The organism is Pseudomonas fluorescens, assembly GCF_001648775.1.
In the GTDB taxonomy this organism is placed as follows: Bacteria; Pseudomonadota; Gammaproteobacteria; order Pseudomonadales; family Pseudomonadaceae; genus Aquipseudomonas; species Aquipseudomonas fluorescens_M.
In genome coordinates this window covers 1-230,686 of the sequence record NZ_LVEJ01000008.1, presented here as the reverse complement: position 1 = coordinate 230,686, position 230,686 = coordinate 1, and the positions used below count along the sequence as shown (strand labels likewise).

The window sequence follows — 230,686 nt, the reverse complement described above, 5'->3', positions numbered from 1 at the left end:
GCGCGTCGGCTTCCGGATCGTCGCCGTCGCCACCACCGCTGCTGCCTTCAAAACCGCTGCCGGCTTCTTCGACACCGTTGAGGATGTCGTCGTTGTATTCCGGTGCGCCGCGCAGTTTCCACGCTTCGACCACGCGGTGCACTTCTTCGTCGGACACGAAGGCGCCGTGAACACGGATCGGCAGGCTGGTGCCCGGCGGCATGTAGAGCATGTCACCGTGGCCGAGCAGTTGTTCGGCGCCACCCTGATCGATGATGGTCCGCGAGTCGATCTTGCTCGACACCTGGAACGCCATGCGGGTCGGAATGTTGGCCTTGATCAGACCGGTGATCACGTCCACCGACGGCCGCTGGGTTGCAAGGATCAGGTGAATACCGGCGGCACGCGCCTTCTGGGCAATGCGGGCGATCAGTTCTTCAACCTTCTTGCCGACGATCATCATCATGTCGGCGAATTCGTCGACTACCACAACGATGGTTGGCAGCTTCTGCAACAACGGCGCTTCGTCGTGAATGCTTTCGCGCTTGTACAACGGATCGCTCAGCGGCTCACCGGCGTCCTGGGCTTCCTTGACCTTGGCGTTGAAGCCGGACAGGTTTCGCACGCCCATTTTCGCCATCAGCTTGTAGCGGCGCTCCATCTCGGCAACGCTCCAGCGCAGGGCGTTGGCGGCGTCCTTCATGTCCGTCACAACCGGGCACAGCAGGTGCGGAATGCCTTCGTAGATCGACAGTTCCAACATCTTCGGGTCGATCATGATCAGCTTGGCGTCTTCCGGGCCGGACTTGAACAGGATCGACAGGATCATCGCGTTCACGCCCACCGACTTACCGGAACCGGTGGTACCGGCGACCAGCAAGTGCGGCATTTTCGCCAGGTCGGTGATGACCGGTTTACCGCCGATGTCGTGACCGAGTGCCAGAGTGACCGGCGATTTGAAGTTGTCGTACTCAGGCGTCGACAGCACTTCGGAGAAGCGCACGATCTGCCGGTCTTCGTTGGGAATCTCGATACCGACGGTGGTCTTGCCCGGAATCACCTCGACCACCCGCACACTGGTCACGGCCAGCGAACGTGCGAGGTCTTTCGCCAGGTTGGCGATACGGCTGACTTTCACGCCGGCGGCAGGCTGGATCTCGTAACGGGTAATCACCGGGCCCGGATGGATCGAATCCACCGTGACCTCGACGCCGAACTCCTTGAGCTTGATCTCCAGCAAATGGCCGACCGCTGCCAGGGATTCCGGCGAGTAGTTGAGCTGTTTCTTTTCTGCCGGATCGAGAATCGAGATCGGCGGCAAGGTGCCTTCCACGGCGCTGTCGACGAACAACGGCACCTGTTTCTCTTTCTGTACGCGTTTGCTTGGCTCGGGTGCCTTGACTGGCGCCGGAGCGATCACCGGTGGCACCTGTTTTTCGCGATCGGACATGTGCTTGCTCAGGGCTTGCTCACGTTCGATCAGGCGTTCTTTGACTTTGGCTTGTTCGCGCTTGTCGGTGACCGTCGGCGCAACCACGTCATGCACGCGATCATCGACTTCACGCAGTTGCGCAACCAGTTGTTTGCGTTCGGTACGCGCCGACCACCAGCGATTGAGCGCGCCCTGAAACAGTTCGAACAGGTCGAGGGTGATCTTGCCGGTGACGTCCATCACCTTGAACCACGACAGGTCGGTGAACACCGTCAGACCAAACAGGAACAGCGCGATGAACAGCAATGTGCTGCCCTGAATGTTCAGCGCATTCTTCGCCAGATCGCCCAGGCTTTCGCCCAAAGCGCCACCGGCACCGGCCGGCAGACCGGTCGCGGCATGGAAATGGATATGCGCCAGTGCGGCACCGGACAGCACCAGAAACACCAGACCGATCAGGCGCCAGGAAAACAGCCAGCCGCTCCACTGCCACGGTTCGTGGCGCTGACGGAAGATTTGATACGCCTTGATCGCCAGCAGCAGCGGGAAGATATAGGCGAAGTAGCCGAGCACCATGAATAGAATGTCGGCGCTGTAGGAGCCCGCCGGGCCGCCGAAATTCTGTACATCGTCGATCTTGCTGTTGTGGCTCCAGCCCGGATCGTCCTTGCCGTAGGTCAGCAAAGCCATCATCAGGAACAGGCACAGGGCGCCGATGGCGATCAATGCACCTTCCTTGAGCCGGTAGTGCAACTGTTGGCGCCAGAGCGGAACGACTGTTTTTGGTGCTGCGGTGGATTTCTTCAAAACGCTACTTTTCCTGCGCCCGAGGCGCGTCCATCTATTGAATGACGATAAAAACTGCCCAATCCAGGCAGGTAAAAAAGTTGCCGGGCACAACTGAGACTACTTTTAACACTGCGCCGCGGCTTTTATAAACACGGCGCACAGCGAATATTCTGTAACAGCCCGGCATTGTACGGGTTTGTGCGTCTGATGCCATGCTTCGCAACCCAGTGTTGAGCATAGCCAAGCGCGCAGAACCTGCGGTTCAATTTGAGCACGCATTACCTTTTGTGACAAAGGCTTATGAGGTGTATTTGATGAACGTAGCGAAGCATTCACGCCTGATCATCCTTGGCTCCGGCCCGGCCGGTTACAGCGCCGCGGTTTATGCTGCCCGCGCCAACCTCAAACCGGTGGTGATTACCGGTCTGCAGGCCGGTGGCCAGCTCACCACCACCGTCGAAGTCGACAACTGGCCCGGCGACGTCGAAGGCCTGACCGGCCCGGTGCTGATGGAGCGGATGCAAAAACACGCCGAACGCTTTGCCACAGAGATCGTTTACGACCACATCCACACCGCCAAGTTGCAGCAGCGGCCGTTCGAACTCATCGGCGACAGCGGCACTTACACCTGCGACGCACTGATCATTGCCACCGGCGCCTCGGCGCAATACCTGGGCCTGCCCTCGGAAGAAGCCTTCGCCGGCAAGGGCGTTTCCGCCTGTGCGACGTGCGACGGCTTCTTTTATCGCAATCAGGTGGTCGCCGTGGTCGGCGGTGGCAATACCGCCGTTGAGGAAGCGCTGTACCTGTCGAACATCGCCAGAGAAGTGCACCTGGTCCACCGTCGCGACAAACTGCGCTCGGAGAAAATACTGCAAGACAAACTGTTCGAGAAAGCCGCCAACGGCAATGTGCGCCTGCACTGGAACCAGAATCTCGACGAAGTGCTCGGCGATGCCAGTGGAGTCACCGGCGCGCGCCTGCGCGACAGCCACACCGGCGAAACCCGCGATCTGCCGTTGGCCGGCGTATTCATTGCCATTGGCCACAAACCCAATACCGACTTGTTTCAAGGCCAGTTGCCGATGCGTGACGGCTATCTGCGGGTCAAGGGCGGCAGCGACGGCGACGCCACGTCCACCGAGATCCCCGGGGTGTTTGCCGCCGGCGACGTTGCCGACCACGTCTATCGTCAGGCCGTGACGTCGGCCGGGGCTGGCTGCATGGCCGCGCTCGATGCCGAGAAGTATCTGGACGACATTCCGGTCATTTAACGGCACACTTTATCGCGGGCCAAACAGCCCGCACCGCCCTCCCCTTCTGCAAGCCTGGATGCCATGCTGACTTGGTTACAACGTAATTCCCTGACTTTTCCGCCACTGGAAAAGGCCATGCGCGACCCCAACGGATTGCTCGCTGCGGGCGGCGACCTCTCGGCCGATCGTCTGATCCAGGCTTATCGCCATGGCTGCTTTCCGTGGTTTTCCGAGGGCCAGCCGATTCTCTGGTGGTCGCCGGATCCGCGCACGGTGCTGTTTCCCGACGAACTGCACGTCTCGCGCAGCCTCGGCAAACTGCTGCGCCAGCAACGCTACCAGGTGACCTTCGATCAGGACTTCGACGCCGTGATTCGCGCCTGCGCGGCACCTCGGGACTATGCCGACGGCACCTGGATCACTGAGGCGATGCAAGACGCTTACATTGAACTGCACCGCCGCGGCTTCGCCCATTCGGTGGAGGTCTGGGATCAGGGTGAACTGGTCGGCGGCCTCTACGGCCTGGCGATGGGCCAACTGTTCTTCGGTGAATCAATGTTCAGCCGCGCCGACAACGCCTCCAAGTACGGCTTTGCCACACTGGTGCGCCATCTGAAAGCGTCGGGGTTCGTACTGATCGACTGCCAGATGCCGACCGATCATCTGCACAGCCTCGGCGCCCGGGCGATTCCCCGCCTCGATTTCGCTGATTATCTGGCCCGCCACCTGGATCAACCCAATCGTGCCACCTGGGTTTGCTGAGCGACTTTTGCGCGCGTGGCTTACACTTAATTCACCAGCTTATCCCGAGGGTTGATCATGACCGAGTTGGCGCGTTTGAAGTTCTATGCCACTCAGCCTCACTCTTGCAGTTATCTGCCCGAGGAACAGGCCACGACCCTGTTTCTCGATCCGAGCCAGCCCATGGATGTGCATGTCTACGCAGACCTGTCGGAAATGGGCTTTCGTCGCAGTGGCGATCATCTGTACCGGCCGCATTGCCAGAATTGCAATGCGTGTGTGCCTGCGCGCATTCCGGTGGCGCAGTTCCTGCCCAATCGTCAGCAGAAGCGGATTTTCAAGCGCAACACCGATTTGCAGGTGCGCCCGGCCAAACCGCAGTTCAGCGAAGAATATTTCGATCTGTACCAGCGCTACATCGAACAACGTCACGCCGATGGCGACATGTATCCGCCGAGCCGCGATCAATTCTCGACATTTCTGGTACGCGACCTGCCCTTCTCGCGCTTCTACGAGTTCCGACTCGACGGACGGTTGCTCGCGGTGGCGGTGACCGATTTGCTGCCTAACGGTTTGTCGGCGGTATACACCTTTTACGAACCTGCCGAAGAGCGCCGCAGCCTTGGCCGATTTGCCATCCTTTGGCAAATCGCCGAGGCACAGCGTCTCGGGCTTGAGGCGGTGTACCTCGGTTACTGGATCAAGAACTGCAAAAAGATGAACTACAAGACGCAATATCGCCCCATCGAATTGCTGATTAATCAGCGCTGGGTCATCCTCAACTAAACCCAAGCCGTAAACCCCTTGGCGTAAACCCCATTTTTCGGGCACAATGCACGCCGCTTTTGCCTGGCGCAGTTGCACCGGGCCATTCATTGGATACCGAGGGCTTTACTGCATGTCGAAAGAAGACAGCTTCGAAATGGAAGGCACTGTCGTCGACACCCTGCCCAACACCATGTTTCGTGTGGAGTTGGAAAATGGGCACGTCGTAACCGCGCATATTTCCGGCAAGATGCGCAAGAACTACATTCGTATTCTTACCGGTGACAAAGTGCGCGTCGAGCTGACGCCCTATGACTTGAGCAAAGGGCGCATCACTTACCGCGCTCGTTAATCAAGTCAATACAGAACGCCCGGTTTATGCCGGGCGTTTTTGTGTCTGCATTTTGTTGTTTTTGTGTGTATATCCGTTTTTTCGGGTGCGGCCGCTGGCGGTTTCGCTCTTACAGCGGGTCACCTTTTCCAAACGCCGAAAAGGTAACCCAATGGCTTGGCCCCGGCGTACGGCACTTCGCTGAGGCTCAGTGTTCCCTCGCTACGGTGTCCATCCGGGGGCATCGCCTACGGTTTGCTTCGCTGCACCTCCTCTCGATGTGTGCGGCTGCGCCGCACGGCGCTGCGCGCCTAACCCCCGGATGGACACCTACGCTCGGCCTGCCGATGGGGCAAAAGATCAAAAGCCGAAGCCAAAGCCAAAGCCAAAGCAAGATCACAAGCCAGATCAAGAGCCCCTCACCCTAACCCTCTCCCGGAGGGAGAGGGAACTGACCGAGTGGTCTGGTAGAGGTACGCCGACGTGCGATACCGCATTGAACTCAGATTTTGAAAGGCCCCAAAATCGGCTCCCTCTCCCTCGGGAGAGGGCTGGGGTGAGGGGCGAATCCAACACTGAACCAAAGCCGAACACCCGCTCTTCACCACTCAATAGGCCGAGTGTCAGCTCGCCTGCTCTTGATCTTGATCCACGGGCGACATCAGAAGGCTGAGTGGAGGGATTGATCCGGGGGTGGGAGCGCAGCGACCGTTTGGCGAAGCCAGACACAGCGAGAGGAGGTGCAGCGAAGCAAACCGGAGGCGATGCGCCCGGATCGATCCCGCAGCGAAGGAACCCCGAGCCTCAGCGAGCGGGCCGCACGCAGGAGCAAGCGTTTTTTTGCTTACTTTTTTTAGGCGTTTGTAAAAAAAGTGAGTCGCCGTAAGGGCGAAACCGTAATAAACCATCACCGCAGCAACGGATATACACACAAAAACACAGACAACAAAAAGGCGCCCGAAGGCGCCCTCTTGATCTACAGCCGTCAGGCCATTTCTGCGGTAGTCTCGAAGTCAAACGTCAACTCACCATCCTTGATGTCGATGTGCACCACACCGCCATGCTCGGCCAGTTCGCCAAACAGAATCTCTTCCGCCAGCGGACGCTTGATCTTGTCCTGGATCAGACGCGCCATCGGACGCGCACCCATCGCCGAGTCATAACCACCCGCCGCCAGCCAACTACGCGCGGCATCAGTGACCTCAAGCAACACACGCTTGTCTTCCAACTGCGCCTGAAGCTCGGTAAGGAACTTGTCCACCACACTTTTGATGACCTCATGACTGAGGCGACCAAACTGGATAATGGTGTCCAGACGGTTACGGAATTCCGGCGTGAAGCTCTTCTTGATCACTTCCATCGCATCAGACGAGTGGTCCTGATGGGTGAAACCGATCGAAGCGCGAGCAGCTGTTTCAGCACCGGCGTTGGTGGTCATGATCACGATCACGTTGCGGAAATCCGCCTTGCGCCCGTTGTTGTCGGTCAGCGTGCCGTGGTCCATTACCTGCAACAGCAGATTGAAGACTTCCGGATGCGCCTTCTCGATTTCATCGAGGAGCAATACGCAGTGCGGCTGCTTGGTGATCGCTTCGGTCAACAGACCACCCTGGTCAAAGCCGACATAGCCCGGAGGCGCACCGATCAGACGCGATACGGTGTGACGCTCCATGTATTCGGACATGTCGAAACGCACCAACTCAATGCCCAACGCCTTGGCCAACTGCCGCGCAGCCTCGGTTTTACCGACACCGGTCGGGCCTGCGAACAGGAACGAACCGACTGGTTTGTCCGGAGACTTCAGACCGGCACGCGACAATTTGATCGCAGTCGACAGCGAATCGATCGCCGCGTCCTGACCAAACACCGTCAACTTCAGGTCACGCTCAAGATTACGCAGCAGCTCTTTGTCGGAGCTGGTGACGTGCTTCGGCGGAATCCGCGCAATTTTCGCGACGATGTCTTCAACGTGCGGCACTTCGATGCGCTTGGCGCGCTTCTCAACCGGTTGCAAGCGCTGATAGGCACCCGCCTCGTCGATCACATCAATTGCTTTGTCCGGCATGTGCCGGTCATTGATGTAGCGCGACGCCAGTTCAGCAGCGGCACGTAGCGCTTCGTCGCTGTATTCGATGTTGTGGTGCTGCTCGAAACGCCCTTTCAGGCCACGCAGGATACCGATGGTGTCTTCCACCGACGGCTCGACGACATCGACCTTCTGGAAGCGACGCGCCAGGGCACGATCCTTCTCGAAGATGCCGCGGAATTCCTGGAACGTGGTCGAACCGATGCAGCGAATGTCGCCAGACGACAGCAGCGGCTTGAGCAGATTCGAAGCGTCCATGACCCCGCCCGACGCAGCGCCCGCACCAATAATGGTGTGGATCTCGTCGATGAACAGGATCGCCTGCGGACGTTTTTTCAGTTCATTGAGCAGCGCCTTGAAACGCTTCTCGAAATCACCGCGATACTTGGTGCCCGCGAGCAGAGCGCCAAGGTCGAGCGAGTAAACAACGCTACCGGCCAGCAGATCCGGCACCTGATTGTCGACAATGCGCTTGGCCAGGCCTTCGGCAATCGCGGTTTTACCCACGCCTGCTTCACCGACCAACAGCGGATTGTTTTTGCGCCGACGCGCGAGAATCTGCGCGACACGCTCGACTTCCGATTCGCGGCCGACCAGCGGATCGATGCGACCCTGGCGCGCGAGTTCGTTGAGGTTGCTGGCATAAGCATCCAGAGGATTGCCTGAAGAAGAAGACTCACCGCCCTCGTCGTCCTGCATATCTTGTTCACCTTCAGAGTGATCGCCATGCCCCGGCACTTTGGAAATGCCGTGAGCGATGTAGTTGACGACATCGATGCGCGCCACGCTCTGCTGTTTCAGCAGGAACACGGCCTGACTCTCTTGCTCACTGAAGATGGCAACCAGCACATTGGCGCCGGTTACTTCGCGTTTGCCCGAGCTCTGTACGTGGAAAACAGCACGTTGCAGTACACGCTGGAAGCCCAGGGTTGGCTGGGTTTCGCGATCTTCGTCATGAACGGGGATCAATGGCGTGGTGGAGTCGATGAACTCCTGCAGGTCATGCTTGAGTTTGTCGAGGTTTGCGCCGCAGGCACGCAAAACGGTGGCGGCAGCCTCATTGTCCAATAGGGCCAGCAAAAGGTGTTCGACGGTCATGAATTCATGACGTTTCGAACGAGCCTCCTTGAAGGCTAGATTGAGGGTGACTTCGAGCTCGCGGTTTAACATAGCTTCACCTCATACCCAAGTGGTCGGCGATTAACCGTCCTTCTCGATTTCACAGAGTAGCGGATGCTGGCTTTCCCTGGCGTACTGGTTGACCTGCATGGCCTTTGTCTCGGCGATGTCGCGGGTAAACACTCCACATACTGCCCGTCCTTCTGTGTGGACGGCCAGCATGACCTTGGTCGCCAGCTCGCGATTCAGGTTAAAAAACACCTCGAGCACTTCGACGACGAAATCCATCGGTGTGTAGTCATCATTAAACAAAACCACCTTGTACATCGGCGGCGCCTGTAACGCAGGCTTTGCTTCCTGAACAGCAACGCCTGCCGAATCGTCGTCGTGCTCCTCTGGAAGATCCTTTTGGAGAAGCGGGCGATCCTGATTGAATGTTAGTCGAATCTGGCTGATTGCATGCATGGAAAGAAAGGTTCGTCAGTTGTGCAAATACAGTGGTGGGGGCGGTTGTCCACGTTTTCAACTCCGACTGCCCGGTCACCTTGACTATCGGGAAAACGGTGTTACAACCAATAGAGCCCACAGTGGGTAAAAAAGATCCGCGGAGTCAATTCTTTTAACGGATTAGATTGCGGATGAATTGGATGATACTCCAGCGATGGAGTCTGTTGCAGAGGGATTTGAGCATGGCTGTCGGCAAGGTGAAATGGTTCAACAATGCCAAGGGGTACGGTTTTATCAACACCGACACCCATGAGGGCCGCGATGAGGATGGCAAAGACATCGACTTCTTTGCCCATTATTCGGCCATTGAAATGGACGGGTACAAAACCCTTAAAGCAGGTCAAGCGGTGAGATTCGATATCGTGCAAGGCCCCAAAGGCCTGCACGCGGTGAAGATTACTTCGGCCGAAGTCTCGCCGGTGTCGAGCACGGTCGCCACCGAAGAACAAACAGCGACCAGCTGACGCCGCAAACATTCAGCCATAAAAAAACCGCCTGACTCAATTCATCGAGTCAGGCGGTTTTTGTGTGCCTGCGTTTTACATGTGCGAGATCAGCGCATCACCGAAGCCCGAAGACGACACCAGTTTGGCCCCATCCATCAGACGTTCGAAGTCATAGGTCACGGTTTTGGCCGAGATAGCGCCGTTGGTGCCCTTGATGATCAGATCCGCCGCTTCGGTCCAGCCCATGTGGCGCAGCATCATCTCGGCCGAGAGAATCAGCGAACCCGGGTTGACCTGATCCTTGCCGGCGTACTTCGGCGCCGTACCGTGAGTCGCTTCGAACATCGCCACGGTGTCGGACAGGTTGGCGCCCGGTGCGATGCCGATACCGCCCACTTCCGCCGCCAGGGCGTCGGAAAGGTAGTCGCCGTTCAGGTTAAGGGTTGCGATCACATCGTATTCGGCCGGGCGCAGCAGGATCTGCTGGAGCATGGCGTCGGCGATGGCATCTTTGACCACAACGTTCTTGCCGGTTTTCGGGTTCTTGAACTGCATCCACGGACCGCCGTCGAGCAGGGTCGCGCCGAATTCTTCGGCAGCCACTTCGTAAGCCCACTCTTTGAAGGCACCTTCGGTGAACTTCATGATGTTGCCTTTGTGCACGATGGTCAGCGAATCGCGATCGTTATCGACCACATATTGCAGAGCCTTGCGCGCCAGACGCTTGGTGCCTTCCAGCGAAACCGGCTTGACGCCGATGCCGCAGTTTTCGTCGAAACGGATCTTGGTGACGCCCATTTCTTCTTTAAGGAATTTGATGACTTTGGTGGCTTCCGGCGAACCGGCCTTCCACTCAATGCCGGCATAGATGTCTTCGGAGTTCTCGCGGAAGATGGTCATGTCGACGTCGCCAGGCTTTTTCACCGGGCTTGGTACGCCTTCGAACCAGCGCACCGGGCGCAGGCAGACGTACAGGTCGAGTTGCTGACGCAGGGCCACGTTCAGCGAACGGATGCCGCCGCCGACTGGCGTGGTCAGCGGACCTTTGATGGAAACCACGTAATCCTTGACTGCGTCCAGGGTTTCCTGAGGCAGCCAGGTGTCCTGATCGTAAACCTGAGTGGCTTTTTCCCCGGCGTAGACTTCCATCCAGGAAATCTTGCGTTTACCGCCGTATGCCTTTTGAACTGCAGCATCGACAACCTTGATCATCACCGGACTGATGTCGACACCAATGCCGTCACCTTCGATGAAGGGGATGATCGGGTTATCAGGAACATTGAGAGAATGGTCTGCATTGACGGTGATTTTGTCGCCGACGGCTGGAACCTGAATCTTCTTGTAACCCATGCTGAACTCCATTGTTTGGATTGAACATCTGGCTTGGTTCGAGCGTAACCCAGTTAAATCAACACGCAAACCCTCAGTTCCCGGCATTCGCACAACTCGTTTCGTACAAGCCTGAAAGCAAAGGGAAAAGCGCCAAACTCAAGCATTCGCAACGACTCTACGCGCCACCCCGCCCTGCGACCTTTAGACCAATGGACGAGAATCGTTGCATATGAACCATCGGCAGATTGCCAGCTACCTATGTATAATGCCGCCCGCTGACCACAGGGTCACGACGGTTGGCCTCTCTAGAACGAGACTTTCCGCCTTATAGCCGGACTGTTACCGCAGCCCGACTGCTTGACGCTCTACTGATGCACCCAACATCACCGCGAAGATTCTCGACATTCGGTTCATGGATGACTTTGAACGAACGCGCTTACCCGGCGCCCCTCGAGTTTCTGCGCACGCTTTAGCAAAGAAGAGAGAGTTAATCCGAATATGCCCACCCGCTCGAAGATCATCTATACCTTCACCGACGAAGCTCCAGCCCTCGCCACCTATTCCCTGCTGCCGATCATCGAGGCTTACACCGCCTCGGCCGATATCGCCGTGGAAACCCGCGATATCTCTCTTGCAGCACGTATTCTGGCCAGCTTCCCCGAGCAACTGGGTGACAAAGCCGTAGCCGACCACCTCGCCGAACTGGGCGACCTGGCCGTTACGCCTGAAGCCAACATCATCAAGCTGCCGAACATCAGCGCTTCGGTGCCACAGCTGCAAGCCGCGATCAAAGAGCTGCAAGCTCAGGGTTACAACCTGCCGGACTACCCGGAAACCGTGACCAGCGACGCCGACAAAGACGCCAAGGCGCGTTACGACAAGGTCAAGGGCAGCGCCGTGAACCCGGTTCTGCGTGAAGGCAACTCTGACCGTCGCGCACCACTGTCGGTTAAAAACTATGCGCGCAAGCACCCGCACAAAATGGGCGCCTGGGCCAAAGACTCCAAGTCCCACGTCGCTCACATGAGCACCGGCGATTTCTACGGCAGCGAAAAAGCTGCCCTGATCGACGCCGCTGACGCCGTGAAGATCGAGCTGATCGCCAAGGACGGTAGCGCTACCGTTCTGAAAGAAAAAACCACCGTTCAGGCCGGCGAGATCCTCGACTGCGCCGTGATGAGCAAAAACGCCCTGCGCGCGTTCATCGCTGCTGAAATCGACAGCGCCAAGGCTCAAGGCGTGCTGCTCTCGGTTCACTTGAAAGCAACCATGATGAAGGTCTCCGACCCGATCATGTTCGGCCAGATCGTTGCCGAGTTCTATAAAGACGCGCTGACCAAGCACGCTGCCGTGCTGGCCGAGATCGGCTTCAACCTGAACAACGGCATCGGCGATCTGTACGCGCGCATCAAGGCCCTGCCGGCCGAGCAGCAAGCGCAGATCGAAGCCGACATGGCCGCCGTCTATGCCGCTCGCCCATCGCTGGCGATGGTCAACTCCGACAAAGGCATCACCAACCTGCACGTGCCGAGCGACGTTATCGTCGACGCCTCGATGCCAGCGATGATCCGTGACTCCGGCAAGATGTGGGGCACCGACGGTCAGCTGCACGACACCAAGGCCGTGATTCCGGATCGTTGCTACGCAACCATCTACCAGGCTGTGATCGAAGATTGCAAAGCCAATGGCGCTTTCGATCCGACCACCATGGGCAGCGTGCCAAACGTGGGTCTGATGGCGAAGAAAGCCGAAGAGTACGGCTCGCACGACAAGACTTTCCAGATCAAGGCTGACGGCGTGGTTCGCGTCACCGACAGCAAGGGCAACCTGCTGATGGAACAGGCTGTTGAAGCCGGCGACATCTTCCGCATGTGCCAGACCAAAGACGCGCCGATCCAGGACTGGGTCAAACTGGCCGTCAACCGTGCTCGCGCAAGCGCAACCCCAGCGATCTTCTGGCTGGACCCGATGCGCGCTCACGACGGCGTAGTGATCGAGAAAGTTCAGGCTTACCTGAAGGATCACGACACGGCCGGTCTGGACATCCAGATCATGGCACCGGTCGACGCCATGAAGTTCACCCTGCAGCGCACCCGCGAAGGCAAGGACACCATTTCGGTGACCGGCAACGTACTGCGCGACTACCTGACTGACCTGTTCCCGATCATGGAACTGGGCACCAGCGCCAAGATGCTGTCGATCGTGCCACTGATGAACGGCGGTGGCCTGTTCGAAACCGGCGCCGGCGGTTCGGCACCGAAGCACGTGCAGCAACTGGTTGAAGAGAACTTCCTGCGCTGGGATTCGCTGGGCGAGTTCCTCGCACTGGCCGCGTCCCTCGAGCACCTGGGTGTGAACTACAACAACCCGAAAGCGCTGGTACTGTCGAAGACCCTGGACCAGGCCACTGGCCAGTTCCTCGACAACAACAAGTCGCCATCGCGCAAAGTCGGCAACATCGACAACCGCGGCAGCCACTTCTACCTGGCGATGTACTGGGCTCAGGCCCTGGCTGCCCAGACTGAAGACGCTGCACTGCAAGCGCAGTTCGCGACCCTGGCAAAAACCCTGACCGAGAACGAAGCAACCATCGTTGCCGAGCTCAACGCCGTTCAGGGCAAGCCAGTCGACATCGGCGGTTACTACCACGCCAATGCCGAACTGATCAGCAAGGCCATGCGCCCAAGCGCAACCCTCAACGCGGCGATTGCTGCGCTGGTTTAAGGTTGTAAAGGGAACATCACAAACCCCGGCCCTGTGCCGGGGTTTGTGTTTTCAGAGTTCACACAATTCCCCTGTGGGAGCGAGCCTGCTCGCTCCCACATTTTGATTGCGTTTCAACCTTGAAATTTGAGGAAGGTTTTATGGAATGGCTCCCCCACATCACCGTCGCCACCATCGTCGAGGACAACGGTCGCTTTCTGATGGTCGAAGAGCACAAGGCCGGGCGTAACGTGCTCAACCAGCCTGCCGGCCATCTCGACCCGGACGAAACCCTGATCGACGCCGCCATCCGCGAAACCCTCGAAGAGACCGGCTGGGACGTCGAGCCCACCGGTGTCATCGGCATTTACCTGTACACCGCACCAAGCAATGGCGTGACCTACCAGCGCGTGTGTTTCAGCGCAAAAGCCGTCAAACATCACCCGGATTATCAGCTCGACGACGGCATCGTCGGCGCCAAGTGGCTGACCCGCGACGAATTAATCGCTCAGCGCGACAACTGGCGCAGCGAGCTGATCATCCGTTGCATCGACGATTATCTGGCCGGTCATCACTTCAGCCTCGAACTGATCCGCCCTTCTCTTTAGCCTTGAGGCCGCGAGCCTGCTAGAATCGCGTCCTTTTTCAAGACACTCATTGAATCCCTATGCGTGATCCAGCCCCTTCTGACACATCCAAGAAGCGCGTCATTGTCGGCATGTCCGGCGGCGTGGACTCTTCCGTTTCCGCTCTCCTGCTGATCGAGCAGGGTTATGAAGTGGAAGGCCTGTTCATGAAGAACTGGGAAGAAGACGACGGAACGGAATACTGCACCGCCATGGACGACCTGGCGGATGCCCAGGCTGTCTGTGACAAGATTGGCATCAAGCTGCACACCGCCAACTTCGCCGCCGAGTACTGGGACAACGTGTTCGAGCATTTTCTGGCCGAATACAAGGCCGGGCGCACGCCGAACCCGGACATCCTGTGCAACCGCGAAATCAAGTTCAAGGCGTTCCTCGACTACGCCATGATGCTCGGCGCCGACCTGATCGCCACCGGCCACTACGTGCGCCGCCGTGACATTGATGGCCGCACCGAACTGCTCAAAGGCCTTGATCCGAACAAGGATCAGAGCTACTTCCTGCACGCCGTTGGCGGCGAACAGATCGCCAAGACTCTGTTCCCGGTCGGTGAGCTGGAAAAGCCCGAAGTTCGCAAAATTGCCGAGAAGTACGAGCTCGCCACCGCCAAGAAGAAGGATTCCACCGGGATCTGCTTCATTGGTGAGCGTCGCTTCAGCGATTTCCTCAAGCAATACCTGCCAGCGCAACCGGGCGAGATCAAGACCACCGAAGGCGAAGTCATCGGCCGTCATCACGGCTTGATGTACCACACCATCGGTCAGCGCCAGGGCCTCGGCATTGGTGGCCTGAAAGACGCCGGTGATGAGCCGTGGTACGTGCTGCGCAAGGATCTGGACACCAACGAACTGATCGTCGGTCAGGGTAACAACCACCCGTGGCTGTTCTCTGGCGCCCTGCTCGCCTCGGAAATCTATTGGGTCAACCCGATCGACCTGAGCCAGCCGCTGCGCCTGACCGCCAAGGTTCGCTATCGCCAGAGCGATCAAGCCTGCACCCTGGAACAAACCGCCAGCGGCTACCGCGCCGTATTCGACGAACCGCAACGCGCGGTGACGCCGGGCCAGTCCGTGGTGTTTTACGACGGGGAAATCTGCCTCGGTGGCGGCGTGATCGAAGTGGCCGAGCCGTGGAGCGGCCAGGCATGAGCCCGACTCAGGAGCAACTGACGGCGCTCGGCGGTGTGTTTCTCGCCGCCGTGCTGGTCGACCGGATCGCCAAGACCGGCCAGACCAGCGAGGCCGGCCTGAGCTGCATGCTCGGCAGCCTGCTGGTGCGCGACCCGAAGGACACACTGGACGTGTACGGCGGCGACGACATCAATCTGCGCGAAGGTTACCGCGCGCTGATCGGCGCCCTTGAGCGTGACCCGAGCACGCTGCAACGCGAGCCGCTGCGTTATGCCTTGTCGATGCTCGGCCTGGAACGTCAACTGGCCAAGCGCAACGACATGCTCGACATCATCGGCAAGCGCTTGCCGCAGATCCAGTCGCAGGTCGAGCATTTCGGTCCGGCCCACGAAAACGTGGTTGCCGCCTGCGGCGCGCTGTATCAGGACACCCTGAGCACACTGCGCCAACGCATTCAGGTGCACGGCGACATGCGCAACCTGCAGCAACCGAGCAACGCCTCGAAAATCCGCGCCCTGCTGCTTGCCGGCATCCGTTCGGCGCGCCTCTGGCGACAGCTCGGCGGCCATCGCTGGCAGTTGGTGATCAGCCGGCGCAAGCTGCTCAAAGAGCTGTATCCGTTGATGCGCAGCGAGTAAACGCCGCGCAATAAAAGCTTTGTAGTCTGTAACGCGTAATACGCCGGTCAGTTGGCAACGGACCGGCGGATTTTTTCATGTATGATACGCGCCCCATTTCGTTGCCCGACTGTCCGAGAACACCCCATGCAGCTTTCTTCGCTCACTGCGGTTTCCCCTGTTGACGGCCGCTACGCCGGCAAAACCCAGGCCCTGCGCCCGATTTTCAGCGAGTACGGTTTGATCCGTGCCCGTGTTCTGGTTGAAGTGCGCTGGCTCCAGCGCCTGGCCGCCCACGCTGGCATCCCTGAAGTGCCAGCCTTCTCCGCCGAGGCCAACGCCGTTCTCAATGAACTGGCTGAAAACTTCTCGCTGGAGCACGCCGAGCGCGTCAAAGAGATCGAGCGCACCACCAACCACGACGTCAAAGCGATCGAATACCTGCTCAAAGAGCAGGCGGCCAAGCTGCCGGAACTGGCCAAGGTCAGCGAGTTCATCCACTTTGCCTGCACCAGCGAAGACATCAACAACCTGTCCCACGCTCTGATGCTGCGCGAAGGCCGTGACGACGTGATGCTGCCGCTGATGCGCCAGACTGCCAACGCCATCCGCGAACTGGCCATCCGTTTCGCTGACGTGCCGATGCTGTCGCGCACCCACGGCCAACCAGCCTCGCCGACCACTCTGGGTAAAGAGCTGGCGAACGTGGTTTACCGTCTCGAGCGTCAGATCGCTCAAGTCGCTGCCGTACCGTTGCTGGGCAAGATCAACGGCGCCGTTGGTAACTACAACGCGCACCTGTCGGCCTACCCGCAGATCGACTGGGAAGCCAACGCCCGCGCCTTCATCGAAGACGAGCTGGGCCTGGGCTTCAACCCGTACACCACGCAGATCGAGCCGCACGACTACATCGCCGAGCTGTTCGACGCGATCGCGCGCTTCAACACCATCCTGATCGACTTCGACCGTGACATCTGGGGCTACATCTCCCTGGGTTATTTCAAGCAGCGCACCATCGCTGGCGAAATCGGTTCGTCGACCATGCCGCACAAGGTCAACCCGATCGACTTCGAAAACTCCGAAGGCAACCTGGGTATCGCCAACGCACTGTTCCAGCACCTGGCGAGCAAACTGCCGATCTCCCGCTGGCAGCGCGACCTGACCGACTCCACCGTCCTGCGTAACCTCGGTGTCGGCTTCGCCCACAGCGTGATCGCCTACGAAGCCAGCCTCAAAGGCATCAGCAAACTGGAGCTCAACGAGCAGAAGATTGCCGCTGACCTCGACGCTTGCTGGGAAGTATTGGCTGAGCCGATCCAGACCGTGATGCGCCGTTACAACATCGAAAACCCGTACGAGAAACTGAAAGAACTGACGCGCGGCAAGGGCATCAGCCCGCAAGCGTTGCAGACTTTCATCGATGGCCTGGACATGCCAGCGCAAGCGAAAGCCGAGCTCAAGCAACTGACCCCGGCCAACTACATCGGCAACGCTGTAGCGCAAGCCAAACGCATCTGATCGACCGCTTGCTCCGTTTGAGACGCCCGGCCGCGCCGGGCGTTTTTATTCCCGTCTGAAAAGTGCTTTTTTTCAATAGGTTACATATGAATTCCGATATTCCTCTTCAACTTCTGGGCGGCATCACGGCACGCGAATTCCTGCGCGACTACTGGCAGAAAAAGCCACTGCTGATCCGTCAGGCAATTCCTGACTTCGAAAGCCCGATCGACGCCGACGAACTGGCCGGCCTGGCCCTGGAAGAAGAAGTCGAATCGCGCCTGGTGATCGAGCACGGCGAGCGCCCTTGGGAACTGCGTCGCGGCCCGTTCGCTGAAGACGAGTTCAGCAAGTTGCCGGAAAAAGAATGGACCCTGCTGGTTCAAGCAGTTGACCAGTTCGTCCCGGAAGTCAGCGAGCTGCTGGAGAACTTCCGCTTCCTGCCAAGCTGGCGCGTCGACGACGTGATGATCAGCTTCGCCGCACCGGGTGGCAGCGTCGGTCCGCACTTCGACAACTACGACGTGTTCCTGCTGCAGGGCCACGGCAAGCGCAACTGGAAGATCGGCCAGATGTGCGATTCCGAGAGTCCACTGCTGCAACACGCGGATCTGCGCATCCTCGCCGAATTCCACGAGACCGAAGAGTGGGTACTGGAACCGGGCGACATGCTCTACCTGCCGCCGCGTCTGGCCCACTGCGGTGTCGCGGTCGACAACTGCATGACCTACTCGGTCGGCTTCCGTGCACCGAGCGCTTCCGAAGTGCTGACCCACTTCACCGACTTCCTCAGCCAGTTCCTGACTGACGAAGAGCGCTATACCGATGCCGACGCACAACCAGCGGCTGATCCGCATCAGATTCAACACGACGCACTGGATCGCCTGAAAGCCCTGCTCGCCGAGCACATGAGCGACGAGCGTCTGCTGCTGACCTGGTTCGGCCAATACATGACCGAGCCGCGTTACCCAGAACTGGTGGCCGGCCCGGAAGATATCGAAGAAGAAGACTTCCTCGCCGCCCTGCAGGATGGCGCCATCCTGATCCGCAACCCGAGCGCGCGTCTGGCCTGGTCGGAAGTCGATGACGATCTGCTGCTGTTCGCCAGCGGTCAGAGCCGTTACCTGCCGGGCAAACTGCGCGAACTGCTGAAACTGATCTGCGCCGCTGACGCCCTGCACACCGATAACCTCGGTGAGTGGCTGAACGACGAAGACGCTTGCAGCCTGCTGTGCCAACTGGTCAAGCAAGGCAGCCTGGGGTTCGCCGATGAATAAGATTCGCGTACGTGTCGCAGACTGGCAGAAGGACATCGCCGAGATCCGGCGCATTCGTGAAACGGTGTTCATCGCCGAGCAATCGGTGCCACCTGAGTTGGAGTGGGACGCGGACGACGCGACCGCCGTGCATTTCCTGGCGTTTGAAGGCGACTTTCCGATCGGCACTGCGCGTCTGTTGCCGGACGGTCACATCGGCCGGGTGTCGGTGCTGAAAGACTGGCGTGGGATGAAGGTTGGTGATGCGCTGATGCAAGCGGTGATCGCTGAAGCTGAGGCGCGTGGTTTGAAGCAGCAAATGCTCAGCGCTCAGGTGCAGGCCACGGCGTTCTATGAGCGCTTGGGTTTCAGCCTGGTCAGTGAGGAATTCCTTGAGGCCGGGATTCCGCATGTCGACATGGTTCGGCACTCGGCATAAAACCGCGGCGCGGCTTTCGCGAGCAAGCTCGCTCCCACACTGGATCTGTGCCTGACGCACAATTTGTGTCCGCTGGAGATCTACTGTGGGAGCGAGCTTGCTCGCGAAGAGGCCCTCGATAACACCACAAAACGCCCCGACATCCGCCGATGCCGGGGCGTTTTGCTGTCTACGATTCAACTTGCCCCACCCAAGGCCGACAAACTGGCAATATCAAGCCTTTCGAAAGCGGAGATAACGGACATGTCCCTACGCACCCTGCTCACCACCCTGCTGCTCGGTTGCAGTTTTTCGGTGATGGCAGCCACAGAAATCGTGCCTCTCAATTACCGCACCAGCGCCGACATGCTGCCGATGGCGCAAGACTTTCTCGGCAAGGACGGCCAGGTCAGCGCCTACGGCAACCAACTGATCATCAAGGCCGAACCGGACAAGATCCAGGAACTCAAGGCACTGATCACGCAACTCGACACGGCGCCCAAGCGCCTGCTGATCACTGTCGACACCAATGAAAACAATGGCCGTGGCGACGAAGGTTATTCGGTCAACGGCGCCCAACCGAACCAGACCCGCATCATCAGCCGCAGCACCGCCAGCCGTGACGGCGGCGTGCAACAAGTGCAGGCCACCGATGGCATGCCGGCGCTGATCCAAGTGGGCCAGAGCGTGCCTATCACCAGCAGCCAGAGCAATTCCTACGGTGATTACAGCAGCCAGACCCAATACCGCAACGTCACCCAGGGTTTCTACGTCACCGCCAGCGTCACCGGCGAAATCGTTCACCTGGCGATCAGTACCAACCGTGACCGCATGAGCCAGGAACGTCCCGATGTAGTGAACGTGCAAAGCACCGACACAACTGTCAGCGGGCGCCTCGGCGAATGGATCACCCTCGCCGGCGTGAATCGCCAGACTCAGGCCGACAAACAGGGTCTGACCCGCAGCTACTCGACTCAAGGCCGGGATGACATGACCTTGCGCGTGAAAGTCGACGCCTTGGACTAAAGCACCAAAAACTGACTGATTAGTCGTATTAGACGAAAGATGTAGTGCTTGAAAAAAAGCACTACAAAACGTTTGACGAGGCAAAAAAGCGAAGGCATGATGGCCTCGCTCCCGCTAATCAGAGGCCCTGGCAAGGGCCTTCGAAGCGATGTTCGCACCTACCCCGCGAACCGTTTCGTGTCTGTACCGCCCACAAGGTGTGTTTGACGAGGTTGCCGACTGGAACGAAGTTGTCCCGAGGGACGGAAGCGTAATTAGGTAACCCGGCTCCACACTGTAGACCGTATAGAGGCCCACGACGCCCGCATGCGCCCACAGTCCGCCACTACCTGCTCACTTCCCCTCGAGCCCATCGTTCATCCCGTCGCCTACCCCGCCGAATCCGACTTGACCACCTAAGCTTCTGGTCAGCGAGCGCAGGAATTTTCCACCGCAGAACAACTTTTCATAAAGACGCGACGAGGTTTATCTCCATGGCACTGACACGCGAACAGCAAATTGCAGCCCTCGAAAAAGACTGGGCTGAAAACCCGCGCTGGAAAGGCGTGACACGCACTTACTCCGCTGCTGACGTCGTCCGTCTGCGTGGCTCGGTTCAACCTGAGCACACCTTTGCAAAAATGGGCGCCGACAAGCTGTGGAACCTGGTCACCCAGGGTGCCAAGCCGTCCTTCCGTCCTGAGAAAGATTTCGTCAACTGCATGGGCGCCCTGACCGGCGGCCAGGCTGTTCAACAGGTTAAAGCCGGTATCCAGGCGATCTACCTGTCGGGCTGGCAAGTGGCTGCGGACAACAACTCCGCAGAATCCATGTACCCGGACCAGTCGCTGTACCCGGTGGACTCGGTGCCAACCGTGGTCAAGCGCATCAACAACTCATTCCGTCGTGCTGACCAGATCCAGTGGAAAGCCGGCAAGAACCCGGGCGACGATGGCTACATCGACTACTTCGCACCGATCGTGGCTGACGCTGAAGCCGGTTTCGGCGGCGTACTGAACGCTTACGAGCTGATGAAGAGCATGATCGAAGCAGGCGCCGCCGGTGTTCACTTCGAAGACCAACTGGCATCCGTGAAGAAATGCGGTCACATGGGCGGTAAAGTACTGGTTCCTACTCAGGAAGCCGTACAGAAGCTGACCGCTGCTCGCCTGGCTGCTGACGTTGCCGGTACCCCGACCATCATTCTGGCCCGTACCGACGCAAACGCCGCTGACCTGCTGACCTCCGATTGCGACCCGTACGACCAACCGTTCGTGACTGGCGAGCGCACTCAGGAAGGTTTCTACAAGGTCCGTGCCGGCCTCGATCAAGCCATCGCTCGTGGTCTGGCTTACGCGCCGTACGCCGACCTGATCTGGTGCGAAACCGCCAAGCCGGATCTGGACGAGGCCCGTCGCTTCGCCGAAGCGATCAAAAAGGAATACCCGGACCAACTGCTGTCGTACAACTGCTCGCCTTCCTTCAACTGGAAGAAAAACCTCGACGACGCGACCATCGCCAAGTTCCAGCGCGAACTGTCCGCCATGGGTTACAAGCACCAGTTCATCACCCTGGCCGGCATTCACAACATGTGGCACAGCATGTTCAACCTGGCGCACGACTACGCCCGCAACGACATGACTGCCTACGTGAAGCTGCAAGAGCAGGAATTCGCTGACGCCGCCAAGGGTTACACCTTCGTGGCTCACCAGCAGGAAGTGGGCACCGGCTACTTCGACGACATGACCACCGTGATTCAAGGTGGCTCGTCTTCGGTAACCGCGCTGACCGGTTCGACTGAAGAAGAACAGTTCCACTGATTCGGCTTCATCTGAGCAAACGGCCTCTGCGGATCGTATAGAAAGCTAACCGCAGAGCCGCAAAACTGACGCCCCGACTGGTTCGGGGCGTTTTTTTTGCCCGAGAAAATCTCCCAGACGCCACCAATCCCCTGTGGGAGCGAGCTTGCTCGCGAATGCGTTGTGCCAGCTTGCACATGTGGTGACTGTCCCACCGCATTCGCGAGCAGGCTCGCTCCCACAGGTTTTCTCTTCAGCCCGGGAGACAAAACATTGATCCAGAGCGGTACAACCGTCAGAAAAATCAGCTAAAACGTGCGCCGTCGCTACTTGCAGTAACGTGCAAGTAAGACAACTTCCCAACTGACATCCCGTTAAACAGTTACAAAACCACTCCAAACGATATTAATTATCATTTAGCCGCAACTATGTTCGTTACATTCCCTACAAAACATTATTTGCATAAACCCGCCTAATGCCCGCTACGCATGGGCTGCAGGGCATTGGAGATGCGCTATGTCCTTATTCCAATAAATAATTTCGCTATAGGAATTTTACTTGCAGGGTGTTTAGCCATAAAATCAGCGCGATTGATTGCTGCGACATATCGTCACTGCCTATTTCTTTATCAAGCTCAGAGACCTTTGCTCTCTGTTAAGGATTACCAGCATGCCCGAAGCGACAGGACTCATGGCCCACAACTGGGGCTTTGCCATTTTCCTTCTGGGTGTCGTCGGCCTGTGTGCCTTCATGCTTGGCGTCTCCAGCCTCCTTGGGTCAAAAGCCTGGGGCCGCAGCAAAAACGAACCGTTCGAGTCGGGCATGCTACCTACCGGTGGCGCCCGCTTGCGGCTCTCAGCCAAATTCTATCTGGTCGCGATGCTCTTCGTGATCTTCGATATCGAAGCCCTCTTTCTCTTTGCATGGTCTGTGTCCGTCCGCGAAAGCGGCTGGACCGGATTCGTCGAAGCTCTCGTTTTCATAGCAATTCTGTTGGCAGGTCTTGTCTACCTGTTCCGAGTGGGCGCCCTTGACTGGGCTCCGGAAGCTCGTCGCAAGCGGCAGGCGAAGCTGAAACAATGAGGCTTTGGCAATGCAATACAATCTCACCAGGATCGACCCCGATGCTCCTAACGAGCAATATCCGATTGGCGAACGGGAAACCGTTGCCGATCCGTTAGAAGATCAAGTCCACAAAAACATTTTCATGGGCAAGCTGGAAGACGTGCTGAGTGGCGCGGTCAACTGGGGGCGTAAAAACTCCCTGTGGCCGTACAACTTCGGCTTGTCGTGCTGCTACGTGGAAATGACCACCGCCTTCACGGCGCCCCACGACATCGCGCGCTTTGGCGCCGAGGTTATCCGGGCATCGCCGCGTCAGGCCGACTTCATGGTTATCGCCGGTACCTGCTTCATCAAGATGGCGCCGATCATCCAGCGTCTCTACGAGCAGATGCTCGAGCCGAAGTGGGTTATCTCCATGGGTTCGTGCGCTAACTCCGGCGGCATGTACGACATCTACTCTGTGGTTCAAGGGGTGGACAAGTTCCTGCCCGTGGACGTCTACGTACCTGGCTGCCCTCCTCGCCCGGAAGCATTTCTGCAAGGCTTGATGCTGTTGCAGGAATCGATTGGCAAGGAGCGTCGTCCGCTTTCCTGGGTCGTTGGCGATCAAGGCGTTTATCGCGCCGACATGCCTTCGCAGAAGGAAGAGCGCCGCGAACAGCGAATCGCAGTCACCAACCTGCGCAGCCCTGACGAAGTCTGATCCAGATCTGTTCTGAAAAAGAAACGAGAAGCTGGCTTCATTCTTTACGTTGACCGAAAGCGAAAAAATAACCATGACTACAGGCAGCGCTCTGTACATCCCGCCTTATAAGGCAGACGACCAGGATGTGGTCGTTGAATTGAACAACCGTTTTGGCGCCGAAGCGTTCACCGCTCAGTCGACCCGTACCGGCATGCCGGTGCTGTGGGTCGCGCGCGCCAGGCTCGTTGAAGTCCTGACTTTCCTGCGCAACCTGCCCAAGCCGTACGTCATGCTCTATGACCTGCACGGCGTGGACGAGCGTCTGCGCACCAAGCGTCAAGGGCTGCCGAGCGACGCCGAGTTCACCGTGTTCTATCACCTCATGTCGCTGGAGCGTAATAGTGACGTGATGATCAAGGTCGCCTTGTCCGAGAGCGACCTCAGCTTGCCGACCGTCACCAGCATCTGGCCGAACGCCAACTGGTACGAGCGTGAAGTCTGGGACATGTTCGGCATCGACTTCAAAGGTCACCCGCACCTGTCGCGCATCATGATGCCGCCGACCTGGGAAGGTCACCCGCTGCGCAAGGACTTCCCGGCGCGTGCCACCGAATTCGATCCGTTCAGCCTCAACCTCGCCAAGCAACAGCTTGAGGAAGAAGCCGCGCGTTTCCGTCCTGAAGACTGGGGCATGAAGCGTTCCGGCCCGAACGAGGACTACATGTTCCTCAACCTCGGTCCGAACCACCCTTCGGCGCACGGTGCGTTCCGCATCATCCTGCAACTGGACGGTGAAGAGATCGTCGACTGCGTGCCGGACATCGGCTACCACCACCGTGGTGCCGAGAAGATGGCCGAGCGTCAGTCGTGGCACAGCTTCATCCCGTACACCGACCGTATCGACTACCTCGGCGGCGTGATGAACAACCTGCCGTACGTGCTCTCGGTCGAGAAGCTGGCCGGCATCAAGGTGCCCGAGAAAGTCGACGTCATCCGCATCATGATGGCCGAGTTCTTCCGCATCACCAGCCACCTGCTGTTCCTCGGGACTTACATCCAGGACGTCGGCGCGATGACTCCGGTGTTCTTCACCTTCACCGACCGCCAGAAGGCCTACACGGTGATTGAAGCCATCACCGGTTTCCGTCTGCACCCGGCCTGGTACCGCATCGGTGGCGTTGCTCACGACCTGCCGCGCGGCTGGGAAAAACTGGTGAAAGACTTCGTTGAATGGCTGCCAAAACGCCTCGACGAATACACCAAGGCTGCCCTGCAGAACAGCATCCTCAAGGGCCGTACCATCGGCGTCGCCCAGTACAACACCAAAGAAGCCCTGGAATGGGGTGTCACCGGTGCTGGCCTGCGTTCGACCGGTTGCGACTTCGACCTGCGTAAAGCACGTCCGTACTCCGGCTACGAGAACTTCGAGTTCGAAGTACCGCTGGCGGCCAACGGCGATGCCTACGACCGCTGCATGGTTCGCGTCGAAGAAATGCGCCAGAGCATCAAGATCATCGACCAGTGCATGCGCAACATGCCGGAAGGCCCGTACAAGGCGGATCACCCGCTGACCACGCCGCCGCCGAAAGAACGCACGCTGCAGCACATCGAAACCTTGATCACGCACTTCCTGCAAGTTTCGTGGGGCCCGGTCATGCCGGCCAACGAATCCTTCCAGATGATCGAAGCGACCAAGGGCATCAACAGTTATTACCTGACGAGCGACGGCGGCACCATGAGCTACCGTACCCGGATCCGCACTCCAAGCTTCCCGCATCTGCAACAGATCCCTTCGGTGATCAAAGGCAGCATGGTCGCGGACATGATTGCGTACCTGGGTAGTATCGATTTCGTTATGGCCGACGTGGACCGCTAAGCATGAACAGCACGCTTATCCAGACAGACCGTTTCACCCTCAGTGAAACCGAGCGCTCGGCCATCGAGCACGAGCTGCATCACTACGAAGACCCGCGCGCGGCGTCGATCGAAGCCCTGAAGATCGTTCAGAAAGAACGCGGCTGGGTGCCGGATGGCGCCCTGTACGCGATCGGCGAGATCCTCGGCATCCCGGCCAGCGACGTTGAAGGTGTGGCTACTTTCTATAGCCAGATTTTCCGTCAGCCGGTTGGCCGTCACATCATTCGCGTCTGCGACAGCATGGTCTGCTACATCGGCGGCCACGAGTCAGTGGTCAGCGAAATCCAGAACAATCTGGGCATCGGCCTGGGTCAGACCACCACCGACGGTCGTTTCACCCTGCTGCCTGTCTGCTGCCTCGGCAACTGCGACAAGGCGCCGGCGCTGATGATCGACGACGACACCTTTGGTGATGTGCAGCCTGCTGGCGTCGCCAAACTGCTCGAGGGCTACGTATGACCCTGACATCTTTCGGTCCCGCCAACCGCATTCAGCGTTCGGCCGAGACTCACCCGCTGACCTGGCGTCTGCGCGATGACGGCGAAGCCGTGTGGCTCGACGAGTACCAGGCCAAGAACGGTTACGCCGCTGCGCGCAAAGCCTTTGCCGACATGGATCAGGACGCCATCGTCCAGACCGTGAAAGACGCAGGCCTTAAAGGTCGCGGCGGTGCAGGCTTCCCCACGGGCGTGAAGTGGGGCCTGATGCCCAAAGACGAATCCATCAACATCCGCTACCTGCTGTGCAACGCGGACGAGATGGAGCCGAACACCTGGAAAGACCGCATGCTGATGGAGCAACTGCCCCATCTGCTGATCGAAGGCATGCTGATCAGTGCCCGCGCGCTGAAAACCTACCGTGGCTACATCTTCCTGCGTGGCGAGTACACCACCGCCGCCAAGCACCTCAACCGTGCCGTGGAAGAAGCCAAGGCTGCAGGCCTGCTGGGTAAAAACATTCTCGGTAGCGGCTTCGATTTCGAGCTGTTCGTCCACACCGGCGCCGGGCGTTACATCTGCGGTGAAGAAACCGCACTGATCAACTCCCTCGAAGGCCGCCGCGCCAACCCGCGCTCCAAGCCGCCCTTCCCAGCCGCCGTTGGCGTGTGGGGCAAGCCGACTTGCGTGAACAACGTCGAAACCCTGTGCAACGTGCCGGCGATCATTGCCGACGGCGTTGACTGGTACAAATCGTTGGCGCGTGAAGGCAGCGAAGACATGGGCACCAAGCTCATGGGCTTCTCCGGCAAAGTCAAAAACCCTGGCCTGTGGGAATTGCCATTCGGCGTCACCGGTCGCGAGTTGTTCGAAGACTACGCCGGCGGCATGCGCGACGGTTTCAAACTCAAGGCCTGGCAGCCAGGTGGCGCCGGTACCGGTTTCCTCCTGCCTGAGCACCTCGACGCGCAAATGTACGCCGGCGGCATCGCCAAAGTGGGCACCCGTATGGGTACCGGCCTGGCCATGGCGGTGGATGACAGCGTCAACATGGTCTCCTTGCTGCGCAACATGGAGCAGTTCTTCGCTCGCGAGTCGTGCGGTTTCTGCACCCCGTGCCGCGATGGTTTGCCATGGAGCGTCAAGCTCTTGATGGCCATCGAAGAAGGCCGCGGTCAGCCAGGCGACATCGAGACCCTGCTGGGTCTGGTCAACTTCCTCGGCCCGGGCAAGACCTTCTGTGCACACGCACCGGGTGCCGTGGAACCGTTGGGCAGCGCGATCAAATACTTCCGTCCAGAGTTTGAAGCCGGTATCGCGCCAGTCAGCGCCGCCGTCCCGCCTCTGGCAAGGCCGATCGTAATCGGCGCGTAAACGCTTAATAAGGTGAAGGGCCTGGCCCTTCGCCTCCTGCGATGACGCCTTTCGAGGCTGGTTTGATTCGCACGGATAACAAGATTCCATTAGCCACGCCCGCTGACACCGGGCCAACGAAGACCTTTGAACCATGGCCACTATCCACGTAGACGGCAAAGCGCTCGAAGTCGACGGGGCAGACAACCTGTTACAGGCATGTCTGTCGCTGGGCCTCGACATTCCATATTTCTGCTGGCACCCCGCGCTCGGTAGCGTCGGGGCTTGCCGCCAGTGCGCGGTCAAGCAGTACACCGACGAGAACGACACCCGTGGTCGCATCGTCATGTCCTGCATGACGCCTGCCACCGACAACACCTGGATCTCCATCGAAGATGAAGAATCCAAGGCGTTCCGCGCCAGTGTTGTTGAATGGCTGATGACCAACCACCCGCACGACTGCCCTGTGTGCGAAGAAGGCGGTCATTGCCACCTGCAAGACATGACAGTGATGACCGGCCACAACGAGCGCCGTTATCGCTTCACCAAACGCACCCACCAGAACCAGCAACTGGGCCCGTTCATTTCCCACGAAATGAACCGCTGCATCGCTTGCTACCGCTGCGTGCGTTTCTACAAGGATTACGCTGGCGGCACCGACCTCGGTGTGTTCGGCGCCCACGACAACGTGTACTTCGGTCGCGTTGAAGACGGCACCCTCGAAAGCGAGTTCTCCGGCAACCTCACCGAGGTCTGCCCGACCGGTGTGTTCACCGACAAGACTCACTCCGAGCGCTACAACCGCAAGTGGGACATGCAGTTCTCGCCGAGCATCTGCCATGGCTGCTCGAGCGGTTGCAACATTTCCCCGGGCGAGCGCTACGGCGAACTGCGTCGCATCGAAAACCGTTTCAACGGTTCGGTGAACCAGTACTTCCTGTGCGACCGTGGCCGTTTCGGTTATGGCTACGTCAACCGCACCGACCGCCCACGTCAACCGCTGCTGGCCGACGGCACCAAGCTCAGCCTGGACGCCGCACTGGATAAAGCCGCTGACCTGCTGCGCGGTCGCAACATCGTTGGTATCGGTTCGCCGCGTGCCAGCCTTGAAAGCAACTACGCGCTGCGCGAACTGGTTGGCGCCGAGCACTTCTATTCGGGCATCGAAGCCTCCGAACTGGAGCGCATCCGTCTGGTCCTGCAAGTGCTGAACGACAGCCCGCTGCCTGTGCCGAGCATGCGCGACATCGAAGACCACGATGCGATTTTCGTCCTCGGCGAAGACCTGACCCAGACCGCCGCCCGTGTGGCGCTGTCGCTGCGTCAATCGGTCAAAGGCAAAGCTGAAGACATGGCCGAAGCCATGCGCGTTCAGCCTTGGCTCGACGCCGCCGTGAAGAACATCGGTCAGCACGCGCTGAACCCGCTGTTCATCGCCAGCCTGGCTGAAACCAAGCTCGACGACATCGCTGAAGAATGTGTACACGCCGCACCTGACGATCTGGCGCGCATCGGTTTCGCCGTTGCTCATGCTCTGGATGCCAGCGCGCCGGCCGTTGAAGGTCTGGACGCTGAAGCACTGGAACTGGCCAAACGTATTGCTGACGCCCTGCTCGCCGCCAAACGTCCGCTGATCATCGCCGGTACTTCGCTGGGCTCCAAAGCCTTGATCGAAGCCGCCGCGAACATCGCCAAGGCCTTGAAGCTGCGCGAGAAGAACGGCTCGATCAGCCTGATCGTGCCGGAAGCCAACAGCCTCGGTCTGGCCATGCTCGGTGGCGAATCGGTGGATGCTGCGCTGCAAGCCGTCATCGATGGCAAGGCTGACGCGATCGTTGTGCTGGAAAACGATCTGTACACCCGCACCGCCAAAGAAAAAGTCGATGCGGCACTGAACGCTGCACAAGTGGTGATCGTTGCCGACCATCAGAAGACTGCCACCACCGACCGCGCGCATCTGGTTCTGCCAGCCGCGAGCTTCGCCGAAGGCGACGGTACGCTGGTCAGCCAGGAAGGTCGCGCCCAGCGCTTCTTCCAGGTTTTCGACCCGCAGTATCTGGATGCGAGCATCCTGGTTCACGAAGGCTGGCGCTGGCTGCACGCCCTGCGCGCGACCCTGCTGAACCAGCCGATCGACTGGACGCAACTCGACCACGTCACCGCTGCCGTTGCTTCGAGCACCGCGCAACTGGCGCGTATCGTCGACGCGGCACCGTCGGCGGCGTTCCGCATCAAGGGTCTGAAACTGGCGCGTGAGCCGCTGCGTTATTCCGGTCGCACCGCGATGCGCGCCGACATCAGCGTTCACGAACCACGCACCCCGCAAGACAAAGACACCGCGTTTGCCTTCTCCATGGAAGGTTACTCGGGCTCTGCCGAACCGCGTCAGCAGGTGCCATTTGCATGGTCGCCGGGCTGGAACTCGCCACAAGCGTGGAACAAGTTCCAGGACGAAGTTGGTGGTCACATCCGTGCAGGCGACCCGGGCACTCGCCTGATCGAAAGCACCGGTGATTCGCTGAACTGGTTCGCTGCAGCACCGCGCGCATTCAACCCGGCGCCGGGCACCTGGCAAGCCGTGCCGTTCTTCCACCTGTTCGGCAGCGAAGAAAACTCTTCGAAAGCCGCGCCGGTTCAAGAGCGCATTCCGGCTCCGTACGTGGCTCTGGCCAAGTCGGAAGCGGATCGTCTGGGCGTCAACGACGGTGCCCTGCTGAGCCTGAACGTGGCCGGTCAGACCCTGCGTCTGCCGCTGCGTATCAATGAAGAACTGGGCGCAGGTCTGGTGGCATTGCCTGCGGGCATCGCCGGCATTCCACCGGCATTCGCCGGCGTATCCGTCGACGGTCTGCAGGAGGCAGCGCAATGACCTGGTTCACCCCTGAAGTGATCGATGTGATCCTCTCGGTCGTCAAAGCCATCGTGATTCTGCTGGCCGTGGTGGTCGCGGGCGCGTTGCTCAGCTTTGTCGAACGTCGCCTGCTGGGCTGGTGGCAGGACCGTTACGGTCCGAACCGCGTTGGCCCGTTCGGCATGTTCCAGATCGCCGCCGACATGCTGAAGATGTTCTTCAAGGAAGACTGGACCCCGCCGTTTGCCGACAAGGTGATCTTCACCCTGGCACCGGTGGTGGCGATGTCCGCCCTGCTGATCGCCTTCGCGATCATCCCGATCACCCCGACCTGGGGCGTCGCGGATCTGAACATCGGCCTGCTGTTCTTCTTCGCCATGGCCGGTCTGTCGGTCTACGCGGTGCTGTTCGCCGGCTGGTCGAGTAACAACAAGTTCGCCCTGCTCGGCAGCTTGCGTGCCTCGGCGCAGACCGTGTCCTACGAAGTGTTCATGGGCCTGGCCCTGATGGGCATCGTGGTCCAGGTCGGCTCGTTCAACATGCGCGACATCGTCGAGTACCAGGCGCAGAACCTGTGGTTCATCATTCCGCAGTTCTTCGGCTTCTGTACCTTCTTCATCGCTGGCGTCGCCGTGACTCACCGTCACCCGTTCGACCAGCCGGAAGCGGAGCAGGAACTGGCCGACGGTTACCACATTGAATACGCCGGTATGAAATGGGGCATGTTCTTCGTCGGTGAATACATCGGCATCATCCTGATCTCGGCGCTGCTGGTCACCCTGTTCTTCGGTGGCTGGCACGGTCCGTTCGGCATCTTGCCGCAACTGGCGTTCGTCTGGTTCGCACTGAAGACCGCGTTCTTCATCATGCTGTTCATCCTGCTGCGCGCTTCCATTCCGCGTCCGCGTTATGACCAGGTGATGGATTTCAGCTGGAAATTCTGCCTGCCACTGACCCTGATCAATTTGCTGGTGACCGCTGCGGTCGTGTTGTGGAACACGCCTGCAGTCGCGGTTCAGTGAGGATTTGACCCATGTTCAAATATATTGGCGACATCGTTAAGGGTACTGGTACCCAGTTGCGCAGCCTGGTCATGGTCTTCGGCCATGGCTTTCGCAAGCGCGACACCCTGCAATACCCGGAAGAAGCGGTCTACCTGCCACCACGCTACCGTGGTCGTATCGTCCTGACCCGTGACCCCGATGGCGAAGAGCGTTGCGTTGCCTGCAACCTGTGCGCCGTGGCTTGCCCGGTGGGTTGCATCTCGCTGCAGAAAGCTGAAACCGAAGACGGTCGCTGGTACCCGGACTTCTTCCGTATCAACTTCTCGCGCTGCATTTTCTGCGGTCTCTGCGAGGAAGCCTGTCCGACCACCGCAATCCAGTTGACCCCGGATTTCGAGATGGCCGAGTTCAAACGTCAGGACCTGGTGTACGAGAAAGAAGATCTGTTGATCTCCGGCCCCGGCAAAAACCCTGATTACAACTTCTATCGTGTTGCAGGTATGGCAATCGCTGGCAAGCCGAAAGGCGCTGCGCAGAACGAAGCCGAACCGATCAACGTGAAGAGCTTGCTGCCTTAAGGAAGAACGATGGAATTCGCTTTCTATTTCGCATCGGGTATCGCTGTTGTGTCCACGCTTCGCGTAGTCACCAACACCAACCCTGTGCACGCCCTGCTCTACCTGATCATCTCGTTGATCGCCGTGGCCATGACCTTCTTCGCACTCGGCGCGCCGTTCGCCGGCGTGCTGGAAGTGATCGCCTACGCCGGCGCCATCATGGTGCTGTTCGTGTTTGTGGTGATGATGCTGAACCTGGGCCCGGCCTCGGTTCAGCAAGAACGCGTCTGGCTCAAGCCCGGCATCTGGGCCGGCCCGGTGATTCTCGCCGCGCTGCTGCTGGCCGAACTGCTGTATGTGCTGTTCGCTCACCAGAGCGGTCAGGCCATCGGCCACACCACCGTAGACGCGAAAGCCGTGGGCATCAGCCTGTTCGGCCCGTACCTGCTGGTGGTCGAACTCGCCTCGATGCTGCTGCTCGCCGCAGCCGTCACGGCGTTCCATTTGGGCCGTAACGAGGCGAAGGAGTAAGACATGCCTGCTATCCCTCTCGAACATGGTCTGGCGGTCGCCGGCATCCTGTTCTGCCTTGGTCTGGTCGGCCTGATGGTCCGCCGCAACATTTTGTTCGTGTTGATGAGTCTGGAAGTGATGATGAACGCCTCTGCACTGGCGTTCATTGTTGCTGGCGCCCGTTGGGGCCAGCCGGATGGACAGATCATGTTCATCCTGGTGATCAGCCTTGCAGCCGCCGAGGCCAGTATTGGTCTGGCGATCCTGCTGCAACTGTATCGCCGCTTCCACACGCTCGATATCGACGCTGCCAGTGAGATGCGCGGATGAATCTTATCTTTCTGACTTTCGTATTCCCTCTGATCGGTTTCCTGCTGCTGTCGTTCTCCCGTGGACGCTGGTCGGAAAACCTCTCGGCGCTGATCGGCGTGGGTTCCATTGGCTTGTCGGCGATTGTCGCCGCCTACGTCATCTGGCAATTCAACGTCGCTCCACCCGAAGGCGGTCATTACACGCTGGTACTGTGGAAGTGGATGGCGGTCGAAGGCTTCAAGCCTGACTTCGCCCTCTACGTCGACGGCCTGTCGATCACCATGCTCGGCGTGGTCGTTGGCGTCGGCTTCCTGATCCACCTGTTCGCGTCCTGGTACATGCGCGGTGAAGCGGGTTACTCGCGCTTCTTCTCGTACACCAACCTGTTTATCGCCAGCATGCTGTTCCTGGTGCTCGGCGATAACCTGTTGTTCCTGTACTTCGGCTGGGAAGGCGTGGGCCTGTGCTCGTACCTGTTGATCGGTTTCTACTACAGCAACCGCAACAACGGTAACGCCGCCCTCAAGGCCTTCATCGTGACCCGGATCGGCGACGTGTTCATGGCCATCGGCCTGTTCATCCTGTTCCAGCAAGTCGGCACGCTGAACATCCAGGAACTGCTGGTGCTGGCACCGCAGAAATTCCAGGTCGGCGACTTCTGGATCACCCTGGCAACCCTGATGCTGCTGGGTGGTGCGGTCGGTAAATCGGCGCAACTGCCGCTGCAAACCTGGCTCGCGGACGCGATGGCCGGCCCGACCCCCGTTTCGGCACTGATCCACGCTGCAACCATGGTTACTGCGGGTGTTTACCTGATCGCCCGTACCCACGGCCTGTTCACCCTGGCGCCGGAAATCCTGCACCTGGTCGGCATCGTTGGCGGTGTGACGCTGGTTCTCGCAGGTTTCGCCGCGCTGGTACAAACCGACATCAAACGTATCCTCGCCTACTCGACCATGAGCCAGATCGGCTACATGTTCCTGGCGCTGGGCGTTGGCGCCTGGGATGGCGCGATTTTCCACCTGATGACCCACGCCTTCTTCAAGGCCCTGCTGTTCCTTGCTTCCGGTGCGGTGATCGTTGCCTGCCACCACGAGCAGAACATCTTCAAGATGGGCGGTCTGTGGAAGAAACTGCCACTGGCCTACGCCAGCTTCATCGTCGGCGGCGCGGCACTGGCTGCCCTGCCACTGGTTACCGCAGGCTTCTACTCCAAGGACGAAATCCTTTGGGAAGCGTTCGCCAGCGGCAACCACGGTCTGCTCTACGCAGGTCTGGTCGGCGCGTTCATGACCTCGCTGTACACCTTCCGCCTGATCTTCATCACGTTCCACGGTGAAGCCAAGACCGAAGCCCACGCCGGTCACGGCATCTCGCACTGGTTGCCACTGTCGGTGCTGATCGTGCTGTCGACTTTCGTCGGCGCCATGATCGTGCCACCGCTGCACGGCGTGCTGCCAGAAAGCGTTGGCCATGCCGGCGGCGAAGCCAAGCACAGTCTGGAAATCGCCTCGGGCGCCATCGCCCTCGCCGGCATCCTGCTGGCAGCGCTGCTGTTCCTCGGCAAGCGTCGCTTCGTCACGGCGATCGCCAACAGCGGCATCGGCCGTTTCCTTTCGGCCTGGTGGTTCGCTGCCTGGGGCTTCGACTGGATCTACGACAAACTGTTCGTCAAGCCTTACCTGGCGATCAGCCACGTACTGCGCAAAGACCCGCTCGACCAGACCATCGGTCTGATCCCGCGTATGGCCAAGGGTGGTCACACTGCCCTGAGCCGCACCGAGACCGGTCAACTGCGTTGGTACGCTGCTTCGATGGCTGCTGGTGCCGTGCTGGTTATTGGCGCCATCGTGCTGGTAGCGGTCTGATATGAACCTTGCGAATTTGCGAAAGGAAACGAGCCCGTCATGATTCTGCCTTGGCTAATCCTGATCCCCTTCATCGGCGGCCTGCTGTGCTGGATGGGTGAGCGCTTCGGCGCTACCCTCCCCCGCTGGATTGCGCTGTTGACCATGACCCTGGAACTCGCCCTCGGCCTCTGGCTGTGGGCCCACGGTGACTATTCATTTGCTCCGGCGCCAGGCGCCGATCCGACCTGGGCGCTTGAGTTCAAGCATGTCTGGATCCAGCGCTTCGGCATCAACGTGCACCTGGCCCTCGACGGCCTGTCGCTGTTGATGATCCTGCTGACCGGTCTGCTGGGTATCCTCTCGGTACTCTGCTCGTGGAAAGAGATTCAACGTCACGTTGGCTTCTTCCACCTGAACCTGATGTGGATCCTGGGCGGCGTTGTCGGCGTGTTCCTCGCCCTCGACCTGTTCATGTTCTTCTTCTTCTGGGAAATGATGCTGGTGCCGATGTACTTCCTCATCGCGCTCTGGGGTCACAGTTCTTCGGACGGCAAGAAAACCCGGATCTACGCGGCGACCAAGTTCTTCATCTTCACTCAGGCTTCCGGCCTGATCATGCTGGTGGCGATCCTCGGTCTGGTGCTGGTCAACTTCAACAACACGGGCGTGATTACTTTCAACTACGCCGACCTGTTGAAAACCAAGATGTCGATGACCACCGAGTACATCCTCATGCTCGGCTTCTTCATCGCTTTTGCGGTCAAGCTGCCGGTCGTACCGTTCCACTCGTGGTTGCCTGATGCCCACGCCCAGGCGCCGACTGCAGGTTCCGTCGACCTCGCCGGTATCCTGCTGAAAACCGCTGCCTACGGTCTGCTGCGTTTCGCCCTGCCGTTGTTCCCGAATGCTTCGGCCGAGTTCGCGCCGATCGCCATGACCCTCGGTCTGATCGGGATCTTCTACGGTGCGTTCCTCGCGTTCGCGCAAACCGACATCAAGCGCCTGATCGCCTTCTCCTCCGTTTCCCACATGGGCTTCGTGTTGATCGGCATCTACTCCGGCAGCCAACTGGCCCTGCAAGGTGCAGTGATCCAGATGTTGGCGCACGGCGTGTCGGCGGCGGCACTGTTTATCCTCAGCGGTCAGTTGTACGAGCGTCTGCACACTCGTGACATGCGTGAGATGGGCGGTCTGTGGTCGCGTATCGCTTACCTGCCGGCGATCAGCCTGTTCTTTGCGGCCGCGTCCTTGGGTCTGCCGGGCACCGGTAACTTTGTCGGTGAGTTCCTGATCCTGATCGGTACGTTCGCCAGCGCGCCATGGATCACCGCGATTGCTACCTCCGGTCTGGTGTTCGGTTCGGTCTACTCGCTGATCATGATCCACCGTGCCTACTTCGGTCCGTCGAAATCGGATTCGATCCTGCACGGTATGGACGCTCGCGAACTGATCATGGTGCTGGGCCTTGCGGTGCTGCTGATTTACCTCGGCGTGTACCCGCAACCGTTCCTCGACACGTCTGCCGCCACGATGCATGGCGTGCAGCAGTGGCTCGGCACCGCCTTCACTCAACTCGCTTCGGCCCGGTAAGAGCGCTATGGAATTCACGATTCAACACTTTATTGCGCTTGCGCCACTGTTGATCACCAGCCTCACCATTATCGTGGTGATGCTGGCAATCGCCTGGCGCCGCAACCACTCGCAGACCTTCCTGATCTCGGTCGCCGGTCTGAACCTGGCCTTGCTGTCGATCCTGCCGGCCTTGAAAGTCGCGCCTCTGGCCGTGACTCCACTGCTGCAGATCGACTCCTTTGCCTGCCTGTACATGGCGCTGATCCTGGTCGCCACGCTTGCTTGCGTCACCCTCGCCCACGCCTATTTGGGTGATGGCGGTACGGGTTACCCGGGCAACCGTGAAGAACTGTACTTGCTGATCCTGATGGCCGCCGCCGGTGGTCTGGTTCTGGTCAGCGCGCAGCACCTGGCCGGTTTGTTCATCGGTCTGGAACTGCTCTCGGTACCGGTTTACGGTCTGGTGGCTTACGCCTTCTTCAACAAGCGTTCGCTGGAAGCCGGCATCAAATACATGGTGCTGTCGGCCGCCGGTTCCGCGTTCCTGTTGTTCGGTATGGCGCTGCTGTACGCAGACTCGGGTTCGCTGAGCTTCGTCGGTATCGGTCAGGCTCTGGCTGCAACTGGCCTGCCTAGCTCGCTGGCGCAACTGGGCCTGGGCATGATGCTGATCGGCCTGGCGTTCAAGCTGTCGCTGGTACCGTTCCACCTGTGGACGCCGGACGTCTACGAAGGTGCTCCGGCTCCAGTGGCTGCGTTCCTCGCGACCGCGTCGAAAGTGGCAGTGTTTGCGGTGATGGTGCGTCTGTTCCAGATCTCCCCTGCCGCCAGCAGTGGTGTACTGAGCGACGTGCTGACCGTTATCGCCATCGCCTCGATCCTGTTCGGTAACCTGCTGGCCCTGACCCAGAGCAACCTCAAGCGTCTGCTCGGTTACTCGTCCATCGCGCACTTCGGCTACCTGCTGATCGCGCTGGTGGCGAGCAAGGGTCTGGCGGTGGAAGCCATCGGCGTGTACCTGGTCACCTACGTGATCACCAGCCTCGGCGCCTTCGGCGTGATCACCCTGATGTCCTCGCCGTACAACGGCCGTGACGCGGACGCCCTGTACGAATACCGCGGCCTGTTCTGGCGCCGTCCGTACCTGACCGCCGTACTCACCGTGATGATGCTGTCGCTGGCGGGTATCCCGCTGACTGCAGGCTTCATCGGCAAGTTCTACATCATCGCTACCGGTGTTGAATCGCATCAGTGGTGGTTGGTGGGTTCGCTGGTACTGGGCAGCGCCATCGGCGTCTTCTACTACCTGCGCGTGATGGTCACCCTGTACCTGATCGAGCCAAACCTGCGTCGCCACGACGCCCAGCTGCACTGGGAACAGAAGGCAGGCGGCGTGATGCTGCTGGCCATCGCCCTGGTCGCGTTCTTCCTGGGTGTGTACCCGCAGCCATTGCTGACACTGGTTCAGCAGGCGGGTCTGGCGGGCTGATAGTTCGGCTGGCTAGAAATGAAAACGGCACCTTCGGGTGCCGTTTTTGTTTTTGCGGGATTCAACATCTCGAGCGCTTGCGCTGACCTCATCGCGGGCTTGCCGGGCTCCCACAGGTTTCGATGGTGTTCACAAAGTCTGTACCCACCCTGGACCACTGTGGGAGCGAGCCTGCTCGCGAAGGCGTCGACACATTCAACCTCTTCATACCCTGACACTCCGCCGCTATCACCATTCGGCGCTGGACACTTCTGCGGGATTGTTCCGACACGGTAGCTGCGAAGCCTCTTCATAGATCAATCGAACATTCTCACCACACGCGGTGATTCGTCCTACAGGTGTTTTTACGAGCGGCGTCTACCGTTGAAAAAGGGACGAAAAGCAAGGCCAGGAGGCCTTGACCGATTCGATTATCGAGACAACACTATACGCGGGTAACGTACAGAACATGGATGCTCTATTTATCGAATTGCCTGTGTTTCAGAAGCACCGAGACGACTATCTGGATGACGATCTGTTTCGCAGCTTTCAACTGGAGCTGTTGAAAAATCCGGAAGCGGGCGATCTCATCGAGGACACGGGCGGGCTTCGCAAAATTCGCTTTGGCGACCAACGAAGAGGGAAAGGTAAACGCAGCGGATTGCGAGTGATTTATTACTGGTGGTCAGGCTTCGATCAGTTCTGGCTCTTTACCGTCTACAACAAAAACGAGCAGGACGATTTGACGCCTGCCCAGAAAAAACTTTTCAGAAAAACACTGGATAAAGAACTCAATGCGAGAAGCCACTATGAAACGTGACATTTTTTCCGAACTGATGGATGGCCTGGATGCATTGGCCGATGAACGCCAAGGCAAAATCACCTTGCGTACCCACAAGGTTCAGTTGCCAAAACTGATGCCGATCACTGCGGAGGAAGTGGTAGCCATCCGTCAGCAACTTAATCTTTCCCGGTCAGTATTCGCGATGTACCTACGCACCAACACGCGAACGCTCGAAAACTGGGAGCAAGGACGAGCAACGCCCAATGCTCAGGCCACAACCCTGATCCGTCTGGTCGAGCGTTTTCCACAGACAATCGAACAACTCGCAGCCCTGACCTGACACAGGGTTCTAATTCCAGCCACATGACGAAATTGTAATTCCCTCATCACCTTGGCGTTATCCGCAGCTTGCAACGATGTTACCCGGCGACCATGCCGGCGGGCCCTGCCCCGCCGAACAATAAAACCCACGCCGACGCACGTTCCCGTTCTGCCGAACCCTAGGAGTGTTTGATGGTTAACAATTCAAAAATATCGCTGGCCGCTTTAGCGGTGGTGGTCGGCTCAGGGCCGTCCATGGTGTTTGCAGAAGACAAGCCCGAAGGCTTTGTCGAGGGCAGCAGCCTGACGGTGCTCAACCGCAACTTCTACTTCAATCGTGACCATCGCGATGGCCAGTCCAGCCCGACCGGCAACGGTTATTCCGAAGCCTGGGCGCATGCGCTGATCAGCAAGTTCGAATCCGGTTTCACTCAAGGCACCGTCGGGTTTGGGGTCGATGCGTTTGCGATGATCGGGCTGAAACTCGACAGCGGTGACGGGCGCAACGGTGGGCGCAGTTCGTTTGATGTGTTGCCGGTCAACAGCGACGGCGAGGCGCGGGACGAATACACCAAGGTCGGTGGCGCCGCAAAAGTGCGGGCATTCGATACGGTGGTCAGGGTCGGTGATGTGTTCCCGGCCAACCCGGTGGTCGCGGCGGGTGACTCGCGTTTGCTGCCGGAAAGCTTTCGCGGGGTGACGGCGAGCAACACCAGCATCGAAGGTCTGTCGGTGCAGGGTGGTCGATTGCATGCGATGAGCCAACCGGTGTCGAGCGACATGCGCGAAAACTTCGCGACCTTCTACGCCGGCCCGGTCAATTCACCGTGGATCGCCTACGGCGGTGGCGATTATGTGCTGAACAAGAACCTCAGTTTCAGCCTCTATTCGAGTCGCCTGAAAGACGCGTGGAATCAGTACTACGCCGGCACGGCCTGGACTTATCCGCTCTCGGATGACCTTTCACTGTTCGGGGGCCTGAACTATTACAAGGCCGTCGATGAAGGCAAACAACTGCTCGGCGAGTTCGACAACAACATCTGGAGCGGCCGCGTTGGCGTGAAACTCGGCGCCCATTCCGTCGCCCTCTCCCACCAGCGCAACAACGGTAACGACGACTTCGATTATCTGCGCCAGTCCGATTCGATCTTTCTCGACAACTCGATCCAGTACAGCGACTTCAACTCGCCGAAAGAGCGTTCGTGGATGGTGCGTTATGACCTCGACATGAGCACCTATGGCGTACCCGGTTTGTCGTTCATGACTCGTTACGCGCGCGGCACTGATGCCGACTATTCCAACGCCAACGCCGTGTACATGCGCCGTGACGCCGAAGGCAATCCGCTGACCGACCAAAAGCGCTGGGAGCGCGATTTCGAAGTCAAATACGTGGTGCAAAGCGGTTCGATGAAAGACCTGTCACTGCGCTTGCGCCAGGCCACCACTCGCGCCACGGCGTTCGAGTCCGATCTGGATGAAGTGCGGGTGATTGTCGAGTATCCGCTGGCCATTCTCTGACTGATTGGTCGATACCCATTCACCTTTAGAAGCTCCTTGCTCCTTTGGTAAGAGGTGAATTTTTTGGCGTCCTTCGGGGCGCCTTTTTTTGCGTTGGAAAAAGCCATCGTTGCCTTGACCGAACCGCAGGCCACCTGCCATCTTCGCCTGCGCGGACAAACAACAATAATGAGGGACCGATGAGTAGCGGTAAAAACCTGGAAATCGAGTACTTGCGCGGGGCGGCTGTCGGGCTGACCTTCTTCAGCCATGTCACCATGATGCTGCCGTTCCATGCCGATACGCTGCTGAAAATATTCTCGATTTACATGCCCTGGACCGGAGTGGACCTGTTCTTCTGCATCTCGGGTTTCGTGGTGAGCAAGGCGTACCTGGACTACTTCGACAAACACCGCGCGCAGGGTCAGTTTGGTCTGGCAGCGGCGTGTTTCTGGCTGCGCCGCGCCTATCGTCTACTGCCGACAGCGTGGCTGTGGATTCTCATGCCACTGTGCTTCTCCATCGTTTTCAACCAGTCGAACGCCTTCGGCTCCTGGTTCGATAATCTGCACAGTGTCACCGCTGTCGCGACATTCAGCGCTAACCTTGCGCATCGATACGGTGCGCTATTGGGCTCCAGCCCTCAATACTGGAGCCTGGCGCTGGAAGAACAGTTCTACCTCGTCTTCCCGTTTTTTCTGCTGTTAATCAGCGCACCACGCTGGCGGGTCATTGCCCTGTTCGCGCTCATTGCCCTGCAGTTCGGTCTGGATCGAAACCCTTTCGGCACCCCGACAAGCAGCCTGCTCGCAAACTTCCGCCTCGACGCCCTGCTCTGGGGAATTATCCTGTGCCTGTTCACCCGCACCCGCCTCTATCAGCAGATAGAACCACTCGGGTTGGGTCGGGGGGCGCTCAAACCGCTGCTGTGCACGCTGTTTTTGCTCTACCTGCTGGGCGCCGTTGCCATACACCTGATTGCCCTGCCGATTGCGGTCGGCATGGTCGCGATCGTCGCGCTGGTGATTGTCTGGTTGGCGAGTTACCAGAAAGGCTACATCTATTGCCCGGTGTTCATGCGCGCTTTCATGCAGTGGCTCGGCTCACGGTCGTATGGCCTGTACGTGATCCACGTGTTTACCAACCACTTGAGTACCGAGATCTGGACGCGGGTGGCCGCCAGTCAGGGTGTGCCGCTGGACGGGCGTTTTACCCTCGAGCTGGTGCTGACGTCGGTGGTTGTGCTGGTGGTGTTGAGTGAGCTCAACTACCGCTTTATCGAAACACCGCTGCGCCTGCGCGGTGCAGAGATTGCCCGACGTAAATTGAACCATGAGGCCGCGTCAGTGCCAGCCGTTGCGGTTGATGCAGACTCACCTTTAGAAGCGCCTTGCTCCTTTGGTAAGAGATGAATCTTTTGGCGTTCTTCGGGGCGCCTTTTTTGCTCTGCGTTTTGCCGTGGTTAAGTTTTCCAGGTTCAGGCCCGGCCCTCACCCTAGCCCTCTCCCAGAGGTAGAGGGGACTGACCGAGTTGGTTGTTGAAGATACATCGACCTGAAAAACCGAGGCGTACTGTGGTTTTGAATGGCTTGAAGATCTGCTCCCTTTCCCCCTCGCCCCCCTCGGGGGAGAGGGCTGGGGTGAGGGGGCAGGATTTTGAGGCCAGCGCAAAAACAACGGCTAAAAACTGGCCATTGATAACTACGCCGCAGGTTCCACGTTATCCAGCGCTTTGTTCACCGCCAGTTCGCCAAGCATGACGACCTGCGCGATACCGAGCAGGGTTTTGCGATGGGTGCCGCCCAGCATCGCGGCGAAGTCGCCGAGCATCACCGTGGCCGAGGCCAGGGATTCGCTGGCGTTTGCCAGTAATGATTCAGTGTCGGCTTTCGGATTGACCAGGAACATCTGGTTGGGGAGGTACGGTGCGGACATGATGGCGGCCGACGGTTTAAGGTAGAAGTCGAGGGCGCGGTCGGCGGCTTCGTGGAGCTTTCGGGTGTCGATGGAGGCGTAAGGGGATGTTGAGTTGGCGTCGGGGATGGCATCTGTTTCGGGGGGATTGGGTGTTGGCTTTTTCATAATGTTTTTACTCAGCTTCAAGGTGGAGCTGGCCCTTTCGGTTCCACGCGAAAGGGTGGCAGCTGTACGCAGGTTGGAACCCGGGCAACTGAGCAAACCCGACAGACTCGAAGTCTCCCGCGCACAGCCGCCATAACGGAGTGCACACATGAAAGTGCGCAAGCATACGTCATGAACAGTGCGTCTTGCTTCAGTTGAGCCGCGGGGTTCCAATCCCGATCGCTGAATTGGCAGCGACCCACACACACTAGAGAGCCAACGTCCGACGGACAACCTGAAAACATTGTGGGAAGGTTCTGCTTTTCCAACACAAACTTTAAACATCACGAATTGAAATACACAACGTGCGCCATCAGCTCCCGCCGTTTCGACACACACCCATCACGCTGTACTTGATGGTGTTGAGCTGACCTTTGGAATCCTCGTAGGTCATCGCGGTGGGCACGACATTGCACGCAGGCTGCGGCTTCACCACGCTCACCACTTTGACCACGTCCAGCTTCATGCCGTACGCGTAATCCTTCACCACCGGTGGCGCCTTGCCCTGGTTGGCGGCGTACTGCTCCATGGCTTTGGCGTTGGCGCTGAGCGCGCGTTCAAAAGTGCGGTCACCGCCACCTTCGGCCAGCACATTCACAGACATAGCCATGACCGCGGCGAATGCAATCAACTTGAGTACTTTCATATCCATTTCCTTCCCGTCCGGGCGTAAAAAAAGCCCGGCATCGATGCGCGATATCGGGCTTGTTCAGGTGCTACAGGCTTACAGGTCGCGGGTCTTGTCGTCTTTCTTGTCGTTGACGACCACCGGGTTGCCAGCGGCTTTTTCCTTGGCGACGAACAACTCCATGGAGCGGTCGTTGCTGGTCATCATCCGCTCGAATGTGCGGTCGCCGCCGCCTTCGGCCAGGGCCACGGAAGAGATCGCCAGAGCGGTGACGAAGGTAGTGAGTTGGGTAAGTTTCATGTTTGATTCCTCGTTTAAGTAGCTGACGGGATCAAGGTAACAATCCGAACCTTTCGTGACGGTGGCGTGGAAATTACATATCCGTTATCTCCCGGTTCAGTGCACGGAACCCCTGTGGGAGCGAGCCTGCTCGCGAAAGCGGTGGTTCAGTCACATCATTGTTGACTGACAGATCGCCTTCGCGAGCAGGCTCGCTCCCACAGGGGGATTACCTATTTAGTTGGAACAGTGTCCTCATCACGGCGATGGGCGAGTTGATAGAGCGCCGGCAATATCAGCAGCGTGAGGATCGTGGAAGACAGAATCCCGCCGATCACCACAGTCGCCAGCGGACGCTGCACCTCCGCACCGGTGCCGGTCGCAAGGGCCATCGGAATAAACCCCAGCGACGCCACCAGCGCCGTCATCAACACCGGCCGCAGACGCGTCAGCGCGCCTTCGTGGATGGCATCGGAAAGAGACCGCCCCTCCTCACGCAAATTGCGAATAAACGCAATCATCACCAAGCCGTTCAACACCGCCACCCCCGACAACGCGATAAACCCGACACCCGCCGAAATCGACAGCGGAATATCGCGCAACCACAGCGCCATGACCCCGCCAGTCAACGCAAACGGAATCCCGGTAAACACCAGCAAGCCGTCCTTGAGGTTGTTGAACATCATGAACAACAAGCCGAACACCAGCAGCAGCGCCACCGGCACCACGATCTGCAAGCGTTTGGCCGCCGATTGCAGTTGCTCGAACTGCCCGCCCCAACTGGTCCAGTAACCGGCCGGGACTTGCACATCACGTTCGATCACCTCACCAGCCTCGCTGACGAACGAACCGATGTCACGCCCGCGCACGTTGGCGCTGACGATCACCAGGCGCTTGCCGTTCTCGCGGCTGACCTGATTCGGCCCGAGCACCAGATCCAGGCTGGCGACGTCTTGCAGCGCAATGAAACCGATCTGATTGGCCGAGCCAGTCACTGCGGGCACCGGAATCAGCAGCGCCGACAAGCCGTCGATGTCCTTGCGCATCGCATCGGACAAGCGCACGACCATGTCGAAACGCCGATCGCCCTCATACAACGTCCCGGCCTTACGCCCGCCGACCGCAACGGCAATGGTGTCCTGCACGTCACCGACATTGAGCCCATAACGCGCCGCTTTATCGCGATCAATGTTGATGGTCAGCACCGGCAGCCCGGTGGTTTGCTCGACCTTGACTTCGGATGCACCGTTGACCTTTTGCATCGCTGCGGCAATCTTCGCCGCCGTGGCATTGAGCACGTCCATGTCATCGCCGAACACCTTCACCGCGACATCGCTGCGTACGCCGGAGATCAGCTCGTTGAAGCGTAACTGGATCGGCTGCGACAACTCATAGTTACTGCCCGGCAAGGTTGCCGCAGCGGCTTGCAGTTCCGCCATCAAGGTTTCGCGTGACTTGCCAGGATCCGGCCACTGCTCTTTCGGCTTGAGCATCACGTAGCTGTCGGAGATGTTCGGCGGCATTGGATCGGAAGCGATTTCGGCGGTGCCGGTGCGCGCGAACACGCGCTCGACTTCCGGCACCTTCGCCAGAATCAAAGTCTCCAGACGCTGCTGCATGTCCACCGATTGCGTCAGGCTGGTGCCCGGCACGCGCAACGCTTGCAGGGCAAAATCCCCTTCGCTGAGGCTCGGCACAAACTCGCTGCCCATACGACTGGTGAGCACGCCGCTGAGCACGATCACACCCAGCGCCGCACCAACAGCAACGGCGCGATGGGACATCACCCACGCCAGCGCCGGCGCATACACACGACGCGCGCCGCGCATCACCGCGCCCTCTTCTTCCTTGACCTTACCGGTCACGAACAGCGCAATCGCCGCCGGCACAAAGGTCACGGAAAGCAGCATCGCGCCAAGCAAAGCGATGACCACGGTGAACGCCATCGGGTGGAACATTTTTCCTTCGACGCCGCTCAGCGCGAAGATCGGCAGGTACACGACCATGATGATCAACTGGCCGAAAATCAGCGGTCGCCGCGCCTCTTTCGCTGCGGCAAAGACTTCTTTGAAACGCTCAGCGCGAGTCAACAGTCGCCCATGATGCTGCTGCGCATGGGCCAACCGACGCAGGGTGTTTTCAACAATCACCACCGCACCGTCGACGATGATGCCGAAGTCCAGCGCGCCCAGGCTCATCAGGTTGGCGCTGACCTTGTTGCTGAACATGCCGGTGAAGGTGAACAGCATCGACAGCGGAATGACCATCGCGGTAATCAGCGCCGCACGGATATTGCCGAGGAACAGAAACAGAATCGCGATCACCAGAATCGCGCCTTCGATCAGGTTCTTCTTCACCGTGGCGATGGCTTTGTCGACCAGGTGCGTGCGGTCGTAAACCGGCACGGCGACCACACCTTGGGGCAAGGATTTGTTGATCTGTTCGAGCTTGCTCGCAACCGCTTGCGACACCGTGCGGCTGTTCTCGCCGATCAACATGAACACGGTGCCGAGCACCACTTCGCGACCGTTTTCCGTGGCCGCGCCGCTGCGCAGTTCACGACCGATTTCCACCGTCGCCACGTTCTTCACCCGTATCGGCGTGCCGTCGACATTGGCCATGACGATGTTGGCGATGTCCTCGGTGCTCGCCACTTGCCCCGGCGCACGGATCAGCAACTGCTCGCCGCTGCGCTCGATATAACCGGCGCCGACGTTGGCGTTGTTGCGCTCCAGTGCGGTGACCAGATCGGTGAGGGTCAGCTTGTAGGCCGCCAGGCGTTTCGGGTCCGGCGCGATCTGATATTCCTTGGCGAAACCGCCGATGGTGTTGATCTCGGCCACGCCCGGCACGTTGCGCAATTGCGGCTTGATGATCCAGTCCTGAATCACCCGCAGATCGGTCGGCGTGTAGGTTGTGCCGTCGTCCTTCACAGCGCCTTCCTTCGCTTCAACCGTCCACAGAAAAATCTCGCCGAGGCCGGTGGAAATCGGCCCCATCACCGCTTCCGCGCCTTCGGGCAATTGCTCCTTGGCGATCTGCAAGCGCTCGTTGACCAATTGGCGGGCGAAGAACAGGTCGGTGCCGTCCTTGAAAATCACCGTGACCTGCGACAGGCCCGAACGCGACAGCGAACGGGTCTGCTCCAGTGCCGGCAAACCGGCCATGGCAGTTTCAATCGGGAAGGTGATGCGCTGCTCGGTTTCCAGCGGCGAGAACCCGGCGGCACCGGTGTTGATCTGCACCTGGACGTTGGTGATGTCGGGCACGGCGTCGATCGGCAGTTTTTGATAACTGGCGATGCCGAGGCCGGCCATGAGCAGAACGGCGAGCAGGACGATGATGCGCTGCTCGATGGCAAACTGGATCAGGCGTTCGAACATGGGATTCTTCCGGATCAGTGGCTGTGCTCGGCTGAGGCTTTGCCCAGTTCCGATTTGAGGACGAAGCTGCCAGCGCTGGCGACTTGCGCGCCCGGTTCCAGGCCTTGGGTGATTTCCACGTGGCCGGCGGCGCGACTGCCCAGTTCCACCGCGCGCGCTTCGAAACCGTCGTCGGTGCGGACGAACACCGTGGGTTTGTCCTCGACGGTCTGGATCGCGGTTTCCGGCACGGCGACTTTCGCTTCGCGGCTGTCGGTCGCCACCAGCGCAGTAACGAACAGGCCGGGACGCCACGAGCCTTGCGGGTTTTCCAGCGTCACGCGAACGGTCGCGGTGCGGGTTTGTTCGCCGAGCAAACTGCCGACATACGCCACCGTGCCGGCGACTTCAGCATTCAATTCCGGTGCGCTGACGGTCACCGCTTTACCCACTTGCACCTTGCTCAGATCCTTCGGTGAAACGCCGAACGTCACCCACACCCGGGACAAATCCGAAAGCGTGAAAGCCGCCGTGGTTTCATCAACCACTTCCCCCGGCGTCAGGTGTTTTTCCACCACCACGCCGTCGAACGGTGCGCGCAATTCGTAGCGATTGCCGCCGGTGGCGACCACGCTGCCGCTGAGCACGCTGATCTTCTGCTGCGCATTGCTCAGGGCAATTTCAGCCTCCTGCAACGCTTGGCGCGCCTGGAGGAAATCCTGTTCGGCAGAAATCTTGTCCTGCCAGAGCTTTTTCTCGCGTTCATAGGTGGTGCGCGCCAAGGCCAAACGGCGTTGCGCGGCCGCCTGTTCGCTGCGCTGATCGGAGATCTGTTGACTGGCGATCACCGCCAGTAACTGGCCCTTCTTCACCGTCTGCCCGAGATTGACCGCCACCGACTCGACCACGCCCGGCACACGTGGCACGACGTGGGCGGTGCGGTCCTCGTCAAAGCGCACTTCGCCGGGGAACGGCAGGCCGCGGCTGATGGTTTGCGCCCGCGCTTCGGCCAGTTGAATGCCGGCGGCAGTGATTTGTTCGGCGCTCAGTTCGATGTGCCCTTCTTCGGCATGTTCCGCCGCTGCACCTTCTTGCGCGTGATCGGCGTGTTCAGCGGCCTCATCGGCATGCGCGTCGATGCTTGAGTGACCTGACCACTGCGAGCCGATGCCAATGCCCAACGCCAACGTCGCCACCGCGACCACCATCAATTTTTTATCCATGGAAACTCCTCTGCGCCGAGCCATCGCGCAGTTGTCTGAAAAGTGAAATTCAAGGGCTGACGCTGAGGTCGCCGAAGATCCGTTCGATGCGTACGCGGGCGTCGGTCGCTTCGCTGACGGCCTGGATGTATTGGCTGCGAGCGCTGATCAACGTGCGTTGCGCATCGAGCACATCGAGGAAGCCGAACTTGCCCATTTCGAAACCGCGCGTGGCGCTGTCGACCGCACTTTGCGCGGCGGGCAGAATGGTCTGGTTGAAGGCTGTGACTTCACCGTTGGCGGTCTGCCATTGCTCAAGGCTGGTCTGGACTTCGGTGCGCAAACGCAGCTCGGTGGCGTTGCGCAGATCCCGCGCCTGATCGGTTCGGCGCGCGGCCGCGAGGACGTTGCCCTGATTGCGGTTGAACAGTGGGATCGGCATCGACAGCCCGACCACGTTGACCCGCTCGCGCTCGGTTTCGCTGTATTGGCTGCCGATGCTTACGGTGAGATCGGGAATGCGCTGGGATTTTTCCAGTCCCAGCGACGCTTCACGCTGAGCGATCTGCAGTTTGGCTAGTCGCAGCTCGGCGGTGTCGTTCAGACGCTCAAGCAATCTTGTCGGTGGAGCAATGGCCGGCATGCTTTGCGTGGGCGCCTGCACCGTGGTCGACGTCGGTAGCGGCGCGCCCATGACCTGCGCCAGTTGTTGGTACGCGGTGGCCTGATCGCGTTCGGCGCGGCTCAGTTCAAGGCGCACTTGCGAGAGTTGCACTTGCGCCCGCGTGCCTTCGACCGGCGACGATTTACCCGCTTCGATGCGCCCTTGCGCAACGCGTAAACCGTGCTCGGCCAATTGCAGGGACTGCCGGGACAGCTGCAAACGTTGTTGCGCGGTCTGCGCGCTGTTGAACGCCTGAATCACATCGGCACGCAACGCATTGCGCTTGCGCTCCAGTTCAATCCCGGCAGCGTCCTGCGCACGGCTGGCGACGTCGATCCGTGCGCCGCGTTTGCCGCCCAGTTCGATTGGCTGGCTGAGCATCACCGTGGTCGTGCGCGAATCGCGGCGGGTGTCTTCGGCTTCCCACGACACTTCGGGGTTAGGGATCAGCCCGGCCTGCTGACGATCACCTTGGGCGATGCCGATTTCCCACTGCGCAGCGGCCAGCTCCGGGTTGCCGGCGAAGGCGCTTTGCAGGGCTTGATCCAGGGTCAGGGTCGAGGCGTTCGCCAGGCCGGCGCTGGCCAACAACACCAGGCCGCTGACTGTTTTTTTCAGGCGTGATCGCGCCGTCAGTTCAATTAAACCGGGCAATGGCAGACTTCCTTTATTCAAGATTTTTCAATGCCGCCACGGTAGGGTTTTGAACTTATCGACAAGGTGACTGAAACATTACAAATCCGTTATCCACGGTTTGCCGAAGTTGTTTTGTTCTAGGATGCGAAGTGCTGGCGGGGTTATCGAAATACATCGAAACAAAAACACGGTAGTTATCTGCTGAATTGCACTTGCCGGAATAAAAGTCATGGGGATTTTGTGGCTTGCGCTGCGACCGGCTGTCGCAGAGCACCGTTTTAAAGCGCTTGTTGGTTGACCCTGTAGCCACTACAACCTTTATCGTCCGGACTTCCCCTCACCCCAGCCCTCTCCCGGGGGGAGAGGGAGCCGACCGAAGTGTCTTGCGTTATTTATCGACCTGTTACATCAAGTTGATTACGGATTCAACAAAGTTTTTGCACGTCGGTGTAGTTCTGAACTATCCCGCATTCAGTCCCCTCTCCCTCTGGGAGAGGGCTAGGGTGAGGGCCTTTTGTAATTTAATACCCATTAATATAAGTGGTGAAAGATCATGCGAATCCTTGTCATCGAGGACGAGCTTAAAGCTGCCGAATACTTGCATCAGGGTTTGACCGAAAGTGGATATGTGGTTGACCACGCCGCCACTGGCGCCGATGGTTTGCACCTGGCGCAGCAACAGGCCTATGACCTGATTATTCTCGATGTGAACCTGCCCGAACTGGACGGCTGGGGCGTGCTTGAACAACTGCGCAAAACCCACGCCACGCGGGTGATGATGCTCACCGCACGCGGGCGTCTGGCCGACAAGATCCGTGGCCTCGATCTGGGCGCCGACGACTATCTGGTCAAGCCGTTCGAATTCCCCGAACTGCTCGCGCGGGTACGCACCTTGATGCGCCGCAGCGAAAACATCCCGGTGCCGCAGGTGCTGAAAGTCGCTGATCTGGAACTCGATCCGGGCCGCCATCGCGCGTTTCGCGGGCAACAGCGGATCGACCTGACCACCAAGGAATTCGCCCTGCTGCATTTGCTGATGCGCCAGTCCGGCGAAGTGCTGACCCGTACGCAAATTATCTCGCTGGTGTGGGACATGAATTTCGATTGCGACACCAACGTCGTTGAGGTGTCGATCCGTCGATTGCGAGCGAAGATCGACGACCCGTTCGACAGCAAACTGATCCACACCCTGCGCGGCGTCGGCTATGTGCTGGAGGCACGGGAATGAAGCCCGCCAGCCTGTCGATGCGCCTCGGTCTGACGGTGAGTATTCTCGGCGCGCTGTTGGTGGTGTTTCTGGCGATCCTCGCCTATTTCGCTCTGACCCATGAACTTAATACGCTGTCGCGCGACAGCCTTGAAAAGAAGATGGCGCAGGTCGAACACAGCCTGTCGCTGTACGTCGACGCCAATGAAATCAGCGGCAAGCCGCACATTCTGCTCGATCAGGTCATGGGGCATGACAACCTGACCCTGACGATTTATGACCGTTTGAACCAGCGTTCACCGCTGCTCAAGTCCGGCAGTGGCTTGAGCGATCCACGGGTTGAATTGAAGGCCGTACGGGCGACCACCGAGCAACTGGCCTACTCCGACAGTATCGATGCTGAGGGGGCGAAATTCCTCACGGTGTCCAAGCTGATTCGTCTCAAGGATGGCAGCAGCGTGCCGGTGCTGTTGTCGATGGACAACGCTCACGACCAAGCCTTGCTCAGCGCTTACCTGCGCTCGACGCTGATTGCCTTGCCGCTGTTGCTGGTGTTCATCGGCCTGACCGCGTGGGGCGCGGTGCAACGCGGATTGGCGCCGCTGCGGGAGTTTCGCAAAGTGGCGGCGATGGTCTCGACCCAGGACCTCGAGCATCGGCTGTCGATGGTGAACATGCCGCAGGAGCTGAGCGAACTGGCGCAAGGCATCAACTTCATGCTGCATCGGCTGGATGCCGGGGTGCAGCAGTTGTCGCAGTTCTCCGACGATCTTGCGCATGAGCTGCGCACGCCAATCAATAACCTGATGGGCAAGGCGCAGGTGACCCTTTCGCGCGAACGCAGTGTCGATGAGTACAAGGACGTGCTGGTGTCGTGCACCGAGGAACTGGAGCGCGTGGCGCGGATTGTCTCGGACATGCTGTTTCTCGCGCAGGTCAGTCATCCGTCGGCGCTGGCGCCGTTTGAAGCGGTGGCGCTGGAGGTTGAAGTGGCGAAAGTCGCCGAGATGTTTTCGTTGTCGGCGCAGGACAAGGATATTCACTTGAATGTCATTGGCAGCGCACAGGTGATGGGCGATCGGTTGATGATTCAGCGAGCGATTTCGAATTTGCTGTCCAACGCATTGCGCCATTGCCCGAACGGGAAAACCGTGACACTGCTGGTCGAACAGAGTGCGACGCAGGCATCCCTGCTGGTCAGCAACCCCGGCGCGGGAATTGAGGCGCAACATCTGCCGTATCTGTTCGACCGCTTCTACCGCGTCGACAGCAGCCGCTCTCGTTCGCAGGGTAGCACCGGGTTGGGGCTGGCGATCGTGCGCTCGATCATGAGCCTGCATCAGGGGGTGGCGGAGGTTAAGAGTTTGCCGGGGGCGATGACCGTGTTCCGGCTTGGGTTTCCGGCGGTGCCGCCAATGGCCCCTTCGCTTGCAGGCAAGCTCCCACAGTGATTTGCGGGGTACTCAGGTTTTGTGGGCACCACTGAAACCTGTAGGCCTTCGCCTGCGAGCAGGCTCGCTCCCATAGGGACAGTAGTCATTCACAAAATGTGTGGACGCCGCCAAAACCTGTGGGAGCGAGCTTGCTCGCGAAAGCGTCGGATCTAGCGATATCCATGTCGAATGTCAGAAAGCAATCGCTTGCAGGCAAGCTCCCACAGTGGTTCCAAGTGCACTCGGAATTTGTGAGCGACGCAGAAACCTGTGGGAGCTTGCCTGCAAGCGAATACGGTAGATCAGGCAGCAAAGAAAACGGCACCTTGCGGTGCCGTTCGCCTTTCACATTTCAGCTGTTACTTACGCGCATCCGCCCACGATTTCAGCAGTTCGTTGTAGCTCACGGTCTCGCCTTTCGGCTTCTCGTTGGCCAGTTTCGGTTTCGGTGCGCCCGGTTGATCAAACCAGTATTGCGCGTCGCGTTCCGGGTTCATTTTCGGTGCGCAAACGGCTTGGGCCTTGGAGCGTTCCAGACGCGTCATGATCGCGTCCTGATCCTTCGCCAAGCCATCCAGCGCCTGTTGCGGGGTCTTCTCGCCGCTGGCCGCTTCGGCGATGTGGCTCCACCACAATTGCGCCAGACGCGGATAGTCCGGCACGTTGGTCCCGGTCGGGGTCCACTGCACGCGGGCCGGGCTGCGGTAGAACTCGACCAGACCACCGAGTTTCGGCGCCAGATCGGTCATCGCTTGCGAGTTGATGTCCGACTCGCGAATCGGCGTCAGGCCGACGATGGTTTTCTTCAGCGACACGGTTTTCGAAGTGACGAACTGCGCGTACAGCCACGCTGCCAGCTTCTGTTTCTCAGGCGTGGATTTCATGAACGTCCACGAACCCACGTCCTGATAACCGAGCTTCATGCCCTCCTCCCAATACGGCCCTCGCGGCGATGGCGCCATGCGCCATTTCGGTGTGCCGTCGGCGTTGACCACCGGCAGGCCCGGTTTGGTCATGTCGGCGGTGAATGCGGTGTACCAGAAAATCTGCTGGGCGATGTTGCCTTGCGACGGTACCGGCCCCGACTCGGAGAAAGTCATGCCCGCCGCTTCCGGTGGCGCGTACTTCTTCAGCCAGTCGACGTACTTGGTGGTGGCGAACACCGCCGCCGGGCCATTGGTGTCGCCGCCACGGGTCACGCTGGAGCCGACAGGGTGGCAATCCTCGACACGAATCCCCCACTCGTCCACCGGCAAACCGTTGGGCAGCCCCTTGTCGCCGCCCCCGGCCATGGAGAACCAGGCATCGGTGAAACGCCAGCCCAGCGACGGATCTTTCTTGCCGTAGTCCATGTGGCCGTAAACGCGTTTGCCGTCGATTTCCTTGACGTCTTCGCTGAAGAATTTGGCGATGTCTTCATAGGCCGACCAGTTCACCGGCACGCCCAATTCGTAGCCGTACTTTTCCTTGAACTTGGCTTTCAGGTCGGCGCGCTCGAACCAGTCGGCGCGGAACCAGTACAGGTTGGCGAATTGCTGATCGGGCAATTGATAGATCTTGCCGTCCGGCGCGGTGGTGAACGAGATGCCGATGAAGTCCTTGATGTCGAGGGTCGGCGAAGTGAAGTTCTTGCCTTCGTTGGCCATCAGGTCGGTGATCGATTCGGTCTTGCCGTAGCGAAAGTGCGTACCGATCAGATCCGAGTCGTTGACCCAGCCGTCATAGATGTTCTTGTCGGACTGCATCACCGTCTGCATTTTCTCGACCACGTCGCCTTCTTGCAGCAAGTCGTGGGTGAGCTTGATCCCGGTGATTTCGGTGAAGGCCTTGGCCAGCACCTTCGACTCGTATTCGTGGGTGGTCAGGGTCTCGGAAACGACCTTGATTTCCATGCCGCGAAACGGTTCGGCGGCCTTGATGAACCACTTCAATTCTTCCAGTTGCTGCTCGGCCGTCAGGGTCGACGGTTTGAATTCACTGCCGATCCATTTTTTCGCCGCGTCTTCGTAGGCATCGGCCCACGCGGCGGCGCTCAAACCGCTGAGTGCCAGCATGGCTGCCAATGAAATGCTATGTCGCAGCTTATTGTTTTTGTCGAACATAGAGACCTCCTGTTTAGGATTTCGGAGCACGGTTGCCGATTGACTCGACTAGCCCCAACGCATCACAGCCAACAGCCACACCAGGGACAACGCGGACGCCACCCAGATGCTCCAGTCGGTGGCGCCGATCACCAGCAAATGCAGGTAGGCGCTGCCGAGAAGACCGATAAACAAACGATCACCACGGGTGGTGGCAATCGGCAGAAAACCTCGCCGCAGGATGCTCGGCGAACGCAGTTCCCAAGTGGTCATGCCGACCAGAATCAGGCCGATGACGATGAAGAAAGCTGCGGTAGGCGTGGTCCAACTCATCCATTCCATCATCAGCTCCTCAGACCCGACCGAGGGCAAAGCCCTTGGCCACGTGGTTGCGAACAAACCAGATCACCAGCATGCCCGGCAGAATGGTCAACACCCCCGCCGCTGCCAGCACACCCCAATCGATACCCGAAGCGGAAACCGTGCGCGTCATGACGGCGGCGATCGGCTTGGCATTTACCGAGGTCAACGTGCGCGCGAGCAGCAATTCGACCCAGGAAAACATGAAGCAGAAAAACGCCGTGACGCCGATGCCGGAGCCGATCAGCGGGATGAAAATCTTCACGAAGAACTTGGGGAAACTGTAGCCGTCGATGTAGGCGGTTTCGTCGATTTCTTTCGGCACACCGGACATGAAGCCCTCAAGAATCCACACCGCCAATGGCACGTTGAACAGGCAGTGCGCCAAGGCTACGGCGATATGCGTATCGAACAGGCCAATCGACGAATACAGCTGGAAGAACGGCAGCAGAAACACCGCCGGCGGCGCCATGCGATTGGTCAGCAGCCAAAAGAACAGGTGCTTGTCGCCGAGAAAACGGTAACGCGAAAACGCATACGCCGCTGGCAACGCCACGCTCAGCGAAATCACCGTGTTCAGGCTCACGTAATACAGCGAGTTGAGATAGCCGTTGTACCAACTCGGATCGGTGAAGATCACTTTGTAGTTCGCCAGCGTAAAGTCCTGTGGGAAAAGCGTCAGGCCGCCGAGGATTTCGGTGTTGCTCTTGAATGACATGTTCAGCAGCCAGTAAATCGGCACCAGCAGGAACAGGATGTACACCAACAACGGAATAAGCTTTCTTTTGCTCATGGCCGGGCCTCAGCGGTTGGCGTCGGAGTGCGTCATGGCGGTGTAAAACAGCCAGGACACCAACAGGATGATCAGGAAGTACACCAGCGAAAACGCCGCTGCCGGACCGAGGTCGAATTGCCCTACGGCCATCTGGGTCAAGGTCTGACTCAAGAAGGTCGTGGCATTGCCCGGCCCGCCGCCGGTGAGCACGAACGGCTCGGTGTAAATCATGAAACTGTCCATGAAGCGCAGCATCACGGCGATCAGCAGCACGCTTTTCAGCTTGGGCAATTGAATATGGCGGAACACCGCCCAGGCCGAGGCGCGGTCGATGCGCGCAGCCTGGTAATACACGTCGGGAATCGCGCGCAAACCAGAGAAACACAGCAACGCAACCAGTGAAGTCCAGTGCCAGACGTCCATCACCAGCACCGTTACCCAGGCGTCCATGGTGTTGGCCGCGTAGTTGTAGCTGATGCCCATCGCGTTGAGGCTCGAACCCAACAGACCAATGTCGGCGCGGCCGAAAATCTGCCAGATGGTGCCGACCACGTTCCACGGGATCAGCAACGGAATCGCCAGAATGATCAGCACCACCGACGACCAGCGGCCCTTGGTCGGCATGGTCAGCGCGACGGCAATGCCCAGCGGAATTTCAATCAACAACACGCACGCCGAGTAGATGAACTGACGCAGCAACGAGTCGTGCAGACGCGGATCCAGCAGCACTTGCTTGTACCAGTCAGCGCCGACGAAGTAGCGGCTGGACTGGTCGAAGATGTCCTGCACCGAATAGTTGACCACGGTCATCATCGGGATCACCGCACTGAATGCCACCAGCAGAAACACCGGCAACACCAGCCACCAGGCCTTGTTGTTCTGCACCTTGTTCATGGCTGCACCTCGTCGGCTTCAAGCAGAAATTCATCGGCATAGACCATCAGCCACTGCGCCGGAAAACTGATGTACGCGGTGCCCTGCGGCACTGGTTTGTCCTCGGTGAGGCGTACTTTCAGCGGCGCGCCGTCGAGGTCGAGGGTCATGATTTTGTAGGTGCCGAGGTCTTCGACGTGTACGACTCTGGCCTGCATCGCGTCATCAAACGGCTCGTCCCAGACATGAATGAACTCGGGACGGATGCCGACCTTGAGATTTTTCCACTGGCCGTGTTCGATATGTCGCTGCATGGCGTCGGACAACGGCAGGTGCGTCGAGGCGAAACCGACACCGCCCGGTTGCGGCTGCACTTCGATCAGGTTCATTCCCGGGCTGCCGATGAAATAGCCGACAAAGGTGTGGCTCGGCCGCTCGAACAATTCCCGTGGCGTGCCGAACTGGACAATCTGACCGCCGTACATCACCGCGATCTTGTCGGCGAAGGTCGAAGCCTCGAGTTGATCGTGGGTGACGTAGACCATGGTGATGTTGAACTGCTCATGGATCTGCTTGAGCTTGCGCCGCAGTTTCCACTTCAGGTGCGGGTCGATCACCGTCAGCGGTTCATCGAAGAGGATTGCGGAAACGTCGTCGCGGACCAGACCACGGCCCATCGAGACTTTCTGTTTTTCGTCGGCGGTGAGGTTGCGCGCCTTCTTGCTCAGCAGGTTTTGCAGGTCGAGGACTTCGGCGATTTCCTGCACCTTGCTGTGTACTTTCGCCTCGGCCATGCCCTGATTGCGCAAGGGGAAAGCCAAGTTATCGAACACGGTCATGGTGTCGTAGACCACCGGAAACTGAAAAACCTGAGCGATGTTGCGCTTCTCCGGCGTCAGGTCGTTGACCGCTTTGCCGTCGAACAACACGTGGCCCTGCGAGGGGCTGAGCAGGCCGGAAATGATGTTGAGCAAGGTCGACTTGCCGCAACCCGACGGCCCGAGCAACGCGTAGGCGCCGCCCTGCTCCCAGACGTGATCCATCTCGCGAATCGCGTAATCCTCCGCGCCGCTCGGGGTTTTGCTGTAGCTGTGGGCGAGGTGCTGCAAACGGATTTCGGCCATCAGGCAACCCTCGCGACACGCCGGCCCGGTGCTTGCACCAGACGGCCCTGCGCATCGAAAACGAACAGTTTGTGGGTCGGGATGTAAATGCGGATCGGCGCATCGACGTCGTATTCGTGAACGCCGGGCAGATGCAGCACCAGCAGGAAATGTTCGTTGCGCACGTGCAGGAAGGTTTCCGAACCGCTGATCTCGGCGACTTCGACGGTGACGGCCAATTCCAGATCGTCATCGTTGCTCGGCACCAGCGAGATGTGGCTGGGGCGCACGCCAAAACGGAACTCGCCCTCGCCCACCGGGCGCAGATCAACGTTCAACGGGAAGTGCACGAAGTTGGCAAAACTCACTTCGTTGCCAGCGATGCGCCCGGGCATCAGGTTGATCGGCGGCTCCGAGAACAGTTCGGCCGCAAGCACGGTTTGTGGCTGGTGATAGACCGAGGTCGACGGGCCGCTCTGAATCACCCGGCCTTCATGAAGAATGGTCGTGGTGCCGCCGAGTGCCAGCGCTTCGTTGGGCTCGGTGGTGGCGTAGATCGCGATGGTGTGGCGCGCCTTGAACAGCTCGCGCATTTCCTGGCGGAGTTCTTCGCGCAGTTTGTAATCGAGGTTGACCAGCGGCTCATCGAAGAGGATCAGCTCAGCATCCTTGACCAGCGCGCGAGCCATGGCGGTGCGTTGCTGTTGACCGCCGGACAGCTCCAGCGGATAGCGCTGCAGAAACTTCTCGATGCGCAGCATCTTCGCGGTTTCCTGCACTTTGCTGTGGATGATCTCTTTTGAGACGCCGGCCTGTCGTAGCGGCGAGGCAATATTCTCGAACACGGTCATGGTCGGGTAGTTGATGAACTGCTGATAGACCATCGACACGTTGCGCAAACGCACCGGGCGTTGGGTGACGTCGACGCCGTTCATCAGGATGCGACCGCTGTCAGGCTTGTCTAAACCTGCCATTAAACGCATGAGGCTGGTTTTGCCGGACAGCGTGCGGCCGAGCAAAACGTTGAAGGATCCGGCTTCGAATTTCAGGCACGCATCGTCGATCCAGGTCTGGCCCTCGACGGTACGGCTGACGTGCTCCAGGGTGAGTGACATGGCTCGGCCTTTTTATTATTGGAGTCAAGCGACCTGTGCACGGGAGCGAGTTTCGTGCCAGAAACGGCAAGTGGTTGATTTGGCGTGAAAATCGCTGAAAGCGCGGGGATTGAGCGTTCATTGCTGAACACATTTGAACAGTTGGGCGATTGACAATGAACAATAGTGAACAACACTCTATGGACTCATTTCGGTGAACACCGGAGATCCTGTGGGAGCGAGCTTGCTCGCGAATGCGGTGTGTCATTCAACCGATTCGGTGACTGATCCTCCGCTTTCGCGAGCAAGCTCGCTCCCACAGTTGATCTGTGTGGTGCTCAGGATTTGGGTTCATAACAACAATAAAAATCGCTGCATCAGAGGCCCACTGCCATGGCCGCACCTGCCCCGCCGCTGTCCCACGACGCGATCGTCCAGACGTCCTGGCAACGTTGCCGCGCGTTCGGTCTCGACCACCAGAGCACGCCGGCCTTCGATCAATTGCCCGCTGCCGGCATCGCCCATCTGCTCGACAGCCATCATTCACTGGTGCAGACCACGCACCAGGAAGTCCTGCCCTATTACGAAAACATCCTCAGCAACTCCAACTGCCTGATCATGCTCGCCGACAATCAGGGCCAGGTGCTGACGTCGTGGGGCACGCAGCGCTTTATCGAGCCGAGTCTGGCCCGTGGATTTCAGGCCGGTGCGAGCTGGGTCGAACGCACCAGCGGCACCAACGCGATCGGCACGGCGCTGGCGTGCGAACAAGCGGTGCACATTGAACACGATGAACATTTTCTGAAAGCCAACCGCTTCATGACCGGTTCCGCCGCGCCGATTTTCGACGCCGAGCGCAAGGTGATTGCGGTGCTCGATGTGTCCAGCGACAGCTATCTGCCGCCCTCGCACACGCTGGGCATGGTCAAGATGATGAGCCAGACCGTGGAGAACCGGCTGATCCTCAACCTGTTCCATGGCCAGCACTTTCAACTGACTTTCAACACCGGATTGAACAACCTCGACAGTCAGTGGGCCGGATTGTTGATCTTTGATGAGAGCGGTCAGGTGCTGTCGGCGAATCGGCGGGCCGACAATCTGCTCGGCGTGCGTTTGTCGCGGGTCAGCGTTGAAAGTCTGTTCAAGGTTTCACTGCTGGAGCTGATCAATCAGCCCGACGGCATGCCGTTTGCCTTGCAGACCTCCGGGCGTAACCGTTTTCAATGTTTGTTGAAGCGGCCGAAGCAGGCGTCGATTCAGCCTCGCGTTTTTGCTGCTGAACCGAAAACCGCCGCGCCCACCGCCATCAGCCTCAACACCCTGCACTTCGGCGACAGTCGCGTGGAAAAAGCCGTGCGTCAGGCTGAGCGTTTGCTGGAGAAAGACATTCCGCTGCTGATTCACGGCGAAACCGGCGTCGGTAAAGAAGTCTTCGTCAAAGCCCTGCACCAGGCGAGTTCGCGCAGCAAACAGGCGTTCATTGCCGTCAACTGCGCGGCGATCCCCGCCGAACTGGTTGAGTCGGAACTGTTCGGGTACGAGAAAGGCGCGTTCACCGGCGCCAACCAGAAAGGCAGCATCGGCCTGATTCGCAAGGCGGACAAAGGCACGTTGTTCCTTGATGAAATCGGCGATATGCCGTTGCCGACACAGGCGCGATTATTGAGGGTATTGCAGGAGCGTTGCGTGCAGCCGGTGGGCAGCAGTGAGTTGTTTGCGGTGGATTTGCGGATTATCTCGGCGACCAACCGCTCTTTGCGTGAACAAGTGCAATTGGGGCGGTTTCGGGAGGATTTGTATTACCGCATTGGTGGACTGACGCTGGAACTGCCGCCGCTGCGGGAGCGCAGTGATAAGGAGGCATTGTTTAAACGGTTGTGGGAACAGCATCGTGAGCCGACGCAGTGGGCCGGGCTGAGTCAGGAAGTGTTGGCGTTGTTTGAAAGGCATCCGTGGCCGGGGAATTTACGTCAGGTCAGCAGCGTGATGCAGGTGGCGCTGGCCATGGCCGAGGAGCAACCGGTGAGGCCGGAGCATTTGCCGGATGATTTTTTTGTGGATCTGGAGATGGAGCCGGTGGAGAGCGCGGCGCCGTTGGGACTGGACTTGAATGATGTCGAGGCGTTGAACCGGGAGTTGAGGGCTTGCGGGGGGAATATTTCGCATTTGGCGCGGCGGTTGGGGGTGAGTCGGAATACGCTTTACAAGCGGCTGCGGCAGATTGAAGGTTGAGTGAATCCCGTTCCCCTCACCCCAGCCCTCTCCCTCCGGAGAGGGAGCTGACCGAGGTGTCTGGCGCTGGACATCGACCTGAAACATCGTGGCGATTATGGATTCGGCGCAAATCGCTCAGGTCGGTGTATTTCTTGAACATCCCCCAATCAGTCCCCTCTCCTGCGGGAGAGGGCTAGGGTGAGGGCGAAAATTCCGGCTCAACCTGCACAGCCGAAGCCGCCCCCAATGTGCGCAATCCCACCAGCACAACAACCACCATCATGATCCCCGCGCCAATCGCCACGCCGAACCCGGCCCGCGCGCCCCAGGCATCGATAACCAGCCCCGCCAGCATGCCGCCCAGCGCAACACCAATGCTGATACCCGTGGTCATCCAGGTCAGCCCTTCAGTAATCCTCGATGGCGGGATGATGATCGTCCCCAGCTTCATCACCACGACCATCGTTGGCGCAAACGAGATGCCGGCGATAAACAGCGTCGCTGTAAGGACATAAACGTCCGCTGCAAAAATCGGCAACACGCCGGTCAGCGCCGTGACCAGAATCCCGATCAGAAACTGTTTTTCGATCGCCAGCGAAACCCTCATCGCGCCGAACGTCAGGCCCGCTACCAGCGAACCGAACGCATAGGCGGCGAGGATAAAGGTCGCCGACGCTGGCCAGCCCTGCGCATTGGCGAACGCGACGACGGCGACATCGATTGCTCCGCCAATGACACCCATCGCCAACAGCGCCAGCACAATGGTGCGTACACCGGGAATCAGCAGGGTTGAGCCGCCATGACTGGCGTGGCCCACGACAACTTTAGGTTCAGTCTGGCGTTGCAAGAGAAACGCCGTCACCCCGACAGCCAGCAATCCGACCGCGACCAGTGGCCCGGCTTCGGCGAAAAAGCTCACGCTCAAACCGATCGCCAGCGGCGGGCCGACGATGTAGGCCATTTCGGTGAGGACCGTGTCCAGCGAGAACGCCGTGTGCAGTTGCGGCTTGCCTCGGAACAGTTGCGTCCATCGCGCGCGGATCATCGACGGCATGCTTGGCATCGTCCCCGCCAGTGCCGCCAGAACAAACAGCAGTGCGGCAGGTGCGCGCAAATAGACGGCGATGATCAGCGCCAACAACATGACAATGCTGAACGCGGTGACGACGGGCAGCACGCGACTCTGACCATGTTGATCAACCAGTCTGGAGATGTGCGGGCCGAGCAGCGCATTGGCCAGAGTGAACGTACCGGCCACGGCGCCGGCCAGCCAGTACACACCGGTTTGCTCAACCAGCATGGTGATGATGCCGATGCCGATCATTGCCTGCGGTAACCGCGCGATGGAGCTCGCGAGCACTAACCCGGTGGCGCCGGGGGTTGTTAGCAGCTCGCGATAGTGATTAGCCATGGTGTTTCCCTTACATGATCGTCGCTGCTCAGCATCCGGCTGAACGCGTTGCCGACATCAAGACCTACGCGAACGTCAAAAGCAACCCTCACCCCAGCCCTCTCCCGGGGGGAGAGGGAGCTGACCGAGGTGTCTAGCGTTGTGCATCGACCTGAAAAAACCAGTCGATTATGGATTCGAAGCAGGTACAAGCCGGCGTATCTCTTTGACACCCACCCCTCACCCCAGCCCTCTCCCGGAGGGAGAGGGAGCTGACCGAGGTGTCTAGCGTTGTGCATCGACCTGAAAAAACCAGTCGATTATGGATTCGAAGCAGGTACAAGTCGGCGTATCTCTTTGACACCCACCTCTCACCCCAGCCCTCTCCCGGAGGGAGAGGGAGCTGACCGAGGTGTCTGGCGTTGTGCATCGACCTGGAAGATTGTGTCGATTATGGATTCGGAGAGAAACTTTCAGGTCGGCGTATTTCTTGAGCATCCCCCATTCAGTCCCCTCTCCCCCTGGGAGAGGGTTAGGGTGAGGGGCTTTTCTCGCGGCCAAACAAAAACCCGCACACGGCGGGTTTTGTCTGTAACAGGTACGGCTCTCAGTCAGCCAGACGCCAGGTCGTCCCACCCTTGCCATCTTCCAGCACAACACCCATCGCCGTCAGTTGATCACGGATACGATCCGACTCAGCCCAATCCTTCCCGGCCCGTGCCGCCAGACGCGCCGCAATCAGCGCATCAACCTCAGCCGCATCGACACGCCCTTCAGCGCCCGCCTGCAAGAAGTCATCGGCCTCCAACTGCAACACACCCAACACGCTCGCCAGCTCTTTCAGACGTGCCGCCAGACCTGCCGCTGCATCGAGATCGCTCTCGCGCAGACGGTTGATCTCACGCACCATTTCAAACAGCACCGCGCAGGCTTCCGGCGTACCGAAGTCGTCGTTCATCACCGTGGTGAAACGCTCAACAAACGCTTCGCCGCCAGCAGGCGCCACAGTCGGCAGGCCTTTCAACGCGTGGTAGAAACGCTCGAGTGCGCCCTTGGCGTCCTTGAGGTTGTCTTCCGAGTAGTTGATCGCGCTGCGGTAGTGGCTCGACACCAGCAGGTAACGTACGACTTCCGGGTGGTACTTTGCCAGCACGTCGCGAATGGTGAAGAAGTTGTTCAAGGACTTGGACATCTTCTCGCCATTGATGCGAATCATGCCGCAATGCATCCACGCGTTGGCGTAGGTCTTGCCGGTGGCCGCTTCGCTCTGGGCGATTTCGTTTTCGTGGTGCGGGAACTCGAGGTCGCTGCCGCCGCCATGAATATCGAAGGTCTCGCCGAGGCAGCAGGTGGACATCACCGAGCACTCGATGTGCCAGCCCGGACGCCCGGCGCCCCATGGCGATTCCCAGCTCGGCTCGCCCGGTTTGGTAGCTTTCCACAGGACGAAGTCCAGCGGATCCTGCTTGGCTTCGTCGACTTCGATCCGCGCGCCGATGCGCAGGTCTTCGATCTTCTTGCGCGACAGCTTGCCGTAGCCCATGAACTTGGCGACGCGGTAGTACACGTCACCGTTGCCCGGGGCGTAGGCGTAACCTTTGTCGATCAAGGTCTGGATCATGCTCAGCATGCCCGGAATATGATCAGTGGCACGCGGCTCCATGTCTGGCTTGTTGATGTTCAGGCGCGCTTCGTCTTCGTGCATCGCGGCGATCATGCGCTCGGTCAACGCTTCGAACGATTCACCGTTCTCGTTGGCGCGGTTGATGATCTTGTCGTCGATGTCGGTGATGTTGCGCACGTAGGTCAGGTCGTAACCGCTGAACCGCAACCAGCGGGTCACCAGGTCGAACGCGACCATGCTGCGACCGTGGCCAAGGTGGCAGTAGTCGTACACGGTCATCCCGCAGACGTACATGCGCACCTTGTTGCCATCGAGCGGCTTGAAGACTTCTTTGCTCTTGGTGAGCGTGTTGTAGATCGTTAGCACGTTATTTCCCTTGACGCTGAATCACTGGCCCCACGAATCACGCAGGGTCACGGTACGGTTGAATACCGGCTGACCTGGTTTCGAGTCCTTCAAATCGGCGACGAAATAGCCTTCGCGCTCGAACTGGAAACGGTCTTCCGGCTGTGCATTGCCAAGCGATGGCTCCGCACGACAACCGGTGAGTACCTGCAGCGAATCAGGGTTGATGTTGTCGAGGAAACTCGCGCTGTCTTCAGCCTTCTCAGGGTTGGCCGAACGGAACAGGCGATCGTACAGACGCACTTCGCACTCGATGCTGGCCGCGGCCGGCACCCAGTGAACCACGCCTTTGACCTTGCGGCCTTCCGGGTTTTTACCGAGGGTTTGCGGGTCGTACGAGCAACGCAGTTCGACGATGTTGCCGTCGGCGTCCTTGATCGCTTCGTCGGCACGGATCACGTAGCTGCCGCGCAGACGTACTTCGCCGTTCGGCTCCAGGCGCTTGTAGCCCTTTGGCGGTTCTTCCATGAAGTCATCGCGGTCGATGTAGATTTCACGGGCGAACGGCAGCTTGCGCACGCCAAGTTCTTCTTTCTGCGGATGACGCGGCAGTTCGAGGTTCTCGACCTGGTCTTCCGGGTAGTTGGTGATCACGACTTTCAACGGACGCAGCACGCACATGGCGCGCGGGGCGTTGGCGTCCAGGTCCTGGCGGATGCTGAACTCGAGCATGCCGAAATCGACCACGCCATCGGAACGGTTGGTGCCGATCATGTCGCAGAAGTTGCGGATCGAAGCCGGCGTGTAGCCACGGCGGCGGAAGCCCGACAGCGTGGACATGCGCGGATCGTCCCAGCCATTGACGTGCTTTTCATCGACCAGTTGCTTGAGCTTGCGCTTGCTGGTGATGGTGTAGTTGAGGTTCAGACGGCTGAACTCGTACTGACGCGGGTGCGCCGGCACTGGCAGTGCGTCGAGGAACCACTCGTACAGCGGACGATGGCTTTCGAACTCGAGGGTGCAGATCGAGTGGGTGATGCCTTCGATGGCGTCCGACTGACCGTGGGTGAAGTCGTAGTTCGGGTAGATGCACCACTTGTCACCGGTCTGGTGGTGATGGGCGTGGCGGATGCGATACATGATCGGGTCGCGCAGGTTCATGTTCGGCGAGGCCATGTCGATCTTCGCGCGCAGCACGCGGGCGCCATCGGCGAACTCACCGGCACGCATGCGCGCAAACCAGTCGAGGTTCTCTTCCACCGAACGGTCGCGGAACGGACTGTTCTTGCCCGGCTCGGTCAGGCTGCCACGGTATTCCTTGGCCTGCTCGGGGGTCAGGTCGTCGACGTAGGCCTTGCCAGCCTTGATCAACTCGACGGCCCAGTCGTGCAACTGGTCGAAATACTGCGAGGCGTAGCGCACTTCGCCGGACCATTCGAAGCCCAGCCATTTGACGTCGCTTTCGATCGCGTCGATGTATTCCTGGTCTTCCTTGGCCGGGTTGGTGTCGTCGAAACGCAGGTGCGTGACGCCGCCGAACTCCTGGGCCAGGCCGAAGTTCACGCAGATCGACTTGGCGTGGCCGATGTGCAGGTAGCCGTTGGGCTCAGGCGGGAAACGGGTGACGATCTGCGTGTGCTTGCCCGAGTCCAGGTCTGCCTGGATGATCGGCCGCAGGAAATTGACCGGCACGGCAGGGCCGGACTTGGCATTCGAGGTAGGGTCGACAGTGGGCTTGCTCATAGGATCCTTGACTTACAGGTGCGCGGCCGCAGAGGGGCCAGACAAAACAAAGCCGCTATCATAGCCGATGCTGTCAAGGGGCTGACAGAGCACGGCCTATAAAGGAGCGCATTTAATCGCCGGGAATTGAAAAACAGCCTCGAAATTCGCGTCTGTCACGCTAAACTGCGCACCTTGGCCGAAGCAGGCTGAACCGGTTGTGGGGCTGAATGTCCCAGAACCACGAATTCCTTATAAAGAGTAGCGATCATGACTCAAGTTAAATTGACCACCAATCATGGCGACATCGTCATCGAACTGAACGCTGACAAGGCGCCGATCACCGTCGCCAACTTCATCGAGTACGTCAACGCCGGTCACTACGAAAACACCGTTTTCCACCGCGTCATCGGTAACTTCATGATCCAGGGCGGCGGTTTCGAGCCAGGCATGAAAGAAAAGAAAGACAAGCGTCCAAGCATCCAGAACGAAGCGGACAACGGTCTTTCCAACGAGAAGTACACCGTTGCCATGGCTCGCACCATGGAGCCGCATTCGGCTTCCGCGCAGTTCTTCATCAACGTTGCCGACAACACCTTCCTCAACCACAGCGGCAAGAACACTCAGGGCTGGGGCTACGCGGTATTCGGTAAAGTCACCGCCGGCACTGACGTTGTCGACAAGATCAAAGGTGTTTCGACCACTTCCAAGGCCGGCCACCAGGACGTACCAGCAGACGACGTGATCATCGAGAAAGCCGAGATCATCGAAGCGTGATATTGCTGATTTCAGACTTGCATCTGGAAGAGGAGCGCCCGGACATCACCCGGGCGTTTCTGGATTTGCTCGCCGGACGCGCCCGCTCGGCGAGTGCGTTGTACATACTCGGCGACTTCTTCGAAGCGTGGATTGGCGACGACGCCATGACGCCCTTCCAGCGTTCCATCTGCCAGGCCCTGCGCGAATTGAGCGACAGCGGCACGGCGATTTTTCTGATGCACGGCAATCGCGACTTCATGCTCGGCAAGGCCTTCTGCAAGCAGGCCGGCTGTACGTTGTTGAAGGATCCGAGTGTCGTGCAGTTTTACGGCGAGCCGGTGCTGTTGATGCACGGCGACAGCCTGTGCACCCGCGACGTTGGCTATATGAAGCTGCGCCGCTATCTGCGTAACCCGATCACCCTGTTTATCCTGCGCAACCTGCCGCTGAGCAGCCGCCATAAACTGGCGCGCAAACTGCGCAATGAGAGCAAGGCACAGACGCGGATGAAGGCCAACGACATTGTCGATGTCACGCCGGAGGAGATTCCGCGGATTATGCAGGAATACGGGGTAAAAACCCTGATTCATGGGCACACCCACCGCCCGGCGATTCACAAGCTGCAGCTCGGTGAGCAGGCGGCGAAGCGGATTGTGCTGGGGGATTGGGATCGTCAGGGGTGGGCGTTGCAGGTGGATGAAAGCGGCTACGCCTTGGCACCGTTCGACTTCGCCCCGCCGCTGGCTTTGCCGCACGGCTGAAGATCGCCACCCCCTCACCCCAGCCCTCTCCCCCAAGGGGGCGAGGGGGAAAGGGAGCCGATCTCTATGCTTTTCAAAACCTGAGTTCGGCTCGGTATCGCAAGTCGGTGTACTTCGAAAGAACACCTCAATCAGTCCCCTCTCCCTCCGGGAGAGGGTTAGGGTGAGGGGCTCTTGACCTTAGTGCCCGGAAGCCGCCGGCCCTGCCTTCGCAGCAAACGGCGGTTTCGCCAGCCACACAATCAGAATCAACCCCATAAACCCCCAACCCAGCAACGTGAAGTAATCCACGGTGGAGAGCATGTACGCCTGACTGGTCAGCACATGATCGAGTTGCGCATACGCCGGGTTACTCGCCCCGCCCAACTGATTCAAGGCTTCCCGCGTGGCCGGCTCATAGGTGCTGATGCTCTCACTCATATACGCATGATGCTGATCCGCCCGGCGAATCCAGATCCACGTGGTCAGCGACGCCGCAAAGCTACCGCCCAACGTCCGCAAGAATGTGGCAAGACCCGCGCCATCGGCAATCTGGCTCGGCGGCAAGTCCGACATCAAAATGCTCAAGGTCGGCATAAAGAAAAGCGCCACACCAATGCCCATGAACAACTGCACCAGCGCGATGTGCTGGAAATCCACTTCATTGGTGAATCCGGCACGCATAAAGCAGCTCAAGCCAATCGCCAGAAACGCCAGCCCGGCCAGTAAACGCAGGTCGAACTTGTTCGCGTACTTGCCGACAAACGGCGACAGCAGCACCGGCAGAATGCCGATCGGCGCCACGGCCAGACCGGCCCAGGTCGCGGTGTAGCCCATTTGCGTCTGCAACCACTGCGGCAGGATCAGGTTGATGCCGAAGAACCCGGCGTAACCCAGTACCAACACCAGCGTGCCGATGCGGAAGTTGCGATAGGCAAACAGCCGCAGATTCACCACCGGGTGCTGATCGGTCATTTCCCAAATAACGAACACTGCCAGCGCGATCACCGAAATCGCCGCGCCGATGATGATGAAGTTCGACTCGAACCAGTCCAGATCATTGCCCTTGTCGAGGATCACCTGCAACGCGCCGACGCCGATAATCAGCGTGATCAGGCCGACGTAATCCATCGGCTGACGGCTGGTTTCCACCGGACGTTTGGCCAGTTGCGAACGCACCACCATCACTGCAAAGATGCCGATCGGCACGTTGATAAAGAAGATCCACGGCCAGCTGTAACTGTCAGTAATCCAGCCACCGAGAATGGGACCTGCAATCGGCGCGACCACCGTGACCATCGCCAGTAACGCCAGGGCCATGCCGCGCCTGGCGGGCGGATAAACCGCGATCAACAGGGTTTGCGTCATCGGGTACAACGGCCCGGCGACCAGGCCTTGCAGCACACGGAAGCCGATCAGTTCCGGCATCGACGTCGAGATACCGCAGAGAAACGAGGCCAGCACGAACAAAATGGTGGCCCACAAAAACAGCTTTACCTCGCCGAAACGGCGGCTGAGCCAACCGGTCAGCGGCAGCGCAATCGCGTTGCTCACGGCGAACGAGGTGATCACCCAAGTGCCCTGCTCCGAACTCACCCCAAGGTTGCCGGAAATGGTCGGCAGCGCCACGTTGGCGATGGTGGTGTCGAGCACTTGCATGAACGTCGCCAGCGACAGGCCGATGGTGCTGAGCAACAGGCTGGGCGGCGTGAAAGAGGCGTTATTGCTCATTGTGAATCCTATGAAACCCAGGTTGACGCCGCCCTCTTGTGGGAGCGAGCTTGCTCGCGAAGGCGGCCTGTCAGACAAAACAATGCTGAATGACACACCGCTTTCGCGAGCAAGCTCGCTCCCACAGGGTCAGGTGTGATCTCAGCGTTGCGCGGTTTTGCTCACCGCAGCGCTGTTGTCGTGGATCAGCTGCGCAATCATCGCGTCGGCTTCGGCCAGTTGGCGGTCGTAGACGTTGGTGCTGAACGAAGCCTTTTGTGGAGGCTGCTGTGCCAATACCGGGCCGCTCTGGTCGTGCAGGTTCACTTCAACATTGGTCGACAGACCGACGCGCAGTGGATGTTTGGCCAGTTCTTCGGCGTTGATGTGAATCCGCACCGGCACACGCTGAACGATTTTGATCCAGTTACCGGTGGCGTTCTGCGCCGGCAGCAAGGCAAACGCGCTACCAGTACCCGCACCGAGGCTGTCGACAGTGCCGCTGTACTTCACGTCGCTACCGTAGATGTCGGATTCGATATCGACCGGCTGACCGATGCGCATGTCACGCAGTTGGGTTTCCTTGAAGTTAGCGTCGATCCACAGCTGATCCAGCGGAATGACCGCCATCAACGCCGTGCCCGGCTGCACACGCTGACCGAGTTGCACGGTGCGTTTGGCAACGTAACCGGTGACTGGCGCGATCAAGGTGCTGCGGGCATTGGTCAGGTACGCCTGACGCAAATCGGCAGCGGCCGACATCACGTCCGGGTGCGACGACACCACGGTGTCATCGACCAGCGCGCTGGTGGTTTTCAGTTGCTGTTTGGCGTTGGCCAAGGCGTTTTGCGCCGAGGTCAGGTCGTCGCGAGCGTGGGACAGTTCTTCCTGGGAAATCGCCCCGCCCTGCGCGAGGTTTTTCCGGCGGTTGTAGTTGTCCTGGGCTTTCTGCACTTCGGCCTGTTGCGCGTTGACCTGGGCTTTCATGCCATCAACGTTGCTGTACAAGCCGCGCACCTGACGCACAGTGCGCGCCAGTTTCGCCTGCGCACTTTGCAGGCCGACTTCAGCGTCGTTCGGGTCGAAGTTGATCAGCACCTGGCCTTCGTGAACCAGATCACCATCGTCAGCACCGATACTGACCACAGTGCCGGTCACCAATGGGGTGATTTCGACGACGTTACCGTTGACGTAGGCGTCGTCGGTGCTTTCGTTAAAGCGCCCGATGAACTCGTGATACGCCCAGACGCCGGCGCAGGCGAGCGCGACGACAACGGCGAGCACCAGCAGCATGACTTTGCGTTTGCGCGGGTTGCCGGTGTCCGGGGTGTTGCCTTGAGCTTGGGTATTTTCGGCAGTGGCCATGACAATTACCTTGAATTAGTTGTGCGGCGTGGCTGGGCTGGCGTTGGCTGCGGTCAGGGTTTCGCCCTGGAAGCCGCCGCCCAGCGCTTGCATCAGTTGAATCGACAGGTCGATCTGCTCGGCATTGAGGGTGGCCAGTTGACGCTGGGCCTGCAGCAATTGCTGCTCGATGCTGAGCACGTCCAGGTAGTTGCCGATGCCGGAACCGTAACGCTGGACGACGGTGTTGTAAGAATCCTGAGCGATGTCGGTGGCGTGTTGCTGGGCACCGATCTGCCGGCCGATGTCACGCAACTGGTTGATCGTGTCGCTGACAACGCCCAGTGCTTTCACCAGGCTTTTGTTGTACTGCGCCACCGCCAGATCGTAATCGGCGTCGCGCGCATCGAGGTTGGCGCGCAGGCGTCCGCCGTCGAAGATCGGCACCGAAATGGTCGGGGCAATGTTGAAGAAGCGACTGGCCGAACCGAACATCGCGTCACCCAACAAAGATTCGGCACCGGCCGAGGCCGTGAGGTTCAAGTTGGGATAGAACTGGGTTTTCGCCGCGTCGATGTCTTTGCTCGCTGCCTCGACGCGCCAGCGCGCGGCGACCAGATCCGGGCGCCGACCGAGCAGCTCTGCCGGCAATACCGACGGCACGGCAACAGCGCTGGCTTGCAGCACTTTTGGCCGGGCAATTTCGTTGCCGCGATCCGGGCCTTTGCCGAGCAATACAGCCAAGGCAATCTTGGCGCTGTTCAGGCGTTTTTCCGCATCGATCAGGCTGGCTTCGGAGCTGGCTTCAAGGCTTTGTGTTTGCTGGAACTGGTACTGGCTATCGATGCCGGAACTCAGGCGACGCTGGCTCAGGTCGAGCATTTGCTTGGTGCGCTTGAGGTCGTCGTTGGCCAGGTCATAAACGATATGGGCCTGACCGAGATCGCTGTAGGCACGCGCAACATCGGCGGCCAGCGTCAACTGCGCGGCCTGACGATCGACTTCAGCGGCGCGGGCCTGACCGAGTGCGGCTTCCCAGGCATCGCGCTGGCCGCCCCACAGGTCGAAGTTGTAATTGAAACCGGCGCTGACGTTACGCACGGTGGCGTAGGCATCGCCCTGCCCCAACGGATCCTGATCCTTGGCCAGACGCGAACGGCTGATGCCGGCGCTGGCGTCGAGGGTCGGATAGCGTGCGGCATCGGCGGCATAAGCCGCGGCGCTGGCCTGATGGGCGCGCGCTTCAGCGATTTGCATGTCCGGGCTGTCGTGCAGGGCTTCGCGGATCAAGCCGTCGAGTTGCGGATCGCCAAGGCTGGTCCACCAGTCGCTTTTCGGCCAGGCGGCTGGCGACAGGGTTACGCCGTTGAGCGATTGGCCGACTTTCAGGCTTTTCGCGTCAAGGTTCTGGCCATGGGTGTCGAGGCCGCTGTAGTTGGCGCAACCGGCGAGGATCATCGCCGACAGCACCAGCGTCAGGCTGCTGCGCAAGGTTTTACCGCTCATTGTGTTCACCTAAGCGCTGGATAGTGATCGGGTCACCGGCTGCCAGCAGAATTTTCTTGAGGATGTATTCCAGGGTCTTCAACTCGTCCGGGGTGACGGCGCCCGCCAGTTCATTCATCGCGTCGGCGCCGATGTGCGGCAGGCGATCGGCCAGTTGCTGGCCTTGCTCGGTCAACTTGAGTTGCACCTGGCGGCGATCGCCTTCGCTGCGGTGGCGTGCCAGGAAGTCTTTCTGCTCCAGACGATCAAGCATGCGCGTCATCGAACCGCTGTCCAGCGACAGGTGCCGGCACAGTTCGGCCGGAGTATCGACGCCGTACTGGGCCATGATGATCAACACCTTGAACTGCGCGGCGGTGATGCCGTGGGGTTCCATGTGGGTGTCGATGATCCGGTCCTTGAGCAGCGCAGCACGGCCAAGCAACAGGCCGAGATGGCAGTGTTTGAATTCGTCCGGGGTGAAATGCTTCATTTGCTCACCTAATAACTGCCTAGGCAGTGAATGTATGTCGAGATGTTACTGCCTAGGCAGCGAATGTCAATGGAATAGTTAGGAGGCTTGGTAATTAGTTGACCAATGGGCTGGGTTTTTGTGGCGCCCGCGCTGACGCTTTCGCGAGCAAGCTCGCTCCCACAGGGTCATGCGTCAGCCAAACAATATTGGCAACGACACAAAACCTGTGGGAGCGAGCCTGCTCGCGAAGGCCGCGACTCGGTACAGGATTGATCAGGATTCGTCGGAAGGCTGCGCAGGTGGCGGCTGCACCGGATGCACCTCACGCCCGCGCAAGGCTGTCGCCACATACCCAAAGGCACGCTTGCTCACCGCATAAATGCTGTGCCAACCCGGCGGTGCCGGCTCGATGGCAGCATGCAACGCTCGCGCATAGTCGAGCACCAGCCCGGGCGTCCAGGCCATCACCTCGGCGCGCTTGCGCACTTGCGCGGCAACCCAGAACTCGGGGCTGAAAATGACTCGGGCAAAATCCAGCATGCTCGAGTGCCCCCGGTTCATCGCCCCTTCCAAAGCCGCTTCGAGGCTATGAGCGACAGCACTGGAACAATTGCGGCTGGTCAGGTTGTACGTGCTGTTCTGCCGATACTCCGTCCAGAACGCATGCAGGCGCCGGGCGTCGTAGTGGGCAAAACTGACCTGCACCGAAGACGGACACCAGTCCGCCACCTCGCCCGCATAGTCGGGCAGAAACCTGCCGGCGACATCGTTGTTCGGCGTCGCCCGCAGCAAGCGCACGAAATCCCCCGCTGAACGATCGATGTCATCCTGCGGGTAATGGCTGATGTAAATGTCCGGGCCACATTCCAGCGCCGCATGGCCGGCGGAGATCACGCCGTTGACGTCGACGGCTGCGATGTAGCGGTTGAGCAGGCGATTGCGCACCAAAGTGTCATCAACGGTGCCGCTGGGGGTCCAGACGTGAATCACCAATGCGCCGCTGCTGGCCGGCGCACTGACTGACAAAGGGCTTGTCAGCGGCGGCTGGTGTTTGAAGCGCACCGCTTGCCGCAACAAGGCGCAACCGGTGAGAAACAGGCTCATGCCGATGCAGAACGGCACCGTGCCCTTATACAGCGTCGGATACGGCTCAAGGATAAACACGCCAAAGCCGATTTCGAACAACCCCGCCAGCAGCGACACCTGCCAACCGACAAAGCGCACCACCACCGCAGCCGCCAGCCGAAAGACCCCGTCAATGATGAAAGCCCCGCCAAACAGCACCGCCAGAATCAGCCCGGCAGCATGTTGCCGGTCGACGATCAGCAGTCCCAGCAAGAGAAAAGCCAGACCTCGCGCTTTGCGCAGGGCCGCAGCGGTGCCGGTTTGCGGTGCCGGCACCAGCAGCAGAATCAGGGCTTCGAGCAACAACAGATAGCCGAAAAGATGCAACGGGAAATACAACACACCGTCCAGCGCATCAATGAAGATGCCCACACCGGCCGCGCCCCAGACAACGCCCGTCAGCGCCAGCGCGGACCAACGCTTGCGGACAAAGTCGTGACCAAGCAAGACCATACTCAAGCGGACCATAGGCGTCTCTGTTGTTTTCGGGCAGCCGCCAACCGCGCAGCTTTCAAGTTGCGCTGAGTCTAATGCATTCTGCAAAAGCCGGATCGCAACGACGCGACCCGGCCGGGGGAAACGCGCGTCAGAAGTCGCGTTTGTAGAAGATATCCAGCGAACTCGCGACGCCACTCGCAGCCTCGACATACACCTTCTTGCTCAGCTTGTAGCGCAGCGCAATGGTGCTGGCCGGTTCAAACACGCCGACGCCATAACGCAAACTGAGCTTCTCGGTAATATTGCCGCTGGCCACCACGCTGGTGGCATCGCCGCTGCCTGCAGTGTCGAGCTGGAAGTCCTGAATCCCCAGATCCTTGGCCAAACCGCTGGTGACCCCGGAACTGCCCATCAAGCCCAACCCCAACGCCGCTTGCGCGAGCATGTTGTTGTCTTCGCCATTGGTGCTCAGCGGACGCCCGAGCACCAGATAGGACAGCGCCTGCTCCTGACTCATCGCCGGCTCGGAGAAGATCTGCGTGGTCGGCTGCTCGGCGCTGCCGCTCAGGCGAATACCGGCGATCACGTCGTCGGTCTGGCGAATCGCTTCGATGTCCAGATACGGCTGATCGAGGGGGCCTGCAAACAACAGCCGCGCACGGCGCACTTGTAGGCGCTGACCGTAGGCACTGTAACGGCCGTCGTTGAGCCACAGTTCGCCACGGGTGTCCATGTTGTCGCCGATGTGCACATGGCCCTGCACGTTGGCGGTCAGACCAAAACCGGCGAAGGCCAGTTTGTCTTCACCGACCACCACGTCGATGTCCATTTTCATCGCCAGCGGTGGTTTGCCCTCTTCGGTCTGCGCGCCGACGATGATCGTGTCATCGGAGACTTTCACCGTTGAGGGTGGCAATTCACGCACGGTGATTTCGCCTTTGGGCACCAGCACTTTGCCGGCGATTTTCAGCTCGTCGCCAGCCATGGAAATCTTCAGGTCCGGCGCCACTTCAAGTTTCGCGTACGGCTCGACGGTGACCGGCAATTGCGTGCCTTTCAACGCCAGATCGACCACCAGCGCCTGACCCCAGGCGATGTTGCCGTTAAGGCTGCCCTGCCCGCTCTTGCCACTTTTCCAGCCGCCGTCGAGGCGTACCGATTCGCCGGCAATCAGGGCGGTGAGTTGCAGGTTCTGCAACTCCATCGGCAACTCGGCGCCGGACACTTCGCCGTCGCTGAGCTGCACGGTGCCGTTGACCAGCGGCGCCAGCAGTCCGCCGGAAATCGTCCCGCTGCCGTTCAGGCGCCCGGTGAGTTTTTCGACCATCGGCACAAACGGCCGCGCCACCGAAAGGTCCAGCCCGGAGAGCCGGAACGAGCCGCTCAGCGGTTTGTTTTTCGGCAGCGGATTGAGCTGCGCTTGCACCATCAATTCGCCGAGTTTGCCGCCGACGAAATTCAGTTCGGTATCGACGCGTTTCGGCGTCAGTTTGCTGGTGAGTTTCAGGGTCTGGTACGGGAAGTCCAGCCACTGATCCTTTTCCTTCATGCGCAAGGTGCCGCCGCTGGCGTCAATGCTGACCACGCCGTTCGGGCCGCTGGCCGGCAGGTCAAGTTGCAGATCGGCGTTGAGCTTGCCCTTCCAGGCAAAATCTTTCGGCAACCATTGCGCGAGACTTTCGATCGGGAACTGCTTGAGGTGGTAGCGCAGTTTCGGCTCCGGCATCAGCCGTTGATCTTCACCGCACAGGCTGGCATCGCCGGATAACCAGCAATGCGCGCCGAAGTTGATTTTGCCGTCAGCCAGACGTTCGAGTTTGACCGGATTCTGCAATTTCCAGTCCTGGCCACCAGCCTGAATATCGCCGCTGGCCAAGCGTCCGCGCCAGTTGCCTTTATCCAGATTGCCGTCCAGACCGAGGGCCAGTTTAAGTTGCGGCCCGATCAGGTCGAGGTCGAGTTTCTGGCTCTTGAGGTCGCCCTGAGCGCTGACGGTCAGCGTGCCCAGCGAGGTGTCACCGGCCTGAATGCCGGCGCCTTTCAGATTGATTTTCGCCCGCTGCGCACTGTCGAGGGTGGCGTCGAGGTTGAGGCTTTGCAGGCGGTTGTCCTGGAACGCCAGTTGCGAACCTTGCAGGTCGAGTTTGCCTTGTGGCGCCTTCAGCGTACCGGCCACATTGACCTGACCGTTGACCTGCCCGCGCAGCTGCGGCCAGAGCTGGGCCAGACGCGACAGCTTGATGTCGATCTGCCCGGTAAGTTTCTGTTGCAGACTGCCCTTGCCGCTGATGCTGTTGTCGCCGAGGCGGATTTGCAGGGCATTCAGATTCCATTGTTCGCCAGCGCCGTCAGCCTTGGCCTGGAGGATCGCCGGTTGCCCGCGCAGTTTGCCCTTCAAGTCGAGGTCAGCGGTGAGGCTCAGGCGTTCGTTCTTCATTTCGCCTTGGCTTTTCAGCGGCCCTGCGAGGGTGCCCGGCAACTCGGCGACCCAGTACGCCGGGTTCAGCGCCGACAAATCCAGCGCGGTGTCCCAGGCAATGCCGTCGGCGAACTGTACGTTGACGTGACCTTCAGCCTTGCCCTGCCCGGCTTGCATTTTCAATTGCGGCAAGGCGATCTGTTTAAGGCTGCCGCTGAACGGACTGCTCAGGGTAAACGCCCCGGCCGGACCATCCAGTGCGGCGTCGAAGTTACCGAGGTATTGCCCGTCGGTGTAGGAGACTTCGCCAGTGAAGCTACGCAAAGCGACTTGTGGCTCGTCGATTTCGTTATAGAGCCGATGCCACGGGAAATCCTGCCAGTTGATATTGGCTTGCGCGCTGAGGCCTTTGCTCCAATCGACGCTGCCAGTGAACTTCAGGCTTTGCTTGTCGTTGGCCGTCAGGTCGAGGCCGGCAATCTGCGCGCCGCTGGCGTCGACTTTGCCTTTGAGCAGCAGCGCCACCGGGCCTTTGTCGGCGGGCAGCGTGGCGTTGCCGTTGAGTTGGTAACCGTTTTTCAGGTCGCCTTCGCCGGTCAACACCAGTTGATTGAGTTGCAGGGTGTCCGGCAGATCGGCGCTCGCTTTGAACGCCTCGGAAGTGATGCGCACCTTGGCCGGCAGGTTTTCCGCCAGCGGTTGCAGCTCGCCGCTCAACTGGCCGTCGAGGTAACCCCGGCTGTCGGCGTGCAGGTTGAGGGTTTTCAACAGGTCGCCGTCGATCTTCAACGCCAGTGTCCAAGGCCCCGTGCCCGGCGAAGGCAATGTCAGGTCACCGGCGATGTTCAGCGGCCAGTTGCCGGTCGGCGCGAGTGTTCCGGACAGGTTCAGGCTGAGGTCGTCGCGCTGCAATTTGATGCTTTCAATCTGCATGCCCTGGGCGGTCCAGTGCGCCGCCAGTTGCAAGCCCTTGAGTTGCTCGCTGCCGTTGAACAACAGGCTGCCGACCTGCACGTCGCCCAACTCGATAGCCACCGGCAATTGCAGATCCGGCAGTTTGATCGGACCGCTGTCGGTGGTTTCTGCACTCGGCGGGAATTGCAGGATGACCTGATCAGCTTTGAGTTGCTCGATGCACAAGGTCATGCGCGTCAGGCACAGCGGCGACCAGGCGAAAATCGCCTTGTTCAGTTCGACGCGGCTGCTGTCCTGTTGCCACAGCAGATGATCGGCGCTCCATTGCCCGCCGAGGCGACCCTGGAAATTCTCGACGCTGAGGCCCGGCACGAGGCCCAGCACCCAGCGGCTGCCGGCCGCCGTACCGAGCACGGCAGTGACACTCAATACAATCAACAACACCAGCGCCAACAGCGTCAGTGCCGTTATTTTCAAACCACGCTTCACAGCTCAGGCCCCATGGAAAAGTGCAGCCGGATGCCGCCATCGTCGTCGAGTGCGTGGGCCAGGTCGAGGCGGATCGGCCCCACCGGTGAAACCCAGCGCACGCCAATACCGACCCCGGTCTTGAGGTTCGGCAGTTCGAGTTTGTTGAAAGAGTTGCCTTGGTCGACGAAGGTCGCCACGCGCCATTTCTCGGCGATCGAGTATTGATATTCGACGCTGCCGGCGACCATGTAACGCCCGCCGATCCGGTCACCGTCGGAGTTTTTCGGCGACAGGCTCTGATAGTCGTAACCGCGCACACTCTGATCGCCACCGGCGAAGAAACGCAGTGACGGTGGCACCGAGTTGTAGCCGTTGGTGGCGCTGCCGCCGACCTGGACGCGACCGAGGAAGCGGTGTTTGTCGAATACCGTGGTCAGGCCTTTGACCAGCGCGGTGCCATATAAAAGGTTGTTGTCCGAGCCGAGGCCTTCCTTCGCCAATTTGCTTTCGAAGCTCAGGCGATAGCCGTTGTGCGGGTCGATGCGGTTGTCGCTTTTCAGGTACGAGTAGCTGATGCCGGGCATCAGCAACGTGCTCAGGCCGGAGTCATCGCCGAGTTCATATTCTTCACGCTGCCATTTCAACGAGATCACCCGCTGCCAGCCGCTGGGCAATTTGCTGTGCCATTCCGGGCCGAAGGTCAGCAGTTTGCTGAGCGTGTCGGAACCGTCGATGTCTTCGAATTGATAGCCGCCGGCCCAACGCAATTTGTCGGTCAGTGGTGGGTCGAGCGGGATGTCGTAGAACAGCCCGACGTTTTGTCGTGGCGCTGACAGTTCGGCTTCCCAGCCATAGCTGTCGCCCTGCGGGTTGACCCAGTGGCGCGTCCAGTTGGCCTTGATGCGCGGGCCGACGTCGGTCGAATAACCGAGGCCCAGGCCCATGGTCCGTGGTTTGCGCGTGTCGAGTTTGACGTCGACCGGGATGACATCGTTTTTCGCCGCGGTCGGTGCGGCATCGACGCGCACGCCTTCGAAATAACCGCTCGATTGCAGATCGCGATTGAGTTCGGCGATCAGCTCGGAGTCGTACGGCTCGCCTTCCTTGAACGGCACCATGCGTTGCAGCAAGTCTTCGTCGAACGGCGTGTCGCCTTCGAATTTGACTTTGCCCAGCGCATAACGCGGGCCGCTGTCGTAGATCAATTCGACGTCGGCCACACCCGCGCGCGGGTCGACCAACAGTTTTTGGCTGGTGAAATGGCCACTGAAGAAGCCGAAGCGCGAGGCCTGATTCTGAATAAGTCTTTTGGCGTCTTCGTAACGGCCATGGTTGAGCACCGCGCCGGACTTGAGCACGTCACTTTTCGGTACACGAAAGGATTTGAGGGAGGCAGCCGGGCCGTCGACACGAATGGTGACGTTGCGCAGGCGAATCGGCTCGCCGGGATCGATGTTCAACACCAGGCGCGGCTTGTCGCCACCCTTGACGTCACTTTCAATCTGCGGCTGGTAATAGCCCAACGCCTGGGCTGCCTTGCGCGCCTGCTCTTCGGCACCGCGACTGAAGCGCTGCAGGGCTTCTTCGTCACGGTCGCCGAGACTGCCGATATAGCCTTCTATATTGGCCTTGAGTTCATCGTTGGACGGTTTGATCCGCACATCCAATTCACTTTGCGCCAGCGCCGCGCAGCTGGTTAACAGCATGAGCACGCCACTGGTAAATCTTCCTGGAAACTTCATAGGCGCGGATGCTATCACGGGCTTGGGAGCGTGATAGAACAGGAAATTTCCCAAGAAGTTTCATTGTCACGCTGTTGCAGTTTGTAACACCTGCGGATTGGCGTGGAAAAATACGTGTTCACGCACCGGGCCGACGGCAACTTCGCCGATCTCTTCGTAACCCTGCCTTTTATAGAATTCCAGATAGCGCGGGTTACCGGTGTCGAGCACCACGCCTTGCGAAGTTTCGTCGACGGCGCACCAGTTGTGTACGGCCGTCAGCAGTTGTTCGCCGAAGTGTTTGCCCTGAAATTGCGGGTGAATCCCCAGCAGCGGCAGCATATGCACGGAATCACTGGGCACGCAGGCCGCGACCGCGTCGTGGTATTCGAGATAGCGGCGGGTGCAGCGGAAACCGGTGCTGAGCACCATGCGCAGGCGCCACGCCCAACTTTCGGTGATGCCCAAACGGCGTTGCGGCGGCGCGATCAGGGCGATGCCGATCAGGCGATCGTTGACCAGCAGGCCGATGGCCGGCAGATCCTGCAGGAAGTGTTGCTTGACCAGTTCGCGCACCGTCGCCCGCACGCGTTGCTCGTAGCCTGGGCGCTCGGCTTCGAACAGGTAGCCGAATGTCGGCTCGTGGCGATAAGCCTGATAAAGCAGCGAGCGGGCTTCGCGGGAATAGCCGCGGTCGAGCATATGAATGTCGGCGATGGCGGTCTGGGTTTCAGGCATGACGGTGATTCTCCCCGGGGCGCGTTCAAATGGCGGCGCTCTTGTTGGTACGAACCTTTTACGGGTGGCGTGGTTCCCCACAGGTATAGACCAAGTCGAGATCTTCATCGACTGGGCGGACGCCTTCGCGAGCAAGCTCGCTCCCACATTTTGGAATGCGTTCCCCTGTGGGAGCGAGCTTGCTCGCGAAGAGGCCGGTCCAGGCAACACATGTCCCACAGGCCAAAATGATTTCTCCCACACTGGCCCATTTCCCCCCTGTCAGCTAGCATCGCCCTTTTGCCAGGACTGCCGACCATGAAGATCGTTTCCTTCAACATCAACGGACTGCGCGCCCGTCCGCATCAGCTGGCAGCGCTGATCGAAAAACACCAGCCGGACGTCATCGGCCTGCAGGAAACCAAGGTCCACGACGACCAGTTCCCGCTGGAAGAAGTCCGCGCCCTCGGCTATCACGTGTACTTCCACGGCCAGAAAGGCCATTACGGCGTGGCGATGCTCTCGCGTCAGGAACCGATTGCGATCCACAAAGGTTTCGCCACCGATGAAGAAGACGCCCAGCGCCGCTTTATCTGGGGCACCTTCGCCGACGCCAATGGCGTGCCGGTGACGATCATGAACGGCTATTTCCCTCAGGGTGAAAGCCGCGACCACCCGACCAAATTCCCCGCCAAGCAGCGTTTTTACAGCGATCTGCAAGCACTGCTGGAAAGCCAGTTCCACAACGAACAGCCGTTGGTGGTAATGGGCGATGTGAACATTTCCCCGGAAGACTGCGACATCGGCATCGGCCCGGACAACATGAAGCGCTGGCTGAAAACCGGCAAATGCAGCTTCCTGCCGGAAGAACGCGAGTGGATGGCACGCCTGAAGAACTGGGGCCTGACTGACAGTTATCGCCACTTGAACCCGGATGTGACGGACATGTTCAGTTGGTTCGACTATCGCAGCCGAGGCTTTGAAGATGAGCCGAAGCGTGGCCTGCGCATTGACGTGATTCTGGCGTCGCAGGGTTTGTTGCCACGGGTGAAGGCTGCCGGTGTGGATTATGAATTGCGCGGAATGGAAAAGCCTTCCGATCATGCGCCGATCTGGCTTGAACTGGCCTGATCTTCGAATCCTGCCCCCCCTGTGGGAGCGAGCCTGCTCGCGAAAGCGGTGTATCAGAGACATTTTTGTGACTGACACACCGCTTTCGCGAGCAGGCTCGCTCCCACACTTAGATCGCTGTCATCTGCAAGTAACTTTTCTGACTTAATCTCCCCGGCAATCCCCTTGGCTTGATTCGGTGCCGGCATGACCCTGCGTGTTCTGTGCGTGTTTCTCTTGAGTGCGTGGCTGACGGTTTCGGCCGCTGCCCTGCCCCTTCCTGAAAACGGCCCGGCGCTGCGCATTCAAGGCTCCAACACCATCGGCGCCGAACTCGGCCCGGCACTGGTTGAAGGCCTGTTGCAAGAACAGGGTCTGCTGAAAATCCACCGCGAAACCCCGGACACGGCCAACGAATTGCGCATCGTCGGCCAGACCCACGAAGGCAAACGCGTGGTCGTCGAAGTCGCCGCGCACGGTTCCAGCACCGGTTTCACCGCGTTGAAAAACGCCAGCGCCGATCTGGCCGCGTCCTCTCGCGAGATCAAGGACAGTGAGTTGCAGACCTTGCAATCACTCGGTGACCTGAAAAGCCCCACCGCCGAACAAGTCATCGCCATCGATGGCTTGGCGATCATCCTTCATCCCGATAATCCCCTCCAACAACTGGACACCGAGCAACTGGCGCGGATTTTCAGTGGCGAGGTGAAAACCTGGGAGGACCTCGGCGGGCGTGGCGGTGCGATTCATTTATATGCGCGGGATGATCAGTCCGGCACCTACGACACGTTTAAAGAACTGGTCCTTAGCCGGCGTGGGAAAAGTCTGAGCAGCAACGCGAAAAGGTTTGAGTCCAGCGAGCAATTGTCCGACGCCGTCAGCACGGACCCGCAGGGCATCGGCTTCATCGGTTTGCCTTACGTGCGTCAGGCCAAAGCCGTGGCGATTGCCGATGGCGCGTCGCAATCGATGTTGCCGCTCAACAGTCTGATCGCCACTGAGGACTACCCGCTGTCCCGGCGGTTGTTCTTTTATCTGCCACCCGCCAGCGACAATCCGTGGGCGAAGGCGTTGGTGGCGTTTGCGCAAAGTCGTCAGGGCCAGGCGATTGTGGCGGCCAATGGTTTTATCAGCCAGACCGTTCACGCCATGACTGTGGCGCCGAATGCGCTGATGCCTGAGGGCTATCAATCGCTCAGCCGTCACGCCCAGCGTCTGACGGTGAATTTCCGCTTTGAAGAAGGCAGCGCGACGCTGGATAACAAGGCGCGTCAGGATCTGGCGCGGGTGTTCGACTATATAAAGCGCCATGACAAGACCGAGCGCGCAGTGACGCTGGTGGGTTTTGGTGATCTCAAGGACGACCCGGCGCGGGCCGATCTGTTGTCGAAGCTGCGGGCGATGGCGGTGCGCCGGGAACTGGTGAAGAACGGCGTGGTGTTGCGCGAGGTTCGCGGCTTTGGTGCGTTGATGCCAGTGGCGGCGAACAATGCGGATGAGGGCAGGATCAAGAATCGGCGGGTTGAGGTTTGGGTGTATTGAACCTGATGGTTATGGACTGAATGTTCAGACCCCTTCGCGAGCAGGCTCGCTCCCACATTTAACCGCATTCCAATTGGAAGAATGCGATCCCATGTGGGAGCGAGCTTGCTCGCGAAGCAGGCGACGCGGTCTTAATGACTGCTACGCAGCATTTCCTTCGGCACATATTTGCCGATTTCGAACTTGCCGATCGCCGCGCGGTGCACTTCGTCCGGGCCGTCGGCCAAACGCAGGGTGCGTTGCATGGCATACATGTAAGCCAGCGGGAAATCGTTCGACACCCCGGCCCCGCCATGCATCTGGATCGCCCGGTCGATCACCCGCAGCGCCACGTTCGGCGCAACCACTTTGATCTGCGCAATCTCGCTCTTCGCCACTTTGTTACCGACGGTGTCCATCATGTACGCCGCTTTCAACGTCAGCAGACGCGCCATGTCGATTTCCATCCGCGAGTCGGCGATCTTGTCGACGTTACCGCCCAGTCGTGCCAGCGGCTTACCGAATGCAGTGCGGCTCACCGAACGTTTGCACATCAATTCCAGGGCACGCTCGGCCATGCCGATCGAACGCATGCAGTGGTGAATGCGGCCTGGGCCAAGACGACCCTGTGCGATTTCGAAACCGCGACCTTCACCGAGCAAAACGTTCTCGTACGGTACGCGCACATTGTCGAACAGTACTTCGGCGTGGCCGTGTGGTGCATCGTCGTAACCGAATACCGGCAACGGACGGACGATTTTCACGCCCGGGGTATCGACCGGCACTAGGATCATCGAGTGCTGGGCGTGGCGTGGTGCATCGGGATTGCTCAGGCCCATGAATATCAGGATTTTGCAGCGCGGATCGCAGGCGCCGGAGGTCCACCACTTTTTGCCGTTGATCACCCACTCGTCACCATCACGCACGGCGCGGGCGGCCATGTTGGTGGCGTCAGACGAGGCCACATCCGGTTCGGTCATGGCGAATGCCGAGCGGATTTCACCGCGCAGCAGTGGTTCGAGCCAGCGCTGCTTTTGTTCTTCATTGGCGTAACGCACCAGCACTTCCATGTTGCCGGTGTCCGGCGCCGAGCAGTTGAACGGCTCAGGCCCGAGCAGCGAGCGGCCCATGATTTCCGCCAGTGGTGCGTATTCGAGGTTGCTCAGGCCGGCACCGAGTTCCGATTCCGGCAGGAACAGATTCCACAGACCTTCGGCTTTGGCGCGGGCTTTGAGCTCTTCCATGATCGCCGTCGGCTGCCAGCGATCGCCTTCGGCAACCTGGCGTTCAAACACGGCTTCGGCCGGGTAAACGTAAGTGTCCATGAACGCGGTTACGCGCTCACGCAGTTCTTGCACCTTGGGCGAATAAGCGAAATCCATGAGCAATTACCTTCTCTGGCAGAGGTTGTTTAAGTCATGCAATCGATGCTAGAACAGCGTTGATAATTTACCTAGCCTATTCTCGGCGTGTATAAACATTCATCACCGATATATGATCGGCTGATTGCCAGCCCCTAAAACACCGCCCTTAAAACAAGAGAAGCCGCGTTATGAATCTGAGTAAGGTCGACCTCAACCTTTTCATCGTCTTCGACGCGATTTACACCGAAGCCAACCTGACCCGCGCCGGGCAGATTGTCGGCATCACCCAGCCGGCGGTGTCCAACGCCTTGGCGCGGTTGCGCGAGACCTTCAACGATCCGCTGTTCGTGCGCACGGCTCAGGGCATGGTGCCGACGCCCATGGCACAGAACATCATCGGCCCGGTGCGTAACGCGCTGTCGTTACTGCGTGTGTCGGTTCAGGAAAGCCGCATTTTCAACCCGGCGCAAGCGGTCAAGACCTATCGCATCAGCATGACCGACCTCACCGAGGCAGTGATTCTGCCGCCGCTGTTCCAGCGCCTGCGCCGCCTGGCGCCGACCGTCATTATCGAAAGCTTTCTGTCCAAACGTCGCGAGACCACCAAGGAATTGGCCGCCGGACGGCTGGATTTTGCTGTGGATGCGCCGCTCAACACCGACCCGCAGGTGCGTCACGTCAAACTGATGGAAGACCGTTACGTGTGCGCGATGCGCAAGGGCCATCCGATGGCGGGCAAGGAAAAGCTCTCGCTGGATGATTATTTGTCGCTGACGCATATCCATATCTCCAGCCGTCGCAGTGGCCTGGGCTATGTCGATCTGGCGCTGGGCAAAATGGGCATTCAGCGCAAGATTGCCCTGCGTTCGCAGCATTATTTGATGGCATCGCAGGTGATGCAGCAGACCGACATGGTCATGACCGTGCCGGAGCGTTTTGCCCGTCGGCATGAACTGCAAGCGTTCAATCTGCCGGTGAATGATGTGCCGCCGGTGGAGACGCATTTGTATTGGCATGAAAGCACCGATCAGGATCCGGCGAATCGCTGGATGCGTGAGCAGATGATCGAGTTGTGCCAGCAGGTGACGGCGCAGGAGAAGAAGCTCGATAAGGTGTAAGACTTTTTACCGCGTTATCGTTCTTCGCGAGCAGGCTCGCTCCCACATTGGAGTTGTGGTGTTCACAGAACCATGTGGGAGCGAGCTTGCTCGCGAAGAGGCCAGCACTGACAACAACAATTCATCCTGCTTGACGTAAACGTCAACCTGCCATTAGCTTAGCGCCAAGACCTTTTTCCGAGCGCTTCCATGAGCAGCCAGACTTACAGCATCTCCGACCTCGCCCGCGAGCTGGACATCACCACCCGGGCTATCCGCTTTTATGAAGAACAAGGCCTGCTCAGTCCTGAGCGCCGTGGCCAGGAACGCATCTATTCACCGCGCGACAAGGTCAGCCTGAAGCTGATCCTGCGCGGCAAGCGCATCGGTTTTTCGCTGGCCGAATGCCGCGAACTGATCGAGCTCTACGACCCGTCCAGCGGTAACACCAAACAGCTCAACAGCATGCTGGCGAAAATCAGCGAACGCCGCGAGCAGTTGGAGCAGCAGTTGCTGGACATCGAACAGATGAAGCTTGAACTCGATACCGCCGAAGAGCGCTGCGTGCAGGCGCTGGAGCAGACGCTCAAGAGTCAGCAGGCCGTTCAGTAACAACCCCATTCCCTGTGGGAGCGAGCTTGCTCGCGAATACGGTCTGACATTCAAATGTTTGTCGACTGATACACCGCTTTCGCGAGCAAGCTCGCTCCCACAGGGTTCTCCACGAATTCAAAAGAGCAGGTCAGCCCATGTCCCTCCCCTCCCAAGTACGCCTGATCGAAGTCGGCCCACGCGATGGCCTGCAGAACGAAGCCCAACCGATCAGCGTGGCCGACAAGGTGCAACTGGTCGACGCCCTCAGCGCCGCGGGCCTTGGCTATATAGAAGTCGGCAGCTTCGTTTCGCCCAAGTGGGTGCCACAAATGGCCGGGTCCGCCGAAGTGTTCGCGCAGATCCAGCGCAAGCCCGGCGTCACCTACGGCGCACTGGCGCCGAACCTGCGCGGCTTTGAAGATGCGATTGCCGCCGGGGTCAAGGAAGTCGCGGTGTTCGCCGCCGCGTCCGAGGACTTCTCACAGCGCAACATCAACTGCTCGATAAGCGAAAGCCTGGCGCGCTTTGCGCCGATCATGGAAGCGGCGAAGCAACATGGCGTTACCGTGCGCGGTTACGTGTCCTGTGTGCTCGGTTGCCCGTACGAAGGCACGGTCGCGCCGGAGCAAGTGGCGATTGTCGCGCGCGAGCTGTACGCGATGGGCTGCTACGAGGTTTCGCTGGGCGACACCATTGGCACCGGCACCGCGGGCGCGACTCGCCGCTTGTTCGAAGTGGTGTCGGCACACGTGCCACGGGACAAACTCGCCGGGCATTTCCACGACACCTACGGCCAGGCCATGACCAACATCTACGCCAGCCTGCTCGAAGGTATTTCAGTGTTCGACAGCTCTATTGCGGGCCTCGGCGGCTGTCCCTACGCGAAAGGCGCGAGCGGTAACGTTGCGACCGAAGACGTGGTGTACCTGCTCAACGGCCTGGGAATCGAGACCGGCATCGACCTGGACGCCTTGATTGCCGCGGGTCAGCAGATCAGCGCGGTGCTCGGTCGCCCGACCGGCTCGCGCGTGGCCAAGGCGCGCAGCGCACAGTGAGGGGCAAAGGTGTTACCGCTGTGTCGGCAATGTGGCTTTAAGCGAGTAACACGGAAACAAATTGTCTGGGTTTGTCGGAGTGAAAATTCGCCGAAATTTTTAAATCATTGATTTATATGGCTTTTTGAAAGTTGGCACGGCTTCTGCTATCTCTATGGCATAACAAGAATAAAAAGCAGCAAACCAATAAAAATAAGACGTACCGACTCTGACATAACAAAAACAACACGGCAGAGACGCAGCTAACAGATTTTTTTGGAGAAGGTGTGCTTTTCAGGGTGCTCTCAGGAGTGACCCGCAACCGGGCAGAGAACAATAAAACTACCTTCAGGTAGCTCCCGAATCGGTTGGATCGCTTAGCGAGAAAGTAGATCAGCGCTCAAAAAAATACGTTTGCTCTTGACCCCGGATGGGGGTCGCCAAAAACAGCGGTAAAGGGCCACGGTTGCCAAAAACAACAACAGACCGACCCTCAATAATAAAAAAGAGCACGCGACGACAAAATTAAAGGGGAGCCTCGGCTCCCCTTTGTGCTTTCTGTGATTCCTCTTTCCATCACCGCTGATCCCCCCTGTGGGAGCGAGCTTGCTCGCGAATGCGGTGTGTCATCAAAAAAGATATTGGCTGACCTGACGCCTTCGCGAGCAAGCTCGCTCCCACAGGGGGTGCGGTTACCGCTCGATAGCTTTCAGTTCTTCGATGCTTATTTCCCGCATCCTGAATTTCTGAATCTTGCCCGTAACCGTCATCGGAAACTCTTCGACGAATTTGAAGTGCCGAGGCGTCTTGAAGTGCGCGATGCGCTCCTTGCACCAGGTTTGCAGCTCCAGCTCCGAAGCGTTGTGGCCGGGGTGGAATTTGATCCAGGCAACAATCTCCTCGCCATAACGCGAACACGGAATACCGATCACCTGCACGTCCGCCACCGCCGGATGGGTGAAGAAAAACTCTTCGAGCTCACGCGGATAAATGTTTTCGCCGCCACGAATGATCATGTCCTTGTTACGCCCGGCGATGTTGACGTAACCCTCCTCGTTCATGCTCGCCAGGTCACCGGTGTGCATCCAGCCAGCCTCATCGATGGCTTCAGCGGTGGCTTGCGGGTTGTTCCAGTAACCGAGCATCACGCTGTAACCACGGGTACACAGTTCGCCGATGGTGCCGCGCGGCACGAGGTTGCCGGCCTCGTCGATGATCTTGCTTTCCAGTTGCGGCTGCGTGCGGCCGACGGTGGTCACGCGCAACTCCAGTTCATCGTTCGGCCCGGTCTGCAGCGACACCGGACTGGTTTCGGTCATGCCGTACGCGATCTGCACTTCGCTCATGTGCATCTCGCTGATGACCCGGCGCATCACTTCGATCGGGCACGTGGCGCCGGCCATGATCCCGGTGCGCAAACTCGACAGATCAAATTCTGCGCGTTGTGGCTGGTCGAGCATGGCGATGAACATGGTGGGTACGCCGTAGAGGCCAGTGGCTTTTTCTTCGGCGACGGTTTGCAGGGTCAGCAATGGATCGAACGCGTCGTTGGGGTAAATCATCGTGCTGCCGTGGGTGATGCAACCGAGGTTGCCCATGACCATGCCGAAGCAGTGGTACAGCGGCACCGGGATCACCAGACGATCACGCGGGGTCAGGCCGATGCTTTCGCCGACCATGTAACCGTTGTTGAGGATGTTGTAGTGGCTAAGGGTCGCGCCCTTGGGAAAACCGGTGGTCCCGGAGGTGTACTGGATGTTCACCGGTTGATCGAAGTGCAGGCTGTCGCTGCGTACGCTGAGTTGTTCTGGGGTAATGCTGGCCGCCATGTCGGTCAATTGTGACCACGGCAGGAAACCTGACGGCGGTTGCGGATCGAGGCTGATCACACCGCGCAACTCAGGCAACCGTTCACTGCGCAACTGGCCAATGGATTGTTCAGCCAGTTCTGGCACTAACCCTTGCAACATGCCGTGGTAGTTGGAGGACTTGAACGCCCCGGCGCAGACCAGCCACTGGCAGCCGGATTGCTTGAGCACGTATTCGAGTTCGGAACTGCGGTAGGCCGGGTTGACGTTGACCAGGATCACGCCGATTTTCGCCGTGGCGAATTGAGTGATGCACCACTGCGCGCAGTTTGGCGCCCAGATACCGAGACGGTCGCCAGCCTGCAAACCCAGAGCCAGTAGCGCTCTGGCGTGCAGATCGACCGCGTCGGCCAGTTGTCGCCAGCAATAGCGCAGCTGTTGATGGCGCACGACGAGCGCTTCACCGTCGGGGTATTGCGCGACCGTGTGATCGAACTTCTGCCCGATGGTCATCGCCAGCAAGGCTTTGTCCTGTGAACCACGGGTGTAGCTGCGCTGCGGGTTTGCACTGGGTTGATCCATGACGACCCCTATTGTCTTTATTAGTGGGTTTTGCCGGATTTAACCCTGTGGGAGCGAGCCTGCTCGCGAAGAGGCCAGCGGATTCAACATCCATGTTGACTGATCTGACGCTTTCGCGAGCAGGCTCGCTCCCACAAGGCCTGCTCCGTTTCAATCTTGAACTGCCCCTACTCTCGCTCAAGTTGACGTTAACGTAAAGGGTGATTGACAGCCATTCGTCACAGGCTTACGTTAACGTAAAGGTGAGAGCCGAGTGACCGCCCTCCCCACCCTACAAAAAAGCCAAAAGGTGACCCATGAGCTATCCCTCCCTGAACTTTGCCCTCGGTGAAACCATCGACATGCTGCGCGATCAGGTTCAGTCCTTTGTCGCCAAGGAAATCGCTCCGCGCGCCGCGCAGATCGACAGCGACAACCTGTTCCCCGCCGACATGTGGCGCAAATTCGGCGACATGGGCCTGCTCGGCATCACCGTGCCGGAAGAGTACGGCGGCGCTGGTCTGGGTTACCTGGCGCACGTCGTGGCGATGGAAGAAATCAGTCGCGGCTCTGCTTCGGTGGCACTGTCCTATGGCGCGCATTCCAACCTCTGCGTCAACCAGATCAACCGCAACGGCAACCACGAACAGAAATGCAAATACCTGCCGAAGCTGATCAGTGGCGAACACGTCGGCGCGCTGGCGATGAGCGAACCCAATGCCGGTTCCGACGTGGTCTCGATGAAACTGCGCGCCGACAAACGCGGTGACCGCTTCGTCCTCAACGGCAGCAAAACCTGGATCACCAACGGCCCAGACGCCAACACCTACGTAATCTACGCCAAGACCGATCTGGAAAAAGGCCCACACGGCATCACCGCATTCATCGTCGAACGCGACTGGAAAGGCTTCAGCCGCAGCAACAAATTCGACAAGCTCGGCATGCGCGGCTCCAACACCTGCGAGCTGTTCTTCGATGATGTCGAAGTGCCAGAGGAAAACATCCTCGGCGTGCTCAACGGCGGCGTGAAGGTGCTGATGAGCGGCCTCGATTACGAGCGCGTCGTGCTCTCCGGCGGCCCAACCGGGATCATGCAGTCGTGCATGGACCTGATCGTGCCGTACATCCACGACCGTAAACAGTTCGGCCAGAGCATCGGCGAGTTCCAGCTGATCCAGGGCAAAGTCGCCGACATGTACACCCAACTCAACGCCAGCCGCGCTTATCTCTATGCGGTTGCCCAGGCTTGCGAGCGTGGCGAAACCACCCGTAAAGACGCCGCCGGCGTAATTCTCTATACCGCCGAGCGCGCCACGCAAATGGCCCTCGACGCAATCCAGATTCTCGGCGGTAACGGTTACATCAACGAATTCCCGGCGGGTCGTCTGCTGCGTGACGCCAAGCTGTACGAAATCGGCGCCGGCACCAGTGAGATCCGTCGCATGCTGATCGGTCGTGAACTGTTCAACGAAACCCGCTAAACGGAGCTGACCATGGCTACCCTGCACACTCAGCTCAATCCCCGTTCGGCAGAGTTTGCCGCCAACAGCGCGGCGATGCTCAAACAGGTCGACGCCCTGCACACCCTGCTCGCCCAAGTGGCGCAGGGTGGTGGCGCGAAAGCTCAGGAGCGTCACACTTCACGGGGCAAACTGCTGCCGCGTGAGCGCATTAACCGCTTGCTCGATCCGGGCTCGCCGTTTCTGGAAATCAGCCAATTGGCCGCCCATGCCGTTTACGGTGAAGACGTACCGGCGGCCGGTGTGATCGCCGGGATCGGCCGGATCGAAGGCATCGAATGCATGATCGTCGCCAACGATGCGACGGTTAAGGGCGGTTCGTACTATCCGCTGACCGTAAAAAAACACCTGCGCGCACAAACCATCGCGCAGCAGAATCGTCTGCCGTGCATCTATCTGGTCGACTCCGGCGGCGCCAACCTGCCGCGTCAGGACGAAGTGTTCCCGGATCGCGAGCACTTCGGGCGGATCTTCTTCAACCAGGCCAACATGAGCGCGATGGGCATTCCGCAAATCGCCGTGGTCATGGGCTCCTGCACCGCTGGCGGCGCTTATGTGCCGGCGATGGCCGACGAAGCGATCATGGTGCGCAATCAGGCGACAATCTTCCTCGCCGGCCCGCCGCTGGTGAAAGCCGCGACCGGTGAAGTGGTCAGCGCCGAAGATCTGGGCGGTGCCGATGTGCATTGCAAGATTTCCGGGGTCGCCGACCATTACGCCGAGAGCGACGAGCACGCCCTCGCCCTCGCCCGCCGCAGCGTCGCCAACCTCAACTGGCGCAAACTCGGTGAACTGCAGCAACGCGCGCCGATTGCACCGTTGTACGCCAGCGATGAGCTGTACGGAGTCGTTTCCGCCGACGCCAAGCAACCGTTCGATGTGCGCGAAGTCATTGCGCGACTGGTCGACGGTTCGGTGTTCGATGAATTCAAGGCGCTGTTCGGCACCACGCTGGTCTGCGGTTTCGCCCACCTGCACGGTTACCCGATCGCAATTCTGGCAAACAACGGCATCCTCTTCGCCGAAGCCGCGCAGAAAGGCGCGCACTTCATTGAGCTGGCCTGTCAGCGCGGCATTCCGCTGCTGTTTCTGCAGAACATCACCGGTTTTATGGTCGGTCAGAAATACGAGGCCGGCGGCATCGCCAAGCACGGCGCGAAACTGGTAACGGCGGTGGCTTGCGCGAAAGTGCCGAAATTCACCGTGATCATCGGCGGCAGCTTCGGCGCCGGTAACTACGGCATGTGCGGACGCGCTTACGATCCGCGCTTCCTGTGGATGTGGCCGAACGCGCGCATCGGCGTGATGGGCGCCGAACAGGCGGCTGGCGTGCTGGTGCAGGTCAAGCGAGAACAGGCTGAACGCAGCGGCCAGACGTTTAGTGCCGAGCAGGAAGCCGAGATCAAGCAACCGATCCTCGACCAATACGAAGAACAGGGTCACCCCTACTATTCCAGCGCACGGCTGTGGGACGACGGCGTCATCGACCCGGCGCAGACCCGCGATGTGCTGGCCCTGGCCTTGTCCGCGTCGTTGAACGCGCCAATCGAACCGAGCCGCTTCGGCGTGTTCCGGATGTGATTTTTTGTGGGAGCGAGCCTGCTCGCGAATACGGTTTGTCAGGTAGCGGATACGTCGACTGATACATCGCTTTCGCGAGCAGGCTCGCTCCCACAGGAACCGTGGAGACGGATGAATATGAGCGATTTCAACACCCTCGAACTGCACAGCGACCCACGCGGCTTTGCGACGCTGTGGCTCAACCGCGCAGAGAAGAACAACGCGTTCAATGCCGAAATGATCCGCGAGCTGATCCTCGCGCTGGACAAGGTCGCCAGCGACGCCAGCCTGCGTTTCCTGCTGGTACGCGGCCGTGGCAAGCACTTCAGCGCCGGCGCCGATCTGGCGTGGATGCAGCAATCGGCCGAGCTCGATTACCACACCAACCTCGACGACGCCCGTGAACTGGCAGAGCTGATGTACAACCTCGCCAAGCTGAAAATCCCCACCGTGGCCGTGGTGCAAGGTGCGGCGTTTGGCGGCGCGCTGGGGTTGATCAGTTGCTGCGACATGGCGATTGGCGCCGATGACGCGCAATTCTGCCTGTCGGAAGTGCGCATCGGCCTGGCGCCGGCGGTCATCAGCCCGTTCGTGGTGCAGGCGATCGGCGAACGCGCGGCACGGCGTTACGCGCTGACGGCCGAACGGTTTGGCGGGCAACGGGCGCGGGAAATCGGCTTGTTGTCCGAGAGCTATCCGGCCGCAGAGCTGGATCAACAGGTCGAACAGTGGATCGACAATCTGCTGCTCAACAGCCCTGCCGCGATGCGCGTCAGCAAGGACTTGCTGCGTGAAGTCGGCAACGGCTCGCTGACCCCGGCGCTGCGCCGTTACACCGAAAACGCCATCGCCCGTATTCGCGTCAGCCCTGAGGGTCAGGAAGGCTTGCGCGCCTTTCTGCAAAAACGTCCGCCGAGCTGGCAAGCCGCAACCACCACCAAGGAGCCGCGTTGATGAGCGCACCTGTACTCACCACCCTGCTGGTGGCCAACCGTGGCGAAATCGCTTGCCGCGTGATGCGCACCGCCAAAGCCCTGGGCCTGACCACCGTCGCCGTGCACAGCGCCACCGACCGTGAAGCGCGGCACAGCCGTGAAGCAGATATACGCGTCGACCTGGGTGGCAGCAAAGCGGCCGACAGTTATCTGCAAATCGACAAACTGATCGCGGCGGCCAAGGCCAGCGGCGCGCAGGCGATTCATCCGGGTTATGGCTTTTTGTCCGAGAACGCTGGCTTCGCTCGCGCGATTGAAGCGGCCGGCCTGATCTTCCTCGGCCCGCCCGCCTCGGCCATCGACGCGATGGGCAGCAAATCTGCCGCAAAAGCGCTGATGGAAACCGCCGGTGTGCCGCTCGTACCGGGTTACCACGGCGAAGCACAGGACCTCGATACGTTCCGCGATGCCTGTGAGCGCATCGGCTATCCGGTGCTGCTCAAAGCCACAGCGGGCGGTGGCGGCAAGGGCATGAAAGTGGTTGAGGAGGTCAGCCAGCTCGCCGAAGCGCTGGCCTCCGCTCAGCGTGAAGCGCAGTCGTCGTTCGGCGATTCGCGGATGCTGGTGGAGAAATACCTGCTCAAGCCACGTCACGTGGAAATCCAGGTGTTCGCCGATCAGCATGGCAACTGCCTGTATCTGAATGAGCGAGACTGCTCGATTCAGCGTCGGCACCAGAAAGTTGTCGAAGAAGCGCCGGCACCGGGCCTGACCGCGCAACTGCGCCGCGCCATGGGCGAAGCGGCTGTGCGCTCGGCGCAGGCGATTGGATATGTCGGCGCCGGTACCGTTGAGTTTCTGCTCGATGCCCGTGGCGAATTCTTCTTCATGGAAATGAACACCCGCTTGCAGGTCGAGCATCCGGTGACCGAAGCCATCACCGGTCTGGATCTGGTCGCCTGGCAGATTCGCGTGGCCCGGGGTGAAGCGCTGCCGATGACTCAGGATCAAGTGCCGTTAAAGGGTCATGCGATTGAAGTGCGCTTGTATGCCGAGGATCCGGCGAACGATTTCCTGCCGGCCACCGGGCGTCTGGATTTGTATCGTGAGTCGGCTGCCGGGCCGGGGCGTCGAGTCGATAGCGGGGTTGAAGAAGGTGATGAAATCTCGCCGTTCTACGACCCGATGCTCGGCAAACTGATTGCCTGTGGCGAGGATCGTGAGCAGGCGCGCCTGCGTCTGTTGAGCATGCTCGATGAGTTTGCGATTGGCGGCTTGAAGACCAACATCAACTTTTTGCGGCGGATCATCGCGCATCCGGCGTTTGCCGCCGCGGAGCTGGATACCGGGTTTATTCCGCGTTACCAGGAGCAATTGTTGCCGGCGCCCGAAGCGTTGAGCGATGCCTTCTGGGAGGCGGCGGCGCAAGCGTTCGCACAAAGTCTGCCAGCCGTGGCGCGAGCAGATGATCCGAGCTCACCGTGGGCTTGCGGCAACGGTTTGCGCGCCGGTCTGCCGCGCGAAGTCACTCTGCACTTGAGCTGTGAAGGTCAGGACCGGGCGCTGACGCTGGGTGCCGCCAGCAACGCGAAACTGGCGGCTGACGAGTTGATCGTCGAGCACGATGGCGTGCGCCGTACGCTGCGGGCGATTCGCCAGGGTGACTCGCTGTACCTGCAATGGCAAGGTGAGTTGCGCCGGGTCGAGACGTACGACCCGATCAGCGCCGTCGAGGCCAGCCACAGTCATCAGGGCGGTCTGACCGCACCGATGAACGGCAGCATTGTTCGGGTGCTGGTCGAGGCCGGCCAATCGGTCGAGGCCGGTGCGCAATTGGTGGTGCTGGAAGCGATGAAGATGGAACACAGTATCCGCGCGCCTCACGCGGGAGTGATCAAAGCGCTGTATTGCCAGGAAGGTGAAATGGTCGGCGAAGGCAGCGCTTTGGTTGAACTGGAAGCTGTGTGAACGGGAGGATCGATCCTGCACCTGGCGAGGATCGATCCGACTAGTAACGCGCGGTTGCCTGAACCACGACACCGATGATTCGACACTCGTCGGTTAGCAGGGCTTTGGGCCAGGTCGGATTGAGCGGCACCAGGTAACGCTGGCCGCCCTCTTCGTCAAGTTTGCGAAAGATCGCTTCATCGCTGTCCGGCCACTGGGCGATCACCAGTTTGCCGGGCACCGCTTCCACCTCCGGATCGACCAAAATCAACATGCCTTCGGCAATGCTCGGGCCGCGCGGTGCGGTCATCGAATCCCCCGCCACCGTCAGCCAGAACGCCGCGCCTCGGGCGTGGTAATCGGTCAGTTCGAAACGCTGCTTGTCGGCTGAGACGTAGGCGGGTTGCCCACTCTCGCGCGCCTCGCAGGGCGTGTGCCAGTCGCTGACCGGGTATCGGAAGTACGGGTTGTACTTCTGCGCCAGTGGCATCTCATCGTCGGGCGTTATCTGCGGCTCACGAATCACCAGCACGACCTCCAGGAAGTCCATGCCGAGTGCCTTCAGCACGCGATTCATTTGGGTAATGCCCGGTTCACGACGTTTGTTCAGCCAATGGCCGATGCCGCCCTGGGACATGCCGACGCGCTCTCCGAGCTCTGTTTGAGTGACTTTGAGTTCACTCATCTTGGCCTTGACCAACTCAATCCATTTATCCATGTGCGGCACCTTACGCGGACGCCTTCGGCCGGCAAAACACATATTGTAGTATTTAAATTCTGGTCACAACTACGCATCGTACTATTCTGCAAGCACGGATTTTCAATCGAACAAGGAGTGGCCCTTCATCATGAATATCACCAGCAAAGACTTGCCCGATCTGCAAATGGACACCTCTTTCACCTCGCCCCAAGGTAATGCGGCAGCACAACGTGCCCTCGATTACTACCTGAAACCAGCTGTTTCAGAACCCGTGGCTGATGAGCGTTTTTTCGACGTGAGACGTCACCTCAGTGGCGAGGAAGCTTTGGTGCACGCTTCGGACCTGTTGCGCTGCGCTGCCGCCACGGCATTCAAGGCAGCGGAAAACCTGCAGGGCGCGAGCCGCGACCTGGCGTTTTCAGTGGTGCACATGGTGGACATGGCGCGGGCGATGGTCGACCACTCGCTCGATGGCGATGAAGTCTGAGCAACAGAGTGCGGACGGACGGGAAAGAATTTTCCAATCGCGCAGATAAAAACATTTGACTTGTAAATGATAATGATTATTATTGCATGCAGCTGGTCGCGAGATCAGTCGATGGACCAGAGACCTTAGGTCGGTCTTCTGGACTATCTCCTCATCAGGCTAATCACGGTTTTTGACCCGGCTTTTTGCCGGGTCTTTTTTTTGCCCGTTTTTCGGGCTTGTGGCTTCAGGCTAATGAAGTCTTTAGTGTTGCAAATTCGATGGCGCGGATAATATCAAAAGAATATCGCTTGGCAAGCCGAGCCCGGCCACATTGGGGCAAACTAATGACAATTAGCACTTGAGAATCAATCGCATAGCCTCTAAGCTGCGTGCGCGTCATGGAGGACGCCCCCCGCCACAACCCCGCAATTCCCCTCGGTTTCAGCCCTGCCTGCGTGTACAGTAACGCCCATAAAAATCATATTCAGGAAACGATTATGACCGTGGGCAAATCTTCGTTCGACATCAGCGCCAACTTCGACAGCGGCAATATCCAAGTCATCGACATCAGCAACCCGCTCAATCCGGTTCTGGCCATTCGCCCGGATACTCGCAGCGCCCATTTCCAGTGGTTCCACTTCAAGGCCAGCGGCCTGCATGTCGGTCAAGAACACTGGTTTCGCCTGAATAACGCCAGCCAGTCCACGTACAGCAAGGGCTGGCCCGGTTATCAGGCCGTCGCCTCCTATGATCACGTCAACTGGTTCCGCGTGCCGACCATTTTCGAGGGCGACTGCCTGCGGTTTTCCCTCGAAGCGACGCAGACGCACGCCTGGTTCGCCTACTTCGAACCCTACAGCCGTGGTCGTCACGACTGGCTGATCGAGCAGGCACTGAGCAAGGCCGGCACCGAGTTGCTGGCGACCGGTAAAAGCGTCGAAGGGCGCGACATTCAGTTGCTGCGCAAAGGCACCGGCGCCGAAGGCCAGCGTAAAATCTGGATCATCGCGCAGCAGCATCCCGGCGAACACATGGCCGAATGGTTCATGGAAGGCGTGATCGAGCGCCTCGAAAGACACGATGATCCGGTACTGAACAAATTGCTCGCCAGCGCCGATCTGTACCTGGTGCCGAACATGAACCCGGATGGCGCGTTCCACGGCCATCTGCGCACCAACGCCATGGGCCAGGACCTGAACCGTGCCTGGCAGAACGCCAGCCAGGAAATCAGCCCCGAGGTGCTGTTCGTCCAGCAGCAAATGGAAAAGTACGGCGTCGATCTTTTCCTCGATGCCCACGGCGATGAAACCATTCCCCATGTATTCACCGCCGGTTGCGAAGGCAACCCGGGCTACACGCCGCGCATCGAGAAGCTCGAAGAACACTTCCGCAACCACCTCAAACACACCACCAAAGACTTCCAGACCAAGTATGGCTACACCCGCGACGAACCGGGCCAGGCCAACATGACGCTCGCCTGCAACAGCGTGGGTCAGAAGTACGACTGCCTGTCGCTGACCCTGGAAATGCCGTTCAAGGATCACGATGACGCTCCGAATCCGGAAACCGGCTGGTCGGGCAAACGCTCGAAACAATTGGGCAAAGACGTGCTGACCACGATTGCCGACATGGTCGACACCCTGCGCTGATTCCCTCCTCGCTTCCTGCAAAAGATCGCAGCTTGTCTGCGATCTTTTGCTGTGTGCCGTTCACAGTCTCATGCAAATAGGTTGCAAAATAAAACCACAATCAATACCGTGATTCAGGTTTTAATTTGAAACCAAAAAGGACTCTGGACATGAAACCTCTGCAAAGCCGTGTCGTTCTGCTCTTCTCCGTGGCCTGCGGACTGGCCGTGGGCAACGTGTATTACGCCCAGCCATTGCTGGATGCGATGGCCGAGGCATTCGGCATGTCGCCGGCCTCCATTGGCATCGTCATCACCCTGACCCAAATCGGTTACGGCATCGGTCTGGTGTTACTGGTGCCCCTCGGTGATCTGCTCAATCGACGCCGATTGATCGTCAGCCAAACGCTGCTGTCGGCAGCGGCGCTGCTGATGATTGCGCTGGCGCCCAACAGTCTCTGGCTGCTGCTGGGCATGACTTTGACCGGGCTGCTCGCCGTGGTCACGCAGGTGCTGGTGGCTTACGCGGCAACGCTGGCGGAGCCGGCACAGCGTGGGCGTGTGGTCGGGGTGGTCACCAGCGGCATCGTCGTCGGTATTTTGCTCGCACGCACAGTGGCCGGCGGCATGGCTGATCTGGCCGGGTGGCGAGCGATTTATGTGCTGTCGGCGGGATTGACGTTGCTGATGGCCGTGCTGTTATTTCGTGTTTTACCCAAGGATGAACAAGCGCAACCGACCACCACTTATGCCGCACTGATCGCCTCGGTGTTCAGCCTGTTCAGGGAAGAACCGGTGCTGCGCCAACGCGCGATTCTGGCCCTGCTGACCTTCGCCAGCGCGATGGTGCTGTGGACGCCGATGGTGTTACCGCTGGCCGCGCCACCGCTCTCGCTTTCCCACAGCGAAATCGGATTATTCGGACTCGCCGGTGCCGCTGGCGCACTGGCCGCAGCACGCGCCGGGCATCTGGCGGATCGAGGTCTAGGGCAATGGGTCAGTGGTTTATCGCTGGTACTGATGCTCGGCTCATGGCTGCCGATCGCCCTCACCCAATCCTCACTCTGGGCATTGCTGCTCGGCGTGATCACCCTGGATCTGGGCCTGCAAGCCGTGCACGTCACCAGCCAGAGCATGATCTACAGCGTGCGCCCGCAAGCGCAAAGCCGCCTCACTGCGGGGTACATGCTGTTTTATTCGATCGGCAGTGCGCTGGGTTCGATCGCCTCAACCGCCATTTACGCGTCAGCGGGCTGGATCGGCGTGTGCCTGCTCGGCGCCGGCATCAATGCCGTCGCGCTGGTTTATTGGTGGCTGACGCTGAAAAGCGGCGCACCGGCACGATGCGCCACTCAAGCGGGTTAGTCGCGATCGCGGCCGCGCAACATGCTGTCGAGCACCTCGTCACGGCGCACCCAGCCATGAAACAGCGCCGCCGCCAGGTGCAACAGCACCGTCAGGAACAACAAGTACGCCAGGTAGCCATGTGCCTTGCGCAACAACGCAAACAGCTGCGCATCGGCCGGCACAATCGACGGCAGTTGCAACGTCGTGCTGAGCATCACCGGTTCGCCCGATGCGCTGATCATCGCCCAGCCGAGCAATGGCAGTACCAGCATCAAGGCGTACAGCAACAGATGCGAAGCCTTCGCCGCCAGCACCTGCCAGTCCGGCAGATCCGCTGGCAATGGCGGTTGGCGCGTGGACAGGCGTACCAGCAGCCGCACAATCACCAGCAACAGGATCGCAATCCCCAATGGCTTGTGCAGATGGATCAGCCATTCATGCCGCTCCGACACCGAAGTGACCATGCCGGCACCGATGAACAGCATCGCGATGATCATTACCGCCATCAGCCAATGCAGCAGCCGCGCCAGCAGCGCGAAATGAGTCGGTTGAGCGCTCATGGGCGAGCCTCCTGTTTGGCGGCGGGCAACTGGCTGACTTCGCTGGTGCGGCGCAGGTAGGAATCGGCGTAACCGGCGGAACGCGCCGCGAGCAACGGGTCGTCGCTGCCTTGAATACCGGCCGGCAGCACCAGCGGGTCGTAGTTGATGTCGCGGCATTCACCACTGAGTTGCGGCTGGGTTCTTTCCAGCACAAGGGTGCCGGCGTTCAACACTTTGCGCCCCTCGGGCCAGGTTTTGCTGGCGTCATTGACCGGATCATCGGCGTTGGCCAGGGTGATATTCAACTGGAACCGCAGTGGCGCGGCGGCCAGCCGTTGCACCAGGTCTTTTTCCAGAAAGTCGCTGCCCTCAGGTGCCATTGCCCCCGCAGCGTCTTGCGCCAACGGCTGCATGCTCCAACGCACTGCCTGCTTTTTGCCGCTGGCGTCGACCAGGTAGAACGCGTTGACGCTGTTATAGGTTTCGGTGGCGTAGCTGGCCGATGGCTTGGCTGTCTTGATCCACGTCAGAAACGGCACGGTCTCGGGGTGCGAGGCAAAGAACGCCGGGACCTTGGCCGGATCAGGTTTACCAGTGGCCGGATCGGGCGACTGCGCCTGCTGCAACTGATAGAACGCCTCGGGTGTGCCGACCGGGAACACCGGCATGCTGTTCATCCCGGTGCGCCACTGCTGCCCGTTGGCCTGGGTGAAACGCAGTGCCAGGCTGCGAATCGGCACGCTGCTGTCCGGCGCATAGGGATTGCCCGCCGGCAAAGCGAAGCGCCCGACCACCGGGGTCTGCGCCTCGTTGAACACTTGTGCGGTGGAGAACACCCGCGCCTCGCCACTGCTCTCGAAATGCCCGATCACGCACACACCTTTGGCGTGGTTACGGCGGAATCCGGGATGCACGCCGTTGTTCTTCTCCAGCACATCGACCAGCGCTTTTGGCGTCAGGCGTTGTGGGTCAAAGTTGCCGTGAACGTAGGCAAACGCCCCGGCCACGGCGGCAACCACCACGGCAATGCCGCTCAGGCGCAGTATCAGGCTCGCGGCACTCAGTGGCGGGCGCTGCGGCCTGCCGGGCGGTGAAGCGTTGGGTGAGGTGCGATCAACCATGAAAGACTCCAGGGCCAATGGCCACAAGTAGGAAGAATCAGCAAGACGCGCCTCGTTGAGGTTTATTCCACAGTGCGGTATTTATTTTTCCGAACGTGGAATAACCTCCACCGACAAGCGTCTCCCTAGTCCACAGCGTAGTGACTAGCAGAATTTCATGAGCGAATTCGACGAACAGTTGAGAGAAATCATTCCCAGATTGCGCCGCTTTGCCGTGTCATTGACGCGCAACAGCAGCAGCGCCGACGATCTGGTGCAGGCCAGCCTGGAGCGGGCACTGTCGAGTTGGGGCGGCAAGCGTGCCGACGGCGACTTGCGTGCCTGGCTGTTTGCGATCCTCTATCGGCAGTTTCTCGATGCACATCGCCGCTCCCGGCGCTATGCACGCATGCTCGAGTTTTTTACCGGCCGTGATGATGCCGAGCCTTCGGTTGAGCGTACGGTGATCGCCCAATCGACCCTGCAAGCCTTCGATCGCCTGCCGACTGAACAGCGCGCCCTGCTGCTCATGGTCTCGGTGGAAGGCCTTTCCTATAAAGAGGTCGCCGAGATTCTCGACGCCCCGATCGGCACCGTGATGTCGCGCCTGTCCCGTGCCCGCCAGGCCTTGCGCCAACTCAGCGACGGCGAAATCAGCAGCCCTTCTTTACGGATACTCAAATGATCAGCCTGCCTCCCAACGAGCGTGATTTGCACGCTTACGTCGACCACCAGCTCAGCGACGCCGACCGGCGTGTGCTGGAAACCTGGCTGGCCAGTCACCCGGATCAAGCGGCGCAGGTTCGCGCCTGGCAACAGGACGCTCAGCAACTGCGCGCAGCGCTGGGCGGTGCGTTGCAGCAACCGGCCAATCCGGCCCTCGACCCGACGGTGATTCGCCAGCGCCGTCAGCGCCAGGCACGTCGGCATCTGGCCAGTGCGGCGGTGTTGCTGATCGCGGTCAGCGTCGGCGGGCTCAGTGGCTGGCAGGCGCGCGAAATGACCCTGGTGCGTCAGTCCATGTTGCCGATGACCGACGCGCTGCAGGCTTATCGGTTGATTGCCCAGCAAGGCATGCTGCCAGCCGATTACAAGGTCGACAGTGACGGTGACATGCAGCGCTGGCTCGATCGCTACTTCACTCAGGCAAGTCGTTTACCGGACTTGAAGGCGGCCGGGTTTGAACCGGTCAGCGGGCGTCTGCTCAGTACCGATGAAGGCCCGGCAGCGATGGTGATGTATGAGGACGGTAGCGGGCACAAGGTGAGTTTTTACGTGCGCCCGCCGGGGCCGAAAAACACCTTTTTGCCGCGCGGTGTCCGCAGCGACGGGGATTTGCAGGCTGAGTATTGGTCAGGGGGCGGCTACAACTATGCGATGGTCAGCCCGGTCGATACGCCGGCGGCACAACAGCTCAAGCAATCGCTGCAATTCTGAATCCTGTGAGCATTCAAATGTGGGAGCGAGCCTGCTCGCGAAAGCGCTGGATCAGCAACACTGATGTCGACTGACACACCGCCTTCGCGAGCAGGCTCGCTCCTACAAAGGTTCTGCGTCAGGCTCAAAAACCTACGTCGAGTACCACATTGTCCAGATACGTCCCCGCCGGCGGCGTGGTCTGGTCGGTGTAGATTTTCGCGTTGTAATTGAAGATCTGGCTGCCCGTGCCCAGTCCGTTACCGGGATTGACCTCGGCGTCGGTACTCGCCCGCCGCGCCGCGCCGACACTGCCCCAGCGCGTAGTGCCGGCACTTTTGAAAATGTCGTAAGCCAGATAATTGCTCCCGGAAATCATCCGGCGCCGCCCGCCCGCACTGACCGGGTTCTGGCCGTCGCTCAAGCCCACGGTGTAGGCACTGCCCTTGGTGCACGCCAGATTGATCGTCTGCCCGGTCACTGGCGTGAAAGCACTGATCACCGGCGCGCTGCCGAAGGCAATGTTCGGCGCGGTGATCGTGCAGTCGTTGGACACCGTCAGGTTGACCGTCAACGACGTCGTGCCATTGGCGATATCGCGCCCGAGGCAGATGGCGCCGATACCGATGCCCGAGCAGTAATTCCAGTTCCAGAAAATGCTCAGCGTTTCGGTGTACACGCCGGCGGCGACGTTGCTGCCAATGGTGGTACCGAGATAAAGCGGCACCGTTTTCGGCGTTGTGCCGTTGAGCAGGCCCAGGGCATCGATGATGCCGTTGCGCGCAAAGTCATAGGCCGTGCCGCGAGTCAGCGGATAACTGGTGCTGTTGTTGGCGTAAATCGTGTAGCTGATGACATCGCCGCTCGGCCCGACCAATCCTCCCTGAGTCGACGAAACGGTGCCCCAGAAGTGATCATTGCTGGTCAGTAAGGACAGCAACGAACCGGTGCAGCTCAACCCGGCATTCAGTGTGGAGCTGGGTTGGGACGTCGTACGCACGGCAATCGAACTGAGTGTGCCGAATGCCGCCGGTGTGGTCGCGACCACCGAACATGCCGCTAGCGCCGCGCCCGGCAGCAACAGTGCCAGGCATAGCCACCAGCGTGCGCTGATCACTGGCACACCAACGGGCCAATCAATGGCACCTGATCCTGATTCAGATCGACACTGAACTGCGCCTGACAGGTCTTGCCGTCAGCCAGCGTGACTTGCAGCGAATTCTGCGCCTGCAGGTTTTCCAGATAGACCAGCCCATCCCAACCGACTACCGTCCGCGCCCCGCTCTGCTCGTGCAGCACACCCGCGCCCAGCGGCAATTCGCGTTGCTGCGCGTCGACCAGCACGATGCTCGCGGCAATCACCCGGGTCAGCGGAAATTCCAGCAAGTAGCCGCTGCCACGGCGCACGGCGATGCGTTGTTCAACGTTGGGACTGCGCACGTTGGCCGGCAGATTCAACGGATCGATTTCATACTTGCCGCGGTAATACGCGCTGCTCCACGGCACCAGTAAATGGCCGTTCTTGTCGGTCTGGCCGACCTGCTGGTTTTCATAACGCACCGGAATGTCGGCAAAGCCATCGGTGCTGACCACCACAAACGCGTCATCGATGCGATTGGCGGCGAACACCTGCCGGTCCATCCACACCAGCGAACCACTGGCATCCGCCCAGCGGGTTTCGGCGTCGGAAGTGCCGTAGACGCCAGCCTGCAACTGCACCGATTGCAGGCGCCAGGTCACGTCGGCCTGACGATAATCAGCGCCATCACCCTCGGCGTAACCCAGATTGAAGCCCACACCGCCCTCGGTCGGCACCGCTCGGCTGTAGTTGACGCGCTGCTGGCTCTGGCCGGTTTTACTGCGATCGCTGCTGATTGCCAGGCTGCCGCGCAGATCGATCGGAATCACCAGCTGCGCCTGCACCGCCCAATTGCTGTCACCGATCTCGCGGTTGGCTGAGAGGTAAAAACTGCTGTTGCGCCACAGGGGTTTGCTCCAGCTCAGGTTAAGCAGGCGCGTGCGCGAATCGTCCGCCGCGCGCACATCGAAATATCCGGCGCCGAGGCTGCCCCAGCGGTCGAGATTAAGACTCAGGGTCGCCTGTTCGCTGCGCCGGCTGAGGCTGATGTAAGGGCTGTCGACCACGCTCAGGTCGGCGTATTGCTGGTGGCGTTGCAGGCGTTGGTAAGAAAAACTGAAACGCTGGTTGCTGTACTGATAACCGAGGCTCAGTTGCTGGCCGCCCTCGCCATCGAAGCGGCTTTGGCTGACGGCACTGTTGAGCACGCCGAAATTGCCCAGGCGCACATTGCCCCCGAGGCCACCGAGGGTCAGCGACTCGGCGGCTTCGGCATGGCTTTCGAGGGTGAAGCTGTCGCTGACACCATAACGCAGGCTGCCCGAGGTCACGCCCGGTCCGTAGTTGAAGTCCTTCAGTGCGTAATCACGGCGCAATGTACCGGCGGCCACCGAAAAATCGCTCAAGCCCTTTTGCAACAGGCTGCTGGTGACATAGAACGGTACGGTGGTCGAGACCTGTCGACCAAGCGCATCGGTGGTCACCACCACCGCCTCCCCGGCGCCGTTGATGAACGGAATGTTGGTCAGGGTGTAAGGCCCCGGCTGCAAGTCGGCGCTGCTGGATTTGTAGCCGTTGATAAACAGATCTACCGAGGACGGCACCGCCGCTTCGCCAGCAAATTGCGGCAACGGGTAAGTCACCAGATCCGGGCGTACCGCAAAGTCCCGGGAAAACTGCACACCGCCCAAGCGCACCGAGTTGCTCCATGGCAAGGCGCCGCTGACCACGTCACCGGCCTCGTAAGTGAGCATTCGCTCGTCATCGGAATAACGCCAGGTGGTGTCGTAACGCAGGTAGCCGTTGTTCAGCGTGCTGAGCGAATCCCCCGACAGGGTGCGCCGGTATTGCCCGGTATTGGACAGCGTGCCCCAACTGTCGAACAGCCGCACTTCGTTCCAGGCTGCCAGGTAGGTGCCGGCATCGTCGGTGTCATTCAGGTACAGATCGTAGTTGAGCAACGCGCCGAAACTGCTCAGCGCCGGGGTGCGCGGGTAAGCCTGGCGATTGCCGATGAATTGTTCCGGCAGCCAGTCCGGCGGCACGTCCAGCAGCAAGCGCTGGCCGACACTGTCGTACTCGCTGTGCAGCCCCGGCAGACTGTCGAGATCAACTTCGTCCGCCACGTTTTCAGGCAGTTTCATCCCGGTTTCACGCAACACCGTAACGGGCAGGAACAGGCGTCCGCCACGTTGTTGCACCGCCACTACCCGCCCGGTATTCATCTGGTTGACCACCAGTTCGAGAAACAACTGAGCATCACTGACGGCCTCCATGCCGCTGGGTGGCGGCGGCAGTTCGCCGGCCCCGGATGGTTGAACGAACACCAGGCAACACGCGCCGGTCATGAGCCACAACGGACGCTGAAGACGTCGAGCCCATCCTGGGCTCATACACGTTTTACGTCCGTCAATGGACTGAATCCTCCTGATACATCCCTGGCCGAATCAGCATGATCTGACTCGACTCACTTCGCACATCGCGGTCCGGCTAGCGTGCCGGGGTAATGCTCTGCACCTGCTGCGCGCCATTGACCCGCACCTGTAACGCTGACTCACCCGCCAATGGCCCCGGCGCCGGCCAGCGCATCACCGCGCCGGGCAGCACATAGCCGAGCAGGCCTTCAGCCAGAGGTTTGCTCTGCCCGCCCTGTTTGAGCGCCACATCCGTGAGCCGCGCATGCACGGCGCCCTGGTTGCGCACCTCAACATAGGGCCGGCCGTCCACCGCCACCGTGCGCCAGCTCAATTGCGGCAGGCCGATGCCTTTGGGGTCGCGCGGGCGGCTGCTGTCTTCCTTGCTCCACAGCCCGGCGCCGTAAGCAAACAACGGCACCGAATAGCGCATCTGGAAGCGAATGGCCGCCGCGGTCTTGCCGCCCTCGGCAGTGCTGGGTTGAGCGGAAGGGATTTCATCGATGATGATCCGGTAGGCCAGTTCCTGCCCCGGCGGCACCTCTTTGGTTCGGGTCAGGCGCACCAGTTGCTTCTGCCCCGGCTCGATTTTCGCCACCGGCGGGCTGCCGATCACTTCGCGCTGGTTCTGGTACTGCTCCTCGAAACCAATCTGGCTCCAGCCGAACACGCGGATTTGCAGATTGGCCGTCTCGTTGCCACGGTTCTCCAGCCACAGGGCGCTGGCCTGCTGATCGGCTTCCAGCACCGGATCGATCGGCCAGATCAATACCGAACTGGCCGCCTGCACCTGACTCATCCCCAGCAAAAGCAACGCCGCTACCGCGCAAACCTCGAGCGAACGCCGTGACGTGTTACACCGCATAGACCTGCTCCTTGTCGGCAATCCTGACTTCGCCTCACCACGACAGTTGCACCTGCAACACGTCGCTGTACGTCCCCCCAGGCTGATTGCCCGGCAATTGCACCTGACCGTAAATCGGCAGGCTGATGTTGTTCGCATCGCTGTAGGCCACCGCCACACTCTGGCCGATGCCCAGACTCTGGCTGTACGCCGCGTCGCGAAACAGCGCATACGCCACTCGCGCGCTGCCGCTGTTGAGCTGCATGTGCCGGCCGCTGCTGTTGTATTGGCCGCCGTCGACGCTCATGTTCAGCGTCACCCCCGGCGTGCATTGCAACTGCACCCCGCCGGTCAGCGCGACTTGCACGGTGCCGGTGGCCAGCGCCGAACGCGAACCGAAATTCAGCCCGCCATAGTTCGACACCCCGCCCACCACCAGACACCCCGCCGTCACAGTGGCACTGACCTGAAAGCTCTGACTGGTTGCCGCGGTGAGCGGCAGCGGCGCACTGCCCGCACAGAGCAGGAGCAGCGCGATAGCGCCCTGGCGGCACATGGCATCAGAACGTCAGTTCGACGGCGACCGTGTCGGTGTACGTCCCGGCCGGCAAACCGGCCTTGCCCACGGCCTGACCGTAGATGTTCACCGTCTGCGCCACGCCGGTACTGGCGGCGAGGTTGATCGTGCCGTCAATCGCCAACAGCTGCGAATGCCCGGCATCGATGTACAGGTCGTACGGCACGTAATTGGCGACGCCGTCGTAAAGTGCCCGCGTCCCGCCCGGAGACATGCCGTCATGCGCACCGGCGCGCACCTTCACCGTCGGCGTGGTGCCGCTGGAGCAGAGAATCGACAGCGCCCCGCCGCCACCGCCCAACACTTGCCCGGTCGCCGTGGTGAACAGGCTGTTGGCGGTGCCGAAGTTCAACGCACCGAAGTTCAACCCGGTAGAACCGCCGGCACCGTTGACCTGGCAACTGCTGATCAGGATCAGGCTGGAAGTGATCTGGCCGGTGACCGTGGTGGCGGCGTTGGCACTGGAAACCAGCGCCAGGCCGAGCATCGACATACCTATTGTTGTAGCAATCCTACGCATGGTGTCCGTCCTCTACGGGGTTACCAGTCGAGCGTCACCGTCAGCGTGTCGGTATAGACACCTGCCGGAACCGCGCGGGTATTCGCCACCACCGAGCCAAACACCGGAATCGGTATCTGCGCACCGCTGGTGACAGCGAAATTGTGTTGCTGGCCGATGCTGTAGCTCCGGGCGCCGGAGGGATCGACGAACAGCTGATAGGGGATGGTCTGGCGGCCATTGCTCAAGCGCCGGGTATTGCCGTCACCGTGGGTGCCGCCGTCGATGGTGACGGTGAACCCGGTGACCGAAGGGTTGCAGGCAACGTTGAGCTTGCCGCTGCTGTCGCCATCAAGGCTTGCCTTGATCGGCGCATTCCACGTCGGCCCCTGAAGGCCGAAATCGAGGGTGCCAAGGTTACTGACCGGGCTGGCGGGATCCGTGGTGTTGGTCACTTCGCAGCCGGCGATCAGAATCAGCCGTGCATGAATCTGCCCGCTGACCGCCGCTTGTGCGTCGTCAGCGAGTAACGCCAGCGTCCCGGCTGCCATGACCATCCAGTATTTGCCTGTCATTGCGCCTGTCCCGACTCCTTCAGGTTGACCTGCCACCGCGCTCATCATTGAGCGCCCTTCCCTGCGCAAACCCGATCCCTTGGCTTGCCCTCTTGAACCGCACGCTCACCAGGTGACCGTCACCTTGACCAGGTCCGAATAGCGGCTGACTCGCGGTACTTCAGCCAGCCGTTCGATCCGCGCGTACAACGGCAACTCCACCGTGCCGCTGTCCGGTACCCTACCGCTGACGGGCTCATTGACCACCAGCGGTATCCGCCGCGCCGCGTCCTGAAACAGCCGGTACGGAATCGGCTTGCCGCCTGCCGCCCCGGCCATGTAGCGAACCTCACCGACCCCACCGTGCAAACCACCGTCGACGCGCAATTGATACGGCGTGTCCGGGTTGCATTCCAGCCGCGGCAGGCGCTGGTTGGTCAGTGCCGCCGACAGCGGCCCGGCAGGATCATCGAGCCGCGCGGTGCTGCCAAAGTCGAGCACACCCAGTTGCTCGATACCGGCCTCGCGTTGCTGGCCGACCAACTGGCAACCGCGCTGCACATCAACGCGGACTTCGACTTGCAGATCCGCCGCGTCAACCGTTGCAGCCAGCACGCCCAGCAAGCCCATGACCCCACGTAGATTCACCGCGCTCTTCCTTGTCAGCGATCGCTCGCGCTGTCGTTACTGTGTTTCAGGTTAGCAACGGTCGACGATTCCGCCAGTCGATTGGATCCATGTATCGGCCGCGATATGTTTCGAAAGGTTGGCAACACGCCGAATGATGTCGCGGGGAAATGCTGTACAGCCCACACAATATTGTTCAATAACCGCCCACTTTCGCTCAGCCCGGTGGATCAGCGATTCGGCATTTGATTAGACTATGCCGCCGCGCGCTGACGCCGGCTCGACGAACACGGAGTCATCCCGGAGTGCCCGCCCGACCGTCCACACGATCGCGCTTGACCCACCGCTGGCCGGCGTTACGCCGCTGGTTCGGCAGCGGCTTGCCGACGCATTCGGGGTCAGAGGCCAGCGCCCAGTCGATCCGCGATTACTTCCGCCTCAAGGCGCACGGCCAGGGTTACACCCTCAGCCACAGTCAGCAGCGCGTGATCGACTGCATGGCGCAGCAAGCCAGCCTGTTGTTCGGCGCGCCGGCACAAACACCGCCAAGCCTGTACCTGTATGGCGCGGTCGGGCGCGGCAAGAGCTGGTTGCTCGACGGTTTCTTTCAGGCGTTGCCGATCACGCAAAAACGGCGCCTGCACTTTCATCAATTCTTCGCGCAACTGCATCAGGGCATGTTCAGCCATCGCGAGCAGGACGACGCTCTCGCCGTGACCCTGAATGAGTTGCTGGAGGACTGTCGGGTCCTGTGTTTCGACGAGTTTCATGTGCATGACATCGGCGATGCGATGCTCATCACGCGATTGTTCAAGGCCTTGTTCGAGCGCGGGATTCTGCTCTTGGTGACGTCCAACTACGCGCCCGAAGGTCTGCTGCCGAACCCGCTCTATCACGCCCGTTTCAAGCCGGTGATCGAGTTGATCAACGCGCGTATGCACATCATGGAAGTCGGCGGCCCGCATGATTACCGCAGCCAGGCGCGCCACTCTGCGCATCAACTGTTCACGCAAGGGCATTACGTATGGCCGGCAACGCCGGCTCAGCGGCAAACCTTCAACCTGCCGCCACAGGATGCGCCGGCGCTGTCGTTAACCGTGGGCACCCGGCCGTTACGCGCACGGTTGTGCGAGGGTCGTCGCGTCGGTTTCAGCTTCAATGATTTGTGCGAACAATCGACGGCGGTGATGGATTATCTGGAACTGTGCCGACGTTTCGATCACTGGATCATCGACGATCTGCCGCTGTTGGCGGAATGCTCGATCGCTGCGCAACAACGCTTTATCAATTTGATCGACGTGCTCTACGATCAGGACAAACACCTGACCCTGCTCGGCAAACTGCCGCTGCACGAAAGCCTGGCCGGCAACGTCATCGATCTGGCGCGCACACGCAGCCGACTCGGTCAGTTGCAGTAATTCCCGGCGCCTACACGCGCATCGGCATCTGCCGTTATCATGTCGCCCATTCCCAGCGACCCTCATTATTGCGAACCCCCAACATGCATACCCTTGCTCAATTGCGCGCCGGCGAGTTGTCGGGCGCCACGCGACTGGATTTGTCCTGCGGACTGACCGAGTTTCCCCCGGAGATTTTCGAGCTGGCCGATACGCTCGAGATCCTCAACCTCAGCGGCAATGCCTTGAGCCACCTGCCGGATGATCTGCATCGGCTGACGCGTCTGCGTGTACTGTTTTGCTCGGACAACCGCTTCACCGCACTGCCAGCCTGCCTCGGCCAGTGCGCCGCGCTGAGCATGGTCGGCTTCAAGGCCAACGCCATCGTCGATGTGCCCGCTGCCGCCCTGCCACCGCTGCTGCGCTGGCTGATCCTGACCGACAACCGCATCGAGACCCTGCCGACAGAACTGGGCGAGCGCCCTTACCTGCAAAAACTCATGCTGGCCGGTAATCGCCTGCACACGCTGCCGTCCTCGCTGAGCAATTGCCAGCGTCTGGAACTGATCCGCATCGCCGCCAACCAACTGAGCGAATTGCCGCAGTGGTTGCTGACACTGCCGAGCCTGACCTGGCTGGCCTACGCCGGCAATCCGCTGGAGACCGAGGCCCCTGCCACGGCGCTTGAAGCGACACCGCTGATCAATTGGTCGGCATTGCGTCTGCAACAGCCATTGGGCGAAGGCGCCTCCGGCGTGATTTCCCGGGCGCTCTGGCAGCGCCCCGACGGATCGCAGCTACCGGTGGCGGTGAAACTCTACAAAGGCGAGATGACCAGCGACGGCTCGCCCCTGCATGAAATGAACGCCTGCATCACCGCGGGCCTGCACCCGAACCTGATTCGCGTTGAAGGTCGTATCAGCGCTCATCCCGACGCCCAGCAAGGGCTGGTGATGCAGCTCATCGACCCAAGCTTTGCCAACCTGGCCGGATTGCCGAGCCTGGCGTCCTGCTCGCGCGATGTGTATGGCGAGGACCGCCGGTTTACCGCCGAAGTGGCGCTGCGCATTGCCCAAGGCATTGCGTCGGCGGCTGAACACCTGCACCGACAGGGCATCACCCACGGTGATCTGTACGGGCACAACATTCTGTTGAACGACCTTGGTGAGTGCTTGTTGGGGGATTTCGGTGCGGCGTCGTTTCATGCCACCCGCGACACCCTGGAAACCCGCGCGTTGCAACGTATCGAGGTGCGAGCGTTCGGGATTTTGCTGGGGGAATTACTGGCGCGTATCGACTCGGGGTTGAGCGAGGAGCGACGTGGGGTGCTGGAGGATCTCGAGCGACGTTGCTGCCAGGCCGATGTGCTGGCGCGGCCGGGGTTCAGTGAAGTGATTGAGGTACTGGAAAAGCTCTGACCGCTGCGCGGTCAATCGCCAGCAGGCTGGCTCCCACAGTGTCCGAGTCGTTCACAAAATATGCGAACACCGCCGAACCTGCGGGAGCCAGCCTGCTGGCGATGAGGCCATCACAGACGCCGTCGATCAGCCCGCCAGGCCAACAAACATGTCCTGCACGTCATCGTGGTTGTCGAGACCTTCGAGGAACGCTTCAACCTCAGCCATCTGCTCATCGCTCAAACCGCTGACCGGGTTTTTCGGTTGGTAGCCAAGCTTGGCCGACAGCACGGTGAAGCCTTGTTCCGGCAGGGCTTTCTGTACCGCGTCGAGGTCACTCGGATCGGTCAGGAACAGGGTCGCGCCGTCTTCACCGGCTTCGAAATCCTGCGCACCGGCTTCGATCGCGGCCATTTCCGGATCGGCGTCCGGGGTGTCCGGCGAGGCTTCGATCATGCCGACGTGGTTGAAGTCCCAGGCAACCGAACCGGAAGCGCCGAGTTGGCCCTTGCGGAATGCCACGCGGATTTCCGCTACGGTGCGGTTGATGTTGTCGGTCACGCACTCGACGATCAATGGCACCTGGTGCGGGGCGAAACCTTCGTAGGTCACGCGATGGTACTGCACGGTCTCACCCAGCAGGCCGGCGCCTTTCTTGATCGCGCGGTCCAGGGTTTCCTTTGGCATCGAGGCTTTCTTGGCCTGTTCAACCACCAGACGCAGGTGTGCGTTGGTGGTGGTATCGGCACCGTTGCGGGCAGCGATGGTGATTTCTTTCACCAGTTTGCCGAAGATTTTGCCCTTGGCGTTGGCTGCCGCTTCTTTGTGTTTAACCTTCCACTGTGCGCCCATTACTCACTCTCTTGATCTGTGGCGCCGAGACATCTATTGGCCGACGCGTGCCGCCAAGTTTATACGGCCTAAAGTCGGCAATCGACCAAAAAAATCCAATGTGGAATCGACATCTTCACCAGAGCTTGTAGGGCAATTCTGAAAAACCCCTTTGACATGACCATTCGGCGCTGCGGTTTCGTACCCTCTGAACCCCGTATTCCCGACAGAGCCTGTGCGAATGCTCAATGACAAGGAAAGTCCTTTTACCCTGACCCTCACCGACAGCGGATTATGCCTACCGGTATTGCGCTTCAGTGGCGAGGAAGCACTCAACCAGCCTTACCGTTTCGATATCGAATTGATCGGTCTGGCCCCGGCGATGCCACCCAGAACGTTTTTGCATCAACAGGTGTTTCTGCGCCTGAACGATCATCACGGGGTGCACGGCCTGATCCACAGCGCCAGCTGCGAACATCGCGGCACGCACCGGATCGGTTATCGACTGATCGTGGTGCCGCACCTGCACAGACTGGCAGAGCCCGACAAACGTCGAGTCTTTGTGCAAATGAGCGTGCCGCAGATTCTCCAGCAATTGCTCGAAGACCATGCGCTGCCGAGCGACGCCTACCGGATCGAGATGACAGTGGGGCATTACCCGCTGCGGCCATTTTGCATTCAGTACGAGGAAAGCGATCTGGCCCTGCTGCATCGTCTGTGCGAAGAAGAAGGCATTCACTACCATTTCGAACACCGCCCGGACGGCCATGTCGTGGTCTTTGCCGACGACAGCCTGAGCCTGCCGCAAACACCGGTGCTGGTGCCGTTCGAGGCCGATGGGCAGACCACGTCGCCGTGTGTCAGCACGCTGTATCAACATCACCACAGCGCCCCGATCGTCGGCCTGCCGGCGGTCCGCAACCGCAGCCAGCCCGTGGCGATGGAGGCGGCCGCCAATCAGACCGCTGCCCATCCGCCGTCATCAACGCCTTCACTGGCCCAACGTCATGCCGAGCAGCGCAGTCGCCGTCATCTGGAGCGCCAACGCTGTCAGCACCGCTCGATCCATGGTCGCAGCGACTGCATGGGTTTGCTCAGCGGCCATTTGCTGCAGGTGCTGGAGCATCCGCTCAGTCATTTCAACGAGCAATGGCTGATCACCGAATTGCGGCATAACGGTCAACATCCGTCGATACTTGACCCGACCCCGACGGTGCACCGTTACGCCAACGACTTCACCGCGCAACCGTGGTCGACCGACTATCGCCCGCCGCTCCGGCAACCGCGTCCGAGCATCGCCGGCTACCATGTGGCGCGCGTACAGGGCGCACCGGGGCAAGTGCCGCGACTCGATGAGCAAGGTCGCGTCGCCGTCACGCTATGGCCCGCCGTGGCTGAGCCACCCGACGACAGCGCCACGCTGTGGCTGCCGATCGCCATGAGCCGAATCGACGGCCGCCTCAGTGCCGACGATTTGCCCTGTGCCGGCAGTGAAGTGTGGGTCAGTTTTCTCGACAGCGATCCTGACCGGCCTATCCTCTGCCTCGGCTATTCAAGCAAACCCGCCGCTCGTGAACCGCCGTGCACGCACGACGACAGCTTGCTGCTCGACTGGTTGCTCAACGCGCCATGAGTTTTGGTTTCGGGGCTTCGGGGCCTCAGGGCTTCGCGCGGGATCAGCCTTTGTCGGCCTTGCCCGCCGCCGCGGCGAATTTCGCCAGGCGCACGTCCAGATGCCGTGGCCGGCGGCCGTGATCTTCGGCGCGCTCCTTGCGGCGGATGGCGTTGCGCACCATCAAGGAACCGAGGTAGCGGATCGGCTCTGGCGGAAAGTAACCCAACGGCCCGTTGACCAACGGTGAGCGGGTCCACGGGTTATCGAGGCCTTGCACCAGCGCGGCAAGAATCTGCCCGCCCATGTGGCACGGGCCGACGCCGCTGCCGGAGTAACCGAAGCCGTAAAACACATTGCCGCTGTTGCTCATCTGGCCGAAGAACGGCAGGCCGGTGACCGAGCGATCCGACGGGCCGTTCCAGGTCGCGTCGACTTTGACGTCGGCGAACGCCGGGAAAAAATCCGCAAGGCTGCGCTGCAGTAACCCGGCATACGGCGATGGCTGATCGAACACCGGCAGCATTCGCCCGCCATAAGCAAAGGTGTTGCCACCCTTGCCGAGCATGATCCGGCCGTCCGGCGTGTTGTGGTAGTAGTGCACGAAAATCCGCGAATCGAGCACCGTGACACCACTGGTCAAACCGATTTCCTGCAACAGTTCCGGACGCGGTTCGGTGATCAGCATGTCGCTGGAAACGATCGCCACGCTGCGCTCGAACTGCGGGAATGCGCGGGCCATCCACGCGTTCATCGCCAGCACCACACGGTCGGCGACGACGTTACCGTTCGCAGTCTGGAGGCGTGCCGGACGGCCCTCCTCCAGTCCGGTCATCGCGGTGTTTTCATGAATTTTCACGCCGAGCTGCAACGCCACCCGGCGCAATCCGCGCACCAGTTTGCCCGGTTGCACACTGGCCGCCGCTGGCGAGAACCAGCCTTCCAGATGCTTGGCGGAACCGGCCATGCGCTGCACATCGGCCAGCGGGCGTTGCGTGAATGAATTGATGCCGTTGCGTTCCAGTGCTGCGATCACCGCGTCGGTCGATCCGACTTGCGCGCGGTTGGTCGCGGTGTACAGCGTGCCGTCGAGGCGGTAATCGGCATCGATGCCAAACTGCTCGCAGAACTCGCCGATGGCATGGATGCTGCGCTCGGATTCCTTGACCAGACGTACCGCTTCCTCGACGCCGAACAGACGCTCAAGGGTGAAATACTTCGCTGACCACGACAGCGCACAACCACCGTTGCGCCCGCTGGCACCCGCGCCGCAGATGTCCGCCTCGATCAGCAACACATCGAGTTCGGGGTTTTGTTGCTTGAGCATGATCGCCGTCCACAACCCGGTGTATCCGCCGCCAACGATGCACACGTCAGTGCGCACTTCGCCCTGCAACGGCGGGCAGGTTTCAGACGTGTCGGCCAGCAAGGCCTGCTCCAGCCAAAACGGTCTCATGGGGTTTCTCCAGTCAGTTAGCCACGCCACAGCCTGCCGCGAGCGCCGCAGCAGGCCGCGAGGCACAGGGTTTCAGGAACGCAGCGGTTTGATCGTCAAACGGCAATTGGGAATAGCGGCACGCGGCTCCATCACGCCGACCGGGCGGCTGTTCCAGTGCGGAATCAGCACCAGCGCCGAGAACAGCGCGCAGCCGGCAAACACGATGAACACCGTCACCGAGTCGAAGTAACCCGGCAGCAAGCCGCCGAGCACCGCGCCGACCGAGCCGCAACCGTTGACGAATCCGGCAGCGGTGGCACCGGCCTTGGCTTTGCCGAAATCGATGGCGGCGGCGCCGCTGATCATCGAATCCGGGCCGTACAGGGTCAGGCCCATGACGAACAACAAGGCGACCACCAACAAGACGCTGCCGGTGTGCAGCGCGCCCATGAACAGCGCGAGGGTCACGGTCAGCGCCAGCAAACTGATCACGCAGGCCGGCATGCGTCGGGCGCCGAACAGCTTGTCCGAGGCTATGCCGATCATGATCGGCCCGAGCAAGCCGGCCAGTTCGAACGACGTCGGAATGATCGCCGCTCCGACCTTACCGACGCTGGGCATCTGCTCAAAGACAATCACCGGACCCCACAACAGAATCGCGTAACGCGCCGGTTTCAACAGGAAATACGCGAGGCCCAGTACCAGCACCGTGCGGTTGCGCAGAATTTCCTTTAATGGTTCCCAAACGCTGAGTTTGCTGTTGGCTTCGGTTTCCTCGGCGCTGAGTTCCGGCTCCGGCTCCACCGCCGGCAGGCCAACGTCTTCCGGTTTGTTGCGCTGGAAGATAAAGAACACCACCGCTACCACGGCGACCACCGCCGCACTGGAAATAAACGCCGCGTGCCAACTGCCGATCAGCGTGTACGCCCACCAGCCAGCGAACGGCGAAGCGACCAAACCACCAAACGCATAGCAGGAACTCCATAAGCCGAGCACCCGCCCGCGCTGCTGCGCCGGGAAGAAACTGCCGAGGTTTTTACATAACCCGGACCACCCGGTGGACTGCGCCAGACCTTGTATCAGCATGCAGGTGGCGAAGATCGGCAGCGTGGCAAAACTGCCCATCACCAGCGCGGCGGCGGCGGAAATCAGCAAACCACCGAGCACCACGACCCGTGGACCAAAGCGGTCGGCGAGCATGCCCCAGGTGAATTGGCCGATGGCGTAGGCCGCCAGATAAATCGCATCGAGGTTGGCCATGGCCATCTTGTCGAGCATGAAGGTCGGGTCTTCGGCGATGCCCAGTTTGGCCACCGAAAAAGCTTTGCGAGTGAAGTAGAAAGCGGCGTACGCGAGCCAGGTGACAGCGAAGATCTGCACGCGCCAACGCGCAATGGTGCCGATGTGCTTGTTCATGGTGGTTCTGACCTCAGGGTGTGAGTGTGCCGGCAGAATCGTTAAGAAAAACGCCTGTGTTTTTATTGTTGAGCACTGCGCTAGCACCCCGTCCCTGTGGCGCTAGCGGTCAGATGAGTCCTGTTGTTGCACGCACAGGCTCATGGCCACCGTGCTGCCCGAGCGGACAGTCAGCGATGGCGTGAGCGGATCAAAGCAATTACTGTTTAATAAATAAAATCGATTTATCGTATTTCACACATAAGCTCAGCTTGTTACTGACTTCGCGATCAGGTGACTTCATGTCGGTGTCCCACGCCCAACTCAAAGCCTTCCACGCCGTGGCCGTGCATGGAAGCTTCACCAAAGCCGCCGAGCGCCTGTTTCTGACGCAACCGGCGATTTCCGACCAGGTGCGCAAATTGGAGGAACGCTTTGGCGTGTTGCTGTTTCACCGCAATAAACGCTCCGTGCGCCTGACCGATCTGGGTGAACGTCTATTGGCGATTACCCAGCGGCTGTTTGTGATTGAAGCCGAAGCGCAAGAGTTGTTGCAGGAATCTCAGGCGTTGCAAACCGGTAGCCTGATTCTGGCAGTGGATGCGCCGGTGCATGTGCTGCCGCAGATCGCGCGGTTCTGTGAGCGGTATCCGGGCATCAGCGTGAAGATCGAGACCGGCAACACCGATGAATCGCTGTTTCGCCTGTTCAACTATCAGGCCGATCTGGCGTTGCTCGGGCGTGACGTCAGTGATGAGCGTTTGCTGTGTGTGCCGCTGCGCAATGATCCGATGGTGGCGTTCGTGTCGCGCAATCATCCGTGGGCCGAGCGTGAATCGATCTGCCTGGCGGATCTCGATGACACCCCGTTGGTGCTGCGTGAACACGGATCGGTGACGCGGCAGACACTGGAAGAGGAAATGGCCCGCGCCGGGTTTCGCATTCGTCCGGCGATTCAGGTCGAGGGCCGGGAAGCGGCGCGTGAGGCGGTGGTGGTGGGGATTGGCGTCGGCGTGGTGTCGGCGGCGGAATTTGGCGCGGATTCACGGGTGTGCGCGCTGCCGATCATCGATTGCACGCGACGGTTGACGGAGACGCTGGTGTGTTTGCGTGAACAAAGCAATCGGCGGGTGGTGGCGACCTTCCTCGATATGGTTCGCGACAGCCTTGTGTGAACCGTGATGGCCCCTTCGCGAGCAAGCTCGCTCCCACATTTGGAATGCATATCCCTGTGGGAGCGAGCCTGCTCGCGAAGGGGGCGACTCGGTGTATCAGGCTGGCGCAAGACCGAAGAACGCTTGGATCAAGCGCAACTCCCGCCGCCGCTCCATGCAGCCGATCATGTGCCGATTGAGCAATCCCTCGCCGACAATCGGAATCGCCGCCACGCGCGGGTCATGGCTGACCTCGACCGAGGACACCACGCCAACCCCCAACTCGGCCGCAACGGCCTCGGTCACCGCTTCACGGCTATCGAGTTCCAGCAACACCCGCGGCTGGATCGATGCCTGCACGCAGGCCTGATCAAAGGTGCGCCGAGTGATCGAACTCGGCTCGCGCAGGACCATGATCACTTGATTCAATTCCTTGAGTTTCACTTCACCGCCACGCAGTGCCCACGGATGCCCCGCCGGCACCAACGCGCAAATCCGCGACTCGCTCAAGGCTTGCAGATGCAGGCCCTTGCGCGGCTCGACTTCGGTCAACACCGCCACATCCGCGTGTTCCGATAACAACGCCGCGAGGGTTTCCTGGGCATTGCCCAGCCGCAGATTCACGGTGATCCCCGGGTAGCGCGCGCGCAGGCTGGCCAGCATTGGCATGACCATGTGCGGCCCGTCTGCCGCCACTTCGAGCCGCCCGGTCAGCAACTGGCGGTTGGCTTCGAGCAGGGTCTGCGCCTCTTCCGCCAGCCCGAACATCGCCCGGGTGATCGCTGCGAGTTTGGTGCCCTCCTCGGTCAATTCCACTCGTCGCGCGGTGCGCCGCAACAAGGTGATCTGGTAATGCTCCTCCAGCGCCTTGATGTGCCCGGTGACCGCCGGCTGGCTGATGAACAACCGCGCAGCAGCACGGGTGAAGCTGCCTTCGCGGGCCACGGCGTCGAACGCGCGCAACTGGAACAGGTTCATGAATAACCCTCACTGATGGCTGGCATAACAACAAACAATTTGATTGATGCAACGGCGAATTGCAACGTATGCCCCGTAGCTTCATCCCACAGCGCTATCCGAGGACACACGAATGAGTATCGCCGAACCCATCCTGCTCACTCCCGGCCCGTTGACCACTTCGGCCCGCACCCGCCAGGCGATGATGGTCGACTGGGGGTCATGGGATGACCGCTTCAATCAACTGACCGCCAGCCTCTGCGAACAATTGCTGGCGATCCTCAACGGTGCCACCACTCACCACTGCGTGCCGTTGCAGGGCAGCGGCACCTTCGCCGTCGAAGCGGCCATCGGCACTTTGGTGCCGCGTGACGGCAAAGTGCTGGTGCTGATCAACGGCGCGTATGGCAAGCGCCTGGCGAAAATCTGCGAAGTGCTCGGCCGTTCCTTCAGCACTTTCGAAACGGCTGAAGATGAACCGACCACCGCCGCCGACGTCGACCGTCTGCTGCGCGCCGACGGCACCATCAGCCACGTTGCGCTGATCCATTGCGAAACCAGCACCGGCATTCTTAATCCGTTGCCGGAGATTGCTCAGGTGGTTGAGCAACACGGCAAACGCCTGATTATCGATGCCATGAGTTCCTTCGGCGCTCTGCCGGTGGACGCACAACAAGTGCCGTTCGACGCACTGATCGCCGCGTCCGGCAAGTGCCTGGAAGGTGTACCGGGGATGGGCTTTGTCTTCGCTCGCAAAGACTCGCTGGCCGCAGCTGCCGGCAACTCGCATTCGTTGGCGATGGATTTGTTTGATCAGCACAGCTACATGAAAAAAACCGGGCAATGGCGCTTCACCCCGCCGACCCACGTGGTCGCGGCGCTGCACGAAGCGCTGCTGCAATACAACGAAGAAGGTGGCCTGCCGGCACGGCATGCGCGTTACGCCGCCAACTGTCAGGCGCTGATGGAAGAGATGGGCAAACTCGGTTTGCGCAGCTTTCTGCCGGCGGCGATTCAGGCACCGATCATCGCCACGTTCCATGCGCCGCAAGATCCGCGTTACCAGTTCAAGGATTTCTACGAACGCGTGAAGGCCAAGGGTTACATCCTTTATCCCGGCAAATTGACCCAGGTCGAGACCTTCCGCGTGGGCTGCATCGGTCACGTCAGCCCGGGCGAAATGCGCCAGGCCGTCGCGGCGATCGGCGAAGTGCTGCGCGAGATGGAAGTCCTCGATATCTAAGCCCCGCCACCAATCCCCTGTGGGAGCGAGCCTGCTCGCGAAAGCGGTCGAACATTCAACATCGATGTCGACTGACACGACGCCTTCGCGAGCAGGCTCGCTCCCACATTTGAATTGCATTGCCAACATAGGATTTTGATCAACATGAACTACGCAAATCCAAGCAAGCTGCAAGCCGCCATCCTCGACTGGGCCGGCACCGTGGTCGATTTCGGCTCGTTCGCGCCGACGCAGATCTTCGTCGAAGCCTTCGCCGAGTTCGACGTGCAGGTTTCCATCGAAGAAGCGCGCGGCCCGATGGGCATGGGCAAGTGGGATCACATCCGCACCCTCTGCGATCAGCCGCAGGTGGCCGAGCGTTATCGCAAGGCGTTCGGCCGCACGCCGACCGATGACGACGTGACCGCGATCTACAACCGCTTCATGCCATTGCAGATCGAGAAGATCGCCGAGCACTCGGCGCTGATTCCCGGCGCACTGGAAACCATCGCCAACCTGCGTCAGCAAGGGATCAAGATCGGTTCCTGCTCGGGCTATCCGAAGCAGGTGATGGACAAAGTCGTCGCACTGGCCGCCACCAACGGCTACGTCGCCGATCACGTGGTCGCCACCGATGAAGTGCCGAATGGCCGTCCGTGGCCGGCTCAAGCCTTGGCCAATGTGATTGCGCTGGGCATCGACGACGTCGGCGCCTGCGTGAAGATCGACGACACCGTGCCGGGCATTCTCGAAGGCCGTCGCGCCGGTATGTGGACGGTCGCGCTGATCTGCTCGGGCAATGCGCTGGGGCTGGATTACGCCGGTTTCCGCGCCTTGGGCAGTGATGAACTGGCCAGCGAACGCAAGCGTATTCACGCGCTGTTCGAGAGCTCGCGCCCGCACTACATGATCGACACCATCAGCGATTTGCCGGAAGTGATTGCCGACATCAACAAGCGTCTGGCCAACGGTGAGATGCCGCAGTCGAGCTGATTCTGCTGCTCGTTGCCAACAAAAACGCCAGTGTCTTCGTGACACTGGCGTTTTTTTATTGGCAAAGCCCTGATGCAGAGCATTGAAAGTCCGATCAGCCTCAGGCAAATCCGCCAAAGCGGATTACAGTTAAAGCATGCCGTCGCACAAGAACGGCAGGTTTTGACCCTGACCTGTGAGGAAACACCGTATGCCGTGGACAAGTTCCGAATCACGTTACAGCACCGTGTCGGTCCTGCTGCACTGGCTGATGCTGGTGTTGTTGGTGCTGGTGTACGCCAGCATGGAATTACGCGGCCTGTTCCCCAAAGGCAGCGGCGGCCGCACGCTGATCCGCGAAGTGCATTACATGCTCGGCCTGACGGTGTTTGTGCTGGTGTGGTTTCGCCTGCTGGCGCGCAGCCTCGGCCCGGCACCGAAGATCTTCCCCGCCTCGCCGCAATGGCAAACCGCGCTGGCGCGGCTGATGCACTGGGCGTTGTACCTGTTCATGATCAGCATGCCGATTCTGGGCTGGCTGATTACCAGCGCCGAGGGGCATCAGGTGATGTTCTATGGTTTCGACCTGCCGCTATTGGTCGCGGAAAACAAGGATTTCGCCAAGCAGGTCGAGCACTGGCACGTGCTGATCGGCACGATCGGTTACTGGCTGATCGGCCTGCATGCGCTGGCGGGGATCTATCACCACTATGTGGTGGGCGATAACACGCTGTTGCGGATGATGCCCAAGCGCGGTTGACCGTCAGGGGCTGGCGATAAAACCGCGCCGGCCCTGCAAACCACCGGTGTGAATGAAGATCAGCCGCGTGCCGGTGGTGAACCTGCCCGCCTCGACCTGCTGTTTGAGCGCCAGCAACGCCTTGCCGGTGTACAGCGGCTCCAGAGGAATGCCGCTGGTCTGCCCGGTTTGTTTGATGAACGCAAGCAACGCCGGATCAACCCTGGCAAAACCGCCACGGCTGGCGTCGAGCAGTTCATAGCCGGCAGTGGCCAGTCCGGCTGACTGCATAATCGACTCGACCTGCGGCGCCACGCCGTGATCTTCAGGGACAGCCAGCGCACCATAGACCGGGTGCGCACCCGCCTCGGCGAGTACCAGTCCGGCGAGTGTCGTCCCGGTCCCGCAAGCCAGCCACCAAGCGTGATAGTCGCTCCAGCCCAGGGTGTGCAATTGCGCCTGCGCCTGTTCCTTGATGGCCGCGCAACCGAGCGCCCCCATTAAACCGCCGCCGCCCTCGGGTACTGCATGCAGTTGCGGATACTGCTCATGCCAAGGCGCCCAGAATCCCGGCTCATTGCGCGCGCGATAGCCACCGTAACCCAACCAATGCAGTTGCATGCCGAACGCTTGCAGGTCGCACACCGTGGGCGTTTCCTGCGCATGCCCGCGCAACAGCCCGACGGTTTTGAAGCCCAGCCGTTTGCCTGCCGCCGCCAACGCGTGCAAGTGATTGGAATGAGCACCACCGAGGCTGATGATGCCTTCGGCTCCCGCACGGTCGGCGGCTTTCAGGTGTTCGACGAGTTTGAACCATTTGTTGCCGCTGATCAGCGCGTCGATCTGGTCGAGGCGCAGGATGGCGACCTCAATGCCGGCGGCTGCGAGCCAGTCCAGATGAAGGTGTTCGAGGGGGGCTTGGGGTAGCCAATCGGAGGGAGGCAAAAGCATGGGCGGCGATTCGATCTGGACAGAGCCAGCATTCTAGTCGCTCACAAGCCGCCATCGCGAGCAGGCTCACTCCTACATTGGTTTGGTGGTGCTCACCGAATCTGTGAACAACACAGCCCTTGTGGGAGCGAGCTTGCTCGCGAAAGCGGAGTGACAGCCAATACATATGTCGACTGACACCCCGCCTTCGCGAGCAAGCTCGCTCCCACAAGTTAAGAGGCGGAGCTTAAAGTTCAGCGGCGAGGCGCGAGCCCTGGTTGATCGCACGCTTGGCATCCAGCTCCGCCGCAACATCGGCGCCACCGATCAGGTGCACGTTCTGCCCCGCTTCAACCAGACCATCATGCAGTTCACGCAACGGATCCTGCCCCGCGCAAATCACAATGTTGTCCACCGCCAGCACTTGCGGCTCGCCGGTTTCGCCGATGCGGATATGCAGGCCTTGGTCATCGATGCCCAGGTATTCAACGCTGTTGAGCATCTGCACCTGCTTGTTCTTCAGACCGGTACGGTGAATCCAGCCAGTGGTTTTGCCCAGGCCATCGCCGACCTTGGTTTTCTTGCGCTGCAACAGGAACACTTCGCGGGCCGGCGCGTGTGGCGCGGCTTTGATTCCGGCTACACCCCCACGGGCTTCCAGTTGCGTGTCGATGCCCCACTCTTTCCAGAACGCGGCACGATCCTGACTGGTGGCCACGCCTTCGTGAACGAGGAACTCCGAAACGTCAAAACCGATACCGCCAGCGCCAATCACCGCCACGCGTTTGCCAACCGGTTTGCGCTCAAGAATCACATCCAGATAGCTCAGCACCTTGGCGTTGTCGACGCCCGGAATCGCCGGCACACGCGGGGCAATGCCGGTGGCGAGGATGATTTCGTCGTAGCCGCCCTCAAGCAGTTTCGCCACATCGACACGGGTGTTCAGGCACACCTCAACGTTGGTGGTTTGCAGTTTGCGCTTGAAGTAACGCAGGGTTTCGAAGAACTCTTCCTTGCCCGGCACACGCTTGGCGATGTTGAACTGACCGCCGATTTCGCTGGCCGAATCGAACAACGTCACCTGATGGCCACGTTCGGCAGCCACGGTCGCAGCCGACAGCCCGGCAGGGCCAGCGCCAACCACGGCGATTTTCTTGATCTGCTGCACCGGCAGGTAATTCAGTTCGGTCTCGTGGCAGGCACGCGGGTTGACCAGGCAACTGGTCAGTTTGCCGCCGAAGGTGTGGTCGAGGCACGCCTGGTTGCAACCGATGCAGGTGTTGATTTCGTCGGCGCGGCCTTCGGCAGCCTTGTTGACGAAGTCCGGATCGGCAAGGAACGGCCGCGCCATCGAGACCATGTCGGCATCGCCTTCAGCGAGAATCTGCTCGGCGATTTCCGGGGTATTGATGCGGTTGGTGGTGATTAGCGGGATGCTCACCGAACCGCGCAGCTTGGCCGTGACCTTGCTGAATGCGGCACGCGGCACTTTGGTGGCGATGGTCGGAATCCGCGCTTCGTGCCAGCCGATGCCGGTGTTGATGATGGTCGCGCCAGCCTGTTCAATGGCTTTGGCCAGGGTGACGATCTCGTCCCAGCTGCTGCCGCCCTCGACCAGATCAAGCATCGACAAACGGAAAATGATGATGAAGTTCGGGCCCACTGCTTCGCGTACACGGCGAACAATTTCCACCGGCAGACGCATGCGATTTTCGTAGCTGCCACCCCAGCGGTCGGTGCGGTGGTTGGTGTGCGCGGCGAGGAACTGGTTAATGAAATAACCTTCCGAGCCCATGATCTCGACGCCGTCATACTCGGCGGTCTGCGCCAGCACCGAGCAAGTGACGAAATCGCTGATCTGCTTTTCGATGCCTTCCTCGTCCAGCTCTTTCGGTTTGAACGGGTTGATCGGCGCCTGAATCGCGCTCGGTGCCACCTGTTTCGGGCTGTAGGCATAACGCCCGGCGTGAAGGATCTGCATGCAGATTTTGCCGCCCGCGTCGTGCACCGCACGGGTGACGATGCGGTGCTTTAGCGCTTCGTCTTCGGTGGTCAGCTTGGCCGCGCCGGAGTACACCCCGCCCTCGTCGTTCGGACCAATGCCGCCGGTGACCATCAGGCCAACGCCGCCACGCGCACGTTCGGCGAAGTACGCCGCCATGCGTTCGAAGCCACCCGGTTTTTCTTCAAGGCCGGTGTGCATCGAGCCCATCAGGGTGCGGTTGCGCAGCGTGGTGAATCCCAGGTCCAGCGGGGCCAACAGGTGCGGGTAATGAGCGGCGGTCATCGGTAACTCCACAACGAGCGATCACGGAAAAGTGCGGGAGCTCTGCGTCCCCCGTCAGTCATGTGGCACAGACTAAGAGTCGCACCGTTGTCACTCAATGACCGTAACTGACAACTTATTGATCCAAATGCGCAGCGCCCCTTGGCAACCAACGCCATGGGCCCTACCCTAGTCGCCACACCCAGTACCCGGTTGTTGTTGGTTTTCATGCGCAAACTTTTGTACCTGTTCTTTTCCATGGCCCTCGTCGCCGTCCTGACCACCTACGCCATGTGGGCGGCGGACCGGCCGGCGGGGCATTACCTGTCGGACCTGCGCATCAAACTCGCCGTCGATGAGGGCACGCCGGCCGACCGTGGCAACCTGCTCGGCATCCAGCCCGAGCTGTTTCCCACCGACTATCAGAGCTCCGAGCGTTTGCACCGCAAACTCGCGGCCTATTTGCAGCAAGCTCAGGATCAGGGCCTGTTGAACGACAAAACCGTCGTGGTGCTGCCGGAGAACGTCGGCACCTGGCTGATGCTCAGCGGCGAGAAAGACGAGCTGTATCAGGCGCCGACGCTGCCCGAGGCGATGAACTGGCTGGCGGCAAGCAATCCGCTGCTGTTCGCCCGCGCCTGGCTCAGTGCCAACGGCAACGATCGCCTCAACGATGCCCACCTGCGAATGAAATCCAAAGCCATGGCCAAGGATTACCAGGCGCTGTTCGGCGGCTTGGCCAAGGAGTTTCACGTGACGCTGGTGGCCGGTTCGATCGTATTGCCGGAGCCCAGCATTCGCGACGGCCAACTCAAACCCGGCAGCGGCGCGCTGTTCAACAGCAGTGTGGTGTTCGGCCGTGACGGCGTGCCGCTCGGTCAGCCGCAACGGCAGATGCACCCGGTCTTCGATCAGCGGGACGTCATCGAAGGTGACGCCGAACACATCATCAACGCAGTCGACACCCCGGCCGGACGCCTCGGTGTGTTGATTGGCAGCGACAGCTGGTACCCGGACAACTACCGCAAACTCGACGAGCAAGGCGTGCAACTGGTCGCCGTGCCCGCACAAGTCTTTGGCCACGGCGCGTGGAACCAACCGTGGCGCGGCTACAAGGGTTCGAGCACGCCGGGCTCGGTCAGTCTCAAGCCCGGTGAAGTCAGCGAAGGCCAGGCCTGGCATCGCCTGACCCTGACCGCACAACCGCCAAGCAGCCGGGCGATTGCCGGCATGAGCGTGTTTCTGCGTGGGCAATTCTGGGACCTGTCGGGTTCCGGCCAGAGCTTTCTCAGCAGCAACGGTCAGCAATTCGCCGACGGCGATGCCCGTGGCGCACGCTTGCTGAACATCTGGTTGTAAGTCATGAAGCCGCTGCCGATGCGTCTGGGCGATCTGTCGGTGGGCTTCGTGCACAGCCTCGCCGATGCGGTGCTCAGCCATGACGTCGATCCGCAACCACTGCTGGAACAATACGGGCTGGATGCCGCGCGCCTGGCCGAGGCCGGGGCGCGCTTATCGATTCCGCGCTACATGCGCCTGGGCCACGCTGCGATCCAGTTGACCGGCGATCCGGCATTGGGCCTGCGCATGGGCCAGCTCAGTCGCTTGAGCCAGGCCGGATTGGCCGGGGTCACCGCCGCCCAGGCACCGACCGTGCGCGAAGCCGCCCGCTGCCTGATTCGCTTCGAACCGCTGTACGGCTCCAACTATCGCGGCCAGTCGAGTTTTCATGAAGACGTCAATGGTGCCTGGTTGCGGTTCTATTCGATCAGCCCGTACAACGCCTACAACCGTTTTGTGGTGGATTCGATCATCGCCGGCTGGCTGCATCAGTTGTCCAGCGTCAGCCGCGAATCGTTGCGCGCTGAGCGCATCGAGATCGAATTCGATGCACCGGATTACCGCGACGCCTATAGCGTATTGGGTGATTGCCCGCTGCAGTTCGGCGCCGAACGCAATCAACTGCGCCTGAACCTGAGCAGTCTCGCGCAACGTAATCCAGAGCATTGCCCAAGCACCTGGCGGCACCTGCTGCAATTGTGTGAGCGGGAACTGGAACAACTGACGCGCACCCGTAGCCTGCGCGAACGCATCACTCAGCTGTTGGGGCCGTTGCTCAATGGTGGCCGGGAACCCGACCTGGAAGAAGTGGCGGCCCGCTTGAAGCTGCCGACCTGGACATTGCGGCGCAAACTCGCCGAGGAAGGCACGCAGTTTCGCGCGATCCTCAATGACACTCGCCGAGACCTGGCGATGACTTACATCCGCGACACCGAACTGGCGTTCGGCGAAATCGCTTACCTGCTGGGTTTCGCTTCAGCCGAAGCCTTCCAACGTGCCTTCAAACGCTGGAGCGGTCAGACGCCCGGCGAATTCCGCCGCAGCCATCGTCAATCCGCCTGACGCTTACAGCTCGGTCGCGTCTTCCGCAGGCTCCGGTTGATCCAGTTCAAAGGCCTGGTACTCGAGCAGTTCTTCTTGATACTCGTCCATCGTGTAATCCCCCTACTGCTCTCTTGAATGGGCCTGAGCAAATGCCCAGTGCCTCGAGCGTAACGCGCCCGTGTGAAGGAAAAGTGAAACCCGGCCTTCATGAATAAAACGTAGCAGGCGGTCAGGAATTTATCGCGGGATTTTTGTCAGGGGAATGTAACGAGATTTTAAGTGCATCAGAAACCACTGTGGGAGCGAGCCTGCTCGCGAAGAGGCCGTATCATTCGATAAAGATATTGAATGACACACCGCTTTCGCGAGCAGGCTCGCTCCCACAGAGGTAGAGGTGAGGCTGTTTATTGGCCGGACGCTGGCATCGCCGGAATCGGCTCGGATGGCGGCGGGATGTCCGGGTTGGCCGGTGGCGTGATGGTTTCGGTGGCCGGTGCAGGCTCGGCGCTCGGTGCCGGGGTGATCGGCGCGGCTTCTGCAGGTGGCGCAACCGGCTCAGACGTCACTGGCGCGGTTTCAGCAGGCGCAGGCGCCGGTTCTGCGGCAGGTGCTGGTGTCGCAGCAGGCTCAGCGGCCGGCGTCGGCGCCAGTGCTGCCGGAGCCGCCTTGGCCTCAGGCACACCGAGGTCAGCCTTGGGCTTCTCTTCGATGTGCGCCGCTTTCTTCGCATCCGCCGGCAAGAACTGCTCGACCAGCGTAAAGAAACGCTCGTAGAACTTTTGTGCCGTCACCGTCTCGCTGGCGACCTTGACCATCGAATCGTCCGAGGAGCCGATCGGCATCGACACCGAGCCCAGCACACCCACGCCAAGGCTGGCGGAGTTGTTGGTCTTCTTCAGTGCATAACGATCCTGCAAGGCGTTGGCGAACATCGTCGCATGGTGCCCGGCAGTGCCGTCATCGGCGCAGACCACGTTGAAGCTGATCTCCATGTGGGTATCGCCGGTTTGCTGGAAGCTCTTGTGGCCGCTGACCAGTTTCGGGTCACTGCTGGTGATGATGTAGCCCTGACTGAGCAACGCACGACGGGCCGCTTCGCAGCTGACCGAATCGGTCACCGGGTAATTGCGCGAAAACGTACCGGAGTCATCGAAGTTCTCATGCTCATACATCGGCTTGTCTTTCGAACAGCCGGCAACAGCGGTCAACAACAGCGCCAACCCGACAACACGCATGGGAGTGGAAATCAACATTGAACATCCTGAGAGAAAACAGTCCGGGGCGTATTGTGCAACAGATCGTGACCCCGCTGCGCGTGGATTAGTGTCTTAAAGCAGTTACAACTCTATCGACCCTGCGTTGCGGGGAAAAGTCGCAACGCCAAATGATCGATGAACACGCGCAACTTGGCCGTCGCATGACGGCTCGATGGCCATAGGACCCAGAACTGCCCGGTGTGTTCAAGATAACTGTCCAGCACCCGACGCAATCGGCCTTGCGCGACGTCCTCACGGGTCATGAAATCGGGCAGACAGGCAATGCCCATCCCGGCAAGTGCAGCGAAGTTAACCGCCTCAATCGAGGTGCTGACCAACCGCGCCGGCAATGCTGGCTCCGGGCTCCCCTCGTCGCGACGCAAAGGCCACGCTTCCAGCTTGCCGGTGGCATGAAAGGTGTGGCGCAGGCAAGCGTGACCGGCCAGCTCGGCAGGCGTTTGCGGCACACCGCGCTGCTCGAGATACCCGGGACTGGCGACCAGCACCATGTGAAACTCGCCCAACGGTCGCGCCATCAGCCGCGAATCCCGCGGCTGGCCGGTACGGATCACCGCATCGAAACCTTCTTCCACCACATCGACCATGCGGTCGGTCAAATCCAGATCCAGTTCGATCTGCGGGTACGCCGCCATGAACTCGGCCATGACCGGCATCACCAGGCCATGCACCTGTGGCAGGCTGATGCGCAACTTGCCATGGGGTTTCGCCGCGGCATCACACAATTCGAACTCCGCCGCCTCGACTTCGGCGAGGATCTTGCGACAGCGCTCCAGAAACAACGCACCTTCACTGGTCAGCGTGACGCTGCGGGTGGTGCGTTGAAACAGCCGGACACCCAGTCGCGCCTCCAGCCGGGCAATACTTTTGCCCACCGCCGACGATGACACCCCTTGCAGCCGGCCAGCCTCAGTGAAACTGCGCGTCTCGGCGACCTGAACAAACACCGAAATACTGCCAAGGCTATCCATACCACTCTCCCATTGCTGACATCCGTGTCCGATATGTTCGGAACCTTAACCCGTTTTTCGCCGCTGCGCAGCGCCCTACCCTGTGCTCCTCGTCAACTTGCACATGGATGCCGACTCATGAACGATGCCCAACTCGGTTGCCCTGCACTCGAACAACATGTCGCTGGCCGCGAGCGATTACCCCTCGGCGCGCTGCTGGCACTGGCCACCGCCGGATTCATCACCGTAATGACCGAAGCCATGCCGGCCGGCCTGTTGCCACAAATGAGCAGCGGCCTGAATGTCTCCCAGGCCTTGATCGGGCAATTGGTCACGCTGTACGCGATAGGCTCGATCCTGGCAGCCATCCCACTGACCATCGCCACCCGCGGCTGGCGGCGCCGACCGCTGCTGCTGACCGCCATCGGCGGTTTTGCCATCGCCAACAGCCTCACCGCCCTGTCGCAGTGGTACTGGCTTACCCTGATTGCACGCTTTATCGCCGGCGTATTTACCGGGTTGCTGTGGGCACTGCTGGCCGGTTACGCCAGCCGCATGGTCGCCCCGCACCTGCAAGGCCGCGCCATTACCGTGGCCATGCTCGGCGCCCCCATTGCGCTATCACTGGGAATCCCCGCCGGCACCCTGCTCGGCACCCTGATTGGCTGGCGCCTGAGCTTCGCCATCATGACCGCGCTGACCGTTGCGTTGGTCCTCTGGGTACGCTGGCAAGTCCCCGACTTCGCCGGCGAACGCGAGGGAAAACGCCTGCCGCTGCGTCAGGTATTGACCTTGCCCGGCGTGCGCTCCGTATTGTTCGTCACCCTCACCTACGTCGTTGCGCATAACTTGCTGTACACCTACATCGCGCCCTTCCTGCAACCGTCCGGCCTTGATGCCAACGTCGACCGCGTACTGCTGGTGTTCGGCCTGGCCTCGGTGCTGAGCCTGTGGATCGTCGGCAGCCTGATCGACCGCTGGCTACGCGAACTGGTGTTGATCAGCGCCGGCTTGTTCATGCTCTCAGCCATAGCGCTGGGCCTGTGGCGCGAGTCACCGAACGTGATTTACATCGCCACCGCTGTTTGGGGACTGGCGTTCGGTGCGATGCCATCGCTACTGCAAACCGCTTCGGCAAAAACCGCGAAAGAGGCTGCTGACACAGCGCAATCGATGCTGGTGACGTTGTGGAATGTCGGAATTGCTGGCGGTGGTTTGATGGGTGGCGTGTTGCTGGGCAACCTCGGTGTGGGAGCATTTCCGTGGATCGTTGCAGGATTGCTGGTTTTGACTTTTTATGTGGCGATCAACGCTCGGCGCCATGGTTTTCCAAGGTCTGGATGAGACCGAGTGAGCGGTTGGACTGAGGCCAGACGGCTGGAAATCGGTCGATTGACAGGCCGCCTTCGCGAGCAGGCTCGCTCCCACAGGTTTAATTTGTATGCAGCCCACGCGGCAAAGCCGCCCCACTCAACAGGATGAGCGCAAGCTCGGCTGCAGCTTTTGATCTTGCCGTGCTGGCCCCATCGGCAGGCTGAGTGGAGGGATTTATCCGGGGGTGGGAGCGAAGCGAGCGTTTGGCTAAGCCAAACCCATCGAGAGGAGGTGCAGCGAAGCAAACCGGAGGCGATGCCCCCGGATGAATCCCGTAACGAAGGAACCCCGAGCCCCAGCGAGCGGGCCGAACGCCGGGGCCCAGACCTTTGGTTCCTTTGGGGCGTTTGCCAAAGGGACTCGCCGTAAGGGCGAAACCGCCAGCCGCCCCCCCACAGAAACGGATATTCACCCAACCTGAGCCCCAAAAAAAAGCCCCGACCTATACAGGCCGGGGCTTCCACATCACATCTCAGTCAACCATCAAAACCGCTTGATGTCCGCCTGACTCTCCAACTGCTTGCGATACGCCGCAAAATCCTGCTGACCTTCACGCGAAGCGAGGAAGCGACGGTACTGAACCTTCTCTTCGTCAGTCGGTGCAGCCGCTTCGTTCACGCCATTCAGACGCACGATCATCAGACTGCCATCCGCCAGCGTCACGCTGGTGAACGTCGGCTTGTCCTTGGCCGCCGGCTTCGGCATACGGAACAACGCTTGCAGCACGGCCGGATCAACCCCTTCCTGACCACGAGTGGCCGCTTCGGTGGCTTTCCAGTTCTGACCATCAACTGCCTTGTCCAACGGTGCCTTGCCATCACGCAGATCCGCAATCAGCTTCTCGGCCTTGGTCTTGGCAGCAGCACTGGCGTGCTCCTTGGTCAACTGAGTGCGGATGGCCGCATTCACGCTTTCCAAAGGCAGTTGCGCAGGCTTCAGGTGCTCCTTGGAACGCAGCACGACCACGGTTTCCGGATCCAGCTCGATGGCGGTGCTGTTGGCACCCTCGTCGATCACTTCAGTGCTGAACGCAGCGGTGACCACAGCACGGTTGGCTGCAACACCTTCGCCACCTTCGCGGCCGAATGGCTTGGACGTGTGCACGGTCAGTTTCAGATCCGCCGCTGGCTGAGCCAGGTCAGACGCTTCGAACGCCGAGTCTTCCAGTTGCTTGGTCGCCTCGACAAAACGCTGTTCAACCTGTGCGGCTTTCAGCTCGCGGGTCAGCTTGTCTTTCAGGCTGGCCAGGGTCGGCACTTCAGGCGCTTCAACGCCCAGCAGCTTGATCAAGTGGTAACCGAAGTCGGTACGAATCGGCTCGGACACCTGGTCTTTCGACAGCGAGTACAGGGCTTTTTCGAACGCCGGATCGTACACGCCAGGACCTGCGTAACCGAGGTCACCGCCATTGTTGGCCGAGCCCGGATCCTGCGAGAACTCTTTGGCCAGCGCTTCGAACTTCTCGCCCTTGGCCAGACGCGCCTGGACTTCTTCGATCTTCGCTTTGGCCTGAGCCTCGGTGGTCTTGTCGTTCACTTCGATCAGAATGTGCGCCGCGCGACGCTGTTCCGACAGGTTGGCGATTTCTTTCTGATACGCCGCCTGCAGGTCTTCATCCTTGACCGCAACCTGATCGAAGAACGAGGACTTCTTCAGTTCTACGTAATCGATGATCACTTGGTCCGGAGTCATGAACTCCTTGGCGTGCTCGTCGTAGTAAGCCTTGACTTCGTCGTCGGTCAACTTGACCGCTGCCGGGTCAGCCTTGACGTTCAGGGTAGCGAAATCGCGGGTCTGTTTTTCCAGACGGGCAAAGGCCAGCACTTCGGCGTCGGTGACGAAACCGCTACCGGCTACACCGGCGCGCAGTTGGCCGATCAACATTTCCTGAGCCAGCATCTGGCGGAATTGCATGCGGCTGTAACCCAACTGACGGATCACCTGGTCGAAACGCTCGGAGCTGAACTTGCCGTCCACCTGGAACTCAGGGGTCTGCAGGATCACTTGATCCAACGCGCCTTCGGAGAAAGCGAACTTCGCCTGTTCGGCACCTTGCAGCAGCAACTTGCGATCGATCAGACCCTTGAGGGCCGATTCGCGGAGCATTTTTTCGTCGAGCAACGAAGCATCGAAGTCTTTGCCCAGCTGTTGCATCAGCTGACGGCGTTGCATGTCAACGGCCTGGCTCAGCTCGTTTTGGCTGATTTCTTCACCATTGACCTTGGCCGCCTCATTCTTGTGAGTGGTGGCCTGGAAAATGGCGTCGAAACCGGTCAGGGCCATCAGTGCAACGATGACCCCGATAATGGTCTTGGCAATCCAGCCTTGTGAATTGTCCCTGATATTCTGCAGCATGCGTCCCCCAGAAACGGTTGAACTTCAAAATTAGGCAACCGTGGAGCGTGGGTAGAATCCGGATAGAAGAAAGGCGCATCCGAGGATGCGCCTTCTCGTAACTGGCGGAGCGGACAGGGCTCGAACCCTCGATCCCGGCGTTACAGGCAACTGTTTCAGTGACCTGCTCTACCGCTCCGCTGCCAAGTCAGGCATGACCCCGACCCGGATGGGTAAAAACTGAAACTTAGTTAACCGCTTCTTTCAGTGCTTTACCGGCTTTGAAACCTGGTTTTTTAGCAGCAGCGATTTGCAGCGTCTTGCCGGTCTGTGGGTTACGACCAACGCGAGCTGGACGATCAGTGACGGAGAAAGTACCGAAACCAACCAGAACAACGGAGTCGCCAGCCTTGAGAGCGCCAGTGACGGATTCGATTACAGCGTCCAGCGCACGGCCAGCAGCAGCTTTCGGGATATCAGCGGATGCAGCGATAGCATCAATCAGTTCCGACTTGTTCACTCTAAGTCCCCTTATATCTATTTTGAGATGATTCTAAGTTTTTTGGTGAAAGCAAAAACGAGTGCTGAATGGCCTACAGACACTTAAGAGCCGCTTTATAACAAGGGCTCTAAAAAGCTGTCAAGGAAGCCCCCCAGGCAAAAACGTATTAATGCGTGCTAATTCTTTCCTTAGAGTCAGACTCACGTTTTTCGTCCTTGGCAACTATCTCCGGAGCCACATCCGGCAAGGGCTCCGGCGCGTATTGCAGCGCAATTTGCAGGACCTCGTCAATCCATTTAACCGGTTTAATCTGCAGATCCTGCTTGATATTGTCAGGAATCTCCTTCAGATCGCGCACGTTCTCTTCCGGAATAATCACAATCTTGATTCCGCCGCGGTGTGCCGCCAGCAGTTTTTCCTTCAGACCGCCAATCGCCAGCACTTGACCGCGCAGCGTAATCTCACCCGTCATGGCGACATCGGCGCGTACCGGAATGCCGGTCAAGGCCGACACCAGCGCCGTGCACATGCCCACACCGGCGCTAGGGCCGTCTTTCGGCGTCGCCCCTTCCGGCATGTGAATGTGTGTGTCGCGCTTCTCGTGGAAGTCCAGAGGAATGCCCAGACTCTTGGCGCGGCTGCGCACCACGGTCAGCGCGGCAGTGATCGATTCGACCATTACGTCGCCCAGCGAACCGGTCTTGATCAACTGACCTTTACCCGGCACAACTGCGGCTTCGATGGTCAGCAATTCGCCGCCGACCTGGGTCCAGGCAAGGCCGGTCACCTGACCGATCTGATCCTGCTGCTCGGCCAGGCCGTAGCGGAATTTGCGCACACCGAGGAAGTGTTCCAGCAAGTCAGCTGTCACTTTCACCGAGAAGCGTTTTTCCATTGCGTGCTCTTTCACCGCTTTGCGGCAGACCTTGGCGATCTGACGTTCGAGGCCACGCACACCGGCTTCACGGGTGTAGTAACGGATGATGTCGCGGATCGCTTCGGCATCGAATTCCAGCTCGCCCTTCTTCAGACCATTGGCCGCAATCTGTTTTGGCGAGAGGTATTTGACCGCGATGTTGATCTTCTCGTCTTCGGTGTAGCCCGGCAGACGGATCACTTCCATCCGGTCGAGCAGCGCCGGCGGGATGTTCATCGAGTTCGAGGTGCACAGGAACATCACATCGGAAAGGTCGTAATCGACTTCCAGATAATGGTCGTTGAAGTTGTGGTTTTGCTCCGGGTCGAGCACTTCCAGCAACGCCGACGCCGGGTCGCCACGCATGTCGCTGCCCATTTTGTCGATTTCATCGAGCAGGAACAGCGGGTTGCGTACGCCCACCTTTGTCATCTTTTGAATCAATCTTCCTGGCATCGAACCGATGTAAGTCCGGCGGTGGCCACGAATTTCCGCTTCATCACGCACACCACCAAGGGCCATGCGCACGAATTTGCGGTTGGTCGCGTGAGCGATCGACTCTGCCAGCGAGGTCTTGCCCACGCCCGGAGGACCGACCAGGCACAACACCGGGCCACGAATTTTTTTCACGCGCTTTTGCACGGCGAGGTATTCAAGGATGCGTTCCTTGACCTCTTCGAGGCCGTAGTGATCGGCATCGAGAATGTCTTCTGCACGCGCCAGGTCCAGGCGTACCTTGCTCTGAGCCTTCCACGGCACCTGCACCAGCCAGTCGATGTAGGAGCGCACCACGGTGGCCTCAGCGGACATCGGCGACATTTGCTTGAGCTTGTTCAGCTCGGCGGTGGCCTTGGCCAACGCGTCTTTCGGCAGACCGGCAGCGTCGATACGCTTTTTCAGGTCTTCGATTTCGTTGTGGCCTTCGTCGCTGTCGCCGAGTTCTTTCTGAATGGCCTTCATCTGCTCATTCAGGTAGTACTCGCGCTGACTGCGCTCCATTTGCTTTTTGACACGGCCACGAATGCGTTTTTCAACTTGCAGCAGGTCGATCTCGGCATCCAGCAACGCCAGAACGTGTTCGACCCGGGCCGACAAATCGATGATTTCGAGGATTTCCTGCTTCTGCTCGATTTTCAGCGCCATGTGCGCGGCCATGGTGTCGACCAGACGACCCGGCTCATCGATGCTGTTGAGCGACGACAGGACTTCAGCCGGGACTTTCTTGCCCAACTGTACGTATTGCTCGAACTGCGACAGCAGCGTACGCACGAACACTTCGGATTCGCGCTCGGCGGCGTCGACTTCTTCGATCAACGAGACTTCGGCACGACAGTGGCCGTCGACTTCGCTGAAGCGCTCGACGGTGCCGCGCTGCTCACCTTCGACCAACACCTTGACGGTGCCGTCAGGCAGCTTGAGCAGTTGCAGAACAGTGGCGATGGTACCTACGCGATAGAGAGCGTCTTCACCGGGATCATCGTCAGCCGGGTTTCTCTGGGCCAGCAGGAGGATCTGCTTGTCGCCCGTCATCGCGGCCTCGAGGGCTTCGATGGATTTCTCGCGCCCCACGAACAGCGGGATAACCATGTGCGGATAAACCACGACATCACGCAATGGCAGGAGAGGCAATTCGATGGTTGTCTTCATGATTTCGCCTCTACGGCGGCCATATGGCCGTAATCAGATGGAATTAAGCTTGAAACCAAGATGGGGGCTGCCTTGAAAAAAAACAAGCGCAAAGCGGATGTAAAAAACGACATAAAAAAAAAGAGGCCCGAAGGCCCCTTCTTTGTTACAGCGCAGTAGACACTTACGCGTCCGGCGCTGCCTTGGCCGTCGGCTCACTGTTCTCGTAGATATACAGTGGCTTGGACTTGCCTTCGATCACGCTTTCATCGATCACGACTTTGCTCACCTCGGACTGCGAGGGGATTTCATACATCGTGTCGAGCAGCACACCTTCGAGAATCGAGCGCAGGCCACGGGCACCGGTCTTACGTTCCAGGGCACGCTTGGCGACCGATTTCAGTGCGTCGGTCCGGAATTCCAGATCCACGCCTTCCATCTCGAACAGCTTGGCATACTGTTTGGTCAGAGCATTTTTCGGCTCGGTGAGGATCTGCATCAGCGCAGCCTCGTCGAGCTCGTCCAGCGTCGCGAGGACCGGCAGACGACCGACGAATTCCGGGATCAGACCGAACTTGACCAGATCGTCAGGCTCGACTTCACGCAGGGATTCACCGACTTTCTTGCCTTCTTCCTTGCTGCGCACTTCTGCGTTGAAGCCGATGCCGCCCTTGGTGGAACGGTTTTGAATAACCTTTTCCAGACCGGAGAACGCACCACCGCAGATGAACAGGATGTTACGGGTGTCGACCTGCAGGAATTCCTGCTGCGGGTGCTTGCGGCCACCTTGCGGCGGTACGGAAGCGACCGTGCCTTCGATCAACTTGAGCAAGGCCTGCTGCACGCCTTCACCGGAAACGTCCCGGGTGATCGACGGGTTGTCGGACTTGCGCGAAATCTTGTCGATTTCATCGATGTAGACAATACCCATCTGGGCCTTCTCTACGTCGTAATCGCACTTTTGCAGCAGTTTCTGAATGATGTTCTCGACATCTTCACCCACGTAACCCGCCTCGGTGAGGGTGGTTGCGTCAGCGATGGTGAACGGAACGTTCAGCAAGCGGGCCAGAGTTTCGGCCAGCAGGGTTTTACCAGAGCCGGTCGGGCCGATCAGCAGGATGTTGCTCTTGCCGAGTTCGACGTCGTCAGCCTTTTTGTCACGCTGGTTCAGACGCTTGTAGTGGTTGTACACCGCTACGGCCAGAACCTTTTTTGCACGCTCTTGACCAATCACATACTGATCAAGGATGCCGCTGATTTCTTTAGGCGAAGGCAATTTATGCGCGCTGCTTTCGGCCTGGGCTTCCTGCACCTCCTCGCGGATGATGTCATTGCACAGGTCGACGCACTCGTCGCAGATAAAGACCGAGGGGCCGGCAATCAATTTGCGCACTTCATGCTGGCTTTTGCCACAGAAGGAGCAATAGAGCAGCTTGCCGTTGTCCTCGCCGTTGCGGGTGTCAGTCATTCGTTCGATCCAAATCCGATAGGCTTGCAACACAAGATGAAGGCTATTGCGGGCTTTTTCAAGCCCGCCGCTGATCAGACCAGCCGACCAAGCCTATTTTGAGCTGCTTATTTTAAGCTGGGCGCTGGTTGATCACTTCGTCGATCAGGCCATATTCCTTCGCAGCTTCGGCACTCATGAAGTTGTCGCGATTGGTATCGCGCTCGATTTCTTCCAGAGTACGCCCGCTGTGCTTGGCCATCAGCGTGTTCAAACGCTCGCGGATGAAGAGGATTTCCTTGGCGTGAATTTCGATATCCGACGCCTGGCCCTGGAAACCGCCCAGTGGCTGGTGAATCATCACGCGCGAGTTCGGCAGGCAGAATCGCTTGCCTGGGGCACCTGCGGTCAGCAGGAATGCGCCCATGCTGCAGGCCTGGCCGATGCAAGTGGTCGATACGTTAGGCTTGATGAACTGCATGGTGTCGTAGATCGACATGCCCGCTGTCACCGAACCGCCCGGGGAGTTGATATAGAGATGGATGTCCTTGTCCGGGTTTTCCGCTTCAAGGAACAGCAGTTGCGCGCAAATCAGGTTGGCCATGTAGTCCTCTACCGGACCAACCAGAAAGATCACTCGCTCCTTGAGCAGGCGCGAATAGATGTCATAGGCGCGTTCGCCACGAGCAGATTGCTCGACAACCATCGGGACCAGGCCGCCTGCGGCCTGGATATCAGAGTTCTGCTGAATATACGAATTACGGAACATGCTCTGCAGTCACTCCCAAATAGTTATGTCTTGAATACGCATAAGCCAGCGCGAAGGCTGGCTTATGTGTGTACTTCTTAACGCAAAAACAATCAGTCGGCTGTTGGAGCTTCTACCGGCTTGACCGCTTCTTCGTAAGAGACCGATTTGTCGGTCACGCTAGCTTTCTGCAGAACAGTATCCACAACTTGTTCTTCCAGCACAACCGAACGCACTTCGTTCAGTTGCTGCTCGTTTTTGTAGTACCACGACACGACCTGCTCAGGCTCCTGGTAAGCCGAAGCCATTTCCTGAATCATTTCGCGAACGCGAGCTTCGTCAGGCTTCAGGTCGAACTGCTTGACCACTTCAGCAACGATCAGACCCAGCACAACGCGGCGCTTGGCTTGCTCTTCGAACAGCTCGGCCGGCAGTTGATCAGGCTTGATGTTGCCGCCGAACTGCTGAACAGCCTGCACGCGCAGACGGTCAACTTCGTTGGACAGCAGAGCCTTAGGCACTTCGATCGGGTTGGTGGCCAGCAGACCGTCCATTACCTGATTCTTGACCTTGGATTTGATCGCCTGACGCAGTTCACGCTCCATGTTCTTGCGAACTTCGGTGCGGAAACCGTCGATGCCGCTTTCCTTGATGCCGAATTGAGCGAAGAACTCTTCGTTCAGCTCAGGCAGCTTAGGCTCGGAAACAGTGTTGACCGTCACGGTGAACTCGGCGGTTTTGCCAGCCAGGTCCAGGTTCTGATAGTCCTCTGGGAAGGTCAGGTTCAGAACGCGTTCTTCGCCAGCCTTGGCGCCAACCAGGCCTTCTTCGAAGCCAGGAATCATGCGGCCGGAACCCAGAACCAGCTGAGTGCCTTTGGCGGAACCGCCAGCGAACACTTCGCCGTCAACCTTGCCAACGAAATCGATGTTCAGTTGGTCTTCGTTCTGGGCAGCACGATCGGCCACTTCAAAACGGGTGTTCTGCTTGCGCAGGATGTCGAGCATTTTGTCCAGGTCAGCGTCAGCCACGTCAGCGCTCAGGCGCTCAACGGTGATGCCGTCGAAACCGGCAACGGTGAACTCAGGGAACACTTCGAACACAGCAACGTATTCCAGATCCTTGCCAGCTTCGAGCGACTTAGGCTCGATCGAAGGCGAACCCGCCGGGTTCAGCTTTTGCTCAACCACTGCTTCGTAGAAGGAGGACTGGATAACATCACCAACAGCTTCCTGACGAGCGTCAGCACCGAAACGGCGCTTGATTTCGCTCATTGGCACTTTGCCTGGACGGAAGCCAGCAATCTTGGCCTTTTGGGCAGTCTGCTGCAGACGCTTGTTGACCTGAGTCTCGATGCGCTCAGCCGGCACGGTGACGCTCATGCGGCGCTCGAGAGCAGTAGTATTTTCAACAGAAACTTGCATGGATATTCCTCGTTGCACAGACGTTAGCCGGCCGTTTCCGACCCCAGAATCAAGGGCATGCATTCTAGTGGGTCAAACTCAAGAAGTCACCCTACTGAAAACGGGTAAAAAAACAGCAGGCAATTTATAGGGACCGCGGCACAAATGCAGCGCGCCCCAAAGGCGAATACAACCAATCACGCCAGGGCTCTGCGCCAACCTCTTCTATATATAGAGGAGACTGCCAATCATTCCCTGACGGCCGAACCTGCAAGCAGGTCCGGCGAGCAGCGCAGCATCATCGAGCAACATAAATACGACGAAGCGCCCTGCTCCTGCGTCTCGAAACCGGCCATCGCCGGTTTTCAAAACCGCAAAACAAAAAAGGCGCCAGACTGTTAAATCTGGCGCCTTTCGAAATATGGGGTGGACGATGGGGATCGAACCCACGACAACGGGAGTCACAATCCCGTGCTCTACCAACTGAGCTACGCCCACCATATTGCGTAACAAAAAAGCCAAATAACTTCTTTGTTGAAACCTCACCAGCCCGAAGACATGAATGAAGCTTTAATTGGTGCGGATGAAGAGACTCGAACTCTTACGCCTCGCGGCGCTGGAACCTAAATCCAGTGTGTCTACCAATTCCACCACATCCGCGGATGAAGCTTTTAAAGCAAAGGCGCCAGACTGTTACATCTGGCGCCTTTCGAAATATGGGGTGGACGATGGGGATCGAACCCACGACAACGGGAGTCACAATCCCGTGCTCTACCAACTGAGCTACGCCCACCATATCGCGTTACTTGTGCCAAAGCTGCCTAATGGCGCACCCGGCAGGACTCGAACCTGCGACCATCCGCTTAGAAGGCGGATGCTCTATCCAGCTGAGCTACGGGCGCCTTATTAATCTGTACTCTTAAAGGACTACAAACTAAGTGCTTTCCAGTGTCGCCGAATCGTAATTCCGCTTCACCTTCTTAACCAGTGCTAGGCTGTGCCCGACAAGTGCGACGAATAGTATAGAGCGCTCCCAAGGTCGTCAAATCCTTTTTGAAAAAAATTCATTTAATTAAAGGAGTTAGGGGAATTTGCTGACCAAGCGCCTTTGCCCCCACCGCTCGACATGCGAGAATGCGTTCTCATTTTTTCCCCTCTCGATGGTTAATCACGCGCAATGACTGCTCAACTAATCGACGGCAAATCGATCGCCGCCAGCCTGCGCCAGCAGATCGCCCAACGAGTTGCCGAGCGTCGCCAGCAAGGCCTGCGCACTCCCGGCCTCGCGGTGATCCTGGTCGGCAGCGATCCTGCCTCTCAGGTTTATGTCTCGCACAAGCGTAAAGACTGTGAAGAGGTCGGCTTCCTCTCTCAAGCCTACGACCTGCCCTCCGAAACCACCCAGGACGCATTGACCGATCTGATCGATCGCCTCAACGACGATCCGGCAATCGACGGCATCCTGCTGCAACTGCCGCTGCCCGAGCACCTGGACGCCTCCAAACTGCTGGAGCGCATCCGCCCGGACAAAGACGTCGATGGTTTCCATCCTTATAACGTCGGTCGTCTGGCCCAGCGCATTCCGCTGCTACGCCCGTGCACACCTAAAGGCATCATGACCTTGCTGGAAAGCACCGGCGCTGATCTTTATGGCATGGACGCAGTGGTTGTCGGCGCGTCCAACATCGTCGGTCGCCCGATGGCGATGGAGCTGTTGCTGGCCGGCTGCACCGTGACCGTCACCCACCGCTTCACCAAGGATCTGGCCGGCCACGTCGGTCGTGCCGATCTGGTGGTCGTGGCCGCCGGCAAGCCGGGCCTGGTCAAAGGCGAGTGGATCAAGGAAGGCGCGATCGTGATCGACGTCGGCATCAACCGTCAGGACGACGGCAAACTGGTCGGTGACGTCGTCTACGAAACCGCCCTGCCCCGCGCCGGCTGGATCACTCCGGTACCGGGCGGCGTCGGTCCGATGACTCGCGCCTGCCTGCTGGAAAACACCCTCTACGCTGCAGAAACCCTGCACGTCTGAGGCGTTGTTTCAGCCGTCAAAAAAACCCGCTTCGTGCGGGTTTTTTCATGCTTGAGAAAAAACTGTAACCGTTCGCCGGAAACCCCTCTTTTTACAGGCCTTTTCACGAGTTTTTCAGGTCATTCAAACAACCATCGACAGATCTTCAGCCATACTCCTAGAATGCGACGCTTTGAAGAAATAACCCGTTACAAACTAACGGAATATCCAACCTTTATGAGTTCGCCCGCGTGAAAATTCGTCTTTCGATTCTGAGCCTGTTTTTTGCAGTTTCAGGCACTTTCATCACGCCAACGATCAACGCTGCGGAAACCACCGCTGCCCCACGTGACGCTTCGACCCTGAAGATCGCCTCCGGCAGCGCCCTGCTCATGGATATGCAGACCAACAAAGTCATCTACTCCAGCAACCCTGACGTGATTGTGCCGATCGCCTCTGTCAGCAAGCTGATGACTGGATTGGTAGTGGTTGAAGCCCGGCAGAACATGGACGAATGGATCAATGTCGATATCAGCAACACACCGGAAATGAAGGGTGTGTTCTCCCGAGTCAAACTGAAAAGTGAGCTGCCGCGCCGCGAGATGCTGCTGATTGCGCTGATGTCCTCGGAAAACCGTGCCGCCGCGAGCCTGGCGCATCATTACCCGGGTGGCTACGCAGCCTTCATCGCAGCGATGAACGCCAAGGCCAAGGCGCTTGGCATGACCAACACGCACTATGTCGAGCCGACTGGCCTGTCCGAGCGTAACGTCTCCACCGCCCGCGACCTGAGCAAATTGCTGGTCGCCGCCAGCAAGTACCCGATCCTCAGCGAGCTGACCACCACCAAGGAAAAGACGGTGTCGTTTCGTAAACCCAATTACACCCTGGGTTTCCGTAACACCGATCACTTGGTAAACAAGGCTGACTGGGACATCAAGATCACCAAGACCGGTTTCACCAACCCTGCTGGTCACTGCCTGGTGCTGGTGACCAAGATGGGTAACCGTCCGGTCGCACTGGTGATTCTCGATGCCTTTGGCAAATACACCCATTTCGCCGATGCCAGCCGCATCCGCAGCTGGGTGGAAACCGGCAGAAGCGCCAATGTTCCTGCGGTGGCGCAACAATACAAGGCCGAGAAAAACCTGAAGTCGCGCCAGAGCGGCGTGGTTGAAGCCTCCAAGTAATTCGCAGCCCAAGAAAAAGCCCCGAACATTCGGGGCTTTTTTTCGTCTGTGAATCAGTCATTGGGCAGCGGCATCTTATCGTCATCAGGGATGCCGTCACCTTTACTCGGATCCCGCGAAGGCTCAGGCGTCAGCACATTCGGCCGGGCCATTGGGTCGCGCAGCGGACTGTCCGGGTCCAGCACCGGATCAATCTCCGGCTCTGGCGGGGTTGGAACACTGTCCGGCGTTTTTTTTTGATCGTCGAAGCTCGAATCGGTACTCATATGCACCTCGCATCAAGGTTTCAGATTGGCCAGAGGGTCATAGGGTTTGGCAGGCTTCTTGGCATCCTCGCCGGACTCGACGTCGAGAGGCGCCTTGGCGGGGCCGACAGGGTCGACCTGCGGATCATCAAGATCGGGCGAGTCCGGATCGAACCCCAGATCATCTCCCGAGGAATGCTCGGACGAATGCGGGCCTTTCGCTGCTGGGGAATCTTTCATATCGCCTCCTGGTTCACCCGCAGAACACGGGCTCTACAAATAGGAGGCCTGCCGGGCGCAGATGTGCCCGGCAGATGACGAACGGGAACTCAGTGCGCGGCGAGGGCCTTGCGCGCCTGCGCCGCTTCGTTTTCCTGACCGGCCTGAGCCAGTTCGTCGGCAGCCTTGAGCCAGCGCTGGCGGTCAACGGCAGCGGGGATCTGCGACGGCTTCTGGATCAGGATTGCCCAGCCACCGGATTTCTCCAGGGCCGATTCGAACGAGCTGAAGCTCATCAGTTCGCGGCGGTTCATGCCGGCGCGCAACAACACCTTCTGCTTATTGCGATCGTAGCCGGACAGGATCGCGTAACGCGGCTCGGCCCAGAATGCCGAACCTTCACTCATGCGCACCATCACCGGGTAGCCAGCGGCAACCTGAGTCAGCAGCGCGGGTAAATTGCTGTCCAGTGGGTAGACAACCATGCCGTATTCGCGGGCAAGGTTCTGGATGTTCTGCTGCAGTTTGTCTTCAGCACCCGGGAGGTGCAGCGGTTTTTCGAGCAAACCCGGCGTGATCACGATGCCTTGCTGCGACAACAGACTGGCCAATACTTGCGGCCCACTCTGATTGGCTTCGCCGCGATAGAACGTGCCGCTCAGCTCGACCCGCTCCGGCAGACGCTTGACCTCCGGCGCCACACTGCCTGCACACCCGGCCAACACGACCGCGCAACCGGCCACCAGCAGTGCCGCACGAATTCGAGAAAATACCTGCACCATCATCACTCTCTGTTCAGACGCCGGTCATCGTGTTCCGGCAACGCCTGCGATCATAGGGCCGCGCCCGGCTGCGGTATAGCCTTAAGCGGCAGACACATCAATTGCATAGAGCGAACTGATTAGTCACCAGCGACCTTTGGTCAATAGTCTGAAACACCGCATTGACTAGACTGTCACTGAAACAGAGCGAATTGAAAAACGTGTGCGCCCGATGCAGGGCAAAGAGGAGGCACCGATGAGCCTGACCATGACCATCGTAATGTTGATTGCCGGCTGGCTGGCCGTGGCCGCCGCCATGCTGTGGGGCGTGTTGCGGATTTCGCGGCGCCACCATCACCATCCGATTGAGCCTGCTGCGGTTGAGAAAACCGGGAAACACCGCGCGCGCCATGCCGCCGCGCATTGAGGGTTAACGTCAAAAGCAAAAGCCCCTCACCCTAGCCCTCTCCCAAAGGGAGAGGGGACTGACCGAGTTGTTTTTCCGAGTTGCGCCGACCTGAAAGACCAGGTTGAACGAAATTTTGAAAACTACACAAATCGGCTCCCTTTCCCCCTCTCCCTTGGGAGAGGGCTGGGGTGAGGGGCTGGCTCTATTCCACACTGCAAATCTTGAATCAAAAAAAAACGCCTGATCTCAAAGAGTTCAGGCGTTTTTTGTACTTTCAGCGGTTAAGCCTGCTCAGCCAACTTCTTCTGCTTAGCCCTGCGCGACATCATGTTCAGCACTTCAATCGAAGCCGAGAACGCCATCGCCGCATACACATAACCTTTCGGTACATGGGCGCCGAAGCCTTCGGCGATCAGCGTCATACCGATCATGATCAGGAAGCCCAGCGCCAGCATCACCACCGTCGGGTTGTCGTTGATGAACTTGGCCAACGGTTCAGCCGCAAACAGCATCACCAGCACCGACACCACCACCGCGATGATCATGATCGGCAAGTGTTCGGTCATGCCGACCGCGGTAATGATGCTGTCGATCGAGAACACCATGTCGAGCATCAGGATCTGACCGATGGCAGCCGCGAAACCCAAGGTGACCGTCGAGGTCGCCGACTTCGGATCTTCCGGGGCCGGGTCCATGCTGTGATGGATCTCGGTCGTGGCTTTCCAGACCAGGAACAGACCACCGGCGATCAGGATCATGTCCTTCCAGGAGAACGCCTGGCCAAGAATCTCGATCACAGGTGCGGTCAACTGCACGATGAACGCGATGGTGCTCAACAACGCCAGACGCAGGATCAACGCCATGCCGATACCGATGCGGCGGGCCTTCTGCTGGTACTGCTTGGGCAATTTGTTGGTCAGGATCGAGATAAAGATCAGGTTATCGATGCCGAGCACGATTTCCATCACCACCAATGTGGCCAAGGCAACCCAAGCGGTGGGGCTGGCGGCGAGCTGTAACAGATATTCCATGGGTCAGTCCTGACTCTGTGTAAGACGATTTAGATGGTCTTGGAGGAAGATTCGGATTTTTCCGCGTCTTTTTCCGGTGTTTCTTTCTTCTCGATCAAGCCACCGGTGGCATCGCTGAGCGCTTGTTCAGCGGCCTTGTGCGTATCGTCGATCGCTTGCTTGGCGCTTTCGGCAGCCTTGCCCATCAGTTGCTGGGCGCTTTTCTCGGCCTGGTCGCAACCGGCCAGAAGCAGTAAAGACGTAAACATCAACGCAGGGATTGTGTATTTCATGAGGCTTCCTTCGAATGAACAGACAGGGTCATAAACCGGCCGTCGATGGCTGGGCATTCTAGGGAGACAAACACTTCAGGAAAATTCGTATTTTTAGCGGCTATACTTCGGTTTTAACGAACTGTAGACCGTCATGCTCAATTACCGCCAACTGCATTACTTCTGGGTCGTGGCCAAGACCGGCAGCATCGTGCGCGCCTGCGAGCAGCTGAATCTGACCCCGCAGACCATCAGCGGGCAGATTTCCCTGCTCGAACAAACCTATGGCATCGAACTGTTCAGACGAGTCGGCCGCCAACTGGAGCTCACCGAAGCCGGGCGTCAGGCCCTGCCCTACGCCGAGCAAATGTTTCAACTGGGCGGCGAACTGGAACTGATGCTGCGCGCGCAACCCAACGAACAGCAGATTCTGTTCCGCGTCGGCGTGGCGGACGTGGTACCGAAATCCATTGTCTATCGCCTGATTGCGCCGACCATGGAGTTGAACGAGCCGCTGCGCATCACTTGCCGCGAAGACAAACTGGAACGCTTGCTCGCCGATCTGGCGATCCAGCGCCTCGACTTGGTGATCTCCGACAGCCCGATGCCCTCGCACCTCGACATCAAGGGCTACAGCCAGAAGCTCGGTGAATGTGGGATCAGTTTTTTTGCCACCCCTGAACTGGCGGCCAGGTACGGGCAGGACTTCCCGCGCAGCCTGCACGGCGCGCCACTGCTGATTCCCGGCGCCGAAACCGTGGTGCGCAGTCGCTTGCAGCGCTGGTTTGCCGAGCAGCAGATCCAGCCGCAAATCGTTGGCGAGTTCGATGACAGTGCGTTGATGCAGGCGTTCGGCCAATCCGGCAGCGGGATTTTCATTGGCCCGAGCGTGATTGCCGATGAGGTGAAGCGCCAGTACGGCGTCGAGCTGATTGGCCAGACGGACGCCGTGACCGAGTCGTTTTATGCCATTTCGGTGGAACGCAAGGTCAAGCACCCCGGCATCGTTGCGATTACCGAAGGTGCCCGACGCGAGCTGTTTACGGCGTTATGACGCCTCGGCGCACATTTCGCGCGGCTTGAGCGTCATCAACACCATGGCGAGGAACACCGACAGCAGAATGAAGCCGGCGGCGGCAAAGCCGAGGAAGCCCAGCCCCGCACTGTCGATGACCCGGCCACCGACCATGGCGCCCAGGCCGATGCCCAGATTGGCTCCGGCGATGTTCAACGAAGCAGCAAAGGCCGGCGCTTCTGGCGCGGCTTTCATCAGTCGTACATGGCTGACCAGGAACAACGCGGCTTGGGTAATGCCCCAGATGCCCATCGCCACTGCCAGCCCCAGCGGTGAATGAATGTTTGGCACCAGCGAGACCATGCCGGCAATCATGAATGCGCAAAACAACACCGACGCCCCCAGCGGATGCCGGTCCACCGCGCGACCGCCCAGCGAGTTACCGATCAGCCCGACCGCACCGAAGGCCATCAGGCACCAACCGACCACGGTGCCGTTGAAACCGGCGAGGCGCTCAAGAATGTCGGCCAGATAGGTGTAAGCGGTAAACATGCCGCTGAACACCAGAATCGACAGCACGATGTGGCCAATCATCAACGGGCTGCGCAGGATCTTGAACTGCGAACGGAAGCTGACCTGATGCTGGTGCAGGCTGGTTTTCGGCAGGTAGACAAACAGTAACAAGGCTTTGGCAAAGGCGATCACCGCCAGAATGCCGAAGGCGCTGCGCCAGCCGAATGCGTCGGAAATCAGCGTGCCGACCGGAATGCCGAACACCGTCGCGCAGACAATGCCGAAGCCAATCTTGGCGATCGCCCGCCCGGCGAAATCCGGGCCGACGATGTCCACTGCCGTCTCACTGGCCAAGGCCCAGAACACCGGCAGACCGAGCGCCGGGATCAAGCGGGCAATCGCCATTACCCAGATATTAGGCGCCAGCGCGGCCACCGTATTGGCCAGGCCAAACATGATCAGGATGCTGATAAACAGTTTGCGCCGCTCGAAGCGGGCGAAATATGCGGTCAAGAAAGGCCCGAACATGGCCACGGTAAAAGCGAATAGAGTCACCAGCAACCCGGCCTGCGGGATGGTGACTTCAAGGTCTCGGGCAATCGCCGGCAACAGGCCGACAATGACGAATTCCGTGGTCAGCACCGTGAAACCGGCGGCGGACAACAGAAGAATGGGCAACAGCATGCGCAACTCCAGCAAAACGACGACACCAGCGTTGACCCGGAGGCCCGCTGGCAGAACTTGAAAATAAGGATGAGGAATCTTAACAGAGTGTGTCCGCACTGACTTGCACAAACCTGCCGACTTTGTTGCCTGATCCGGTGGCAGATCGTCACAGGCCTGAAGGATAAGGCCTACGCTGTGATAAAGTCCGCGCCCTTAAAAACGTACAGCCTGTTCAACGACCGGTTTATTGGCGTTGAAGTCGCATCACACTTTCGGTGCGTGACGGTGGTCTGCCCACGAATATCTACCACCTTCACGCCCCCTCGCACCCTATAAAAAATCAGAGATGCCGTTATGACTGCTTCATCCCCTTCTCTATTGCAGCGCCTGAAGAACCTGAGCCTGGTCGCCCAGATCCTCATCGGCCTGATTGCCGGTATCGCGCTCGCGTTGTTCGCCCCGCAAGTGGCAAAAGACACCGCGTTCATTGGCAAAGTGTTCGTGTCGGCGTTGAAAGCCGTCGCGCCGATTCTGGTGTTTGTGCTGGTAATGGCCTCGATTGCCAACCACAAGCACGGCCAGGAAACCCACATCCGCCCGATTCTGTTCCTCTATCTGCTGGGCACCTTCGCCGCAGCCGTGGTAGCGGTGGTGGCCAGCATGGCGTTTCCATCGCACCTTGTGCTGTCCACCGAAAACGTTGCGGTCACCGCACCGGGCGGCATCGCAGAAGTGCTGCAAAGCCTGCTGCTCAGCGTCGTCGATAACCCGGTGAATGCGCTGATCAACGCTAACTTCATCGGCATTCTGGCGTGGGCGATCGGCATGGGCGTCGCGATTCGCCATGCCGGCGACACCACCCGCGAAGTGCTCGGTGATCTGTCCAACGGCGTGACCTTGATCGTGCGCGTGGTGATTCGCTTCGCCCCGCTGGGTATTTTCGGCCTGGTCGCTTCGACACTGGCCACCTCCGGTTTCGGCGCGCTGATCGGTTACGCGCACCTGCTGGCCGTGCTGCTCGGCTGCATGCTGTTCGTCGCGCTGGTGATGAACCCGCTGATCGTGTTCTGGAAGCTGCGTCGCAACCCGTACCCGCTGACCCTCAAGTGCTTGCGTGAAAGCGGCATCACCGCGTTTTTCACTCGCAGTTCGGCGGCGAACATTCCGGTCAACCTGGAACTGAGCAAGCGCCTGGGCCTGCATGAAGACACCTATTCGGTGTCGATCCCTTTGGGCGCGACCATCAACATGGCCGGCGCGGCGATCACCATCACCGTTTTGACCTTGGCTGCCGTGCATACGCTGGGCATTGCCGTGGACATTCCGACGGCGATTCTGCTCAGCGTTGTCGCCGCGATCTGCGCGTGTGGCGCTTCGGGCGTGGCCGGTGGTTCGCTGTTGTTGATTCCGTTGGCGTGCAGCCTGTTCGGCATTCCGAGCGAAATCGCCATGCAGGTGGTGGCGGTCGGTTTCATTATTGGCGTGTTGCAGGATTCGGCGGAGACGGCGCTGAACTCGTCGACTGACGTGTTGTTCACCGCTGCGGCGTGCCTGGGTGAGGAAGCGAAAGCCCAACGTACCGCGTAACCGTCTTACCCTGTGGGAGCGAGCCTGCTCGCGAAGGGGGCGAGTCAGTCGACATTGATGTCGCCTGACACACTGCATTCGCGAGCAGGCTCGCTCCCACAATGGAAAATGAAAAGCCCGCCGAGGTGTGAACCTTGGCGGGCTTTTTTGTGGCGCAGATCTTTTCCCCCTCACCCCAACCCTCTCCCCCAAGGGGGCGAGGGGGAAAGGGGGCAGACCGAGTGCTGTTCAAACCTGAGTTCGACTTGATAGTTCAGGTCGGTGTAATTCGAACAAACAACTCAGTCAGTCCCCTCTCCCTCCGGGAGAGGGCCAGGGTGAGGGGCTTCTGGCGGTTTAGAACGCGCCCATGTAATCGCGTTTACCCACTTCAACACCGTTATGACGCAGCAGCGCATAGGTGGTGGTGACGTGGAAGAAGAACTGCGGCAGACCGTAAGTCAGCAGGTAAGCCTGACCGCTGAAGCGCTTCTCTTTCGGCGTGCCCGGACGGGTGACGATTTCGATGCCTTCCTTGCCATCGATCTGCTCAGGCTTGATCTCGCCGATGTAGGCCAGAACCTTGGCGATCAAGGCTTGCAGCTCGGCGAAGGTGGTTTCGGTATCGTCGTACTTCGGCACTTCGACTTCAGCCAGACGCGAAGAAACGCCTTTGGCGAAGTCGACGGCGATCTGCACCTGGCGAGTCAGCGGGAACATGTCTGGATACAAACGGGCCTGCAGGAACGCGTTCGGGTCGATGTTTTTCTCGGTGGCGTGGGCTTCAGCCTTTTTCAGGACATCGCTCAAAGCGTTGAGCATTTGTTGAAAAACCGGGACGGATGCGGCGTACAGGGAAATGGTCATGGCAGTCTCGTGTGGTGGCTGGGTGGAACAAGGAGGCGATTATAGCCATGCTTGATGACCACACGGCTTGCCTTTTGTTTGGCAAGGATTAGGCTAGGCGCCTTCGACTGCAAAGGGAACGCGCGATGACCACTGAACCAGAATCCACCTTCGACGAGCCACGGCTCAATGCCACGGAAATCCGCATTCTGGGCGCGTTGATCGAGAAACAGGCGACCAGCCCGGAAACCTATCCGCTGACCCTCAATGCGCTGGTATTGGCCTGCAATCAGAAAACCAGCCGCGAACCGGTGATGAACCTCACCCAAGGTCAGGTCGGTCAGAGTTTGCGGGCGCTGGAAGGTCGTGGTTTCGCCAAACTGGTCATGGGCAGTCGCGCCGATCGCTGGGAGCACAAGGTCGACAAGGCACTGGAACTGGTGCCGGCGCAGGTGATTCTCAGCGGTTTGATGTTTCTGCGCGGCCCGCAGACCGTCAATGAGTTGCTGACCCGCAGCGGGCGCATGCATGATTTCGAAGACGCCGAACAAGTGGTGCATCAGCTTGAGCGTTTGATTGCGCGGGGGTTGGCGGTGTTGATTCCACGTCAGGCCGGGCAGCGCGAAGATCGTTACACCCATGCGCTGGGTGATCCGGCGGATATCGAGGCGATCATGACGGCGCGGCAGAATCCGCAGGAGCGCGGTGCCAGCAGTGGCGTTTCGGTTGAGCGTATCGAAGAGCTGGAAGCGCGGATTGCTGCGCTGGAAGAGCGTCTGGCCCGCCTCGAATAACCCCCACAAATACATTGTGGGAGCGAGCTTGCTCGCGAATGCGGTGTGTCATTCAACGATGATGTAACTGACACGGCCTATTCGCGAGCAAGCTCGCTCCCACAGGGGTTATTCATCAGGTTTCAGGTCTTGGGGTTATTCACCATCCCAGTAATCCACGCCATCCGCCTGCCGTGCCACGGCGACAAAACCTGAGGCATTACCCTCGGCATCAACCGTGAAGTTATCCATCACCGCATATTTGTTCGAATCCGGGTATTCGCAAATTTCCGGCTGCTGCTGGGTACTCACCGCCAGATAACGCAACTCCTGCCGGCTGGTATTGATGATCTGATGTGCCTTCTCCGGCCCGCCCGGCGGGCAAGCGATCACGTCGCCTTCGCGGATCGGGAACCGCTCGGCACCGAGACGCACCTCGCCCTCCCCGGCCACCACGTAAAACATCTCTTCATTGACCCGATGACTGTGAAACGGGCTGCCGCGCATGCCTGGCGGAAGCGCGTACAGGCGATAACCGAGTTTTTGCGAGCCCAGTCGCTGGCCGACGCGGGCCATGCGCTGCTGATAACGCCCGGCGGTTTCGCCTTCCGGGGCCAGGGCTTCGGGTAGGGATTCGAGTTCGACCTGATGCAGGTTGAGGATGGGTGGGTGCATGGTGGGCCTCGGTCACGGTTTTTGTGGTGGGCAAGTCTGTGCTTGCTGGGGAGGCAGTATAGGCATTGATGCCTGGCGTGAAACCGCGTCGCTTCCTTCGCGAGCAGGCTCGCTCCCACAGGGGAACGCATTCCAATGTGGGAGCGAGCTTGCTCGCGAAGGGGCCCGCCAGATCAACACAAAGCCAAAGAATCAGCTGCGGGCAAACGCCACCGCCGCCGCAAACTGCGCCTCATCCGGCCGCACGCCGGTGTACAGCACAAACTGCTCCAGCGCCTGGATCGCGATGACCTCCAGCCCGGTAATAACCTTTTTCCCCTCAGCCCGACCGCGCACGATCAACGGCGTCTCCGACGGAATCGCCACCACGTCAAAAACGGTATCAGCGGCTTTGATGACGTCAGACTCGAAAGCCAGTTGCCCGGCCTCCAGACCACCGTCCATGCCCACCGGCGTCACGTTGATCAGCATCTGCGGGCGCTCATCCCCCAGCTCAGCCTGCCAGCGATAACCCAGCGAATCTGCCAGCGCACGCCCGGCGCGCTCGTTGCGGGCAACGATCAAACCGTTTTTGTAGCCACCATCACGCAAGGCACTGGCCACCGCTTTGGCCATGCCGCCGCTGCCACGCAGGGCGAAGGTCGTGTCCTTGGGCACCGCGTGGGTTTTCAGCAACTGCTCGATGGCAATGTAATCGGTGTTGTAGGCCTTGAGATGGCCGTTGGTATTGACGATGGTGTTGATCGACTGGATCGCCGCCGCCGACGCGTCCAGCTCATCGACCAGCGCAATGCAGGCTTCCTTGAACGGCATCGACACGCCGCAACCACGGATGCCCAAAGCACGAATCCCGCCGACTGCGCCGGTCAGGTCTTTACTGCTGAATGCCTTGTAATAGAAATTCAGGCCCAACTGCTCATACAAATGGTTATGAAAACGCAGACCGAAATTCCCCGGGCGCCCTGACAGGGACATGCACAGTTGGGTGTCTTTGTTTGGGTTCATCTGCATGAAACTTCTCCTTCAAACGCACTTTCGGATAGACGGGATTAGCCAGCCCATCGGGTTCTGAACGATCATAGAGGCCTGTTTTAAACGTGTTCTGTGGCCCTTGCCCGGCCCGGTAAAGAAGCCGGTACAGACCTTACACAAAATTTACCCAGCGGCTGTGCTGATTTTCAGAATTTCGCTGTCTTAGAAGTATCCCCGCGACAACTGTGGGCCTGGTGCAGGCCCTGCCGCCGGGTCGAAGAACCGAGGATTTATCATGATTCGTAAACTCCCTATCGTGGCCCTGCTGATCGGTGCTTTTGCTGTCGCAGGGCAAGCAGAAGCCCACGGCGGCAATTACTGGCAAGGCCCAGCGGTGTTTGGCGCGATCGTCGGCTCGGCCATCATCGGCTCGGCGCTTATCAATCAGGATCGCCCGGTGTATGTGCAGCAAGCGCCGGTGTATGCCGCCCCGCCGCCCCCGGTGTATGTGCAGCAGCCACCGCCACCGGTCTACTACCAGCCGGCGCCGGTGTATGTGCAACAACCGGTCTACGTGCAACCGGCTCCGGTTTATTACGGCCCGCCGCGTGGCTACTACGGTCGCCCGCACTATTACGGTGGTCCACGCTGGTAACCGAAAAACAGAGCCCCGCTTTATAGCGGGGCTTTTTTATGACCGTTGGTCGGCCAACGTCTGAAAAAATCTCGCCAAGGTCGCTGTCGGGACAGTTTCAGCGGCTAAAGTCGGCATGATTGATTGACCGTTACTTACATTTGCACAAAACGGTCATTTATTTGTCATGACGGAACCGCAATCTGAATCCGTCCGTAAACAACAGGTTGATAACAACAAGGACGACGGTATGCCAACACAAAACCCGCACCGCATTGTCGGCCTGTGCACCTCCAGCAAGGTGTACAGCGCGCTGACCGAACTCAAGCACCTGGAAGGTCACCGCTGCGCGAAATTCCTTTCGCTGCTGGCGGAAAACCTCGTGCACAAAGGTTTGCTCAACGAGCGCGAAGTCATGCACATGCTCGATCAAGTGGTCGATTGAGCCCGCCCTCAACGGCGTCAATGACCACTATCGAAAGCGTTGATTGTCCGTAGAAGCGGCGAATCTCTAAGGTAGCTCCATTGATAGATGGAGGTACCCGTCATGGCTCAGGTTCAAATCATGTCCGTTATCGGCAGCGCCGTTCCCGCTTCGCTCAGAGCGTCGGGCCTGCTCGCCTGCTGGTACCTGATGCGCGATGGCGAGCCCATCAGCGGCCCGCTCACCTCGCTGCCCGCTGCGCAGGCACTCTCGCAAAAAATGGTCAGCGAGCCGTTTAACGCTTAAGGCAGTTGCACCTTGGGCTTGGTTTCGGCGAACAGTGCCCAACTCGACATGAACAACGCCGCGATCAATGGCCCGATCACAAAGCCATTCAGGCCGAATACCGCAAGACCGCCAAGGGTTGAGATCAGAATCATGTAATCGGGCATTTTGGTATCCTTGCCCACCAGAATCGGCCGCAATACGTTGTCCACCAAACCGATCACAAATACCCCGAACAACCCCAGCACCACGCCCTGCCAGACCATTCCGCTGAGCAGAAAATAAGCCGCCACCGGCGCCCAGACGATCCCCGCGCCGACCGCTGGCAACAGCGACAGAAACGCCATCAATACCGCCCACAGCAACGCGCTGGGAATATCGAGAAACCAGAAAATTGCCCCGCCCAACGCGCCCTGCGTCACCGCGACCACCAGATTGCCCTTCACCGTCGCCCGCACCACGCGGTTGAACTTCAGTTGCAGGCGCCGTTTGTGATGTTCTTCCAGCGGCACGGCATTGCGCACCTTGCGCGCCAGTTCGGCCCCGTCGCGCAGAAAGAAAAACAGCAAATACAGCATGATGAAAAAACTCACCACGAATTCGAACGTGCCCTGGCCGAAACTGAAGGCCTGACTGGCCAGCACCTGGCTGCCCTGCATCGCCGCCTTGACGATTTTCTCGCGCAGGCCATTGAGTTCGCCCATGCCGAAGCGATCGAGCAAGTGCTGAAAGTACGGCGGCAGGCTGTGCTTGAATTGCGCCAGATACGCGGCGATGTCCAACTCGCCGCTTTCGATGTTTTTGTAGACGGTCGCGCCTTCCTGCACCAGCAGCACACTGAGGATGATCACCGGCAGAATCGCGATCACCAGGCAGATCGCCAAGGTGCACAGGGAGGTCAGGTTGCGCTGCCAGCCGAATTTCGCCTGCAGCCGGCGTTGCATCGGCGCAAACACAATGCCGAGAATCACCGCCCAGAACACCGCGCCGTAGAACGGCAAGAGGATCCAGATAAACGCCACCGTGACCAGCAACAGCAGCACGGTGAGGGATTTGAATTGAAGGCTTTTTTCGTTCATGTCCGATCCATGTCAGTCAGGCGTCGTGCACGCCCCGATGCTTAGTCAACCGGGGCCTGCACGAGTGCCATCTTTATTCATGGAGCATAGTTGCGGATCAGCACGAGCCGGTCAGCGAACCGGCAGTTTGACGATCTCGGCGGTGCTCAGCACATCGCCGAAGGTGTCCTCGACTTCCGCCAGTGCGGCTTTATGCAGAGCATCCTTGTCGATCGACGCACCATTGGCTCGGGTGATCGCACGGGTGGCCGAGGCATCCGAGGCAACGATGACGTTAAAACCCAGTGGCGCTGCGTCCCGCGCGGCCCCGGCGACGCACGCGTGGGTCATCAGGCCCGCAACAATCACCGTCTCGATGCCGGACTGTTTCAGCCGTTCGTTCAGATCAGTACTGCCGAACACGCTGACCGTGGTTTTTTGCAGCACCACATCCTGGGCACGTGGCTGCATGTCCGGGTGAAACTTCACGGTGTCACCATCAATGGCAAACACCGGCGAACCGGCCGGGGCGATATGTTGAACGTGGTACACGGGGATCTTGTGGCTGTCGGCAAAGGTGATCAGTTTACGGGTGTTGGCCAGGGCCTCAGCACCGTCCGGGATCGGCATCTTGCCGGTGAAGTATTCGTTCTGGAAATCGATCACCAACAAGACGGACTTGCCGGCCGGCAACTGGTTGATCGGCGTGGCACCGGACATCGCGCGAAGTGTCGGATGGTTGTCGGCCAGTGCGCCGGTGCTGGCCAATACACCGGAAAATGCACAAGCACTGAGGAAACGACGGGTAAAACGCTGCATGCAGAGAGCCTCTGTTCAGTGGAGTGAGGAACCAAGCTTAAGCAGGCGCCTGACCGTCGAACACAGTGAAACCGACACATGATCTGTGCTGTTTCTGCACAAACAGAAACAGCCGAAACGTAGATCCAGATCAATGCGCCCCGCCCGCATCCGCTCTACCCTGCCGCGCTTTTACGACCGACACCGCCATGATCCCGACCCTCGCCGCCCCCGAACTGCTCGCCCCCGCCGGCACCCTGAAGAACATGCGTTACGCCTTCGCCTACGGCGCCGATGCGGTTTATGCCGGCCAGCCGCGCTACAGCCTGCGCGTGCGCAACAACGAGTTCGATCACGCCAACCTGGCACTGGGCATTCGTGAGGCGCAGGCGCAGGGCAAGCGCTTCTACGTGGTGGTCAACATCGCCCCGCACAACGCCAAGCTGAAGACCTTCCTCAAGGATCTGGCGCCGGTGATCGAAATGGCGCCGGATGCACTGATCATGTCCGACCCGGGCCTGATCATGCTGGTGCGCCGGCATTTCCCGCAGATGCCGATTCACCTCTCGGTGCAGGCCAACACGGTGAACTGGGCGAGTGTCGAGTTCTGGCAGCAGCAGGGTTTGAGCCGGATCATCCTGTCGCGGGAATTGTCGCTGGAGGAAATCGGCGAAATCCGCGAACAGGTGCCGGGCATGGAGCTGGAAGTGTTCGTCCACGGAGCTTTGTGTATGGCCTATTCCGGGCGCTGCCTGCTGTCGGGTTACATGAACAAACGCGATGCCAATCAGGGCACCTGCACCAACGCTTGCCGCTGGAAATACTCGGCGCAAGCGGCCACGGAAAATCAGCTCGGCGAGATCGTCCAGACCTTCCCGCCCGAGCCGACCCTGGGTCTGGGCGCGCCCACCGATCAGGTGTTCCTGCTACGGGAAGCCAATCGTCCCGACGAGTTGATGCCGGCGTTCGAGGACGAACACGGCACCTACATCATGAACGCCAAGGACTTGCGTGCGGTGCAACACGTCGAGCGCCTGACGCGCATGGGCGTGCATTCACTGAAAATCGAAGGCCGGACCAAATCGCATTTTTACTGCGCGCGCACCACCCAGGTGTATCGCCGGGCGATTGATGATGCGGTGGCCGGGCGCGAGTTTGATCGCAGCCTGATGACGGATCTGGAGTCACTGGCGCAGCGCGGCTACACCGAAGGCTTTCTGCGTCGGCATGTGCATGACGAGTACCAGAACTATCAGCATGGCAGTTCGGTGTCGGAGCGTCAGCAGTTTGTGGGTGAGTTGACTGGCGAGCGGCGTGGGCTGCTGGCTGAGGTCAAGGTGAAGAACCGTTTTGGTCTTGGCGATCATCTGGAATTGATGACGCCCGAGGGCAATTTTCATTTTGATCTGCGTGAATTGCAGAGCCTTAAGGGTGAGGCGATCGAGGTGGCGCCGGGGGATGGGCATACGGTTTATGTGCCGATTCCGGAGGGGGTGGATTTGCGGTTTGGGTTGTTGATGCGGGATTTGCGTGACGCCTGAGAATGCCCTCACCCTAGCCCTCTCCCAGAGGGAGAGGGGACTGATTGGGGGATGTTGGAGAGGTTCACCGACCTGAAAATTCGCCGGTGAATCCACAATGATCAAGAAAGTCAGACTTGGCCGAATCCATAATCGACTCGATTGTTCAGGTCGGCGTATAGCGCATGACAACTCGGTCAGCTCCCTCTCCCTCCGGGAGAGGGCTGGGGTGAGGGTCCGCGTTTCCTACACACTAAACTCCTCCCGCAACATCGCCACAAACGCCTCCCGCGCCGGATGCACCCCGGCGTTTTCATGCCAGTAAAACAAGTTGTCGACAGCGGTCAGTTCGGGAAACTCATAGCCCACACACCCCGCCCCTTTCGCGTACTGCTCAAACACGCCCTTGGGCACCAGCGCCACCCCTGCCCCGGCACTCACACAACCGACAATCGCCCCGTAACTGGCGAGGCTGACAATCGGCAACGCCAGCCCCTGACGCAACAGCCAATGCTCCAGCGCAGCCCGATACGGGCAACCCTGCGGCCACATGAACACGGTTTTGTCCTGCAGATCTTCGATGCCGCGTACCGGCCCGAATGACGTCGAGGCGATCAACAACAACTCTTCGCGATACATCGGCGTGCGCCTGAGCTGCGAGCGTTCGACATCCACCGCGACAATCGCGCCATCCAGGCGATGGCTGACGGTGTCGTCGAGCAACTGCCCCCAAGTGCCGGTGGTGAGTTCCAGCGCCACCTGCGGATAGCGCTTGTGAAATTTCGCCAGCAAGCGCGGCAAACGCCCGGTCGCCGACGATTCGATCGCGCCGATGCGCAGTGGCCCGGACGGCTCGGCCGAGGGATCCACCGCGCGTTTTGCTTCAGCGGTCAGCGCGAGAATCTTTTGCGCGTAGGCGAGAAAAGTCTGCCCCGCCGGGCTGATCCGTAACCCGCGGCCCTCACGCAGAAACAGCGCAACGCCCAGCTCCGCCTCCAGCGCCTTGATGCGCGCGGTGATGTTCGACGGCACGCAGAACAGCTTTTGCGCCGCCCGGGCGATGCTGCCCTCGTCAGCGACGGTCTTGAACATACGGATTTGTGCCAGCTCCATACCCATCACTCTGAGTGAACATTCAGCGCAGTATAAGTCAGTTGTGGCGAATGATTGGCCGCCCGGATACTCGGCGCATCAACAGCACCGAGCGCCTGATCATGCCGCACCCTTCCCCGTTGAAAATCCTTTTGGCGATGGCCTTCGTCGTCGCTTGCTGGGCGTATTCGCCCACCGGCATTCACATCGGATTGCAAGCCTACGACCCCGGGCACCTGGCCTTGCTGCGGTTTCTCTTGGCGTCGTTGTTCATGGCACTCATTGCCGCGTTCAAAGGCATTCGCTTGCCGCATCTGCACGATGTGCCGTTGTTGTTTGCCTTGGGTTTCTTCGCCGTCAGCCTGCACCACGTCGCGCTGAACATCGGCCAGCAAAGTGTCAGCGCCGGGGCTTCCAGTGTATTGGCGCAATCGAGCCCGCTGTTCAGCACATTGCTGGCGCGGTTCGTGTTCAAGGATCAGGTCAGTGCCTGGCGCTGGGGTTGTGTGCTGCTCGGTTTTGTCGGCGTGGTGATCGTGGTCAGCGGCGATAAGGGCCTGGGCGATATTGATGCGCATGCCCTGCTGATCCTGCTGGCGGCGGTGTCATGGAGCATCTACTTCGCGCTGCAAAAACATCATGCGCGGCGCTACGACGGTTTCAGCCTGGCGTGTTACGCGGTGTGGTCGGGGACGGTGTTGCTGCTGATTTATTTGCCAGGCCTGGCACACGCCGTGATGAATGCGCCGCTGCGGGTGCAGTGGGCGGTGTTGGCATTGGGCGTGTTTCCCAGTGCGCTGGCCTATCTGGCGTGGGGCTTTGTGCTCAAGCATGTGGATCTGAGTCGGGCGACGATGACGCTGTATCTGATTCCGCCAACGGCGATGGGGATTGCTTCGGTCGGGCTGGCGGAGCGGCCGACGCTGCTGGTGCTGGTGGGGTCGGTGGTGGTGGTGATCAGTGTGTTGGCGTTGAATCTGGAGCGGCGAGTTGGTGGGGTTCGGGCCGTTGGGGTTTGATCTGAAATCTGTTTTGAAGCGAATGCCGTCTTCGCGAGCAAGCTCGCTCCCACATGGATTCAGGTAAGGCACAGATCCAATGTGGGAGCGAGCTTGCTCGCGAAGAGGCCGGCAAATTCAACACAAAAACCAAAGCTCAGCGCCGATCATCCGACAACGGCGTCGGCTCATCCGCCGGCGGCACATCCTCATCATCCGCTGCCGGATCCTTCCAGTCTTCGGGCCGGTCAGCATCGCTCAACGGATCACGCCCTGGGGGCATTCCCATCGGTGAATCATGATCGGCCAGCGTCGGCTCATCGGTGCCGGGCATCGGCCGGGTTGGGTCGGTGGGCAGCACGCCACCCTGAAACAGCAAATCATTAGCCATGACACACCTCACCAAGGAGGTCCGGAATACCCGGGCCGTACAGCTTGGAATCAGGCCCACAGGCGGCGTGCTATCGAACAGACCAACGGCCATCAACCCCGGGCGGAAAAACGGTCGCGACTGTTGGTCAGGTGCAGCCACATCGCTGCGCGGGCGGCATCCGCATCCTGACGTTTGATCGCATTCAGAATCGCCTCATGTTCCAGATGGGCCAGTTGGCCAAGCTTGCTCAGATCCGCCGCGCCACGCTCGACGGCATTGAGCCGGTGACGCGGAATCATCGCACTGCCCAGGTGCTGCATGATTTCGCTGAAACAGACGTTGCCGGTGGCCTCGGCGATCAGCAGATGAAAGCGCCGATCCGCTTCGACGCAACTGTCGTTGTTGTCCAGCAGACGTTGATAGTCATCCAGCGCCTGACGCATTTGCAGCAATTGCTGCTCGGTGCGCCGTTGCGCCGCCAGCGCCGCCGCTTGCGTTTCCAGGCCCAGACGCAATTCAAGAATGCTGCGCACACCGAGCGCGGTATCGACATTCAGGCGCAAGCCCTGCTCCGCTGCACGCTCGATGACGAACGTGCCGATGCCGTGGCGCGTCTCGACCAGCCCCGAAGCCTGCAATTTGGAAATCGCCTCGCGCACCACGGTACGGCTGACGCCGTGCTCCTGAACGATGGAATTCTCCGACGGCAGCTTGTCGCCGGGTGACAACTGACCGAGCAGGATGCTTTGCGTGAGCTTCTCCACCAGATCATGGGCGAGATTGTGCGCACGTTTGCGAGCGGGGGCGTCGAGGTCTTCTTGCATGGTCGATTCCGGTGATCGGGGCTTGTGGATCGTAGCATCCTGCGGGGATGACGAGATTGATTTTAGCGCCACCAACTTGTATGACAACACTCAAATAAAGCCAAATACGCTTAGGCTTTGCTGTCAATCAGAGCTGTGTTGCCGCCAAGAAAGATCGCGCCTGGAACTCTGGAAAACCCCAACAAACATTGGCCACCAACATGAAAAAGCATAAGAAAGCGCCCCTCCAGAGGAAAATAATCAACCACACCCACTTGTAGGACAAAAAATCTCAGTTGTATGATGTCTATCAACAATGCAGCACCTGCCCTACCCCGCATAACAATAATCAGTGGGAGAAAACCAAGTGAAAACCTCCGTCTCCGGGATCAACGAGGGCGTCGACTCGACACTCGCGTCAGCCATCTCGAAAGTCAAACGCCACGTCCTGCCGCTCTTCGTGATCATGTTCATCGTCAATTACATTGACCGGGTGAACATCGGTTTCGTCCGCACCCACATGGAACATGACCTGGGCATTGGTGCCGCCGCTTACGGCTTCGGCGCCGGCCTGTTCTTCATCGGTTACGCGCTGTTCGAAGTACCTTCCAACATGCTCTTGCAGAAAGTCGGCGCGCGCATCTGGCTGACCCGCATCATGCTCACCTGGGGTCTGGTCGCCGCCGGCATGGCGTTCATCCAGAACGAAACCCACTTCTACGTGTTGCGCTTTTTGCTCGGCGTGGCCGAGGCCGGGTTCTTTCCCGGGGTGATTTACTACTTCACTCGTTGGCTGCCCGGCGTCGAGCGCGGCAAGGCGATTGCGATCTTCCTCAGCGGCTCGGCCGTGGCTTCGTTGATCTCCGGCCCGCTGTCCGGCCTGCTCCTGCAGATCAACGGGCTGGGCATGCACGGCTGGCAGTGGATGTACTTCATTGAAGGGATGTTCTCGGTGGGCCTGTGCGTGTTTGTCTGGTTCTGGCTCGACGCCAAACCCCACGACGCAAAATGGCTGACCCGCGCCGAACAGGACGCACTGGTCAACGCCATCGATGATGAACAGAAGGCCCGTGAAGCGGCGACGCCGATCCGGCCATCGATGGGCAAATTGCTCAAGGATCGCCAGATCATCCTGTTTTGCCTGATCTACTTTTTCATTCAATTGACCATCTACGCCGCGACCTTCTGGCTGCCGAGCATCATCAAGAAAATGGGTGAGATGAGCGACGTCCAGGTCGGTCTGTTCAACTCGATTCCGTGGTTGCTGTCGATCATCGGCATGTACGCCTTCGCCTCGTTCTCGGCCAAGTGGAAACACCAGCAGGCGTGGGTTGCCACGGCACTGTTGATCGCCGCCGCGGGAATGTTCATGTCCACTACCGGTGGGCCGATCTTCGCCTTCGTTGCGATCTGTTTTGCCGCGCTGGGTTTCAAATCCGCCTCGTCGCTGTTCTGGCCGATTCCGCAGGCGTATCTGGATGCCCGTATCGCTGCGGCGGTGATCGCGTTGATCAACTCGGTCGGCAACCTTGGCGGCTTCGTCGCGCCGACCACGTTCGGCCTGCTCGAAGAACACACCGGCTCGATTCAGGGCGGCCTCTATGGCCTGGCCGCGACCTCGATCATTGCCGCGATCATCGTCTTCTTCGCGCGCACCACACCGAAACCTGCTGCTGACATTGCCGTCGCCGATGCCGCGCCAAAGCACGCTTGACTTTCACTTTTAAAGAATGCGCCTTAAAAGGATAAAAACATGACCGCACACGACACCGCCAAAGCCCCGATCATCACCGACATGCAAGTCATCCCGGTGGCTGGCCACGACGGCATGCTGCTCAATCTGAGTGGCGCCCACGGGCCATTTTTCACCCGCAACATCGTCATCCTCAAGGACAACGCCGGCCACACCGGCGTCGGTGAAGTGCCCGGTGGCGAGCGCATTCGCCAGACCCTGGAAGATGCGCGCAGCCTGGTGATCGGCAGCCCGATCGGCACCTGGCAGAAGATCCTCAATCAAGTGCGTCAGACCTTTGCCGACCGCGATGCCGGCGGCCGTGGCCTGCAGACTTTTGACCTGCGCATCACCATCCACGCAGTCACCGGCCTCGAAGCCGCCCTGCTCGATCTGCTCGGTCAGCATCTCGATGTGCCGGTGGCGGCGCTGCTTGGCGAAGGTCAGCAACGTGATCAAGTGAAGATGCTGGGTTATCTGTTCTACGTTGGTGATCAGCGCGAAACCGACCTCGCCTATCGCAGCGAACCGGACGCCGACAACGACTGGTTCCGCGTGCGGCACGAGAAGGCCATGACTGCCGAGGCCGTGGTGCGTCTCGCCGAAGCAGCCCATGCCAAATACGGTTTCAAGGACTTCAAACTCAAGGGCGGCGTGCTCAGCGGTGATGCGGAAATCGAAGCGGTGACCGCACTGGCCGAACGCTTCCCTGACGCACGAATCACCCTCGATCCGAACGGCGCCTGGTCACTGAAAGAAGCCATTCGCCTGTGCCGCGACCAGCATCAAGTGCTCGCCTACGCGGAAGATCCCTGCGGTGCGGAAAACGGTTATTCCGGTCGTGAAGTCATGGCCGAATTTCGCCGCGCCACCGGGCTGAAAACCGCCACCAACATGATCGCCACTGACTGGCGCGAGATGGGCCATGCGATCCAGTTGCAGTCGGTGGACATCCCGCTGGCCGACCCGCACTTCTGGACGATGCAGGGTTCGGTGCGCGTGGCGCAGATGTGCCATGAATGGGGCCTGACCTGGGGCTCGCATTCCAACAATCACTTCGATATCTCGCTGGCGATGTTCACTCATGTCGCCGCTGCCGCACCGGGCGAGATCACCGCCATCGACACCCACTGGATCTGGCAGGACGGCCAGCGTTTGACCAAGGCGCCGCTGCAAATCGTCGACGGTCTTGTGCAGGTTCCGAAAAAACCGGGGCTGGGTGTCGAGTTGGATATGGATCAGGTGGCCAAGGCCCACGAACTGTATAAAGGCATGGGCCTCGGCGCGCGGGATGACAGCGTGGCGATGCAGTTTTTGATTCCGGGGTGGACGTTCGATAACAAGCGGCCGTGTCTGGTGCGCTGAACCTGATCTCCAATCCACCACTGCCCCCTGTGGGAGCAAGCTTGCTCGCGAATGCGGTGTGTCATAAACAGTAATGTTGACTGACCTGCCCCTTTCGCGAGCAAGCTCGCTCCCACAGGGTTTTACGCTAGACGGAAGCCTGTAACAGCCACTCCTTGAAGGCTGTCATCGCCGCCGTTTCCGGGCGTGACTGCAACCGCGTCAACCAGTAACTCCCCGTCGTGATCTCGATCGCAAACGGCTGGCAAATCGCATCCGCCGCCAGTTGCCGGGCGAACATCAGCGGCGGCGCCAGCGCCACCCCGCTGCCCTGCAACGCCGCTTCCATCATCGCCAGCGACGAATCAAACACAATACTTTGCGGCGGCGCTGCATGAGTTGCCAATCCGGCGGCCTGAAACCACTGCGGCCATTCATCGGTGCGATAAGAGCGCAGCAGGGTTTGCTGCAGCAAATCCCCCGGCGAATGCAGCTGCCGGGCAATTTCCGGAACGCACAACACCGACAGCGGCGCATCGAGCAAACGCGTCGCCTCAATGCCATGCCACGCCCCCGCGCCAAAACGGATTGCGTAATCCAGCCCTTCTGCCGCCACATCCACGCGGTTGTTGTGGGTCGACAGTCGCAAATCTATGAGCGGATGTTTCGTCCGGAAGTCCGCCAGCCTCGGCAACAGCCAACCCACGGCGAAGGTGCCGACCGCGCCGACGGTCAACATTTCGCGATACTGCCCACCGGCAAGGCGTTCGAGAATCTGCGCGATGTGATCAAAGGATGTGCTCAACACTGGCAGCAAGGTTTCGCCCTCGCTGGTCAGCATCAGCCCACGGGGCAGGCGCTTGAACAGGGTGACGTTGAGTTGCGCCTCAAGGCTTTTGACCTGATGGCTGACCGCCGCTTGCGTGACACACAGTTCCACAGCCGCGCGGGTGAAGCTCAAATGGCGCGCGGAGGCTTCAAAGGCACGCAGTGCGTTGAGCGGCAATTGCGGTCGAATCATGCCCAGTCCCAAATTTTTCTAATGGCTCATGCGAGTTTTCATCGTTTGCCGATTGGCGCCGCGCTGACTAGATTGGCGGCGCTGATCAGTCGCCCAACGAAGAAATCGCCCGCAGTGTAGCGGGATAACATCATCAACACTCATGGAGAGTGGTTCATTCATGTCTTCCATTCAATCGAGCAAAGTCATTTCCTGCGCCGCTTTCGGCCTGTTTTTTGGCGCTACGGCCTGCCTCGCCGCCGCACCCGACGCTGCGCAGCTGCAAGCATTGGTCAACGACGCGGTAACCCCGCTGATGCAGCAGCAGAACATTCCCGGCCTGAGTGTGGCACTGACCATCAACGGTCAGCCGCATTACTTTAACTACGGCGTCGCCAATCAGGACACCGGGCAAAAAGTCAGCGAGAACACCCTGTTCGAAATCGGCTCGGTGAGCAAAACCTTCACCGCCACCCTCGCCGGTTACGCCCAGGCCACCGGCAAACTGGACCTGTCGACCAAGGCCAGTCAGCTCTGGCCAGAATTGAAAGGCAGCGCCTTCGACAACATCAGCGTGGTGCAACTGGGCACTTACAGCGCCGGTGGTTTGCCGCTGCAATTCCCGGCGCAATGGGATTCGTCTGACAAGATGCTCGGCTATTTCCAACAGTGGAAACCGGTGTATCCGGCGGGCAGCCATCGCCAGTATTCCAACCCGAGTCTGGGTTTGTTCGGTTATCTGGCGGCGAAAAGCCTCGGCCAGCCGTTTGATCAGGCGATGACGCAAACCCTGCTGCCGAAATTCGGCCTCTCGCACACCTACCTCAGCGTTCCCGCCGCACAAATGGGCCTGTATGCGCAGGGCTATGACAAGGAGGGCAAACCGGTCCGCGTTACGCCCGGCGCCCTCGATGCGCAGGCCTACGGGGTGAAAACCAGCGCCGTGGACATGCTGCGTTACGTGCAGGCCAATCTGAAACCACAAACACTTGAAGCGTCCCTGCAAAAAACCATCGCCAACACCCACACCGGCTACTACACGGTCGGCGATATGACCCAAGGTCTGGGTTGGGAAATGTACCGCTACCCCATCAGCCTTGATCGCTTGCTGGCGGGCAACTCGACGGAAATGGCCATGCAGGCGCACAAGGTGCAGTGGCTGAATCCGCCGCAACCGCAGCCGCATGACGTGCTGATCAACAAGACTGGCTCTACCGGTGGTTTTGGCACTTACGTGGCGTTTGTGCCGAGCAAGGACATTGGCATCGTGATCATGGCCAACAAGAACTTCCCGATTCCTGAGCGGGTGAAGATTGCGCACAAAATCCTCAGTGCTGTCGCCGATTAAAAGTGCATCGAAACACTTTGGGCGCGGGAGCTTGCTCCCGCTGGGTCGCAAAGCAGCTTCAATCCCGCACACGGTGATTTGACTGACCCACCGCGTGCGGGCGATTTGGGACTGCTACGCAGTCCAGCGCGAGCAAGCTCCCTCGCCACAGGGGGGTCGTGTCAGGCAATGAAAATGGGCGACCTTGCGAGGTCGCCCATTTTCGTTTCAGCCGTTAGGAATGGTGCAGTCGATGCCGGTAATGGGTATGTATCGAGCCATGATAGAACCTCCCTGTTCAATATTGAGTGGCGGCTTGCGGCGAAATAAAAAAAGGGACGAGAGATTCAATCTTCTCGCCCTTTTTACGTGAAATCGCCTCTATAGCAGTCCATCAATCATCCGGCATTTCCGGCGGCTTGGCCGGTTTCGCCGGTTTGCTCGGCTTGGCGCCCTTCGCGCCTTTTGCGGCCGGTTCGGTGGCTGCCGGTGTCGTTGCCACGGACGGTGGTGCGATGTCCTTTTCAGTGGCGGGCAATGCATCGATGGTGTCGAAAATCTTCTTCAAGTCCACCGCCTTCGCTTCATCCCCCGACGCCGAAAGCTTGGTCTCGCCGTCCTTGCCCACCAAGAACAATTTCGGATACGCCCCGGCGCCCAGCTTCAGCGAGCGCAGCAGCGCCATGGTGTCTTGCTGGCCCATGTCCTTGCCGTCTAGCTGGCCGGACATGTTGAGGATGGTGTAGACCTTGATGTTGCGGTCGGTGACGCCCTTTTTGTTGGCGGGATCCTCCAGCGACTTTTTCAGCGCTACCCACACGGGGTCGACGGTGCTTTGTGCGATCACGATCAACGGTCGGGTGCGGCCCATATCCCCGGCGATGGGCGAATCGTTGTCAGCGGCGAACAAGGGGCCGGCAATCGCCAGCAAGAGTGTCAGGGTCAGTGACCTGATGAGCATGCGCATCTCCTTTTGATATCCACGCTCTAATGATTGCGCATCGTGGCGATTGTTCCGGGCTGACCCGGCAAATATCTGTCGCCTAGTCAGAAGCTTAGGACAGGCGCGACATTGCGCAACATATCCGAGGTGATCGCAACGCGGATTTGATTACCTTTTATGACCGCATTAGGGTGGCAGTTCTGCCCATGAAATGGAGTTCACCCGCATGCACATCGATTACCTGTGCGATCACCCCGAATTCATTGAAGAACTGGCCACACTCAACTTCAAGGAGTGGGGCGAATTTCGTCCCGGGCAAACCGTCGAACACCGCATCGAACACATGCGTGAATCTTGTGGCAAAGGTGCCGTGCCCAGCGTGGTGGTGGCGCTCGACGGTGCACGTTTGCTGGGCGGTGCGCTGCTGATCGCAAACGATCTGAAGCTGCGACCGAACCTGACACCATGGTTGGCCGGGGTTTATGTGAAGGCTGAGGAACGTGGGCGCGGGATTGCTTCGCAACTGGTCAATCGCGTGGTTGAAGAAGCGGCGGCGCTCGGTGTGCCTGAGTTGTATCTGTACACCGACACATCGCAGTCGCTGTATGCGCGACTGGGTTGGGAAGTGGTTGAGGATCTGGTGTACGACGACTTGCCGGTGACGGTGATGAAATACGTCATTCAGCACTGACCTATGTGGCGAGGGAGCTTGCTCCCTCGCCACAGGGTCCAGCCCCGGTTCAGAACGCCAGTTTGTAGCCGATCAGCACCAACATCGTCGCCAGGCACGGGCGCAGGACTTCATCGGAGATGCGCCCGGTCAGGTGGCTGCCGAGCCAGATGCCCGGCAACGAACCCACCAGCAAAAAGCCCAACACGCCCCAATCCATATTGCCCATGCTCGCGTGGCCGAGGCCTGCGACCAGCGTCAGCGGCACGGCGTGAGCGATTTCCGTGCCGACCAGACGGCGGGTAGGCAGCAGCGGATAGAGGATGAACAGCGCGACAGTGCCCAGGGCGCCAGCACCGATCGAGGTCAGCGCGACCATGGTGCCGAGGATCAGACCGGTGATCACGGTCATCACGTTCAGCCGCGAACCGCTCGGGTTGTAGTTGCCACCCGCGCGTTTGTGGGCGAAGTCGAGCAAGCGTTTCTTGAAGAAGATCGCCAGCGCCGTGGCGAACAGGACGAAGCCCAGCGCCTGTTTGATGATGGCGTTCATCGCGTCTGGCGCGGTGTGCAGGGTGCTGAGGAACCACAGGGTCATGGCCACCGCCGGCACGCTGCCGAGGGTCAGCCAACCGGTGATGGCCCAGTCGATGTTCTTGTTTTTGCGATGAACGAGGACGCCGCTGGATTTGGTAATGGCGGCATACAAGAGGTCAGTGCCCACCGCCGTTGCCGGGTTGATGCCGAACCACAGCAGGATTGGCGTCATCAACGAACCACCGCCGACACCGGTCATGCCGACGATAAACCCCACCACCAGCCCGGCAATCACCAGGCCGAAATTTGCCAATTCCATTAAACCGTCCAGAAAAACGACAGGAAAAATCTGGCCCGCAGCATAGCGATTTTTCTTATAACCACATATATCGATGCGGTCTATCGTTATGCCATATCGAAATCACCACAATTATCCCCTGTGGGAGCGGTGGTTTCCAGAGTTAATGCACCCGCCGACCCGGTTTGAAGCTGTGGGTTCTGTTGATCCACACCGTGGCCAGCGCGATCAGCGACAGAATCAGCAGTGCCCACGGAAACGACATCGCCCCGGCCCGATCCAGCAACAGGCCACCAAACAACCCGCCCCCGGCAATCGCTACGTTCCACGAGGTTGTGAGCATCGCCTGTACCACATCGACATGCTCACCGGCCGAGTCCGCCGCCGAGGTCAGCAGCAACGTTGCCGAGCCGCCAAACGACAAGCCCCACACCGCCATGCAGGCATAAATGATCAGCGGCGACGGCGCAGCCAGCGCCAACACCAGTGCAGTCAACGCAAATACCGCAAGGCTGATCAACGTCAGCCAGCGCAACCAGCGATCCACCAGCATGCCGATGATCCAGATCCCCACCAGCGAACACAGGCCAAACACCAACAAAACCAGGTCGACCCGGTCGGCGAGCCCGGCCTGCATCAGAAACGGCGCGATGTAGGTGTAGAGAATGTTGTGTCCGAGCATCCACGTCAGCACCACGAACAACACCGGTCGCACGCCCGGTAGACGCATCGACTCGAGCAGCGGCAGACGCTCGGCACTGGCCTGCCCCGGACGATCCGGCACCGCAATGACAATCCACGCGGCCAACACCAGGGCCAGCGCCGACATGATCCCGAACGACGCACGCCAGCCGATCAGGTTGCCCAGCCACGTTCCCGCCGGTGTGCCCAACGACAGCGCCACCGGGGTGCCAAGCATGGCAATCGCCAGCGCCCGCCCCTGTTGATGCACTGGCACGATGCCGCGCGCATAACCGGCCATGATCCCCCACGACAGCCCCGCCGCCATCCCGGCGAGGAAGCGCGAAGCCAGGGTCAAACCGTAATGACTGGAGAACGTGGTGACGGTGTTGAATATCAGAAACCCGCCGACCGTCATCAGCAACACCCGCCGTCGCGGCCAGCCGCGCGTGGCGACGGTCAGCGGAATCGCCGCAACAATCGAACCCAGCGCGTACAGCGTCACCAATTGCCCGGCGAGCACTTCGCTGACGTTGAGGCCGGCACCGATTTGCGGCAGCAGCCCGGCGGGCAGGGTTTCGGTGAGGATGGCGATGAAACCGGTCATGGCAAACGCCAGCAACGCGGCATAAGGCAGTTTGTCCGCACGGGCGGTGCGGTCGACGCGCCTGAAATCGGCGCTGGCGGGGTCGGTCATGACGGGTGCGGCTCCATTTTGATCAATAGCGGTGAAGGATTGTATACAAAAAACGCTTTCGCTATTGATTCAATGTGGGAGCGAGCCTGCTCGCGAATGCGGTCTTTCAGGCGTGGAAGTGTTGACTGATCCACCGCTTTCGCGAGCAGGCTCACTCCCACATTGATGCTCTGCACTCATTGCACCGGCAAGAAATTCAAAAACAACAAACTCTGCGCGTAGTTGAGGCCGATCCGCCGATAACGCTCATCAAGCATCTGCGTGATCAGGTCCAGTCGCGCAACGATTTTGCCGAACTCGGTGGCGAAGCTCAGGTTGCTGCCCTCCTCCGAGATCTCATTGGAAAACAGCAGCGGCTGGCCTTCCTTGTTCTGTCGCTGGGACAAAATCCACGTGGCTTTTTCGATATTGCGTGCAGCGTTGTGAACGAACGTCGGGTTGATCGCGTCCGTCATATAGAACTCGGTGCGATTGCCGTGGGCGGTGACCAGCATGCTGCCGATGGCATAGATGAACGCGCCGACGCGATCGCCGCGAAACTCCGGACTCATCGCATAGCTGAGCGCCGCCAAATCCTTGCGACCGCCCAGCACCGGCAGCGGCTGTTGCTGCTCGACGGCCATCCGCACCTGTTTCACCGCAGCATGGATGTTGAGAAACCCTGACTTGCGCAGCTCATCCGGGTTGCGCAGGTACAGCTTGGCTTGCAAGCGGTAAAGACTGCTGAGGTTGTCGCGCATCGCCAGCGTGGCCATGCGGTCGACGCTGGTCTGCAGGAACTCCTGCGGCTTCCCTTCACGCATCTGGTTGAAGAAGCCGTTGCCGTCCTGGTGACTGCAACCGCTGAGCAGCAGCGACGACAAACACGCCAGCAACAGGCACGGGCGGCGGAAAAAAGCAGCGATCAGGGCAAAAACTCTCGGCATGAAATCTCGAACGGGCACATTCCTGTGCGGCGGGAGTCACCGCATCCTGGCCATGGATAGAGCCGCCGATTGCGAAAAAGTGCAGTGGTGCAACCAATCGACCGACCTTCGGGCCTTCGACCCGAGCAATTTAGTCTGGCTTTATTGTTGAAATAAACGATTCATCAGCTATAAATTTTCTCTTGAAGATCATTTAGTCTGACTACTTGATTGATCGGTGATTTATTTTGCCGATGGAACGTCACGCTGAAAACAACAACAAAAAGGAACGTCAACCATGCTTCAATCCCGTCACCTGCTCTCCGGCCTCGGACTGTCCCTGATGATCGCCACCCTCTCCGCCAACGCGGCCGGCCTCAGCGCCGAACACAAAGCCTTCGGTAAAACCAATGACGGCACGCCCGTCGAGCAATACATCCTGCGCAATAGCCACGGCATGCAAGCCACCGTCATCACCTACGGCGCGACCCTGCAATCGCTGAAAGTCGCCGACAAGCACGGCAAGTTCGACGACGTCGTGCTCGGCTTCGATGATGTGCAGGGCTACCAGAAAGGCACCGCCTACTTCGGCGCGACCATCGGCCGTTTTGGCAATCGCCTCGCCGAAGGTGCGTTCGAACTCGACGGCAAGCGCTATCAAGTGCCGCAGAACGACAAAACCAACGCACTGCACGGCGGCACTCTAGGCTTCGACAAAAAAGTCTGGAAGGCACAGGAAACCAAGGACAAGGACTCTGTCGGCGTGACCCTGACCTATCTGTCGGCGGACGGCGAAATGGGCTTTCCCGGCAACCTCACCACCGAAGTGACCTATCGCCTCACCGACAACAACGAACTGCGCATCGACTACAAGGCCAGCACCGACAAACCGACCGTGCTCAACCTGACCAACCACAGCTACTTCAACCTCGCCGGCGCCGGCAATGGCGACATTCTCAAACAGGTCGCCACCCTGCACGCCAGCCATTACACCCCGGTCACCGCCAAACTGATCCCGACCGGCGAACTGGCGCCCGTGGCCGGCACGCCGATGGACTTCACCAAACCGACCGCGATCGGCACGCACATCGAGGCTGATCATCCACAGTTGAAATTTGCCGAGCCGAAACAGGGTGGGTTTGATTTCAACTGGGCGCTGGATACCAAGGGTGATATCGGCAAAGTTGCGACTGAGGTGAGCGATCCGCAATCCGGTCGCGTGCTGCAGTTGTTCACCACGGAACCGGGTGTGCAGTTCTATACCAGCAACTTCCTCGACGGCACGGTCAAGGGCAAGGGTGGCAAGGTGTATCCGCACTGGGGCGCGTTTACCCTGGAGACTCAGCATTATCCGGATTCGCCGAATCAGCCGAACTTCCCGAGCACTCGGCTTGATCCGGGGCAGACTTACAGCCACAGCGTGGTGTTGAAGTTCTCCGCGAAATAACCTCCAACGTTGATCGTTCCCACGCTCCGAGTGGGCATGCAGCCCGGGACGCTCCGCGTCCCTTCGCGAACTGGAACGCGGAGCGTCCCTTGAGGCATTCCTTTGCTGCGCTTGGGAACGATCAAATCACCAAGGAGATTACAGACCCACACGCTCCAATCCCTGGCGCATGCCTTGATCCGCCTGCTCGCACCACTGCTTGAGCGTCAGACTCGGCGGCAGATTGGCCTCCAGGGTTTTGTATTGACCATCGTCCAATACCTCACCCTTGCGACCATGGGCCTCGTTCTTATCGCCGTCGCTCTTGTCCATCTGCCCTGGAATACCAGCAACAAACGCCACCATTTTATTGGCGTTCACTGTGCTTTCAGCTTTCAGGAAACCTTTGTCGACGCAATGGTTAATCAGCCCGGACATGTTGCGCCCAGTGTCGTACATTCCTTTCAACGTAGCGGCGTCCGGTCCTTCTGCGTGAGCAACATTGACGGTGCCGAGAGTGGCGGTCAGTGCGAGGATCAAAGCGGTGTTCTTCATGTTTATTCCTTTAATGGATGAAGCCAGGTTGTTTACTTGCAGTATTCATGAGGGCGAACGAAGAGCTCACCCCCGCGGATTCAACTGACCACCGCTCCTTTCGGGCCACTGGCAATCAGCGCGGCCCCGCAAGCGGTTTTCATGCCGTCCAGCGCGATGGGCGTGCCATCGACGGTGTAGGTGCTGCTGCCTTCGGCAATCGGAAAAATGCCTTTGCACAACGGGCAGCTGACCTTGTGACCGACCCCGGCGATGGGCTTGCCGTTGAGGTCGGTCTGGGAGAAGGCTTCAAGGACTTTGCCACCGTGAGTGGTGGAGTCGCCCAAGTGAATGGCGTCTTTCATGTTGTCATTCCTTTGACCAAGCCGTTGCCAGGCGAAGTTGATCCACGCGATCAGTCAAGCGTGAAACCCCTCGCAATCCGGTTTCAATGTTTCTTACTCAACCATCCAGACATCTTCATAGCCTGCTGTATCACCTATTGGCGAAGCAGGCCGTATTCATAATCCAACCACCCGTTTTCCTCTCCCTTACTCAGGTATTCGATCACTTCATCAAGAGAAACGCTCACGGGAATATTTACGGAAAAGAATTTTTCACTCATTCCTTCCCAGGTGCATCCCATAACGACCAGTTTCTCCAGGACGTTCGAAATATGAGGCTCCCCTGCATCAAAAAAGATAATTCGAATAGTGCTGTTTCCACTGCTTGTGATCACCCTTTTAAAGTAACGCTCACCGTCGGCCCCCGCTTTAGTCAGAATTTCGTCATCGAGACAAGCACCCTTGGAATAGAACGGTATGTTTTTCACGGTGAATGATCCGGAGACCAATGACTCTGCCCAAACACTCTCGCTTGAGACGGGGGGATAGTCATCCGTGACGGTTAATCTAAAAAAAACCTTTTCCATTTCAGATCCTTAAGGTTCTTATTGGGACAGATCACGTTTAATTAGTTATCAAACGTGATCTGTCTCCGCGGGGTTCTTAATTGAAAGTGATCTCGAGCAGATGGCTGCTGGATATGCTCACGAGCAAGCTCCTTATCCGGCGTTCACCTTATTATCGGGACAGAATACGTTTATTAGTTTTCAAGACGTGATCTATCCCTGAGGACCTCCTTAATTGACAGCATCTCAAGCAGATGGCTGGCTAAATACTGAGAGTTCGACTTTTTCTTGGATCGCTGCGTCTGGTGTATATACTGCCTCCATCAAATCGGCTTGACAGCCGACCAGATCACACTTTCCAGAGGAGTGAAATCTATTCCTTTAAGTCCTGTCGCACGCGCTTTAAAAGCGCTAGAACAAATCAACGTATTGCTTCCAGAAATCAACCCTTTAAACTTAAAAAGATCGTACTCAAAAGACTCAGACAGGATCAACTTCTTGAACCTGAAAATCAATCCATCCTCCTCAACAAATGTAGAACCCGGGTCTGTATCGGACCGAGCATCATACTCTTTAAAAAGAACCGCATTATATTGTTTGGAGGATATGGACTTTCCACTCGTCGACATTACCTGAACAGGCACATTATCAGCAATCTCAACATGAAGATTTTTGCAAAGAGACAAAAAATCATCACTAACTATATAAAAACGCGAAACACTGCGAATATCGAAGTCATAAAATTTGTCTTTTGATATCAGCACCATACCTTCTGGATAGGGAGTGTGAACTTTGTAATTAATCTTCTCCGCATACCAAGAAAAAAAGCCAAATTCCACCCCCTTAGTACTTGGATAAAACTTATCGTATAAATCCGCACGTAAGAGGTCAACTGGACAGCCAGACTCTTCCTTTTGAGAAAGCACGTAATACTCCATAACTACTCCTTTTTATCTAACTCTCATCTGTCTCGTCCCAGACACCGACAGGCTCGATCTCAACCGGGTTTGAACTGCTGATATCTGCGCGCGTGCTTGGGCTTCATCAATGATACCGGCCTCATATTTACTCCGAACTTTCGTTACCATGTTGTTGACCATAGGACTATAAACAGTGCCGTGCGAACCACAATGGTAAAAAACACGCTTGGTTTTCTTGGCTTGATCTGCACTGTCAGGCATCAAAAGACCGTTTTCCTTTTTATCCCGCTCTGCCCCCATACCTATATCCGCGAAAAAGCTGGCTTGCCTATCCCAGATTTCTTCCGGGATAAGGTGGTGAGCTTGCATTTTGTCGTAAGCCTTGCCACCGAGCGCTCGATCTAGCTTCCTGCTGCATAGCCCATTAGGGTCGACCCAGTGGGTCGGACTGACCGCATACTGGTAGAAATTCATACCACCCGCGTATCCGATTGGATCACGAGATATGAAGCGGCCGACATCTGGGTCATAGTAACGATGATGGTTGTAGTGCAGGCCTGTCTCATGATCGTGGTACTGCCCTTGAAAGCGAATCGGATTAGTCAGTCCTAGTTGTCGAGTTGAAGTCGAATGCTCTTCAACGGCTCTCCCCCACGCTTTGTAGTATGCGCTCCACGCCACCTGTCCCTGCTGGTCGGTAAGTTCTTGCGGCGTTCCGAGGTGATCACACTGAAACCACGCGATCACGTCAAACTTTTGGGGCGTCGGAGCATGACGCCAGAGAGGATCCTCTTGCGACGTGTAAACGTGCCCATAGGCAGGCTGATCCACGAGATGAATAGGCTGGTGGCTCAGCGCCTGTACGACGGGAACGAAAGTGCCGGGTTCAAATACATAATGCACAGTTCGACCGGTGTCGCCATCATGCTGAGCCGGACTGCTTTCCCAAGCAAGACTGTCGCCATCCCAGCCAAACAACGTAAAGCCACAAGCAAGTTCGCGCTGTCTACGCGCATGTTCGTTACGGTTCCAAAGCGTACCTGCTTCAGGGCGCTGTCTAAAATGTGCTCTAGAGTTTTTGTGAATACGGCGACCGAGTGGATCGTAGGCATAGCCCACCACCAGACGCTCGTCTTCGAAATGCACCAGGCGATCGAATAGGTCCCACTGCATTTGGCAATAGCTACCGTTATGCCAACGCTTGGTCTGATTCCCGCGCGCGTCGTACTCGTAATGAGTACCTGCGTACTCGCGCATCAAGTTATCGAGGAGTTTACTGCGCGATGACTCCAGATCCAGTGGCCTGCGTACATTAAAAGCCTGTTCATCCAAAAGGTTTCCCGCTGGATCAAAGGCAAAGGTTTCCCTCCCTAGACGGGTAATTGCAGTAATCAAATGACCGACAGGATCGTAGCGATAGGACATGGGGCCGCGGCGACTATCATTGATATCAGTCAATTGACCCGCTGCATCGTACTTATAATCGCGTTTGATCACCGTGGACTTATCGTCGCCTCGCCCCAACAACTGCTCTTGCAGCCGTCCAGCCGGATCCCATTTTTGGGTTTGCAGCAGTCGATTACCTTGATGGCGTCCCACTTCGCGGTGCAAATCATCACGTTCAAAATCCACCAACTCATGGTCATCCAGGCGCATTCCCAACAAGTGGCCGCTACCGTACGTCAGCCAGCTGACGCGATGCCCATCAGGGCGAATAGTAGCAATGCGCTGATTAAGCACATCGTACTCATGCTGCCAAACCGCAACCTTCGGACTCTCCAGTCCCAGATAATGTTGGTGCTCACGCAGTAGATTGCCGGCCGGATCATGGAACCACTGCAGACGGCTGTCCGCATTACACGCCATGATCAGTTTACCGTTACCGTCGTAAACAAACGTTTCGGCCTGTTGCTCGTCACCCAAGGTAGCTCGGCGCTCTACTACACGATTCATCGGATCGAAACGAAGTTCAATGCTACGTCCCGCGCTGTACATGCTGGCAAGGCGTCCTGACTCCGCCTCGTAATGGTAGCGAGTCGAGTACCCATCAAAACCTGTTTCTTCGAGCAATCGTCCGATCGGGTCATAGTTGAAGTGAGCGCAACGCTCATTCTCGTTTTCCAGTGCGACCAGTCGACCCAATTTGTCCCAGCGATAACGAACGGCATGTGCCAATGCATCGACCCGTTCGGCGATCAAACCGGCGGCGGTATAGCTCCAGGTAGTGCAACGATCCAAAGCATCAACGTGAACCAACAAACGCCCTTCGGCATCACGTTCGAATCGCTCCTCGGTTTTATCAGGGTGTTTGATCAGTACAAGCTGACCGGCCTTGTATTCGTACTCGGTGCTCTGTCCAGCAGCATCGGTGAAGCAGACCATTTGCCCGCGTTCGTCGTACTTCCACTCACTTTTCTTACCTGAGCAGTCAACGTATTCGACCAACTGGCCGGCCGGGTTGTAGTCCAGTTTCTTTTCATTTCCGTTGGCATCTTTGACTGCGGAGGGCTTCCCTGCCGAGTTGTAGGCGTATTCGGTCTTGTTACCCAGCGGATCGACACTTTCAACAAGATGACCATAATCGTCATATCCCCTTGCCCACTGACCGCCCTCAGCATCACTGGCTTTGATCAGTTGATCGAGATCGTCATAGGCAAAGTGCAACACCGTGTCATCGGCACGGATATGCTCGACAAGGTTGCTTCGATCGTCATAGCTGTAACGTTCAGAACGACCATCAGCCCGGACATGGCGAATGACATTTTTTGCGTTGTCGCGGAAAAACCAATCGGAACGGTCATCCGCATGTCTGATCCGATAGGTGTAGCCGAGGCTGTCAAAGTAATGCCAGGTTTCGTGGCCGAGCGCGTCAGTGACATACACCAGACGAATATTTTCATCCCACTCCAGCCGGGTATCAAAGCTGCCGTCGTCAGCCCACTCCCGTATCGCCTTCGCGTCAGCACCGTCACCTTGCCATTGCAAATTCATTCCCCGGCCGGTGCGGTCGGTGTAACGAGTGATCAGGTGATGTACATATTGATAACTCCAGGCTGCGCCATTCTCATCCTGTGCCTGAATGAGGTCACTCGCGCTATCGTAGAGATAGGCGCAGAGTTGGCGTTGCGGCAAACCATCACGAATCTCCCAGATGCCGGTCAAACGACCCTTCTCGTCAATCATCGTGCCGAGATGCGACTGTACTTTTGTCAGATCACCCTCATAGGTAATCAGGTCGGAGAGGACTGTTCGATCGCCGTGACGGTGTTCGTAGTGCAGCATGAGGCCGGCACCGCTGCGTAACTCGACACCAATGAGCACGAATTGGTGTCCACGACGCTGGTAGGTTTCCTTGCGTTCAAAACCTCGGCACAGCATCAATTTGTCGTCGCTAAGCCGTACTACGGTGAAATTTTCAATGGCGTCATAATGGAACTGGTCGACTTTGGGCAGAGGGTATTCGTGACTACGGGCGTCAGCGTCGTAGAAGAGCAAACCGCCCTCGACCAGATCGAATCGGGTTGTGAACGCAGTTATCCAGCGCGCGCCCAGCATGCCCTCATCATAGGCTTGCAGATCTGAACTGTAGATACGGTTCCACTCGATTGGAAATACCCCGGGCAGACTGAAGTCAGTGTGCACGATGCTCTCCGAACCCATTGCAAAACTGATGCTGTCACACGTACCTGGGCAGGTTCCATTTTTCTCGGCATTAGGTTTTTTCTTGGCAGGCACTTCCGTCTTTCTAACCTCAACCCTACCCTCTCCCAACTGATGTTGGGCCTTACTGGTCGAACCGACTTTGACGTTACCCCCAACGCCTCGCTTATTTCGCAGGTACCAAGCCTCAACAGCTTTAGTCAATACGGCCAGTAAAGCGCCGATAGAGAACGGCATTGCTGGGTTACTGAGCTTTTTCAGTTGAGCCCGCAGTTCAGGACCCATTGCAGTAAGCACCTTAGTCTGATCATGCACCAGCTTCTGGGCTTCTTTAGGCAAAAGATACTTTGCCGCGTTATTGACCACACCCTTGCCAGCGGCTTTGTAAACGTCACAAACCGCACCAAAAACGTTGTCGATTACCTTGGTGGGATCATGCCAACCTTTACCACCCAGGCTACTGAGTTTCTTCTCCGCGCTGTCAAGGCTGACGGCAACATCGAGATTGCCATCGACAGCGGCATTCAAACCGATTGCGATTTCCTTCAGTATCTCTTCACCCTTTTTTCCAGCGGAGTCGAGAATATCCGGCAGCGAAGCTTGAGCCGTTTTCACGAAATCGTCGATTTCACCCACGATGGTGGCATTGAGATGACCTGCAATCACATTAATCAAGGCATCGCCCAGCAATGTCTTGCCGGCAACCTTCATTTCCTGCCGCACTAAATAAAGCGTCGGGCGCAAACTCATGCGCGCAGCAGCCATGTTCGCTGGAATGGGGATCACGCCAATCAGGTCGATGCCCAAACTGACCCAGTCGAGCGGATCACGTACCTCACTCTTAGACAGGACGGCGATGTCATTCAGGACATCCACCAACGCCATGATGTTGCCCACTACGGGCAACGCCCCAGCGAAATTCTTGATACGGTCGAGTGTCACATAACCGCCACTAACCTCCTGCAACCAGGCATCGAACTTGGCGGCATCGCGCCCTACATCTGCTACCTGAATCAGGTTGAGCGGTACGACCGTCGCCTGAGGTTCACGTTTTACAACAACAGTTTCAGTCGTCATGACAGCATCTCACCCGCCAACAGGCCCGGGGTTTTCAAGGAAGGTTTTGGCAGACTCGGTGCAGGCAGGCTCGGCAACTTGCCCGCCTTACCCGCCGCCCCCAAAATCCCCGACGCAGTCGGCATTGCCGCACTCGCCAATTTCGGCAACCCGGCCACACCGCCCTGCACCACACCCTTCACTTGCTGCGCGGTTTGCATCGCACCTTGCGCCGTCTGCATCGCACTCATCCCTGTCTGCGCCATGTCCTTGCCCTTCTCCAACATCTCCCAACTCTTGCTCGGCAAGACCTGCGCGACCATGGCTTGCACCTGACTTGGCACGTCTTCGGCACCCGGTGGATTCAACGGCCATTCCGGCTTGCCGATGTAACTGCCATCGCTCCAGGTATCCGCCGGATCCTTGCCGAACAGCACCCGCGCCGGCCCCGGCGCAGCCCCGGCGACGCTGGCGAAACCCTTGCCGTCGAGCTTGCCCTTGATGCTTTTGCCCAGGGCATCGATGACTTCGTAATCGCCTTCCTTGATGCCTTGTCGCCCGGCGTACTGGTTGAACAATTCCAGGTTGCCCTTGCCCGGTTTCGGTGGTTCGGGGAACACTCCGGCGAGACTTTTCGCACCGGTGTAGGCGAAGTTCGCCGCGTGCGCGGTGTACGGGCCGCTGGTGGCGTGGGTGATGCCGCCGGCGTTGTAGGTCGTGGCGCTGCCGCCGCCCTGAATTACCAGTTCGGTTTTCGCGGTGATGGTGATGCGGTCGGCGTTGGCGGTGATGTTGAGTTTGGCCAGCAGGTTGATGCTGTCCTTCAGCGCGCGCACGTCGATATCACCGGAGGCCGCGACCAGACGCCAGCCCATGCTTTGCACGAACAGGCGCATGCCGCGACTGGCGCTGGCCAGCAGGCGTTTGCCGATCGACAGGCTGGTGTGGCCGGTGCTGCTCAGGGCCAGGTGTTCGCCGGTGGCGATGTGGCTGGAGCGCGGCGTGGTCAGGGCGATGCCGGCGGGACTCGCCAATACCAGATGCGGTTCGGTGAACTCGGGGAATTCGTTAGCGGTGAGGTTCGCCGGTCCGCTGCCGAGCACGCCTTGATGCTGGGCGTGCAGCGCTTTGGCGACGTCGTCCTGATCGCCGGCCTCCTGGGCTTGCAACTCTTTGGCTTGAACGGCGAATCCGTCCTGCTGATCGCTGGCGGTCGCGAGGCGTTCAGCGGTCTCGGGCAAGTCTTTGTGGTGCTTGGATTCGTTCGGGCGCGGCTCGGTGGTGATCAAAAGACCGGCCGCCGCACGCACCGCACCATGGCGGTCAGTTCTCAACTCGAAACCTTCGCCACGCGGCTGACCACCGCTCGGGCGCGGATGGGTCAGATAACCGAGGTTGATTGCACTCGCACCGTGATCACTGCGCAGCGCAATACTGATCTCGCTGGTGGTGTCGTCGATGCGCAGTTCGTTGGCGCGGCTGCCCTTGTATTCCTTGCTCTTGACCGTGGCCAGGGTCTTGAAATCCGGGAGTTTGTACGGCGGCAGATTGGCGCCGTGGTACAGGCAACCGGTGATCAGCGGCTGATCGGGATCGCCTTCAAGGAAGGTGATCAGCACCTCCATGCCAACCCGCGGAATGTTGATCGAGCCAAAGGTTTCTGCGGCCCAGCTCGACGCGACACGCATCCAGCAACTGGTCATGTCGTCGTGCTTGCCTTCGCGGTCCCAGAAGAACTGCACCTTCACCCGGCCGTACTGGTCGCAGTAGATCTCTTCGCCTTCAGGGCCACAGACCACCGCGCTTTGTGTGCCGAGGACTTTTGGTTTCGGGTGATCGAGCGGCGGACGATACGGCACGTCCCACGGAATGGCGCTGAAACGGTTGCGGTAGCCCTGGTGGAAATCGTCTTTGTTGTCGGTGGTGTCGCTGGTCACCGACTCTTCGAGCACTTGCGGCTGCTTGCCTTCGTGGAAGATTTCGGTGAGCAGCCACAGGTCGTTCCAGGTCGGGTTGGCGTGTTCGGTCAGGGCGAGGAAATGTCCGCTGACGAGGATCGGCTGATCGCTGTTGCCCTCGGCCAGACGGTAGTCGCTGCGATGACGTTCCAGCGCGCGATTGGCCAGGTGTTTTCCGCGCTCGCGATCGACGAAACGGCCCGGGTAATCGTAGTCTTCGAGGTCTGGCTGAGCCGAACTCTTGGCGTCGCTTTCCAGCTCGATTTTCGGTTTGACGAAGTCGTAATCACGGCGCGTGGTGCGGCTGGTGCGCGTGGCCAGACGCAGGCCGAAACGCTTGACCACCGGTTTGTCGGCGACCAGCCCGGAATCCTGCTGATAGGCCACTGGCGCGAGTTTCGGGAACACCGTCTGGTCATCGCCGAAGGTCAGTTTGTGGCCGCTGGACGTGTGCTGAAAGTGGTAGTGAATGCCCTCTTCTTCACACAGGCGCTGGATGAAATCCAGGTCCGACTCGTCGTACTGCACACAGTAAATGCGCTCGGGATAAATCGCGCTGAGCTGGAAGTGGTAATCGCTGGCGAGGATGCCGTGTTCTTCCAGGACCTGGCTGATGATCTGTTGCACGGTCATCTGCTGGAAAATGCGCTGGTTGACTCGGTGCGCGAGGTAGGCCAGTTGCGGACGCAAGGAAATCCTGTAGCGGGTCAGACGCTTGCCCGCCTCGCCCTGGGCGATGCTGTAGACCAGCCCGTGGATCCCCGTGCCGGTTGGCGACAACTGCAGAAACGCCAGTTTGTGCAGCACGCTTTCGAGGTTGATCGAAGCCTTTTCACTGACCAGTTCCAGCTCGAATTCGAACGGCGTGTTGAGGGCCTCGCGACCGGTGAACGACAGCACCTGGAAATCGCTGTCGATGCCATCGACGGTCAGATTGAAATGAGGCTGGTTGGCCGGTGAGAACATTCCCTTGTCCCTCGCGCAGTGCTGCGACGCGCAACAGCCCCTCAAGGGGCTATTGGCAAAAATTCTTTAAAAGTGAGTGCGCCCCGACCAGCGATGCCGGCCGGGGCGGTACAACCATCAGCCGCGATTAAACGACTGGAGCACGCCAGTCATCAGAACCCGAAGTACCGGAAACTTCGTGGGTCCAGGTGATTTTGCGGTAGGTGAACTGCACTTCTTCCAGGTGAGTGAAGTGCGCGTTGCCTGGATCCTGGCAGTTGTGCATTTTGTTGTTAATGGCGACGATGATCGCGTCTTCCAGTTTGGTGGTGTAGTAGTGCTCTTGGGTGCCTTGCGCCGAAGTGCGGTACCACTGGATAACGATTTCGCTCATGCGCTCGCCGGAAGTCAGCGCCGCTTGCAGCAGAGGCGAAGCCTTGTCGTAGACCTTGGTGATCACCACTGGCTTATGCACGCGCTGACCGGTTGGCTGACCGGATTGCGGATCACGCGGGATGATCACGTCGTGGGTGAAAGCCTGAACCATGACCTGGTCTTCGTGGCCTTCCTGGTAGGTGTTGCCTACGGAGTCGGCGGTGAATGCGCCTGCAGTGATCAGGCCTTGTTTTTCGCCGGTAACCGACATGTACGCTGGTGTTGCCATGGGGATGCTCTCCTTGCTCAAAAAGATGTACCCGGCGGGCACCATTGCCCACCAGAGTGGCCATGAGCCATCAAAGTTCATGCCAGCTTTGATGCAACCCATACAGATCAAGGCTTTTTGGCCATCGAGTCACTTTTCTTGACGCTAAACCGATGAAAAACCAAGAGAAGTGCGCAACTTCTTGCGCAGTGGTGTGCAAGAAGTTGCGCACTTGGCTACAGATCACGAACGACGTGGCCTCCAGCGACATCGACGGGCAAAACCGCGCGAGCACTGCGCAACTTCTTGCGCACTTGCGAATGACTTCAAAAATCCTCGAACCAACAACGTTTCGCCATAAATGACTCGACACTCCGGCACTGCATCATTCGGAACCCCTGAGCTATCCTGCTGCCCACTAAAAGGTATCGACACATTCAGCAAGGAGGTTTGCATGCGTACCCTCGAATTGGCCGGCGTGCAGGTGCCGGTGATTGGCCAGGGCACTTGGCGCATGGGCGAAGACCGCTCGGCGCACAAGCGTGAAGTGGCAGCACTGCGCAGTGGTATCGAGCTGGGCATGAGCCTGATCGACACGGCGGAAATGTACGCCGAGGGCGGCGCCGAATTGGTCGTTGGCGAAGCCATTGCCGGCCTGCGCGATCAGGTATTTCTGGTGAGCAAGGTCTACCCGCACAACGCCAGCCGCAAAGGCATCCCGCAGGCCTGCGAGCGCAGTCTGCGGCGGCTCGACACCGACTACATCGACCTCTACCTGTTGCATTGGCGCGGTCAGTATCCGCTGGAAGAAACCGTCGAAGCCTTCGAACGCCTGCGCGAGGACGGCAAGATCGGCCGTTGGGGCGTGTCGAATTTCGATGTCGACGACCTCGAAGAACTCTCAAGCTCGGCCTGTGCGACCAATCAGGTGCTGTACAACCTGGAAGAGCGCGGCATCGAGTTCGATCTGCTGCCGTGGTGCCAACACCAGCGAATGCCACTGATGGCCTACTGTCCGATTGGCCAGGGCGGCGCGATGCTGGCTGAACCGCTGCTGAATGAGATTGCCGCTCGTCATGGCGTGACCCCCGCGCAGGTTTCGCTGGCGTGGATTCTGCGTCAGGATGGCGTGATTGCGATTCCCAAGGCTGTACGGCCGGAACACGTGCAACTCAATGCACAAGCCGCGCAACTGCAACTGGAGGCCGGGGATCTGGCGGCGCTGGACCAGGCGTTTCAAGCGCCACAACGCAAGCAGCGGCTGGCCATGGTTTGAGCCAGCGGCTGGCGAGGGCTTCGCGATGAGAAGCACTGATCAGTACGACCCGTTCAACCTGCAACGTTTTGTCCAGGCCCAGGATCCAGTGTTCGAGCGCGTGCAACGCGAGCTCGATGAGGGCCGCAAGCGCAGCCACTGGATGTGGTTTGTGTTCCCGCAGTTCGCGGGCCTGGGCGGCAGTGAAATGTCCCGGCGCTTCGCCATCGGCTCAGCCGAGGAAGCCCGGGCTTATCTGGCTCACGAACTGCTCGGCGCACGGCTGCGTACTTGCACGCAGCTAGTGCTGAAGGTGCAACAGCGTTCTATCGCGGAGATTTTCGGCCATCCCGATGATCTGAAATTCCATTCATCGATGACGCTGTTTGCTCAGTTCACTGACGAGGACAGCTTGTACTCGCAAGCGCTGGAGCGCTACTTCCACGGCATTCTCGATGAATGGACGCTGCAACTGCTCGACTCAAAACAGGCCCAACTGCCCCCCGATCAGGGTTGAGAAATCGTCGTCGACAAACGGCAGAATCGCATCCGCCACCGGTTGCAGTTGCCGGGTGATGTAGTGGTCGTAATCGATGGCGGCACGGCGCACTTCCAGCGGTTCGGGGCCAGCCAGGGTGATGACGTAGCTGATCCAGCCGCCATTCTGGTATTGCCGTGGACGCCCGTGCTGGGCGTTGTAATCATCGGCCAGGCGCGCCGCACGCACATGCGGCGGGACGTTGCGCTCGTAGTCGTCGAGGGTGCGGCGCAGGCGCTTGCGATAGATCAGGCGATCATCGAATTCACCGGCGAGGGTTTTGCGCACATAGTCGCGCACGTAATCCTGATACGGCTTGCGCTGGAATATCCGCTCGTAGAGTTCCTGCTGAAATTGCCGGGCCAGCAGCGACCAGTCGGTGCGCACGGTTTCCAGGCCTTTGTAGACCATTTCATCGCTGCCGTCGGCGCGGGTGACGAGGCCGGCGTAGCGTTTCTTGCTGCCCTCCTCGGCGCCGCGAATGGTCGGCATCAGGAAGCGTTTGTAGTGAATTTCGAATTGCAGTTCGAGGGCGCTTTCCAGGCCATATTCATCACGCACATGCTCGCGCCACCAATCGTTGACATGCTTGACCAGCGCATGACCGATGCTCGCCGCCTCCTCCTGCCCATGCGGACGACGCAGCCAGACGAACGTCGAGTCGGTGTCGCCATAGATCACCGCATGACCTTGCTCTTCGATCAGCTTGCGCGTGCGCAGCATGATCTCGTGACCGCGCAGGGTGATCGATGACGCCAGCCGCGTATCGAAGAAGCGGCAGCCGCTGGAGCCGAGCACGCCGTAGAAGGCGTTCATGATGATTTTCAGCGCTTGCGACAGCGGCGCGTTGTGCTCACGTTTCGCAGTCTCACGACCTTCGGCCACGCGCGCGACGATCGACGGCAGGCAATGGCGGGTGCGTGAGAACCGCGCGCCACGAAAGCCCGGCACCGAGTCGGCGTCATCCGGGTGTTGCAAGCCTTCGATCAGGCCGACCGGGTCGATCAGGAATGTACGGATGATCGACGGATACAGACTCTTGTAATCAAGCACCAGCACCGACTCATAAAGCCCAGGTTGCGAGTCCATGACAAAACCGCCGGGGCTGGCCTGCGGTGGATTAGTGCCGAGGTTCGGCGCGACGAAACCCTGGCGATGCATCAACGGCATATACAAGTGCGTGAACGCCGCCACCGAGCCGCCGCTGCGATCCGCCGGCAAACCGGTGACGCTGGCGCGTTCGAGCAAAAAGGTCAGCAGCTCGGTCTTGGCGAAGATCCGCGTGACCAGTTCGCAATCCTTGAGGTTGTACTTGGCCAGCGCCGGTTTGTCCTCGGCGAACATGCGGTTGATTTCATCCATGCGCTGGTACGGGTTGTCGATCGACTTGCCTTCGCCGAGCAAGGTCTGCGCGACGTTTTCCAGGCTGAACGAAGGGAAGCTCCAGGTCGCTGAACGCAACGATTCAATGCCGTCGATGATCAGCCGCCCCGCCGCCGAGGCGAAGTAGTGATTGCGGCTGCCGTGTTCGCGCCATTGCATCTCTTCGCCGCCACGGCCGATTTTCAGCGGCACGCCGAGGCGCCGCGCGTGTTCGTGGAGGATGCGCAGATCGAACTGCACGACGTTCCAGCCGATGATCGCGTCGGGGTCGTGGCGGGCGAACCAGTCATTGAGTTTCTTCAGGATGACCGTGCGCGAGTCGCAATATTCGAGGTCGAAGTCGACGATGCTGTCGTCGCCATTCGGCGCACCGAGCATGTACACCTGACGTTCGCCGCAACCTTCGAGGGCAATCGAGTACAACTCGCCGGTTTCGGTGGTTTCGATGTCCAGCGAGACCAGCCGTAGCTTCGGCCGATAGTTGGGATCGGGTTTGAGTTGGGCGTTGAGCAACACGCCGTCGGCATCGGGCGTGCCGCTGAACAGCACCGGCGCGGTGATGAAACGCTCCATCAGATAGCGTTCTGGTGGACGCACGTCAGCTTCGAATACCTCGACACCGTTGCGATTGAGGGCGGTTTCCAGGCGCATCAACTGGCCGTGTTGCTGGCAATACAGACCCAGCACCGGGCGATGCTCGAAATCCTGCAGGGCCAAGGGCCGCAGTTCGACATTCTTTTCGTCGTGCAGCAGGCGTTCGGCCACGGCACGCTGCTCGGCAGGAATAAACGCCACCGACGGCTGATGCGGCAGGCGCACACGGCGCGGCCCGGCGTCGGTTGCCAGCCAGAACTCGACTTCGGTGCCGGCCGGGGTATCGCGCCAATGCCGGGTCAGGACGAAGCCCTGCGGTAAATCCACCACTGCAACCTCAGGAATTGAAACAGAAGGGCATTCTACGCGGCATTGCGTGGGATGACCCTGACGATAAATCGGCGCCAACCACGGAAAAAACCGGCGAATGACGTTTTTTGCGTGTTATCTGCCGCTTTGCCACCTTGCCCTGCGCGCTTGCGTCTACGATGCTTGGATAACAACGACAACACCTGAGTAACCGCCATGAAGACCGTCGCCCAACTGCTCAAGCTCAAAGATCAGAAAAATCAGGAAGTGCACCAGATCAAGCCTGATCACATGGTGCTCGAAGCGCTGATGAAGATGGCCGAGAAAAACGTCGGCGCCTTGCTGGTGGTCGAAGACGATAAAGTGGTCGGCATCATCAGCGAACGCGATTACGCGCGCAAACTGGTGCTGCATGGCCGCTCATCCGTGGGCACACCGGTGCGCGACATCATGGTGGCGAACGTGATCACCGTCGACACCCATCAAACCGTCGACACCTGCCTGGGCATCATGTCGGACAAACGCCTGCGCCACTTGCCGGTGGTGGAGAACGGCAAGTTGATTGGCTTGCTGTCGATTGGTGACCTGGTCAAGGAAGCGATTGCCGAACAGGCGGAGCTGATCAAGCAGTTGGAGCAGTACATTCGCGGGGAATAACTTTTCAAAATCATCCCCTAACCCTGTGGGAGCGAGCTTGCTCGCGAAAGCGGTGGGTCAGAATAACAAGCGTCGACTGACACTACGCTTTCGCGAGCAAGCTCGCTCCCACAGGGTTCTTTGGTGCTCAGGACGGCCAATGCCGGGCAAAGACCGGCGCCAGCACCGGATGCCGGTCAATCCGCTGCAACCACGCATAAAACCCCGGCCGCGTCTGACGCAAATGCTCGCGGCTGCCCGCCCAGCGCGTCACCACCGCCGCCAGCACATCCAGCGCCCCCGGCGTTTCGTCATCCAGATACAACTCGGCAGAAAACTGATCGGCAAACACCTCCCAGCTCCAATGCAGCCGCTCGCGCGCACCGGCCACCAGATTCTGCCGCGAGGCTTCGTCGGGCATCAGCAGCCAGCGCTCCGGATAATCGATGACGCCGATCGCCGCATAACAGTTGCTGACGATGTAGACCAGACCGCGAATCGCCTGATCACGGTCATCTGCCTTGGTTGGCAACAGACCGGACTTGGGAAACGTCAGGCCTAGGTGAATCAGAATCGCCGCGCTCTCGGTGATGGCACTGCCATCGGGCAGTTGCAGGGTGGGAATCTGCTTCAGTGGATTGAGCTGGGCCAGCGCCTCGGCGGCTTCAGTGCTGGCTTCGATATCAATGAAACGGTAAGCGATCTGGCACAGCTCCAGCGCCGCTTCGATGGCGGCTGCGCCTGAGTTTCTGTGCCCGTAGAGCTGGTACATATCCAATCCCCCCGAAAAGACCATTGCCACAGGGTAGATGGCTGTAGCGTGGGTGTAGAAAAATTCTGCCTGTGTATCGGATTTGGCACGGTTTTCCCATGCACTCGCGACTTGCGAATTCAAACCTCGCAAAACAGCGCTGGCGGTGCCCATCCCGCACCAAGAGCATCCATCGAACGCTATCCGCGTTCTTGTAAGGTGCGATACCGAACCAAAAGTTCGCGTATCCGAGCTGGCAACAAGGAGTTCACCGCGTGAATCTTCAAACGCTCTGCCGCATCACAGCCTCTTTGCATTTATCCGTTCGCCGCCGAGTTCATCCGAACAGTCCCGGCTGCCTTCACACTTACTTTATTACCTGACACCTGGACAGCGCACTGCGTTCGGCAATGAGTTATTGGCCGACGGCAGCGTGCTATTTATTTTTTAAATAAGACTCGGACAGTTATTGCACGAATGCAGTGTGCATTGAACGACAGCAGGATTGTCGAACAATAACTTTAAGCGCCATTGCAAGTGCACCAAAACTGCTCCACGGGTTTGAACTATTTAACACTTGAAACAGCGATTTCATTTAAACAAGAACAAGGAACTCACCCCGTGACCCGCTAAAACACTGGCCCGCACCAAATCAGTCCGCCGCGCACCAGCAAGTGCCCCGGCCGCCAGCCACGCCGCCGCTCTATCCCGCCAACCCGCGTGATGTAGCGCACAGCCTGACTCGCCTGTGAAAAAGCTCCCTCAACCGGAGTCACGGCAATCTGCGCGCCATGGAAAAACCCCGACAAGGGTAAAACTTATATAAATGCGACATGGGTAACACTCATGAAATAAGCGCTCTACATTTCGGCAATATCTGGCACAGCCGTTGCTACATGTAACAAGCATGAGACACCGACAGTGTTCTCACGTAATAGAAGAACAACCAGGGAATGGCCAATGAACACTCGAAGTCGATGGCGCTAAGCCAGTAAGTTTGCACAAGCCTTGTTAACCGGATAGTTCAACTATCGGCTTCTGCACACCTTGAAGAAAGTTACACCCACCCACTCGAACATCAGCCAAATGTTCGGACGGCACCTTATTGCCCTTCATCAACCCGAGGGAGCTTTAATGAACGATGCGGTAAAGCACAGAACCCTGCCGGGGCCGTTGCGGGAAGCGCCAATCCCGCCGCCCCCGGGCAGGCCGGTATTTAAAGCCAATACCTCGCAACCCGGTGGTCTGAACAAACAGCAGATGGTGTTGCTGGTGGCTGTGTCCGCGCTGATACATGGTGGCGCCTGGTGGTTTCTCCAGCAATCCAAAACCGAGCCATTGCCAACGCCGCCGCAGATTCCGGAAATGACCGTTGAGCTGACCAGCCCGACGCCACCGGCGCCGCCCACCCCGGAACCGCCACCCCCGCCGCCTCCCCCACCGGAGCCTGAACAGCCGGTGGAAGACGAAGACGCGGTCAAGCCACCACCGAAACCGGTGGAAAAGCCCAAGCCGATCGAAAAACCGAAACCGGTTGAGAAGCCGAAACCGGTGAAAAAGGTCGAGCCGGCAAAAGCTCCACCCGCCCCGGCACAACCGGCCGCCCCCGCTGCACCCGCCACGCCGAGCGCACCACCGGCCCCTGCCGCCGCGCCTGGTCCAGTAAAGGAATCGGCAGCGATTTCCGGCCTCGCCAGCCTCGGCAACCCGCCGCCGGAATACCCGTCGCTGGCGCTGCGGCGCAACTGGGAAGGCAGCGTGGTGCTGCGTATTCAGGTGCTGGCCAATGGTCGCGCAGGATCAGTGACGGTGACCAAATCCAGCGGCAAGCCGCAACTGGATGACGCCGCCGTCGCCGCGGTGAAGAACTGGAAGTTTATTCCGGCCAAACGCGGTGAAACACCGATCGACGGCTTCGCCACGCAGACCATCGATTTCAAATTGCCGCAATAACCGAACGCTCAATCAACGCACAACCGAATAACGCAAGCGAGGTATCACCATGAACGATTTGTCTTCGATGATTGTCCCCGGCGTGCTCTGGGGTCTGGTGCTGTTTTCCGTGGTCAGCTGGGCGATCCTGCTGGTCAAGTCGGCGCAGTACCTGCGGCAGAAAGCGCAGAACAAGCAGTTCACCAAGGCCTTCTGGGGCGCGCCTGATCTGCTCACCGCCGCCGAGCACGCCAGCCAATATCCGGGCTCGCTGGCGCGTATCGCCAGCAGTGGTTTCGAGGCGCTGCTGGTGGAAGATTCACCGCGCACCACGCAACAACTGGCACACACCATCAACCGTTCGGATCGCCTGGAGCGCAACCTGCGCCAGCAGATTCAGAAGGAGCGCCGCTCGCTGGAAAACGGCCAGGCAATCCTCGCCAGTATCGGCAGCACCGCGCCGTTCATTGGTTTGTTCGGCACCGTGTGGGGAATCATGGAAGCGCTGAAAAGCATCGGCGAAACCGGCTCGGCCAGCTTGGAAGCGGTCGCCGGGCCCATCGGTCACGCGTTGATCGCCACCGGCGTGGGTATCGCCGTCGCGGTGCCAGCGGTGCTGATTTACAACTTCTTCCTGCGTCGCCTGAAACTCGCCTCGGCCGACATGGATGACTTTGCCCATGACTTCGACGCCCTCGCCTCGCGCAGTGCGTTTTCCATCAGCCGTCAGGCCATCGCCAGCAAAACCACAGCCGCCGTGCGGGAGGCCAGCTGATGTCTTTTTCTACTCAGGACAGCGATGAAGTGCTCAGCGAAATGAACGTCACGCCGCTGGTCGACGTGATGCTCGTGCTGTTGGTGGTGTTCATCGTCACCGCGCCGCTGATGACCAACGCGATCAAGGTCAACCTGCCGAAAACCGACGCCGTCGCCCCCGCCGAGAAAAAAGACCCGGTGGTGGTCAGCGTCGATCAGGACGGCAAGTTCTATCTGGCCAAGACCGAACTGGCCCCGGAATCGCTGGAAGCCAGCCTCAAGGAGGTCAAGGCCAAGGACGCCGAAGTACGCGTGCAGCTGCAGGCCGACTCCGCCGTGAATTACGGCCAGGTGGCCAAGGCCATGGCGTCGATCGAACGCTCGGGCATTACCAAAATATCGGTGATGACCACCCATTGAGTGCGGTGGCGGGCGCGCATTGAGGGACACGCCCGCCACCGTTCGCTGACTCCCGTCGCAATCAGCCGACCGAAAAAACGCCACGCGTCTTCGGAGGGGATCGGCTTGCTTGAAGAAAGTGGTTTTCCGCACGCGGTATCACCGATAGCGGAGCAATGAGGGGCTCACAAGGCCAATTCGATAACGTCTGAAAAGTCGGAAATAACCATGCTGATGAACACTCCACGCTTCACGCTCAAACCCTTGGTGGCAACGATTTCTCGTCACCGTTTTGTTCCGTTGTATCTGGTGGCCATGGGGATGGGCGCCGGCACCGTGCAGGCGGCCGAGGACGACAACGGTGCCGTGCCCGCTGCGGCGGCCGTGGTGGCGCCGACCACGCAACTGCAACGGGTGGAAGTGACCGGTTCGGCGATTCGCCGGGTCGATGCGGAAACGGCGGTGCCGATCACCATTCTCAAGGCCGATGAGCTGCGCAAACAGGGCGTGACCACCACCGCCGAACTGGTGCAGCGCATCACTGGCAGCCAGTCGATCAACAACAGCGCAGGCTCGGTCGGCGCGGCGACTGGCGGTGCCTCGTTCGCTGACATGCGCGGCATCGGCGCGAACAAGACGCTGGTCCTGCTCAACGGTCGACGCCTGGCCAACAATGCCTTGTCGGGGACCAACTCGGCCGGCGGCGCGGTGGATCTGAACATGATCCCGTTTGCCGCGATCGAGCGTGTCGAAGTGCTGCGCGACGGCGCCTCGGCGCTGTACGGCACCGATGCCATCGGCGGCGTGATCAACTTCATCACCAAGAAATCCCTGACCGACGGCCAGTTGACCCTCGGCGGCGAAACCCCGACCCACAGCGGCGGCGGTGCAACCAAAGACATGAGCGCCAGTTGGGGCTACGGCGATCTGGAAGAGGACCGCTTCAACGTCCTCGGCGTGTTCAACTACAACAAGCAGCAGAACCTCGACGCCAACGACCGCTCCTTCGCCACCGACTACGCCCCCGGTCGCGGTCTCGATCAGACTTCCGGCACCGCATTTCCCGGCAACTACAGCCAGAACGGCAACGCCACCAACCCGCTGGCCAACAGCAATTGCAACGGCCCCAACCTGATCGCCCGCGACGGTTTGTGCCGCTTCAGCACCCGTGAATTCATCGATCTGGTGCCACAGACCGAGAAGACCTCGTTCTTCGGCAAGACCACCGGCAAGCTCGGCGACGACCACAACGTCAACCTCGAGTACTTCTGGTCGCGCAACAACAACGCCACGGCAGTCGGTCCTGCGCCGTTGACCGGCCTGAGCCTCGACGGCTCGTCGCCCTACTACCCCGGCAACGGCATCACCCCGGCGCCGACCGGTTTCGCCCTCGACCCGACGCAACCGGTCGATGTGAACTGGCGTGAAACCGCGGCCGGCCCACGCGAATCGAAAGACCAGAACACCAGCCAGCGCTTCTTGCTCAGTTTTGATGGCTTGGTCGGCGGCTGGGATTACAACGTCGGTGCCTCGTACAACCAGAACAAAATCGTTTCCAGCGTCACCAGCGGTTATGTCAGCGATCAGGCGATGATCGCCGGTCTGGCCAGCGGTTTGCTCAACCCGTTTGGCCCGCAGTCGGCAGCCGGTCAGCAGTACATCGACGACGCGGCGTACCACGGCGCTTACTCGACCGCAGTCGGTCGCGTGGCCGGTTTTGACGGACGCATCAGCCGCGAGATCGGCGACTGGTTCGGTGCTGGCCCTTCCGGTCTGGCGTTGGGTGGCGAGTACCGCAAAGAGAAATTCCATCAGGACTTCGAGTCGTTTGCCGGCGACATCCAGAGCCTCGGCATCGACCCCAACGGCAGTGTCGAGGGCGACCGCAGCGTCAAAGCCGCCTACGCGGAAATCAACGTGCCGGTGCTCGACAGCCTCGAACTGTCCGCCGCCGTGCGTCACGACAAATACAGCGACTTCGGCAGCACCACCAACCCGAAATACTCGTTCCGTTATCAGCCGCTGAAGGAGCTGGTGGTGCGCGGCGCCTACAGTGAAGGTTTCCGTGCGCCGTCGCTGTACGAGCTGTATTCGCCGCGCAGCATCACCTTCACTCAGGGCTTCTACAACGACCCGGTGCTGTGTACCGGCGGCGTCGTACAGCCGGGCGGCAATGGCGGGCGTGATTGCGGTCAGCAGTTCCTCAACCAGATCGGCGGCAACGAAGATCTGGCCCCGGAGAAGGCGCGCAACGTGACCCTGGGCTTCGTCTATCAGCCGATCAACAACCTGTCGGTGGGTCTGGATTTCTGGTGGATTCACATCTCCAACCAGATCCAGCCGTTCCCGGAATCCACCGTGTTTGATCAGGCCGGCTCCTACCCGGACCGCTTCGTGCGCAACGCCGATGGCACGCTCAACTACATCGTCACCGGCAACGCCAACCTCGGTATCGTCGAAACCAACGGTGTCGACGTGTCGCTGGATTACCGCTTCCCGAACACGCCGTACGGCCAGTTCGGTCTGGGGCTGCAAGGCACTTACGTCGACGAGTACGACTTCCAGAGCACCATCAAAGGCCCGTTCACCGACAAGGTTGGCGACTTCCGGGGTGACGGCGTGATCGCGCGCTGGAAGCACAACCTCACCGGCAGCTGGACCTTCGGCGCGGCGCGGGCGGCGCTGACCAACCGCTTCACCACTGGCTACAACGATTACGACCGCGAGACTCATGCGACGGTGGCGTCGTATTCGGTCTGGGACCTGTCGGCCGGCTACACCTTCGACAAGGTGCTGGATGTCGATGCCGGGATGAAGAACGTGTTCGACCGCAACCCACCGTTCTCCAACCAGGCCTACAACTTCCAGAGCGGCTATGACCCGCGTTACACCGACCCGCTGGGCCGCACCTTGTTTGCGCGCATGACGTACCACTTCTAACCGGAAACACCACAACCCCAATGTGGGAGCGAGCTTGCTCGCGAAGGCGTCGTGTCAGTCAACACATCCTTCGCTGACATACCGCATTCGCGAGCAAGCTCGCTCCCACAGGGATCCGGGTTTCTTCAGGGATTTTCAGGAGTGATCTCATGAGTTTTTTGCGCAACATGGCGGGCCTGCTGTTGGGCAGTGCGCTGCTGTGCTCCGGCACCTCGGCGCTGGCCGCTGGCAGTTATGCGCTGACGGTGTACGGCGAGGCGCCGAAATATCCGGCGGGTTTCCAGCATTTCGATTTCGTCGATCCCAACGCGCCCAAGGGCGGTTCGCTCAGCCGTGCGTCGATGGAGATCGGCCAGTACAACTACATCAGCCCGTATGCCGATCAGGGCATCTCCGTGGTGCAAGTCAACGACTGGGTGTACTCGCCATTGGCGTTCCGTTCGCTCGACGAGCCCTACACCGTTTACGCACTGGTCGCGCAGCAGATCGAACGCGACCCCGAAGGCTTGTGGGTGCGCTTCACCCTCAATCCAAAGGCACGTTTCGCCGACGGCACACCGATCACCGCCGAAGACGTGCGCTACACCTTCAACCTGCTGATGACCAAGGGCAGCCTGAGCTACCGCCAGCAATACGCCGACGTGCAGGACGTGCTGATCGAAGGCCCACGGCAGGTGCGTTTCACCTTCAAGAACAACCTCAACCGCACCCTCGCGCTGGACCTGGCGACGATGCGCGTGGTCCCCGAACATTGGTGGCAAACCCGCGACTTCGCCAATGGCGGCGGTTTCGAGCCACCGCTGGGCAGCGGCCCGTACCGGGTGAGCAAGGTCGACGCCGGACGCAGCATCAGCTTCCAACGAGACCCGGACTGGTGGGGCAAAGACCTACCGGTCAGTCGCGGGATGTACAACTTCGACAGTCTCACGGTGAATTTCTACGGCGACACCGACGTCGCCCGGCAACTGTTGCAGGCCGGCGCGTTTGACTACAACCGCGAGTTTTCCTCGTCCGGATACGTGGTCGGTTACGACAGCCCGGCGTTGCGCGACGGTCGCTTGCAGCAGTCGATTCTGGCCCCGGAAAAACCCACCGCCGCCCAAGGCTTCGTGTTCAACCTGCAGAACCCGATCTTCCAGGATCGCCGCGTGCGTCAGGCGATCAGCCTGTTGTGGGATTTCGAGTGGACCAACAAACAGATGATGCGCGGCTTCTACGTGCGCCAGAACAGCTTCTGGCCGAAGAGTGAAATGGCCGCCACCGCGCTACCTGATGCCGAAGAACTGAAGATCCTCGAACCGCTGCGCGGGCAGATCCCCGACGAGGTTTTCACTACGGTGTATCAGGCGCCGAAAACCGATGGCAGCGGCTACATCCGTGACAAGCAATTGCAAGCACTGCAGCTGCTCGCCGAGGCTGGCTGGACGCCGCAACACAATCGTCTGGTCAACGCTGCCGGTGAGCCGCTGGAGTTCACTTTCCTCGACGGTCAGGGCGGCTTCGATCGCATGCTGCTGCCGTTCAAACGCACCCTCGCGCAGATCGGCATCACCCTCAATCTGCGCCGCATTGATTCGGCGCAATACGTCAACCGCCTCAACGCCCGCGACTACGACATGATCGTCACCAGTTTCCCGCGCAGCGGCGATCCGATCGTCTCTCCCGGCCGTGAGTTGTACAGCCTGTACGCCTCGCAAAGTGCCACGCAAGTCGGCAGCTCGAACTCGATGGTGCTGGCCAATCCGGCGGTCGATCAACTGATCGACGGGCTGGTCCAGGCCAACACCCGCGAAGCCATGGTGCATTACGCCCGCGCCCTCGACCGGGTGCTGCAATGGGGTTACTACATGATTCCCAACTACTACTCCAAAGGCACGCCGACGGTGTATCAGAACCGCTTCGGCATGCCGCCGGTGCAACCGGCGTACGACGAAGGCCTCAACACCTGGTGGGAGGTCTCGGCCAAGGCGTTGACCACGCAACAGATGCACAGCCAACTCGCGGGGGGCCAGTGACATGTTGCGTTATCTGAGTCGACGTTTGCTGCTGATCATCCCGACGCTGTTGTGCATTCTGGTGGTGAACTTTCTGATTGTGCAGGCTGCGCCGGGTGGCCCGGTGGAACAAGCTATTGCCCGTTTGCAAGGCTTCGGCGGGCACAGCATGGGCGGCGGTGGCGAGGTCGCCGCGATTGGTGGCGCCGGACGCAGCAGCCGTGGCCTTGACCCGGCGTTGATCGAGGAAATCAAACACCATTACGGCTTCGACAAACCCGTGCACGAACGCCTGTGGTTGATGTTGAAAAACTACGCGCAACTGGATCTGGGCAGCAGTTTCTTTCGCGGCGCCAAGGTCACCGACCTGATCGTGCAGAAGTTGCCGGTGTCGCTGTCGCTGGGCTTGTGGGCGACGCTGATCACCTACCTGATTTCGATCCCACTGGGCATTCGCAAAGCGATCAGGAACGGCAGCGCGTTTGATGTCTGGAGCAGCACGGCGATCATCATCGGCTACGCGATGCCGGCGTTCCTCTTCGCGATTTTGTTGATCGTGGTGTTCGCCGGCGGCAGTTACGTCAACTGGTTCCCGGTGCAAGGGTTGGTCTCGGATAACTTCGACAGCCTGAGCACGCTGGGCAAGGTCGGCGACTACCTCTGGCACCTGGTGTTGCCGGTGACGGCGCTGGTGATCGGCGGCTTCGCCACGTTGACGATCCTGACCAAAAACAGCTTCCTCAACGAGATCAGCCGCCAGTACGTGATCACCGCACGGGCCAAGGGTCTGACCGAGCGCCGCGTGCTTTACGGCCATGTGTTTCGCAACGCCATGTTGTTGGTGGTGGCCGGTGTGCCTTCGGCGCTGATCGAGGTGTTTTTTGCCGGCTCCCTGCTGATCGAAACCATCTTCAACCTCGACGGCCTCGGGCGCATGAGCTACGAAGCGGCCGTGTCGCGCGACTACCCGGTGGTGTTCGGCGCGCTGTTTCTGTTCACCCTCTTTGGCTTGCTGATCAAGCTGATCGGCGACCTCTGCTACACCTTGCTCGACCCGCGCATCGACTTCTCGGCGAGGACTGCCTGATGTTCACTCTTTCTCCTCTAGGTCAGCGCCGTGTCGCGCAGTTCAAGGCCAATCGGCGTGGGCGCTGGTCGTTGTGGCTGTTCATCGGCCTGTGCCTGATTTGTCTGGGCGGTGAGTTGATCGCCAACGACAAGCCGCTGGTGATTCGTTATCACCACGCTTTCTACTTTCCGATCCTCAGCGATTACCTGGAAACCGATTTCGGCGGCGAGCTGCCGTTTCAACCGGATTACGCCAGCAATTACGTGCACAAACTGATCGAGGATCAGGGCGGCTGGATGTTGTTTCCGCCGATCCCGTTTAGCTACGACACGGTCAATTACGACCTCAGCGAACCGGCACCGAGTCCACCATCCTCGAGTAACTGGCTGGGCACGGATGATCAGGCGCGTGACGTGTTGGCGCGGGTGATTTTCGGCACGCGGATTTCGATACTGTTTGCGCTGATCCTCACCGGCATCAGTGCGTTGATCGGCATCGTCGCCGGGGCGTTGCAGGGTTATTACGGCGGTTGGGTCGACTTGCTCGGGCAGCGCGTGCTGGAAATCTGGTCGGGGTTGCCGGTGCTGTACCTGCTGATCATTTTGTCGGGGTTTGTCTCGCCGAGTTTCTGGTGGTTGCTGGGGATCATGGCGCTGTTTTCCTGGCTGGCGCTGGTCGATGTGGTGCGCGCCGAGTTCCTCCGTGGACGCAATCTCGAATACGTCAAAGCCGCGCGGGCGCTGGGCCTGACCGACAACGAACTGATGTGCCGACACATCCTGCCCAACGCGATGACCTCCACCCTCACCTATCTGCCGTTCATTCTGACCGGCGCGATTGCCACGCTGACTGCACTGGATTTTCTTGGCTTCGGTATGCCGGCCGGCACTGCGTCGCTGGGCGAATTGATCGGTCAGGCCAAGCGCAATCTGCAAGCGCCGTGGCTGGGGCTGACGGCGTTTTTTGCCCTGGCGCTGATTCTGTCTTTGTTGGTTTTTATTGGTGAGGCTTGCCGTGATGCATTCGATCCCCGGAGCTGACATGAAAGACAATTTGATCGAAATCCGCGACCTGCGCGTCGCCTTCGCCGGGCAAGCAGTGGTGCACGGGTTGAACCTCGATATTCGTCGTGGCGAATGCCTGGCGCTGGTCGGTGAATCCGGCTCGGGCAAATCGGTTACGGCGCATTCAATCCTGCGTTTGCTGCCGGGCAAGAACGTCAGCAGCAGCGGCGCGATCCGCTACAACGGCGTGGATTTACTGCACGCCAGCGAGCAGCAGATGCGCGGTTTGCGCGGCAATCGCATAGCGATGATTTTCCAGGAGCCGATGACGTCGCTGAACCCGCTGCACACGGTGGAAAAGCAGGTCAGCGAAGTGCTGGAGATTCACAAAGGTCTCAAGGGCCGCGCTGCCCGTGAACGCACGTTGGAGCTGCTGGAGCTGGTCGGCATTCGCCAGCCTTTGCAGCGTTTGAAAGCCTATCCGCATCAGCTCTCCGGCGGTCAGCGGCAACGGGTGATGATTGCCATGGCGCTGGCCAACGAGCCGGAACTGTTGATCGCCGATGAGCCGACCACGGCGCTGGATGTCACGGTGCAGCAGAAGATTCTCGAGTTGCTGATCGAGTTGCAGCAACGCCTTGGCATGTCGCTGTTGCTGATCAGCCATGACCTCAATCTGGTGCGGCGCATCGCGCAACGCGTGTGCGTGATGCGTCATGGCGAGATCGTCGAGCAGGCCGATTGCGAAGCGCTGTTTCGGGCGCCGCAGCATCCTTACAGCCGTTTGTTGATCGAGGCGGAACCCAGCGGGGCGCCGGTGCCGAGTGTGTACGATCACAACCTGCTTGAAGTCGATGATTTGAAAGTGTGGTTTCCTTTGCCCAAGGCGTTGTTCAGCCGCCAGCAGGATTACATCAAAGCGGTGGACGGCGTGAGTTTCACCTTGCAACGGGGCAAGACGCTGGGGATTGTCGGCGAGTCGGGTTCGGGCAAGTCGACGCTGGGTCAGGCGATCCTGCGACTGGTCGAATCCGAAGGCAATATCCGTTTCGGCAACAAGCAACTGAGCCTGCTCAATCAGCGCTTGATGCGGCCGTTGCGCCGGCAGATTCAAGTGGTGTTTCAGGATCCGTTCGGCAGCCTCAGCCCTCGGATGTCGGTGCAGCAGATCATTGCCGAGGGGTTGCTGACCCATGGCATCGGCACTGAAGCCGAGCGTGAGGCGGCGGTGAATCGCGTATTGGAGGAAGTCGGCCTCGACCCGCAGAGCCGGCATCGTTATCCCCACGAGTTTTCCGGTGGGCAGCGCCAGCGCATCTCCATCGCTCGTGCACTGGTGTTGGAACCGGCGCTGATTCTGCTGGATGAGCCGACGTCGGCGCTGGACCGTACGGTGCAGAAACAGGTGGTGGAGTTGTTGCGGCAATTGCAGATCAGGCATGGGCTGACGTACCTGTTTATCAGCCATGATCTGGCGGTGGTGCATGCGTTGGCGCATGACTTGATGGTGATCAAGGATGGCAAGGTGGTTGAGCAGGGTTCGTCGCGCGAGATTTTCGCCGCGCCGCAGCATCCCTATACCCAGGAACTGCTGAAAGCTTCCGGCCTCAAGTCCGCTGAAGCCCCCTGTGGGAGCGAGCTTGCTCGCGAAGGCGGTGGTTCAGAAATAAATGAGTCGACTGACACTACGCATTCGCGAGCAAGCTCGCTCCCACAGTTTTGATTAGCAGAGATTGAAAAATATTTTCAGGCACTGCATCCAAACGCCTCCGTCACGGGTAGTCCCTGTAACAGCCCTCTTCGGCTGTCAGCGGTCTACCCTTTTCGGAGATAACACTGATGAACATCACCCAACTGATCTGCCTCAGCGGTTTGCTCGCCGTCAGCGCCACGACCTTCGCCCAAAGCAGTTACCCCGACGCGATCAAAGTGCCGGACGGCCACAAGATCGCGATGGAAACCACCGGCGTCGGCGAGATCACCTACGAGTGCCGTGACAAGCCGAACGCGGCCGGGCAGACCGAGTGGACCTTCGTCGGCCCGAAAGCGGTGCTCAATGATCGCAGCGGCAAGCAGGTTGGCACCTACTTCGGCCCGCCCGCTACCTGGCAAGCCAAGGACGGTTCGAAAGTCACTGGCACGCAATTGGCCGTGGCCCCGTCGAGTCCGGGCAATCTGCCCTATCAACTGGTCAAGGCCAATCCCGTCGAGGGCAAAGGCGCGATGAGTGGCGTCAGCTATATCCAGCGTGTCGCGCTCAAGGGCGGCGTGGCGCCGGGCAGCGAGTGCACGGCGGCGAACAAGGGCAAGCAGGAAGTGGTGAAGTACCAGGCCGATTACATCTTCTGGGCGGCGAACTGATTCCTGGCACCACTGATAAACCCTGTGGGAGCGAGCTTGCTCGCGAAGGCGGAGTGTCAGTCAACACAGTCTTCTCCGACCGGCCGCCTTCGCGAGCAAGCTCGCTCCCACAGTGGACAATGTGTTCTGGATGTTTGAGGAATGTGAGCTAGATTGCACGCCATGCCTTTAGCCGAATCCGCGTTTGATTACGAAGCCCGCCTCGCTGCCTGTGCCCGTGGCGAGCGCTCGGCCCTGCGCGATTTGTATGTGCAGGAAGGCCCGCGCCTGCTCGGCGTGGCCAAGCGGCTGGTGCGTGACACGGCGCTGGCGGAGGACATCGTTCACGAGGCCTTCATCAAGATCTGGAACGGCGCGGCGGGGTTTGATCCGGCGCGTGGTTCGGCGCGGGGCTGGATGTTCAGCGTGACCCGGCATCTGGCGCTGAATCTGCTGCGTGATCACGGGCGGGAGACGCCGTTCAGTGAGACCCACGACGTGGCTGTGGACGATGACGGCTTCGGCGCCCACGCGCATTCGGCGCGCATCCACCGTTGCCTTGAGCAACTGGAGCCACAACGGCGCAGTTGCATCCTGCATGCCTATGTCGACGGCTACAGCCACGCGCAGATTGCCGCGCGCCTCGACACGCCGCTGGGCACCGTCAAAGCGTGGATCAAGCGCAGCCTCAACGCATTGCGGGAGTGCATGGGATGACCAGCGAATCAGCGCAAGACCGCGATGAACTGGCCGGCGAATATGTGCTCGGCACGCTTTCTTTTGAACAGCGGATCGAGGTGCAACGACGCTTGCCGAATGATCCTGAATTGCGTGCAGCAGTGGATGCCTGGGAGCGGCGCCTGCTGGAGTTGACTGATCTTGCCCCCTCGCAGCAACCGTCTGCGCTGTTGTGGCCGCGCATCGAACGCAGCCTCGACCGACTCACGGCAAAAGCGCAGCCGACTTCATGGTGGAATCTGCTGCCACTTTGGCGCGGTTTGAGCGCGGCCGGATTGGCCGCCACGTTGATTTTTGGCTCGATCCTGCTAACCCAGACCACGCCAAAACCAAGCTTTCTGGTGGTGCTGGTCGCGCCGCAGGACAAGGCCCCAGGCTGGGTGATTCAAGCGAGCAACTCGCGGGAAATTCAGCTGATTCCGCTTGGTGTGGTTGAGGTGCCGGCGGACAAGGCGCTGGAATTCTGGACCAAGGCCGATGGCTGGCAAGGGCCGGTTTCGCTAGGGTTGGTCAAGCCTGGGCAGGCGTTGTCGGTGCCGCTGGACAAGTTGCCGCCGCTGCAACCTAATCAACTGTTCGAGCTGACCCTTGAGGGCGCCAATGGCTCGCCAATCGGCAAACCGACCGGGCCGATTCAGGCGATCGGGCGCGCGGTGAAGGTGTTGTAAGGCTCTGCTCTGCGGGTCTTGGCAACCATCATCGGCGTCGATGTTCACCATCACGGCAATGAAGTTCTCATAAAAAATCCCCGGCGTAACATCGGCTCCATACCAACCAACAACACCCCGGAGCACACCATCATGAAACGCCAAACCCTTCTCGGCATCGCTTTCTCGGTCTTCGCTATCAACGCTTTCGCCGCCACCCCGGCCCACACCATGATCGCTGAAGGCGGCTCGGATAAATTGATCGAAAGCCGTGTGGCTGAAGGTGGCTCTGATCGCCTGCTCGAACGCCGCGTCGCTGAAGGCGGCTCGGATCGTCTGCTGGAACGCCGCGTCGCCGAAGGTGGCTCGGATCGTCTGCTGGAACGCCGCGTTGCCGAAGGTGGTTCGGATCGTCTGCTGGAACGCCGCGTTGCTGAAGGTGGTTCGGATCGTCTGCTGGAACGCCGCGTTGCTGAAGGTGGTTCGGATCGTCTGATTGAACGCCGCGTTGCCTGATGCCTGTCTGCAAGCGCAACACCCCAGAGAAACCCGGCTCCCCTGGCCGGGTTTTTTATGCCTGTGTGTTCTATCCGGCCTTGGCCATGCAGCGCTTGTAGCGCTCGTCAACACGTTTGGCAAACCACGCCGTCGTCAGTTTGCGGGTGATCTTCGGGCTCTGCAGCACGATGCCCGGCAGCACCGCACGCGGCAGCTTTTTCCCCTCCGCTTGCTCCGCCAGTTCGAATACCCGCTGATAGAGTCTGGTCTCTTCGAATTCCAGGGTTTTACCCTTCTCCAATTGATCGCGAATGGTCGGGTTGTGCATGCCCAGCGATTTACCGAGGGTGCGCACCGCCAGCTCCGTGCCGCCGGGCATGATCGAGTCGTAGCGGATCAGGTCGCCATCGAGCGCCAGTGGAATGCCCGAGGCGCGGCTCACCGCGTTTTGAAACGCCGCATTGCGACTGGCGTACCAACCGGCGTTGAAGTCGGCGAAGCGATACAACGGCTCGCGATAACTCACCGGATAACCGAGCAAGTGCGCGATGCCGAAATACATGCCGCCACGGCGGCTGAACACTTCGCGGCGGATCGTGCCGTCCACCGGATACGGATAATCCTTGGCGTGCTGCTCGGCAAATTCGATGCTGACTTGCATCGGCCCGCCGGTGTGCACCGGGTTGAAGCCGCCGAACAGCGTGCGGCCCATCGGCACCCGACCGATGAAGTCGTCGAAGATCGCGCTGAGTTCTTTTTCACTGCGCGCCGCATTCAGGCGTTCGCTGTAGGTTTTGCCGTTGGTTGAACGCACTTGCAATGCACCGCTGACCAACAGGCTGGGGATGTGCACTTTAGCGGCGCGACGGTCGATTTCGTCGCGGGCGATTTTGCCCAGGCCGGGTACGGTGGGATCGGCTTGAAAGGTGGATTCCTGTTCGGCCACGGCCAGCACCGAACAGAGGTTTTGTGTAGTCGGGCTGATGTTCTGCGCGGCAAATGCCGCGTAAATATCAGTGGCCCAACCTTGCCGATCAGCGGTCTTGGCCGGCATCAGCCGTACGATCTCGGCCTTCACTTCAGCGGGCGCACGCGGCACCGGTTCCTGGCCGCGCTGCCCTGCGCAACCGGCGAGCACCAGCAGTGCGGCGAGCGTGATCGGTAATCGAAAGTTGTGCATGAAGCCTCATTCAGTCCGTTGTGCCGGGTTCACCATACGATCAATGGTAGGGCGCAGGCTAGGACTGCGAGGCCGCTGCCACGTTCCCCGGCCTGCGCACTCCTTCCCCGCAGAGTCCAGTGCAATCAGATAGCCCGGAACAGAGCTTTCCAAGGCTGATGACAAACTGATTGCAAAACGTTACTGAGAAAACCTATCATTTGCACCTGGAGTCGCATTTGCGCAAGGAGTTCCCGCGCCGCCCTTATTTTTCTCACCGGCCGTGCGCCTCCAGGTACATACATGCCCGCTTCAGCTCGACTCGCCGTCCCGTTTCGCCCGACGCTTCTCGCCCTGCTGTGCTCCCTGACTGTCACCGCTTACGCCGCCGAAGGCGATACCAAAGCGCTGGTGCTCGACGACGTCAACGTCAACGCCCAGGCGCCGAACCCCGGTGCCCTGCCGCCGGTCTACTCCGGCGGACAAGTAGCCCGTGGTGGTCAGCTCGGCGTGCTCGGCAATCAGGACATGATGGATGTGCCGTTCAGCGCCGCCTCCTACACCGAACAACTGATACAGGATCAGCAGGCTGAAAACGTCGCCGATGTGCTGCTCAACGATTCGTCGGTGCGTCAGGCCTCCGGTTTCTCCAACCAGGCGCAGGTCTTCATGATCCGCGGCCTGCCGCTGAACGGCGATGACATTTCCTATAACGGCCTGTACGGCGTGCTGCCACGGCAGATCATTTCCACCGATGCGCTGGAGCGTGTGGAAGTGTTCAAAGGCCCGAACGCCTTTATCAACGGCGTGACCCCAACCGGTTCCGGCATCGGCGGTGGCGTCAACCTGCAACCGAAGCGCGCCGGTGATGTGCCGCTGCGCCGTTACACCACCGACATCAACAGCGAAGGCCGCATCGGTCAGCACTTCGACATCGGCCAGCGTTTCGGTGAAGACAACCGCTTCGGCGCACGGGTCAACCTGTCGCAGCGCGAAGGCGACACCGGTATCGATCACGAAAACCAGCGCTCGAAACTGTTCGCCATCGGCCTCGATTATCGCGGCGACGCCCTGCGCCTCTCCGGCGACTTCGCCTACCAGAAAGAACGCGTCAACGGTGGCCGCAACTCGGTCAACCTCGGCACGGCCACGCACATTCCGGACGCGCCATCGGCCGACACCAACTACGCGCCGAAGTGGGGCTACACCGACATCGAAGACACCCTCGGCATGCTCCGCGCCGAGTACGATCTGAACGACAACTGGACCGCCTACGCGGCCGCCGGCGCCAAGCACACCCGCGAAGTCGGGCGCTACAACTCGACCACGCTGGTCGGCAACAACGGCGCGTCCTTCACCACCGGCTCGTTCATTCCGCACGATGAAGACAACACCAGCGTGATGGCCGGCCTCAACGGTAAATTCAACACTGGCGCGGTCAGCCACAAGCTCAATTTCGGCCTGACCGGCATCTGGGCCGAGCAGCGCAGCGCCTATGATTTCGACCTGACCAAGTACGCCAACAACATCTATCACCCGGTGCAGACACCGTCGCCGGTCGGTAACTTTTCCGGTGGCGACTTGAATGATCCCGGCATCGTCGGCAAGACCTTCAACCGCAGTGTCGCACTCTCCGACACCCTCGGTTTCTTCGATGATCGCCTGCTGATCACCGCCGGCCTGCGTCGTCAGCAACTGGTGGTACAAGGCTACAACTACGCCAGTTGGGGCAGTGGCGATCGCAAGTCGAGCTACGACGAATCGATCACCACGCCGGTCTACGGCGTGGTGTTCAAGCCGTGGGAACACGTGTCGTTCTACGCCAACCACATCGAAGGCCTGGCGCAGGGTCCGACCTCGCCGACCAGTTCCGGCGGTTTCCGTGTGACCAACGGCAACGAAGTCTACGCGCCGAAACGCTCCAAGCAGACCGAAGTCGGGGTGAAAGTCGACATGGGCACTTACGGCGCCAGCCTGGGTGTCTATCGCATCGAGCAACCGAGCGACGGCTACTGCGAAATCAACAGCGCCACCACCTGCACTTACGTACGTGAAGGCGAGCAGATCAACAAAGGCGTGGAAATGAACGTGTTTGGCGAGCCGATCCAGGGCCTGCGTCTGATCAGCGGTCTGACCCTGATGGACACCGAACTGAAGAACACCCTCAACGGCGCCAACGACGGCAACCACGCGATTGGTGTACCGACCTTCCAGTTCAACGCTGGCGCTGACTGGGATGTACCGGGCCTGCAGGGTGTCGCGCTGAATGCGCGGATGCTGCGCACCGGCGGTCAATATGCCGACGCGGCGAACAACCTGAGTTTGCCGACCTGGAATCGTTTCGATGCCGGTGCGCGTTATGCGTTCAAGGTCTCGGAGAAGGACGTGACCGTGCGTCTGGGTGTGGAGAACCTGGCGAACAAGAAGTACTGGGAATCGGCTCAGGGCGGTTATCTGACCCAGGGTGAACCGCGGGTTGCCAAGTTGTCCGGCACTATCGATTTCTAAGGCTGAGAAGCCCTCACCCTCAAAAGCCCCTCACCCTAGCCCTCTCCCGGAGGGAGAGGGGACTGACCGTGATGTTCTTGCAAGTTACACCGACCTGAAATATCGAGTCGAACTCAAGTCTTAAAAAATACACAAATCGGCTCCCTCTCCCTCGGGAGAGGGCTGGGGTGAGGGGCCCGGATCTACGCAGCACAACAGCCCTCCCGCCGAACACCCGAAAAAGGCCCCGCAGCCTCACCACTACGAGGCCTTTTTCCGTCTGGCCGATCAACTGGCCACCCTCTCCTTCTGATCCATACTTGCTGCACAGCAAACGGAGGACAGGCCCATGAACCGCAGCGACGTCCTGATCATCGGCGCCGGCCCCACCGGTCTGGTGCTGGCCCTGTGGCTGAGCAAACTCGGCGTGCGCGTGCGCATCATCGACAAGACCTCCGCGCCCGGCACCACTTCGCGAGCGCTGGCCGTGCAGGCGCGCACCCTCGAGTTGTACCGGCAACTGGACCTCGCCGACACCGTGGTGCGCAACGGCCATCGGGTGGCGGCGGCGAATTTCTGGGTCAACGGCAAACCGGTCGCGCAACTGCCGCTGAACCGCATCGGCGAAGGCCTGACGCCCTACGCGTTCGTCGAAATCTTCCCGCAGGACGAGCACGAACGGCTGTTGATCGAACGCCTCGAAGACTATGGCGTCACGGTCGAACGCGACACCACGCTGGAAAGCTTCGAAGAAAGCGGCGATGGCCTCACCGCGCATCTGCGCCTGCCCGATGGCGAGCAGGAAATCTGCCAGGCCTGTTATCTGGCGGGCTGCGACGGTGCCCGATCAGCGGTGCGTAAAAACCTCGACGCCGGGTTTCCCGGTGGCACCTATCAGCAGATTTTCTACGTCGCCGACGTCAAGGCCAGCGGCCCGGCAATGAACGGTGAGCTGCATCTGGATCTGGATGAAGCGGACTTCCTCGCCGTGTTTCCACTGGCTGGCGAAGGCCGCGCCCGTCTGATCGGCACCGTGCGTGACGAACGCGCGGACCGCGCCGAAACCCTGCAGTTTTCCGATGTCAGCAGCCGTGCCATCGAACACCTGAAAGTGCACATCGAAGACGTGCACTGGTTCTCGACCTACCGCGTGCATCATCGCGTCGCTGAGCACTTTCGCAGTGGCCGCGCGTTTCTGCTGGGCGATGCCGCGCATGTGCACAGCCCGGCGGGTGGTCAGGGCATGAACACCGGGATTGGCGACGCGATCAATCTGGCGTGGAAACTCGCCGCCGTGCTCAGCGGCGCCGCTGAGCCTGGCCTGCTCGACAGCTACGAAACCGAACGCATTGCCTTCGCCCGCCGGCTGGTGTCGACCACTGACAAGGTCTTCAGTTTTGTCACCGCCGAAGGGCGGATGGCTGATCTGCTGCGCATGCGCGTGGCGCCGTTTCTGATCCCGAAAGTGGCTTCATTCGAGGCCAGTCGCGAGTTCCTCTTTCGCACCGTGTCGCAAGTCACCCTCAACTATCGCGGCATGCCGCTGAGCCAGGGCGCAGCCGGCCACGTCCACGGCGGTGACCGCTTGCCGTGGGCGCATGATGGCGAGGGGGATAATTACGAACCGCTCAGGCAGCCGTGCTGGCAGGTGCATGTGTACGGCGACACCAGCGATGAAATGATTGCCTGGTGCCATGAGCATCACCTGCCACTGCATGTGTTCGACTGGCGTCCGGCGTTTGAAACGGCGGGGTTGGGGCGTAACGGCTTTTATCTGCTGCGCCCGGATACCTATGTGGCGATTGCCGAGAACAGCGCGGATCCGAAGGTCATTGAACGCTACTTCCGCGATCACGGCATCCGCCCCTACTTCAACTGCCCCTGACACACCACAAATCAAATGTGGGAGCGAGCCTGCTCGCGAAAGCGTCGTGTCAGTCAACATTCATGTCAACTGATAGACCGCTTTCGCGAGCAGGCTCGCTCCCACAGGGGTAATGCGTGGGGCGTCAGATCCCGGCCAGCGCCAGATCCATCGCAAAGTAGGTGAAGATCAGGTCCGCACCCGCACGCTTGATCGCGCCCAGGCTTTCACGTACCACACGATCCTCATCGATCGCCCCGGCCTGTGCGCCGAACTTGATCATCGCGTACTCGCCACTGACCTGATACGCCGCCAGCGGCAGGTTCGAGGCTTCACGGATATCGCGGATGATGTCGAGGTACGCACCGGCCGGTTTGACCATCAGCGCATCGGCGCCTTCCTGCTCGTCGAGCAGCGATTCACGCAGGGCTTCGCGGCGGTTCATCGGGTTCATCTGATAGCTTTTGCGGTCGCCTTTCAGTGCGCTGCCACCGGCCTCACGGAACGGGCCGTAGAGCGCCGAAGCAAACTTGGTCGAGTAAGCCATGATCGGGATCTGCGTGAACCCGGCTGCGTCCAGCGCCTGGCGAATCGCCCGCACCTGACCGTCCATCGCTGCCGATGGCGCGATCACGTCGGCACCGGCGTGGGCCGCGGCGACAGCCTGTTTGCCGAGGTTGATCAGGGTCTGGTCGTTGTCGACTTCATGGTTGTGCATCACGCCGCAGTGGCCGTGATCGGTGTATTCGCAGAAGCAGGTGTCGGACATCACGATCATGTCCGGCACGGCATCTTTGGCAATGCGCGACATGCGCGAGACCAGACCGTCTTCGCGCCAGGTGTCGCTGCCGGTGCTGTCCAGATGATGCGACACGCCGAAAGTCATCACCGACTTGACGCCGGCACGGGCATAACGCTCGATTTCGCTGGCCAGTTTGCGCTCGGGAATACGCATCACCCCGGGCATGCTGTTGATCGGCACGAAGTCGTCGATTTCTTCTTCAACAAAAATCGGCAGTACCAGATCATTCAGGCTGAACTCGGTTTCCTGGAACAGGCTGCGCAGGCTCGCATTGCGGCGCAGACGGCGGGGACGTGCTTCGGGGAACTGACTGGACATGGGGGCCTTTCCTGAAAACGGCAGATGAGACGAAAGTCGTAGGGGGCGAAGCTTATGCGTTGCGGGGGGTGGGGTACAAACCTGGATCAATCAAGAGTGCATTACCGGGGGTGTAATAATCCCTGTGACACAACAAATCCCCTGTGGGAGCGAGCTTGCTCGCGAAGACGGTGTATCAGCATTAGAAATGCTGGCTGACGCGACGCCTTCGCGAGCAAGCTCGCTCCCACAGGGTTATGTGTACAGCCCTTAGATTACGAGGGGATGGTCAGGCCGCGAATGACCGCCGGACGTGCGAGAAAACGCTCAAGCACACGGGTGACATTCGGGAAATTCTGAATGCCGACCAGATCACCCGCTTCATAAAACCCGATCAGGTTACGCACCCACGGAAACGTGGCGATATCGGCAATGGTGTAGCGCTCGCCCATGATCCAGTCACGGCCCTTGAGCCGACCGTCGAGCACTTTGAGCAGGCGTTTGCTTTCATCGACATAACGATCACGCGGACGCTTGTCCTCGTAATCCTTGCCAGCGAATTTGTTGAAGAAACCGAGCTGGCCGAACATCGGGCCGATGCCGCCCATCTGGAACATCAGCCACTGAATGGTTTCGTAACGCAGCGCGCCTTCCTGCGCGAGCAACTGACCGCTCTTGTCGGCCAGATAAATCAGAATTGCACCGGATTCGAACAACGGCAGCGGCTGATCTTCGGGGCCGTGAGGATCGAGGATCGCCGGGATCTTGTTGTTCGGGTTCAGCGAAAGGAACTCCGACGACAACTGATCATTGCTGTCGAAAGCGACCTTGTGCGGCTCGTACGGCAGGCCGATTTCTTCAAGCATGATCGAGACTTTGACGCCGTTGGGCGTCGGCAAGGAATAGAGCTGAATCCAGTCAGGGTACTGCGCCGGCCATTTCTGGGTGATCGGGAACGCGGACAGATCGGTCATGGGAAGCATCCAGTCACAAATTAAAGTCCTGAGCATAATCCAGGATTACCCGCTCTAGCGCGGGTTCTTTTTCCCGGCACCGTTGCATCTACTTAAATCCGCAACATCCTGTCGCTAACCTGCCCCCAGGCCGCTGAACGTTGCCGTTAGAGTGCCGCGCACTCGTACGATCGAACCAAACGGCCCTCAGGGGACTCTGAGCTATGCCTTTGTTGCAGAGGAAGCCGTTCACGACAGGGAAAACACCCGGTGCTGGGAGCCCGCGGTGTAAAGGTTTGTCAGCCTTAACTGAATTTGCTGAAGAACCTTTTATTTCATGACGAACCTTATGCGTTTCGCCAAACGTTTCAAACATCGCGCGTATGTGGCCCTGCCTTCCCTGCTGGCCGTCAGTGCGCTGTTCCTGTCGCTGGAGTCCAGCGAAAGTCGCGCACAACCGGTGGACGGCACCCAGACGCTGGTGTTCCTGCGCCATGCCGAGAAACCCGAAGGCGGTCTCGGCCAGCTCAATTGCCAGGGCCTGAACCGCGCGATCGACCTGTCGACGCTGTTGCCGGAAAAATTCGGCAAGGCCGATTACGTGTTCGCCGCCAACCCGACGCGCAATGTCGAGGAAGGTGAGCTGGACAATTCCTACAGCTACATTCGCCCACTGATGACCATCAGCCCGGCGGCGATCAAGCTCGGCCTTCCGGTGAACATCGAGTTCTCGGCCAACGACACCAGCGATCTGGCCCGCGAACTGCTGGAAGACAAGTATCACAACTCGACGATCTACACCGCCTGGTCCCACGGCTATCTGCCGGAGCTGATCAACAAGGTGGCGGGCAAAGCAGTCGGCGAGAAGCAGAACATCACTGATGACTGGGCGGGCAACGATTTTGACTCGCTGTATGTGCTGACTTTGACCTGGCACAACGGCAAGGCCAGTTTGCAGAGCCACAGCTACAAGCAGGGGCTGGATCATGGCAAGGAAACCTGCCCGACCTGAGTTTTGTATGGCTTGACCCGGCCCCTTCGCGAGCAGGCTCGCTCCCACATTGGATCTGCGTGCAATACAAATCCCTGTGGGAGCGAGCTTGCTCGCGAAGAGGCCAGCCGCTACAACCTCAAACCTTCTGATTCACCCGCTCACGCAGATACTCCAGCACCGCCCCACGCTCCCCGGCAAACTCGATCCGCCCGCCCTTCTTCTCGCGCTGAAATACATACATCGGGTCGTAATAATCGCGCAGCAATACGCCAATCCACTCACGGAACAACTCGACCGAACCGCTGCGCGCCTGTTCGGACAACGCCGCTTCCATCTGCAAAAACAGGCGTTGATAGCGCTCGCCACCCAGTCGACGCTGAATATTGTTGAGGCTGGAAATCAATCGCTCGGCGTACAGAGCAAAACCGTGCTCGCCATGCACCGCGACGAACTCGGCGTGCAGGTCGATGACGTAATCCTGCAAGATTCGCTCAACCCGATTGTCGAGGCTGTCCTCCAGCCAGACCAGCGGCGACGCTTGCATGCCGCGGTACAGCGGCAACGGCAAGGCACAACTGCCGACCACCCGGCTCTCGTCTTCCAACACAAACTGGCTGATTCCGCCTGCGCGTTTTTTCAGCACATCGACGGCCAGGCGGTTTTCGAAATCAATGTTGCTCGGTTGCCCGGTGGCACGCTTGCCAAAACTCGAACCCCGATGGTTGGCATGCCCTTCCAGATCCAGACCATTGCTCAACTGCACCAACACTTCAGTTTTACCGGTGCCAGTCATGCCGCCGAGCAAGACCAGATCGCATTCGGCCACAGCCTGATCGACCGTCTCCAGAAGGAACGTGCGCATGGCCTTGTAGCCACCGCCGACACGCGGGTAATCAATGCCGCCCTCGTCCTGGATCCATTGCTGGACAATCTGTGAACGCAGGCCGCCACGAAAGCAATACAGATAGCCATCGGGATTGTTACGGGCAAACTCGACCCAGCCTTGAATGCGCTGTTCCCTGATCTCGGCAGACACCAGCCGCTCACCCAAGGCAATCGCAGCTTGCTGCCCGTGTTGTTTGTAACAGGTGCCGACCTGTTCACGCTCGCGGTCGTTCATCAGCGGCAGATTGACCACGCCGGGGAACGCGCCGTGGCAGAATTCGACCGGCGCGCGGGCATCCATCAGCGGCCGATCGTTGAGGAAAATGTCTCGGTAGTCAGTGCAGTCGCGGAGCATCAAATCACCTCGACTGCGTTCGTCTGTCGCTCAACCAGTTCGCCGATTGGCGCCAGGTTCAGGCCCAGTTCGGCGGCGACGGCGAGGAACTCGGCATCGCCTTCAGGGGTAACGGCGATCAGCAGGCCACCGCTGGTTTGCGGGTCGCAGAGCACGCGTTTGTGCAGTTCCTGCACGCGGCCGACCTTGCTCGCATAGCTGTCGAAATTGCGCAGCGTACCGCCGGGCACGCAGCCCTGATCGAGGTAATACTCGACGCTGTCCAGACGCGGCACACGGTCATAAGCGATGCGTGCGGTGAGTTGGCTGCCGTCAGCCATTTCCACCAGATGCCCGAGCAGACCAAAACCGGTGACGTCGGTCATCGCCGTGACGCCGGCGAGTTTGCCGAAACGGCTGCCGGGTTTGTTCAAGGTGCACATCCAGTCGCGGGCCACGCCAACATCGGCGGCGCGCAATTTGCCCTTCTTCTCGGCGGTGGTGAGGATGCCGATGCCCAGCGGTTTGGTCAGGTACAGCAGGCAACCGGCGGTGGCGGTGTCGTTGCGTTTCATGTGGCGTTTTTCCACCAGACCGGTGACGGCGAGACCGAAGATCGGCTCCGGCGCATCAATCGAATGCCCACCCGCCAGCGCAATGCCCGCCGCGTCACACACCGCGCGGCCACCGCGAATCACTTCGCGCGCCACTTCCGGCGCCAGCACATTGACCGGCCAGCCGAGAATCGCAATCGCCATCAGCGGATCGCCGCCCATCGCATAGATGTCGCTGATCGCATTGGTTGCGGCGATTCGGCCGAAGTCGAACGGGTCGTCGACGATCGGCATGAAAAAGTCCGTGGTCGACACCACACCGCGTTCGGCATCGATCTCGTACACCGCCGCGTCATCGCGCGAGGCATTGCCGACCCACAGTTTCGGGTCGAGGTTCTGCGCGCCGCTGCCGGCCAGAATCACTTCCAGCACCTGCGGGGAAATCTTGCAGCCGCAACCGGCGCCGTGGCTGTATTGGGTCAGACGAATCGGCTCGCTCATGGGGGAGTCTCAGGCTGTTGATGGGGGCGATTCTAGCAGAGCGCGAGGCAGCCGAATTCTGCACTGACTGAGCGGCGCCTTCGCGAGCAGGCTCGCTCCCACATTTGCACCGCATTCCCCTGTGGGAGCGAGCCTGCTCGCGAAGGCAATCGAACAGTCATCACAAGCATCAGGTTGCCAAAGAATTTTCAGGCAAAAAAAACCGCCCTCGCGGGCGGCTAAAAGTGCTTCGACCCTAAATCAGAAGCCAAGGCTGAAGCTGATGGTCATTGCATGATCGTTGCTGTCGTTCGACAGTTGGCCCGAGTAGCCGACCCCGAGTTTGCCGGTCGGGCTGATCTGGAAGTCGACACCCGCTTCGACGATGGCGCTGTCCTTGGCGATCGGCACGCCCTGGGTGCTGAACGAGGCGCCGCCGTCGATGAAGCTCAGGTCGGCGTCAGGCTTGGTATCACCAAAGGCATGGCGCCAGCCAATGGCCGCACGCGGGGTGAATTGCCCGCCGTTGGCCAGGGTGATGACTTTGCCGGCCCGTACACCGAGGGTCGAGAAGGTGATGTCCTGATCGGCATCGGCCTCCAGGCGCCCTACTCCGCCTTTCTCCTTGGCCTTGTCGCTGTCGTAGTTGACGTAGGCAAGCCCCGCGAACGGCTCGAGGGCAATGCCGCCGGCATCAATCGTGTAACCGACTTCACCGAACACCTGGGCGCTGCGCGCATCGTAATTGGCTTTCAGACGGTCGTTGTAGCTGCCGACGCTGACGTTGCGTTTGGTCTCGATGTCGTGCCAGCTGTAGGCCGCGCCAAGGCGCACGGCCAGGGCATCGAACTGCGAGTTGAGGTACGCCGCCAGGTGGTAGCTTTCGACGGTGGCATCCGAGCGACGATCATGCGCATCGAGGTCGCTGCGGGTGTAGCCGGCAGCCATGCCCACGCGCCACTGATCATCGAGTTGCTTGTCCGTACCGAGCATGAAACCGCTGAGGTTACGGTCGAGTTTCGCCGCGTTGCTGTCGCCATCTGACTCACCCCACGCGCCGAGTGCACGGGCCCAACCGACCATTTCGCCGTGGCAGCCGTTGCTGCTCAGTTGGTTGTCACTTGGCGCCAGGGCACGGCGTGGATCATCCGCCGCACTGCACGACGGTTGGCGCATGCGGTCGTTGACCGCGTCACGCACGTAGCGCGAATCCTCAAGGATCGCACTGGCGGTGCTGGCGTGGATCTCACCCGACAGACTGTCGAAGGCATTGCGCGCGCCGGCAACACTGAGGTTAACGATTTCGTTCTGCAGCGCCGCACCCGCCGGGCCGTTGTTCGACAGCGCGGTGGCGGTCCTGAACTGGTTGCCGGTGGCGGCGACATCGGCGAACGAATTGCCGTTACGGCTGACCACCAGATTCACGGCGTTGGCGTCATACACCAGTGCCGAATCGAGGAAAGCATATTGCGGCAAATCCGCAGCGCTGAAGGTGCCGATAACCCCACCGCCCGCCGTGATCAGCGAGTACGTGGTGTTGCCGGTGAACGGTGCCAGCGAGTTGACTTGCAAGCCACCACCCAACGTTGCCGTACCGCCGACCGCCAGTGGCGTTGCGGTTGGCGAACTGACCGTCAGGGCCAGCACACCGTCGCTGGCGTTGGTCAGGTTACCGGCCACGCTCAGGGTGCCCGCTTCGGAACCCGAGGCGACAACGCCATGGTTGACCACCGAACCGACGCTGCCATTACCGCTCAGCCCCGCACCGTTGGCCACGGTGACTTGCCCCCCCAACGATGCCCGAGCAGACCGGCTGCCGACTTGCAGCACGCCCTGGTCGACCGACACGGTGCCGCTGAAGGGCTGGTCACCGGTCAACAGCAGCGTCCCGGCGCCACGTTTGGCCATCGCCCCGAGACCGCTGAGGCGACCGTTGAACTGACCATTGGCGCTCTGCTGGAACACCAGTGTGGCGTTGTCGAGAATGTTGCCTTGCAGGCTGGTGGTGTTACCGACCAGCGTACCGCCGCTGACGGTAGTGCCGCCGCTGTAGGTGTTGGCACCGCTCAAGACCAACGTGCCGGAATCAAGCTTCTCGATGCCCCCCGCGCCCACCAGCGGCGCGGAGATTTCCGCACTCGCGCCGGCATTCACCCGCACCGGTGCGAGGCTGCCGTCGGCGCCATTGACGGGGGTCAGCGAGCCACCGGCACCCGGCGCCAGGCTGTAGCCGCCAGAGAGGAATTGCAGCCCCGTGAAGTTCTGATTGCCTTGCACGGTCACCGTACCGGCCTGACCGCCGAACACCGCGAACTGACCATTTGAAGCCAGGGCCTGAGTCCCGCTCGGATCGGTCCAGTTGGTGCCAGGGCCCCATACGCCACTGCCACCACCGATGCTGCCATCCGGATTGGTAGTGCCGCCGTTCCAGAATTGCACCTCACCCGGCGTGCCTTGCACCAGCAGGTTGATCTGATTGGCGATCGCGGTTTGCAGGGTCAGATTGGCCGCCGACACCGGCAGGCTGCCGTAGACCAGACCGTAGTCGGTCAGGCTGCCGCCGTAGCTGAACAGTTGATAGACGCCGGTGCCGAAACCGCCGGCATTGCTGATGTTCAGCGTGCCGTCGAGGGTCAGGTTGCCGGCGACGTTGACCACCGTGGTCGAACTGGTTGCCGAGCCGAGGCTGAAGTCCAGATTGGTCCCCGAGGACAATGCCAGCGAGCCAACCGACAACGGCGTCGCGGTGCCGCCACCGGCCAGCGTCGCACCGTCGGCCAGTTGCACAGCGCCGCCGAGCTGGCCGCCACCGCCGATGCTCGCACCGCTGGCAACGTTGACGTTGGCGCTGTTGAGCACGCCGTTGACGATCAGGTTGCCGGCCTGCACCGAGGTGTTGCCGGTGAAGGTGTTGTGGCCGGTCAGGAGCAATTCGCCGCTGCCGGTTTTGTTCAGCGTACCGGTGCCGGTGAGGTTGCCGGTGTAGCTGCCGTCGGCGTTTTGCTCGAAGGTCAGGATCGCGTTGTTGACGATCGCACCTTGCAGGCTGCTGGTGTCACCGCGCGTCGTGCCACCGTTCAAAGTGGTGCCGCCGCTGTAGGTATTCGCGCCGCTGAGCAGGAGATCGCCGGTACCGTTTTTCAGCAGACTGCCGGTGCCGGTCACCGCACCGATCAGCGTGGTGTTCTGGTTGCCGGCGAGGGTCAGTTGCGCGCCCAGGTTGATGGCGTTGGCCAGCTGCAGCGCCGAGGTGCTGTCGAGGCTGCCGTTACCGGTCACGTTGAGCGCACCACTGCTGATCGCACTGTTGTTGCCGAGGATCAGCGTACCGCCGGCGAGCTGAGTGCCGCCACTGTAAGTATTGTTGCCGTTGAGGGTCAGGCTCGAAGCGCCGGCCTTGATCAGGCTGCCGCTGCCGCTGACCACGCCGCCGAGGGTCAAGGCGTTGGAGCCGGCAACGGTCAAACCACCGTTGACGACCACGTCGTTGCCCAGCGTAACGGCGCTATTGCTGTCGAGCGCGGTGCCATCTGCGGCTGTCAGCACGCCAGTGCCGAGCGCCGCGTCGTTGCCGACCACGATCTTGCCACCGTTGAGCGCCGTGCCGCCGGTGTAACCGTTGGCTGCGTTGAGCACCAACGTACCGGTGTCGTATTTGCCCAGCGTGCCGCTGCCGTTGAGCGCGACGCCAATGGTTGCCGTGGCATTCGGGTCAACCCGCACGGTGGCATTGCCCAGCGAACCGTTGACCAGGTTCAGCGAGCCCGCCGTGCCGTTCACCAGGCTGTAGCCATCGGTGACGAACTGCATGCCGGTGATGGTTTGCGCGCCGTTGACGGTGACCGTGCCGGCCGCGCCCTGGAACACCGCGAAATTGTTGGTCCAGGCCTGGTTGGTGGTGCCGTTGACGTCGGTCCAGTTGGTGGTGCCGGTACCCCAGGTGCCGCTGCCGCCCTCGACCGAACCGTTGGCCACCAGTTGGTTGCCGTCCCAGAATTGCACGGTGACGCCCGGTGCGGTGACCAGCAGGTTGATCTGATTGGCCAGCGCGGTTTGCAGGGTCAGATCGCCCGGCGTCACGCTGCCCGGCACGGTGCCGATCAGCATGCCGTTGTCGGTCAGGCCACCGGTGTAGTTGATCAGGCGATACACGCCGCTGCCGAAACCACCGATGTCACTGACATTGAGGGTGCCGTCGAGGGTCAGGTTGCCGCCGACATTGACCAGCGCATTGCCGCCACCAGACACCGGGGTGCCGAGGCCGACGTCGAAGTTGGAGTTGCCGTTGAACGTCAGCGAATCCACCGACAAGGTGCTGCCGGTAACGCCCGCCAGATGACCGCCATCGGCCACCGTCACGGCGCCGGTCAAGGTGCCGCTGCCACCGAGGGTGCCGCCGTTGTTGACCAGTACATTGCCGCTGGCCAGCGAACCGTTGACCTGCAGGGTGCCGGCGTTGACGTTGGTGTCGCCGGTCAGGTCGCTGATGCCGCTGAGGGTCAGCGTGCCGGTGCCGAGCTTGCTCAGGCTCCCGTCGCCGCTGAGGATACCGGCGAAGGTGCTGCTGATATTGTTGCCGCCCAGGCTCAAGGTGTTGCCGGTGCCGATCAACGCAGTGCCGCTGCCGGTGAGGCTGGCAAGGCTGGCCGAGGCGCCAAGATTGAGCGCCGCGCCGCCCGCGAGGTTGAGCGTGGCGTTGTTGCCGAGCGCCCCGCTACTCAGGGTGGTCAGGCTGCCGGCGAGCACATCGAAGGTGCCGCTGAACGTGTTGCTGCCGCTCAGGGTCACGTCGGCCAAACCGTTCTTGGTCAACGTGCCGGCGCCGGCAATGATGCCGCCGAGGGTCAGGTTGTTGTTACCGGCCAGGGCCAGATTGGCATTGACGTTGAGGTTGTTGGCCAGCACCAGTGGCGCAGAGTTGTCGAGGGTCGATGCACCGGCCACGGTCAGCGCGCCGCTGCCCAGCGCAGCGCCATTGCCGAGGGTTAGCGTACCGGCGTTTAGCGTGGTGCCGCCGGTTCGGGTGTTGACGCCGTTGAGGGTCAAATTGGCCGCACCGTTCTTGGTCAGCACACCGCCGCCGCTCAAGACACCGCCAAGGGTCAAATCATTGCTGCCGACAACCGTCAGGTCATCGGCCACCACTACATTGTTGCCCAGGGTGATGGCACTGCTGCTGTCCAGGGCGGCGGCGTCCATCACCGTCAGAAAGTTCAGCCCTAGCGCACTGTTACTGCCCACGGTCAGCGTGCCGCCGTTCAGGACAGTACCGCCAAGGTAGTTGTTGGTGCCCGTCAGGGTCAGATTGGCGGTACCGTTTTTGGTCAGGCCGCCAGCGCCGTTGATCGTGCCATTCAAGGTCAGGTCGGCGCTGCCCTCAACGGCAACGTTACCGGCCAGATTGACCGCGTTGTTCAGCGACACCGCCGTGCTCGCATCCAGCGTGGTGCCGCCAGCGGCGTTCAACGTGCCGGAACCCAGCGCCGAGTTCGACGCCAGAATCAGGCCGCCGGCATTCAACGCCACCGGCCCGAGGAAGGCATTATTGCCGCCGAGGGTCAGGTTGGCCGCGCCATTCTTGATCAGGCCGCCAGTGCCGCCAATCACGCCGTTGAGGGTCAGCGCGTTGCTGCCGACCACGGTGAGGTTGCCATTGAGCGTCGCCGCATTGGCCAGCGTCACTGCCGCATTGCTGTCCAGTTGTGTGCCGGCATTCGCCGTCAACGTGCCAGTCCCCAGCGCGGTGTTGCTGCCGACGATGATTTTGCCGCCGTCCAGTTGCGTGCCGCCGGTATACGCGTTGGCACCACCGAGCACCAAGGTGCCGCTGTCGAGTTTATTGAGAATGCCGCTGCCATTGATATTGGCGTTGATGGTCGCCGTCACGCCCGGATCAACGCGTAACGAAGTGGTGCCGCCGGTACCGTTGACCGCCGTGAGTTGCCCCGCCGCGCCGTTGACCACGTTGTAGCCATCGGTGAGAAATTGCATGCCGGTGAACGCTTGCGTGCCGTTCACCGTTACCGTGCCGGCGGTGCCTTGGAATACCGCGAAATCACCGGCCCACGGCTGGTTGACCAAACCGTTGGCATCGGTCCAGTTGGTGCCAACCGCGTTCCACGTGCCGCTGCCGCCATCGACGACGCCGTTAGCAATGCTCTGGCTGCCGTCCCAGTAACGGATGTTGACGTTCGGTGCCGACACTTGAATGTTGATCTGATTGGCCACACCGGTCTGCACCACCAGATCACCAAGGCCATAACCGACCGGCACGCTGGCGACGTCGAGACCGAGGTTGGTCAGGGCCCCGGTGTAGTTGAACAGGCGATACACGCCGACGCCAAAACCGCCGGCATCGCTGACGTTGAGATTGCCGTCGAGGGTGAGGTTGCCGCCGACGTTCATCAGCGAAGTGGTCGACGGTGTGCCCAGCGCCACATCGACGTTGCTACCGGCCGCCAGGGTCAGCGCACTCGCGGACAGTTGGTTGCCCGACGACAGCGCCAGATGCCCGCCGCTGTTGACGTTGACCGATCCGATTGCCGAGCCGGTACCGGTCAGGGTACCGCCAGTGTTGACGTTGACCTGCGCACTGGCCAGCGAACCGCTGAGATCGACGATGCCGCCATTGATCGCGGTGTTGCCGGTAATGCCGTTGATGCCGGTGAGGTTCAAGGTGCCGGTGCCGACTTTGACCAGGCCGCCGCTGCCACTGAGATCGCCGTCGAAGGTACTGGTGACGTCGCCGCTGCCGACGGTCAGCAGGTTGCTGCCGGTCAGTTGCACACTGCCGCTGCCGGTCAGCGCACCGAGGCTGGCGTTGCTGCCCAGATTCAGCCCGGCGCCGGCGCTGATGTTGACGCCGGAGGTGTTGCCCAGCGCGTTGTTGTTGAGGGTGGTGACGCTGCCGGAGATGATATTCAGTGCGCCGGTGAAGGTGTTGTTGCCGGCCAGAGCCAGGTCCGACAGACCGTTTTTGGTCAGGCTGCCAGCGCCATCGATGATGCCGTTCAGGCTCAAATCGTTGTTGCCGGCGACGGTCAATCCAGCGTTCAGCGTGATCGCGTTGCCGATGCCGAACGAGGCGCTGTTATCCAGCGTCGCCGCACCGCCGACGATCAATGCGCCGCTGCCCAGACCGTTGGCATTGCCCAGGGTCAGCGTGCCGGCGTTGAGTGTGGTGCCGCCGCTGAAGGTGTTGTTGCCATTGACGGTCAGGTTGGCGGCGCCGTTCTTGATCAACTGGCCCGCGCCACTGGTGACGCCGCCGAGGGTCAGGTTCTGCGTGCCGCCCACAGTCAGTGCCGCATTGAGGGCGACGGCGTTGTTGAGGCTGACCAGCGGCGAGTTGCTGTCCAGCGTTGCCGCGCCAGCAACGGTCAGTGCGCCGGAGCCCAGCGCCGAACTGTTGCCGACGGTCAGTGTGCCGGCATTCAGCGTGGTGCCGCCGAGGTAGTTGTTGGCCGCATTGAGAATCAGATTGGCCGTGCCGTTTTTCACCAGACTGCCGGCACCGCTGACCAGACCGGTCAGGGTCAGGTTCGCCGTGCCGCCGACATTCAACGCACCGGCGAGCGCCACCGCGTTGTTCAGACTGACGGCCGTGTTGGCGTCCAGCGTGGTATTGGCTGCAGCGTTCAACGTGCCGGAACCCAGTGCGGTGTTGCTGCCGACAATCAGTTTTCCGGTGTTCAACGCGGTGTTGCCAAAGTAAGTATTGGCGCCGTTGAGGGTCAGGTCGGCAGCGCCGTTTTTGACCAGGCCACCGATACCGGCGACCACACCGCCGAGGGTCAGCGCGTTGGTGCCGCCCACGGTCAGGGTGCCGCCGAGGTTGACGTTATTGGCCAGCGTTGCCGCAGTGCTGGCATCCAGCGTGGTGCCGTTCGAGGCGTTCAGTGTGCCGGTACCGAGGGCAGTGCTGGAGCCGACAATCAGTGAACCGGCATTCAGCGCCGTGGTGCCGGTGTAGGTGTTGTTGCCGTTGAGGGTCAGGCTCGAAGCGCCGGTTTTGATCAAGCCGTTGGTGCCACTGATCACCCCGCCGAGGGTTAACGCGTTGGCGCCGCCAGCGGTGAGGTTGGCGTTGAGAATCACGTTGTTGTTCAGGGTCACGGCCGAACTGCTGTTGAGCGTGCCCGCGCCTTCCACCGACAAGGCGCCGGTGCCCAGTGCGGCGCCGTTGCCGACGGTGAGGCTGCCGGCATTCAGCGTGGTGCCGCCGCTGTAGGTGTTGACGCCGCTGAGCGTGAGATTGGCGGTGCCGTTTTTCACCAGTTGGCTGGTGCCGCTGATTACACCGCCAAGGGTCAACGCATTGCTGCCGCCGATACCCAGGCTGTTGTTGAGAATGAGCGCGTTGTTCAGCGTCACCGCCGCATTGCTGTCGAGGGTGGCCACGCCGCCAACGGTGATATTGCCGCTGCCGAGCGCCGCGTTGGCGCCCGCCGTAATCGTGCCCGCGTTCAACGCGACGGCACCGAGGAACGTGTTGGCGCCATTGAGGATCAGGTTGGCCGCGCCGTTTTTGGTCAGCCCGCCGCTGCCGCTGACAATCCCGCCCAGGGTCAGGTTGGCGCTGCCGCCGACGTTGAGGTTGCCGCCGAGGGAGATCGCGTTGGTCAGCGCCACTGCGCTGCTGGCATCGAGTGTGGTGCCCGCCGCCGTGGTCAGTGCACCGGTGCCCAGCGCGGTGTTGGAACCGACAATCAGCGTGCCGGCATTCAGCGCGGTGCCGCCGGAGAAGGTGTTGTTGCCGCTGAGACTGAGGTTCGCAGTGCCGTTCTTGATCAGATTGCCGGCGCCACTGACGACGCCACTCAGGCCCAATGCCTGCGTGCCACCAACGGACAGTCCCCCTGCCAGCGCGACGGCGTTGGCGAGGGTCACCGCCGTGGTTGCATCCAGCGTGGTGCCTGCTGCCGCATTCAGCGCGCCAGTACCCAGCGCGGTGTTGCTGCCGACCAACAGGCTGCCGGCATTGAGCAGCGTGTTGCCACTGTTGGTGTTGTTGCCGGTCAACGTCAGGCTGGCACTGCCGGATTTGGTAATCCCGCCGGTTCCGGACAACACGCCACCGAGGGTCAGCGCATTGCTGCCGAGCACGTTGAGCGCGCCGGTCATGCCAATGTTATTGGCCAGCGTCACGTTAGTGGTGCTGTCGAGGCTGGTGCCGGCGGCGGTGTTCAGTGCGCCGCTGCCCAGCGAGTTGTTGTTGGTCACAAGCAGGCTGCCGGCGCTCAAAGTGGTGGTGCCGGTGAAACCGGTATTGGCACCGCTGACGGTCAGGCTGCCCGTGCCGGTTTTGGTCAAGCCGCTGCTGCCGCTGATCAAGCCACCGAGGGTCAGTGCGCCGGTGCCACTGGCGGTCAAGGTGCCGCCAAGGCTGATGGCGTTGGCCAGGCTGATCGTGCCCGGTGCGCTCAAGGTTGTCGCGCCGGTGACGTTGAGCGTGCCGGTGCTGAACGCCTGATTGTTGCCCACCTGCACCGTGCCGCCGTTGAGCGTGGTGTTGCCCAGATAGGTGTTGGCGGCGCCGAGGTTAAGTTGTCCGGTGCCAGCCTTGGTGAAACCGCCGCTACCGGAAATCACCCCGCTCAGGGTGGTCGCGTTGGTACCTTGCACCGTGACGCCGCCGGCACCGACGGAAATCAGATTGCTGATGTTCAAACCGGCATTGCTGGCCTGCAGAATCCCGCCGTTGGAGGTGAGCACACCGCTGCCGAAGGTGGCGTTGTTGTTGAAGTTCGCGATACCGCCATTGAGCGTGGTCGCGCCACTGACCAATGGCCCCTGCAACGTCCAGGTGCCGCTGTTGAGAGTCAGGTTGTTGAAGTTGACGTAGGTGGCGCTCGACGCCGTGCCAGTCCCGGTGATACCGCCGCCAACGCCGGCCGGGTTTTGCAGGATCAGGCTGTTGGTGCCGCCCGCGCCGCCATCGACCGTGCCGGTCGGGGCGAACGTCAAGTTGATGTTGATCAGGCCGCCAAGTCCGACACTGACTTGCACACCGTCACCGACCTGCACTGAAGAGCCAGTCACCGCCGTGAAGGTGTTGGTACTCGCCGCGCCCATCGACACGCCGCCGGTAATCGCACCGGCGTTGGTGAAGGTGTTGCCCGCCGCCGAGGTTTCGAAGGCGATCCTGCCGTTGATCACACCGGTGCTGCTGTTGGTCATGTTGACCTGCGAGCCACCGTAGACGCCGACCACCGGGGTGTCGGCCAGGGTGATGCCGCCGACCGACAAACCGGTCGAGGTGATGGTGCCGTTGTTGGTGATGCTGGTGGTGCCGGCCGCGGCGTTATTCACGCCGATCGCCAGGCCGTCGATGCTGGTCAGGTTGAGCCCGAGCAGCATCCCCGTGCCGCGCATGATGCCGCTGGCGTTGTTGAGCACGCTGACCGTGCTCGTTGCGCCGGTGCCGATGAACGCACCGCCGCTCAATACCGAGACCAGGCCGAGCAACGCCGGGTCAAGGGTGCCGGAGTTGTTCAGGGAGATGTTCACCCCGGTCAGGTCCATCACATGGCCGCCGAGGGTCGCGTTCATCTGCGCGCCGCTGTTGACGTTGACCGTCAGACCGTTGGTAGCACTGTTGAAATTGTTGAGAAACAGCGGCAGCGACGGCACGCCGGTACAGGTCACCGTCGAACCGGCCGTGGAACACGTGGCCAGCGCCGGTGCACTGACGCCGCCGAACAACAGTCCGGCGACGCTCAGGTGCACAGCAAGGGAAAGTGGGGAAAAACGCGAAACGAGGGCGACACCAAACCTTGCTTCCACGGGCTACTCCTTGTCGTGGCCAATTTCTTCCTTGAAGGCGTGCAAAGCCTGCTTATTCCACACGCGAATCAAGACTGCGACGGTCATCACAAAACCGCTGATTGGTGACAAAGCTAGTAGACGCCCCGGCATGGAGCACGGATTAAATGGTGTTAATACTTTAATACTAGAGGGGTCTGGAATCAGGGTTTCAGCCCGCAATCATTGACGGTGAAGGGACTAAAAACTGTGGGAGCGAGCTTGCTCGCGAATGCGTTGTGTCAGCTTGCGGATACTTTTCTGATATCCCGCCTTCGCGAGCAAGCTCGCTCCCGCAGGGAAATTGTAGGGTTTGCGAACCCGCGCCTGACCGATTCATCAGGAAATACTGAAAAAGGACATATTTTTCAGCCCATTGAAGGTTTTGGTACGCCTTGTGCAAACGTTTGCGTAACGTCAATACCAACGTTTTCGTAACAAAACCGTACAAGCCCACGGAACTCCGGGCCTTGATCCGCCAAAAAGGACTTTGAATGCACGCCGCTTCCTTTCTTCGCGCCCCATTTGCGCGCACGTTTGCTGTTTCCTTGCTACTGACCGGCGTTACCGGAGTTCTCAGCCACAGCGCTCTGGCGCAACCGGCGCCGGCCGAAGAATCCGCCCAGGGCGAAGCGCTCAGCCCCGAAGCCAGCCCGCCGAAAAAAGGCGCCTATCTGTCGGACTGGTACAACCAGGACTTGATGTTGATCGGCAGCAAAGACATCAGCTTCGGCCCGCAACCGGCCGATGACATCTACCTGGAATACGAGTACTTCGGCCGCAAAGGTCCGTTCGAACTGTACGGCTATGTCGATATCCCGAAGATCTTCAACATCGGCAACAGCCACGACAAAGGCGTTTGGGATCACGGCTCGCCGGTGTTCATGGAGCACGAACCGCGCATCTCCATCGACTACCTCGCCGGGCGCAGCTTGGCCATCGGCCCGTTCAAGGAATGGTACGTCGCGTTCGACTGGATCTACGACCACGGCAGCCGCAAAGAGAACCGCGCCAACACGCTGTACAGCGGTTTCGGCACCGACATCGATACCCATTCGCGGGTCAATCTGTCGGCCAACCTGTACGGCCGCTACCAGTGGGAAAACTACGGCGCGAGCAACGAATATTCGTGGGACGGCTACCGCGCGCAGCTCAAATACATCGTCCCTATCGACAAATTCAGCAACGGCGCCTCGCTGACTTACATCGGCTTCACCAACTTCGATTTCGGCTCGGACATCCACAAGGACAACCCGGCGCGCACCGCCAACGCGACGGTGGCCACCAACGTCCTGCTCTACTCGTTCACCCACTTGCGCTTCACTCTGGTCGGCCGTTATTTCCACAACGGCGGCAACTGGGAGGACGGCAGCGAGCTGAATTTTGGCGACGGCAATTTCCGCGCGCGTTCCAACGGCTGGGGTTACTACGCCGGCGTCGGTTATCAGTTCTGATACGAGGAGTTTTCCATGCAAGCAATGATGCGTTTGACCCTGACCGGTGCGGCCCTGCTCTGCTCCAACGCGTGGGCGGCCGAGGCGCCGATCCAACCGAAAGTCGTGCTGATCACCATGTTCGCCCCGGAGGCGCAGCATTGGATCGACCGCCTGGAACTGAAGCAGGAAATCCGCGTGCCGGGCCTCTCCGCCGAGTACCCGAGCATCCGTTGCAACACACAGCAGGTGTGCCTGCTGACTACAGGGATGGGCCAGACCAACGCGGCCGCTTCGACCCTGGCCTTGGCCTTGTCGCCGAAATTCGACCTGCGCAAAAGTTACTTCCTGATCGCTGGTATCGCCGGGATCAGCCCAAAACACGGGACCATCGGCACCGCCGCGTGGGCGCATTATCTGGTGGAATTCGGCACGCAATGGGAGCTCGATTCGCGTGATGCGCCGTCGACCTGGCCGACCGGCTACCTGGGCATCAACACCAAGGGCCCGAACGAAAAACCGCCGCTGGATTACAAGACCGAAGTCTTTGAACTCAACCCGGCATTGCAAGCCAAAGCCTTCGCCCTGAGCCACAAGGTCGAGCTGAGCGAGAGCAAGGAATCCGCCGTGTGGCGTCTGAAATATCCGTCGGCCCCGGCCAACCAGCCACCGGTGGTGACCCGTTGCGACACGCTGGCCGGCAACACCTGGTTTTCCGGCACGCGCCTGAGCGAACGTGCCGAGGTCTGGACCCGACTGCTGACCGACAACAAGGGCGAATACTGCACGACGCAGCAGGAAGACAACTCGACCTACGAGGCTTTGTTGCGTGCCAGTCGCGAAGGTCTGGTCGATGTGCAGCGTCTGGCCGTGGTGCGCGCCGGTTCCGACTTCGACCGTCCTGAGCCGGGCGGCAGTGAAGTGGACAACTTGCTCAAGTATGCCGATCAGGGAGGCTTTGTGCCGGCGCTGGAAAACCTCTATCGCACGGGTAATCCACTGGTGCAGGACATCCTGAAAAACTGGTCAGCCTGGGAAAACGGCGTCCCGCAATCCTGAGCCCGACACGAAAAAATGTGGGAGCGAGCCTGCTCGCGAAGAGGCTGGGTCAGTCGATGAATATATTGGCTGACAGACCGCTTTCGCGAGCAGGCTCGCTCCCACAGGGTTTTGCGGTGGGTCAGGGAATAAGGATGATCTTGTCGCCGCTGCCCTGATTCACATCCGCATAACGCTGTATTCCCTCGGCCAACGGTGCCTCGACCAACCCTTGCGGCAGCGGCAACAAGCCCTCATCAAAGAACCGCCCGAACTGCTCGAGCATCGCCGCACAGGCGTCAACGCCATACAACAACGAATTGATCCCGACCACCGAACCGCCCTTGCGATACAGCGCCAGTGCCGGCAGTTGCACATGCCCATCGACCGGCGCGGCGATGATCGCGATACGACCAAACGTGGCCAACGCCGCTACCGAGGCCGGCAACCAGAAGCCAGTGGTGTCGAAGATCACATCGGCGCCGCCGCGATACAGCGCATTGACCTGTGCGCCGAGGTCTTCGGGTTTATCCAGCTGAATAGTCTGATAACCCTGCGCCTGCAAATCGGTCACCTGCTCCGGGCGGCGCGCCGCTGCCAGCAACTGAGCACCACGCACTTTCGCCAATGCCAGTGCCGCCGTGGCCACCGCGCCGCCGCCGATCACCAGCAAACGGGTTTCGGCTGTCACCAGACTGCGTTCCAGCGCATCCCACGCCGTGGTGTAGGGCACGCCGAGGCTGGCGGCCTGGGTGAAGCTCAGGTGCGAAGGCTTGTGCGCCACGCCATTGGCCGGCAGTTTGACGAATTGTGCGTGGGAGCCATCGGCGAAGAAACCCAGCTCACGGCCGGTGCCCCAGACTTCCTGACCGATCAACGCCTGTGGGCCTTCAACCACAACGCCGGCGAAATCCCGACCGGGAATTCGCGGCAGCGTGGTGTAAGGAAAACGGCCGAGCACGTTCTTCACGTCGCTGGGGTTCAGGCCTGCCGCTTTGATCTGCACGAGCACTTCGTTCGCGCCAGGAACAGGGGTCGGCACCTCAACGAAACGCAGGGAAGACAGGTCGCCGGTTTTATCGAATTGCAGTGCTTTCATGGGGACATCCACCAAAGGAGAAAAGGACAATCAGGACAGCCAACCGGCGACCAGTTGCCGGCCCATCGGCCACAACTGCTCACCGGCCAACATGCCGAGCAAACCGACCAGCGCGATGGCCGGCGGCGCGGGAGAACGGAAATCCAGCGCGCCGTACAACAGGCCGACGCCCAGGCCGATGGCCAGCGAAATCAGGTAGTTCATGGGGAGGAACTCCGCCGTTTGAAGGGAATGGACAGAGTCTAGGGAATCGGGCGGGATGGCATCGGCCAAGGACTTCTGAATTTCGGACAAGTATCGGATGCACACCACAGAACCCTGTGGGAGCGAGCTTGCTCGCGAAAGCGGTGTGTCAGTCCACTCTCCACTCACTGGTACACCGCCTTCGCGAGCAAGCTCGCTCCCACATTGGATTTATGCAGGTTTGATTAATCGTGTTCCACAGTGAATTGTGAGGGGGCGACGCCCAATTCGCGGCGGAACATGTCGCTGAAGCTGCTCGGTGAATAACCGAGCTCACGGGCGATCACACTCACCGCCACGCCCTGAATCAACTCCGCCACCGCCGTCGCCAATTGCACCTGCCGCCGCCACTCGGCGAAGCCCATGCCGAGGCTGTCCTTGAACAACCGCGCCAACGTGCGCACGCTGGCCCCGGCATTTTCTGCATGCTGTTCGAAAGGAATTTCCAGCGACGGCGCCGCCATCACCGCTTGGCACAAATTCATCAAACGCCGGTCGGAATCGTCCGGCATCGGGATCTTCAACGGCGAACGCCTGGCGCGTTTCAGTTCCAGCAAGGCCAATCCGACCAACGCTTCGTAATACTCTGAATTACCGCTGTCGCCCTGCTCCACCAGCCCGACGATCAATTCGCGCAGCAAGCCACCCACCTCGATCACCTGCACCGTCTGATCCAGCGTCGCCGCCAGCGCCGGGCGCAGGTAGATATTGCGCATCTGCAGATCCGACACCACCCGAATCCCATGCGGCACACCGGGCGGCAACCACACCGCGCGCTGCGGCGGCACCACCAGTGCTTCGTGCGGCGTCTCGACCCACATCACCCCGCTCATCGCATACAGCAACTGCCCCCAGACATGCTCGTGCGGCTCGATGAACAAGCCACGCGGATACGTACGGGCCACGCGCTGCACGGGCACATCGGTATCACTGAGATCGGGCGGCGCGGCGAGGGCCATGGCGAGCATTCATTGGGGTTGGCGGAGCGATCATGGTAACCAGTCCGCCGGTGCGTCGCCAACGATAGATACCGTCGGACAATCCGAGTGAATTTTCCCGGTGCGCCGCGATCCCTCTATTACCACAGGGAGGAATACGGGCTTTATGAACAACGCAAAACTCTATGTCATCGAATACACCCTTCACGGCACGCCCAAGTCGTTCATTATCCGCTCGGACAAAATGGACAACGCCGAGGCGTGGCACTGGGCGAGCTGCGATGCCGGCGTCGGCCGCATCCCGCGCTTTGGCCGGGAAAAAGTGCAGAAGACCAGCAAACCGATGGCGGAAAAATTCGGCGTGGAAAACGTCGTGTGGCGATCGACCAGCTAAGCTCAGCCTGGCCATCGGCAACATTCGGGGGAATGCAGCATGAGCAACATCATCAGCCCGGCACACCTGGACTACGGCCTCGATACGTTGTTTGGGCGTATCACCAAAAGCGTCGATTGCCGCGTGGGGCTGGAGGCGGTCGAGGATGATCCGTTTCGCTTCGCGTTGCGAGTGCCAGCACCGCTGCCGGAAGACCTCGATCAGGCGAAAACCGTGGTGGTCCGGGTTGAAGGGCGAAGGTTGCAAGGTACGGTAAGGCATGCAGAGCGGCTGGATGATGAGAGCCTGAAACTGGAAGTGGAGCCTGATTAGGCTCCACTTTTTTTTGCGTCGCTCTTCATCCGTGGGCGCATTTACAGCCCTTGGTTGAACATTCCTCGCCACTTTTGTGGTGGTGGGCGCAGGCTTCGCAGCAATAGTGTTTGCCGTGCACGGCGTAGGAATGATCGCCTTCTTTGATGGTGCACTTGCAGTTGGGACAATCGCATTTTTTATCAGGCATGGGACAGACTCCTTGGGTGGTGGTTGTCTGGGGCTTGAAGGGTAAGCCGTGATTACCAGTGTAGAAGCTGCCGGGGATTTGGGGGTTTGGGGGGGCATATCCGTTGCTGCGGGTGCTGCCGCTGGCGGTTTCGCTCTTACAGCGACTCACTTTTCCAGACGCCGAAAAGTAAGCAAAAGGCTTTTGCCCCGGCGTACGGCACTTCGCTGAGGCTCAGTGTTCCCTCGCTACGGTGTCCATCCGGGGGCATCGCCTACGGTTGGCTTCGCTGCACCTCCTCTCGATGTGTGCGGCTACGCCGCACGGCGCTGCGCGCCTAACCCCCGGATGAACACCTTCGCTCGGCCTGCCGAAGGGGCAAAAAATCAAAAGCCGATGCCAAAGCCAGATCAAAAGCCAGATCAAAAGCCCCTCACCCTAGCCCTCTCCCGGAGGGAGAGGGGACTGATTGAGGTGTTTGGGAGAGCTACGCCGACGTGCGATACCGCGTTGAACTCAGATTTTGAAGCTTTGAAGCAAGAGCCCCTCACCCTAGCCCTCTCCCCGAGGGAGAGGGAACTGATCGAGGTGTTTGGGGGAGGTACGCCGACGTGCAATACCGAGTCGAACTCAGGCTTTGAAAAGCACATAAATCGGCTCCCTCTCCCTCGGGAGAGGGCTGGGCGGGCGGCGTTCCGATGAGGGGCAAACCCACCACAAAAACAAAAGCCATGCGCGCCCCGCTTTTCACCACTCAATAGGCCGAG

The 230,686-nt window shown here is 59.8% G+C and carries 189 protein-coding genes and 4 tRNA genes (1 of these 193 cut by a window edge); 98 read left to right on the top strand and 95 right to left on the bottom strand.

The annotated features are described in order from the left end of the window. A protein-coding gene (locus A8O26_RS09705; RefSeq protein WP_064117800.1) for a DNA translocase FtsK crosses the window boundary here: on the bottom strand, window positions 1-2,218 show its 5' portion. The gene continues 191 nt to the left of window position 1, outside the view; 2,218 of the gene's 2,409 nt are visible here — the first part of the coding sequence; the start codon lies at window positions 2,216-2,218; its stop codon lies off the left edge, out of view. Between the two features lie 296 nt (window positions 2,219-2,514). Between A8O26_RS09705 and trxB the strand changes: the two genes are divergently transcribed. The 4 genes from trxB to infA all read left to right on the top strand — a co-directional run bounded on the left by trxB (window position 2,515) and on the right by infA (window position 5,314). Continuing rightward, window positions 2,515-3,474 (top strand): thioredoxin-disulfide reductase, encoded by a 960-nt coding sequence (gene trxB, locus A8O26_RS09700; RefSeq protein WP_064117799.1) that lies wholly within the window; start codon window positions 2,515-2,517, stop codon window positions 3,472-3,474. A 63-nt stretch (window positions 3,475-3,537) separates the two neighbouring features. Further along, complete coding sequence (aat, locus tag A8O26_RS09695; protein ID WP_064117798.1) at window positions 3,538-4,218, top strand: leucyl/phenylalanyl-tRNA--protein transferase; 681 nt, start codon at window positions 3,538-3,540, stop codon at window positions 4,216-4,218. A gap of 57 nt (window positions 4,219-4,275) precedes the next feature. After that, window positions 4,276-4,983 (top strand): arginyltransferase, encoded by a 708-nt coding sequence (locus tag A8O26_RS09690; RefSeq protein WP_064117797.1) that lies wholly within the window; start codon window positions 4,276-4,278, stop codon window positions 4,981-4,983. Window positions 4,984-5,095: 112 nt separating this feature from the next. Beyond that, on the top strand, window positions 5,096-5,314 hold the full coding sequence (infA, locus tag A8O26_RS09685) for a translation initiation factor IF-1 (RefSeq protein ID WP_002553999.1): 219 nt from the start codon (window positions 5,096-5,098) through the stop codon (window positions 5,312-5,314). Window positions 5,315-6,278: 964 nt separating this feature from the next. Here infA and clpA read toward each other — a convergent pair. Together clpA and clpS are read right to left on the bottom strand one after the other, a co-directional pair. Continuing rightward, window positions 6,279-8,549 (bottom strand): ATP-dependent Clp protease ATP-binding subunit ClpA, encoded by a 2,271-nt coding sequence (gene clpA / locus A8O26_RS09680; RefSeq protein ID WP_007920210.1) that lies wholly within the window; start codon window positions 8,547-8,549, stop codon window positions 6,279-6,281. Window positions 8,550-8,579: 30 nt separating this feature from the next. Continuing rightward, complete coding sequence (gene clpS, locus A8O26_RS09675) at window positions 8,580-8,963, bottom strand: ATP-dependent Clp protease adapter ClpS (RefSeq protein WP_016987405.1); 384 nt, start codon at window positions 8,961-8,963, stop codon at window positions 8,580-8,582. 224 nt (window positions 8,964-9,187) lie between these two features. On the opposite strand from clpS, the gene A8O26_RS09670 reads away from it, so the two are divergent. Beyond that, window positions 9,188-9,469 (top strand): cold shock domain-containing protein, encoded by a 282-nt coding sequence (locus A8O26_RS09670; RefSeq protein WP_064117796.1) that lies wholly within the window; start codon window positions 9,188-9,190, stop codon window positions 9,467-9,469. Window positions 9,470-9,544: 75 nt separating this feature from the next. Here the strand turns inward: A8O26_RS09670 and icd are convergent, their stop codons facing one another. Beyond that, window positions 9,545-10,801 (bottom strand): NADP-dependent isocitrate dehydrogenase, encoded by a 1,257-nt coding sequence (icd, locus tag A8O26_RS09665; protein WP_007920207.1) that lies wholly within the window; start codon window positions 10,799-10,801, stop codon window positions 9,545-9,547. A gap of 480 nt (window positions 10,802-11,281) precedes the next feature. Between icd and A8O26_RS09660 the strand changes: the two genes are divergently transcribed. The 26 genes from A8O26_RS09660 to A8O26_RS09535 all read left to right on the top strand — a co-directional run bounded on the left by A8O26_RS09660 (window position 11,282) and on the right by A8O26_RS09535 (window position 41,450). After that, window positions 11,282-13,507, top strand: coding sequence for an NADP-dependent isocitrate dehydrogenase (locus tag A8O26_RS09660; RefSeq protein ID WP_064117795.1), 2,226 nt, complete (start codon window positions 11,282-11,284; stop codon window positions 13,505-13,507). A gap of 140 nt (window positions 13,508-13,647) precedes the next feature. Continuing rightward, window positions 13,648-14,094 (top strand): NUDIX hydrolase, encoded by a 447-nt coding sequence (locus A8O26_RS09655; protein ID WP_053121609.1) that lies wholly within the window; start codon window positions 13,648-13,650, stop codon window positions 14,092-14,094. A gap of 59 nt (window positions 14,095-14,153) precedes the next feature. Then, window positions 14,154-15,278: a tRNA 2-thiouridine(34) synthase MnmA gene (mnmA, locus tag A8O26_RS09650; protein ID WP_064117794.1), complete on the top strand. Its 1,125-nt coding sequence runs from the start codon at window positions 14,154-14,156 to the stop codon at window positions 15,276-15,278. Further along, a complete protein-coding gene (gene hflD / locus A8O26_RS09645; RefSeq protein ID WP_016987411.1) occupies window positions 15,275-15,898 on the top strand; it encodes a high frequency lysogenization protein HflD in 624 nt (207 codons plus the stop codon). The genes mnmA and hflD overlap by 4 nt, the downstream gene beginning before the upstream one ends. Window positions 15,899-16,024: 126 nt before the next feature. Then, window positions 16,025-17,395 carry an adenylosuccinate lyase gene (purB, locus tag A8O26_RS09640; protein WP_064117793.1) on the top strand — a complete coding sequence of 457 codons (1,371 nt, stop codon included), beginning with the start codon at window positions 16,025-16,027 and terminating at the stop codon, window positions 17,393-17,395. Between the two features lie 86 nt (window positions 17,396-17,481). Beyond that, entirely contained in the window at window positions 17,482-18,651 is a 1,170-nt protein-coding gene (locus tag A8O26_RS09635) for a ribosomal protein uL16 3-hydroxylase (protein ID WP_064117792.1), read from the top strand. Then, window positions 18,644-19,069, top strand: a complete 426-nt coding sequence (locus A8O26_RS09630; protein WP_025108996.1) for a GNAT family N-acetyltransferase — start codon at window positions 18,644-18,646, stop codon at window positions 19,067-19,069. The genes A8O26_RS09635 and A8O26_RS09630 overlap by 8 nt, the downstream gene beginning before the upstream one ends. Window positions 19,070-19,312: 243 nt before the next feature. Continuing rightward, window positions 19,313-20,074 carry a secretin N-terminal domain-containing protein gene (locus tag A8O26_RS09625; protein WP_064117791.1) on the top strand — a complete coding sequence of 254 codons (762 nt, stop codon included), beginning with the start codon at window positions 19,313-19,315 and terminating at the stop codon, window positions 20,072-20,074. A 473-nt stretch (window positions 20,075-20,547) separates the two neighbouring features. Further along, window positions 20,548-21,873 carry an isocitrate lyase gene (aceA, locus tag A8O26_RS09620; RefSeq protein ID WP_007920195.1) on the top strand — a complete coding sequence of 442 codons (1,326 nt, stop codon included), beginning with the start codon at window positions 20,548-20,550 and terminating at the stop codon, window positions 21,871-21,873. Window positions 21,874-22,521: 648 nt separating this feature from the next. Further along, the gene (locus A8O26_RS09615; protein ID WP_003223812.1) at window positions 22,522-22,935 is read left to right on the top strand and encodes an NADH-quinone oxidoreductase subunit A; all 414 of its coding nucleotides are present in this window, start codon (window positions 22,522-22,524) and stop codon (window positions 22,933-22,935) included. Window positions 22,936-22,945: 10 nt separating this feature from the next. After that, window positions 22,946-23,620: a NuoB/complex I 20 kDa subunit family protein gene (locus A8O26_RS09610; protein ID WP_064117790.1), complete on the top strand. Its 675-nt coding sequence runs from the start codon at window positions 22,946-22,948 to the stop codon at window positions 23,618-23,620. Window positions 23,621-23,693: 73 nt separating this feature from the next. Beyond that, complete coding sequence (gene nuoC, locus A8O26_RS09605) at window positions 23,694-25,478, top strand: NADH-quinone oxidoreductase subunit C/D (protein WP_064117789.1); 1,785 nt, start codon at window positions 23,694-23,696, stop codon at window positions 25,476-25,478. A gap of 2 nt (window positions 25,479-25,480) precedes the next feature. After that, on the top strand, window positions 25,481-25,978 hold the full coding sequence (gene nuoE / locus A8O26_RS09600) for an NADH-quinone oxidoreductase subunit NuoE (protein WP_007920186.1): 498 nt from the start codon (window positions 25,481-25,483) through the stop codon (window positions 25,976-25,978). Then, window positions 25,975-27,330 carry an NADH-quinone oxidoreductase subunit NuoF gene (gene nuoF, locus A8O26_RS09595; protein ID WP_008082856.1) on the top strand — a complete coding sequence of 452 codons (1,356 nt, stop codon included), beginning with the start codon at window positions 25,975-25,977 and terminating at the stop codon, window positions 27,328-27,330. Before nuoE ends, nuoF begins: the two co-directional genes overlap by 4 nt. A 133-nt stretch (window positions 27,331-27,463) precedes the next feature. Continuing rightward, on the top strand, window positions 27,464-30,178 hold the full coding sequence (nuoG, locus tag A8O26_RS09590; RefSeq protein ID WP_064117788.1) for an NADH-quinone oxidoreductase subunit NuoG: 2,715 nt from the start codon (window positions 27,464-27,466) through the stop codon (window positions 30,176-30,178). Then, a complete protein-coding gene (gene nuoH / locus A8O26_RS09585; protein WP_007920179.1) occupies window positions 30,175-31,182 on the top strand; it encodes an NADH-quinone oxidoreductase subunit NuoH in 1,008 nt (335 codons plus the stop codon). The genes nuoG and nuoH overlap by 4 nt, the downstream gene beginning before the upstream one ends. 11 nt (window positions 31,183-31,193) lie before the next feature. Continuing rightward, window positions 31,194-31,742, top strand: a complete 549-nt coding sequence (nuoI, locus tag A8O26_RS09580; RefSeq protein ID WP_016987418.1) for an NADH-quinone oxidoreductase subunit NuoI — start codon at window positions 31,194-31,196, stop codon at window positions 31,740-31,742. A 9-nt stretch (window positions 31,743-31,751) separates the two neighbouring features. Then, a complete protein-coding gene (nuoJ, locus tag A8O26_RS09575; protein ID WP_007920176.1) occupies window positions 31,752-32,252 on the top strand; it encodes an NADH-quinone oxidoreductase subunit J in 501 nt (166 codons plus the stop codon). 3 nt (window positions 32,253-32,255) lie between these two features. Further along, window positions 32,256-32,564, top strand: a complete 309-nt coding sequence (nuoK, locus tag A8O26_RS09570) for an NADH-quinone oxidoreductase subunit NuoK (protein ID WP_003223790.1) — start codon at window positions 32,256-32,258, stop codon at window positions 32,562-32,564. After that, a complete protein-coding gene (gene nuoL, locus A8O26_RS09565; RefSeq protein WP_007920175.1) occupies window positions 32,561-34,414 on the top strand; it encodes an NADH-quinone oxidoreductase subunit L in 1,854 nt (617 codons plus the stop codon). The genes nuoK and nuoL overlap by 4 nt, the downstream gene beginning before the upstream one ends. Before the next feature lie 39 nt (window positions 34,415-34,453). After that, the gene (gene nuoM / locus A8O26_RS09560; protein ID WP_064117787.1) at window positions 34,454-35,986 is read left to right on the top strand and encodes an NADH-quinone oxidoreductase subunit M; all 1,533 of its coding nucleotides are present in this window, start codon (window positions 34,454-34,456) and stop codon (window positions 35,984-35,986) included. Between the two features lie 7 nt (window positions 35,987-35,993). Further along, window positions 35,994-37,457, top strand: coding sequence for an NADH-quinone oxidoreductase subunit NuoN (gene nuoN, locus A8O26_RS09555; protein WP_064117786.1), 1,464 nt, complete (start codon window positions 35,994-35,996; stop codon window positions 37,455-37,457). Between the two features lie 448 nt (window positions 37,458-37,905). Continuing rightward, window positions 37,906-38,256, top strand: a complete 351-nt coding sequence (locus A8O26_RS09550; RefSeq protein WP_064117816.1) for a hypothetical protein — start codon at window positions 37,906-37,908, stop codon at window positions 38,254-38,256. Further along, entirely contained in the window at window positions 38,246-38,560 is a 315-nt protein-coding gene (locus A8O26_RS09545; protein WP_064117785.1) for a helix-turn-helix domain-containing protein, read from the top strand. The genes A8O26_RS09550 and A8O26_RS09545 overlap by 11 nt, the downstream gene beginning before the upstream one ends. Window positions 38,561-38,733: 173 nt before the next feature. Next, a complete protein-coding gene (locus A8O26_RS09540; protein WP_064117784.1) occupies window positions 38,734-40,059 on the top strand; it encodes an OprD family porin in 1,326 nt (441 codons plus the stop codon). A 179-nt stretch (window positions 40,060-40,238) separates the two neighbouring features. Continuing rightward, complete coding sequence (locus A8O26_RS09535) at window positions 40,239-41,450, top strand: acyltransferase family protein (RefSeq protein ID WP_064117783.1); 1,212 nt, start codon at window positions 40,239-40,241, stop codon at window positions 41,448-41,450. A gap of 289 nt (window positions 41,451-41,739) precedes the next feature. Here A8O26_RS09535 and A8O26_RS09530 read toward each other — a convergent pair whose 3' ends face one another. From A8O26_RS09530 to A8O26_RS09505, 6 genes are all read right to left on the bottom strand, one after another. Continuing rightward, entirely contained in the window at window positions 41,740-42,120 is a 381-nt protein-coding gene (locus A8O26_RS09530; protein WP_064117782.1) for a DUF6124 family protein, read from the bottom strand. A 352-nt stretch (window positions 42,121-42,472) separates the two neighbouring features. Further along, window positions 42,473-42,805: a DUF2790 domain-containing protein gene (locus A8O26_RS09525; RefSeq protein WP_064117781.1), complete on the bottom strand. Its 333-nt coding sequence runs from the start codon at window positions 42,803-42,805 to the stop codon at window positions 42,473-42,475. 78 nt (window positions 42,806-42,883) lie between these two features. Then, on the bottom strand, window positions 42,884-43,087 hold the full coding sequence (locus tag A8O26_RS09520) for a co-regulatory protein PtrA N-terminal domain-containing protein (protein WP_064117780.1): 204 nt from the start codon (window positions 43,085-43,087) through the stop codon (window positions 42,884-42,886). 212 nt (window positions 43,088-43,299) lie between these two features. Continuing rightward, window positions 43,300-46,449 (bottom strand): CusA/CzcA family heavy metal efflux RND transporter, encoded by a 3,150-nt coding sequence (locus tag A8O26_RS09515; RefSeq protein WP_064117779.1) that lies wholly within the window; start codon window positions 46,447-46,449, stop codon window positions 43,300-43,302. Window positions 46,450-46,463: 14 nt separating this feature from the next. Further along, entirely contained in the window at window positions 46,464-47,651 is a 1,188-nt protein-coding gene (locus tag A8O26_RS09510; RefSeq protein ID WP_064117778.1) for an efflux RND transporter periplasmic adaptor subunit, read from the bottom strand. A gap of 49 nt (window positions 47,652-47,700) precedes the next feature. Continuing rightward, on the bottom strand, window positions 47,701-48,948 hold the full coding sequence (locus A8O26_RS09505; RefSeq protein WP_064117777.1) for a TolC family protein: 1,248 nt from the start codon (window positions 48,946-48,948) through the stop codon (window positions 47,701-47,703). Between the two features lie 535 nt (window positions 48,949-49,483). Here A8O26_RS09505 and A8O26_RS09500 point away from each other — a divergent pair. Beyond that, complete coding sequence (locus A8O26_RS09500; protein WP_064117776.1) at window positions 49,484-50,158, top strand: heavy metal response regulator transcription factor; 675 nt, start codon at window positions 49,484-49,486, stop codon at window positions 50,156-50,158. Then, complete coding sequence (locus tag A8O26_RS09495) at window positions 50,155-51,588, top strand: heavy metal sensor histidine kinase (RefSeq protein WP_064117775.1); 1,434 nt, start codon at window positions 50,155-50,157, stop codon at window positions 51,586-51,588. Before A8O26_RS09500 ends, A8O26_RS09495 begins: the two co-directional genes overlap by 4 nt. 341 nt (window positions 51,589-51,929) lie before the next feature. Here A8O26_RS09495 and A8O26_RS09490 read toward each other — a convergent pair whose 3' ends face one another. The 6 genes from A8O26_RS09490 to A8O26_RS09465 are packed head-to-tail and all read right to left on the bottom strand — an operon-like array spanning window position 51,930 to window position 57,877. Continuing rightward, the gene (locus A8O26_RS09490; protein WP_064117774.1) at window positions 51,930-53,672 is read right to left on the bottom strand and encodes an ABC transporter substrate-binding protein; all 1,743 of its coding nucleotides are present in this window, start codon (window positions 53,670-53,672) and stop codon (window positions 51,930-51,932) included. 48 nt (window positions 53,673-53,720) lie between these two features. Continuing rightward, window positions 53,721-53,993 (bottom strand): DUF2160 domain-containing protein, encoded by a 273-nt coding sequence (locus A8O26_RS09485; RefSeq protein WP_007912485.1) that lies wholly within the window; start codon window positions 53,991-53,993, stop codon window positions 53,721-53,723. A 10-nt stretch (window positions 53,994-54,003) separates the two neighbouring features. Then, window positions 54,004-54,804: a carbohydrate ABC transporter permease gene (locus A8O26_RS09480; RefSeq protein WP_008083745.1), complete on the bottom strand. Its 801-nt coding sequence runs from the start codon at window positions 54,802-54,804 to the stop codon at window positions 54,004-54,006. Between the two features lie 9 nt (window positions 54,805-54,813). Further along, complete coding sequence (locus A8O26_RS09475) at window positions 54,814-55,680, bottom strand: carbohydrate ABC transporter permease (RefSeq protein ID WP_007912484.1); 867 nt, start codon at window positions 55,678-55,680, stop codon at window positions 54,814-54,816. After that, complete coding sequence (locus A8O26_RS09470) at window positions 55,677-56,783, bottom strand: ABC transporter ATP-binding protein (RefSeq protein ID WP_064117773.1); 1,107 nt, start codon at window positions 56,781-56,783, stop codon at window positions 55,677-55,679. The genes A8O26_RS09475 and A8O26_RS09470 overlap by 4 nt, the downstream gene beginning before the upstream one ends. Continuing rightward, complete coding sequence (locus tag A8O26_RS09465) at window positions 56,783-57,877, bottom strand: ABC transporter ATP-binding protein (RefSeq protein WP_064117772.1); 1,095 nt, start codon at window positions 57,875-57,877, stop codon at window positions 56,783-56,785. Before A8O26_RS09465 ends, A8O26_RS09470 begins: the two co-directional genes overlap by 1 nt. 372 nt (window positions 57,878-58,249) lie before the next feature. Here A8O26_RS09465 and A8O26_RS09460 point away from each other — a divergent pair, with 372 nt between their 5' ends. Further along, the gene (locus A8O26_RS09460) at window positions 58,250-60,088 is read left to right on the top strand and encodes a sigma-54-dependent Fis family transcriptional regulator (protein WP_064117771.1); all 1,839 of its coding nucleotides are present in this window, start codon (window positions 58,250-58,252) and stop codon (window positions 60,086-60,088) included. A gap of 175 nt (window positions 60,089-60,263) precedes the next feature. Here A8O26_RS09460 and A8O26_RS09455 read toward each other — a convergent pair whose 3' ends face one another. From A8O26_RS09455 to A8O26_RS09445, 3 genes are all read right to left on the bottom strand, one after another. Continuing rightward, entirely contained in the window at window positions 60,264-61,481 is a 1,218-nt protein-coding gene (locus A8O26_RS09455) for an MFS transporter (protein WP_064117770.1), read from the bottom strand. Between the two features lie 586 nt (window positions 61,482-62,067). Next, a complete protein-coding gene (gene cysS, locus A8O26_RS09450) occupies window positions 62,068-63,450 on the bottom strand; it encodes a cysteine--tRNA ligase (RefSeq protein WP_064117769.1) in 1,383 nt (460 codons plus the stop codon). Window positions 63,451-63,471: 21 nt separating this feature from the next. Continuing rightward, a complete protein-coding gene (locus A8O26_RS09445; RefSeq protein ID WP_064117768.1) occupies window positions 63,472-65,172 on the bottom strand; it encodes a glutamine--tRNA ligase/YqeY domain fusion protein in 1,701 nt (566 codons plus the stop codon). A gap of 249 nt (window positions 65,173-65,421) precedes the next feature. Here A8O26_RS09445 and A8O26_RS09440 point away from each other — a divergent pair, with 249 nt between their 5' ends. Both A8O26_RS09440 and lpxH read left to right on the top strand, forming a co-directional pair. After that, complete coding sequence (locus A8O26_RS09440) at window positions 65,422-65,928, top strand: peptidylprolyl isomerase (protein WP_064117767.1); 507 nt, start codon at window positions 65,422-65,424, stop codon at window positions 65,926-65,928. After that, window positions 65,925-66,671: a UDP-2,3-diacylglucosamine diphosphatase gene (gene lpxH, locus A8O26_RS09435; RefSeq protein WP_064117766.1), complete on the top strand. Its 747-nt coding sequence runs from the start codon at window positions 65,925-65,927 to the stop codon at window positions 66,669-66,671. The genes A8O26_RS09440 and lpxH overlap by 4 nt, the downstream gene beginning before the upstream one ends. Window positions 66,672-66,851: 180 nt before the next feature. Here lpxH and A8O26_RS09430 read toward each other — a convergent pair whose 3' ends face one another. The 8 genes from A8O26_RS09430 to A8O26_RS09395 form a co-directional block, all read right to left on the bottom strand. Beyond that, window positions 66,852-68,381, bottom strand: coding sequence for a DHA2 family efflux MFS transporter permease subunit (locus A8O26_RS09430; protein WP_064117765.1), 1,530 nt, complete (start codon window positions 68,379-68,381; stop codon window positions 66,852-66,854). Window positions 68,382-68,522: 141 nt separating this feature from the next. Beyond that, the gene (locus A8O26_RS09425) at window positions 68,523-69,725 is read right to left on the bottom strand and encodes an HlyD family secretion protein (RefSeq protein ID WP_008082123.1); all 1,203 of its coding nucleotides are present in this window, start codon (window positions 69,723-69,725) and stop codon (window positions 68,523-68,525) included. A gap of 15 nt (window positions 69,726-69,740) precedes the next feature. Further along, window positions 69,741-71,210, bottom strand: a complete 1,470-nt coding sequence (locus A8O26_RS09420) for an efflux transporter outer membrane subunit (protein ID WP_064117764.1) — start codon at window positions 71,208-71,210, stop codon at window positions 69,741-69,743. Continuing rightward, window positions 71,200-71,682 (bottom strand): MarR family winged helix-turn-helix transcriptional regulator, encoded by a 483-nt coding sequence (locus A8O26_RS09415; RefSeq protein ID WP_064117763.1) that lies wholly within the window; start codon window positions 71,680-71,682, stop codon window positions 71,200-71,202. Before A8O26_RS09415 ends, A8O26_RS09420 begins: the two co-directional genes overlap by 11 nt. Before the next feature lie 255 nt (window positions 71,683-71,937). Continuing rightward, window positions 71,938-73,257, bottom strand: a complete 1,320-nt coding sequence (locus tag A8O26_RS09410; protein WP_064117762.1) for a DUF308 domain-containing protein — start codon at window positions 73,255-73,257, stop codon at window positions 71,938-71,940. Between the two features lie 118 nt (window positions 73,258-73,375). Next, window positions 73,376-77,050 (bottom strand): translocation/assembly module TamB domain-containing protein, encoded by a 3,675-nt coding sequence (locus tag A8O26_RS09405; protein WP_064117761.1) that lies wholly within the window; start codon window positions 77,048-77,050, stop codon window positions 73,376-73,378. Continuing rightward, window positions 77,047-78,774 carry an autotransporter assembly complex protein TamA gene (locus A8O26_RS09400; RefSeq protein ID WP_064117760.1) on the bottom strand — a complete coding sequence of 576 codons (1,728 nt, stop codon included), beginning with the start codon at window positions 78,772-78,774 and terminating at the stop codon, window positions 77,047-77,049. The genes A8O26_RS09405 and A8O26_RS09400 overlap by 4 nt, the downstream gene beginning before the upstream one ends. A 66-nt stretch (window positions 78,775-78,840) precedes the next feature. Next, a complete protein-coding gene (locus A8O26_RS09395) occupies window positions 78,841-79,491 on the bottom strand; it encodes a GNAT family N-acetyltransferase (protein WP_007912451.1) in 651 nt (216 codons plus the stop codon). 297 nt (window positions 79,492-79,788) lie between these two features. Between A8O26_RS09395 and xthA the strand changes: the two genes are divergently transcribed. Further along, the gene (gene xthA, locus A8O26_RS09390; protein WP_064117759.1) at window positions 79,789-80,601 is read left to right on the top strand and encodes an exodeoxyribonuclease III; all 813 of its coding nucleotides are present in this window, start codon (window positions 79,789-79,791) and stop codon (window positions 80,599-80,601) included. A gap of 186 nt (window positions 80,602-80,787) precedes the next feature. After that, window positions 80,788-82,122, top strand: coding sequence for a substrate-binding domain-containing protein (locus A8O26_RS09385; protein WP_064117758.1), 1,335 nt, complete (start codon window positions 80,788-80,790; stop codon window positions 82,120-82,122). A 131-nt stretch (window positions 82,123-82,253) separates the two neighbouring features. Here the strand turns inward: A8O26_RS09385 and A8O26_RS09380 are convergent, their stop codons facing one another. Continuing rightward, window positions 82,254-83,483 carry an acyl-CoA dehydrogenase gene (locus A8O26_RS09380; RefSeq protein WP_064117757.1) on the bottom strand — a complete coding sequence of 410 codons (1,230 nt, stop codon included), beginning with the start codon at window positions 83,481-83,483 and terminating at the stop codon, window positions 82,254-82,256. Between the two features lie 170 nt (window positions 83,484-83,653). Between A8O26_RS09380 and A8O26_RS09375 the strand changes: the two genes are divergently transcribed. The 3 genes from A8O26_RS09375 (at window position 83,654) to A8O26_RS09365 (ending at window position 86,211) form a co-directional block, all read left to right on the top strand. Beyond that, entirely contained in the window at window positions 83,654-84,583 is a 930-nt protein-coding gene (locus A8O26_RS09375) for a LysR family transcriptional regulator (protein WP_016986544.1), read from the top strand. Window positions 84,584-84,772: 189 nt separating this feature from the next. Further along, window positions 84,773-85,174, top strand: a complete 402-nt coding sequence (locus tag A8O26_RS09370; RefSeq protein ID WP_064117756.1) for a MerR family transcriptional regulator — start codon at window positions 84,773-84,775, stop codon at window positions 85,172-85,174. Between the two features lie 137 nt (window positions 85,175-85,311). Beyond that, on the top strand, window positions 85,312-86,211 hold the full coding sequence (locus A8O26_RS09365) for a hydroxymethylglutaryl-CoA lyase (RefSeq protein ID WP_064117755.1): 900 nt from the start codon (window positions 85,312-85,314) through the stop codon (window positions 86,209-86,211). Window positions 86,212-86,882: 671 nt separating this feature from the next. Here the strand turns inward: A8O26_RS09365 and A8O26_RS09360 are convergent. Beyond that, the gene (locus A8O26_RS09360) at window positions 86,883-88,580 is read right to left on the bottom strand and encodes an AMP-binding protein (protein ID WP_064117754.1); all 1,698 of its coding nucleotides are present in this window, start codon (window positions 88,578-88,580) and stop codon (window positions 86,883-86,885) included. A gap of 296 nt (window positions 88,581-88,876) precedes the next feature. Between A8O26_RS09360 and A8O26_RS09355 the strand changes: the two genes are divergently transcribed. The 4 genes from A8O26_RS09355 (at window position 88,877) to A8O26_RS09340 (ending at window position 94,542) form a co-directional block, all read left to right on the top strand. Then, on the top strand, window positions 88,877-90,040 hold the full coding sequence (locus A8O26_RS09355) for an isovaleryl-CoA dehydrogenase (protein ID WP_064117753.1): 1,164 nt from the start codon (window positions 88,877-88,879) through the stop codon (window positions 90,038-90,040). Window positions 90,041-90,052: 12 nt separating this feature from the next. Beyond that, on the top strand, window positions 90,053-91,660 hold the full coding sequence (locus tag A8O26_RS09350) for a carboxyl transferase domain-containing protein (RefSeq protein ID WP_064117752.1): 1,608 nt from the start codon (window positions 90,053-90,055) through the stop codon (window positions 91,658-91,660). Window positions 91,661-91,777: 117 nt separating this feature from the next. After that, window positions 91,778-92,593, top strand: coding sequence for a gamma-carboxygeranoyl-CoA hydratase (locus A8O26_RS09345; RefSeq protein WP_064117751.1), 816 nt, complete (start codon window positions 91,778-91,780; stop codon window positions 92,591-92,593). Then, the gene (locus A8O26_RS09340; protein ID WP_064117750.1) at window positions 92,593-94,542 is read left to right on the top strand and encodes an acetyl/propionyl/methylcrotonyl-CoA carboxylase subunit alpha; all 1,950 of its coding nucleotides are present in this window, start codon (window positions 92,593-92,595) and stop codon (window positions 94,540-94,542) included. Before A8O26_RS09345 ends, A8O26_RS09340 begins: the two co-directional genes overlap by 1 nt. 40 nt (window positions 94,543-94,582) lie before the next feature. On the opposite strand, the gene A8O26_RS09335 is transcribed toward A8O26_RS09340, so the two are convergent. Beyond that, window positions 94,583-95,239: a LexA family protein gene (locus tag A8O26_RS09335; protein WP_064117749.1), complete on the bottom strand. Its 657-nt coding sequence runs from the start codon at window positions 95,237-95,239 to the stop codon at window positions 94,583-94,585. 130 nt (window positions 95,240-95,369) lie between these two features. On the opposite strand from A8O26_RS09335, the gene A8O26_RS09330 reads away from it, so the two are divergent. The 3 genes from A8O26_RS09330 (at window position 95,370) to A8O26_RS09320 (ending at window position 98,682) form a co-directional block, all read left to right on the top strand. Next, the gene (locus tag A8O26_RS09330) at window positions 95,370-95,708 is read left to right on the top strand and encodes a DUF6124 family protein (protein ID WP_064117748.1); all 339 of its coding nucleotides are present in this window, start codon (window positions 95,370-95,372) and stop codon (window positions 95,706-95,708) included. Window positions 95,709-96,187: 479 nt separating this feature from the next. Next, the gene (locus A8O26_RS09325; RefSeq protein ID WP_064117747.1) at window positions 96,188-97,339 is read left to right on the top strand and encodes a M14 family metallopeptidase; all 1,152 of its coding nucleotides are present in this window, start codon (window positions 96,188-96,190) and stop codon (window positions 97,337-97,339) included. A gap of 149 nt (window positions 97,340-97,488) precedes the next feature. Beyond that, window positions 97,489-98,682: an MFS transporter gene (locus tag A8O26_RS09320; RefSeq protein ID WP_064117746.1), complete on the top strand. Its 1,194-nt coding sequence runs from the start codon at window positions 97,489-97,491 to the stop codon at window positions 98,680-98,682. Here the strand turns inward: A8O26_RS09320 and A8O26_RS09315 are convergent. Together A8O26_RS09315 and A8O26_RS09310 are read right to left on the bottom strand one after the other, a co-directional pair. Further along, window positions 98,679-99,224: a cytochrome b gene (locus A8O26_RS09315; RefSeq protein WP_064117745.1), complete on the bottom strand. Its 546-nt coding sequence runs from the start codon at window positions 99,222-99,224 to the stop codon at window positions 98,679-98,681. The genes A8O26_RS09320 and A8O26_RS09315 overlap by 4 nt on opposite strands. Then, a complete protein-coding gene (locus A8O26_RS09310; protein ID WP_064117744.1) occupies window positions 99,221-100,327 on the bottom strand; it encodes a catalase family peroxidase in 1,107 nt (368 codons plus the stop codon). The genes A8O26_RS09315 and A8O26_RS09310 overlap by 4 nt, the downstream gene beginning before the upstream one ends. A gap of 157 nt (window positions 100,328-100,484) precedes the next feature. Between A8O26_RS09310 and A8O26_RS09305 the strand changes: the two genes are divergently transcribed. Further along, on the top strand, window positions 100,485-100,991 hold the full coding sequence (locus A8O26_RS09305; protein ID WP_064117743.1) for an RNA polymerase sigma factor: 507 nt from the start codon (window positions 100,485-100,487) through the stop codon (window positions 100,989-100,991). Next, a complete protein-coding gene (locus A8O26_RS09300; RefSeq protein WP_064117742.1) occupies window positions 100,988-101,743 on the top strand; it encodes an anti-sigma factor family protein in 756 nt (251 codons plus the stop codon). Before A8O26_RS09305 ends, A8O26_RS09300 begins: the two co-directional genes overlap by 4 nt. A 124-nt stretch (window positions 101,744-101,867) precedes the next feature. On the opposite strand, the gene A8O26_RS09295 is transcribed toward A8O26_RS09300, so the two are convergent. From A8O26_RS09295 to A8O26_RS09265, 7 genes are all read right to left on the bottom strand, one after another. Next, entirely contained in the window at window positions 101,868-102,839 is a 972-nt protein-coding gene (locus tag A8O26_RS09295; RefSeq protein WP_064117741.1) for a Csu type fimbrial protein, read from the bottom strand. Next, window positions 102,836-105,193 (bottom strand): fimbria/pilus outer membrane usher protein, encoded by a 2,358-nt coding sequence (locus A8O26_RS09290; protein WP_064117740.1) that lies wholly within the window; start codon window positions 105,191-105,193, stop codon window positions 102,836-102,838. Before A8O26_RS09290 ends, A8O26_RS09295 begins: the two co-directional genes overlap by 4 nt. Before the next feature lie 97 nt (window positions 105,194-105,290). Next, the gene (locus A8O26_RS09285) at window positions 105,291-106,079 is read right to left on the bottom strand and encodes a fimbrial biogenesis chaperone (protein WP_064117739.1); all 789 of its coding nucleotides are present in this window, start codon (window positions 106,077-106,079) and stop codon (window positions 105,291-105,293) included. 34 nt (window positions 106,080-106,113) lie between these two features. Beyond that, window positions 106,114-106,614 (bottom strand): Csu type fimbrial protein, encoded by a 501-nt coding sequence (locus A8O26_RS09280; protein ID WP_064117738.1) that lies wholly within the window; start codon window positions 106,612-106,614, stop codon window positions 106,114-106,116. Window positions 106,615-106,618: 4 nt separating this feature from the next. Further along, on the bottom strand, window positions 106,619-107,155 hold the full coding sequence (locus tag A8O26_RS09275; RefSeq protein WP_064117737.1) for a Csu type fimbrial protein: 537 nt from the start codon (window positions 107,153-107,155) through the stop codon (window positions 106,619-106,621). Between the two features lie 20 nt (window positions 107,156-107,175). Further along, window positions 107,176-107,709 (bottom strand): Csu type fimbrial protein, encoded by a 534-nt coding sequence (locus A8O26_RS09270; RefSeq protein WP_064117736.1) that lies wholly within the window; start codon window positions 107,707-107,709, stop codon window positions 107,176-107,178. 105 nt (window positions 107,710-107,814) lie between these two features. After that, on the bottom strand, window positions 107,815-108,318 hold the full coding sequence (locus A8O26_RS09265; RefSeq protein WP_064117735.1) for a Csu type fimbrial protein: 504 nt from the start codon (window positions 108,316-108,318) through the stop codon (window positions 107,815-107,817). A 302-nt stretch (window positions 108,319-108,620) separates the two neighbouring features. Between A8O26_RS09265 and zapE the strand changes: the two genes are divergently transcribed. Together zapE and A8O26_RS09255 are read left to right on the top strand one after the other, a co-directional pair. Next, window positions 108,621-109,733: a cell division protein ZapE gene (gene zapE, locus A8O26_RS09260; RefSeq protein WP_064117734.1), complete on the top strand. Its 1,113-nt coding sequence runs from the start codon at window positions 108,621-108,623 to the stop codon at window positions 109,731-109,733. An 83-nt stretch (window positions 109,734-109,816) separates the two neighbouring features. Beyond that, window positions 109,817-111,130: a leucine-rich repeat-containing protein kinase family protein gene (locus tag A8O26_RS09255; RefSeq protein ID WP_064117733.1), complete on the top strand. Its 1,314-nt coding sequence runs from the start codon at window positions 109,817-109,819 to the stop codon at window positions 111,128-111,130. Between the two features lie 126 nt (window positions 111,131-111,256). On the opposite strand, the gene A8O26_RS09250 is transcribed toward A8O26_RS09255, so the two are convergent. Beyond that, entirely contained in the window at window positions 111,257-111,961 is a 705-nt protein-coding gene (locus tag A8O26_RS09250; protein WP_064117732.1) for a YebC/PmpR family DNA-binding transcriptional regulator, read from the bottom strand. 220 nt (window positions 111,962-112,181) lie between these two features. Here A8O26_RS09250 and A8O26_RS09245 point away from each other — a divergent pair, with 220 nt between their 5' ends. Next, window positions 112,182-113,573, top strand: a complete 1,392-nt coding sequence (locus A8O26_RS09245; protein WP_064117731.1) for a type VI secretion system Vgr family protein — start codon at window positions 112,182-112,184, stop codon at window positions 113,571-113,573. Window positions 113,574-113,616: 43 nt separating this feature from the next. Here the strand turns inward: A8O26_RS09245 and A8O26_RS09240 are convergent, their stop codons facing one another. Beyond that, window positions 113,617-115,008 carry an FAD-dependent oxidoreductase gene (locus A8O26_RS09240; protein WP_064117730.1) on the bottom strand — a complete coding sequence of 464 codons (1,392 nt, stop codon included), beginning with the start codon at window positions 115,006-115,008 and terminating at the stop codon, window positions 113,617-113,619. Window positions 115,009-115,080: 72 nt separating this feature from the next. After that, the gene (locus A8O26_RS09235) at window positions 115,081-116,406 is read right to left on the bottom strand and encodes an MFS transporter (RefSeq protein ID WP_064117729.1); all 1,326 of its coding nucleotides are present in this window, start codon (window positions 116,404-116,406) and stop codon (window positions 115,081-115,083) included. 281 nt (window positions 116,407-116,687) lie between these two features. Between A8O26_RS09235 and A8O26_RS09230 the strand changes: the two genes are divergently transcribed. Next, window positions 116,688-117,560: a LysR family transcriptional regulator gene (locus A8O26_RS09230; protein WP_007917288.1), complete on the top strand. Its 873-nt coding sequence runs from the start codon at window positions 116,688-116,690 to the stop codon at window positions 117,558-117,560. A 96-nt stretch (window positions 117,561-117,656) separates the two neighbouring features. On the opposite strand, the gene A8O26_RS09225 is transcribed toward A8O26_RS09230, so the two are convergent. Continuing rightward, window positions 117,657-118,517: a LysR substrate-binding domain-containing protein gene (locus A8O26_RS09225; protein ID WP_064117728.1), complete on the bottom strand. Its 861-nt coding sequence runs from the start codon at window positions 118,515-118,517 to the stop codon at window positions 117,657-117,659. Between the two features lie 112 nt (window positions 118,518-118,629). Between A8O26_RS09225 and A8O26_RS09220 the strand changes: the two genes are divergently transcribed. From A8O26_RS09220 to A8O26_RS09210, 3 genes are all read left to right on the top strand, one after another. Continuing rightward, window positions 118,630-119,739: a 2-aminoethylphosphonate--pyruvate transaminase gene (locus A8O26_RS09220; RefSeq protein WP_064117727.1), complete on the top strand. Its 1,110-nt coding sequence runs from the start codon at window positions 118,630-118,632 to the stop codon at window positions 119,737-119,739. 144 nt (window positions 119,740-119,883) lie between these two features. Continuing rightward, the gene (gene phnX / locus A8O26_RS09215; protein WP_064117726.1) at window positions 119,884-120,711 is read left to right on the top strand and encodes a phosphonoacetaldehyde hydrolase; all 828 of its coding nucleotides are present in this window, start codon (window positions 119,884-119,886) and stop codon (window positions 120,709-120,711) included. A gap of 190 nt (window positions 120,712-120,901) precedes the next feature. Beyond that, a complete protein-coding gene (locus tag A8O26_RS09210; protein WP_064117725.1) occupies window positions 120,902-121,450 on the top strand; it encodes a cytochrome b in 549 nt (182 codons plus the stop codon). 3 nt (window positions 121,451-121,453) lie between these two features. Here the strand turns inward: A8O26_RS09210 and A8O26_RS09205 are convergent, their stop codons facing one another. Together A8O26_RS09205 and A8O26_RS09200 are read right to left on the bottom strand one after the other, a co-directional pair. Then, the gene (locus A8O26_RS09205; RefSeq protein ID WP_064117724.1) at window positions 121,454-122,380 is read right to left on the bottom strand and encodes a 1-aminocyclopropane-1-carboxylate deaminase/D-cysteine desulfhydrase; all 927 of its coding nucleotides are present in this window, start codon (window positions 122,378-122,380) and stop codon (window positions 121,454-121,456) included. Window positions 122,381-122,606: 226 nt separating this feature from the next. After that, window positions 122,607-124,646 carry an NADPH-dependent 2,4-dienoyl-CoA reductase gene (locus tag A8O26_RS09200; RefSeq protein WP_064117723.1) on the bottom strand — a complete coding sequence of 680 codons (2,040 nt, stop codon included), beginning with the start codon at window positions 124,644-124,646 and terminating at the stop codon, window positions 122,607-122,609. Window positions 124,647-124,853: 207 nt separating this feature from the next. On the opposite strand from A8O26_RS09200, the gene A8O26_RS09195 reads away from it, so the two are divergent. Together A8O26_RS09195 and A8O26_RS09190 are read left to right on the top strand one after the other, a co-directional pair. Then, complete coding sequence (locus A8O26_RS09195; RefSeq protein ID WP_064117722.1) at window positions 124,854-125,984, top strand: carbon-nitrogen hydrolase family protein; 1,131 nt, start codon at window positions 124,854-124,856, stop codon at window positions 125,982-125,984. A 3-nt stretch (window positions 125,985-125,987) separates the two neighbouring features. Further along, window positions 125,988-127,028 carry an AraC family transcriptional regulator gene (locus tag A8O26_RS09190; RefSeq protein WP_064117721.1) on the top strand — a complete coding sequence of 347 codons (1,041 nt, stop codon included), beginning with the start codon at window positions 125,988-125,990 and terminating at the stop codon, window positions 127,026-127,028. A 386-nt stretch (window positions 127,029-127,414) separates the two neighbouring features. Here the strand turns inward: A8O26_RS09190 and A8O26_RS09185 are convergent, their stop codons facing one another. Both A8O26_RS09185 and A8O26_RS09180 read right to left on the bottom strand, forming a co-directional pair. Then, window positions 127,415-128,263, bottom strand: coding sequence for a DUF2242 domain-containing protein (locus A8O26_RS09185; protein WP_064117720.1), 849 nt, complete (start codon window positions 128,261-128,263; stop codon window positions 127,415-127,417). Window positions 128,264-128,355: 92 nt separating this feature from the next. Then, window positions 128,356-129,255: a LysR family transcriptional regulator gene (locus A8O26_RS09180; RefSeq protein ID WP_064117719.1), complete on the bottom strand. Its 900-nt coding sequence runs from the start codon at window positions 129,253-129,255 to the stop codon at window positions 128,356-128,358. Between the two features lie 117 nt (window positions 129,256-129,372). On the opposite strand from A8O26_RS09180, the gene A8O26_RS09175 reads away from it, so the two are divergent. After that, entirely contained in the window at window positions 129,373-130,578 is a 1,206-nt protein-coding gene (locus A8O26_RS09175; RefSeq protein WP_064117718.1) for an MFS transporter, read from the top strand. A gap of 513 nt (window positions 130,579-131,091) precedes the next feature. Here A8O26_RS09175 and A8O26_RS09170 read toward each other — a convergent pair. From A8O26_RS09170 to A8O26_RS09125, 10 genes are all read right to left on the bottom strand, one after another. Then, complete coding sequence (locus A8O26_RS09170) at window positions 131,092-132,963, bottom strand: SurA N-terminal domain-containing protein (RefSeq protein ID WP_064117717.1); 1,872 nt, start codon at window positions 132,961-132,963, stop codon at window positions 131,092-131,094. A gap of 226 nt (window positions 132,964-133,189) precedes the next feature. After that, on the bottom strand, window positions 133,190-133,462 hold the full coding sequence (locus A8O26_RS09165; RefSeq protein WP_008077714.1) for an HU family DNA-binding protein: 273 nt from the start codon (window positions 133,460-133,462) through the stop codon (window positions 133,190-133,192). A 148-nt stretch (window positions 133,463-133,610) separates the two neighbouring features. Beyond that, a complete protein-coding gene (gene lon, locus A8O26_RS09160) occupies window positions 133,611-136,007 on the bottom strand; it encodes an endopeptidase La (protein ID WP_016986884.1) in 2,397 nt (798 codons plus the stop codon). Window positions 136,008-136,170: 163 nt separating this feature from the next. Beyond that, window positions 136,171-137,454: an ATP-dependent Clp protease ATP-binding subunit ClpX gene (gene clpX / locus A8O26_RS09155; RefSeq protein ID WP_003223632.1), complete on the bottom strand. Its 1,284-nt coding sequence runs from the start codon at window positions 137,452-137,454 to the stop codon at window positions 136,171-136,173. 112 nt (window positions 137,455-137,566) lie between these two features. Beyond that, on the bottom strand, window positions 137,567-138,202 hold the full coding sequence (gene clpP, locus A8O26_RS09150; RefSeq protein WP_007951559.1) for an ATP-dependent Clp endopeptidase proteolytic subunit ClpP: 636 nt from the start codon (window positions 138,200-138,202) through the stop codon (window positions 137,567-137,569). A gap of 92 nt (window positions 138,203-138,294) precedes the next feature. Further along, the gene (gene tig / locus A8O26_RS09145) at window positions 138,295-139,605 is read right to left on the bottom strand and encodes a trigger factor (RefSeq protein WP_064117716.1); all 1,311 of its coding nucleotides are present in this window, start codon (window positions 139,603-139,605) and stop codon (window positions 138,295-138,297) included. A 401-nt stretch (window positions 139,606-140,006) separates the two neighbouring features. Beyond that, window positions 140,007-140,082 (bottom strand) — tRNA-His (locus tag A8O26_RS09140). A 77-nt stretch (window positions 140,083-140,159) separates the two neighbouring features. Continuing rightward, window positions 140,160-140,244, bottom strand: a tRNA-Leu gene (locus tag A8O26_RS09135). 57 nt (window positions 140,245-140,301) lie between these two features. Further along, a tRNA-His gene (locus A8O26_RS09130) sits at window positions 140,302-140,377 on the bottom strand. Between the two features lie 32 nt (window positions 140,378-140,409). After that, window positions 140,410-140,486: transfer RNA gene (locus A8O26_RS09125), tRNA-Arg, on the bottom strand. 275 nt (window positions 140,487-140,761) lie between these two features. On the opposite strand from A8O26_RS09125, the gene folD reads away from it, so the two are divergent. Continuing rightward, on the top strand, window positions 140,762-141,616 hold the full coding sequence (folD, locus tag A8O26_RS09120; RefSeq protein WP_064117715.1) for a bifunctional methylenetetrahydrofolate dehydrogenase/methenyltetrahydrofolate cyclohydrolase FolD: 855 nt from the start codon (window positions 140,762-140,764) through the stop codon (window positions 141,614-141,616). Window positions 141,617-141,846: 230 nt separating this feature from the next. Next, window positions 141,847-142,785: a D-alanyl-D-alanine endopeptidase gene (gene pbpG / locus A8O26_RS09115; RefSeq protein WP_064117714.1), complete on the top strand. Its 939-nt coding sequence runs from the start codon at window positions 141,847-141,849 to the stop codon at window positions 142,783-142,785. A 53-nt stretch (window positions 142,786-142,838) separates the two neighbouring features. Here pbpG and A8O26_RS09110 read toward each other — a convergent pair whose 3' ends face one another. From A8O26_RS09110 to A8O26_RS09100, 3 genes are all read right to left on the bottom strand, one after another. Then, window positions 142,839-143,051 carry a hypothetical protein gene (locus tag A8O26_RS09110; protein WP_064117713.1) on the bottom strand — a complete coding sequence of 71 codons (213 nt, stop codon included), beginning with the start codon at window positions 143,049-143,051 and terminating at the stop codon, window positions 142,839-142,841. 12 nt (window positions 143,052-143,063) lie between these two features. Then, a complete protein-coding gene (locus A8O26_RS29355) occupies window positions 143,064-143,270 on the bottom strand; it encodes a DUF6021 family protein (RefSeq protein WP_081265171.1) in 207 nt (68 codons plus the stop codon). Window positions 143,271-143,359: 89 nt separating this feature from the next. After that, window positions 143,360-144,031, bottom strand: a complete 672-nt coding sequence (locus A8O26_RS09100; RefSeq protein ID WP_064117711.1) for a peptidase C39 family protein — start codon at window positions 144,029-144,031, stop codon at window positions 143,360-143,362. Window positions 144,032-144,266: 235 nt separating this feature from the next. Here A8O26_RS09100 and A8O26_RS29930 point away from each other — a divergent pair, with 235 nt between their 5' ends. Continuing rightward, window positions 144,267-144,437 (top strand): hypothetical protein, encoded by a 171-nt coding sequence (locus tag A8O26_RS29930; protein ID WP_253756780.1) that lies wholly within the window; start codon window positions 144,267-144,269, stop codon window positions 144,435-144,437. Window positions 144,438-144,700: 263 nt separating this feature from the next. On the opposite strand, the gene A8O26_RS09095 is transcribed toward A8O26_RS29930, so the two are convergent. Continuing rightward, entirely contained in the window at window positions 144,701-145,450 is a 750-nt protein-coding gene (locus A8O26_RS09095; RefSeq protein ID WP_034154674.1) for a TerC family protein, read from the bottom strand. Between the two features lie 29 nt (window positions 145,451-145,479). Next, window positions 145,480-145,722, bottom strand: coding sequence for a hypothetical protein (locus tag A8O26_RS09090; RefSeq protein ID WP_007917343.1), 243 nt, complete (start codon window positions 145,720-145,722; stop codon window positions 145,480-145,482). A gap of 133 nt (window positions 145,723-145,855) precedes the next feature. On the opposite strand from A8O26_RS09090, the gene nhaR reads away from it, so the two are divergent. Beyond that, complete coding sequence (nhaR, locus tag A8O26_RS09085) at window positions 145,856-146,755, top strand: transcriptional activator NhaR (protein ID WP_038362809.1); 900 nt, start codon at window positions 145,856-145,858, stop codon at window positions 146,753-146,755. Here nhaR and A8O26_RS09080 read toward each other — a convergent pair. Next, window positions 146,750-147,913 (bottom strand): MFS transporter, encoded by a 1,164-nt coding sequence (locus A8O26_RS09080; protein ID WP_064117710.1) that lies wholly within the window; start codon window positions 147,911-147,913, stop codon window positions 146,750-146,752. The two genes, nhaR and A8O26_RS09080, sit on opposite strands and share 6 nt — an antisense overlap. A 336-nt stretch (window positions 147,914-148,249) precedes the next feature. Here A8O26_RS09080 and sstT point away from each other — a divergent pair, with 336 nt between their 5' ends. Further along, window positions 148,250-149,482 carry a serine/threonine transporter SstT gene (sstT, locus tag A8O26_RS09075; protein ID WP_064117709.1) on the top strand — a complete coding sequence of 411 codons (1,233 nt, stop codon included), beginning with the start codon at window positions 148,250-148,252 and terminating at the stop codon, window positions 149,480-149,482. 336 nt (window positions 149,483-149,818) lie between these two features. Here the strand turns inward: sstT and A8O26_RS09070 are convergent, their stop codons facing one another. After that, window positions 149,819-150,328, bottom strand: coding sequence for a DUF1993 domain-containing protein (locus A8O26_RS09070; RefSeq protein WP_034154670.1), 510 nt, complete (start codon window positions 150,326-150,328; stop codon window positions 149,819-149,821). 125 nt (window positions 150,329-150,453) lie between these two features. On the opposite strand from A8O26_RS09070, the gene A8O26_RS09065 reads away from it, so the two are divergent. Next, on the top strand, window positions 150,454-151,101 hold the full coding sequence (locus tag A8O26_RS09065; RefSeq protein ID WP_064117708.1) for a YceH family protein: 648 nt from the start codon (window positions 150,454-150,456) through the stop codon (window positions 151,099-151,101). Between the two features lie 135 nt (window positions 151,102-151,236). Here the strand turns inward: A8O26_RS09065 and A8O26_RS09060 are convergent, their stop codons facing one another. Together A8O26_RS09060 and A8O26_RS09055 are read right to left on the bottom strand one after the other, a co-directional pair. Beyond that, entirely contained in the window at window positions 151,237-151,755 is a 519-nt protein-coding gene (locus A8O26_RS09060; RefSeq protein ID WP_064117707.1) for a cupin domain-containing protein, read from the bottom strand. Window positions 151,756-151,947: 192 nt separating this feature from the next. Then, on the bottom strand, window positions 151,948-152,766 hold the full coding sequence (locus A8O26_RS09055; protein ID WP_064117706.1) for a shikimate 5-dehydrogenase: 819 nt from the start codon (window positions 152,764-152,766) through the stop codon (window positions 151,948-151,950). Window positions 152,767-153,022: 256 nt separating this feature from the next. Between A8O26_RS09055 and A8O26_RS09050 the strand changes: the two genes are divergently transcribed. The 3 genes from A8O26_RS09050 to A8O26_RS09040 all read left to right on the top strand — a co-directional run bounded on the left by A8O26_RS09050 (window position 153,023) and on the right by A8O26_RS09040 (window position 154,091). Next, on the top strand, window positions 153,023-153,382 hold the full coding sequence (locus A8O26_RS09050; RefSeq protein ID WP_034154666.1) for a hypothetical protein: 360 nt from the start codon (window positions 153,023-153,025) through the stop codon (window positions 153,380-153,382). Window positions 153,383-153,611: 229 nt separating this feature from the next. Continuing rightward, window positions 153,612-153,806: a hypothetical protein gene (locus tag A8O26_RS09045; RefSeq protein WP_016984641.1), complete on the top strand. Its 195-nt coding sequence runs from the start codon at window positions 153,612-153,614 to the stop codon at window positions 153,804-153,806. A gap of 102 nt (window positions 153,807-153,908) precedes the next feature. Beyond that, complete coding sequence (locus tag A8O26_RS09040) at window positions 153,909-154,091, top strand: hypothetical protein (protein ID WP_064117705.1); 183 nt, start codon at window positions 153,909-153,911, stop codon at window positions 154,089-154,091. Here A8O26_RS09040 and A8O26_RS09035 read toward each other — a convergent pair. Further along, window positions 154,088-155,149 (bottom strand): AI-2E family transporter, encoded by a 1,062-nt coding sequence (locus A8O26_RS09035; protein WP_064117704.1) that lies wholly within the window; start codon window positions 155,147-155,149, stop codon window positions 154,088-154,090. The two genes, A8O26_RS09040 and A8O26_RS09035, sit on opposite strands and share 4 nt — an antisense overlap. A 111-nt stretch (window positions 155,150-155,260) precedes the next feature. Then, window positions 155,261-155,947 (bottom strand): cysteine hydrolase family protein, encoded by a 687-nt coding sequence (locus tag A8O26_RS09030; protein WP_064117703.1) that lies wholly within the window; start codon window positions 155,945-155,947, stop codon window positions 155,261-155,263. Between the two features lie 188 nt (window positions 155,948-156,135). Here A8O26_RS09030 and trhP point away from each other — a divergent pair, with 188 nt between their 5' ends. After that, window positions 156,136-157,467: a prephenate-dependent tRNA uridine(34) hydroxylase TrhP gene (gene trhP, locus A8O26_RS09025; RefSeq protein WP_064117702.1), complete on the top strand. Its 1,332-nt coding sequence runs from the start codon at window positions 156,136-156,138 to the stop codon at window positions 157,465-157,467. 225 nt (window positions 157,468-157,692) lie between these two features. Here trhP and A8O26_RS09020 read toward each other — a convergent pair whose 3' ends face one another. Further along, window positions 157,693-158,559, bottom strand: coding sequence for a LysR family transcriptional regulator (locus tag A8O26_RS09020; protein ID WP_064117701.1), 867 nt, complete (start codon window positions 158,557-158,559; stop codon window positions 157,693-157,695). 101 nt (window positions 158,560-158,660) lie between these two features. Here A8O26_RS09020 and A8O26_RS09015 point away from each other — a divergent pair, with 101 nt between their 5' ends. Further along, window positions 158,661-159,557, top strand: a complete 897-nt coding sequence (locus A8O26_RS09015) for a DMT family transporter (protein ID WP_172828135.1) — start codon at window positions 158,661-158,663, stop codon at window positions 159,555-159,557. Window positions 159,558-159,693: 136 nt separating this feature from the next. Here A8O26_RS09015 and A8O26_RS09010 read toward each other — a convergent pair whose 3' ends face one another. Beyond that, the gene (locus A8O26_RS09010) at window positions 159,694-159,927 is read right to left on the bottom strand and encodes a hypothetical protein (RefSeq protein WP_064117699.1); all 234 of its coding nucleotides are present in this window, start codon (window positions 159,925-159,927) and stop codon (window positions 159,694-159,696) included. A 92-nt stretch (window positions 159,928-160,019) separates the two neighbouring features. Then, a complete protein-coding gene (locus A8O26_RS09005) occupies window positions 160,020-160,733 on the bottom strand; it encodes a FadR/GntR family transcriptional regulator (protein WP_064117698.1) in 714 nt (237 codons plus the stop codon). 346 nt (window positions 160,734-161,079) lie between these two features. Here A8O26_RS09005 and A8O26_RS08995 point away from each other — a divergent pair, with 346 nt between their 5' ends. Together A8O26_RS08995 and gudD are read left to right on the top strand one after the other, a co-directional pair. Further along, a complete protein-coding gene (locus tag A8O26_RS08995; protein WP_064117696.1) occupies window positions 161,080-162,426 on the top strand; it encodes an MFS transporter in 1,347 nt (448 codons plus the stop codon). A 39-nt stretch (window positions 162,427-162,465) separates the two neighbouring features. Further along, complete coding sequence (gene gudD / locus A8O26_RS08990) at window positions 162,466-163,809, top strand: glucarate dehydratase (RefSeq protein ID WP_064117695.1); 1,344 nt, start codon at window positions 162,466-162,468, stop codon at window positions 163,807-163,809. Window positions 163,810-163,936: 127 nt separating this feature from the next. Here the strand turns inward: gudD and A8O26_RS08985 are convergent, their stop codons facing one another. Next, a complete protein-coding gene (locus tag A8O26_RS08985; protein ID WP_064117694.1) occupies window positions 163,937-164,809 on the bottom strand; it encodes a LysR family transcriptional regulator in 873 nt (290 codons plus the stop codon). 160 nt (window positions 164,810-164,969) lie between these two features. Between A8O26_RS08985 and ampC the strand changes: the two genes are divergently transcribed. Continuing rightward, entirely contained in the window at window positions 164,970-166,136 is a 1,167-nt protein-coding gene (ampC, locus tag A8O26_RS08980) for a class C beta-lactamase (protein ID WP_064117693.1), read from the top strand. Window positions 166,137-166,509: 373 nt separating this feature from the next. Here the strand turns inward: ampC and A8O26_RS08975 are convergent, their stop codons facing one another. Then, a complete protein-coding gene (locus A8O26_RS08975; protein ID WP_064117692.1) occupies window positions 166,510-167,076 on the bottom strand; it encodes a DUF4174 domain-containing protein in 567 nt (188 codons plus the stop codon). Window positions 167,077-167,284: 208 nt separating this feature from the next. On the opposite strand from A8O26_RS08975, the gene A8O26_RS08970 reads away from it, so the two are divergent. Beyond that, complete coding sequence (locus tag A8O26_RS08970) at window positions 167,285-167,749, top strand: GNAT family N-acetyltransferase (protein ID WP_064117691.1); 465 nt, start codon at window positions 167,285-167,287, stop codon at window positions 167,747-167,749. 49 nt (window positions 167,750-167,798) lie between these two features. Here the strand turns inward: A8O26_RS08970 and A8O26_RS08965 are convergent, their stop codons facing one another. The 3 genes from A8O26_RS08965 to A8O26_RS08955 all read right to left on the bottom strand — a co-directional run bounded on the left by A8O26_RS08965 (window position 167,799) and on the right by A8O26_RS08955 (window position 170,867). After that, entirely contained in the window at window positions 167,799-168,584 is a 786-nt protein-coding gene (locus A8O26_RS08965) for a sulfite exporter TauE/SafE family protein (RefSeq protein WP_034154648.1), read from the bottom strand. A 142-nt stretch (window positions 168,585-168,726) separates the two neighbouring features. Then, window positions 168,727-169,941, bottom strand: a complete 1,215-nt coding sequence (locus tag A8O26_RS08960) for an MFS transporter (protein ID WP_064117690.1) — start codon at window positions 169,939-169,941, stop codon at window positions 168,727-168,729. A 176-nt stretch (window positions 169,942-170,117) separates the two neighbouring features. Then, the gene (locus A8O26_RS08955; RefSeq protein ID WP_064117689.1) at window positions 170,118-170,867 is read right to left on the bottom strand and encodes a hypothetical protein; all 750 of its coding nucleotides are present in this window, start codon (window positions 170,865-170,867) and stop codon (window positions 170,118-170,120) included. Window positions 170,868-171,144: 277 nt separating this feature from the next. Here A8O26_RS08955 and A8O26_RS08950 point away from each other — a divergent pair, with 277 nt between their 5' ends. Beyond that, the gene (locus tag A8O26_RS08950) at window positions 171,145-172,293 is read left to right on the top strand and encodes an aldose epimerase family protein (RefSeq protein WP_064117688.1); all 1,149 of its coding nucleotides are present in this window, start codon (window positions 171,145-171,147) and stop codon (window positions 172,291-172,293) included. Between the two features lie 138 nt (window positions 172,294-172,431). Here A8O26_RS08950 and A8O26_RS08945 read toward each other — a convergent pair whose 3' ends face one another. From A8O26_RS08945 to A8O26_RS08915, 7 genes are all read right to left on the bottom strand, one after another. Further along, window positions 172,432-172,827 (bottom strand): hypothetical protein, encoded by a 396-nt coding sequence (locus A8O26_RS08945; RefSeq protein ID WP_064117687.1) that lies wholly within the window; start codon window positions 172,825-172,827, stop codon window positions 172,432-172,434. A gap of 80 nt (window positions 172,828-172,907) precedes the next feature. Next, window positions 172,908-173,171 carry a PAAR domain-containing protein gene (locus tag A8O26_RS08940; protein WP_064117686.1) on the bottom strand — a complete coding sequence of 88 codons (264 nt, stop codon included), beginning with the start codon at window positions 173,169-173,171 and terminating at the stop codon, window positions 172,908-172,910. Window positions 173,172-173,305: 134 nt separating this feature from the next. Beyond that, the gene (locus A8O26_RS08935) at window positions 173,306-173,737 is read right to left on the bottom strand and encodes a DUF4265 domain-containing protein (protein WP_064117685.1); all 432 of its coding nucleotides are present in this window, start codon (window positions 173,735-173,737) and stop codon (window positions 173,306-173,308) included. Between the two features lie 302 nt (window positions 173,738-174,039). After that, the gene (locus A8O26_RS08930; protein WP_064117684.1) at window positions 174,040-174,654 is read right to left on the bottom strand and encodes an Imm43 family immunity protein; all 615 of its coding nucleotides are present in this window, start codon (window positions 174,652-174,654) and stop codon (window positions 174,040-174,042) included. Between the two features lie 12 nt (window positions 174,655-174,666). After that, window positions 174,667-179,373 (bottom strand): RHS repeat-associated core domain-containing protein, encoded by a 4,707-nt coding sequence (locus A8O26_RS08925; protein WP_064117683.1) that lies wholly within the window; start codon window positions 179,371-179,373, stop codon window positions 174,667-174,669. Beyond that, window positions 179,370-182,276, bottom strand: coding sequence for a type VI secretion system Vgr family protein (locus tag A8O26_RS08920; protein WP_064117682.1), 2,907 nt, complete (start codon window positions 182,274-182,276; stop codon window positions 179,370-179,372). The genes A8O26_RS08925 and A8O26_RS08920 overlap by 4 nt, the downstream gene beginning before the upstream one ends. A gap of 127 nt (window positions 182,277-182,403) precedes the next feature. Further along, on the bottom strand, window positions 182,404-182,919 hold the full coding sequence (locus A8O26_RS08915) for an Hcp family type VI secretion system effector (RefSeq protein WP_007949952.1): 516 nt from the start codon (window positions 182,917-182,919) through the stop codon (window positions 182,404-182,406). 433 nt (window positions 182,920-183,352) lie between these two features. Here A8O26_RS08915 and A8O26_RS08910 point away from each other — a divergent pair, with 433 nt between their 5' ends. Then, entirely contained in the window at window positions 183,353-184,174 is an 822-nt protein-coding gene (locus tag A8O26_RS08910) for an aldo/keto reductase (RefSeq protein WP_064117681.1), read from the top strand. Between the two features lie 25 nt (window positions 184,175-184,199). Continuing rightward, window positions 184,200-184,670 carry a DUF1810 domain-containing protein gene (locus A8O26_RS08905; protein WP_064117680.1) on the top strand — a complete coding sequence of 157 codons (471 nt, stop codon included), beginning with the start codon at window positions 184,200-184,202 and terminating at the stop codon, window positions 184,668-184,670. Here the strand turns inward: A8O26_RS08905 and A8O26_RS08900 are convergent. Continuing rightward, entirely contained in the window at window positions 184,635-186,995 is a 2,361-nt protein-coding gene (locus A8O26_RS08900) for a DNA polymerase II (RefSeq protein ID WP_172828134.1), read from the bottom strand. The two genes, A8O26_RS08905 and A8O26_RS08900, sit on opposite strands and share 36 nt — an antisense overlap. 198 nt (window positions 186,996-187,193) lie before the next feature. Here A8O26_RS08900 and A8O26_RS08895 point away from each other — a divergent pair, with 198 nt between their 5' ends. Further along, a complete protein-coding gene (locus A8O26_RS08895; RefSeq protein WP_008084932.1) occupies window positions 187,194-187,634 on the top strand; it encodes a CBS domain-containing protein in 441 nt (146 codons plus the stop codon). 127 nt (window positions 187,635-187,761) lie between these two features. Here the strand turns inward: A8O26_RS08895 and A8O26_RS08890 are convergent, their stop codons facing one another. Continuing rightward, a complete protein-coding gene (locus A8O26_RS08890) occupies window positions 187,762-188,385 on the bottom strand; it encodes a glutathione S-transferase (RefSeq protein ID WP_064117678.1) in 624 nt (207 codons plus the stop codon). 1,113 nt (window positions 188,386-189,498) lie between these two features. On the opposite strand from A8O26_RS08890, the gene A8O26_RS08885 reads away from it, so the two are divergent. The 12 genes from A8O26_RS08885 (at window position 189,499) to A8O26_RS08830 (ending at window position 202,699) form a co-directional block, all read left to right on the top strand. Then, on the top strand, window positions 189,499-190,317 hold the full coding sequence (locus A8O26_RS08885; protein WP_064117677.1) for an energy transducer TonB: 819 nt from the start codon (window positions 189,499-189,501) through the stop codon (window positions 190,315-190,317). A gap of 67 nt (window positions 190,318-190,384) precedes the next feature. Beyond that, window positions 190,385-191,071, top strand: a complete 687-nt coding sequence (locus tag A8O26_RS08880; protein WP_371857975.1) for a MotA/TolQ/ExbB proton channel family protein — start codon at window positions 190,385-190,387, stop codon at window positions 191,069-191,071. Beyond that, window positions 191,071-191,472 (top strand): ExbD/TolR family protein, encoded by a 402-nt coding sequence (locus A8O26_RS08875; RefSeq protein WP_007918272.1) that lies wholly within the window; start codon window positions 191,071-191,073, stop codon window positions 191,470-191,472. Before A8O26_RS08880 ends, A8O26_RS08875 begins: the two co-directional genes overlap by 1 nt. Before the next feature lie 207 nt (window positions 191,473-191,679). Beyond that, window positions 191,680-194,391, top strand: a complete 2,712-nt coding sequence (locus tag A8O26_RS08870) for a TonB-dependent receptor (RefSeq protein WP_064117676.1) — start codon at window positions 191,680-191,682, stop codon at window positions 194,389-194,391. A 149-nt stretch (window positions 194,392-194,540) separates the two neighbouring features. Beyond that, entirely contained in the window at window positions 194,541-196,406 is a 1,866-nt protein-coding gene (locus A8O26_RS08865) for an extracellular solute-binding protein (RefSeq protein WP_064117675.1), read from the top strand. 1 nt (window position 196,407) lies between these two features. Further along, complete coding sequence (locus A8O26_RS08860; RefSeq protein WP_064117674.1) at window positions 196,408-197,472, top strand: microcin C ABC transporter permease YejB; 1,065 nt, start codon at window positions 196,408-196,410, stop codon at window positions 197,470-197,472. Further along, on the top strand, window positions 197,472-198,494 hold the full coding sequence (locus A8O26_RS08855; RefSeq protein ID WP_064117673.1) for an ABC transporter permease: 1,023 nt from the start codon (window positions 197,472-197,474) through the stop codon (window positions 198,492-198,494). The genes A8O26_RS08860 and A8O26_RS08855 overlap by 1 nt, the downstream gene beginning before the upstream one ends. Before the next feature lies 1 nt (window position 198,495). After that, the gene (locus A8O26_RS08850) at window positions 198,496-200,181 is read left to right on the top strand and encodes an ABC transporter ATP-binding protein (RefSeq protein ID WP_253756777.1); all 1,686 of its coding nucleotides are present in this window, start codon (window positions 198,496-198,498) and stop codon (window positions 200,179-200,181) included. 116 nt (window positions 200,182-200,297) lie between these two features. Further along, window positions 200,298-200,819, top strand: a complete 522-nt coding sequence (locus tag A8O26_RS08845; protein WP_064117671.1) for a DUF3455 domain-containing protein — start codon at window positions 200,298-200,300, stop codon at window positions 200,817-200,819. 162 nt (window positions 200,820-200,981) lie between these two features. Continuing rightward, window positions 200,982-201,515 carry a sigma-70 family RNA polymerase sigma factor gene (locus A8O26_RS08840; RefSeq protein ID WP_064117670.1) on the top strand — a complete coding sequence of 178 codons (534 nt, stop codon included), beginning with the start codon at window positions 200,982-200,984 and terminating at the stop codon, window positions 201,513-201,515. After that, window positions 201,512-202,204, top strand: coding sequence for an anti-sigma factor (locus A8O26_RS08835; protein ID WP_064117669.1), 693 nt, complete (start codon window positions 201,512-201,514; stop codon window positions 202,202-202,204). The genes A8O26_RS08840 and A8O26_RS08835 overlap by 4 nt, the downstream gene beginning before the upstream one ends. Before the next feature lie 132 nt (window positions 202,205-202,336). Beyond that, window positions 202,337-202,699 (top strand): hypothetical protein, encoded by a 363-nt coding sequence (locus tag A8O26_RS08830; RefSeq protein WP_064117668.1) that lies wholly within the window; start codon window positions 202,337-202,339, stop codon window positions 202,697-202,699. A gap of 70 nt (window positions 202,700-202,769) precedes the next feature. On the opposite strand, the gene A8O26_RS08825 is transcribed toward A8O26_RS08830, so the two are convergent. Then, a complete protein-coding gene (locus A8O26_RS08825; protein ID WP_064117667.1) occupies window positions 202,770-203,861 on the bottom strand; it encodes a DUF1615 domain-containing protein in 1,092 nt (363 codons plus the stop codon). A 282-nt stretch (window positions 203,862-204,143) separates the two neighbouring features. On the opposite strand from A8O26_RS08825, the gene A8O26_RS08820 reads away from it, so the two are divergent. Together A8O26_RS08820 and A8O26_RS08810 are read left to right on the top strand one after the other, a co-directional pair. After that, window positions 204,144-206,348, top strand: coding sequence for a TonB-dependent receptor (locus A8O26_RS08820; RefSeq protein ID WP_064117666.1), 2,205 nt, complete (start codon window positions 204,144-204,146; stop codon window positions 206,346-206,348). A 328-nt stretch (window positions 206,349-206,676) separates the two neighbouring features. Continuing rightward, on the top strand, window positions 206,677-208,212 hold the full coding sequence (locus tag A8O26_RS08810) for an FAD-dependent oxidoreductase (RefSeq protein ID WP_064117664.1): 1,536 nt from the start codon (window positions 206,677-206,679) through the stop codon (window positions 208,210-208,212). 124 nt (window positions 208,213-208,336) lie between these two features. On the opposite strand, the gene hemB is transcribed toward A8O26_RS08810, so the two are convergent. Together hemB and A8O26_RS08800 are read right to left on the bottom strand one after the other, a co-directional pair. Then, a complete protein-coding gene (gene hemB / locus A8O26_RS08805; RefSeq protein ID WP_064117663.1) occupies window positions 208,337-209,311 on the bottom strand; it encodes a porphobilinogen synthase in 975 nt (324 codons plus the stop codon). A 254-nt stretch (window positions 209,312-209,565) separates the two neighbouring features. Continuing rightward, entirely contained in the window at window positions 209,566-210,264 is a 699-nt protein-coding gene (locus A8O26_RS08800; protein ID WP_064117662.1) for a glutathione binding-like protein, read from the bottom strand. Between the two features lie 316 nt (window positions 210,265-210,580). On the opposite strand from A8O26_RS08800, the gene A8O26_RS08795 reads away from it, so the two are divergent. Beyond that, window positions 210,581-211,255, top strand: coding sequence for a hypothetical protein (locus A8O26_RS08795; RefSeq protein WP_064117661.1), 675 nt, complete (start codon window positions 210,581-210,583; stop codon window positions 211,253-211,255). 118 nt (window positions 211,256-211,373) lie between these two features. Here the strand turns inward: A8O26_RS08795 and mnmH are convergent, their stop codons facing one another. The 3 genes from mnmH to A8O26_RS08780 all read right to left on the bottom strand — a co-directional run bounded on the left by mnmH (window position 211,374) and on the right by A8O26_RS08780 (window position 224,275). Continuing rightward, on the bottom strand, window positions 211,374-212,477 hold the full coding sequence (gene mnmH / locus A8O26_RS08790; protein ID WP_064117660.1) for a tRNA 2-selenouridine(34) synthase MnmH: 1,104 nt from the start codon (window positions 212,475-212,477) through the stop codon (window positions 211,374-211,376). After that, window positions 212,477-213,511: a selenide, water dikinase SelD gene (gene selD, locus A8O26_RS08785; protein ID WP_064117659.1), complete on the bottom strand. Its 1,035-nt coding sequence runs from the start codon at window positions 213,509-213,511 to the stop codon at window positions 212,477-212,479. Before selD ends, mnmH begins: the two co-directional genes overlap by 1 nt. Window positions 213,512-213,751: 240 nt before the next feature. Further along, the gene (locus A8O26_RS08780; protein ID WP_064117658.1) at window positions 213,752-224,275 is read right to left on the bottom strand and encodes an autotransporter-associated beta strand repeat-containing protein; all 10,524 of its coding nucleotides are present in this window, start codon (window positions 224,273-224,275) and stop codon (window positions 213,752-213,754) included. Window positions 224,276-224,787: 512 nt separating this feature from the next. Here A8O26_RS08780 and A8O26_RS08775 point away from each other — a divergent pair. Then, a complete protein-coding gene (locus A8O26_RS08775) occupies window positions 224,788-225,747 on the top strand; it encodes a nucleoside-specific channel-forming protein Tsx (RefSeq protein ID WP_064117657.1) in 960 nt (319 codons plus the stop codon). 15 nt (window positions 225,748-225,762) lie between these two features. Beyond that, window positions 225,763-226,785 carry a purine-nucleoside phosphorylase gene (locus A8O26_RS08770; RefSeq protein ID WP_064117656.1) on the top strand — a complete coding sequence of 341 codons (1,023 nt, stop codon included), beginning with the start codon at window positions 225,763-225,765 and terminating at the stop codon, window positions 226,783-226,785. Between the two features lie 121 nt (window positions 226,786-226,906). On the opposite strand, the gene A8O26_RS08765 is transcribed toward A8O26_RS08770, so the two are convergent. From A8O26_RS08765 to A8O26_RS08760, 3 genes are all read right to left on the bottom strand, one after another. Beyond that, on the bottom strand, window positions 226,907-227,863 hold the full coding sequence (locus A8O26_RS08765; protein WP_064117655.1) for a quinone oxidoreductase family protein: 957 nt from the start codon (window positions 227,861-227,863) through the stop codon (window positions 226,907-226,909). Window positions 227,864-227,893: 30 nt separating this feature from the next. Beyond that, window positions 227,894-228,067 carry a DUF1427 family protein gene (locus A8O26_RS29350; protein WP_007969534.1) on the bottom strand — a complete coding sequence of 58 codons (174 nt, stop codon included), beginning with the start codon at window positions 228,065-228,067 and terminating at the stop codon, window positions 227,894-227,896. A 224-nt stretch (window positions 228,068-228,291) separates the two neighbouring features. Continuing rightward, window positions 228,292-229,065: an AraC family transcriptional regulator gene (locus A8O26_RS08760; RefSeq protein ID WP_172828133.1), complete on the bottom strand. Its 774-nt coding sequence runs from the start codon at window positions 229,063-229,065 to the stop codon at window positions 228,292-228,294. Window positions 229,066-229,210: 145 nt separating this feature from the next. Here A8O26_RS08760 and A8O26_RS08755 point away from each other — a divergent pair, with 145 nt between their 5' ends. Both A8O26_RS08755 and A8O26_RS08750 read left to right on the top strand, forming a co-directional pair. Beyond that, window positions 229,211-229,438: a DUF6555 family protein gene (locus tag A8O26_RS08755; RefSeq protein WP_064117653.1), complete on the top strand. Its 228-nt coding sequence runs from the start codon at window positions 229,211-229,213 to the stop codon at window positions 229,436-229,438. A gap of 39 nt (window positions 229,439-229,477) precedes the next feature. Then, window positions 229,478-229,750, top strand: a complete 273-nt coding sequence (locus A8O26_RS08750; protein WP_064117652.1) for a hypothetical protein — start codon at window positions 229,478-229,480, stop codon at window positions 229,748-229,750. Window positions 229,751-229,775: 25 nt separating this feature from the next. Here A8O26_RS08750 and A8O26_RS29345 read toward each other — a convergent pair whose 3' ends face one another. Further along, a complete protein-coding gene (locus tag A8O26_RS29345) occupies window positions 229,776-229,940 on the bottom strand; it encodes a metallothionein (protein ID WP_081265170.1) in 165 nt (54 codons plus the stop codon). Window positions 229,941-230,686: the final 746 nt, after the last annotated feature.

Coding starts and splice junctions, on each gene's coding strand:
- trxB (WP_064117799.1), top strand. CDS start 2,515: ATGAACGTAGCGAAGCATTCACGCCTGATCATCCTTGGCTCCGGCCCG.
- aat (WP_064117798.1), top strand. CDS start 3,538: ATGCTGACTTGGTTACAACGTAATTCCCTGACTTTTCCGCCACTGGAA.
- A8O26_RS09690 (WP_064117797.1), top strand. CDS start 4,276: ATGACCGAGTTGGCGCGTTTGAAGTTCTATGCCACTCAGCCTCACTCT.
- infA (WP_002553999.1), top strand. CDS start 5,096: ATGTCGAAAGAAGACAGCTTCGAAATGGAAGGCACTGTCGTCGACACC.
- clpA (WP_007920210.1), bottom strand. CDS start 8,549: ATGTTAAACCGCGAGCTCGAAGTCACCCTCAATCTAGCCTTCAAGGAG.
- clpS (WP_016987405.1), bottom strand. CDS start 8,963: ATGCATGCAATCAGCCAGATTCGACTAACATTCAATCAGGATCGCCCG.
- A8O26_RS09670 (WP_064117796.1), top strand. CDS start 9,188: ATGGCTGTCGGCAAGGTGAAATGGTTCAACAATGCCAAGGGGTACGGT.
- icd (WP_007920207.1), bottom strand. CDS start 10,801: ATGGGTTACAAGAAGATTCAGGTTCCAGCCGTCGGCGACAAAATCACC.
- A8O26_RS09660 (WP_064117795.1), top strand. CDS start 11,282: ATGCCCACCCGCTCGAAGATCATCTATACCTTCACCGACGAAGCTCCA.
- A8O26_RS09655 (WP_053121609.1), top strand. CDS start 13,648: ATGGAATGGCTCCCCCACATCACCGTCGCCACCATCGTCGAGGACAAC.
- mnmA (WP_064117794.1), top strand. CDS start 14,154: ATGCGTGATCCAGCCCCTTCTGACACATCCAAGAAGCGCGTCATTGTC.
- hflD (WP_016987411.1), top strand. CDS start 15,275: ATGAGCCCGACTCAGGAGCAACTGACGGCGCTCGGCGGTGTGTTTCTC.
- purB (WP_064117793.1), top strand. CDS start 16,025: ATGCAGCTTTCTTCGCTCACTGCGGTTTCCCCTGTTGACGGCCGCTAC.
- A8O26_RS09635 (WP_064117792.1), top strand. CDS start 17,482: ATGAATTCCGATATTCCTCTTCAACTTCTGGGCGGCATCACGGCACGC.
- A8O26_RS09630 (WP_025108996.1), top strand. CDS start 18,644: ATGAATAAGATTCGCGTACGTGTCGCAGACTGGCAGAAGGACATCGCC.
- A8O26_RS09625 (WP_064117791.1), top strand. CDS start 19,313: ATGTCCCTACGCACCCTGCTCACCACCCTGCTGCTCGGTTGCAGTTTT.
- aceA (WP_007920195.1), top strand. CDS start 20,548: ATGGCACTGACACGCGAACAGCAAATTGCAGCCCTCGAAAAAGACTGG.
- A8O26_RS09615 (WP_003223812.1), top strand. CDS start 22,522: ATGCCCGAAGCGACAGGACTCATGGCCCACAACTGGGGCTTTGCCATT.
- A8O26_RS09610 (WP_064117790.1), top strand. CDS start 22,946: ATGCAATACAATCTCACCAGGATCGACCCCGATGCTCCTAACGAGCAA.
- nuoC (WP_064117789.1), top strand. CDS start 23,694: ATGACTACAGGCAGCGCTCTGTACATCCCGCCTTATAAGGCAGACGAC.
- nuoE (WP_007920186.1), top strand. CDS start 25,481: ATGAACAGCACGCTTATCCAGACAGACCGTTTCACCCTCAGTGAAACC.
- nuoF (WP_008082856.1), top strand. CDS start 25,975: ATGACCCTGACATCTTTCGGTCCCGCCAACCGCATTCAGCGTTCGGCC.
- nuoG (WP_064117788.1), top strand. CDS start 27,464: ATGGCCACTATCCACGTAGACGGCAAAGCGCTCGAAGTCGACGGGGCA.
- nuoH (WP_007920179.1), top strand. CDS start 30,175: ATGACCTGGTTCACCCCTGAAGTGATCGATGTGATCCTCTCGGTCGTC.
- nuoI (WP_016987418.1), top strand. CDS start 31,194: ATGTTCAAATATATTGGCGACATCGTTAAGGGTACTGGTACCCAGTTG.
- nuoJ (WP_007920176.1), top strand. CDS start 31,752: ATGGAATTCGCTTTCTATTTCGCATCGGGTATCGCTGTTGTGTCCACG.
- nuoK (WP_003223790.1), top strand. CDS start 32,256: ATGCCTGCTATCCCTCTCGAACATGGTCTGGCGGTCGCCGGCATCCTG.
- nuoL (WP_007920175.1), top strand. CDS start 32,561: ATGAATCTTATCTTTCTGACTTTCGTATTCCCTCTGATCGGTTTCCTG.
- nuoM (WP_064117787.1), top strand. CDS start 34,454: ATGATTCTGCCTTGGCTAATCCTGATCCCCTTCATCGGCGGCCTGCTG.
- nuoN (WP_064117786.1), top strand. CDS start 35,994: ATGGAATTCACGATTCAACACTTTATTGCGCTTGCGCCACTGTTGATC.
- A8O26_RS09550 (WP_064117816.1), top strand. CDS start 37,906: ATGGATGCTCTATTTATCGAATTGCCTGTGTTTCAGAAGCACCGAGAC.
- A8O26_RS09545 (WP_064117785.1), top strand. CDS start 38,246: ATGAAACGTGACATTTTTTCCGAACTGATGGATGGCCTGGATGCATTG.
- A8O26_RS09540 (WP_064117784.1), top strand. CDS start 38,734: ATGGTTAACAATTCAAAAATATCGCTGGCCGCTTTAGCGGTGGTGGTC.
- A8O26_RS09535 (WP_064117783.1), top strand. CDS start 40,239: ATGAGTAGCGGTAAAAACCTGGAAATCGAGTACTTGCGCGGGGCGGCT.
- A8O26_RS09530 (WP_064117782.1), bottom strand. CDS start 42,120: ATGAAAAAGCCAACACCCAATCCCCCCGAAACAGATGCCATCCCCGAC.
- A8O26_RS09525 (WP_064117781.1), bottom strand. CDS start 42,805: ATGAAAGTACTCAAGTTGATTGCATTCGCCGCGGTCATGGCTATGTCT.
- A8O26_RS09520 (WP_064117780.1), bottom strand. CDS start 43,087: ATGAAACTTACCCAACTCACTACCTTCGTCACCGCTCTGGCGATCTCT.
- A8O26_RS09515 (WP_064117779.1), bottom strand. CDS start 46,449: ATGTTCGAACGCCTGATCCAGTTTGCCATCGAGCAGCGCATCATCGTC.
- A8O26_RS09510 (WP_064117778.1), bottom strand. CDS start 47,651: ATGGATAAAAAATTGATGGTGGTCGCGGTGGCGACGTTGGCGTTGGGC.
- A8O26_RS09500 (WP_064117776.1), top strand. CDS start 49,484: ATGCGAATCCTTGTCATCGAGGACGAGCTTAAAGCTGCCGAATACTTG.
- A8O26_RS09495 (WP_064117775.1), top strand. CDS start 50,155: ATGAAGCCCGCCAGCCTGTCGATGCGCCTCGGTCTGACGGTGAGTATT.
- A8O26_RS09490 (WP_064117774.1), bottom strand. CDS start 53,672: ATGTTCGACAAAAACAATAAGCTGCGACATAGCATTTCATTGGCAGCC.
- A8O26_RS09485 (WP_007912485.1), bottom strand. CDS start 53,993: ATGGAATGGATGAGTTGGACCACGCCTACCGCAGCTTTCTTCATCGTC.
- A8O26_RS09480 (WP_008083745.1), bottom strand. CDS start 54,804: ATGAGCAAAAGAAAGCTTATTCCGTTGTTGGTGTACATCCTGTTCCTG.
- A8O26_RS09475 (WP_007912484.1), bottom strand. CDS start 55,680: ATGAACAAGGTGCAGAACAACAAGGCCTGGTGGCTGGTGTTGCCGGTG.
- A8O26_RS09470 (WP_064117773.1), bottom strand. CDS start 56,783: ATGGCCGAAATCCGTTTGCAGCACCTCGCCCACAGCTACAGCAAAACC.
- A8O26_RS09465 (WP_064117772.1), bottom strand. CDS start 57,877: ATGTCACTCACCCTGGAGCACGTCAGCCGTACCGTCGAGGGCCAGACC.
- A8O26_RS09460 (WP_064117771.1), top strand. CDS start 58,250: ATGGCCGCACCTGCCCCGCCGCTGTCCCACGACGCGATCGTCCAGACG.
- A8O26_RS09455 (WP_064117770.1), bottom strand. CDS start 61,481: ATGGCTAATCACTATCGCGAGCTGCTAACAACCCCCGGCGCCACCGGG.
- A8O26_RS09445 (WP_064117768.1), bottom strand. CDS start 65,172: ATGAGCAAGCCCACTGTCGACCCTACCTCGAATGCCAAGTCCGGCCCT.
- A8O26_RS09440 (WP_064117767.1), top strand. CDS start 65,422: ATGACTCAAGTTAAATTGACCACCAATCATGGCGACATCGTCATCGAA.
- A8O26_RS09430 (WP_064117765.1), bottom strand. CDS start 68,381: ATGAGCAATAACGCCTCTTTCACGCCGCCCAGCCTGTTGCTCAGCACC.
- A8O26_RS09425 (WP_008082123.1), bottom strand. CDS start 69,725: ATGGCCACTGCCGAAAATACCCAAGCTCAAGGCAACACCCCGGACACC.
- A8O26_RS09420 (WP_064117764.1), bottom strand. CDS start 71,210: ATGAGCGGTAAAACCTTGCGCAGCAGCCTGACGCTGGTGCTGTCGGCG.
- A8O26_RS09415 (WP_064117763.1), bottom strand. CDS start 71,682: ATGAAGCATTTCACCCCGGACGAATTCAAACACTGCCATCTCGGCCTG.
- A8O26_RS09410 (WP_064117762.1), bottom strand. CDS start 73,257: ATGGTCCGCTTGAGTATGGTCTTGCTTGGTCACGACTTTGTCCGCAAG.
- A8O26_RS09400 (WP_064117760.1), bottom strand. CDS start 78,774: ATGAAGTTTCCAGGAAGATTTACCAGTGGCGTGCTCATGCTGTTAACC.
- A8O26_RS09395 (WP_007912451.1), bottom strand. CDS start 79,491: ATGCCTGAAACCCAGACCGCCATCGCCGACATTCATATGCTCGACCGC.
- xthA (WP_064117759.1), top strand. CDS start 79,789: ATGAAGATCGTTTCCTTCAACATCAACGGACTGCGCGCCCGTCCGCAT.
- A8O26_RS09385 (WP_064117758.1), top strand. CDS start 80,788: ATGACCCTGCGTGTTCTGTGCGTGTTTCTCTTGAGTGCGTGGCTGACG.
- A8O26_RS09380 (WP_064117757.1), bottom strand. CDS start 83,483: ATGGATTTCGCTTATTCGCCCAAGGTGCAAGAACTGCGTGAGCGCGTA.
- A8O26_RS09375 (WP_016986544.1), top strand. CDS start 83,654: ATGAATCTGAGTAAGGTCGACCTCAACCTTTTCATCGTCTTCGACGCG.
- A8O26_RS09370 (WP_064117756.1), top strand. CDS start 84,773: ATGAGCAGCCAGACTTACAGCATCTCCGACCTCGCCCGCGAGCTGGAC.
- A8O26_RS09365 (WP_064117755.1), top strand. CDS start 85,312: ATGTCCCTCCCCTCCCAAGTACGCCTGATCGAAGTCGGCCCACGCGAT.
- A8O26_RS09360 (WP_064117754.1), bottom strand. CDS start 88,580: ATGGATCAACCCAGTGCAAACCCGCAGCGCAGCTACACCCGTGGTTCA.
- A8O26_RS09355 (WP_064117753.1), top strand. CDS start 88,877: ATGAGCTATCCCTCCCTGAACTTTGCCCTCGGTGAAACCATCGACATG.
- A8O26_RS09350 (WP_064117752.1), top strand. CDS start 90,053: ATGGCTACCCTGCACACTCAGCTCAATCCCCGTTCGGCAGAGTTTGCC.
- A8O26_RS09345 (WP_064117751.1), top strand. CDS start 91,778: ATGAGCGATTTCAACACCCTCGAACTGCACAGCGACCCACGCGGCTTT.
- A8O26_RS09340 (WP_064117750.1), top strand. CDS start 92,593: ATGAGCGCACCTGTACTCACCACCCTGCTGGTGGCCAACCGTGGCGAA.
- A8O26_RS09335 (WP_064117749.1), bottom strand. CDS start 95,239: ATGGATAAATGGATTGAGTTGGTCAAGGCCAAGATGAGTGAACTCAAA.
- A8O26_RS09330 (WP_064117748.1), top strand. CDS start 95,370: ATGAATATCACCAGCAAAGACTTGCCCGATCTGCAAATGGACACCTCT.
- A8O26_RS09325 (WP_064117747.1), top strand. CDS start 96,188: ATGACCGTGGGCAAATCTTCGTTCGACATCAGCGCCAACTTCGACAGC.
- A8O26_RS09320 (WP_064117746.1), top strand. CDS start 97,489: ATGAAACCTCTGCAAAGCCGTGTCGTTCTGCTCTTCTCCGTGGCCTGC.
- A8O26_RS09315 (WP_064117745.1), bottom strand. CDS start 99,224: ATGAGCGCTCAACCGACTCATTTCGCGCTGCTGGCGCGGCTGCTGCAT.
- A8O26_RS09310 (WP_064117744.1), bottom strand. CDS start 100,327: ATGGTTGATCGCACCTCACCCAACGCTTCACCGCCCGGCAGGCCGCAG.
- A8O26_RS09305 (WP_064117743.1), top strand. CDS start 100,485: ATGAGCGAATTCGACGAACAGTTGAGAGAAATCATTCCCAGATTGCGC.
- A8O26_RS09300 (WP_064117742.1), top strand. CDS start 100,988: ATGATCAGCCTGCCTCCCAACGAGCGTGATTTGCACGCTTACGTCGAC.
- A8O26_RS09290 (WP_064117740.1), bottom strand. CDS start 105,193: ATGAGCCCAGGATGGGCTCGACGTCTTCAGCGTCCGTTGTGGCTCATG.
- A8O26_RS09285 (WP_064117739.1), bottom strand. CDS start 106,079: ATGCGGTGTAACACGTCACGGCGTTCGCTCGAGGTTTGCGCGGTAGCG.
- A8O26_RS09280 (WP_064117738.1), bottom strand. CDS start 106,614: ATGTGCCGCCAGGGCGCTATCGCGCTGCTCCTGCTCTGTGCGGGCAGT.
- A8O26_RS09275 (WP_064117737.1), bottom strand. CDS start 107,155: ATGCGTAGGATTGCTACAACAATAGGTATGTCGATGCTCGGCCTGGCG.
- A8O26_RS09270 (WP_064117736.1), bottom strand. CDS start 107,709: ATGACAGGCAAATACTGGATGGTCATGGCAGCCGGGACGCTGGCGTTA.
- A8O26_RS09265 (WP_064117735.1), bottom strand. CDS start 108,318: ATGGGCTTGCTGGGCGTGCTGGCTGCAACGGTTGACGCGGCGGATCTG.
- A8O26_RS09255 (WP_064117733.1), top strand. CDS start 109,817: ATGCATACCCTTGCTCAATTGCGCGCCGGCGAGTTGTCGGGCGCCACG.
- A8O26_RS09250 (WP_064117732.1), bottom strand. CDS start 111,961: ATGGGCGCACAGTGGAAGGTTAAACACAAAGAAGCGGCAGCCAACGCC.
- A8O26_RS09245 (WP_064117731.1), top strand. CDS start 112,182: ATGCTCAATGACAAGGAAAGTCCTTTTACCCTGACCCTCACCGACAGC.
- A8O26_RS09240 (WP_064117730.1), bottom strand. CDS start 115,008: ATGAGACCGTTTTGGCTGGAGCAGGCCTTGCTGGCCGACACGTCTGAA.
- A8O26_RS09235 (WP_064117729.1), bottom strand. CDS start 116,406: ATGAACAAGCACATCGGCACCATTGCGCGTTGGCGCGTGCAGATCTTC.
- A8O26_RS09230 (WP_007917288.1), top strand. CDS start 116,688: ATGTCGGTGTCCCACGCCCAACTCAAAGCCTTCCACGCCGTGGCCGTG.
- A8O26_RS09225 (WP_064117728.1), bottom strand. CDS start 118,517: ATGAACCTGTTCCAGTTGCGCGCGTTCGACGCCGTGGCCCGCGAAGGC.
- A8O26_RS09220 (WP_064117727.1), top strand. CDS start 118,630: ATGAGTATCGCCGAACCCATCCTGCTCACTCCCGGCCCGTTGACCACT.
- phnX (WP_064117726.1), top strand. CDS start 119,884: ATGAACTACGCAAATCCAAGCAAGCTGCAAGCCGCCATCCTCGACTGG.
- A8O26_RS09210 (WP_064117725.1), top strand. CDS start 120,902: ATGCCGTGGACAAGTTCCGAATCACGTTACAGCACCGTGTCGGTCCTG.
- A8O26_RS09205 (WP_064117724.1), bottom strand. CDS start 122,380: ATGCTTTTGCCTCCCTCCGATTGGCTACCCCAAGCCCCCCTCGAACAC.
- A8O26_RS09200 (WP_064117723.1), bottom strand. CDS start 124,646: ATGACCGCCGCTCATTACCCGCACCTGTTGGCCCCGCTGGACCTGGGA.
- A8O26_RS09195 (WP_064117722.1), top strand. CDS start 124,854: ATGCGCAAACTTTTGTACCTGTTCTTTTCCATGGCCCTCGTCGCCGTC.
- A8O26_RS09190 (WP_064117721.1), top strand. CDS start 125,988: ATGAAGCCGCTGCCGATGCGTCTGGGCGATCTGTCGGTGGGCTTCGTG.
- A8O26_RS09185 (WP_064117720.1), bottom strand. CDS start 128,263: ATGTTGATTTCCACTCCCATGCGTGTTGTCGGGTTGGCGCTGTTGTTG.
- A8O26_RS09180 (WP_064117719.1), bottom strand. CDS start 129,255: ATGGATAGCCTTGGCAGTATTTCGGTGTTTGTTCAGGTCGCCGAGACG.
- A8O26_RS09175 (WP_064117718.1), top strand. CDS start 129,373: ATGAACGATGCCCAACTCGGTTGCCCTGCACTCGAACAACATGTCGCT.
- A8O26_RS09170 (WP_064117717.1), bottom strand. CDS start 132,963: ATGCTGCAGAATATCAGGGACAATTCACAAGGCTGGATTGCCAAGACC.
- lon (WP_016986884.1), bottom strand. CDS start 136,007: ATGAAGACAACCATCGAATTGCCTCTCCTGCCATTGCGTGATGTCGTG.
- clpX (WP_003223632.1), bottom strand. CDS start 137,454: ATGACTGACACCCGCAACGGCGAGGACAACGGCAAGCTGCTCTATTGC.
- clpP (WP_007951559.1), bottom strand. CDS start 138,202: ATGTTCCGTAATTCGTATATTCAGCAGAACTCTGATATCCAGGCCGCA.
- tig (WP_064117716.1), bottom strand. CDS start 139,605: ATGCAAGTTTCTGTTGAAAATACTACTGCTCTCGAGCGCCGCATGAGC.
- folD (WP_064117715.1), top strand. CDS start 140,762: ATGACTGCTCAACTAATCGACGGCAAATCGATCGCCGCCAGCCTGCGC.
- A8O26_RS09110 (WP_064117713.1), bottom strand. CDS start 143,051: ATGAGTACCGATTCGAGCTTCGACGATCAAAAAAAAACGCCGGACAGT.
- A8O26_RS29355 (WP_081265171.1), bottom strand. CDS start 143,270: ATGAAAGATTCCCCAGCAGCGAAAGGCCCGCATTCGTCCGAGCATTCC.
- A8O26_RS09100 (WP_064117711.1), bottom strand. CDS start 144,031: ATGGTGCAGGTATTTTCTCGAATTCGTGCGGCACTGCTGGTGGCCGGT.
- A8O26_RS29930 (WP_253756780.1), top strand. CDS start 144,267: ATGAGCCTGACCATGACCATCGTAATGTTGATTGCCGGCTGGCTGGCC.
- A8O26_RS09095 (WP_034154674.1), bottom strand. CDS start 145,450: ATGGAATATCTGTTACAGCTCGCCGCCAGCCCCACCGCTTGGGTTGCC.
- A8O26_RS09090 (WP_007917343.1), bottom strand. CDS start 145,722: ATGAAATACACAATCCCTGCGTTGATGTTTACGTCTTTACTGCTTCTG.
- nhaR (WP_038362809.1), top strand. CDS start 145,856: ATGCTCAATTACCGCCAACTGCATTACTTCTGGGTCGTGGCCAAGACC.
- A8O26_RS09080 (WP_064117710.1), bottom strand. CDS start 147,913: ATGCTGTTGCCCATTCTTCTGTTGTCCGCCGCCGGTTTCACGGTGCTG.
- sstT (WP_064117709.1), top strand. CDS start 148,250: ATGACTGCTTCATCCCCTTCTCTATTGCAGCGCCTGAAGAACCTGAGC.
- A8O26_RS09070 (WP_034154670.1), bottom strand. CDS start 150,328: ATGACCATTTCCCTGTACGCCGCATCCGTCCCGGTTTTTCAACAAATG.
- A8O26_RS09065 (WP_064117708.1), top strand. CDS start 150,454: ATGACCACTGAACCAGAATCCACCTTCGACGAGCCACGGCTCAATGCC.
- A8O26_RS09060 (WP_064117707.1), bottom strand. CDS start 151,755: ATGCACCCACCCATCCTCAACCTGCATCAGGTCGAACTCGAATCCCTA.
- A8O26_RS09055 (WP_064117706.1), bottom strand. CDS start 152,766: ATGCAGATGAACCCAAACAAAGACACCCAACTGTGCATGTCCCTGTCA.
- A8O26_RS09050 (WP_034154666.1), top strand. CDS start 153,023: ATGATTCGTAAACTCCCTATCGTGGCCCTGCTGATCGGTGCTTTTGCT.
- A8O26_RS09045 (WP_016984641.1), top strand. CDS start 153,612: ATGCCAACACAAAACCCGCACCGCATTGTCGGCCTGTGCACCTCCAGC.
- A8O26_RS09040 (WP_064117705.1), top strand. CDS start 153,909: ATGGCTCAGGTTCAAATCATGTCCGTTATCGGCAGCGCCGTTCCCGCT.
- A8O26_RS09035 (WP_064117704.1), bottom strand. CDS start 155,149: ATGAACGAAAAAAGCCTTCAATTCAAATCCCTCACCGTGCTGCTGTTG.
- A8O26_RS09030 (WP_064117703.1), bottom strand. CDS start 155,947: ATGCAGCGTTTTACCCGTCGTTTCCTCAGTGCTTGTGCATTTTCCGGT.
- trhP (WP_064117702.1), top strand. CDS start 156,136: ATGATCCCGACCCTCGCCGCCCCCGAACTGCTCGCCCCCGCCGGCACC.
- A8O26_RS09020 (WP_064117701.1), bottom strand. CDS start 158,559: ATGGAGCTGGCACAAATCCGTATGTTCAAGACCGTCGCTGACGAGGGC.
- A8O26_RS09015 (WP_172828135.1), top strand. CDS start 158,661: ATGCCGCACCCTTCCCCGTTGAAAATCCTTTTGGCGATGGCCTTCGTC.
- A8O26_RS09010 (WP_064117699.1), bottom strand. CDS start 159,927: ATGGCTAATGATTTGCTGTTTCAGGGTGGCGTGCTGCCCACCGACCCA.
- A8O26_RS09005 (WP_064117698.1), bottom strand. CDS start 160,733: ATGCAAGAAGACCTCGACGCCCCCGCTCGCAAACGTGCGCACAATCTC.
- gudD (WP_064117695.1), top strand. CDS start 162,466: ATGACCGCACACGACACCGCCAAAGCCCCGATCATCACCGACATGCAA.
- A8O26_RS08985 (WP_064117694.1), bottom strand. CDS start 164,809: ATGATTCGACCGCAATTGCCGCTCAACGCACTGCGTGCCTTTGAAGCC.
- ampC (WP_064117693.1), top strand. CDS start 164,970: ATGTCTTCCATTCAATCGAGCAAAGTCATTTCCTGCGCCGCTTTCGGC.
- A8O26_RS08975 (WP_064117692.1), bottom strand. CDS start 167,076: ATGCTCATCAGGTCACTGACCCTGACACTCTTGCTGGCGATTGCCGGC.
- A8O26_RS08970 (WP_064117691.1), top strand. CDS start 167,285: ATGCACATCGATTACCTGTGCGATCACCCCGAATTCATTGAAGAACTG.
- A8O26_RS08965 (WP_034154648.1), bottom strand. CDS start 168,584: ATGGAATTGGCAAATTTCGGCCTGGTGATTGCCGGGCTGGTGGTGGGG.
- A8O26_RS08960 (WP_064117690.1), bottom strand. CDS start 169,941: ATGACCGACCCCGCCAGCGCCGATTTCAGGCGCGTCGACCGCACCGCC.
- A8O26_RS08955 (WP_064117689.1), bottom strand. CDS start 170,867: ATGCCGAGAGTTTTTGCCCTGATCGCTGCTTTTTTCCGCCGCCCGTGC.
- A8O26_RS08950 (WP_064117688.1), top strand. CDS start 171,145: ATGCTTCAATCCCGTCACCTGCTCTCCGGCCTCGGACTGTCCCTGATG.
- A8O26_RS08945 (WP_064117687.1), bottom strand. CDS start 172,827: ATGAAGAACACCGCTTTGATCCTCGCACTGACCGCCACTCTCGGCACC.
- A8O26_RS08940 (WP_064117686.1), bottom strand. CDS start 173,171: ATGAAAGACGCCATTCACTTGGGCGACTCCACCACTCACGGTGGCAAA.
- A8O26_RS08935 (WP_064117685.1), bottom strand. CDS start 173,737: ATGGAAAAGGTTTTTTTTAGATTAACCGTCACGGATGACTATCCCCCC.
- A8O26_RS08930 (WP_064117684.1), bottom strand. CDS start 174,654: ATGGAGTATTACGTGCTTTCTCAAAAGGAAGAGTCTGGCTGTCCAGTT.
- A8O26_RS08925 (WP_064117683.1), bottom strand. CDS start 179,373: ATGACGACTGAAACTGTTGTTGTAAAACGTGAACCTCAGGCGACGGTC.
- A8O26_RS08920 (WP_064117682.1), bottom strand. CDS start 182,276: ATGTTCTCACCGGCCAACCAGCCTCATTTCAATCTGACCGTCGATGGC.
- A8O26_RS08915 (WP_007949952.1), bottom strand. CDS start 182,919: ATGGCAACACCAGCGTACATGTCGGTTACCGGCGAAAAACAAGGCCTG.
- A8O26_RS08910 (WP_064117681.1), top strand. CDS start 183,353: ATGCGTACCCTCGAATTGGCCGGCGTGCAGGTGCCGGTGATTGGCCAG.
- A8O26_RS08905 (WP_064117680.1), top strand. CDS start 184,200: ATGAGAAGCACTGATCAGTACGACCCGTTCAACCTGCAACGTTTTGTC.
- A8O26_RS08895 (WP_008084932.1), top strand. CDS start 187,194: ATGAAGACCGTCGCCCAACTGCTCAAGCTCAAAGATCAGAAAAATCAG.
- A8O26_RS08890 (WP_064117678.1), bottom strand. CDS start 188,385: ATGTACCAGCTCTACGGGCACAGAAACTCAGGCGCAGCCGCCATCGAA.
- A8O26_RS08885 (WP_064117677.1), top strand. CDS start 189,499: ATGAACGATGCGGTAAAGCACAGAACCCTGCCGGGGCCGTTGCGGGAA.
- A8O26_RS08880 (WP_371857975.1), top strand. CDS start 190,385: ATGATTGTCCCCGGCGTGCTCTGGGGTCTGGTGCTGTTTTCCGTGGTC.
- A8O26_RS08875 (WP_007918272.1), top strand. CDS start 191,071: ATGTCTTTTTCTACTCAGGACAGCGATGAAGTGCTCAGCGAAATGAAC.
- A8O26_RS08870 (WP_064117676.1), top strand. CDS start 191,680: ATGCTGATGAACACTCCACGCTTCACGCTCAAACCCTTGGTGGCAACG.
- A8O26_RS08865 (WP_064117675.1), top strand. CDS start 194,541: ATGAGTTTTTTGCGCAACATGGCGGGCCTGCTGTTGGGCAGTGCGCTG.
- A8O26_RS08860 (WP_064117674.1), top strand. CDS start 196,408: ATGTTGCGTTATCTGAGTCGACGTTTGCTGCTGATCATCCCGACGCTG.
- A8O26_RS08855 (WP_064117673.1), top strand. CDS start 197,472: ATGTTCACTCTTTCTCCTCTAGGTCAGCGCCGTGTCGCGCAGTTCAAG.
- A8O26_RS08850 (WP_253756777.1), top strand. CDS start 198,496: ATGAAAGACAATTTGATCGAAATCCGCGACCTGCGCGTCGCCTTCGCC.
- A8O26_RS08845 (WP_064117671.1), top strand. CDS start 200,298: ATGAACATCACCCAACTGATCTGCCTCAGCGGTTTGCTCGCCGTCAGC.
- A8O26_RS08840 (WP_064117670.1), top strand. CDS start 200,982: ATGCCTTTAGCCGAATCCGCGTTTGATTACGAAGCCCGCCTCGCTGCC.
- A8O26_RS08835 (WP_064117669.1), top strand. CDS start 201,512: ATGACCAGCGAATCAGCGCAAGACCGCGATGAACTGGCCGGCGAATAT.
- A8O26_RS08830 (WP_064117668.1), top strand. CDS start 202,337: ATGAAACGCCAAACCCTTCTCGGCATCGCTTTCTCGGTCTTCGCTATC.
- A8O26_RS08825 (WP_064117667.1), bottom strand. CDS start 203,861: ATGCACAACTTTCGATTACCGATCACGCTCGCCGCACTGCTGGTGCTC.
- A8O26_RS08820 (WP_064117666.1), top strand. CDS start 204,144: ATGCCCGCTTCAGCTCGACTCGCCGTCCCGTTTCGCCCGACGCTTCTC.
- A8O26_RS08810 (WP_064117664.1), top strand. CDS start 206,677: ATGAACCGCAGCGACGTCCTGATCATCGGCGCCGGCCCCACCGGTCTG.
- hemB (WP_064117663.1), bottom strand. CDS start 209,311: ATGTCCAGTCAGTTCCCCGAAGCACGTCCCCGCCGTCTGCGCCGCAAT.
- A8O26_RS08800 (WP_064117662.1), bottom strand. CDS start 210,264: ATGACCGATCTGTCCGCGTTCCCGATCACCCAGAAATGGCCGGCGCAG.
- A8O26_RS08795 (WP_064117661.1), top strand. CDS start 210,581: ATGACGAACCTTATGCGTTTCGCCAAACGTTTCAAACATCGCGCGTAT.
- mnmH (WP_064117660.1), bottom strand. CDS start 212,477: ATGCTCCGCGACTGCACTGACTACCGAGACATTTTCCTCAACGATCGG.
- selD (WP_064117659.1), bottom strand. CDS start 213,511: ATGAGCGAGCCGATTCGTCTGACCCAATACAGCCACGGCGCCGGTTGC.
- A8O26_RS08775 (WP_064117657.1), top strand. CDS start 224,788: ATGCACGCCGCTTCCTTTCTTCGCGCCCCATTTGCGCGCACGTTTGCT.
- A8O26_RS08770 (WP_064117656.1), top strand. CDS start 225,763: ATGCAAGCAATGATGCGTTTGACCCTGACCGGTGCGGCCCTGCTCTGC.
- A8O26_RS08765 (WP_064117655.1), bottom strand. CDS start 227,863: ATGAAAGCACTGCAATTCGATAAAACCGGCGACCTGTCTTCCCTGCGT.
- A8O26_RS29350 (WP_007969534.1), bottom strand. CDS start 228,067: ATGAACTACCTGATTTCGCTGGCCATCGGCCTGGGCGTCGGCCTGTTG.
- A8O26_RS08760 (WP_172828133.1), bottom strand. CDS start 229,065: ATGGCCCTCGCCGCGCCGCCCGATCTCAGTGATACCGATGTGCCCGTG.
- A8O26_RS08755 (WP_064117653.1), top strand. CDS start 229,211: ATGAACAACGCAAAACTCTATGTCATCGAATACACCCTTCACGGCACG.
- A8O26_RS08750 (WP_064117652.1), top strand. CDS start 229,478: ATGAGCAACATCATCAGCCCGGCACACCTGGACTACGGCCTCGATACG.
- A8O26_RS29345 (WP_081265170.1), bottom strand. CDS start 229,940: ATGCCTGATAAAAAATGCGATTGTCCCAACTGCAAGTGCACCATCAAA.